Origin of the sequence: Streptomyces chengmaiensis (assembly GCF_029846775.1) — a bacterium.
Classification (GTDB): Bacteria; Actinomycetota; Actinomycetes; order Streptomycetales; family Streptomycetaceae; genus Streptomyces; species Streptomyces chengmaiensis.
On record NZ_JARWBG010000005.1, the window covers coordinates 1 to 230686 of the forward strand.

General features: G+C 70.2%; 210 protein-coding genes and 5 pseudogenes (1 of these 215 cut by a window edge). 121 read left to right on the forward strand and 94 right to left on the reverse strand.

What is annotated here, in order from left to right; all coding sequences use genetic code 11:
- From QCN29_RS06275 to QCN29_RS06290, 4 genes are all read left to right on the forward strand, one after another.
- The coding region (locus QCN29_RS06275; RefSeq protein WP_279926716.1) for an aldehyde dehydrogenase family protein at positions 1 to 1268 on the forward strand (1268 nt) is incomplete at its 5' end.
- Positions 1268 to 2299, forward strand: coding sequence for a proline racemase family protein (locus tag QCN29_RS06280; protein ID WP_279926717.1), 1032 nt, complete (start codon positions 1268 to 1270; stop codon positions 2297 to 2299). The genes QCN29_RS06275 and QCN29_RS06280, both read left to right, overlap by 1 nt.
- Positions 2296 to 3240 (forward strand): ornithine cyclodeaminase family protein, encoded by a 945-nt coding sequence (locus QCN29_RS06285; protein ID WP_279926719.1) that lies wholly within the window; start codon positions 2296 to 2298, stop codon positions 3238 to 3240. Before QCN29_RS06280 ends, QCN29_RS06285 begins: the two co-directional genes overlap by 4 nt.
- 41 nt (positions 3241 to 3281) lie before the next feature.
- Positions 3282 to 3995, forward strand: coding sequence for a GntR family transcriptional regulator (locus QCN29_RS06290; protein ID WP_279926721.1), 714 nt, complete (start codon positions 3282 to 3284; stop codon positions 3993 to 3995).
- A 26-nt stretch (positions 3996 to 4021) separates the two neighbouring features.
- Here QCN29_RS06290 and QCN29_RS06295 read toward each other — a convergent pair whose 3' ends face one another.
- From QCN29_RS06295 to QCN29_RS06345, 11 genes are all read right to left on the reverse strand, one after another.
- On the reverse strand, positions 4022 to 4855 hold the full coding sequence (locus QCN29_RS06295; protein WP_398859140.1) for a class I SAM-dependent methyltransferase: 834 nt from the start codon (positions 4853 to 4855) through the stop codon (positions 4022 to 4024).
- A gap of 64 nt (positions 4856 to 4919) precedes the next feature.
- Positions 4920 to 5936: a methyltransferase gene (locus tag QCN29_RS06300; protein WP_279926722.1), complete on the reverse strand. Its 1017-nt coding sequence runs from the start codon at positions 5934 to 5936 to the stop codon at positions 4920 to 4922.
- Positions 5933 to 6457, reverse strand: coding sequence for a PhzA/PhzB family protein (locus QCN29_RS06305; RefSeq protein WP_279926724.1), 525 nt, complete (start codon positions 6455 to 6457; stop codon positions 5933 to 5935). The genes QCN29_RS06300 and QCN29_RS06305 overlap by 4 nt, the downstream gene beginning before the upstream one ends.
- An 8-nt stretch (positions 6458 to 6465) precedes the next feature.
- Complete coding sequence (locus tag QCN29_RS06310) at positions 6466 to 8349, reverse strand: anthranilate synthase family protein (RefSeq protein WP_279926726.1); 1884 nt, start codon at positions 8347 to 8349, stop codon at positions 6466 to 6468.
- Complete coding sequence (locus QCN29_RS06315) at positions 8346 to 9020, reverse strand: isochorismatase family protein (RefSeq protein ID WP_279926727.1); 675 nt, start codon at positions 9018 to 9020, stop codon at positions 8346 to 8348. The genes QCN29_RS06310 and QCN29_RS06315 overlap by 4 nt, the downstream gene beginning before the upstream one ends.
- Before the next feature lie 553 nt (positions 9021 to 9573).
- Positions 9574 to 10419: a PhzF family phenazine biosynthesis protein gene (locus tag QCN29_RS06320; protein WP_279926728.1), complete on the reverse strand. Its 846-nt coding sequence runs from the start codon at positions 10417 to 10419 to the stop codon at positions 9574 to 9576.
- Positions 10420 to 10671: 252 nt separating this feature from the next.
- Entirely contained in the window at positions 10672 to 11535 is an 864-nt protein-coding gene (locus QCN29_RS06325; RefSeq protein ID WP_279926729.1) for an SCO6745 family protein, read from the reverse strand.
- Positions 11536 to 11853: 318 nt separating this feature from the next.
- Positions 11854 to 12849 carry a DUF5914 domain-containing protein gene (locus tag QCN29_RS06330; protein WP_279926943.1) on the reverse strand — a complete coding sequence of 332 codons (996 nt, stop codon included), beginning with the start codon at positions 12847 to 12849 and terminating at the stop codon, positions 11854 to 11856.
- Between the two features lie 29 nt (positions 12850 to 12878).
- Positions 12879 to 13919, reverse strand: coding sequence for a phytoene/squalene synthase family protein (locus tag QCN29_RS06335; RefSeq protein WP_279926730.1), 1041 nt, complete (start codon positions 13917 to 13919; stop codon positions 12879 to 12881).
- Positions 13916 to 15469: a phytoene desaturase family protein gene (gene crtI, locus QCN29_RS06340; RefSeq protein WP_279926731.1), complete on the reverse strand. Its 1554-nt coding sequence runs from the start codon at positions 15467 to 15469 to the stop codon at positions 13916 to 13918. Before crtI ends, QCN29_RS06335 begins: the two co-directional genes overlap by 4 nt.
- Positions 15466 to 17271, reverse strand: coding sequence for a polyprenyl synthetase family protein (locus QCN29_RS06345; protein WP_279926732.1), 1806 nt, complete (start codon positions 17269 to 17271; stop codon positions 15466 to 15468). Before QCN29_RS06345 ends, crtI begins: the two co-directional genes overlap by 4 nt.
- A gap of 338 nt (positions 17272 to 17609) precedes the next feature.
- Between QCN29_RS06345 and QCN29_RS06350 the strand changes: the two genes are divergently transcribed.
- Genes QCN29_RS06350 through QCN29_RS06360 form a run of 3 tightly spaced genes read left to right on the forward strand, consistent with a single transcriptional unit; the run spans position 17610 to position 21149 of the window.
- A complete protein-coding gene (locus QCN29_RS06350) occupies positions 17610 to 18854 on the forward strand; it encodes a lycopene cyclase family protein (RefSeq protein WP_279926733.1) in 1245 nt (414 codons plus the stop codon).
- Positions 18838 to 19578: a methyltransferase domain-containing protein gene (locus QCN29_RS06355; RefSeq protein ID WP_279926734.1), complete on the forward strand. Its 741-nt coding sequence runs from the start codon at positions 18838 to 18840 to the stop codon at positions 19576 to 19578. The genes QCN29_RS06350 and QCN29_RS06355 overlap by 17 nt, the downstream gene beginning before the upstream one ends.
- On the forward strand, positions 19575 to 21149 hold the full coding sequence (locus QCN29_RS06360; protein ID WP_279926735.1) for an NAD(P)/FAD-dependent oxidoreductase: 1575 nt from the start codon (positions 19575 to 19577) through the stop codon (positions 21147 to 21149). Before QCN29_RS06355 ends, QCN29_RS06360 begins: the two co-directional genes overlap by 4 nt.
- 225 nt (positions 21150 to 21374) lie before the next feature.
- On the opposite strand, the gene QCN29_RS06365 is transcribed toward QCN29_RS06360, so the two are convergent.
- The 4 genes from QCN29_RS06365 to QCN29_RS06380 form a co-directional block, all read right to left on the reverse strand.
- Positions 21375 to 22751 carry a cryptochrome/photolyase family protein gene (locus tag QCN29_RS06365; RefSeq protein ID WP_279926736.1) on the reverse strand — a complete coding sequence of 459 codons (1377 nt, stop codon included), beginning with the start codon at positions 22749 to 22751 and terminating at the stop codon, positions 21375 to 21377.
- A 625-nt stretch (positions 22752 to 23376) separates the two neighbouring features.
- A complete protein-coding gene (locus tag QCN29_RS06370) occupies positions 23377 to 24954 on the reverse strand; it encodes a hypothetical protein (RefSeq protein WP_279926737.1) in 1578 nt (525 codons plus the stop codon).
- Between the two features lie 549 nt (positions 24955 to 25503).
- On the reverse strand, positions 25504 to 25707 hold the full coding sequence (locus tag QCN29_RS06375) for a hypothetical protein (protein WP_279926738.1): 204 nt from the start codon (positions 25705 to 25707) through the stop codon (positions 25504 to 25506).
- A 543-nt stretch (positions 25708 to 26250) separates the two neighbouring features.
- Positions 26251 to 26688, reverse strand: a complete 438-nt coding sequence (locus tag QCN29_RS06380; protein ID WP_398859141.1) for a winged helix-turn-helix transcriptional regulator — start codon at positions 26686 to 26688, stop codon at positions 26251 to 26253.
- A 140-nt stretch (positions 26689 to 26828) separates the two neighbouring features.
- Between QCN29_RS06380 and QCN29_RS06385 the strand changes: the two genes are divergently transcribed.
- From QCN29_RS06385 to QCN29_RS06410, 5 genes and pseudogenes are all read left to right on the forward strand, one after another.
- Positions 26829 to 27701: an aldo/keto reductase family oxidoreductase gene (locus QCN29_RS06385; protein ID WP_279926740.1), complete on the forward strand. Its 873-nt coding sequence runs from the start codon at positions 26829 to 26831 to the stop codon at positions 27699 to 27701.
- A gap of 335 nt (positions 27702 to 28036) precedes the next feature.
- Positions 28037 to 28228 (forward strand): annotated as a pseudogene (locus tag QCN29_RS06390) (ISAs1 family transposase); the annotation flags it as partial.
- A 703-nt stretch (positions 28229 to 28931) separates the two neighbouring features.
- Positions 28932 to 29411, forward strand: coding sequence for a hypothetical protein (locus QCN29_RS06395; protein ID WP_279926741.1), 480 nt, complete (start codon positions 28932 to 28934; stop codon positions 29409 to 29411).
- Between the two features lie 192 nt (positions 29412 to 29603).
- On the forward strand, positions 29604 to 31535 hold the full coding sequence (locus tag QCN29_RS06400; protein WP_279926742.1) for an NHL repeat-containing protein: 1932 nt from the start codon (positions 29604 to 29606) through the stop codon (positions 31533 to 31535).
- A 762-nt stretch (positions 31536 to 32297) separates the two neighbouring features.
- The gene (locus tag QCN29_RS06410) at positions 32298 to 32681 is read left to right on the forward strand and encodes a hypothetical protein (RefSeq protein WP_240140063.1); all 384 of its coding nucleotides are present in this window, start codon (positions 32298 to 32300) and stop codon (positions 32679 to 32681) included.
- 564 nt (positions 32682 to 33245) lie between these two features.
- On the opposite strand, the gene QCN29_RS06415 is transcribed toward QCN29_RS06410, so the two are convergent.
- The gene (locus QCN29_RS06415) at positions 33246 to 33848 is read right to left on the reverse strand and encodes a hypothetical protein (RefSeq protein ID WP_279926743.1); all 603 of its coding nucleotides are present in this window, start codon (positions 33846 to 33848) and stop codon (positions 33246 to 33248) included.
- 220 nt (positions 33849 to 34068) lie between these two features.
- The gene (locus tag QCN29_RS06420) at positions 34069 to 34266 is read right to left on the reverse strand and encodes a hypothetical protein (RefSeq protein ID WP_279926744.1); all 198 of its coding nucleotides are present in this window, start codon (positions 34264 to 34266) and stop codon (positions 34069 to 34071) included.
- 122 nt (positions 34267 to 34388) lie between these two features.
- Between QCN29_RS06420 and QCN29_RS06425 the strand changes: the two genes are divergently transcribed.
- Positions 34389 to 36881: a helix-turn-helix domain-containing protein gene (locus QCN29_RS06425; protein WP_279926745.1), complete on the forward strand. Its 2493-nt coding sequence runs from the start codon at positions 34389 to 34391 to the stop codon at positions 36879 to 36881.
- Positions 36882 to 36932: 51 nt separating this feature from the next.
- On the opposite strand, the gene QCN29_RS06430 is transcribed toward QCN29_RS06425, so the two are convergent.
- Complete coding sequence (locus tag QCN29_RS06430; protein WP_279926746.1) at positions 36933 to 38090, reverse strand: transposase; 1158 nt, start codon at positions 38088 to 38090, stop codon at positions 36933 to 36935.
- 218 nt (positions 38091 to 38308) lie between these two features.
- Between QCN29_RS06430 and QCN29_RS06435 the strand changes: the two genes are divergently transcribed.
- Positions 38309 to 38617, forward strand: a complete 309-nt coding sequence (locus tag QCN29_RS06435; RefSeq protein ID WP_279926747.1) for a hypothetical protein — start codon at positions 38309 to 38311, stop codon at positions 38615 to 38617.
- A gap of 101 nt (positions 38618 to 38718) precedes the next feature.
- Here QCN29_RS06435 and QCN29_RS06440 read toward each other — a convergent pair whose 3' ends face one another.
- From QCN29_RS06440 to QCN29_RS06450, 3 genes are all read right to left on the reverse strand, one after another.
- Positions 38719 to 39825, reverse strand: coding sequence for a hypothetical protein (locus QCN29_RS06440; protein WP_279926748.1), 1107 nt, complete (start codon positions 39823 to 39825; stop codon positions 38719 to 38721).
- Positions 39826 to 40146: 321 nt separating this feature from the next.
- Positions 40147 to 40803 carry a class I SAM-dependent DNA methyltransferase gene (locus QCN29_RS06445; protein WP_279926749.1) on the reverse strand — a complete coding sequence of 219 codons (657 nt, stop codon included), beginning with the start codon at positions 40801 to 40803 and terminating at the stop codon, positions 40147 to 40149.
- 70 nt (positions 40804 to 40873) lie between these two features.
- On the reverse strand, positions 40874 to 41089 hold the full coding sequence (locus QCN29_RS06450; RefSeq protein ID WP_279926963.1) for a hypothetical protein: 216 nt from the start codon (positions 41087 to 41089) through the stop codon (positions 40874 to 40876).
- Here QCN29_RS06450 and QCN29_RS06455 point away from each other — a divergent pair.
- Positions 41033 to 41362: pseudogene (locus QCN29_RS06455) on the forward strand (DUF6879 family protein); the annotation flags it as partial. The gene QCN29_RS06450 and the pseudogene QCN29_RS06455 sit on opposite strands and share 57 nt — an antisense overlap.
- Before the next feature lie 779 nt (positions 41363 to 42141).
- On the forward strand, positions 42142 to 42327 hold the full coding sequence (locus QCN29_RS06460) for a hypothetical protein (RefSeq protein ID WP_279926750.1): 186 nt from the start codon (positions 42142 to 42144) through the stop codon (positions 42325 to 42327).
- 33 nt (positions 42328 to 42360) lie between these two features.
- Here the strand turns inward: QCN29_RS06460 and QCN29_RS06465 are convergent, their stop codons facing one another.
- Positions 42361 to 42762, reverse strand: a complete 402-nt coding sequence (locus QCN29_RS06465) for a hypothetical protein (RefSeq protein ID WP_279926751.1) — start codon at positions 42760 to 42762, stop codon at positions 42361 to 42363.
- 31 nt (positions 42763 to 42793) lie between these two features.
- Between QCN29_RS06465 and QCN29_RS06470 the strand changes: the two genes are divergently transcribed.
- The 4 genes and pseudogenes from QCN29_RS06470 to QCN29_RS06485 form a co-directional block, all read left to right on the forward strand.
- Positions 42794 to 43495, forward strand: a complete 702-nt coding sequence (locus QCN29_RS06470; RefSeq protein ID WP_279926752.1) for a Tn3 family transposase — start codon at positions 42794 to 42796, stop codon at positions 43493 to 43495.
- A 390-nt stretch (positions 43496 to 43885) separates the two neighbouring features.
- The gene (locus QCN29_RS06475) at positions 43886 to 45292 is read left to right on the forward strand and encodes a hypothetical protein (protein WP_279926753.1); all 1407 of its coding nucleotides are present in this window, start codon (positions 43886 to 43888) and stop codon (positions 45290 to 45292) included.
- Between the two features lie 154 nt (positions 45293 to 45446).
- On the forward strand, positions 45447 to 45779 hold the full coding sequence (locus QCN29_RS06480) for a recombinase family protein (RefSeq protein ID WP_279926754.1): 333 nt from the start codon (positions 45447 to 45449) through the stop codon (positions 45777 to 45779).
- Positions 45706 to 45858 (forward strand): annotated as a pseudogene (locus QCN29_RS06485) (transcriptional regulator); the annotation flags it as partial. The gene QCN29_RS06480 and the pseudogene QCN29_RS06485, both read left to right, overlap by 74 nt.
- On the opposite strand, the gene QCN29_RS06490 reads toward QCN29_RS06485, so the two are convergent.
- Together QCN29_RS06490 and QCN29_RS06495 are read right to left on the reverse strand one after the other, a co-directional pair.
- The gene (locus QCN29_RS06490) at positions 45858 to 46061 is read right to left on the reverse strand and encodes a DUF397 domain-containing protein (protein WP_279926755.1); all 204 of its coding nucleotides are present in this window, start codon (positions 46059 to 46061) and stop codon (positions 45858 to 45860) included. The pseudogene QCN29_RS06485 and the gene QCN29_RS06490 overlap by 1 nt on opposite strands.
- Entirely contained in the window at positions 46058 to 46888 is an 831-nt protein-coding gene (locus tag QCN29_RS06495; protein ID WP_279926756.1) for a helix-turn-helix domain-containing protein, read from the reverse strand. The genes QCN29_RS06490 and QCN29_RS06495 overlap by 4 nt, the downstream gene beginning before the upstream one ends.
- Before the next feature lie 173 nt (positions 46889 to 47061).
- Here QCN29_RS06495 and QCN29_RS06500 point away from each other — a divergent pair, with 173 nt between their 5' ends.
- Entirely contained in the window at positions 47062 to 47613 is a 552-nt protein-coding gene (locus QCN29_RS06500; protein ID WP_279926757.1) for an ATP-binding protein, read from the forward strand.
- Positions 47614 to 47821: 208 nt separating this feature from the next.
- Here QCN29_RS06500 and QCN29_RS06505 read toward each other — a convergent pair whose 3' ends face one another.
- The 14 genes from QCN29_RS06505 to rpmG all read right to left on the reverse strand — a co-directional run bounded on the left by QCN29_RS06505 (position 47822) and on the right by rpmG (position 61243).
- Complete coding sequence (locus QCN29_RS06505; protein WP_279926758.1) at positions 47822 to 49240, reverse strand: ABC transporter ATP-binding protein; 1419 nt, start codon at positions 49238 to 49240, stop codon at positions 47822 to 47824.
- A complete protein-coding gene (locus QCN29_RS06510; protein ID WP_279926759.1) occupies positions 49237 to 50055 on the reverse strand; it encodes an ABC transporter permease in 819 nt (272 codons plus the stop codon). The genes QCN29_RS06505 and QCN29_RS06510 overlap by 4 nt, the downstream gene beginning before the upstream one ends.
- A complete protein-coding gene (locus QCN29_RS06515; protein ID WP_279926944.1) occupies positions 50052 to 51008 on the reverse strand; it encodes an ABC transporter permease in 957 nt (318 codons plus the stop codon). Before QCN29_RS06515 ends, QCN29_RS06510 begins: the two co-directional genes overlap by 4 nt.
- Positions 50996 to 52576 (reverse strand): ABC transporter substrate-binding protein, encoded by a 1581-nt coding sequence (locus tag QCN29_RS06520; RefSeq protein WP_279926760.1) that lies wholly within the window; start codon positions 52574 to 52576, stop codon positions 50996 to 50998. The genes QCN29_RS06515 and QCN29_RS06520 overlap by 13 nt, the downstream gene beginning before the upstream one ends.
- Entirely contained in the window at positions 52573 to 53409 is an 837-nt protein-coding gene (locus QCN29_RS06525) for a class I SAM-dependent methyltransferase (protein WP_279926761.1), read from the reverse strand. The genes QCN29_RS06520 and QCN29_RS06525 overlap by 4 nt, the downstream gene beginning before the upstream one ends.
- Entirely contained in the window at positions 53406 to 54743 is a 1338-nt protein-coding gene (locus tag QCN29_RS06530) for an MFS transporter (protein ID WP_279926762.1), read from the reverse strand. Before QCN29_RS06530 ends, QCN29_RS06525 begins: the two co-directional genes overlap by 4 nt.
- A complete protein-coding gene (locus QCN29_RS06535) occupies positions 54740 to 55804 on the reverse strand; it encodes a dipeptide epimerase (RefSeq protein ID WP_279926763.1) in 1065 nt (354 codons plus the stop codon). The genes QCN29_RS06530 and QCN29_RS06535 overlap by 4 nt, the downstream gene beginning before the upstream one ends.
- A complete protein-coding gene (locus QCN29_RS06540; RefSeq protein ID WP_279926764.1) occupies positions 55801 to 56940 on the reverse strand; it encodes a PLP-dependent cysteine synthase family protein in 1140 nt (379 codons plus the stop codon). Before QCN29_RS06540 ends, QCN29_RS06535 begins: the two co-directional genes overlap by 4 nt.
- Positions 56937 to 57809, reverse strand: coding sequence for a Rossmann-like domain-containing protein (locus QCN29_RS06545; RefSeq protein WP_398859142.1), 873 nt, complete (start codon positions 57807 to 57809; stop codon positions 56937 to 56939). Before QCN29_RS06545 ends, QCN29_RS06540 begins: the two co-directional genes overlap by 4 nt.
- A gap of 5 nt (positions 57810 to 57814) precedes the next feature.
- Complete coding sequence (locus QCN29_RS06550) at positions 57815 to 59089, reverse strand: ATP-grasp domain-containing protein (protein ID WP_279926765.1); 1275 nt, start codon at positions 59087 to 59089, stop codon at positions 57815 to 57817.
- 245 nt (positions 59090 to 59334) lie between these two features.
- The gene (gene rpsR / locus QCN29_RS06555; protein ID WP_279926766.1) at positions 59335 to 59571 is read right to left on the reverse strand and encodes a 30S ribosomal protein S18; all 237 of its coding nucleotides are present in this window, start codon (positions 59569 to 59571) and stop codon (positions 59335 to 59337) included.
- Positions 59572 to 59619: 48 nt separating this feature from the next.
- Entirely contained in the window at positions 59620 to 60771 is a 1152-nt protein-coding gene (locus QCN29_RS06560) for a CobW family GTP-binding protein (protein ID WP_279926767.1), read from the reverse strand.
- Positions 60771 to 61016 carry a type B 50S ribosomal protein L31 gene (locus tag QCN29_RS06565; RefSeq protein WP_240137580.1) on the reverse strand — a complete coding sequence of 82 codons (246 nt, stop codon included), beginning with the start codon at positions 61014 to 61016 and terminating at the stop codon, positions 60771 to 60773. The genes QCN29_RS06560 and QCN29_RS06565 overlap by 1 nt, the downstream gene beginning before the upstream one ends.
- Before the next feature lie 62 nt (positions 61017 to 61078).
- Positions 61079 to 61243, reverse strand: a complete 165-nt coding sequence (rpmG, locus tag QCN29_RS06570; protein ID WP_055601144.1) for a 50S ribosomal protein L33 — start codon at positions 61241 to 61243, stop codon at positions 61079 to 61081.
- 71 nt (positions 61244 to 61314) lie between these two features.
- Here rpmG and rpmB point away from each other — a divergent pair, with 71 nt between their 5' ends.
- Both rpmB and rpsN read left to right on the forward strand, forming a co-directional pair.
- Positions 61315 to 61551: a 50S ribosomal protein L28 gene (gene rpmB / locus QCN29_RS06575; RefSeq protein WP_240137582.1), complete on the forward strand. Its 237-nt coding sequence runs from the start codon at positions 61315 to 61317 to the stop codon at positions 61549 to 61551.
- On the forward strand, positions 61551 to 61856 hold the full coding sequence (gene rpsN / locus QCN29_RS06580; protein WP_279926768.1) for a 30S ribosomal protein S14: 306 nt from the start codon (positions 61551 to 61553) through the stop codon (positions 61854 to 61856). The genes rpmB and rpsN overlap by 1 nt, the downstream gene beginning before the upstream one ends.
- 251 nt (positions 61857 to 62107) lie before the next feature.
- On the opposite strand, the gene QCN29_RS06585 is transcribed toward rpsN, so the two are convergent.
- A complete protein-coding gene (locus QCN29_RS06585) occupies positions 62108 to 63328 on the reverse strand; it encodes a GTP-binding protein (RefSeq protein ID WP_279926769.1) in 1221 nt (406 codons plus the stop codon).
- On the reverse strand, positions 63325 to 63495 hold the full coding sequence (gene rpmF / locus QCN29_RS06590) for a 50S ribosomal protein L32 (protein WP_279926770.1): 171 nt from the start codon (positions 63493 to 63495) through the stop codon (positions 63325 to 63327). The genes QCN29_RS06585 and rpmF overlap by 4 nt, the downstream gene beginning before the upstream one ends.
- 632 nt (positions 63496 to 64127) lie before the next feature.
- On the opposite strand from rpmF, the gene QCN29_RS06595 reads away from it, so the two are divergent.
- From QCN29_RS06595 to QCN29_RS06695, 21 genes are all read left to right on the forward strand, one after another.
- Entirely contained in the window at positions 64128 to 65606 is a 1479-nt protein-coding gene (locus QCN29_RS06595; RefSeq protein WP_279926771.1) for a sugar transferase, read from the forward strand.
- 82 nt (positions 65607 to 65688) lie between these two features.
- Entirely contained in the window at positions 65689 to 67014 is a 1326-nt protein-coding gene (locus tag QCN29_RS06600) for a nucleotide sugar dehydrogenase (RefSeq protein WP_240137588.1), read from the forward strand.
- A gap of 109 nt (positions 67015 to 67123) precedes the next feature.
- Positions 67124 to 68344 carry a glycosyltransferase family 4 protein gene (locus tag QCN29_RS06605; protein ID WP_279926946.1) on the forward strand — a complete coding sequence of 407 codons (1221 nt, stop codon included), beginning with the start codon at positions 67124 to 67126 and terminating at the stop codon, positions 68342 to 68344.
- Positions 68341 to 69738: a Wzz/FepE/Etk N-terminal domain-containing protein gene (locus QCN29_RS06610; RefSeq protein ID WP_279926772.1), complete on the forward strand. Its 1398-nt coding sequence runs from the start codon at positions 68341 to 68343 to the stop codon at positions 69736 to 69738. Before QCN29_RS06605 ends, QCN29_RS06610 begins: the two co-directional genes overlap by 4 nt.
- Entirely contained in the window at positions 69735 to 71288 is a 1554-nt protein-coding gene (locus QCN29_RS06615; RefSeq protein WP_279926773.1) for a Wzz/FepE/Etk N-terminal domain-containing protein, read from the forward strand. The genes QCN29_RS06610 and QCN29_RS06615 overlap by 4 nt, the downstream gene beginning before the upstream one ends.
- Positions 71289 to 71291: 3 nt before the next feature.
- Entirely contained in the window at positions 71292 to 73226 is a 1935-nt protein-coding gene (asnB, locus tag QCN29_RS06620) for an asparagine synthase (glutamine-hydrolyzing) (RefSeq protein ID WP_279926774.1), read from the forward strand.
- A gap of 17 nt (positions 73227 to 73243) precedes the next feature.
- Entirely contained in the window at positions 73244 to 75442 is a 2199-nt protein-coding gene (locus QCN29_RS06625) for a bi-domain-containing oxidoreductase (RefSeq protein WP_279926775.1), read from the forward strand.
- Complete coding sequence (locus QCN29_RS06630) at positions 75439 to 77418, forward strand: heparinase II/III family protein (RefSeq protein WP_279926776.1); 1980 nt, start codon at positions 75439 to 75441, stop codon at positions 77416 to 77418. Before QCN29_RS06625 ends, QCN29_RS06630 begins: the two co-directional genes overlap by 4 nt.
- A gap of 11 nt (positions 77419 to 77429) precedes the next feature.
- Positions 77430 to 78950 (forward strand): right-handed parallel beta-helix repeat-containing protein, encoded by a 1521-nt coding sequence (locus tag QCN29_RS06635; protein WP_279926777.1) that lies wholly within the window; start codon positions 77430 to 77432, stop codon positions 78948 to 78950.
- Between the two features lies 1 nt (position 78951).
- On the forward strand, positions 78952 to 80247 hold the full coding sequence (locus QCN29_RS06640; RefSeq protein ID WP_398859137.1) for an O-antigen ligase domain-containing protein: 1296 nt from the start codon (positions 78952 to 78954) through the stop codon (positions 80245 to 80247).
- An 11-nt stretch (positions 80248 to 80258) separates the two neighbouring features.
- Positions 80259 to 81533 carry a glycosyltransferase gene (locus QCN29_RS06645; RefSeq protein ID WP_279926947.1) on the forward strand — a complete coding sequence of 425 codons (1275 nt, stop codon included), beginning with the start codon at positions 80259 to 80261 and terminating at the stop codon, positions 81531 to 81533.
- Positions 81530 to 82831, forward strand: coding sequence for a class I SAM-dependent methyltransferase (locus QCN29_RS06650; RefSeq protein WP_279926779.1), 1302 nt, complete (start codon positions 81530 to 81532; stop codon positions 82829 to 82831). Before QCN29_RS06645 ends, QCN29_RS06650 begins: the two co-directional genes overlap by 4 nt.
- Complete coding sequence (locus QCN29_RS06655; RefSeq protein ID WP_279926780.1) at positions 82828 to 83667, forward strand: glycosyltransferase family protein; 840 nt, start codon at positions 82828 to 82830, stop codon at positions 83665 to 83667. Before QCN29_RS06650 ends, QCN29_RS06655 begins: the two co-directional genes overlap by 4 nt.
- Positions 83664 to 84311 carry a PIG-L deacetylase family protein gene (locus tag QCN29_RS06660; protein WP_279926948.1) on the forward strand — a complete coding sequence of 216 codons (648 nt, stop codon included), beginning with the start codon at positions 83664 to 83666 and terminating at the stop codon, positions 84309 to 84311. The genes QCN29_RS06655 and QCN29_RS06660 overlap by 4 nt, the downstream gene beginning before the upstream one ends.
- 3 nt (positions 84312 to 84314) lie before the next feature.
- On the forward strand, positions 84315 to 85340 hold the full coding sequence (locus QCN29_RS06665) for an NAD-dependent epimerase/dehydratase family protein (protein WP_279926781.1): 1026 nt from the start codon (positions 84315 to 84317) through the stop codon (positions 85338 to 85340).
- Positions 85337 to 86677: a DUF4910 domain-containing protein gene (locus QCN29_RS06670; protein ID WP_279926782.1), complete on the forward strand. Its 1341-nt coding sequence runs from the start codon at positions 85337 to 85339 to the stop codon at positions 86675 to 86677. The genes QCN29_RS06665 and QCN29_RS06670 overlap by 4 nt, the downstream gene beginning before the upstream one ends.
- A complete protein-coding gene (locus tag QCN29_RS06675; RefSeq protein WP_398859138.1) occupies positions 86674 to 87972 on the forward strand; it encodes a hypothetical protein in 1299 nt (432 codons plus the stop codon). Before QCN29_RS06670 ends, QCN29_RS06675 begins: the two co-directional genes overlap by 4 nt.
- Complete coding sequence (locus QCN29_RS06680; protein WP_279926783.1) at positions 87969 to 88916, forward strand: glycosyltransferase family 2 protein; 948 nt, start codon at positions 87969 to 87971, stop codon at positions 88914 to 88916. The genes QCN29_RS06675 and QCN29_RS06680 overlap by 4 nt, the downstream gene beginning before the upstream one ends.
- Positions 88913 to 90145, forward strand: coding sequence for a polysaccharide pyruvyl transferase family protein (locus QCN29_RS06685; RefSeq protein WP_279926784.1), 1233 nt, complete (start codon positions 88913 to 88915; stop codon positions 90143 to 90145). The genes QCN29_RS06680 and QCN29_RS06685 overlap by 4 nt, the downstream gene beginning before the upstream one ends.
- 11 nt (positions 90146 to 90156) lie before the next feature.
- On the forward strand, positions 90157 to 90708 hold the full coding sequence (rfbC, locus tag QCN29_RS06690) for a dTDP-4-dehydrorhamnose 3,5-epimerase (RefSeq protein ID WP_279926950.1): 552 nt from the start codon (positions 90157 to 90159) through the stop codon (positions 90706 to 90708).
- A 7-nt stretch (positions 90709 to 90715) separates the two neighbouring features.
- On the forward strand, positions 90716 to 92059 hold the full coding sequence (locus QCN29_RS06695; protein ID WP_279926785.1) for a glutamate-1-semialdehyde 2,1-aminomutase: 1344 nt from the start codon (positions 90716 to 90718) through the stop codon (positions 92057 to 92059).
- A gap of 99 nt (positions 92060 to 92158) precedes the next feature.
- On the opposite strand, the gene QCN29_RS06700 is transcribed toward QCN29_RS06695, so the two are convergent.
- From QCN29_RS06700 to QCN29_RS06725, 6 genes are all read right to left on the reverse strand, one after another.
- A complete protein-coding gene (locus QCN29_RS06700) occupies positions 92159 to 92830 on the reverse strand; it encodes a phosphatase PAP2 family protein (protein ID WP_279926951.1) in 672 nt (223 codons plus the stop codon).
- A 741-nt stretch (positions 92831 to 93571) separates the two neighbouring features.
- The gene (locus QCN29_RS06705) at positions 93572 to 94156 is read right to left on the reverse strand and encodes a hypothetical protein (RefSeq protein WP_279926786.1); all 585 of its coding nucleotides are present in this window, start codon (positions 94154 to 94156) and stop codon (positions 93572 to 93574) included.
- A gap of 3 nt (positions 94157 to 94159) precedes the next feature.
- Positions 94160 to 96406 carry a DUF6571 family protein gene (locus QCN29_RS06710; RefSeq protein ID WP_279926787.1) on the reverse strand — a complete coding sequence of 749 codons (2247 nt, stop codon included), beginning with the start codon at positions 96404 to 96406 and terminating at the stop codon, positions 94160 to 94162.
- A 15-nt stretch (positions 96407 to 96421) separates the two neighbouring features.
- The gene (locus tag QCN29_RS06715) at positions 96422 to 96883 is read right to left on the reverse strand and encodes a hypothetical protein (RefSeq protein ID WP_279926952.1); all 462 of its coding nucleotides are present in this window, start codon (positions 96881 to 96883) and stop codon (positions 96422 to 96424) included.
- A gap of 470 nt (positions 96884 to 97353) precedes the next feature.
- Positions 97354 to 97878, reverse strand: a complete 525-nt coding sequence (locus tag QCN29_RS06720; protein WP_240137633.1) for a hypothetical protein — start codon at positions 97876 to 97878, stop codon at positions 97354 to 97356.
- Positions 97875 to 98030: a hypothetical protein gene (locus QCN29_RS06725; protein ID WP_240137634.1), complete on the reverse strand. Its 156-nt coding sequence runs from the start codon at positions 98028 to 98030 to the stop codon at positions 97875 to 97877. Before QCN29_RS06725 ends, QCN29_RS06720 begins: the two co-directional genes overlap by 4 nt.
- A 92-nt stretch (positions 98031 to 98122) precedes the next feature.
- On the opposite strand from QCN29_RS06725, the gene QCN29_RS06730 reads away from it, so the two are divergent.
- Positions 98123 to 98692: a TetR/AcrR family transcriptional regulator gene (locus QCN29_RS06730; RefSeq protein WP_279926788.1), complete on the forward strand. Its 570-nt coding sequence runs from the start codon at positions 98123 to 98125 to the stop codon at positions 98690 to 98692.
- A 74-nt stretch (positions 98693 to 98766) separates the two neighbouring features.
- Here QCN29_RS06730 and QCN29_RS06735 read toward each other — a convergent pair whose 3' ends face one another.
- The 4 genes from QCN29_RS06735 to QCN29_RS06750 form a co-directional block, all read right to left on the reverse strand.
- Positions 98767 to 99132: a DsbA family protein gene (locus QCN29_RS06735; protein WP_279926789.1), complete on the reverse strand. Its 366-nt coding sequence runs from the start codon at positions 99130 to 99132 to the stop codon at positions 98767 to 98769.
- Positions 99132 to 99788, reverse strand: a complete 657-nt coding sequence (locus tag QCN29_RS06740) for a class I SAM-dependent methyltransferase (RefSeq protein WP_279926790.1) — start codon at positions 99786 to 99788, stop codon at positions 99132 to 99134. The genes QCN29_RS06735 and QCN29_RS06740 overlap by 1 nt, the downstream gene beginning before the upstream one ends.
- Before the next feature lie 133 nt (positions 99789 to 99921).
- Positions 99922 to 100719, reverse strand: a complete 798-nt coding sequence (locus QCN29_RS06745) for a CbtA family protein (protein ID WP_240137648.1) — start codon at positions 100717 to 100719, stop codon at positions 99922 to 99924.
- Positions 100720 to 100736: 17 nt separating this feature from the next.
- Positions 100737 to 100964, reverse strand: coding sequence for a CbtB domain-containing protein (locus tag QCN29_RS06750; RefSeq protein ID WP_240137650.1), 228 nt, complete (start codon positions 100962 to 100964; stop codon positions 100737 to 100739).
- Between the two features lie 295 nt (positions 100965 to 101259).
- Here QCN29_RS06750 and QCN29_RS06755 point away from each other — a divergent pair, with 295 nt between their 5' ends.
- Together QCN29_RS06755 and QCN29_RS06760 are read left to right on the forward strand one after the other, a co-directional pair.
- Complete coding sequence (locus QCN29_RS06755; RefSeq protein WP_279926791.1) at positions 101260 to 101847, forward strand: histidine phosphatase family protein; 588 nt, start codon at positions 101260 to 101262, stop codon at positions 101845 to 101847.
- 324 nt (positions 101848 to 102171) lie between these two features.
- A pseudogene (locus tag QCN29_RS06760) lies at positions 102172 to 102344 on the forward strand (DNA-binding protein); the annotation flags it as partial.
- Between the two features lie 142 nt (positions 102345 to 102486).
- Here QCN29_RS06760 and QCN29_RS06765 read toward each other — a convergent pair.
- Together QCN29_RS06765 and QCN29_RS06770 are read right to left on the reverse strand one after the other, a co-directional pair.
- On the reverse strand, positions 102487 to 103146 hold the full coding sequence (locus QCN29_RS06765) for a hypothetical protein (RefSeq protein ID WP_279926792.1): 660 nt from the start codon (positions 103144 to 103146) through the stop codon (positions 102487 to 102489).
- Positions 103143 to 103973 (reverse strand): ABC transporter ATP-binding protein, encoded by an 831-nt coding sequence (locus QCN29_RS06770; RefSeq protein WP_279926793.1) that lies wholly within the window; start codon positions 103971 to 103973, stop codon positions 103143 to 103145. Before QCN29_RS06770 ends, QCN29_RS06765 begins: the two co-directional genes overlap by 4 nt.
- A gap of 345 nt (positions 103974 to 104318) precedes the next feature.
- Between QCN29_RS06770 and QCN29_RS06780 the strand changes: the two genes are divergently transcribed.
- The 7 genes from QCN29_RS06780 to QCN29_RS06810 all read left to right on the forward strand — a co-directional run bounded on the left by QCN29_RS06780 (position 104319) and on the right by QCN29_RS06810 (position 111718).
- Entirely contained in the window at positions 104319 to 104846 is a 528-nt protein-coding gene (locus QCN29_RS06780; RefSeq protein WP_279926794.1) for a sensor histidine kinase, read from the forward strand.
- Entirely contained in the window at positions 104798 to 106306 is a 1509-nt protein-coding gene (locus QCN29_RS06785) for an aconitase family protein (protein WP_279926795.1), read from the forward strand. Before QCN29_RS06780 ends, QCN29_RS06785 begins: the two co-directional genes overlap by 49 nt.
- Position 106307: 1 nt before the next feature.
- Complete coding sequence (locus tag QCN29_RS06790) at positions 106308 to 107267, forward strand: D-2-hydroxyacid dehydrogenase family protein (protein WP_279926796.1); 960 nt, start codon at positions 106308 to 106310, stop codon at positions 107265 to 107267.
- A gap of 49 nt (positions 107268 to 107316) precedes the next feature.
- Positions 107317 to 108669 (forward strand): LLM class flavin-dependent oxidoreductase, encoded by a 1353-nt coding sequence (locus tag QCN29_RS06795; protein ID WP_318036697.1) that lies wholly within the window; start codon positions 107317 to 107319, stop codon positions 108667 to 108669.
- Positions 108666 to 109163, forward strand: a complete 498-nt coding sequence (locus QCN29_RS06800; RefSeq protein WP_279926797.1) for a flavin reductase family protein — start codon at positions 108666 to 108668, stop codon at positions 109161 to 109163. Before QCN29_RS06795 ends, QCN29_RS06800 begins: the two co-directional genes overlap by 4 nt.
- A 59-nt stretch (positions 109164 to 109222) precedes the next feature.
- Complete coding sequence (locus QCN29_RS06805; protein ID WP_279926798.1) at positions 109223 to 110395, forward strand: ATP-grasp domain-containing protein; 1173 nt, start codon at positions 109223 to 109225, stop codon at positions 110393 to 110395.
- 66 nt (positions 110396 to 110461) lie between these two features.
- Complete coding sequence (locus QCN29_RS06810) at positions 110462 to 111718, forward strand: ATP-grasp domain-containing protein (RefSeq protein ID WP_279926799.1); 1257 nt, start codon at positions 110462 to 110464, stop codon at positions 111716 to 111718.
- A 283-nt stretch (positions 111719 to 112001) separates the two neighbouring features.
- Here the strand turns inward: QCN29_RS06810 and QCN29_RS06815 are convergent, their stop codons facing one another.
- Entirely contained in the window at positions 112002 to 112877 is an 876-nt protein-coding gene (locus QCN29_RS06815; protein WP_279926800.1) for a LysR family transcriptional regulator, read from the reverse strand.
- A 263-nt stretch (positions 112878 to 113140) separates the two neighbouring features.
- Between QCN29_RS06815 and QCN29_RS06820 the strand changes: the two genes are divergently transcribed.
- The 6 genes and pseudogenes from QCN29_RS06820 to QCN29_RS06850 all read left to right on the forward strand — a co-directional run bounded on the left by QCN29_RS06820 (position 113141) and on the right by QCN29_RS06850 (position 118851).
- On the forward strand, positions 113141 to 113830 hold the full coding sequence (locus QCN29_RS06820; RefSeq protein WP_279926801.1) for a mycothiol-dependent nitroreductase Rv2466c family protein: 690 nt from the start codon (positions 113141 to 113143) through the stop codon (positions 113828 to 113830).
- 6 nt (positions 113831 to 113836) lie between these two features.
- The gene (locus QCN29_RS06825) at positions 113837 to 114793 is read left to right on the forward strand and encodes an EamA family transporter (protein WP_279926802.1); all 957 of its coding nucleotides are present in this window, start codon (positions 113837 to 113839) and stop codon (positions 114791 to 114793) included.
- A 45-nt stretch (positions 114794 to 114838) separates the two neighbouring features.
- A complete protein-coding gene (locus tag QCN29_RS06830) occupies positions 114839 to 116050 on the forward strand; it encodes an MFS transporter (RefSeq protein WP_279926803.1) in 1212 nt (403 codons plus the stop codon).
- A 1154-nt stretch (positions 116051 to 117204) separates the two neighbouring features.
- Entirely contained in the window at positions 117205 to 118251 is a 1047-nt protein-coding gene (locus QCN29_RS06840; RefSeq protein WP_279926804.1) for an NAD-dependent epimerase/dehydratase family protein, read from the forward strand.
- Positions 118248 to 118670, forward strand: a pseudogene (locus tag QCN29_RS06845) (AMP-binding protein); the annotation flags it as partial. The gene QCN29_RS06840 and the pseudogene QCN29_RS06845, both read left to right, overlap by 4 nt.
- On the forward strand, positions 118594 to 118851 hold the full coding sequence (locus tag QCN29_RS06850) for an AMP-binding protein (RefSeq protein WP_279926954.1): 258 nt from the start codon (positions 118594 to 118596) through the stop codon (positions 118849 to 118851). The pseudogene QCN29_RS06845 and the gene QCN29_RS06850, both read left to right, overlap by 77 nt.
- A 4-nt stretch (positions 118852 to 118855) precedes the next feature.
- On the opposite strand, the gene QCN29_RS06855 is transcribed toward QCN29_RS06850, so the two are convergent.
- Positions 118856 to 119707: an SDR family NAD(P)-dependent oxidoreductase gene (locus QCN29_RS06855; RefSeq protein WP_279926805.1), complete on the reverse strand. Its 852-nt coding sequence runs from the start codon at positions 119705 to 119707 to the stop codon at positions 118856 to 118858.
- A 404-nt stretch (positions 119708 to 120111) separates the two neighbouring features.
- On the opposite strand from QCN29_RS06855, the gene QCN29_RS06860 reads away from it, so the two are divergent.
- Positions 120112 to 121218, forward strand: a complete 1107-nt coding sequence (locus QCN29_RS06860) for an aldehyde dehydrogenase family protein (RefSeq protein WP_279926806.1) — start codon at positions 120112 to 120114, stop codon at positions 121216 to 121218.
- Here QCN29_RS06860 and QCN29_RS06865 read toward each other — a convergent pair.
- The 3 genes from QCN29_RS06865 to QCN29_RS06875 all read right to left on the reverse strand — a co-directional run bounded on the left by QCN29_RS06865 (position 121202) and on the right by QCN29_RS06875 (position 130827).
- A complete protein-coding gene (locus QCN29_RS06865; RefSeq protein WP_279926807.1) occupies positions 121202 to 122053 on the reverse strand; it encodes a hypothetical protein in 852 nt (283 codons plus the stop codon). The genes QCN29_RS06860 and QCN29_RS06865 overlap by 17 nt on opposite strands.
- Positions 122054 to 122201: 148 nt before the next feature.
- A complete protein-coding gene (locus QCN29_RS06870) occupies positions 122202 to 129629 on the reverse strand; it encodes a type I polyketide synthase (RefSeq protein ID WP_279926808.1) in 7428 nt (2475 codons plus the stop codon).
- A gap of 58 nt (positions 129630 to 129687) precedes the next feature.
- On the reverse strand, positions 129688 to 130827 hold the full coding sequence (locus QCN29_RS06875; protein ID WP_279926809.1) for an SDR family oxidoreductase: 1140 nt from the start codon (positions 130825 to 130827) through the stop codon (positions 129688 to 129690).
- 431 nt (positions 130828 to 131258) lie between these two features.
- Here QCN29_RS06875 and QCN29_RS06880 point away from each other — a divergent pair, with 431 nt between their 5' ends.
- From QCN29_RS06880 to QCN29_RS06890, 3 genes are all read left to right on the forward strand, one after another.
- Positions 131259 to 132203, forward strand: coding sequence for a flavin reductase family protein (locus QCN29_RS06880; protein ID WP_279926810.1), 945 nt, complete (start codon positions 131259 to 131261; stop codon positions 132201 to 132203).
- Positions 132204 to 132220: 17 nt separating this feature from the next.
- Positions 132221 to 133342: a fatty acid desaturase family protein gene (locus tag QCN29_RS06885; protein WP_279926811.1), complete on the forward strand. Its 1122-nt coding sequence runs from the start codon at positions 132221 to 132223 to the stop codon at positions 133340 to 133342.
- 212 nt (positions 133343 to 133554) lie between these two features.
- Entirely contained in the window at positions 133555 to 134604 is a 1050-nt protein-coding gene (locus QCN29_RS06890; protein ID WP_279926812.1) for a wax ester/triacylglycerol synthase domain-containing protein, read from the forward strand.
- Here QCN29_RS06890 and QCN29_RS06895 read toward each other — a convergent pair whose 3' ends face one another.
- The 3 genes from QCN29_RS06895 to QCN29_RS06905 form a co-directional block, all read right to left on the reverse strand.
- The gene (locus QCN29_RS06895) at positions 134605 to 136695 is read right to left on the reverse strand and encodes an MMPL family transporter (RefSeq protein ID WP_279926813.1); all 2091 of its coding nucleotides are present in this window, start codon (positions 136693 to 136695) and stop codon (positions 134605 to 134607) included.
- Between the two features lie 809 nt (positions 136696 to 137504).
- The gene (locus QCN29_RS06900; RefSeq protein ID WP_279926814.1) at positions 137505 to 137999 is read right to left on the reverse strand and encodes a hypothetical protein; all 495 of its coding nucleotides are present in this window, start codon (positions 137997 to 137999) and stop codon (positions 137505 to 137507) included.
- A gap of 156 nt (positions 138000 to 138155) precedes the next feature.
- Positions 138156 to 139523, reverse strand: a complete 1368-nt coding sequence (locus QCN29_RS06905; protein ID WP_279926815.1) for an AlbA family DNA-binding domain-containing protein — start codon at positions 139521 to 139523, stop codon at positions 138156 to 138158.
- A gap of 290 nt (positions 139524 to 139813) precedes the next feature.
- On the opposite strand from QCN29_RS06905, the gene QCN29_RS06910 reads away from it, so the two are divergent.
- Positions 139814 to 141142, forward strand: coding sequence for a hypothetical protein (locus tag QCN29_RS06910; protein ID WP_279926816.1), 1329 nt, complete (start codon positions 139814 to 139816; stop codon positions 141140 to 141142).
- A 185-nt stretch (positions 141143 to 141327) separates the two neighbouring features.
- Here the strand turns inward: QCN29_RS06910 and QCN29_RS06915 are convergent, their stop codons facing one another.
- The 5 genes from QCN29_RS06915 to QCN29_RS06935 all read right to left on the reverse strand — a co-directional run bounded on the left by QCN29_RS06915 (position 141328) and on the right by QCN29_RS06935 (position 146246).
- A complete protein-coding gene (locus QCN29_RS06915) occupies positions 141328 to 142287 on the reverse strand; it encodes a tyrosine-type recombinase/integrase (protein ID WP_318036698.1) in 960 nt (319 codons plus the stop codon).
- A gap of 195 nt (positions 142288 to 142482) precedes the next feature.
- Positions 142483 to 142689 (reverse strand): helix-turn-helix domain-containing protein, encoded by a 207-nt coding sequence (locus tag QCN29_RS06920; RefSeq protein WP_279926818.1) that lies wholly within the window; start codon positions 142687 to 142689, stop codon positions 142483 to 142485.
- Between the two features lie 1038 nt (positions 142690 to 143727).
- The gene (locus tag QCN29_RS06925) at positions 143728 to 144453 is read right to left on the reverse strand and encodes a WbqC family protein (protein WP_279926819.1); all 726 of its coding nucleotides are present in this window, start codon (positions 144451 to 144453) and stop codon (positions 143728 to 143730) included.
- Position 144454: 1 nt separating this feature from the next.
- Positions 144455 to 145123 (reverse strand): YdcF family protein, encoded by a 669-nt coding sequence (locus QCN29_RS06930; protein WP_279926820.1) that lies wholly within the window; start codon positions 145121 to 145123, stop codon positions 144455 to 144457.
- Between the two features lie 16 nt (positions 145124 to 145139).
- Positions 145140 to 146246, reverse strand: coding sequence for a helix-turn-helix domain-containing protein (locus tag QCN29_RS06935; protein ID WP_279926821.1), 1107 nt, complete (start codon positions 146244 to 146246; stop codon positions 145140 to 145142).
- 154 nt (positions 146247 to 146400) lie between these two features.
- Between QCN29_RS06935 and QCN29_RS06940 the strand changes: the two genes are divergently transcribed.
- Positions 146401 to 146790 carry a recombinase family protein gene (locus QCN29_RS06940; RefSeq protein ID WP_279926822.1) on the forward strand — a complete coding sequence of 130 codons (390 nt, stop codon included), beginning with the start codon at positions 146401 to 146403 and terminating at the stop codon, positions 146788 to 146790.
- Positions 146791 to 146894: 104 nt separating this feature from the next.
- Here QCN29_RS06940 and QCN29_RS06945 read toward each other — a convergent pair whose 3' ends face one another.
- Both QCN29_RS06945 and QCN29_RS06950 read right to left on the reverse strand, forming a co-directional pair.
- A complete protein-coding gene (locus tag QCN29_RS06945) occupies positions 146895 to 147380 on the reverse strand; it encodes a TrmO family methyltransferase domain-containing protein (RefSeq protein WP_279926823.1) in 486 nt (161 codons plus the stop codon).
- Positions 147381 to 147455: 75 nt separating this feature from the next.
- Positions 147456 to 148844 (reverse strand): Tat pathway signal protein, encoded by a 1389-nt coding sequence (locus QCN29_RS06950; RefSeq protein WP_279926824.1) that lies wholly within the window; start codon positions 148842 to 148844, stop codon positions 147456 to 147458.
- A 345-nt stretch (positions 148845 to 149189) separates the two neighbouring features.
- Here QCN29_RS06950 and QCN29_RS06955 point away from each other — a divergent pair, with 345 nt between their 5' ends.
- The 29 genes from QCN29_RS06955 (at position 149190) to QCN29_RS07095 (ending at position 180380) form a co-directional block, all read left to right on the forward strand.
- Positions 149190 to 149678 (forward strand): ATP-binding protein, encoded by a 489-nt coding sequence (locus QCN29_RS06955; protein WP_279926825.1) that lies wholly within the window; start codon positions 149190 to 149192, stop codon positions 149676 to 149678.
- A gap of 22 nt (positions 149679 to 149700) precedes the next feature.
- The gene (locus tag QCN29_RS06960; RefSeq protein WP_279926826.1) at positions 149701 to 150408 is read left to right on the forward strand and encodes an HAD family hydrolase; all 708 of its coding nucleotides are present in this window, start codon (positions 149701 to 149703) and stop codon (positions 150406 to 150408) included.
- Positions 150405 to 152258 (forward strand): hypothetical protein, encoded by a 1854-nt coding sequence (locus tag QCN29_RS06965; RefSeq protein WP_279926827.1) that lies wholly within the window; start codon positions 150405 to 150407, stop codon positions 152256 to 152258. Before QCN29_RS06960 ends, QCN29_RS06965 begins: the two co-directional genes overlap by 4 nt.
- The gene (locus QCN29_RS06970) at positions 152255 to 153211 is read left to right on the forward strand and encodes a thymidylate synthase (protein WP_279926828.1); all 957 of its coding nucleotides are present in this window, start codon (positions 152255 to 152257) and stop codon (positions 153209 to 153211) included. The genes QCN29_RS06965 and QCN29_RS06970 overlap by 4 nt, the downstream gene beginning before the upstream one ends.
- 8 nt (positions 153212 to 153219) lie before the next feature.
- Positions 153220 to 154938: a carbamoyltransferase family protein gene (locus tag QCN29_RS06975; protein WP_279926955.1), complete on the forward strand. Its 1719-nt coding sequence runs from the start codon at positions 153220 to 153222 to the stop codon at positions 154936 to 154938.
- Entirely contained in the window at positions 154935 to 155987 is a 1053-nt protein-coding gene (locus QCN29_RS06980) for a glycosyltransferase family protein (protein WP_279926829.1), read from the forward strand. The genes QCN29_RS06975 and QCN29_RS06980 overlap by 4 nt, the downstream gene beginning before the upstream one ends.
- A gap of 96 nt (positions 155988 to 156083) precedes the next feature.
- Positions 156084 to 156596 (forward strand): P-loop NTPase family protein, encoded by a 513-nt coding sequence (locus QCN29_RS06985; protein ID WP_279926830.1) that lies wholly within the window; start codon positions 156084 to 156086, stop codon positions 156594 to 156596.
- A 31-nt stretch (positions 156597 to 156627) separates the two neighbouring features.
- Complete coding sequence (locus QCN29_RS06990) at positions 156628 to 157473, forward strand: class I SAM-dependent methyltransferase (RefSeq protein WP_279926831.1); 846 nt, start codon at positions 156628 to 156630, stop codon at positions 157471 to 157473.
- On the forward strand, positions 157470 to 158231 hold the full coding sequence (locus QCN29_RS06995) for a phosphotransferase (protein WP_279926832.1): 762 nt from the start codon (positions 157470 to 157472) through the stop codon (positions 158229 to 158231). The genes QCN29_RS06990 and QCN29_RS06995 overlap by 4 nt, the downstream gene beginning before the upstream one ends.
- On the forward strand, positions 158228 to 158884 hold the full coding sequence (locus QCN29_RS07000; protein ID WP_279926833.1) for a histidine phosphatase family protein: 657 nt from the start codon (positions 158228 to 158230) through the stop codon (positions 158882 to 158884). Before QCN29_RS06995 ends, QCN29_RS07000 begins: the two co-directional genes overlap by 4 nt.
- On the forward strand, positions 158881 to 159717 hold the full coding sequence (locus QCN29_RS07005) for a phosphotransferase (RefSeq protein WP_279926834.1): 837 nt from the start codon (positions 158881 to 158883) through the stop codon (positions 159715 to 159717). Before QCN29_RS07000 ends, QCN29_RS07005 begins: the two co-directional genes overlap by 4 nt.
- Before the next feature lie 32 nt (positions 159718 to 159749).
- The gene (locus QCN29_RS07010; protein ID WP_279926835.1) at positions 159750 to 160751 is read left to right on the forward strand and encodes an NAD-dependent epimerase/dehydratase family protein; all 1002 of its coding nucleotides are present in this window, start codon (positions 159750 to 159752) and stop codon (positions 160749 to 160751) included.
- 24 nt (positions 160752 to 160775) lie between these two features.
- Positions 160776 to 161897 (forward strand): adenosylhomocysteinase, encoded by a 1122-nt coding sequence (locus QCN29_RS07015; protein ID WP_279926836.1) that lies wholly within the window; start codon positions 160776 to 160778, stop codon positions 161895 to 161897.
- Between the two features lie 4 nt (positions 161898 to 161901).
- On the forward strand, positions 161902 to 162468 hold the full coding sequence (locus tag QCN29_RS07020) for an NUDIX hydrolase (protein WP_279926837.1): 567 nt from the start codon (positions 161902 to 161904) through the stop codon (positions 162466 to 162468).
- Between the two features lie 22 nt (positions 162469 to 162490).
- A complete protein-coding gene (locus tag QCN29_RS07025) occupies positions 162491 to 163261 on the forward strand; it encodes a 3-deoxy-manno-octulosonate cytidylyltransferase (RefSeq protein ID WP_279926838.1) in 771 nt (256 codons plus the stop codon).
- Positions 163262 to 163826: 565 nt separating this feature from the next.
- Positions 163827 to 165833 carry an ABC transporter ATP-binding protein gene (locus QCN29_RS07030; RefSeq protein WP_279926839.1) on the forward strand — a complete coding sequence of 669 codons (2007 nt, stop codon included), beginning with the start codon at positions 163827 to 163829 and terminating at the stop codon, positions 165831 to 165833.
- A gap of 157 nt (positions 165834 to 165990) precedes the next feature.
- On the forward strand, positions 165991 to 166878 hold the full coding sequence (locus QCN29_RS07035) for an NUDIX hydrolase (protein ID WP_279926840.1): 888 nt from the start codon (positions 165991 to 165993) through the stop codon (positions 166876 to 166878).
- A gap of 148 nt (positions 166879 to 167026) precedes the next feature.
- Positions 167027 to 168403, forward strand: coding sequence for an MFS transporter (locus tag QCN29_RS07040; protein ID WP_279926841.1), 1377 nt, complete (start codon positions 167027 to 167029; stop codon positions 168401 to 168403).
- On the forward strand, positions 168400 to 169737 hold the full coding sequence (locus QCN29_RS07045; RefSeq protein ID WP_279926842.1) for a methyltransferase domain-containing protein: 1338 nt from the start codon (positions 168400 to 168402) through the stop codon (positions 169735 to 169737). The genes QCN29_RS07040 and QCN29_RS07045 overlap by 4 nt, the downstream gene beginning before the upstream one ends.
- Positions 169727 to 170641 carry an NUDIX hydrolase gene (locus tag QCN29_RS07050; RefSeq protein ID WP_279926843.1) on the forward strand — a complete coding sequence of 305 codons (915 nt, stop codon included), beginning with the start codon at positions 169727 to 169729 and terminating at the stop codon, positions 170639 to 170641. Before QCN29_RS07045 ends, QCN29_RS07050 begins: the two co-directional genes overlap by 11 nt.
- Positions 170638 to 171513, forward strand: coding sequence for a class I SAM-dependent methyltransferase (locus QCN29_RS07055; protein ID WP_279926844.1), 876 nt, complete (start codon positions 170638 to 170640; stop codon positions 171511 to 171513). The genes QCN29_RS07050 and QCN29_RS07055 overlap by 4 nt, the downstream gene beginning before the upstream one ends.
- The gene (locus QCN29_RS07060; RefSeq protein WP_279926845.1) at positions 171510 to 172889 is read left to right on the forward strand and encodes a phosphotransferase; all 1380 of its coding nucleotides are present in this window, start codon (positions 171510 to 171512) and stop codon (positions 172887 to 172889) included. Before QCN29_RS07055 ends, QCN29_RS07060 begins: the two co-directional genes overlap by 4 nt.
- 44 nt (positions 172890 to 172933) lie before the next feature.
- The gene (gene fxlM / locus QCN29_RS07065) at positions 172934 to 175306 is read left to right on the forward strand and encodes a methyltransferase, FxLD system (RefSeq protein ID WP_279926846.1); all 2373 of its coding nucleotides are present in this window, start codon (positions 172934 to 172936) and stop codon (positions 175304 to 175306) included.
- 135 nt (positions 175307 to 175441) lie between these two features.
- Entirely contained in the window at positions 175442 to 176260 is an 819-nt protein-coding gene (locus tag QCN29_RS07070) for a PIG-L deacetylase family protein (RefSeq protein ID WP_279926847.1), read from the forward strand.
- A 35-nt stretch (positions 176261 to 176295) separates the two neighbouring features.
- Positions 176296 to 176799, forward strand: coding sequence for a GFA family protein (locus tag QCN29_RS07075; RefSeq protein WP_279926848.1), 504 nt, complete (start codon positions 176296 to 176298; stop codon positions 176797 to 176799).
- 317 nt (positions 176800 to 177116) lie between these two features.
- The gene (locus QCN29_RS07080; protein ID WP_279926849.1) at positions 177117 to 177596 is read left to right on the forward strand and encodes a GNAT family N-acetyltransferase; all 480 of its coding nucleotides are present in this window, start codon (positions 177117 to 177119) and stop codon (positions 177594 to 177596) included.
- 77 nt (positions 177597 to 177673) lie between these two features.
- A complete protein-coding gene (locus tag QCN29_RS07085; protein WP_201827810.1) occupies positions 177674 to 178318 on the forward strand; it encodes a M15 family metallopeptidase in 645 nt (214 codons plus the stop codon).
- Between the two features lie 245 nt (positions 178319 to 178563).
- Positions 178564 to 179490 carry a hydroxymethylbilane synthase gene (gene hemC / locus QCN29_RS07090; RefSeq protein ID WP_279926850.1) on the forward strand — a complete coding sequence of 309 codons (927 nt, stop codon included), beginning with the start codon at positions 178564 to 178566 and terminating at the stop codon, positions 179488 to 179490.
- On the forward strand, positions 179487 to 180380 hold the full coding sequence (locus QCN29_RS07095) for a hypothetical protein (protein WP_279926851.1): 894 nt from the start codon (positions 179487 to 179489) through the stop codon (positions 180378 to 180380). The genes hemC and QCN29_RS07095 overlap by 4 nt, the downstream gene beginning before the upstream one ends.
- 219 nt (positions 180381 to 180599) lie before the next feature.
- Here QCN29_RS07095 and QCN29_RS07100 read toward each other — a convergent pair whose 3' ends face one another.
- Together QCN29_RS07100 and ku are read right to left on the reverse strand one after the other, a co-directional pair.
- Entirely contained in the window at positions 180600 to 181976 is a 1377-nt protein-coding gene (locus QCN29_RS07100) for an IS1380 family transposase (RefSeq protein ID WP_279926852.1), read from the reverse strand.
- A gap of 286 nt (positions 181977 to 182262) precedes the next feature.
- On the reverse strand, positions 182263 to 183030 hold the full coding sequence (ku, locus tag QCN29_RS07105) for a non-homologous end joining protein Ku (protein WP_279926853.1): 768 nt from the start codon (positions 183028 to 183030) through the stop codon (positions 182263 to 182265).
- Between the two features lie 479 nt (positions 183031 to 183509).
- On the opposite strand from ku, the gene QCN29_RS07110 reads away from it, so the two are divergent.
- The 3 genes from QCN29_RS07110 (at position 183510) to QCN29_RS07120 (ending at position 186309) form a co-directional block, all read left to right on the forward strand.
- Positions 183510 to 184031: a hypothetical protein gene (locus QCN29_RS07110; RefSeq protein ID WP_279926854.1), complete on the forward strand. Its 522-nt coding sequence runs from the start codon at positions 183510 to 183512 to the stop codon at positions 184029 to 184031.
- Positions 184032 to 184176: 145 nt separating this feature from the next.
- Positions 184177 to 185418 (forward strand): MAB_1171c family putative transporter, encoded by a 1242-nt coding sequence (locus QCN29_RS07115; RefSeq protein ID WP_279926855.1) that lies wholly within the window; start codon positions 184177 to 184179, stop codon positions 185416 to 185418.
- Between the two features lie 261 nt (positions 185419 to 185679).
- On the forward strand, positions 185680 to 186309 hold the full coding sequence (locus QCN29_RS07120; RefSeq protein ID WP_215186876.1) for an HAD-IA family hydrolase: 630 nt from the start codon (positions 185680 to 185682) through the stop codon (positions 186307 to 186309).
- A 179-nt stretch (positions 186310 to 186488) separates the two neighbouring features.
- Here QCN29_RS07120 and QCN29_RS07125 read toward each other — a convergent pair whose 3' ends face one another.
- Positions 186489 to 187361, reverse strand: coding sequence for a helix-turn-helix transcriptional regulator (locus QCN29_RS07125; RefSeq protein ID WP_279926856.1), 873 nt, complete (start codon positions 187359 to 187361; stop codon positions 186489 to 186491).
- Positions 187362 to 188344: 983 nt separating this feature from the next.
- Here QCN29_RS07125 and QCN29_RS07130 point away from each other — a divergent pair.
- From QCN29_RS07130 to QCN29_RS07175, 10 genes are all read left to right on the forward strand, one after another.
- Positions 188345 to 189235, forward strand: a complete 891-nt coding sequence (locus QCN29_RS07130) for a helix-turn-helix domain-containing protein (RefSeq protein ID WP_279926857.1) — start codon at positions 188345 to 188347, stop codon at positions 189233 to 189235.
- A 2-nt stretch (positions 189236 to 189237) separates the two neighbouring features.
- A complete protein-coding gene (locus QCN29_RS07135; RefSeq protein WP_279926858.1) occupies positions 189238 to 189954 on the forward strand; it encodes a zinc finger domain-containing protein in 717 nt (238 codons plus the stop codon).
- Positions 189955 to 190115: 161 nt separating this feature from the next.
- Positions 190116 to 190757 (forward strand): WhiB family transcriptional regulator, encoded by a 642-nt coding sequence (locus tag QCN29_RS07140; RefSeq protein ID WP_279926859.1) that lies wholly within the window; start codon positions 190116 to 190118, stop codon positions 190755 to 190757.
- A complete protein-coding gene (locus tag QCN29_RS07145; protein WP_279926860.1) occupies positions 190754 to 192343 on the forward strand; it encodes a collagen-like domain-containing protein in 1590 nt (529 codons plus the stop codon). Before QCN29_RS07140 ends, QCN29_RS07145 begins: the two co-directional genes overlap by 4 nt.
- Positions 192340 to 192531 (forward strand): hypothetical protein, encoded by a 192-nt coding sequence (locus QCN29_RS07150; RefSeq protein WP_279926861.1) that lies wholly within the window; start codon positions 192340 to 192342, stop codon positions 192529 to 192531. Before QCN29_RS07145 ends, QCN29_RS07150 begins: the two co-directional genes overlap by 4 nt.
- Before the next feature lie 316 nt (positions 192532 to 192847).
- Positions 192848 to 193474: a plasmid mobilization protein gene (locus tag QCN29_RS07155; protein WP_279926862.1), complete on the forward strand. Its 627-nt coding sequence runs from the start codon at positions 192848 to 192850 to the stop codon at positions 193472 to 193474.
- Entirely contained in the window at positions 193471 to 195195 is a 1725-nt protein-coding gene (locus tag QCN29_RS07160) for a relaxase/mobilization nuclease domain-containing protein (protein WP_279926863.1), read from the forward strand. Before QCN29_RS07155 ends, QCN29_RS07160 begins: the two co-directional genes overlap by 4 nt.
- Before the next feature lie 151 nt (positions 195196 to 195346).
- Entirely contained in the window at positions 195347 to 196219 is an 873-nt protein-coding gene (locus QCN29_RS07165; RefSeq protein ID WP_279926864.1) for a DUF3800 domain-containing protein, read from the forward strand.
- Positions 196220 to 196321: 102 nt separating this feature from the next.
- The gene (locus QCN29_RS07170; RefSeq protein WP_279926956.1) at positions 196322 to 196765 is read left to right on the forward strand and encodes a hypothetical protein; all 444 of its coding nucleotides are present in this window, start codon (positions 196322 to 196324) and stop codon (positions 196763 to 196765) included.
- 79 nt (positions 196766 to 196844) lie between these two features.
- Positions 196845 to 197543 (forward strand): hypothetical protein, encoded by a 699-nt coding sequence (locus QCN29_RS07175; RefSeq protein ID WP_279926865.1) that lies wholly within the window; start codon positions 196845 to 196847, stop codon positions 197541 to 197543.
- Positions 197544 to 197694: 151 nt separating this feature from the next.
- On the opposite strand, the gene QCN29_RS07180 is transcribed toward QCN29_RS07175, so the two are convergent.
- From QCN29_RS07180 to QCN29_RS07195, 4 genes are all read right to left on the reverse strand, one after another.
- A complete protein-coding gene (locus tag QCN29_RS07180) occupies positions 197695 to 198516 on the reverse strand; it encodes a DUF317 domain-containing protein (RefSeq protein ID WP_279926866.1) in 822 nt (273 codons plus the stop codon).
- Between the two features lie 15 nt (positions 198517 to 198531).
- Positions 198532 to 198822, reverse strand: coding sequence for a hypothetical protein (locus QCN29_RS07185; protein WP_279926867.1), 291 nt, complete (start codon positions 198820 to 198822; stop codon positions 198532 to 198534).
- Positions 198823 to 198927: 105 nt separating this feature from the next.
- Positions 198928 to 199281: a DUF317 domain-containing protein gene (locus QCN29_RS07190; RefSeq protein WP_279926868.1), complete on the reverse strand. Its 354-nt coding sequence runs from the start codon at positions 199279 to 199281 to the stop codon at positions 198928 to 198930.
- 248 nt (positions 199282 to 199529) lie between these two features.
- A complete protein-coding gene (locus tag QCN29_RS07195) occupies positions 199530 to 203156 on the reverse strand; it encodes a hypothetical protein (protein ID WP_279926869.1) in 3627 nt (1208 codons plus the stop codon).
- Positions 203157 to 203323: 167 nt separating this feature from the next.
- On the opposite strand from QCN29_RS07195, the gene QCN29_RS07200 reads away from it, so the two are divergent.
- From QCN29_RS07200 to QCN29_RS07220, 5 genes are all read left to right on the forward strand, one after another.
- Positions 203324 to 203446 carry a hypothetical protein gene (locus QCN29_RS07200; protein ID WP_279926870.1) on the forward strand — a complete coding sequence of 41 codons (123 nt, stop codon included), beginning with the start codon at positions 203324 to 203326 and terminating at the stop codon, positions 203444 to 203446.
- A 291-nt stretch (positions 203447 to 203737) separates the two neighbouring features.
- A complete protein-coding gene (locus QCN29_RS07205) occupies positions 203738 to 205051 on the forward strand; it encodes a hypothetical protein (protein WP_279926871.1) in 1314 nt (437 codons plus the stop codon).
- A gap of 151 nt (positions 205052 to 205202) precedes the next feature.
- Entirely contained in the window at positions 205203 to 206738 is a 1536-nt protein-coding gene (locus QCN29_RS07210) for a gamma-glutamyltransferase (RefSeq protein WP_279926872.1), read from the forward strand.
- A 300-nt stretch (positions 206739 to 207038) separates the two neighbouring features.
- Complete coding sequence (locus tag QCN29_RS07215) at positions 207039 to 208121, forward strand: hypothetical protein (RefSeq protein ID WP_279926873.1); 1083 nt, start codon at positions 207039 to 207041, stop codon at positions 208119 to 208121.
- Between the two features lie 338 nt (positions 208122 to 208459).
- On the forward strand, positions 208460 to 209953 hold the full coding sequence (locus tag QCN29_RS07220) for a hypothetical protein (protein ID WP_279926874.1): 1494 nt from the start codon (positions 208460 to 208462) through the stop codon (positions 209951 to 209953).
- 44 nt (positions 209954 to 209997) lie between these two features.
- Here QCN29_RS07220 and QCN29_RS07225 read toward each other — a convergent pair whose 3' ends face one another.
- Entirely contained in the window at positions 209998 to 210210 is a 213-nt protein-coding gene (locus tag QCN29_RS07225; protein ID WP_279926875.1) for a hypothetical protein, read from the reverse strand.
- 163 nt (positions 210211 to 210373) lie between these two features.
- Between QCN29_RS07225 and QCN29_RS07230 the strand changes: the two genes are divergently transcribed.
- Together QCN29_RS07230 and QCN29_RS07235 are read left to right on the forward strand one after the other, a co-directional pair.
- Positions 210374 to 210568, forward strand: coding sequence for a hypothetical protein (locus QCN29_RS07230; protein ID WP_279926876.1), 195 nt, complete (start codon positions 210374 to 210376; stop codon positions 210566 to 210568).
- Positions 210569 to 210582: 14 nt separating this feature from the next.
- Positions 210583 to 211788, forward strand: coding sequence for an ATP-dependent DNA ligase (locus tag QCN29_RS07235; protein ID WP_279926957.1), 1206 nt, complete (start codon positions 210583 to 210585; stop codon positions 211786 to 211788).
- 148 nt (positions 211789 to 211936) lie between these two features.
- On the opposite strand, the gene QCN29_RS07240 is transcribed toward QCN29_RS07235, so the two are convergent.
- Positions 211937 to 212770 carry a hypothetical protein gene (locus QCN29_RS07240; RefSeq protein ID WP_279926877.1) on the reverse strand — a complete coding sequence of 278 codons (834 nt, stop codon included), beginning with the start codon at positions 212768 to 212770 and terminating at the stop codon, positions 211937 to 211939.
- A 141-nt stretch (positions 212771 to 212911) separates the two neighbouring features.
- On the opposite strand from QCN29_RS07240, the gene QCN29_RS07245 reads away from it, so the two are divergent.
- Both QCN29_RS07245 and QCN29_RS07250 read left to right on the forward strand, forming a co-directional pair.
- The gene (locus QCN29_RS07245; RefSeq protein WP_279926878.1) at positions 212912 to 213301 is read left to right on the forward strand and encodes a type II toxin-antitoxin system Phd/YefM family antitoxin; all 390 of its coding nucleotides are present in this window, start codon (positions 212912 to 212914) and stop codon (positions 213299 to 213301) included.
- A gap of 56 nt (positions 213302 to 213357) precedes the next feature.
- Positions 213358 to 213738 (forward strand): hypothetical protein, encoded by a 381-nt coding sequence (locus QCN29_RS07250; RefSeq protein WP_279926879.1) that lies wholly within the window; start codon positions 213358 to 213360, stop codon positions 213736 to 213738.
- A 179-nt stretch (positions 213739 to 213917) separates the two neighbouring features.
- Here the strand turns inward: QCN29_RS07250 and QCN29_RS07255 are convergent, their stop codons facing one another.
- The gene (locus QCN29_RS07255; RefSeq protein WP_279926880.1) at positions 213918 to 214253 is read right to left on the reverse strand and encodes a serine integrase family protein; all 336 of its coding nucleotides are present in this window, start codon (positions 214251 to 214253) and stop codon (positions 213918 to 213920) included.
- Here QCN29_RS07255 and QCN29_RS07260 point away from each other — a divergent pair.
- Positions 214246 to 214593 (forward strand): hypothetical protein, encoded by a 348-nt coding sequence (locus QCN29_RS07260; protein ID WP_279926881.1) that lies wholly within the window; start codon positions 214246 to 214248, stop codon positions 214591 to 214593. The two genes, QCN29_RS07255 and QCN29_RS07260, sit on opposite strands and share 8 nt — an antisense overlap.
- A 321-nt stretch (positions 214594 to 214914) precedes the next feature.
- Here QCN29_RS07260 and QCN29_RS07265 read toward each other — a convergent pair whose 3' ends face one another.
- The 17 genes from QCN29_RS07265 to QCN29_RS07350 form a co-directional block, all read right to left on the reverse strand.
- Positions 214915 to 215961: a SpaA isopeptide-forming pilin-related protein gene (locus QCN29_RS07265; RefSeq protein ID WP_279926882.1), complete on the reverse strand. Its 1047-nt coding sequence runs from the start codon at positions 215959 to 215961 to the stop codon at positions 214915 to 214917.
- 20 nt (positions 215962 to 215981) lie between these two features.
- Positions 215982 to 216785, reverse strand: a complete 804-nt coding sequence (locus QCN29_RS07270) for a DUF317 domain-containing protein (RefSeq protein WP_279926883.1) — start codon at positions 216783 to 216785, stop codon at positions 215982 to 215984.
- Between the two features lie 63 nt (positions 216786 to 216848).
- Positions 216849 to 217337, reverse strand: a complete 489-nt coding sequence (locus QCN29_RS07275) for a hypothetical protein (RefSeq protein ID WP_279926884.1) — start codon at positions 217335 to 217337, stop codon at positions 216849 to 216851.
- 30 nt (positions 217338 to 217367) lie between these two features.
- Positions 217368 to 218240 carry a DUF317 domain-containing protein gene (locus QCN29_RS07280; RefSeq protein ID WP_279926885.1) on the reverse strand — a complete coding sequence of 291 codons (873 nt, stop codon included), beginning with the start codon at positions 218238 to 218240 and terminating at the stop codon, positions 217368 to 217370.
- Positions 218237 to 219466 (reverse strand): ATP-grasp domain-containing protein, encoded by a 1230-nt coding sequence (locus QCN29_RS07285; protein ID WP_279926886.1) that lies wholly within the window; start codon positions 219464 to 219466, stop codon positions 218237 to 218239. The genes QCN29_RS07280 and QCN29_RS07285 overlap by 4 nt, the downstream gene beginning before the upstream one ends.
- Before the next feature lie 49 nt (positions 219467 to 219515).
- The gene (locus tag QCN29_RS07290) at positions 219516 to 219818 is read right to left on the reverse strand and encodes a hypothetical protein (RefSeq protein WP_279926887.1); all 303 of its coding nucleotides are present in this window, start codon (positions 219816 to 219818) and stop codon (positions 219516 to 219518) included.
- A gap of 36 nt (positions 219819 to 219854) precedes the next feature.
- The gene (locus tag QCN29_RS07295; protein ID WP_279926888.1) at positions 219855 to 221090 is read right to left on the reverse strand and encodes an MFS transporter; all 1236 of its coding nucleotides are present in this window, start codon (positions 221088 to 221090) and stop codon (positions 219855 to 219857) included.
- Positions 221087 to 221605 (reverse strand): regulator, encoded by a 519-nt coding sequence (locus tag QCN29_RS07300; RefSeq protein WP_279926889.1) that lies wholly within the window; start codon positions 221603 to 221605, stop codon positions 221087 to 221089. The genes QCN29_RS07295 and QCN29_RS07300 overlap by 4 nt, the downstream gene beginning before the upstream one ends.
- A complete protein-coding gene (locus QCN29_RS07305; RefSeq protein WP_279926890.1) occupies positions 221602 to 222447 on the reverse strand; it encodes a winged helix-turn-helix transcriptional regulator in 846 nt (281 codons plus the stop codon). The genes QCN29_RS07300 and QCN29_RS07305 overlap by 4 nt, the downstream gene beginning before the upstream one ends.
- A 40-nt stretch (positions 222448 to 222487) precedes the next feature.
- Positions 222488 to 222898, reverse strand: coding sequence for a hypothetical protein (locus QCN29_RS07310; protein ID WP_279926891.1), 411 nt, complete (start codon positions 222896 to 222898; stop codon positions 222488 to 222490).
- Positions 222899 to 223389: 491 nt separating this feature from the next.
- Entirely contained in the window at positions 223390 to 223872 is a 483-nt protein-coding gene (locus QCN29_RS07320; protein WP_279926892.1) for a hypothetical protein, read from the reverse strand.
- 105 nt (positions 223873 to 223977) lie between these two features.
- A complete protein-coding gene (locus tag QCN29_RS07325; RefSeq protein ID WP_279926893.1) occupies positions 223978 to 224331 on the reverse strand; it encodes an SH3 domain-containing protein in 354 nt (117 codons plus the stop codon).
- 145 nt (positions 224332 to 224476) lie between these two features.
- Positions 224477 to 225220, reverse strand: coding sequence for a hypothetical protein (locus QCN29_RS07330; protein ID WP_279926894.1), 744 nt, complete (start codon positions 225218 to 225220; stop codon positions 224477 to 224479).
- Between the two features lie 16 nt (positions 225221 to 225236).
- Complete coding sequence (locus tag QCN29_RS07335) at positions 225237 to 225938, reverse strand: hypothetical protein (RefSeq protein WP_279926895.1); 702 nt, start codon at positions 225936 to 225938, stop codon at positions 225237 to 225239.
- An 18-nt stretch (positions 225939 to 225956) separates the two neighbouring features.
- Positions 225957 to 226439: a hypothetical protein gene (locus QCN29_RS07340; RefSeq protein ID WP_279926896.1), complete on the reverse strand. Its 483-nt coding sequence runs from the start codon at positions 226437 to 226439 to the stop codon at positions 225957 to 225959.
- Positions 226436 to 226993, reverse strand: coding sequence for a DUF4913 domain-containing protein (locus QCN29_RS07345; RefSeq protein WP_279926958.1), 558 nt, complete (start codon positions 226991 to 226993; stop codon positions 226436 to 226438). Before QCN29_RS07345 ends, QCN29_RS07340 begins: the two co-directional genes overlap by 4 nt.
- Positions 226994 to 227241: 248 nt before the next feature.
- Positions 227242 to 227997, reverse strand: coding sequence for a DNA-methyltransferase (locus QCN29_RS07350; protein ID WP_279926897.1), 756 nt, complete (start codon positions 227995 to 227997; stop codon positions 227242 to 227244).
- A 508-nt stretch (positions 227998 to 228505) separates the two neighbouring features.
- Between QCN29_RS07350 and QCN29_RS07355 the strand changes: the two genes are divergently transcribed.
- The 3 genes from QCN29_RS07355 to QCN29_RS07365 all read left to right on the forward strand — a co-directional run.
- Positions 228506 to 229630, forward strand: coding sequence for a C40 family peptidase (locus tag QCN29_RS07355; RefSeq protein ID WP_279926898.1), 1125 nt, complete (start codon positions 228506 to 228508; stop codon positions 229628 to 229630).
- A gap of 141 nt (positions 229631 to 229771) precedes the next feature.
- Positions 229772 to 230086: a DUF6112 family protein gene (locus QCN29_RS07360; protein WP_064068923.1), complete on the forward strand. Its 315-nt coding sequence runs from the start codon at positions 229772 to 229774 to the stop codon at positions 230084 to 230086.
- Positions 230083 to 230686 carry the 5' portion of a hypothetical protein gene (locus QCN29_RS07365; RefSeq protein ID WP_279926959.1) on the forward strand. It continues 92 nt past the right edge of the window, so the window shows 604 of its 696 coding nt (coding positions 1–604); it begins with the start codon at positions 230083 to 230085; its stop codon lies beyond the right edge, outside the window. The genes QCN29_RS07360 and QCN29_RS07365 overlap by 4 nt, the downstream gene beginning before the upstream one ends.

Sequence of the window (230686 nt, forward strand, 5' to 3'; positions counted from 1 at the left end):
GGGCGCGGGCGGCGGCGCCCGCGCTGGGCGGCGCGGCCGCCCGTGCCGCCGCCCTCACCCGGGTCGCCGAGGCCGTCGAGGCGGCGGCCGGCGAACTCGCCGCGCTGGCGGTGCGGGAGGTGGGCAAGCCGCTGACGGAGGCACGGGCGGAAGTGGCGCGTACGGCGGCGATCTGGCGGTACTACGGCCAGCTGGCGTACGACCCGACCGGAGCCGTGTACGAGCCGGCCGCCGGGGCCGGACTGCTGCTCACCCGACGCCGGCCGCACGGCGTCGCCGCGCTGATCACACCGTGGAACTTCCCCTTCGCGATCCCCAGCTGGAAGGCCGCCCCCGCGCTGGCGGCGGGCAACGCCGTCGTTCTCAAACCCGCCCCGGAGGCCGTCGCCTGCGCACTGAGGCTCGCCGGCATCGTCGAATCCGCGCTGCCCGAGGGGGTGTTCACCGTCGCGCCCGGTGGGGCCGCCGAGGGCGAGGCCGCGGTCGCGACGGCCGATGCGGTGTCGTTCACCGGCTCCACGGCGACCGGCGCCGCGGTGGTGCGGGCGGCCACGGCGCGCGGCGTGCCCGTCCAGGCCGAGATGGGCGGGCTGAACGCGGCGCTGGTGCTGCCGGACGCCGACGTCGAGCAGGCGGCCGGCCATATCGCGGCCGCGATCGCCGGATACGCGGGGCAGAAGTGCACGGCGACCAGCCGGGTGGTCGCGGTCGGGGGCGTCCTCGACCCGCTGCGCGAGGCGCTGGCCGAGGCGCTGCGCGCGGTGCCCTGCGGCGACCCGGGGGACGCCGCGACCGTGTGCGGCCCGGTGATCTCCGAGCAGGCGCGGGCGCGGGCAGCCGCGGCCTGCCGCTCGGGCACGGTGCTGGCCGGCGGGTCCGCGCCGGACGGGCCTGGCTGGTTCTCTGCGCCCACGCTGATCGAGGATCCCGACGAGGGTTCGGCGCTGCTCCGGGAGGAGGTCTTCGGGCCCGTGGCCGTACTGCTGGGCGCGGCGAGCCTTGGGGAGGCGGTCCGCATCAGCAACGGGGTGCCGCACGGACTCGTCACCTCCCTGCACACCGCCGATCTGGACACGGCGCTGCACGGGCTCGACCGTCTCGACACCGGCATGATCCGCGTCAACGCCCCCACGACCGGGGTCGACTTCCATCTGCCGTTCGGCGGGGCGAAGGCCTCCGGGCACGGTCCGCGCGAACAGGGCCGGGCCGCGCTGGACTTCTACACGGCGACGCGGACGTGCACGCTCGCCCCGGCGGGAGGGATGTGATGCGCCGACCGGCGGCGGAGTTCCGGACGACCGACTACCACACGGCGGGTGAGCCGTTCCGGATCGTCGCCGACACAGCGCCGCCGCTGCCCGGCTCCACTGTGGCGGCGCGGCGCGCGGCGCTGGTGCGCGCCGTGGCGGCCGGATCGTCCGAGCAGGACGCCGCCCGCCGGCTGCTGGTCCGCGAACCGCGCGGCCACGCGGGGATGTACGGAGGTTTCGTGGTGCCGCCCGACGACGCCGGGGCCGACTTCGGCGTCGTGTTCTGGCACAAGGACGGCTACTCGACCGCCTGCGGCCACGGCACGATGGCGCTGGGCGTGTGGGCGGTCGAGAGCGGAAGGGTGCGGGTCCCGCAGGACGGCGAAGCGCCCGTCGTCGTGCGGATCGATGTGCCCTCGGGGCGGGTGGCGGCGCTCGTGCGGCGGCGGGCCGGGCGGGTCGCGGAGGTGACGTTCCGCAATGTGCCCGCCGTGGTGAGCGCGGCCGCACTGCCGGTGGCCACCCGCTCCTTCGGCACGGTCGAGGCCGGCGTCGCCCATGCGGGCGCGTGCTATGTCTCCGTGGCGGCCGAGGCGCTGGGGCTGGACGTGAGCCGGCAGGCGCTGCCGCGGCTGACGGCCGCGGCTCGGGAGATCCGTACGGCGCTGGCCGGCCATGCGGCCGTCCGGCACCCCGGCGATCCGCTGCTGTCGGGCGTGTACGGGGTGATGTTCCACGAGGAGCTGCCCGACACTCCGGCCGGTCCGCGCCAGCGCAGCGCCACCGTCTTCGCGGACGGCCAGGTCGACCGCTCTCCGTGCGGTTCCGGCACCTCGGCGCGGCTCGCGCTGCTCGCCGAGTCGGGTCGGATGTGGGACGGCGATGTGCTGCGCCATGAGTCGGTCGTGGGCTCGGTGTTCACCGCGTCCCTGGCCGGGCGCGCCCCGGGCGGCGTGCTGACGGAGATCACCGGGACGTCCCACCGGACCGGCGAGCATCTGTTCACGCTGGAGGAGGACGACACGCTGGGGACGGGGTTTCTCCTGTGACGACGCTGCTCGGCGGCGACGCGATAGCCCGGCTGCTCTCCCCCTCCGCGGCCGCCGACGCCCTGGTGCGCGCCCTGGCCGACGGGCTCGACCCGGAAGCGGGCACGCCCAGGACGGCGACGCCCGTGCCGGCCGGGGAGCTGCTGGCCATGCCCGCGGCCTGGCGCGCCTGGGCCGGGGTGAAGATCGTCGGGGTGGCGCCGGGCAATCCGGCACGCGGGCTGGCCCGGATCACCGGCGGCTATCTGCTGTTCGACGGGCCGACCCTGCGGCCCCTCGCGCTGCTCGACGGCGCGGCGCTCACCGCTCTGCGCACCCCGGCGGTCACCGCCGTGGCGATCCGGGCGCTGGCCGTGCCGGACGCCGGGGTGGCGGTGGTCTTCGGGTCGGGGCCGCAGGCGTACGGGCATCTCGCTGCTGCGCTCGCGGAGCGGCCGGTCAAGCGGGTCCATGTCGTGGCGCGTGACCGTGCCCGCGCCGAGAGGCTGGCCCGGCACGCCGGCGGTCTCGGGGTGGAGGCGGAGGTCTCCGGTCCGGACGCGGTGGCCGGGGCGGATCTGGTGCTGTGCTGCACCTCGGCGCGTGAGCCGCTGTTCGACGGCCGGCTGGTGCCCGGGCGGGCGCTGGTGGCGGCGGTGGGCTCGCACACCCCGGACGCCCGCGAGGTCGACACGGCGCTGGTGCGGCGGTCGGAGGTGCATGTGGAGGCACGGTCCGCCGCGCTGCGGGAGGCCGGCGATCTGCTGATCCCGATAGGTGAGGGCGCGGTGGGCGAGGACTGCGTCGCGGGTACGATCGCCGGTCTCGCGGACCGGCCCCCGGCGTCCTCGTACGACCGTCCTCGGCTGTTCAAGAGCGTGGGCATGGCGTGGGAGGACCTGGTGCTGGCGGCCGCCGTCTACCGTGCGGCGACGGACGCCCGGGGCACCGGCGAAACGTGACATTGTACGCTGGTGCCTCTCACCTGCACGGAGGACTCGTCATGGGCGACCTGAAGCGACGCCATCTCATCACGGCCCAGGAGCGGCTGCGCGACCAGGTGGCCCACGCCCTGCGGGCCGCCCTGGTCGCGGGTGAACTGCGGCCCGGCCATGTCTACTCGGCCCCGGGGCTCGCCGCGGACTTCGGCGTCTCGGCCACGCCGGTGCGTGAGGCGATGCTCGATCTCGCCCGGGAAGGGCTGGTCGAGCCCGTACGGAACAAGGGCTTCCGGATCACCGAGGTGAGCGAGCGCGACCTTGACCAGTACACGGAGATCCGGCTGCTGATCGAGGTGCCCACGGTCGGCCGGATCACCCGCGAGGCGGCGCACGAGGATCTGGAGGCGCTGCGGCCCGTCGCCGTGGAGATCGTCGAGGCCGCTCGGGAACACGACCTGATCGGCTATCTGGAAGCCGACCGGCGTTTCCATCTCACCCTGCTGGGCCTCGCCGGCAATGAGCGGCTGGTCGAGACCGTCGGCGAGCTGCGCAAGCGCTCCCGGCTGTACGGGCTGACGCTGCTGGACGAGCAGAACGCGCTGCTGCCCTCGGCCGAAGAGCATCTGGAGCTGCTCGACCTGATGCTGGCCGGCGACGCCGCGGCCGCGGAGGCGTGTATGACCCGCCACCTCGGCCACGTACGCTCCCTGTGGGCGCGGCCCGAGGACGAGGCGCGGCCCGAGGCCCCCCGCCGCAGGCTGGGCGCGTCCTCGTAGTGCCCCCCGTCGAGCGCCGGGCGCGGTCAGCCGCGGCGGCCCTCGACCAGGAACACCCGCCGGACCTCCTGCTCGGCGGGCGGCGGCGACGGGGCGATCCAGCGGCCGTACGCGGCGGACAGCTCGTCCGGCTGGGTCGCGTGTGCGGTGAAACCGTGGGCGGCGAAGAGCGCCTCCGGGTCGTCGGCGCCGTACTGCCAGGGGCAGCCCCAGCGGGCGAAGACGTCGAGCTGGCCGCGCGCCTGGGGCAGTGTCAGACCGGCGGCGTTGACGAGGTCGGCCGCCAGCACACTGCCGGGCGCGGTGATCCGTCGGATGCGGTCAAGCAGCCGGCAGACGGCCTCTTCGGGCAGGTAGTACAGCATCCCCTCCAGCAGCCAGGCCGACGGCAGCGCGGGGTCGTACCCGGCGTCCACGAGACGGGCCTCCCAGTCCGGGGAGGTCAGATCCGCGGCGACCGCCCGGTGTTCGGCCCGCGGGACGGCATCGGCCAGCCGGTCCCGCTTGTAGGCGAGGACGGCCGCCCGGTCGATCTCGAAGTAGCGCAGGCCCGGCGGCCAGTGAAGACGGTAGGCACGCGCGTCCATGCCGGAGGCCGCCGACACGATCTGCGGCACGTCCCGGGCGGCGAGCAGCAGACGGTCGTCGAAGTACCGGGTGCGGATGGCGTTGACGTCCAGCGGTCTGGGCATCGGATGCCGCCCGTTCCGGTCCCCGCCGCCGGCGGCGGGGCCGGGTGCGGAGCCATGGGTGCCGTCCTGGAGTTCGGCGAGCAGCGCGGGGCCGAGGTCCCCGCAGAGCGTCTCGGCGTACGGGTCGGCGTAGAGCCGGTCGGGCCGGCGGGTCTCCTCGGCACGCATCGCCGCGGTCAGCAGCGAGGTGCGCCCCACCGCGTCCAGCACTCCGGCCACGGCGGCCGCCTCCTCAGTCACGGGGCGCCGCGATCAGCGCGGTCGTCTCCGCCGGCAGCTCGGCGATCCGCTCCACGTCCAGGCCCGCCCGGTCCAGCAGCCGGGTAAAGGTCTCGACGGTGCGGTGCCGGCCGCCGTTGGTCATCAGCAGATGCAGATCCCACAGCGCCGGCAGCATGGTGCACCCTTCGTCGGTCACCACCCGCTCGAAGATCAGCAGCCGGGATTCCGGACCGGCCATGGAGCGCCGGCAGTTCTCGAAGACGGTCACCAGCCGGTCGTCGTCCCAGCCTGCCAGCACCCGGCAGAGCAGGTAGACGTCGCCGCCCTCGGGAACCGCCTCGAACATGCTGCCCCCGACGAGCGTGACGCGGTCGCCGTCCTCGAGCGTCGCCGCCAGGTTGTCCCGGGCGGCGGGCATCACATGCTCGCGGTCCAGCAGCGTGCCGCGGGCGTCGGGGACGGCGCCCAGGACGGCGGCGAGGAGCTGGCCGTTGCCTCCGCCGACGTCCACGACGTGCTTGCCGGAGAAGTCGAAGACTTCCGGGACCCGGTCGAAGAAGAGATTGCCGGCCTTCATGGCCCGCTGGAAGCGGTCGGAGGCGTCCGGATGCTCGCCCAGGTAGGCGTAGAGCGGCTGTCCGTACGCGGCCTCGAATCCGGCGCTGACGGTGCTGATGGCCTGTGGCGCGTGCCCCCACGCGGTGTAGAACTCCTCCCCGTACAGCAGGCACATGTCGCGCAGCGAGCCGGGGCGGTCCAGCAGCGTCCTGCTGACCGGGGTGTTGCGGTGGCCGGTGCGCTCGCCGCCGTCGAAGACGCCCATGGCGGTCAGCAGCCGCATCAGCCGGCGGATGCCCTCCTCCTCGGCCCCGGTGGCGTCGGCCAGTTCGCCGCTGCGGACCCGCCCGGCCTCGATGTGGTCGGGGATGCGCAGCTTGACGGCCGTGTGGAGGGCCTGGGCCCGCCAGCCTCCGGTGATCAGCTCGACCGCCTGCTGGGCGGCGGCGGCCTGGACGTCGGCGGTCATGTCGGTATGCCCCTTCGCTTGATCACCGGAATGTCGATGCCGAGCGCTCGCATCTGCTGGTACGGGTTCATGAACTCCCGCTGGGTGACGATCTTTCCGTCGCGCAGCAGGAACGAGTGGAGGAAATGGTTGCGGTAGTGGCCCGGCGGATAGTCCGGGTAGCGGATACGGCCTTCGCCGTCGCATTCGACCCAGAACCGGTTGGGGTCCTGGGTCTCGAAGATCTCGATGTTGTACCAGACCCAGTCGGGGAAGACCTCCAGCGACCAGGCGCCGTGCGCCTTGAGCTTGTCCAGGCCGCGCGAGACGATCGGCTCCTCGGTGTCGCCGGTGTAGAGTCCGGCGCTGCCGTCCTCCGCGAACAGGAGATAGCGGGTCAGCCGGTTCTCGCCCTTTCTGCTCATGTAGTCCTCCACCACGGCCCGGTGGCGGCGGCGGAGCTCCGCGTCCTCGGCGAACGCGTCCCCGGCGAGCGCGTCGCCGCCGGAGGCAGCGCTGACGGCGGTGTCGTCAGAGGTCATATGTGGGGTCACCCTTCCAGCACTTCCTTGATCCTTGTGGCGAAGAGCCGCGGGCCGTGTTTGGTGAGCACCGACTCGGCGTGGAACTGCATCGAGGCGAAGTGCGGTCCGCGCAGGGCGTGGACCTCTCCCGTCTGCGTGTCGCGGCTGATCTCGACCGTGCCGACGCCCGCGCGCTCGATCTTCGCGTTGCCGCTGCGCGCGGCGAAACTGTTGTAGAAGCCGACCAGTTCGCGGTCGCCGAAGAGGTCGATCTCACGCTGTGTGCCCTGGTGCGGGACGTCGCAGCGGAACACGCCGAGTCCCAGGCGGAGGCTGAGCACCTGGTGGCTGAGGCATACGGCGAGGAACGGTCGGCGCGCGGCCAGCAGCCGGTCGACTGCGGTGTGCAGATGGGCGATCCTCGGATGGCCGGCCTCCCGCGGGTCGCCGGGTCCGGGGCCCATGACGACGAGGTCGTAGCGGTCGGCGTCGTACTCCTCGTCGAACCGCCGGACCGTGACGTCCAGCCCCAGGGAGCGCAGCTGGTGCGCCATCATCGCGGTGAAGCTGTCCTCGGCGTCCACGACCAGCGTGCGGCAGGGCGGCAGCGTGGGCACGGGGCCGGCGGACGCCGGACCGTCGGCGACCCAGTAGCGGGCGAGCGAGGCGCTGCGCTCGCCGAGCGTCGCCCTGACCTCCGGGTAGTCGCTGAAGGGGCGGGGCCGGCCGACCGCCAGGGCGGACAGCAGGCCGACGGCCTTGGCGCGGGTCTCGGCCACCTCGGACGAAGGATCGGAGTGGCGCACCAGAGTGGCCCCCACGGCGATGGACATCCGCCCGGCGTCGTCGATGTCCGCGGTGCGGATCATGATGGCGGAGTCCATGGCGGGGCCGCCGCGGTGATCCCTGCCGATGAGCGCCGCGACGCCGCTGTAGTACCCGCGGCCTTCGGGTTCATGACGGCTGATGACCCGGCAGGCGCTCTCCAGGGGGCTGCCGGTGACGGTCGGCGCGAACATCGTCTCCCGCAGGATGTCCCGCGGGTCGCGGGCCGTGCGGCCCTCGATGAGGTACTCGGTGTGCGCGAGGTGGGCCATCTCCTTGAGGTAGGGGCCGGTCAGCCGGCCGCCCTCGTCGCAGATGCGGGCCATCATCTTCAGCTCTTCGTCGACGACCATATTGAGCTCGTCGCTCTCCTTGCCGTCGTGCAGGAACTCCATCACGCCCGGCAGGGTGGGTCCGGTCGGCGGATAGCGGTAGGTGCCGCTGATCGGGTTCATCACGGCCGTGCCCTCCCGGAGGCTGACATGGCGTTCCGGAGTCGCACCGACGAACGTGCGGTCGCCGGTGTGCACGATGAAGGTCCAGTACGCGCCCGACTCGCCCTCGCACAGCCTGCGGAAGAAGGTCAGGGCCTTGCTCAGTCCGTACTTCTCGATCGTGGCGGCGTACGAGCGTTTGATGACGAAGTTGGCGCCGAGGCCCCGGCCGATCTCGTCGGCGGCGATCCGCCGCACCGTGTCGGCGTAGGCCTCGTCGTCCACGTCGAAGTGCTCGTCGACCAGCCGGATCGGGGCGACGGGGATGCGGGCCAGCACCTCGTGGACCGGCAGCACCTCCTGGTCCGTCACCCGCATCGCGATCAGCGGCGCGCCGTCGTCGACGCAGTCGAAGCCGCGCTCGGCGATCTGCCGGTACGGGACCATGACCAGGACGTCGTGCCGGGGCCCGGGGCCTTGCGCCCCCGGGTCGCCGCCCAGTGGGATGCGGGCCAGGGCGTCCGGCGTCGACACCTCGCCGACGAGCACGTCCAGGCTGCCGGGGCCGTTGGCATCCGGCCGGCAGAGCAGCGCGAAGGGCGGCGGCTCGGGCCCGAGCACCCGGTCCAGCACGTTCATCCGGTCGGTCATCGGAGCACCTCCTCGGTGGTGGTCACCACGGCGCAGCGGCGGGCGGCGTAGTCGAGGGCCAGCCGGTGCTGGCGCGCGGAGAAGTCCGCGGTCGCGTCGGCGACCAGAAAGGGCTGGATGTCATGGGTGAACGCGTCGACCGCGGTCGCCAGCACGCCCACGTGCGCGTACACACCGCACAGGATGAGCTGGTCCCGGCCGGCCTCGCGCATCCGGTCGAGCAGATCGGAGCGGAAGAAGGCGCTGTAGCGCCACTTGGTGAGCATCCAGTCGCCGTCGGCGGGGGCCAGCGGGGCCGCCACGGCCCGGTCCCGGGGGTCGGCCGCCATGCCGGGTCCCCAGAAGTCCCGGAGCAGACCGCGCTGTTCGGCGGTCATCCCGCCGGGCTGCGCCGTGTACGCCACGGGCACGCCGAGCGCCCGGCAGCGGTCGCGCAGCGCGGCCGCGTTGCCGATGAGCCGGGCCCGCAGGGCGTCCGGCAGGGGCCGCAGGAAGAACCCCTGCATATCGTGGACGAGAAGCGCCGCCCGTCCCGGCTCCGCCGTCCAACGGGCGGTGTTGGGCGGCAGTTCGGCGGCGGCAGGCAGCGCATAGGGCTCGATCGCGGGAATGCCCGGAGGGGCGGGGGCGGGCACGGCCTGCGGTTGCAAGCCGGCAGCGGAGTCGTTCACCTGGCGGGCCCCTTCGAGCGTTGTCGATCACGTCCAGAAGCCACGGTGACCACTGGTCGTCGCATCTCGCTTGAAAAGGGGTCGAATCAGCGTCATCACGGACGTGCCGGACGCGGCACATCGCGCACGCCGCCGCCCTGCGCTCCCCCGTTGAGAGCAGGGCGACGGGCGCCCCCGCGCCCGCCGGTGACGGTCATTCGACCCACAAGATGAAGAGAGGATGGGGTCGGCCAGACGAATGGGCTGCGGGCCGCGACCTCCACCTCAGTACGCACCCGGGCCTGCGGGTCCGCCGCCCGTGTCGCCCGCTCGCCTCGACCGGGTGCCCGGCAGGGGTACGGGCCTCACGCCAGGGGCCGTGACCACGGGGCTCAGACCCGGGCCGTGACCACGGGGCTCAGACCCGGGCCGTGACCATGGCGCTCGGACCCGGGCCGTGACCATGGCGCTCGGACCCGGGCCGTGACCACGGGGCTCAGACCCGGGCCGTGACCACGGGGCTCGGACCCGGGCCGTGCCCGCAGGGCTTGGAAACGGGCCGTGCCCGCAGGGCTCAGACGCGGGCCGTGCCGTGGGCGAAGACCGCGCCGCTGCCGCCGACTTCGACGGAGTCCACACGGTCTCCCTCGCCCTGGGTCCTGGCCAGCATCAGCGAGGGGCGGCCCATCTCCACGCCCTGCAGGACCTCGATCAGCTCGCCGTGCCGGGCCAGTCCGTGCCGGGCGAGATGGATGGCCAGCGGCCCGGCGGCCGAACCGGTCGCGGCGTCCTCGACGACGCCGTACGCCGGGGAGAACATCCGGCTGCGCCAGCGGGTTCCCGTGCCGACCGGCCCGGCGAAGCAGTTGACCGCCAGGTCGTCGAAGCGGGCCAGCGCGCGGTGGTCGGGGTGGAGCGCCGACAGGGCGGGCACGTCCTCCAGGCCCACGAAGACATGCCGCGGGCCGTTCCGGTAGATCTCCACCGGGAGGACGGACCGCTCGACGCCGAGTGCCCGCAGCAGCTCGCCGGCGCGGTCGAACGGCTCCCAGTCCGGCACCGGCTGGCGCATCCGCGCGGCGACCGCGGTCCCGTCCGTTCGGTGGAGTTCGAAGGGTATGACGCCCATGCGGGTCTCCAGCCGCAGCCGGTCCCCGCCGCGCTCCGCGCCGAGGGCGATCGCCGTGCCCAGCAAGGGGTGCCCGGCGAAGGGCAGTTCGTTCACGGGCGTGAAGATGCGGATGCGGGCGTCGCCGCCCTGCCGCGAGGCGAGGACGAAGGTCGTCTCGGACAGGTTCAGCTCCCGCGCGATGCGCTGCATCCGCTCGCCGGGGAGGTCGTCCGCCTCGAAGAAGACGGCCACGGGGTTTCCGGAGAGGGGTTCCTCGCTGAACGCGTCCACCACGACGTACCGGTGCATCAGCCCCTCCTCTTGCTCTTCTCTCTGTGTCCGGAGCGTGCCAGCAGCCGCTTTCGGCCGACTCGAGCCGCCCCCGCGAGGAGGTTCCCCGGGGCTGCGCGGGTGCACAGGCGTTCACCCGGACGCCGTGCGCGCCGCTGCCACACGAGTGCCACGTCAGCGCCGCGCCGCTCCCCGAAGCTGAAGTCATGGCCACCGAGGCGAACCCAGTCCACGGCCGTGCCGGACCGCCGGCCCGGCCCCGCCCGGCCCTCAGCCCTTGCCGAAGTACACCGCGGGGAAGGCGCCCTCCGCCCTGAGCACCCGGGTGAAGCCGCCGGCCAGTTCGGTGAGGCGCGCGGTGGCGGCCGGGCCGAGGTGGTCGTACGGGGCGGCGTCGAGGCGGTCGGTGAGCGCCTCGGCCTCACCGCGCAGGGCCGCGCCGGGCTCCGTGAGATCCCCCGCCTCGTCCAGCAGGCCGCGCTCGCGCAACCGGCCCCGGGCGGCGGCCCACTGCTCCGCGGACCATCCGCGGGTCCGCATGAACGTCGCCGACGTCGGCGCCGTGCCGGTGGCGTTGTGCAGGACCAGCGCCTCGATCCCGGTCAGGCCGGCGACCGCCAGGGCGGCGAGGTGACCGTCACCCCGGTGTTCGCGCAGCAGCGTCGCGGCGTGCCACAGGGTCAGGTGCGGCTCCTCGGGCACGGGGAGGCAGGCGTTCGCGGCGTACAGCGACCGCGCCTCTCGGCGGCACGCCTCGGTGGCGTACAGCGCCAGTTCGGCCGCCTCGGTCATCTCCTTCGAGGCGAGGGCCTCCTTTCCGAGCAGCCGCCGCAACGTTCGGTCCGCGCCGCGCAGCCGGGCCGCGAGCACCGCCTCCGGCGCGGCGACGGTCCACGCCGCGGGGATGTGCCGCTCGACGTGTTCGTGGTTGAAGTTGTGGAACGTCGCCGTGACGGCGCCCGCTCCGACCGGCCCGAGCGGGGCCGCACGGCCCGCGAAATAGGACATGGCCCCGCGCTCCAGCCCGAGCGCCGCGAATTCGTCCTCCAGCTCCGACGCGAAGTACACGCAGGAGTGGAGGGGGTTGACGACGTTGTGGCAGCGGCGGCCGGCGCTCGCCTCGAAGGAAGTCATGCGGTCAGATCACCGATCCAAGTCATGGGTTCACAATAGACGATCCAGAGAATAATCGATTATTTCTTAATCGGCTATGCCCACGGCGCAGGTGTGCCGTCATGGCCGCGCCGCTCCTTGTCCAGCGGGGTCGCCGCGCCGGGGCGACGTACGCGGGTGCGGGGCGGCCGGGCGTCGACCCGCGCGCCCTCGCCCTGTACGAGCGGAACGGGCTCATCGCCGTACGCACCGGCCGGGACCTGCGGGTGGGAGACGAGGACGAGCGGCCCGGCAGGCGCGCCGCCCGAGTCATGGGTCCCGGTGCGGCGCGCGTGTCGGTCAGCCGGGGAAGCGCCCCGAGGAACGCAACGCCCAGCGGCGCTCCGCGTAGGCCAGGTCGTCGCGCCACAGCCGGGCCGCGGCGGCCCGCATCAGAGGGCGCAGCAGCGGGGCGGCGCGGCGGGCCGCGGTGAAGCCCCGCCGTTCGGACACGGCGACGACGGCCTCCACGACGGCGGTCCGCGGCCGTCCCAGGGCGTCCGGCCCGAGCGGGGTGGCGTGCGTCTCCACCACGGAGCCCTCCCCCTCGCCCCCGGTGATCCGCATGACGACCGTGCGCGGACCGGGCGCGGTGAAGTCCGCGCGTACCGGCACGACCAGCCGCCCGGCGACCTTGAAGGACACGTCCACGGTGAAGGCGTCGTCCAGGGTGGGCGCTTGGTGCTCGTCCGCCGGGCCGGGGGTGCGGACCACGGTGAGGTCGACGAAGGAGTACGGGTGGAACCAGGCCCCGTGCCAGGGGTCGAGGCGGTTGGCGACGACGTCGTCCGGCTCGCAGACGCCCACCCCGGTGTAGACGGCGGTCAGCGCGCCTGCCGTCGCCGGGCGCTCCGGCACCGCGGGCCGGGCGGTGGGCTCCTCCGCTCCGGCCTCGTCCAGCCGCACCCAGACCAGCACCCCGTCGTCGTGCGCCGGCCACGGCTCCCAGCCGGCGAACGCCCCTCCGTCGAGGCGCAGTCCGTGCCAGCGGCACACCAGGGTGCCGCAGCGCAGCGGGCTGTCACGCAGCGGGGCGCCCAGGTGGGGGCAGTTGCCCGGCCCGGCGACGAGGCGCCCTCCGGCGTTCCGCCACAGCACCACCTCGCGCCCGGCGACGGCACGGGCCAGCGGCCGGTCGGGGCGCAGCTCACGCGAGGCTCCGACGACGAACCAGTTGCCGGTGGGGCGGGCCTGAGCCCGCTTGAGCGCGTCGGCGATCAGGGCGGGCCGGGCTTCGCGCCAGGTGGGGCGCTGGCGCTCCCAGGCGAAGGGGTCGCGGCGCAGGCTCAGCGGCATCCGGGGGCGGCGGGGCGGGCGGACGGACTTCACACGACCTCCTCGAGCGCGGCGAACGGGCGGGAACGCGTTTCCGGCGCGGTCGGTCCTGCGGGCACGGGCGGCACGGGCGGCACGGGCCGTCCGCCACGGGCGTGACGGGCGGCGACGCGGGCCGCGGCCAGCCGCAGCAGGCCGTCGGCGGCGACCAGGGCGCGGCGCCGCCGGGGCACCGCGGCTCGGCGGCGCAGCACGGCGTACCCGGTGGCGGCGACGGCGTCCAGGATGCCGCCGTACAGGACGAACGCGGTGCGGATGCAGGGCCGGGAGACCGGGTCGAGCATGGCGATGCCGGGTGCGGCCCGCCGATACGCGGCACGGGTGAGGTTCTCGAACTCCCGCAGCGCGGCGGTGACGCGGCGGTCGTCGCGGCCGGTGTCCCGGCAGTGGTGCAGCAGGTCGCGGTGGACGCCGTGGGCGTGCAGAAGGTCCTGCGGAAGGTAGACCCGGCCGAGGTCGAGGTCCTCCCCCACGTCCCGCAGGAAATTGGTGAGCTGGAAGGCGACGCCGAGCTCGGCGGCGTGGGGCGCGGCCTCCTGACGGGGTGTCACCGTGCCGAGGACGGGCAGCATCTGCAGGCCGATCACCGCCGCGGAGCCGTGCATATAGCGGCGCAGGTCGGCCTGGGTGGCGTACGAGGTGACCGTCAGGTCGCTGCGCATGGAGGCGAGGAAGTCGGCGAAGTGACGGTGGTCGACAGCATGGCGGCGCGCGGTGTCGGCGAGGGCCCGCACCACCGGCTCGGCCCCGTCGCCGCCGGCCAGACCGCGGGCGAGGTCGTCGTCCAGCCGGTCCAGGGCGCGTGCGCGTTCCTCCGGGCCCGCGTCGCTGTCGAGGGAGTCGACGATGTCGTCGGCCCAGCGGGCGAAGCCGTACAGCGCGTGGACGGCGGGGCGCCGGTCCGGTGTGAGCAGCCGGGTGGCGAGGAAGTAGGTGCGTCCGTGCCGGGCGTTGAGTTCCCGGCAGCGGGTGTAGGCGGCGCGCAGGTCCGGGTCGGTGATGCCGGCGGCGTCCAGCTCCCGAGCGGTCATGGACGGGCTCCTTCCGGACGGGGACGTGCCGATGCACGCCCCGAGGCGGTCGTACGGCGTACGCCGGTGATGCGGGCGGCGGCCAGCTTCCCCGACAGCAGCACGGGCGGCACTCCGACGCCGGGCGTGGTGCCGCAGCCGGCCAGAACGGCGTTGGCGGTGCCGCGCACCAGGTTGCGCGGGCGGAACGGGCCGGTCTGGGCGAAGGTGTGGGCGGCGGAGAACGGCGTGCCGGCGGCGTGCCCGCGCGCGGACCAGTAGGCCGGTGTCACCAGGCACTCCTCCTCGATGGCCGCGGCGATGCCGTCGAGTCCCCGGCGTTCCAGCTCGCGCAGCAGCGCGTCGCGGTAGCGGGGGCCGAGGTCGTGCCACTCGGCCGCGCCGGGGCCGATGCCGGTGTGGGGGCAGGGCGCCAGAACGTAGTGCAGATGGCGACCCGGCGGGGCCAGGCCCGGGTCGGTGGCGGTGGGACGGGTGATCAGCAGGGAGGGGTCGCGCATCAGCTCGCCGGTGCGGGTGAGTTCGTCGAAGGTGCGCCGCCAGGAGTGGCCGAAGGACAGGGTGTGGTGGGCCAGGCGCGGCCAGGTGCGGTCGCAGCCCGCGTGCAGGACGACCGCCGAAGGGGCGTGCCGCAGCCGCAGCGGACGGCGCGGGGTACGGCCCAACAGGCGGTAGGTCACCGGCAGGTCGGGGGTGAGGACGACGGCGTCGCAGGGGATGCGCTCCTGGTCGGTGATCACCGCCGTGATGCGTTCGCCGGACCGTTCCAGTCGGGTGACCGCCCGGCCGTAGCGGAGGGACGCGCCGGCCGCCTCGACCGCCTCGGCCATGGCTCGCGGCAGGGCGTGCATGCCGCCGCGCGGGAAGTACACGCCGGCGACGGTGTCCATGTACGCGATGACCGCGTAGGCGGCCAGAGCACGCGCCGGGGGCACACCCGCGTACAGGGCCTGGAAGGTGAAGACGCGGCGCAGCCGCTCGTCGCGCAGACGGCGCGCGACCCCTGCCTCCCAGCGGCCGAAGCCGCCGAGCGCGGCGAGCCGGACCAGGTCGGGGCCGAGCAGCTGCCAGGGCGAATCGAAGTCGGCGTCGAGGAACCGGTGCCGCTCGGCGCGGTACAGCGCGGTCAGCCAGCGGCGCAGCCGTCGGTAGCCGGCCGCCTCGGCGGGTCCGGCGAAGCGTGCCACCTCCGTCTCCATCGCGTCGGCGTCGGTGTGCACGTCGAGGGTGCTGCCGTCGGCGAAGGACGCCCGGTAGGCGGGGTGCAGCGGAATCAGCTCCACGCGGTCGCGCAGCGAGGCGCCGACCGCGGCGAACGCCTCGTCGGCGATCTCGGGCATGGTGAGCACGGTGGGGCCGGTGTCGATGTGGTAGCCGCCGCGGACCAGTCGGCCGGCGCGGCCGCCGGGTCCGGCGTCGCGTTCGACGACGATCACCCGGCGTCCCGCGCCGAGCAGATGGAGGGCGGCGGAGAGGCCGGCCAGGCCGGCGCCGACGACCACCACGTGATCGGTCGGTCCCTTGATCGTTCTCGTGGCCGCTGCCGTCACCGGCTTCCCTCCGGTCCCGTGGCGGCGAGCGCGGCGGCGCTCTGCGGATCGGCTGCCCGGTCCGCCGGTCCGATGGCCGGACCGGCCGAGTCTGCAGCCGGGCCCGCCGAGTCGGTGGCCGAGCGGGAGCTCGGACCCGCCAGATCGACCCCCGGGCCGATGACCGGACCAGCCACTGGGCCCGTGGCCGGACCGGCTCCAGGGCCGGTGGCCGAATCCGTGGCCGAATCAGCCACTGGGTCCGCCGGTCCGATGGCCGGACCGGCCGAGGCTGCATCCGGGCCCGCCGAGTCGGTGGCCGAGCAGGAGCTCGGACCCGCCAGATCGACCCCCGGGCCGATGACCGGAGCAGCCACTGGGCCCGTGGCCGGACCGGCTCCAGGGCCGGTGGCCGGGTCGGATGTCGAGGGCCCGTCGGCCGGTTCGGACACATGGCCGGGCGCGCCGGTGATCTCGGCGAGCAGCACACGCAGCACGGCCGCCGGCTCCGGCTCCAGTCCGGCCGCGGCGAGGTGACGCAGAGACAGGCGGGACAGCCGCTCGATCCTCTGCCGGACCAGGTCGCGGGCGCCCGTGGCGATCACGACGTCCCGCACCCGGTCCAGTGCGTCCTCGGTGAGGTCGGCCCTGCCGAGCGACGCGTCCAGGACGCCGAGCGCGGCCGAGTCGCCCTCGGCGGCGCGGGCGCGGGCCACGGCCATGACGTACGTGGGCCTGCCCGCGGACACGTCACCGCCGGACGGCTTGCCCGTGACGGCGGGGTCGGCGAAGAGGTCGTCGAGGTCGTCCCGGAGCTGGAAGGCGAGACCGGCGCAGCGTCCGGCCCGGCACAGCGCCCGCGTGGCGGCCGTTCCGGCGCCTGCCAGGGCGGCCCCGGCTTCCAGGGGGCGCTTGACGGTGTACAGGGCGCTCTTGAGGCTGGCGGCGCGCAAGGCGTGGCTGACCGTCAGCCGCGCGGTGGCATGGCCCCGTACGTCGAGGTACTGGCCGGCGACCATCTCCGTCCGCGTGGTGCGCCACATGGCGCGGAGCCGGTCCACGGCGCCCGGTGGCAGGGCGCCGCCGTCGAGCAGGAGGTCGGTCATCATGTCGTCCGCCCACGCCAGGGCCAGGTCTCCGGCGAGCACTGCGGCCGCCTCCCCCAGCCGCCGCGCCGTGCCGTGCGCACGGTCCGGCGCACCGTCTGGCGCTGAGTGGCCGTACTGGCGGGCGACGGCGGTGTGCAGCGCGGGGCGGCCCCGGCGCATGGGAGCGGCGTCCATCACGTCGTCGTGGACGAGCGCGCACGTCTGCAGCAGTTCCAGTGCCGCACCCGCCCGCAGCGCCGCGCGGACCTGCGCCGGATCGCCGCCGCCGCAGGCGCGCAGCGACCACCAGAGCAGTCGGGGACGGATACGCCGCCCGCCGCGCAGGGTGAAGTCCGCGACGCGTTCGGCGAGATCCCGGGTGAAGAGCCTGTCCAGCCCGCGGGCACGGTCCAGCCGGGCGGAGAGAACACGGGCCAGGACCGTCTGGATCGCCGCGGGGACGTCGTCGTCGACGGCGCGGAGGCCGCTGGCGCGGGGGTCGCCGGTGCCGGGCTCGACGGCGCGGAGGTCGCCGGCGCCGGGCTCGACGGCGCCGGCGTCGATGGCACGGGGGCCGCTGGCGCGGAGGTCGACGGCGTCGTCGTCGACAGCGCGGGGGTCGCCGGTGCCGGGGTCGCCGGGAAGGTCCCCGTCGCCCCGGCGCGCGGTCGGCGCACCGGAGGGTCCGCCCGCCGGGGCCGCCCTGTGCCGGAACGTCGCCTGGGTGAAGCGCATCGCGGTTGGTTCCTCTCACCCGTCGTCACATCGCTCACCTCGAGACACATTCCGCGTGCGGCGCCGCTCCGGATGCGCCGATCGGGCGACGCTCCCGTGGCGCGGGCGTGCGCCGGGACGACACGCCGCGCACCGCATCTGCTCACCCCGCACAACCGGAAAAGACTGGACGGCGCCGGGCGAACCCCGTCTCGCTCCGGTATGTGCGCAGGAGGCTCGGCGGAAGGCCGCAGGACCCGCGGACGCCGGCTGCACGGTGACGCACCGTGCAGCCGGCCAAGCTCCCGCGCCGTCGAGCGTGGCCGCCGTCAGAAGGCCCCGTGGAAGGAGCAGCGTTCGTGGAACTGAAGGCCGATGTCGCCGTGGTGGGAGCCGGAGCCGCGGGGCTGTCACTCGCGCTGCGGCTGGCCCGGCCGCCCTCGGGGGCGGCAGAGCTGGACACGGTGCTGTTGGCCGCGCCACCGGGCCCCGCCCGCGCCGCACCGCGCACCTGGTGCTTCTGGGAACCGGCCGGCGGCCCCTACGACGAGGCGCTGGCCGCATCCTGGCAACGTCTGCGCGTGCACGGCCGCGACGGCACGGCCGTGACATCGGCCATCGCGCCCCTGCGCTACAAGATGCTGCGTTCCGACGCCTTCGAGGAACTGGCCGGCCGCCGGATCGCCGCAAGCGGGCGGGTGTCCAGGGTCGAGGCGGCCGCCGAGCGGGTCACGCCGACGCCCGGCGGCTCCCTGGTGCACGCCCGCCGCGCGGACGGCGGCAGCGTTGCCGTCCGCGCCCGCTGGGTGTTCGACTCCCGTCCGCTCACCCGCCTCCCACCCGCGCGTACGACGCTGCTGCAGCACTTCCGCGGCTGGTTCGTCCGCACTCCGCGGCCGGTCTTCGACCCGTCCGCCGTGGAGCTGATGGACTTTCGCACGCCGCAGCCCGCCCGCGGGCTGTCCTTCGGCTATGTGCTGCCTGTCGGCCCGCGGGAAGCGCTCGTGGAGTACACGGAGTTCTCCCGCCGGGTCCTCGGCCCCGCCGCATACGACCGCGCGCTGCGGCACTACGCGCAACGCGTGCTCGGCCTGGCCGAATACGAGATCACCGCGTGCGAGCAGGGGGTGATCCCGATGACGGACGCCGGCTTCGTGCGGCGACCCGCGCCGGGCGTGTTCCGGATCGGGGCCTGCTCCGGCGCCACCCGCCCCTCGACCGGCTACACCTTCAGCGCCGTACAGCGGCAGGCGGGCGCCGTGGCCTCCGCCCTGCACGCCGGACGGCATCCGCTGCCGCCGCCGCCCCACTCCGCCCGCGCCCGCCTCATGGACGCGGTGCTGCTGCACGCCCTCGACAGCGGCCGGGTGGACGGCCCGGCCTTCTTCACACGCCTGTTCGGACGCGTGCCCGCACCGCGGCTGCTGCGGTTCCTGGACGGGCGCACCAGCCTGTCGGAAGACCTCTCCATCGGCGCTCATGCGCCCGTCGCCGCGATGCTCGCCTCCGCTCTCACTCTCCCCTTCGCCCCGCGCCGGAACCTTCCCGCCGGAGCCTTCCCGCCGCCTGACACCGGAGCCGTACACCATGCCGCTTCTGCGTGACGCCCAGCTGGCCTACGCCTTCGACCACGCCGCCCGCAGCTACGACACGCTGGTGGCCGCCAACCCCGGATACCACGCCCACCTGCGCCGCTCGGCCCGGCGGCTGGGCCTCCCACCGGAGGTCGCCGGGCTGCGGGTGCTGGACCTGGGCTGCGGCACCGGAGCGTCCACGGCCGCCCTGGCCGCCGTGCTGCCCGGCGCGGACATCACGGCGGTCGACGCCTCGGGGGGCATGCTCCGCCGGGCGGCCGCCCGGCCGTGGGCGCGTCCGGTGCGTTTCGTGCACGCGCCGGTGGAGCAGTTGCAGGAGGCCGGGGTGGACGGCCCGTTCGACGCGGTCTTCGCCGCGTATCTGCTGCGCAACGCCACCGACCCGGACGCCGTGCTCGCCGCGGCCCGCCGGCTGCTCGCCCCGCACGGCCGCCTGGCGGTGCACGAGTACGCGCTGAGCGGGCGGGCCGCGCACCGCGCGGTGTGGAACGCGGTGTGCGGCGGGCTCGTCCTGCCGGTCGCCGCACTGCTCGGGGACGGGCCGCTCTACCGGCATCTGCGGCGCAGCGTCCTCTGCTTTGACACGGCCGGCGCCCTCGGACGGCGGGTGGCGCGTGCCGGGTTCGAACGGGTGCGGGTGCTGCCGCTGCCCGGCTGGCAGACGGGCATCACACACACGGTGGCAGCCCGCCGGCCGATGGGTCCGGGGACGAGCGAGGAGGACCCGCGATGACCGCCGACAACCGACGCCGACGGCCCGCACACCGCCCGGGCCGGGACCGGCTGGCCCGGCCGCTGTCGGCCCCGCCCGGAGCAGGCCGCGCCGACGCCGCAACAGCGCCGCGCGCCGCGGTCGTCGGCGGCGGCGTCGCCGGGCTGACCGCCGCGACGGCGCTTGCCGAACGCGGGGTGCGGGTCACCCTGTACGAACGGGAGCGGGTGCTCGGCGGTCGGCTGGCCGGCTGGCGCACCCGGCTCGCCGACGGCAGCACGGTGACGATGAGCCGGGGATTCCACGCGTTCTTCCGCCAGTACTACAACCTGCGCGCCCTGCTGCGCCGCACCGACCCGTCCCTGTCCCGGCTCACCGGCCTGCCCGACTATCCCCTGCGCCACGCGGACGGCGGCCACGACAGCTTCCGCCGCGTCCCGCGCACCCCGCCGCTGAGCGCGCTGGGCTTCGTCGCGCTGAGCCGCTCCTTCCGGGTGCGCGACCTGGCCCGGATGGACGCCCGGGCCGCGCTGCCGCTGCTCGATGTGCGGGTGCCGGGCGTGTACGACCGGCTCGACCGCATCAGCGCCCATGACTTCCTGGAGGCGATCCGCTTTCCGGCGGCGGCGCGGCATCTGGCCTTCGAGGTCTTCTCGCGCAGTTTCTTCGCCGATCCACGCCGGCTGTCGGCGGCGGAGATGGCGCTGATGTTCCACATCTACTTCCTCGGCTCGGCCGAGGGCCTGCTGTTCGACGTGCCGGACGAACCGTTCCCGCAGGCGCTGTGGGACCCGCTCGCCGCGCATCTGACCCGTCTCGGGACCGAGCTGCGGACCTCGACCGCGGTCGAGGCGGTCAGGGTCCTGCCCGGCGGCGGCTTCGCCGTGGCCGCTTCCCGGGGCGCGGAGGAGCGCTGCGACGCCGTGGTGCTGGCCCTCGACCCGGGAGCGCTGCGTGCCGTCGTGGCCCGGTCCGAGGAGCTCGGCGACGCGGAGTGGCGCGAGCGGGTGGCGCGGCTGCGCACCGCGCCGCCGTTCCTGGTGTCACGTCTGTGGCTGGACCGGCCCGTCCGAGGCGACCGGCCCGGATTCCTGGGTACGGGCGGCTACGGCCCGCTGGACAACGTGAGCGTCCTGAACCGCTGGGAGGGCGAGGCCGCCCGCTGGGCCGCCCGCACGGGCGGATCGGTGGTGGAACTGCACGCCTACGCGCTGCCCGGTGACGCCGACCGGGAGGTCAGGCAGAAGGAACTGCTCGGGGAGCTGCACCGGATCTACCCGGAGACACGCGGCGCACGGGTGGTGGACGCCCGCCACGAGTGGCGCGCCGACTGTCCGTTGTTCCCGGTGGGCGGGTACGGCGACCGGCCGGCCGTGCGCACGCCCACGCCGGGCCTGGTCGTCGCGGGCGACACCGTGCGCACCGGTCTGCCCGTGGCGCTGATGGAGCGTGCGGCTGCCAGCGGCTTCCTCGCCGCCAACGCGCTGCTGAGCCGCTGGGGCCTGCGCGGCCATCCGCTGTGGACGGTGCCGGACCGGGGCCGCGGGGCGCTGCTGCGGTGGATGGCGTCGCGGTCGGCGCACCCGGGGTGAGGACGAAGGACACGGGCCGCCGCCGCAGGGCGCCGAACGGCCCGTCTTCCTTCCGCGTCCGGGACCGGCTGTCCGCGGGAGGTGTCCTGACCGGCCGTCGAAGGATCCTGACCGGCCGTCGAAGGATCCTGACCGGCCGTTGAAGGATCCTGACCGGGCCTTCAAAGGATGCTGACCGGCCTTCAGAGGATGAGGGTGCTGACCGGTCGGTCGTCGGGCGGCTCCTCAGTTCCGCAGGTCGCGGGCGCGCCGGAACCGGCAGAGCCCATCGGACAGCCCGATCACCGGATCGGGGTAGTCGAGGGCGGCGCGGTCGGCTCGGGGCAGCTTCCACGGCTCGTGCACCGCGGGGGCGTCGACGCGGTCGAGTTCGGGCACCCAGCGGCGAACGTAGGCGCCGTCGGGGTCGTATCGCTTGGACTGGGTGACGGGGTTGAGGACCCGGTTGGGCCGGGTGTCGGCGCCGGTGCCGGCCACCCACTGCCAGTTGAGCTGGTTGTTGGCCACGTCGCCGTCGACCAGCCAGTACAGGAAGTGGGCGGCTCCGATCCGCCAGTCGACGTAGAGCGTCTTGGTGAGGAAGCAGGCGGTCAGCAGCCGGGCGCGATTGTGCATCCAGCCCTCGTGACGCAGCTGCCGCATGGCCGCGTCGATCACCGGGTAGCCGGTGCGGCCCTCCCGCCATGCCTCGATGTCGGCCTTCGCGGCGCGCTCCGAACGCCAGCGGTCGTGCTTGGTGCGGTAGTCGGCGTGGGCGGCGTCGGGGCGGGCGGCGAGGACCTGCCGGTGGAAGTCCCGCCAGGCGAGCTGTCGTACGAACGCCTCTGCGCCCGGCCCGCCGTGACGGCGGGCCCGGTGAACGAGTTCCACCGGGGACAGAACGCCGAAGTGCAGGTGCGCCGAGAGTCTGGAGGTGGCGTCGGCGGCCAGGTCGTCGCGGGTGTCGTCATAGGCGTCCAGACCGCGCCGCCAGTAGGCGGTCACCCGCTTGCGGCCCTCGCTCTCGCCGCCCGCCGGCAAGGCGGGCGAGACCCCGGCGACCTCACCGCGTGCAGGCAGCGGCTCGCCCTTCACCCGGTCGGGGACGGGTACGCGGCGCGGGGCGGCGACGACGGCGCGCGGCCGGACCTGCGCCCACCGCCGGTAGTACGGCGTGAAGACGGCGAAGTGGTCCGACGCGGCAGGGGTGACCTCGCCGGGCGGGACGGCTGCGGTGACCGCGTCGTGCACGGACAGTCGGCGTCCGTCCGCCTCCAGGGCGGCACGCAGCCGCTCCTCGCGCAGGGCGGCGAACCGGCTCGGCTCGGCCGACATGTGCACCTCGTCCGCGTCCGCCTCGGTCACGGCCCGGCACACCTCCTCCACCAGGTCGCCGGAGCGCACCACGAGCCGCCCGCCGCGCTCGCGCAGCGAGGCGTCGAGGTCGGCCAGGCAGTCGGCGAGGAAGGCGCTGCGGTTGGGTGTGGCGAACCCGGCCTCCGCCACGGCGCGGTCGCGCACGAAGAGCGGGACGACGGCGTCGGCGGAGTCGAGCGCCGCGCGCAGGGGCGGGTGGTCGTGCAGACGCAGATCGGAGGTGAACAGGACGACCGAGACGTGCATGGGTTTCAGCTTCTCCCCGATGGATGGCGGCGACCGGTGCGGACGGCACTGCTTCGCGGCGTTCCGACGGCTCCGTACGCGTCACCGGGCCCCGCAACGCGGCGAATTCGAGGGGCCCCGCAACGCCGACGTACCCCGGAACACCGAAGGGCCCGTCGGCGGCCGTCGTCTCCGCAGTCGATTCGTCGCGCATGGTCCGCCCGAGCCGCCCCTTCGTCCTCCGGAGCCCATGGTGTGTGCCTCCGCACTTCTACCGTGCGGCGGCCCGTCCGGATGCGCCCGACGTGCGCCCGAAGTGCGCCGGTCGGGTGACGCCGGTGGCCGACCCGGGCCGCGAGGGCCGATTCAGCCCGGCGGGCCTGCGGGAGAGGTCGGCGACGGGGTGGTCGCCGTGTCCGGTCCCGCCCGTGGCCGGCAGGTGTACTCCCGGGGCGACGACCTGTCCCGTACGGCTCGCGTCGCCCGCTGCACGGCCGGCCGTCCGGTACTCGCGGACGCGGGCTGCGCCGGGGAACCGATGGCACAGCCCGCGTCGGCCGCAGGAGCCGCAGCACCGCCGTGAGGATCACGGCACAGCCGGAAGGATCAGGACACAACGGCAAGAGCTACGACGCGGCCATGACCGTTACGACGTGGCCGCCCCGCCCTTCGTCAGCAGCCACTCCTCGTGCAGTGCCCCCAGCGGAATCCTCTTCTGGAAGAGGGGCGTGCCGAAGATGGAGAGCTGGACGTTCAGGGTGCCGGTCAGGTCGACGCCGCCGTAGAGGGCCCACGAGCCCGACGCCGAGCCCGTGCCGTCCGCCGAGCCCTCGGCCGACGCCGCGGCCTCCGTCCGCAGATACGGGGCCAGGTCGGCGGTGACGCCCACCGTGCCGTAGAGACCGACGGTGGCCTCGGCGCCCATGGCCGCCTTGACCTCGCCGACCGCGGTGACGGCCGTCTTCAGGGGCTCGCCCGTCATGTCGGACTCACTCACGCCGGTCCAGCCCTTGGACCAGGTGAAGTTGCCGCCGACCTTGAAGTCGCCCTGGAGGTCCTGTTCGACGTCGACGGTCACCCGGCCGTCGGCGTCCACCTGGAAGTAGCAGACAAGGTCGAGGTTGACGACGATCGGGACCGGGCCGACCTGGATGACGGGGTCGGCGTGGAGCTCGGCAAAGGGGATTCGGATCGGCCGGCCGTCTGTCGAGCCTGCCGCGCGGCCCTTCAACGACCACTGGGACGCCCAGTCGCCGGACAGGCCCAGGAACGCGCCGCCGGGCGAGGAGCCGGTGCCCGAACCGGAGCCGCTGTACGAGAAGGAGACTTCCGGGGCGAGTTGTACGAAGCCCTCGACCGACGCGGCGGCCGATGCCGGGGCTCCCTCGGCGGTCTCCACGGCGGCGCCGACGTCGAGGCGCAGGCTGCCGAGCGGGAGCTTCGCGCCCTCGGGGCCGAAGGTGAGGTCGCCGGTCTTCGCCCAGGAGACCTTCACGCCCTCGACGAGAGGGTCGACCTCCATGGTGGACGGGTCGACGGGGACGGTGCCGTCGGCCGTGGACTCGCCCAGCACGGAGGTGAGTTCGGCGGGTTCCGTCTCGACCGTCATGCCGTCGCCGTCCGCCGCGGTACCGACGATCTTCGTGACCTCGGCGAGCAGACCGTCGGGGGCCCCGGGGGCGGGGGCACTGGCGATGACGTCGCCGACGGCCACGGCCGCCTCCGGCTCCGCCCCGCCCGGCTCCGGAGTCCGCTCCGGGTCCGACGTCGGGCCCGAGGCCGGGGTCTCGTCGGCGTCAGGGGTCTTGTCGGCGTCAGGGGTCTCGGCGTCCGGAGCCGCGGGCGTCGTCTCCGATGGGGCCGACGACGGGTCGGACCCGGACCCGGACGTGCCCGACGGGGCCGAAATCACCGCCCGGCCGCTCTCCTTGTCGTACGAGGCGACCTTGAGCGCGGACTTCCTGGCCTTGACCTGACCCGCGGTGTCCGCGTCCGCATCGGCCACGGCGGTGGGGGTCGGGCCGTCGGTCGCGGCCGACACGACGGCGAGTTGCTCCTCGGCCGCCCCGGCCTCGGCAGGCTCGGCGGGCTCGGCCGCCGCGGTGGGCGCCGCCTTGTCGGCGGCTGTGGACTGGGAACCGGCGGAACAGCCGGTCGTCAGCAGGGTGGCGGCGGTGACCGCCGACAGTGCCGAAATTAAGGCATGTCGTTTGAACTTGTGCACGCGTGATCCTCGGGAGCGATGATATGGGGGGTGCGCTTCAGGAGGTGGCGTGGAAGGGACGGCGCGCGCGAGACCGGGCGGGTCATGGCGACGCCGCATCGCGGGCGCATCGGCACCACGCGAACCGGACATCCACGACGCAGGAAGCGGGACGCAGACGGCGATTACCCCTCAGTAGCCACACATGAGCATGCCAGGCTTACAGAACCCGGCACGCCACTTCCCCCACCAAACGCCGGTGACCTGAATCACATCTACGATCAACACGTCCCCGGCGGCACGACTCGGCCCCCTGAGCGCACCTACGCCGAACAGGCCTGCCCGGTCGGAGCGTTGCGAACCAGACGAACAACTCACCGCCAGCGCCGTACACCGCGCCCCGGCATAACTCCGCCTCGATATTCTGCACGGCGTGATCAACCTGCTGGCCCACCCCGAGTTCGTCGAGCGGGGGCTAGCGACCGAAGTGCGGTCGCCCCGCTCCTCCGAGTCATCCCTCCTCCGCTGCGCTCGGGGCCCTCCACCTGGACCAGCGAGAGGCTCTGGAACCTAGGCGACGAGGTAATCGAACCTCGCCTTCCCGTTGACGGCGGAGGTGAGCTTGTCTCCCGGGACGTCGGGGCCAGATGCCGGCGCGACGACGGAGACAGCGGGTGTGGCGACCGCGGCTTCGGGTGCGGGCGCGACGACTGGGGCAGCGATTGCGGCGACGACGGCGAGGACGGCGGCAGCGCGCAGGGTCCACTTCAACAAGATGAGGCTCCGTTCTGGACGTGTGATGGCATACCGCCCCGCCGGTGCTTCCCCGTGGAGCGCCGGCGGGGCGGGCCGCTGCCTCTATCGTCGCCCCCACCCGGTGTCCGGAGATCGTCCGAAGGTCGCAACGGCGTCTCCCCCGCACAGGGGAGGTGGTCCTCGCCCGGCGGCCCCTCCGCTTTGCCCACCGATCGGCAGCCCCTGCATGTCACCACGAACTGGCATGTGCGCCTGACGAACTCAGACTGCGACGACCTGCTGGGCCAGCGGCAGCGCCAGCGGTCCCCCTTGGAGCAGGAACGGAGGCGTCGCGCATCGTCCCCTGTTGGGATGTATCGGTCATGGCCGGGGAACGTAGCCCTCTACTCTGACAGCCAGGCCGCGAACAGTCCGTTCAGCAGGCTTGAGCATTCGAACAAGGTTCCTGTTCGGGTGATCCTGCGGTGATCGGACGCCCGATCGGAGGGCTATTGCCGGCTCTTCGCAGTTGAGGGTGTAGCGCCGAGAATGCAGAGCTGTTGGATAGTTGGATGTGCGTCGTCAGGAGGTGCGAGCGTCGTAGTTCTCGCGGTTTGCGAGGACCTCGGCCATGTGCGTCTGCGCCCAGTTCCTGAGCCCGCGCGTCATGTGGTGGAGCGAGCGGCCGAGGTCGGTCAGCTCGTAGGAGACGGTGACGGGGACGGTTGGCGTCACCGTGCGGGTGAGCAGACCATCGTGCTCCAGCGACCGTAGCGTCTGGGTCAGCATCTTCTGGCTGACCCCGGCCAGAAGACGAGAGATCTCGGAGTAACGCATCGCCTTCGGAGCGTCTGCGTGTGCTGCACCGGGCTGGCCAGGGCTGTCGTCGCCGCCCAGCGCACACAGGATCAGGACGACCCACTTGTCCGAGATTCGGTCGAGCAGCTGCCGGCTGGGGCACCCTGCAAGGAACGCGTTGTACTCCACCTTGGCCTGAGCCCTCTTCTGGGCCGCCTTCATCGTCGTCACTGATCGCACCTCTCACCGATGGGTGGGTTACGCACTCCAAAGTGCCTACTTCCCGACAGGAAGTTTCTCTCCAATCCTGATGCAGGGAGGCAGCAGGCGCCACCCCCAAGTGCACGACGAAAGGCAACACGATGAGCACACCCTCCCTCTCCCTTCCCGGCGGCACCTGGACTCTGGGTGACCTCACCGTCACCCGGTTCGGCTACGGCGCCATGCAACTGGCCGGCCCGTGGGTGATGGGGCCGCCGGCCGATCGCGATGGTGCGCTGGCCGTTCTGCGTGAAGCGGTCGACTACGGCATCACCCACATCGACACCAGCGACGCCTACGGGCCGCGGGTCACCAACGAGTTGATCCGCGAGGCACTGCACCCCTATCCCGAGTCGCTGCACATCGTGACCAAGGTGGGCGCGACCCGCGACGCACAGGGCGGCTGGCCCACGGCCCGGCGACCCGAAGATCTGCGCCGCCAGGTCCACGACAACCTCACGTCTCTCCGGCTCGACGTACTCGACCTGGTCAACCTCCGGCTTGGCAACGCCGAGGGCCCCCAGCCCGGCTCGCTCGCCGAGGCGTTCGAGACGCTCGCGGAACTCCAGCAGCAGGGCCTGATCCGCCATCTCGGGGTCAGCAACGCCACCGAGGAGCAGGTCACCGAGGCACAGAGCATCGCGCCGATCGTGTGCGTGCAGAACATGTACAACCTCGCCCACCGCCACGACGACAAGCTCATCGACCGGCTCGCCACCGAAAGCGTCGCCTATGTGCCCTTCTTCCCCCTCGGGGGCTTTACCCCGCTTCAGTCCTCGGCGCTCTCGGCGGTCGCCGCACGACTGGAGGCGACACCGATGTCCGTCGCACTGGCCTGGCTGCTGCAGCGATCACCGAACATCCTGCTCATCCCCGGCACCTCATCGACCGCACACCTGCGCGAGAACATCGCCGGCGCAAAACTCTTCCTCTCTCATGAGGACTTGACCGAACTGGACGGCATCAGCCGCTGAATGCTGCCTATCTGAACGGCCCACAGGCCACGATCGAAGCCACCGTTCAAATTTCGGCCCCGGTCACCTTCCCGTGACCGGGGCCGAAGCAGGACGATTCGCCCTCGCCTGGTGGATCTCAGACCATCACCCGTCAGGATCTTGTATCCACCGGCGATGGCGGCTCACCGGCGGTGGCCGGGGTAGGCGTTGAGGTCTCCCGAGGACGGGGGTTCCTCCACCAAGCCCATCCGGAAGACCTCGACGTTGCACGACGCCCACCCCTGAGGCGGGCTTCGCCCGCGCTGACATAAATACCTTCTGCCGCCTTGACGAGCTCGGTGTCGACGGCCTGCTCTTGGTGCCGCGATGTCACCTTCAACGAGGACAGATCCCAGGTCAGGACCCACAACACGCCCGCCGTACTCGCTACCCTCCGCGACCTGATCCGCAGCACGCTCAAGCTCGCCGGCTACGTCAACACCGCCGCCGGACGCGGAGCCCACACCGAGCGCCCCCGCGTCCTCACCCTCTACGGCATCACATGATCAAACCCGACGATCCTGGAATTCGCCGGGTCCCTGACCTGACGGTCGCCGACGACTCGGACACACAGACGATGCCTGCCCCTGCTTTCGAGGCTCACCCCCGGTCAAAAGGCAGAAGACCGATCAGTTTCGGCCCTGTATCGGGGGACATTGGGGTGGCCAGGAATCAACGCAATCTGCAGTTCGATGACGTCGTGAAGCGGCCCCTCCGAGCTGGTCGTTGCAGGTCGCAGGCGGGGCATTTCAGAGTATCGTTCGATGGGAAAACAACTGCGGGGGGCAGTTCCAGCCGTGATGGGGGCCGGATAAGAACGTCGCAGTCGGCCTGGGGCCAGGTGATGGGCGAGAAGTCGCAGGGCCGCGCCGCATAGGTTGATCAACGAGGGGGTAGGCAGCAGCACGAAGCCCCTGGTGCACGCGGAGAATGACGCAAGGCGGCAGAAAGGTACGGACGGCAAGAGCGACGCGTGCACAGCCTGCGTCGGCGAAATGCGTCACTGTCTTTGTGGGCCCATTTGTCAGGTGCCCCCGTCGGGGTGCGCGAGGCCTTGACCCTTCAATACTAAGGTTTCGATGCCGGCATCCCCGCATCCCCGCATCCCTGCATCCCTGCATCCCTGCATCCCTGCATCCCGGCGAGGAGAAACGGCCTCTTTGCAAGGGCTGATTTCGTGTCCATCGAGAGAATCCGGAGGGAAGTCCCGTGACTTTTGAGAACATCTTCGACAGTGGCGGAAGTGAAGCCAAGTCCGCCGAAGAGTCCGCTCGGAAGGTCCATGAAAAGATTCCCGGGGCTCGGCCCGAAAGGGAAGGGGTCGATCCCGAGCTCTACGACGGCATTCCTGATGCTGTGCGCGACCCGAAGATTGTGCGCGACACGTCGCCTGAGGCGCTCAGCATCATGGAAAACTTCATCACCCCCCTGTTCAAGAACACCCAGACGGCAGCGGCGAGGCAGAAAGAAGCCAGTGAGAACCCCGAGTCCACATCCGGTATGGCGTCTTCGGCCAAGGATGAGGCGTTCAAGAAGGTGAAAGTGGAGATCAAGGAAGAAGACCAGCCGAAGATCAGGGAGGAAGACCGTCCAAAGATCAGCGCCGAGCAGCTGGAGGAATCGAGGAAGGACAACCGCCAATCAGCCAAAGACATTAAAAGGACCGACGACGGGTCAACCAAGGGGTGAGGTTGAGCTCGGAGCCGACTCGAGGGGCGCCAGGGCTGATCGAAGGCCTCAGCTTTATGAGTCCGCCGCCCTTGAGCAGCGGCAACGGCCCCGCTCGGAAGCCTGACGACTCCTCACTGGGGCGTGAGTCAGCAGCTCACAAGTAATCCCTGACAAATCGTTCAGTTCTGGTATGCAAGGAGGCTGAAGGCCATGGGCGGACCCACCAAGAACAATGTGAGTACGACTCATCTCGGCGAACGATTTGTGCGCCACCCACTGACAAAGCGAAACCTGGAGGAACTCGGCATCGCCGGAAAGGCCGCTGCCATCCTGGAGCGGGACAAGGAAAAGCTGAAGCGGAAGGCCGAGAAGAAGGCGAAGGATGGGAGCGACCGGTATGTCTCCCCTACCGGATTTTCTGTAAACAAGGGGCGATTCGACTTTCCCGAGGAGGACACTGCGCACGACCTCGGGTGGATCGCCTTCATGACGGTGGGTGTGCCGCTGGTCGAAGAGCGAGGCGACATTGCGCAGCCCCCTCCCGACGTGATTGCCAAGCAGACGTACGTCAATCGGACCGACCCCATCCCCACCGACTGGTCGCACACGGTCGAGTTCTCGATCTCGAACACGATCAGCTGGTCGCTCCAGGGACAGGTGCAGCTCACGTTCGGGGCAAAAGTCACTGCGTCACTGCAGCAGCAACTGCAGAAGAGCATGGCTTTGAATCAATCTCAGAAGACCACCCTGAAGAACAGCAAAGACAATCAAGGCGTTGACACGGAGTCTCAGTCGCAGACGACGAGCACGTCAACGGCCACGAGCACCGCCACGGGTACTGGCGAATTGTCGGCACAGCTGATGCTCGGGATCACGGGTTCTGTCAGTGGTTCGCTGACCACTTCGTTCAAGACTTCGTCCACGCTGAGCGGCAAAGTCGGCAGCCGCGTGGACGTCCTGGCCACGCAGCGACGTCAGGTGCGGAGGTTTGACTACGAATACCCCATCTCCTTCGGTGGGTGGGTCGCTCTGTATTACCCCGAGCCGGTGGAGGTCAAAGAGACCCGCCCGAGCGGCCCACAGGCCAAGGAGCCGAAGTATTCCAGGGTGCTTGCATGGAAACTCGGCGAGACCGGCACGGCCGCGGAGGCTTTCGACTTGACCGATGAAGGCAAGCCGTTCCTGCAAAAAGGGGAGGCTGAGGTCGTTTCCACCCTTGCCGGGGTGCACGAGATCTTCGAGCTTGAAAAACTCAATTTCGATGTGGAGAAGCACCCCCTTCACAAGGGCAAGGGCAAGGAGCAGGAGCGCCCGAAAAAGGCTCCCTCGGTGCGCGCCACCGGGCTGGGCAGGTCGTACGGCCTCGCGCTGGACGAGCCGAACAACAAGGCGTACGTCGCCGACCGGAACGGCAGGCTGTACGAGGTGGATCTCACCTCGGATCTCCGCTCCGGTGACTGGCGTGAGGTCGCGAGCGGCCTGGGCGACATCGTGGATGTGGCGCTGGACCTGTCGAAGAAGGTCGCGTACGTCACCGACTACTCAGGTGGCCGCCTGTGCAAGGTGAAGAACCTGTTCGATGACTCCAAGGCCGTCGAAGTCGTCGAGGTCGCCAAGGTCCCCTACGCATACGGCCTCGCGCTGGACGGGTCGGACAGGGCCTATGTCACCGACTACGGCAACGGGCAGTTGATCGCGGTCAATCTGAAGGACGAACTGGAGAGCGGAGAGGCGAGGACGAAGCCGGTCATCGGGGGCATGGCGTATGCCTCCGGAGTAGCGCTGGACAGGGACGGCAGGAGGGCGTACGTCGGCCGGTACGGCAGCGGCCCTCTGTACGAGGTCGACCTCAATCCCCCTTCCGGCGCCACCAAGAGCGAAGTCGCCACCTTCTCCGCAAGCACCCGCGTCGCGCTGGACGGCAAGGGCCGCGCATACGTCTCCGACCATTCGGGCGATTGCCTGCACGAGGTCGACCTGAATGAGAAGACCAAGGGCCTGCAGCGCGTGGTCGCCACCGGGCTTGGCGATGCTTGCGGCGTCGGGCTGCACAGCCGCACCGGCAAGATCTACGTCAGCAATATGTCCGGCCAGCTGTGGGAGACCCCCGACGTGCTGCCCGAGGCTCCGGAAACGTCGTAGCGTAGGTCGTCTTTCGCGGGTGGGCGGGCATGGCTTCCTTGTGGGCTCGGCGTGCGGCGGCGGTGTTGACGTAGCCGGCGAGGATCAGCGCGGGCGGCTGCCCGGTGGGTCGCGCTGTTCACGCTCGGTGCCACCGTCGGGCATGACCGGCTCCGGCCGGCGGGGCTGTGCGGACAGCAAGGGCCGAAGGCAGTCGTAGGCCGCCGCACAGATCTCACCGGGATCCAGGCGTCCCAGGACGCCGCGCAGAGTCTTCTCGCCGGACTTGATCCTCGGCGGCCCCCTCACCAAGGGCTTCCGGCCGGGGCACTGCGCAAGCGGGGGCAGCGACAGGGGATGATGGAGGAACAAACACGGCACCTTCGCGCATCTTGAAGCGTAGAGAACCCCATGAACCACAGGTGCCGTGTTCACCTGCTTCCCGGGCCCACCACCGAGGTCAACACCCCGGAACGGGACGATCCAGGCACTCGCCGGGGCCCTGGGTGAGCGGCTATAAGCGGCACCTGGCGGTCGACTGCCTCGGCCTGATCCTGGTGCTCCGGCTGATACTGGATCTGAACCGTTCGCTGTACTGGTGATGAAACACTCAGCACAGGGCGGATTGTTGTGCGGAGAGTCATTGGCCGGATGAGGAAGTTCGCCAGTGAGAGCCTCGCTCAGGAATGAGCTGGTCACGCCACAATGTCAGCTCCCCGCGTGGCCACACGGTTACTAACCTGAAATCAGATTCTCTCCGCCTCGCACAGGGAGGCCGTGCTGATGGCCAGCATACGCAATGCACGCCTTGAGCTGCTCGAACACAATCACAAGAATCGCACAGCCACCGTCCGCGTTTCCTACACGGCTCTCTTCAATGCGGTGGAGCGCAACATGAAAGGACTTCGCTATCGCGAGGTCATCGACCTGTGGGGCGCGGACGACCCTGATCCCGATGACCACCTCTACCGGTTCGCTGACGCGCTGTTCTCCGTGGAGACGGACGGGACAGTCGTCAGGAGCCGGACCGTCACCCTCGCCGACGACATCCTCGACGAGGACGGCTGGCTGCGGCCCACCGACGAGGTGTACGCCCGGATCTGCATCACACCGCTTCTCCCCACCGGGTCTTGCGCACGGACCAACGAGATCCACCACCGCTTCTGAGGAGGCCGCTTGCCGCTCGGCAGACTTGATCAGTCGAGCAAGGTTCCTGTTCGGGTGATCCCAACTGCCACTGGTCCGGGAACCTACGAACGTTCGTAGGGCCGAGCACCACCGCAGGCCGGCCCCGCATCGCGGGGTCGGCCTCTCCCGTATGGCTCAAACTCCGGTCGTCCGGCAGCGATCTGTCCACTGTGGCCACTACCGTCTCGCCTCATCCCCGACGGGACGTCGCGCCGCTGCCAGATGGGAACCACCGCGCCATGAGCCAGGACGTCGAGACCTACTGGAACCGGTACGGGGCGGGGGTGAGGGGGTGCCAGTAAGAACGCTGTCATCGATCCTGCTGGCTTATTCCGCGCGGGCGTTCATCGGTCAGGGCAGCGGCGGCCCTCCTGGCGTTCCCGGTCGACGGTCGGGCCGGTTGTCCGCGTTCGGCAGGCCGGCCCGACCAGACACGGAATAAGCCAGCAGGATCGTCACCAGCCGCAAACGAGGAGTTCCACGTCCAGCGGGGTCGCGTTCGGCGAAATGTCGGGCAACCGAGTCGACGCCGTAGCTGGCGTATCAGGGTGCGTGATCAGAAGCCGAACGGCCACCTCGCCTGCGAGGTTCCCTGAAGCCGGCGTACAGCTCACGCACGCGTTCGGAGATGGCTTCGTACGCGGCTTCCGCTGCCTCGCTCGTCTCTGTGAGCGCTGTATAGACACCGATGCCGAGTGTGCCCCTCTGCATGCCTTCCTCGAACGTCGCAGGCGCGTCCTGGCACACAGTCCAGGCCCGGTCGGTGATGCGTTCAGCAGCCACCTTGACCAGCTCCCGCACCTTGTCGTCGAGGATGAATCCGATCTGTGCATCAAGGGCGGCATCAGCCTCCCTGATGGCGGTCCGGCATCGCTCGGCGTGGTCATCGGGTGGTTTCGAATAGCGGGGATCGGGCTGCTTGGCGGAGATGAGTTGGTCTCCGTGATGGCGCAGGTCCCGCAGGAGCTGGTTGACCTCTACAAGATGCTCCAGCTCAAACGCTTCACGCCGTTCGAGCTTGGTTCGGAAAAGGTCTTCCCGCCGCTCTCCGCGCTGGCGCTGGTGGTCGACCCAGTTGGACACCTGGGTCAGCAGGCCTCCGAGGACGACGCCCGCGAGTCCCCACCAATACGTTGCCTGTTCCATGGTCGGAGTCTAGGCAGGGGGCCGAATCGGGACCGGCATGCCTGGGAGGAAGGCTGTCACCGAGTGCCACCCGCAAGGTCACCGCCATTTGCGGCTGGTGACGATCCTGCTGGCATATTCCGCATGGGAATTCGTTGGTCAGGGCAGTGGTGGCCCCTTTGGCGTTTCCGGTTGGTGGTTGGTCTGGTTGTCCGTGTTTGGTGGGGTACGTGGGGCTCGTTCAGGTGAAGAGGGTGGCGATGGCCGCAGTCACCGCGGCTGCGAGGGCGATGACGGCGGCGAACGTGGTGGCCGCGCGGGTGAGGGCGCTGGGGTAGGTGGCGCTGTCCATGCGGGCGAGCTTGCCCGCGGCAGCGCCGACCAGCAGCGCGACGACGAGGACGAGCGCGGTGGTGAGGAGGACGATGGCGACGGTCACGGCAAGCTCCCTGTACGAGGTGGGGTGTTGACGTGGTCGAAGGTCGCGGAATCGGTGCGCGCCATGGTTCGCGGGGACGAAGATGAACACCGGCGAACACACCACTGGCCTGGGGGAAGCACATGCCCGACGAGCAGAGCACCGATATTCCGCCCCTGAGCGACCTGCGTGCCAGGCTCAATAACGGGCTGGCCCGGGCCCGGCTGAACCAGACGCAGCTTGCTGGTCGGGCGGGGCTTGGGCGTACCACGGTGTCGCAGGCGCTCTCGTCCAAGGCGCCGGTGCCGTCAGCGGAGACGGTGGCAGCGCTGGCCGCTGTGTTGGAGCTGCCGGTGGACGAGCTTCTGGAGTTGCGGCGTGCCGCGGCCAAGGGGGCGGGTACGGCCACAGCTGATGGCGTGAGGCCGGGTAGGCCGATCGGTCGGTGGGAGGCGCACGAGTTGGAGGTCCACCCCGCCGGTCCTGGCAGGGCCGCCTTGGGCCCGGATGCACCCGCGGTGCGGGCGCTGCCCGGATATGTGCCCCGGGAGCATGACCGGGAGCTGGCCGCTGCGGTACGGGACGTGATGGCCGGGCGCAGCCGGATCGTGGTGCTGGTGGGCACCTCGTCGACGGGGAAGACCCGGGCATGCTGGGAGGCCGTTCAGCCGCTTGCGGAGATGGGGTGGTGGCTGTGGCATCCCTTCGACCCGACTCGCGTGGAGGCTGCGCTGGAGGAGCTATGCCGGGTCGGGCCGCGGACGGTGGTGTGGCTGAACGAGGCCCAGCACTACCTTGGCAATCCGGCATCCGGTGAGCGGATCGCGGCGGCCGTGCACCGTCTGTTGGTCGATGAAGAGCGCGGGCCAGTCCTAGTGCTGGGCACGCTGTGGCCTGAGTACGCCCGCCAGTACACCGCCCTGCCCACGCCGGGTGAGGGGGATCCGTACAGCCGGGTACGGGAACTGCTTTCCGGCCGCACCCAGGCCGTCCCAGACGCCTTCGACACCGCCGCCCTGGCCGCCGCGACGGCCCTTGCCGAGGGCGGTGACCGGCTACTGGCCGACGCCCTCACCCGCGCAGGCCCCGACGGGCGGGTCACTCAGGATCTGGCCGGAGCCCCCGAACTCCAACGTCGTTATGAACAGGCCACTCCGGCCGCCCGAGCACTGCTGGAAGCAGCCATGGACGCGCGCCGCCTGGGGGTCGGCCTCCACCTCCCACAGGAATTCCTGACCGACGCCGCCCCCGACTACCTCAGCCAGAGCGACTACGACCAGCTCAGCGACGACTGGGCCGAACGCGCCTACGCCGAACTTGCCCAACTCGTTCACGGCAAACAGGCCCCCCTGCACCGCACCACCCCACGACACCCGCCCACCTTCAGTGCCGACGCCACGGCCCCGCAGCCGGTGGGGCCGCTGTTCCAGCTCGCCGACTACCTCGAACAACACGGCCGCACCAGCCGCAGGCACCTGTGCCCGCCCGCCACTTTCTGGCACGCCGCGCACACCCACCTCACTTCCCCCGATGACCTCAACAACCTCGCCCAGGCCGCTAAAGACCGGTGCCGCCTGCGATGGGCCCACCACCTCCAGCACCGCGCCGCCGATCACGGCGACACCTACGCCCTGGTCGGCCTGGCCCAGATGCGGGAGAAGGCCGGAGACCGGAAAGGCGCCAAAGCCCTCTACCGGCAGGCCGCCGACCACGGCGACACCTACGCCCTACACCGCCTGGCCCAGATGCGGGAGGAAGTCGGAGACCGGAAAGGCGCCGAAGCCCTGGCCCGGCAGGCCGCCAACCACGGCAACCCCTTCCCCCTGCACCACCTGGCCCAGACGCGGATGGTGACCGGGGAGCGGGAGAGCGCTGAAGCCCTCTACCAGCAGGCCGCCGACCACGGCAGCCCGGCCGCCCTGGTCGGCCTGGCCCAGCTGAGAGAGTTGGCCGGGAAGCGGGAGAGCGCCGAAGCCCTGGCCCGGCAAGCGGCCAACCACGGCAATACTAAAGCCCTGGTCGTCCTGGCCAAGCTGAGAGAGTTGGCCGGGAAGCGGGAGAGCGCCGAAGCCCTGGCCCGGCAGGCCGTCGACCACGGCGACGCCGAAGCCCTGGTCGGCCTGGCCCTGATGCGGGAGATGGCCGGGGACCGGGAGGGCGCCGAAATTCTCTACCAGCAGGCCGTCGACCACGGCAACACCGAAGCCCTGGTCGTCCCGGCCGAGCTGCGGGTGGCGGGCGGCAAGCGGGAGAGCGCTGAAGCGCTCTACCGTCGGGCCGCTGACCACGGCAACCCCTACGCCCTGTACCGCCTGGCCGAGTGGCGGAAGGAAGCCGGGGAGCGGGAGAGCGCTGAAGCCCTCTACCAGCAGGCCGCCGACCACGGCAGCCCGGCCGCCCTGGTCGGCCTGGCCCAGATGCGGGAGGAAGCCGGGGAGCGGGAGAGCGCTGAAGCCCTCTACCGGCAGGCCGCCGACCACGGCGACACCGAAGCCCTGTACCGCTTGGACGGGATGCCGAAGGTGTTCAGCAGGCTGTGGCCGTACGGCCTGGAGCCGGGCGGTACGCCGACACCTCCATGGAAACCGTCGGTGTCCGCCCTGCTCAGCCGATGCGCGCCACCTGAAATGTCGTAGAGGGACTTCCCTCATGTGCGGCTGATGACGGTCACGCGGTGAGGGAGAGGTCTAGGCGGGCAAGGTGGCCGACGCGGGTGCGGTCGAGCGGGTGGCCGTTCCACCAGGCATCGAGGCGGATGAGGTTGAGCGCAGCGGCGGAGAAGACGTGCTCCAGATGGGTCTTCTGGAGACCGAGGTAGCGGCACGTCTCATCCCGGTGACCGCGACGGCCTGGTGGACGGTTCCCTCGACGCCCGCGCGGATTCCGTACTTGGCTCGCCACTGTTCGTCGGCCTGCTGGAGGCGGGCATGGTCGAGGACTTCTTGCAGCTCGCGGGGTTGCAGCGAGAGGGTCCGGCCGCCGGTTTTCGAGCGGGTGCACTGGTCGCGCACCGGGCAGGGGCGGCATGTCTCCTTGTCGAATTTGATGACGATGGCCTTGGTGCCGCGCTGGGTGGCGGGGCTCCACCAGGTGCTGGTGTTCCCGTGTGGGCAGGTGGCCTGCCGCTGGTCCCAGTCGATGGTGAACTCGGTGCGGTCGAAGCCGGCGCCGGCACGTGCCTGGGGTGAGCTGTTGATCAGGACCGGGGTGACCAGGGCGACCCCGAAGTTCTTCTTCACGCCCACGATCAACTCGGCTGAGGCGTAGCCGGAATCGAGGAAGTGCTCGGCGGGCAGGAGATCGCGGGCGGCGAGTATGTGATGGACCGGTTCGGTCATCTCCGCGTCCGTTACCGTGGCGTCGGTGGTCACGATGCTGGTGATCAAATGCGGCGGCGGCACTTCGGCTCCGAGGATCGTCGCCTTGCCGGTAGCCGGGTCCTGCTGGTCATCGGGTTCGCCGCAGGACTCACTGATGTGGATCTTGTAGCCGGTCCACCAGGGGCCCTTGCCGCCCGCCTTCACCAGGCCCCGGTCCTTGAGCGCGGTCAGCAGCAGGTCGAACGCTTTCTCTTCCATCCCGTGCTCGACCAGTCGCGTGCGGAACTCGGACAGCACCGAGGCGTCGAGCCCGGGATCGTCCAGCTCCAGACCGAGTGCGTATTTCAGGTCCATGCCGTACCGCACCCGATGCGCCGCCGCCCGGTCGGTGAGGTTCTCGGCGAACTGCAACACCGTCACCAGCGCCAGCTGGCCCGGCGACCAGCCCGGCCGCCCTCTCGTTCCGTACGCCTCGGCGAACTCGGCGTCCGCGAACAACTCGCCCAGCTCGTCACGGATCCGCATCGCCAGCGGGTACGGACCCCGTGCCGCTACCGACCGCGCCACCTGCGCGGTCAGCTCGGGCACTCTCGGCCACGGCCTCGGCTGCATCGACATTCCACACCCCACCCCGCGACCGGGAACGGCAAGACGGCCGCCACTGCCCTGGACAACGAGCCGTCAGCCCCGCCAGGCACGGAATAAGCCAGCAGGATCGGTGACAGCGTTCTTACCAGCACCCCGTGTGGGGCGCACTGTGGTTCACCAGCCCCGAGCGACTGCTTCCGCTGCTCCGCCAGAGCCTTGCCCCCCAAGGCGTGCCGGCCTTCTCCCACGCCCCCGCCGTGCCCGGCTCCTACGGCATCCAGGGCATGTACGGGGCTGGCTTCAGCGGCCGCCAACTGTGGATCCACCGCTGGGCCTGCACGCCGGAGGACTGGGCCGGGCTCCTTGAGCAGCACGGATTCATGAATATCGACGCCCGGGTGTTGGAGGCACCGGACCCCGAGAACGTCGGCACGCTCATCGTGCGGGCACGCGCCCCGCACTGATGGCACGCGGGGTGGACGGCTACCTGGCTAGTTCAAACGGGCAGCGGGTACTCGCCACTTCGGGAAGCGCGAGAGCCCCTCGCCGTTCGATTGCCGGACGACTAAAAGATGTCGGCCGATCTGTCCCGCGCGAGGTTCTCGAGGATCGTGCCCATCCACGGGCTGCGAACGGCCGGTAGCCGGACCAAGGTGTGCTGGAACGTTCCCCGATCGGCCCGGAACAGGTAGTTGGGGCGCGGTGGGAGCGGGTAGTCACGGAGGACGTCTTGGAGAATGCCGCCCGATGCGGGGACCGGCAAGTACGGCTGGGGAGAGACCAGCCACAGCCACACCCCGAGCGGCAGGGGCACCGGGTATGCCGATGCCGCCGGGCCGGCGGGGGCCCAGGTCTGACCCGTCTGGGGATGGACCGGTACGAGGAGGATGTCGACGTCCGCGTCGGGGGAAGGTTCTTCCGGTCCAGCCAGGACGGCGCGCCGCGTTGGCAGGCCTGCGGGCAGCAGGGCGTCTAGCGCGCGTTGGAACAGGTCTGCGGTCAGACCGTCGGGAACCTTTACCGGCTGTCCTTCGGAAGCCGCTAGCAGGTGGGCGAGCGCCTGGCCGGCTGCCGCCTCCCATTGCGGACTCCACGACCAATAGTGGCTCGACCCAAACCGTCCTCCCCATGTGGCAATCGGCTCGAGCGGGGGCGTTCTCTCCTCCCTCTCTGCCATTTCCGCCCAGGAGAACGACGCGGCGTGAACCCCGTTGACGAGGACGCGGCGTACGCCCTCTGAGCTGAGCCGCGCTGCCTGCCAGAGCGAGCAGTCGTCGACCCTGATCCCCACGGGCAGGTCGCACGCTTCGCAGGCCATGTTGGGCCCGTCGGCCCCGTCGAGACCACAGCAGGCGCCGCCGCTCTTCTCGGGGATCAGCCGGGTTCCGCGGACATCGCCGGGCGCGATGACAATCGCCCCGGGCGTACTGTCGGACAGGGCGTAGACCGGCGCGTAGATGCCGCGCGCCTCCGCCTCGCCCGGATCGATCTCGTCCCACATCCGCCACGGCCCTCCCCAGGGCTCCGGGTCCACGGCAAACGTCCCTGACTCCATGAGCACCGGAAGCTGGACCCCGTTCCCGTACTTTTGACGGGCGTGCGCCGGAAGGGAGACCTGGGACAAGGGGATGGTCAGCTCGGCATCGCACCCCGCACAAACGAAAACGAACAACAGCCCCCTCCGTATGGGAAACAGCTGCATCATCGCAGCTCGGCGGCAGCCCGCCAACGCGCCTTCTCATCCGTCGCGGAGCGTCAACGCAGCGTGGGTGAGTGCCAGCCGCCGTCTCTGACCGCGCCAAGCGGCTTACTCAGTGTTCGAAGTCCCTGTGGCTGTGACGCCTCCCGAAGTGGCGATTATCGGCTGTCCAACCTTGTGAACACAGCCACCGTCCAGCGGTGGCCCGAACGAGCCGCCCGCTTCCGCGCATGCGAACACACCGTCGCCACCAGCGACGACAAAGACGCCGCCTGCGCTCTCGGCAGGGGACGGTCACGGAGCGACCGCGCGGACGAGGAGCGTCCCGATGTGCCCGGGGTGAGGCGCGTCGAGGACCTGTGCGTCGGCCGTGGCGAACCCGGCCCGGGTGAGCAGGCGCTCCCAGACGGCCGGGCGGTAGCTGTAGCGGTAGGTGAACATGGCCTTTCCGGCGAAGCCTCCCTTGTACATGCCTTGCGGGCCGTATGCGCCGGGGATGGCCGGCGGCTGCGAGAACGCGAAGACGCCGCCGGGGCTGAGCCTCCGGCGGACCAGGGGGAAGAGACGGCCCGGGTCGGCGAACCAGGCGGCGCCGAAGATCGAGTAGACCGCGTCGTACACCTCCTCGCGCTCGCTCAGGTACTCCAGCACCTCGGAGCACACGAACTCCGCGCCGGTGTCGACCCACTTCTCGGTGGTCTTCTTGACCATGACGGGAGACAGGTCAACGCCACGAGCGGCGGTGCCACGCTGAGCGAGGTGGGCGAGTGCGCGGCCGGTGCCACAGCCGATCTCCAGGACGGAACGGGGGCTGCCGAGCAGTTCCGGACCGGGTCCGTGTCCGGCGTACTGGGTCCAGCAGAAGCTCGGCTCCGCGTCTTCTGTGAAGGCGGAAGCGGCGAAGGTGTCCCACAGTTCGGTCTCGGCGGCGATGTCGTGTTGTGCGGGCAAGACGATTCCTCTTCGCAAGGGCCGGCCCCTGTCCTCCGAGGACCGAGGACAGGGGCCAGGATAGGGCCGTTCAGTGGCTGTCGGGGACCTTGTTGTCGCACGGGGAGCAGTCCGTGCCGTCGATCGCCCACAGTTCCTCGTCGACGTCGAAGCCGATGGACTTCAGGAAGTCCGCCGTCCGCAGGCACAGTCCGTCGCGGCGGCGCTCGATGAACGGGGCGTGGTGCTTGTAGCGGCCCTCGTGGACCGGGCCACCTTCCGCCGCCTGTTCGAGACCTTCGAGCACACCGCCTGGCGGCTGGAGACGCGGCGCGGTTACGCGTCGGACCGGCAGGACCCCGACTTTCAGGCGTTCCTGGCCACCGGCTCGTCGCCCTGCGACCCCGACGAACCCTGGTTCGTCAACATCAAGGCCCAGACGGGCGCCGGTAAGACGGTCGGCCGTGTCCGCATCGCCGATAACCCGCGCACCACAGAACAGTTGTTGTTGCTCGACTACGCCCGGCACAACGCCACCTTCGGAGAGGACATTCGGTACCTGTGGCGTGAGGACGCCGCGCGGGCCGGCACCAGCGCACGCCGGATCCTGCAGTTCCTCAGCCGCCGCGGCCTGGTCATCCCCGACCCCGCCCGGCAGGTCGATATCCATCAGCGGGCCATCAACCAGCGCGTCCAGAGCCTCCCCGAGGCCCTCGCCGACGAACTCCACCGCTGGGTGCTGGTCCTGCGGGGCGAGGGCCGCCGGGAACACCCCGCGATGCCGTTCGAGACGATCCGCAAGTACCTCGGCTACCTCTACCCAGTCCTGACCGCCTGGACGGTCCGTGTCACCAGCCTGCACGAGATCACCAAGGACGACGTCCAAGACGCCCTCAAACAACGACCCGGCTCTACGGGGCGGGGCCTTCTCAGCGCTCTTCGCAGCCTCTTCCAGGCCCTCAAGCAGGAACGGGTGATCTTCCGCGACCCCACCCGCAGCATCTCACTGTCCACCTCCGAACGCCTGCCCGTGCCCATCCCCACCGACCGCCTCCGCGGCCTGATTGACCGGGCCGACACTCCGATGGCCAAGTTCGTCGTCGCACTCGTCGCCATCCACGCGCTCGGCCGGCGTGAGACCCGCTGCCTCCTTCTGACCGATCTCGACCTCGCTCGCGGGCGTCTGACGGTCCGGCGGGGCCTACGGCACACCGTCTACCTCGACGAAGTCACCCACATCCTCGCGAGTGACTGGCTACGCGACCGCCACCAGCGGTGGCCCCTGACGGCCAACCCCTACCTGCTGGTCAGCCAGCAGACCGTGGCGGACGACCGGCTGCCGCCGTCTCCACCATGGTCATGAACGACATCTTCCGGCCGCTCGGCCTCACTCTGTCCAAGCTCCGCCAGGACCGCATCCTCGACGAGGCCCGCCAGACCGCCGACCCCGTCCACCTCATGCGCGTCTTCGGTATCGCCGGCGAGACCGCGATGAAGTACATCGACACCGCCCATCCCGAGCGCCGGTCCACCCTCTGGCGATGACAAGCTGTGCCACAGCCCCAAGGGCGCAGCTTCTCAGCTCAGCCGTTGTATCTGCGCAAGCAGCCGGGCTTGTTCGAGCTTCAGCGCCTCGAAAGAGGTCCGGACGTATGCGTCCAATTCCGTACGTGGGAAATTGCCGGCGATCGACACGTGATCATCGAGCTGGACGGAGTCGAACCCGTCCTCCTGCCACCGGGCGACGATGGGCTCATAACAGGCCACGTGCGCACACAGCTCCTTAAGGGGCTCGGGGATGGTGTCCTCCCGCAGCAGGTCGGCATGGGAGACGACCATCTCGACCATGCGCCGGTTGAGCGGCATGAAGACCGCTGACATCCACAAGCGCCAAGTGGCGGCCTGCTCCGCGGTGACGGGAGCCGACGCCGCCCACACGTTCCCGCCCCTGGCGACAAACTTGCCCCAGGCCCGGTGCACGGCCTCCGCCTGCGCATAGAGAAACGGCGTAATGATCTACTGGCACGGGGAGCGCAAGAACGTCTGCATCTACTCCCAGCTCAAGAGCTGTTCGTCGTCCGAGGTCGCGGCGATGATCGAGGGATTGCTGCGGCACTGCACGGACGCCGAGATCGAGTCGAATTACGTGGACACGCACGGCGCCAGCGTGGTCGGTTTCGCCTTCACCGAGTTGCTCAACTTCCGACTGCTGCCCGGGTTGAAGAATATCGGCAGCATCCGCCTGTACCGGCCCGACGACGACCCGCCCGGCTGGCCAGCCCTCGGAGGATCGTTGACGCGGCCGATCCGCTGGGAGCTGATCGCCCAGCAGTACGACCAGATGGTCAAGTACGCCACCGCGCTCCGCCTGGGGACGACGGAGGCCGAGCAGGTGCTGCGGCGCTTCACCCGCGGCAGCCCCAAGCACCCCACCTACCAGGCACTCGAAGAGCTGGGGCGCGCGGTCCGCACGATGTTCGCGTGCGACTACCTGGCCAGCCCCGACCTGCGCCGGGAGATCCACGGCGGGCTCCAGGTCGTGGAGAACTGGAACTCGGCGAACACCGTGCTGCACTACGGCAAGGACGGCGCTCTGACCGGTCCGGACAAGGAACACGCCGAGACGTCGATGCTCGCACTGCATCTGCTCCAGTCCGCGCTCGTGCACGTCAACACGCTGCTGCTTCAGCAGGTCCTCGCCGAGCCGGTCTAGGCGAGGAAACTCACAGACGAGGACCGAGGCGGGCTGACCGCGCTGTTCTGGTCGAACATCAACCCGTACGGCACCTTCCGACTGGAGATGGACAAGCAGCTCGACCTGGGGCTGCCGACCGCCGTACCTCGCCCCAGGAGCACTGGAGCCCGGACAGTTGCTACGGCCTCCCTCGCGTGATCCTGCGGGAGGTAGAACCGTCCGGCTGCGGCTATGCAGCGGTCCGTGTCCAGGATTCGGAGTCGCCCCCCACCCGCCTCAACCGTTGGACCGGGTCGACGGTGCATTGCTGATAGCGTGCCGTCCTGATCACGATCACTTGAACACACCGTCCACCGGGGGGAGAGACGGCTGAGTTGCCTCATCGCCCCACGCATCGAGAGGGCTTGAATGAGGATCGGGAAGAACGTCACGGCCGCGCTGCTGGCGGGCGCGCTCATCGGCACCGTGTCGGGGTGCAGCTCCGGCGGCTCCAAGGACGGCGCGCCCGGGACGCCCACCGACGTCGCCTTGAAGAGCAAGATCACACCCCCCGCTGCCTTCGCGAGCGAGAAGGGGTGGGAGGTCAGGGCCGACTGGATGCCCGAAGGGCAGCCCTACCCCTACGCGCTCTCGGCGAAGGGCGACACCCTCGCGTACCTCGACAAGAGCGAGCAGGGCTACGTACTGAAGGTCCGCGAGGCGGTGTCCGGCCGCCTGCTGTCGACGAGCAAGCCCTGGAAGGCACCGGAGCCCACCGAGGAGCAGACCGAAGACCCGGACGGGCTGCTGACGGTCCCGCGCGTATCCCTGATCACGGGCGGCGAACGCGAGTACTTCGCCGTATGGGCATACGGCAAGAAGAGCAAGGACCAGCTCCACAGCGCCAAGGAGGTGATCTCCGCGGCCTTCTACCCGGCCGACGCCTCCGGGGACATCGCCCCATCCGGCACCGCGGATGTCGAGGCGTCGGCCGAGGACGGCGCCACCGACGTCAACGTGTTCCCGGGAGCGCGGGGTCTGCTGGTCATACCGAGGTCCGAAGACGCCGTACTGCTGTCCCCCGACGGCAAGGTCACCCCGGGCATCTCCAAGGTGAAACTCGGCGGGAAACCCTCTGACCTGAACATCAACATCGCCTTCCCGGGTCCGGACGGCCTCGTGACCAACGGCAGACTCGAGGGCGGCATCTACTCCGGCGGCTTCGGCGTCGACGGCGGCTGGCACAGCGCAACGGTGACTCCGCCCGGCGTCGACTCGGTGCTCAAGGGGGAATCTGCCAGTACAGGCCCCTGGGAGACGCCAAACGGCCGGATCAACAGCGCCACGGGCAACTACCTGATCGCCGGCTGGTACACCACCTCTGACAACCCCATCTCCGCCATACACGATCTGGCGACCGGCAAGCTCCGGGCAACTGCCCCGTGCGAGAACATCGGCACCCCCTACGACCTGCGCACACCCAAGCGGCCCGATCGCTACGAGACCCCTGCGGGCCTGTCCCCCAACGGCGACTACCTGGTCAAGGGCGGCAGTGTTTTCGACCTGAAGACGGGCAAGGGCCACTGCGTCGGCGAAGGGAAGGACGCCAAGGAGATCACTCTCGTCTCCGTCGGCGACGACGGCACCGCCTATGGTCTGACCGAGCGGGAGGGCACCGAAGGGAACATGCCCGTCTCCGTCTCGGCCAAGACGGGGGCCGCAAAGCCGCTGCCGGTGGCGACTACGACGCCGGACGCCGTTGCCAAGGGCGCGGGCGTGTTCATCACCTACGCCAGTCAGTACATACGCCTGATCGTTCTCAACGCTCGAAACTGAGTGCCGAATCAAGAGCCGTTCCGTGTGCCGAGTGTCGGCAAACGACCGTCTGCCGACACTCGTCACTGCGATCACGAACCCGCAGGTGGGCACTGTCGACAACTCGCGTCGGGAATCAACGTCGTTGAACGGTCCAGCCGATGGATTCCGACACATGCTCATCGGCTACGCGCGGGTCTCGACCGCCGACCAGAACCCGGATCACCAGATCGACGCACTGCTGCGGGCCGGCGTCACCCGTGACCACGTGCACGTCGACACCGCGAGCGGCGCGAAGGCGTCCCGCCCGAAGCTCGACCTCGTCATGCAGCTGCTGCGCGAGGGCGACACGTTGAAGGTCACCCGGCTCGACCGGCTCTCCCGCTCCGTCCTGCACCTGGTGACCCTCGGGCGCCGAACTGCGCGAGCGCGCGATCGAGCTGGGCGTCATCCCCTTCACGGCGTCCGTCAAGATCGTGCCTGCCAACGGCTTCTGGGTGCTCGATGACCGGCTGGTCGTCGCCGAGGACTGGCACGCCGAACTGTGGCTGGACGACGCTGACAACATCGCCTTGTACAAAAAGGTTCAGAGTGCTGCGAACTCTACGAACGCGGTCCAGGCCGTGGGGGCCACGGCGAGTGCGGCACGGGTGGTGTCCTTGGAGTCGCGGACGTGGACCCTGCCGGGGGTGGCGGCGACCTCGACGCATTCGCCGCCCGAGCCTGTGCTGTAACTGCTCTTGAACCAGGCCGACTCAGGTACGGGCCTTATGAGCTGTTGGGCGTTCATCTCTCTCCAAGCAACTTCTCGATGAGGGCCAGCGACTCGCGCGGAGTGAGCGCCTGGGCCCGAAGGATGCCGTACTGCTCCTCGATCTCCCGCACCTGCCTCCGCTCCGTGTGGAGACGGCTGTCCTTGTACGCCTCCACGTAGGCGATCCTCTGTCCATCGTGCGTCTCGATCAAGGTGAAGGGGCCTTCCAGCCCAGCGTGCTCCTCCCGCTCGATCGGCATCACCTGGATCTCCACGTTGCGCAGCTGCCCACACAGCAGAATCTGCTCCAACTGGCCCCGCATCACAACCCGTCCACCGAGTGGTCGGCGCAGAACGAACTCCTCGATGACAAAGCTGATGGTGGGCAGCGGAGTGCGGGAGAAGACCTCCTGACGTGCCAGACGAGCAGCGACCCGCTGGTTGATTGTCTCCTCGTCCAGCAGGGGTCGCCACATGGAGAACACCGCTCGCGCGTAATCCTCAGTCTGCAAGAGGCCCGGTACGGCCTTGGTCGCGTACACATGTAGGGCTGCCGCCTTGGCCTCCAACCGAGCCGCATCTCGAAAGAACGCCGGATACTGGGCCCGAGCCACCTCCTCCTTCCCCGTGCTCAACACCCCACCCGCCCCGAGCACTTCATCAGCGCGGTCGATGAACTTCCCGGGCGGAATACGTCTCGCCTGCTCGAACGACGCGATCGTCGAGGCCGAGTACCCGGTCAGCGACCCGAACTTCGCACGGTCCATCCCCGCCCGCTCCCGGAACCGCTTCAACTGCCGCCCGAACACGCACAGAATGCCCGCCCCGAACTCGTACTCCGGCTGCTGAACCTCATCGTCCACGCCGCAGCTCCTCCCATACGACCACCACAGCCACCGAACGTCACCCAACGCGCGGCCCACGTATCCGGTCACGCCCCGCGCCGCAGACAAGCTCACCGCGCAGGCGTACAGCCCACACCCGTCAGCGCATCGCTCCTGTTCAAGGCTACGCAGAGTCCGCAACCGTTGACCGCATGAAGTCGGCAACTCCCCCGAACGGGCATACGTCGCAGCACCCCACAACGGACCACGCGTTCACCATGTGCTTCACCTCGACGCCACGCGGCGCCCGCCTCGCCCGCAGACTGGTCTCACACCGCCTGAACGACTGGGGCCACCCCTACACAACCCCGGCCAACGAGACGCTCACCCTGATCACGGCCGAACTCACCGCCAACGCCGTACGCCACGGCCGCGTCCCCGGCCGGGACTTCCACCTCCGGCTCACCCTGGCCGAGGGCACCTTCCGCATCGAGGTAGCCGACACCCGCGCGGAAAGACAACCCCCGCTCACACTCCCGGCCCCCGACCCCGCGTCCGAGTCCGGCCGCGGCCTCCTCCTCGTCGCCGCCCTCGCGGACGACTGGGGCGTCACCCCTCGCCAGGCGGCACCGGGCAAGACCGTATGGGCGGAGCTGCGGGTACCGACCGGAGGCCACCCGCGCACGCAGCCGGGAGCCCCTCGTCCGTCAGGCTCGGCATCGACGTACAGGCCCAACGCCGAGCCGCTTCCGGCTACTTCTTGACGCTGGCGCGACCGCCTCGGGTGGCGGCTGGGGGACGCCAATTGCGGAGGTCGTCGTCGGTTAGCCCGTGCTCGCCCTGCTTCTGGCACAAAGCCGCAGGTCAAAACCACACCAGTGCCCCTCCGAGGGAGTCCGTGCGTCAAACGAGCGTCACGAAGTCGCGGCTGTCTCTGCCTATATGACCGGTCGCCGCGACGGCAGCAGACGGCTACCCGCATGCGACCAGACGGCCGGCGTCGAGCTCCGCCGTCCGGTCGGCCAGGGCGTCCGCGGCATTCCGGTCATGGGTGATGAACACCAGGCTGAGTGCCGTCCGGTCACGGAGTCTCGTCAGGACGGCGAGGATGGCGTCGCGCGTGGCGGGGTCGAGGCCGGAGGTGATCTCGTCGCAGATCAGGACCCTGGGCTCGGCCAGCAGTGCCCGGGCCAGGGCGGCCCGTTGGAGTTCGCCGCCGGACAGCGCGCCGGGGCGGCGCAGGGTCAGGTCCTCGGCCAGTCCCAGCTCGGCCAGGGTGCGCACGGCGGCCCTGCGTGCGGTATGCCGGTCGGCGCCGCGCAGCCGGACCGCCGTGCGGGCGACCTGGTCGAGGACCGGCCGGTGCTCGTCGAAGGCCGCCCCGGGGTCCTGGAACACGTACTGGACGGCGGCCAGTTCGGCGCGGGTTCGGGCGCGGAGGCTGCGCGGCAGCGGCGCCCCGCCGAGCAGGACCGCCCCGTCGTACGCGGAGTGCAGCCCGGCCAGGCAGCGGCCCAGGGTGGTCTTGCCGCTGCCTGAACGGCCGGCCACGGCCAGGCACTCTCCCGGCGCCACCGACACCGTGACGCCGTGCAGCACCGGAACGGCGCCGCGCGTGGTCCGGTGCCGGGCCGTCAGGTCCCGTGCCTCCACGCGCGTTCCGGCGGGTGGTACGGCGGGTGGTACGGCGGATCGTGACCGGTCAGCCACTGGCTTCACGGCAGCGGGCAGCACCGTGTCCGCCGGTCCGCGGTCCACGACCCGACCGGCCCGCAGCACGACCACATCGTCGGCCAGCTGCCGGACGACGTCCCGGTCGTGGCTCAGCAGGACCAGGGCGATGCCCTGTTCGGCGACATCGGCCAGCGCCTCGACGACGCCCCGTTTGGTGGCGGGGTCCTGGCCCGTGGTGGGTTCGTCGGCGACGATCACCCTGGCCCCCAGGAGCAGGGCCTGCGCGATGACGACCCGCTGCTGCTGGCCGCCGGAGAGCTGGTGGGGGTAGCGGCGAAGCACCGTCGCGGGGTCGGGCAGCTGGGCCCGTCGCAGGGCGTGCTCGACGCGGTCGCGGATCTCGCGGCGGGTGCCGCCCCGCAGGGCGGCGATGTCCCGCAGGAGCGCTCCGGCGCGGCGGGCGGGGTTGAGAACGGCGGCGGGGTGCTGGGGTACGTAGCCGACGGCTCCGGGGCCGGGGGTGCGGATCCGGCCGTCGACCCGGGCGCCGGGCGGGAACTCGCCGAGCAGAGCGCGTCCGGTGGTGGTCTTCCCGCTGCCCGAGGGCCCGACGAGAGCCGTGATCCGTCCGGCGCGGGCCGTCAGGCTCACCCCGTCGACGAGCGTGCCGCCGGCCACCTCCACGCGCAGTCCGTCCACTTCGGCGACCGGGTTCATCGCCGCCCTCCTTTCCTGGCGGCCTTGGCGGCCGGTGTGTGCAGGGCGGCGTCGAAGAGCAGGTTGGCGCCCATCGACAGGGCGGCGATGAGCAGGGCGGGCACCACAACGGCCCACGGCTGGAGGAACAGTCCCGTGCGGTTGCGGTCCACCATCACCGCCCAGTCGGCGGCGTCCGGCTCGACGCCGATCCCGAGGAACGCGGCCGTGGCCACCAGGTACAGGGCGCCGGTCAGCCGGATCCCCGCGTCGGCGGCGATGGTCCGGCGCATGGAGCGGGCCACATAGCCGAGTGCCGTACGCCACCAGGACTCGCCCTGCATCCGCAGCGCCTCGACGGCTGGCCGGGCGGAGATCTCGGCGGCCGCCGCATGCACGACACGCGCGACGTCGGGCACGGCGGCCATCCCGACCAGGACGGCCAGCCCGGCCGGCCCCGGGGTCAGGGTCGCCGCGACCAGCAGCACAAGCAGGAGCGACGGCACGGCGATCAGTACGTCGAGGGGCCGCATGAGGGCCTCCTCCAGCCAGGTGCGGCGGGTGAGCGCGGCGGTCAACCCGAGGGGGACGGCCACCAGATAGGCGAGGCCGGTGGCCGAGAGAGCCACGAGGACCACGGAACGGCCGCCGAGCAGGACCTGCCGCCAGACGTCCCGGCCACTGAAATCGACGCCCAGCCAGTGCCCGGCGCCCGAGCTGAACGAGACCGAACGCGGCCCGGCCGGCCCGGCGAGCAGGGGCCCGAGGGCGGCCAGCAGCAGGGGCACGGCGATGAGCCCCACGGCCAACGCGTATCTGGGAGCGTGACGCGTCATGCGACCACCTCCGCGCGGGGGGCGAACCGGCGGGCGACGAGGTCGGCCCCGAGGTTCGCGAGGACGGTGACCACGCCGAAGACGACGGCCATGCCCTGGACGACGGGCACGTCCCGGGCGGCGACGGCGTCGACGAGTACGGTTCCGAGGCCGGGGATGACGAAGAGGGCTTCGACGACGATCACCCCGCTCAACAGCCAGTCGCAGGTCCTGGCCACCTGCTGGGCGGCCGGGGCGAGCGCGTTGGGCAGGGCATGCGCCCAGCGGAGGCGTGCGCCGCCGACGCCGCAGCGCTGGGCCTGGGCCACGTACGGCGAGGCCATCGCGTCGATCATCCCGGCGCGCACCAGGCGGCTGAGGGTGCACACGGGCCGGGAGACCAGGACGAGGACGGGCAGGACCAGTACGGCCGGCTCGGTGAGCGGGTCCGCGCCGACGGCGGTGGGCGGCAGCCAGCCCAGCCAGAGCCCGAACACGGTGGCCAGCAGCACACCGAGGGCGAATTCGGGTACGGAGTGCACGGCCAGGGTCAGTGCGCTGAGGGAACGGTCCAGCGGGCCGCCCTCGCGGCGGGCGCAGAGCACGCCGAGCCCGGCCGACAGCGGCAGCAGCACGACGAGGGTGGCGCAGGCGAGCAGCACCGTGGGCCCAAGGCCGCCGGACAGGTAGGCGGCGACGGGTCGTCCGCTGACCAGGGACGTGCCGAGGTCGCCGTGGAGGAGTCCGGCGGCCCAGTCCAGGAAGCGTTCGGCGGCGGGTCGGTCCAGGTCCAGGGCCGCGCGGATGCGGGCGATGCGCTCGGGGTCGGGCTGGTCGCCGGCCAGGGCGACGGCCGCGTCCCCGGGCAGGGCTTCGGTGAGCGCGAAGACGAACAGGACGACGGCCGCCGTCTGTCCCAGTCCGAGGAGCAGACGGCGGCCGACCCAGTGGAGGTGGAGGGTCACGCGATCCAGATCTTGTCGAAGCGGGCCCAGTCGAGGGTGTTGGCGGGGGCCTTCGCGTCGACGCCGTGCACGGCAGGTGCGGTGGCGACGATCCAGTCGGCGAAGCCCCAGATCAGGAAGCCGCCTTCGTCGTACAGGCGTCGCTGCATGCGCTCGTAGAGGGCGGCTCGCTCCTTCTCGTCACGGGTGGACTGGGCCTGCTGGTACAGGTCGTCGAAGTCCTTCTGGCGCCACTTGGTGGCGTTGGTGGTGGATCCGGTGAGCAGGCGCTGCGAGATGTGGGACTCGATGGGCATGGATCCGGACCGGTAGGAGGCGAAGGTCCCGTTGTCGCGGATGTCCTTCCAGTACGTGTCCTTGTTGCCGACCTTGACCTCGACCGTGACCCCGGCCTTGGCGGCCTGCTCCTTGAAGATCCCGGCGGCCTCGACGAAGCCGGTGGCGGCGGGCGCGGTGTCCAGGGTGACCTTGAGGTTCTCCGCGCCGGCCTCCTTGAGGAGGGCGCGGGCCCGGTCGAGGTCCTGGGTGCGCTGGGGCAGGCCGGACGGGTAGTACTGGTAGCCCTTGCCGAAGAGGTCGTTGCCGATCTCGCCGGCGCCGGAGAGGGCGCCGTCGACGAGCTCCTTGCGGTCCGCGATGAGGAAGAACGCCTGGCGGACGCGCTTGTCGTCGAACGGCGGCCGGTCTGTCTTCATCACGAAGCCCTGCATGGAGCTGCCGGGCAGCCTGATGACCTCGATCTTCCCCTTGCCCTCGTGGGTGCGGGCGGTGGCGGGGCTCAGCTCGTGGGCGTACTGGACCTGGCCGCCGAGCAGCGCGCTGACCCGGGCCGACTCCTCGGAGGCGACGACGAACTCGACCTGGTCGAGGTGGGGTGCGCCCTCCCAGTAGGCGTCGTTGCGCTTGACGACGAGGGACTTGCCGGGGGTGAAGGAGCGATAAGTGAACGGTCCGGAGCCGATGGGCTTGTCGAAGGAGGTCGCGTCCTTGGGAACGATGTACGCGCCGAACGCCGCGAGGACGTTGGGGAATTCGGCGTACGGACGCTTCAGCTTGAACTCGACGGTGGACGCGTCGAGGGCGCGGCTGGCGGCGAGATCGATGGGCTCCAGGGATGCCTTGGCGCGGAAGGTGCCCTTGGGGTCGGCGATCCGGCGGTAGCTGTAGAGGACGTCCTCGGCGGTGACCGGGCGGCCGTCGTGGAAGGTGGCCTTGCGGAGTGTGATCTTCCAGGTATCGAGGGTGGTGTTGGGCTCCCAGCGCTCGGCGAGCCGCGGTACGGGCGCGAGGTCGGCGCCGAAGTCGGCGAGCTTGTCGTAGAGGGCCTTGGCGCGGGCGGCGTCCACGAACAGGCTGGCGGCGTGCGGATCGAGGGTCTCGCCCGCCCCGCCGCCCGGGAAGGCTGCCCGGAGCGTGCCGCCGCGCTTGGGGTTGCCTGTCTCGGCGGCGTTCGTGGGATCGGCGGTCTTTCCGGTGTCGCCGGCACAGCCGGCGGTGAAGGCGAGGGCGGCGGCGGCGGCCGTGGCGGTGGCGAGGAGGAAGCCTCTGCGGGCGAGGCCGGAGCAGGGTCGGTTCACGGTGTGGTGTCTCCATCGCTGTGCTGGGAGTTGAGCGGGGGGTGGTTCGGGTGAGGGAGCCGGGCGACGAGGTGCAGGCGGTCGGAACTCGTGGTCCCGTGCGGCGAGTCGCCTTCGCGCCACGGCGGTTCGGTGCGTGGGCCGGGGTGGTCGTACAGGTCGAGGACCTCGAAGCCCGCGGTGGTGAGGAAGTACCTCAGCTCCTGGGGGAACAGCAGCCGCCAGGCGGAGTGCTGCTCCTGTGGCGGTGTGCCGTCGTCGGCGCTCCAGGCGCGGCGGCGGCGCAGGAGTTGGGCGCCGTGGTCGATCCACAGGGTGGTGTGGGAGGTGTGGGTGGTGCCGCGCCAGCCGAAGGAGGCGGTGCGCGGTCCGCCGAGGAGTTCGGTGTTGCCGAGGAAGAAGGCGCCGTTGCGCATCTCCGCGATGAGCAGGCCGCCGGGGGTGAGGTGGGCGCGGCAGCGGTCGAGGAACGCCGTCAGGTCGTCGTTGGTGTGGCAGTACAGGAGGGCGCTGTCCAGGCAGACGACGGCGTCGAAGGCGGCTTTGAGGTCAAAGTCCCGCATGTCGGCGCGGTGGTAGTCGGGGCCCGGGTGGGCACAGCGGGCGTGGGCGAGCATGGCCTCGGCGGTGTCGATGCCGGTGACTCGGCGTCCGGCATGGTGGTGCAGCCAGGCCGCGTCACGGCCGGTGCCGCAGCCGATGTCCAGGACCCGAGGCCCCGCGCCGTGCCGGCGCAGGGTGTCCTCGGCCCAGCGCGCGGCAAGGCGGTCGGGGTCGGGGAAGCGCTCTTCGTAGAGCTCGGGGTGGTCGGTCAGGAGGTTGCCGGTGCTCATCTGGTCTCGCTCAGGGGGCGGTGGTCGCCGGGCGGGGCGGCGGGGGCCGCGCCCGGGTGCGGGTCCGGGTCCTGGTCCCGGGAGGCCGGGGCACTCGACGCCTTCCCGGTGGCGGGAGCGGCGGGCAGGGACCCTCGCCGGTGCAGCCGGGTGACGGCAGCCGCCGATGCAAGGCCGAGGGCCGTGCAGCAGGCGTACGGAAGCCACGCCGGCCCGGTGTGCGCGGCGGTGTCCATGGCCCACCCGATGCCCGCCCCGGCGCCCGCGGCGGCCACTCCGGACACGGCGTAGAAGAGGCCGTAGAAGGTGCCGGTGAGGTCCGTGCGGCCGAACGCGGGGATGAGCTCCATGACGAACGGCTGGGCGGTCATCAACCCGAGGTGCATCAGCAGCGTCCCGGCCAGGACCGGCAGCAGCCACACCGGATGCTCCCCCGTGGCACCCGCCACCATCATGGGCGGCACGAAACCGAGCGCGCTGACGCCCAGCCCGGCGGCGATCCAGCGGCCGCGGCCGCCGCCCCGTTCGGTCAGCCGGCGGGTGAGACGCAGCTGGAACAGGAGGTTGGCGAGGGTCCCGGCCATGAAGAGCAGCCCGACGGCGCCCGCCCACCCGGTGGCCTGCCGCGCGGCGTGCGGGAAGAGCAGGTAGAGCTGGCTCTCCATGCCGTACATGCCGACCATGGCCAGGGCGAAGGCCACGAAGCGGCGGTTGCCCGCCACCTCCCGCCAGTCGCCGAGGACGGAGCCGGCCGGAGGCGGTACCGCGCGGGCGGGCAGTACGGCGGCCTGTGCGACGGTGAGCAGCGCGAACAGGCCCGCGGCGGTGAGCGCCGCCGCCCTGAAGCCGCCGAACAGCAGCAGGCTCCCCAGGAGCGGCCCGAGCAGCGCCCCGGCCGTCGCGAACACGTTGAACAGCGCGAACGCCTCGGCCTTGCGGTCACCGGACTCCTGGGCGACGTAGGTCCGTACGGCCGGGTTGAACAGCGCGCCGGCCAGCCCGCTCAGCACCGACGCGGCGATGAGCACGGGCAGGGCGTCGCCGAAGGCGAACAGCGCGAAGCCGAGGGTGCGCAGCCCGCAGCCCGCGATGATCACGCCGCGGGCCCCGAGGCGGTCGGCTGCCGAGCCTCCGATCAGGAACATCCCCTGCTGGCTGAGGTTGCGCAGTCCCAGGACCAGTCCGACCACCGCCGCCGACATTCCGAGGTCGTCGGTGAGGTGGGTGGCGAGGTACGGGATGAGCAGGTAGAAGCCGGTGTTGACGCCGAGCTGGTTGACCAGCAGGAGTCGCACGGCCGGCGGGAATCCGCGCACGGCGGCGAGGGTCTTCACCGTGTGGCCCCGGCGGGTATCGCGGCACGGCGCAGCACTCCCAGGCCGTCGCGTGGGGCGGGCCGTACGGCGCCGTCGGCGCCGCCGATCCCGGTCCACGGGTCGTCGGCGAGCAGCAGATGGCCGTCGAGGTCTACCCAGCGGGCCCGGTCGACCAGATGGACGGCGGGCGCGATGCCGAGCGAACTGGACGTCAGGCAGCCGAGCATGAGGTCGGTTCCGCTGCCGCGCAGCGCGGCGTGGATGCGCAGCGCGGCCCGTACGCCGCCGCATTTGGCGAGTTTCACGTTGACGCCGTGGACCCGGCCGGCGAGGGCTGCGGCGTCCTGGTAGGAGACGGCGTCCTCGTCGGCGATCACCGGGACCGGGGAGAGGGCGGCGACCCGGGCCAGGGCCTCGGGTCGGCCGGCCGCGATGGGCTGTTCCACGGCGGTGACGCCGAGGGCGGCGAAGCGGGGCAGCAGTGTGTGGGCCTGGTCCTCGGTCCAGGCGCCGTTGGGGTCGAGCAGCAGGTCGGCGGCGGGTGCTCCTTCGCGGACGGCGTCGACCCGGGCGAGGTCCTCGGTCGGGTCGGGGGACCCTGCCTTGACCTTCAGGACGGTGAACCCGGCCGCGGCGAGCCGGCCGGCCTGGGCGGCCGCGGACACGGGCGGGACGATCCCGATGGTGCGGGCCGTGGCCGCCGACGGGCGCAGGGGGCTGCCCAGGAGCTGGTGCGCGGATTCGCCGGCCCGTTTGCCGGTGAGGTCCAGTACGGCGGCCTCGACCGCGGCGAGGACTCCGGCGGGCAGGTCGCCGCAGAGGGAGCTCTCGGGGGCGAGTTCGGCCCAGGCTGTCTCCGGGTCCGGCAGGCGCTCCACGGCCGGGCGCACGTCGCTCAGGCGGCGCAGGATGCGCTCGGTGGGCAGCCCGAGGAAATCGCTGCTGACGGCCTCCCCCCAACCGCTCAGCCCACCGTGTTCCAGGCGGACCCAGACGGCGTCGCGGCGGGCCATCACGGAGCGGGAGATGCGCAGCGGCTCCGCCAGTTCCAGTGAGGCGGTGTGCCAGGTGAGTCTCATACGGCGCCTCCGGGGGCCGGAACATGGGCAGCGAGGGGTGCGCCACCAGGTACGGGGACGGGGGCGACGGGATCCACGACGGTGCGGCAGCGCGTCCAGCCGACGGCCTCGGCCGCGCGCGGGTGCGGGATCTCCAGCGGGCGGGTGGCCGGGGCGGTGGCCTTGAGTCCGTGGGCGTGGCAGAAGTCGTCGTCATAGACGGTGCCGAGGTAGCGGTGGGGGCCGTCGGGGAAGACGGTGGCGACGACGGTTCCGGGCTCGGCCCGGGCGGCCCACGCGGAGACCAGCGCGACGGCGCCGGTGCTCCAGCCGCCGCTGACGAAGCTGCCGCGGGCGAGGCGGCGGCAGGCGTCGACGGCCTCCGCGGGACCCACCCAGTGCACCTCGTCGAAGACGCGGTGCCGGACGTTGCCGGGGTGGATGCTGCTGCCGAGTCCGCGCATCAGGCGCGGCCGGGCGGGCTGCCCGAAGATGGCGGAGCCGACGGAGTCGACACCGATGACCTTCAGCCGGGGCCAGCGCCGGCGCAGCGGTCCGACCAGTCCGGCACTGTGCCCGCCGGTGCCCACGCTGCACACCAGGACGTCCAGGTGGTCGAGCTGGCCGATCAGTTCCGCTGCCATCGAACGGTAACCGGCCGGGTTGTCGGGGTTGTTGTACTGGTCGGGCCAGTAGGCGTCCTCGGTACGGGCCAGGACCTCGCGCAGCCGGGCGATGCGGGCGGCCTGCCAGCCGCCCTGGGCGGCCGGGCGGTCGACGAGTTCCAGCCGGGCGCCGTAGGTGCGCAGCAGCTGCCGCATGGCCGGTTCGAGTTCGGTGTCGCCGACGAGGACGACGGGGTGGCCGAGGACCTGTCCGGCGAAGGCAAGACCGATGCCCATGGTGCCGGAGGTGGACTCCACGACCGGGGCGCCGGGGCGCAGCTCACCGCGTCTGCGGGCGGCAGTCAGCATGGACACCGCCGCACGGGCCTTCATGCCGCCGGCGCCGAGATACTCGAGCTTGGCCCAGAACCCGGGGTGGGCGTGGGGCAGGTCGGTGCGGATGCGGGCGACGGGGGTACGACCCAGCAGGGGCAGGAGATCGGGGTTGGCGACCGTGACGTCGGACCGGTGCAGGAGCGGAGCGAGGGTCACGAGCGGCCTCCGTAGCGGTGGATGATTCCCGGGCCGCCGTCGAGCCAGAAGAACGGGTACGGCTCGGCGGACACGGCGCTCACTCCCGCGCCGAGGAAGCGGGGCAGGACGGCGCTGCCGGTCTGGGCGAACATCACGAGGGGCTTGCCGGTCTCGGCGGCGTGGTCGAGCAGGCCCTGGAAGGTGCCGTTGCCGAGGGTCATGCCGGAGGCGAGGACGGCGCCGCAGCGTTCGAGTTGTGCTGCCGTGTCGGTGAGGACGGGCTCGCCCCACTCGGTGGCGCCGCCCTTGAGGTCGCACGGCAGGTAGGCACGGCCACGCGAACGTAGCTGCTCGAGCAGCGAGTTGACGACTCCGATCACCAGCACCGGTAGGTGCTCGCCGGGCGTTGCGGAGTCGGCGGGCAGGAGGTCGACGACGGCGCGGGCGCGGGCCCGGGAACGGCTCAGCGAACTTCCGGCCGCCAGAGGATACGGCCGGGCGCCGTTGCCCGGCGTGTGCGGGCGTACGTGGGCCAGGTAGGCGTCGAGGGCCGCGGTCCGCACCGGCAGGAGCGGATGGGACAGGAGGTCGGCGACGGTGGCGCCCACGCAGTCGTCGAGGGCGTCCGCGGGCAGCGCCCCGGGCTCCACGGCGCAGGATCCGAGGGCCGCGTCGAGCCGCAGGCTGAGCACCTCGTTGCGGTATCCGCGAGCACGGCCCTCGTGGCGGACGGCCTGGGTCGTGGTGAAGGCGAGGGATATCCGCTCGTGGGCCGGGTCGGGGCCGTACGCCCCGGCGCGGACGGCGTCGAAGAGCTCAGCCACGGTCCGGACCACGGGGTCGTCGTGCCCGAACCCGCGGGCGTCGCGCGTGTGCTGGACGGGCAGGGTCGTCACGCGTGCACCGCCGCGGAGGGCTCGTAACCGGGGTGCAGTTCGGCCAGCAGCCGCTCGGCGTACGCGCGGGCGCCGCCGCCCTCGGTGTCGGCCGTCATGACGTGCCCGAGGTACTCGTTGTTGCTGGTGGCGGCGCGCACGCTGCGGCCGGGTTCGGCGAGGGTGAGCTCCAGCACCTCGGGCCGGGCACGGACGGCCTCGGCCCCCTCGATGCCGGCGAGGACGCCGGCGGAGTCGGGCAGGAGGAAGGCGATGGCGGCGCTGCGCACGCCGGTCGCTCGCGGTGCGAGGTCGGGCACGCGGCCGAGGGCCACGTCCACGCAGGCGGTCGCGAGGTCGATGCCCGTGACATGGCGGACCAGTTCGGTGATGCGGTTGCCGGCCGGGCGGGGGTTGACCTCGACGACCCGGGGCCCGTCGGGCGTCAGTTTGATCTCGGTGTGGCAGACCGCCTGGTCCAGGCCCAGTGCCTTGACCGCCCGCAGCGCGGTCTCGGCCGTCTCCGAGGCCAGGGCCCCCTCGATGCCGGCCGGGAACATGTGGCCGGTCTCGATGAAGGCGGGCGCTCCGCCGATGCTCTTGTCGGTGACGCCCACGACGTGGGTGGCGCCGCCGAAGGAGACGGTCTCGACACTGACTTCGGGCCCCTCCAGCAGCTCTTCGAGCAGGATGACGGGGGTGCGGTCCTGGCCGCGGGCGTTGACCGGGAAGGCGGCGAGGGCCTGGCAGGCGAGCTCCAGTTCGCGTTCGTCGCGCACCGCGCGGACCAGCATGCCCGCACACAGGTCGACCGGCTTCACGACGAGCGGGTAGCCGATCTCGCCGGCGGCGACGGCCGCGTCCCCGGCTCCCTCGCAGATCGCGAACCGGGGTCCGGCCACGTCCGCTTCGGCGAGCACACGGCGCGTCAGGTCCTTGCGGCACGCCGCCTCGACGGCCTCCGGGGCAGGCCCGGGCAGGCCCAGCCGCCGGGCGGTGTGCGCGACGGCCGGAAGGTAGTAGTCGCAAGAGGAGACCACCCCGTCGAAGCCGAGAACGGCATGCAGGCCCTCGATCCGCGCGAGGAGGGCGCTCGTGTCGTTGGTGTCCGCCGTGATGATGTTGCGGGCCGTGAGCAGCGGGTGCGGCCCGTCGCCCGCCGAGGCCGGGCGCAGGTAGTGGTGCAGGTCGCGGGTGACGAAGGTGAACTCGTGCCCGTCTTCGCGGATCGCCCTGGGCAGCAGCCTGCTCATCGACCCCACCCAGCTTTCGATCACCAGCAGATGTCCCACCGGATCTTCCTCTCAGACTGCCGTCGGCGCTGTGCGACGCCGACCTTATCGGAAATCGTTTTCATTTCCAATAGGAGTTTTCTCGGGTAGCCTGCGGACCCCCGAAGCAGGAACCGGCGGCACGGGCCGGCCCGTGCGATGGTGCACACCGCCTGATGTCCGCGGCCCTCAGGGCCTGACGGCCCAAGGCCCCCCGACGGTGGTCACCACCGTCGAGGGACCTTCCGCTGACCCACGACCAGTCCCTACCGGCTGACGTACGGCAGCAGGGCCATCTCGCGGGCGTTCTTGATGGCTGCGGCGAGCTGTCGCTGCTGCTGGGCGGTGACCCGGGTGACACGGCGGCTGCGGATCTTGCCGCGGTCGGAGATGAACTTCCGCAGCAGCTCGGTGTCCTTGTAGTCGATGTACGCGATCCCGGCCGCGTCGAGCGGGTTGGGGCGGGACTTCGCGGGCTTGCGGACATCCTGGCGGCGTGCCATGGGTGCTCCTTCTGCGGTGGGTGGGGTGGGGTGGGGTGGGGTGGGCTGTCAGGCGGCGTCGAGGAGGGAGTCGAAGGCGGCGGGCAGGCGCCTCCAGCCGTCCGGCCCGGCCGCGTACTCCTCGTCCGTGAGGAGGCAGGATTCGAGGAGCTGTTCCAGGCCGTCGCGGTCGAGGCCGGGCGAGGTGAAGACGAGGTGCTGGCAGCAGTCGCCGTGCTCGGGATGCCAGTCCATGGCCGCGGCGGCCCGGCGCATCGGCGGGACCATCTCCCAGGCGGCGTCGGGCAGGGAGGCCAGCCACGGGCCGGCGCTCTCCACGCACAGCGCGCCGCCGGCCGCGTCCCAGGCGAGCAGCGTGTCGGGGCGGTCGGCGAGCCAGAACCGGCCGCGGCTGCGGGCGGCCGCGCAGCACAGGTCCTCAAGGGCCTGATACAGGCGCTCGGGATGGAACGGCCGTCGGCGATTCCAGACGAGCGTGGTGACGCCGGCCTCGTCCGCGTCCTGGGGCAGCAGCGCGCACGCGGGGTGCTGCGCTGCCGCGGCGGCCTCGACGTCGAAGCCCGCGAAGGCGGCGTCGACGAGGTCGCCCGAGTCGGCCGTCACCCGGCGGGCGGTGGGGTGCAGCTGGGCGAGCAGCGCGCGGTCCTCGTCGTCGGCCTCCTCGTTGTCGACCACAGCGAGAACGGGCGCGTACTCAAGCTGGCGGGCCCAGGTGTCCCCGACGGTGCGCTGGTCGGTGGGGGCGGCGGCCAGGCCTGCTTCGGCGAGGTCGTCGCCGTTGGCGAGGTACGGCAGCACGAGAGCCGGGTCCACCGCCGTGATCACGTTGGTGAGGACCAGGCCGCCTCCGCCGTGTGCGGCCACGACCTCGGCCATCGCCTTCGGCTCGACCGAGTCCCACAGTTCGACCACCGCGAGCCGGGTCAGGCCGGCGCCGGCCAGCCGCTCCAGCTCCGGCACGAGATCCTCGCGCAGCGCGCAGCATGCGCAGCCGTTGACAAGCGGCGTGTCGCCCTCGGACAGGAGCCCGTCGGCGTCGCGGATCAGGCGGCGCACCGCGCCGTCCGCCGCGCCCGTCAGGTCGTGGTGAAGAGCGACGCTGCCGGGGACGGCCCGCAGGAGGCGATCGACGGCCTCCTTGCGGGCGTCGGCGTGGAGCCCGGCGACGATCACGACGGGCAGCTGGGGGTCCTGCGCCATCAGCGGGCCCCGTAGCGGCGCTCGAAGCGTTCGACACGGCCGGCGGTGTCCATGACGCGGGCGGTGCCGGTGTAGAAGGGGTGGCTCACGGAGGAGATCTCCACGTCGACGACCGGGTAGGTCTGGCCGTCCTCCCACTCGATCGTCTTCTGGCTGGTCATGGTGGAACGGGTGAGGAAGGCGGCGCCGGAGGCGGAGTCGCGGAAGACGACAGGGCCGTAGGCGGGGTGGATGCCGGGCTTCATGGCAGGGACCTTTCTTCTTTGCTTCGGCGGGTGGGTGCTCATTTGCTTCGGCGGGCGGGCGCTCAGCGCTCTTCGCGGAAGTCGACGTGGCGGCGGGCCATCGGGTCGTACTTGCGCAGCACCAGTCGGTCGGGGTTGTTCCGCCGGTTCTTGCGGGTGACGTAGGTGAAGCCGGTGCCCGCGGTGGAGCGCAGCTTGATGACCGGGCGGAGTTCGTTGCGTGCCATGAGGCTAGTATATGGGAACGGTTTTCATTACCAACACGGCTGACAGCCACAGAGAGAGGCAGGAAACATCCATGTCCGCCCACTGCCAACTGACCGGCGCCAAGCCGGGCTTCGGCAACACCATCTCCCACTCCCACCGGCGCACCTCCCGCCGCTTTGACCCCAACATCCAGCGCAAGCGCTACTGGCTGCCCAGCGAGGGACGGCACATCCGCCTGACCCTGAGCACCAAGGCGATCAAGACGGTGGACGCGATCGGCATCGAGGCGGCCGTGGCCCGGATCCGGGCACGAGGGGTGAAGGTCTGATGGCGAAGAAGAGCAAGATCGCGCAGAACGAGAAGCGCAAGGAGACCGTCGAGCGCTACGCCGCCCGGCGGGCCGAACTGAAGGAGGTCATCCGCCGCCCCTCGTCGACCGCGGAGGAGCGCCGGGCCGCGCAGGCGGAACTGAGCCGGCAGCCGCGCAACGCCAGCGCCACCCGGGTCCGCAACCGCGACAGCGTCGACGGCCGCCCCCGCGGCTACCTGCGCAAGTTCGGACTCTCCCGGGTCCGCGCCCGGCAGCAGGCCCACGCCGGCTTTCTCCCCGGAGTGACGAAGTCCTCCTGGTGATCCCCACCGGATGACGTGCACACGCTGGCCGAGCTGCCCCACCGCGAAGATCCGGTGGGGTCCGCTCGGCCGGCGCCGCCGGACCCAGGACGCCTGCGGCGAGGGCGTCCCGTTCGCCTCCGAAGCGCTGAGCCGTGGGGTGCGTACACCCCGGCCAACGCCTGAAGGCACCTCGCAGTGGCGAGGTGCCTTCAGGCGTTGGCCGGGTCGGGCGGTGCCGTGGCTGCGACCACCGCCCGACCCGGAGTCTGTCAGGCGGACCGCACGAGCGCGGAGTGTTCGCGCTCGTGCTCCTGCTCGTGCGCGTGCTCCTGCTCGTGCTCGCAGGCGTCCTCGATGCCGTATGTGCCCCAGGAGGGGAAGGGGTCGGCGGCGGGCACGCTCTCGCCGTCGGCCACCAGGCAGGCCGTCAGCGCCGCCTGCAAAGCCTCGGCACGCAACCCGGTGCCGATGAACACCAGTTCCTGCCCCTGGCCGTCGCCGTCACGGACACCGGACGGTTCGAAGCGGGCGACGGAGCCCGCCTGCGACCAGAGCCCCGTGACATGCGGCCGACTGGCCAGCCAGAAGAAACCCTTCGAGCGCAGGATCGTCCCGTACGTGCCGCTGTCCAGCCCCTTCGTCACAAACGTGAACAGCCGGCCCGGATGAAACGGCGCCTCGGAGCGGAAGACGATGCTGGAGATCCCGTACTCCTCGGTCTCCGGCACATGGTCGCCGTTGAGTTCCATGACCCAGCCCGGCGCCTGCTGCGCCCGCTCCAGGTCGAACAGGCCGGTCCCCAGGATGTCACCGGGCGCCACCTGGCCCCGGACGGCGGTCACCAGGCGGGCCGCCGGGTTGAGTCGCGTCAGGGCGGCCCGCAGACGCGCGGCATCCTCGGGAGCCACCAGGTCGAGCTTGTTGAGGACGATGACGTCGGCGAATTCGATCTGGTCCATCAGCAGGTCGCTGACCGTCCGCTCGTCCTCCTCGTACTGGTCGAGGCCGCGCTCGGCCAGACCGTCGCCCCCTGCGAGCTCCGGCAGGAAGTTCGCGGCGTCCACGACGGTGACCATCGTGTCCAGGCGGGCCAGCTCGCCCAGGGTCGCGCCGTCGTCGCGCGGGAACGCGAAGGTGGCGGCGACCGGCATCGGCTCGGAGATCCCGCTGGACTCGATGAGCAGATAGTCGAAGCGGCCCTCGCGGGCGAGCCTTTCCACCTCTTCGAGCAGGTCGTCGCGCAGGGTGCAGCAGATGCACCCGTTGGTCATCTCGACCAGGCGCTCCTCCGTCCGCGACAGCGCCGCCTCTCCACCGCGCACCAGCGCCGCGTCGATGTTGATCTCGCTCATGTCGTTGACGATGACCGCGACCCGCAGGCCCTCACGGTTGCTCAGAACGTGGTTGAGCAGGGTGGTCTTGCCTGCCCCGAGGAACCCCGACAGCACGGTCACCGGCAGCCGCCGGTCGGCGGTGGCGCCCACGCTCATCCCTCGGGACGCAGCAGACCGCGCTCGTACGCCTTCAGCAGCCGCTGCGGCACGAGGTGCACGGAGCCGTCCACCGTCAGCGGCACGAGCTGAGGCGTCGTGGCCTTCCACTGGGCGCGGCGGTGACGTGTGTTACTGCGGGACATCTTCCGCTTGGGGACAGCCATGACCTACCTCCGGGGAGCAAGGGAACGGCCACCACCGTACATGAAAATGGATTCCATTACTAAAACTGCCGCCAGCGCACTCGGGGGCCGGGCGGGGCTGCAGGGGCGCGTGGTGGCGTCAAGGCACCCGTGGGCAGACACCGATCGACGGGTCAGCCTCAAAGCCGAAGCATGAAATATGCTCATCCTCTCTTCATACCGGCCCCTGATGGTCTAGATTGACCGTGCTTCAGCCGTTCGGGCAAGAAGCGACCATTGATGATCTATAGGTCCGGCGCTACGGAAATCCGACAGTCGCGTCCCCGACGCCATACGCGGGGATGATCAATTCTTGGAGCCCTGGAGGGGGCCTTGGGTGCGGGGAGCGCCCGAGGTTACGACGGGTTCCCGCGCACCTCGAGAGTCTGGCTGGCAGGACATGTGAGTCCGCTGCCGCCAGGGTGGGTTGTTCAAGTAGCTCTGCAATAGCCGGGATGTCACGCGCGGGAGCTTTCCGCGGGAAAGAACAGCGCGGCACGGGAGGCGGGGACCTCCCGCGGCGAGGAACAGCGCGGCACGGGAGGCGGGGGCCTCCCGGGGGGCGGAACAGTGATAGGCGAACACGTCGAACCACTGGGGACCTGGGGGGTTCTGTGCAGCAAGGGGGAATTGTCAGCCCGTTACCGTCGGCGCGCGGGCCGGTGGCGAACGGGGCAGTCAGCCGGCCCGCGATCGACTGGGAGCAGCGGTACCGCCGTACCGTGATCATCGCCGATACCGTGGCCACCGCCTTCGTGGTGGCGGCGATCGGCAACTTCTTCGGGGCCCGGGACGCGGCCAACTGGCACGAGAAGTGGGGAATTCTCGCATTCGGCACCGAACTGCTGGTGCTGGGGGCGCTTGCAGTGACCCGAGCATGGGCTCCGGCCGTGCTCGGCCAGGGCGCCGAGGAGTTCCGCCGGCTTGGACGCTCACTGCTGACGGCGACCGTCGTACTGGCGCTCGGCGGGATCGCCCTCACCTCGCGCAACATCAAGCTCTGGATCTTCGTCGCGATCCCCGCGATCGCCCTTATCACCATGACCGCGCGGTATCTGCTGCGCCTGTGGCTGCACAAGCAGCGGAAGGAGGGACGGTGCCTGCGACCGGTGCTCGCCTCCGGGAGCCCGGCCACCCTGCGCGACCTGATCAACCGGACCCGCAAGTTCCCGCACCTCGGCTGGCGGGTGGACGCGGTGTGCACGACGGACGGTCCCGGGCTCGACGGTGACCGACTGGACGGAGTGCCTGTCGTCGGCCGGCTGGCGGACGTCGCCGACCACGTCCGCCACGACGGCTACCGTGTCGTCGCGGTCACACCGGACCCGCACTGGTCACCGGACCGGCTGCAGCGGCTGGCCTGGAACCTCGAAGGCAGCGACACCGAGATGGTCGTCGCCCCTGTGCTGATGGAGGTGGCCGGCCCGCGGCTGCACATCGACCCGGTGCTCGGGATCCCGCTGCTGCGGGTCAGCATGCCGACCTTCACCGGGGGCCGCCGGGCGGTCAAAGAGGTCGTCGACCGGATGGGCGCAGCGATCCTGCTGATGCTGTTCGCGCCGCTGATGGTGTTCGTCGGGCTGCTGGTGCTGGCGGACAGTCGGGGCGGGGCGTTCTACCGCCAGCGCAGAGTCGGCAAGGACGGCCGCGAGTTCACCATTCTCAAGTTCCGCACCATGGTCGCCGGGGCCGACCGGGCACGTGCCGAACTGGCCGACCGCAACGAGGGCGCCGGCCTGCTGTTCAAGCTCCGCCGGGATCCGCGGGTGACCCGGGTGGGAGCAGTGCTGCGCCGGTACTCGATCGACGAGCTCCCGCAGCTCTTCAATGTGCTCGCCGGATCGATGTCGCTCGTCGGTCCGCGGCCTCCGCTGCCGGAGGAGTCCGCTGCGTACGGTCCGGACATCCGGCGGCGGCTGCTGGTCAAGCCCGGTCTCACCGGCCTGTGGCAGATCAGCGGACGCAGCGACCTGTCGTGGGAGGAGGCGGTCCGGCTGGACCTGCGGTACGTGGAGGACTGGTCGCTCGCCCTGGACACAGTGATCTTGTGGAAGACGCTGCGTGCGGTGCTCCACGGTCAGGGGGCCTACTGATGCGCGGGGGGCTGCGGCTCAATGGTCCCGCCGACGCGCGGACCGCAGGCCGGGAGGGCCTGCCTGGCGGGAGGAACGGGTCATGAGAGTCAGCGTTTTCGGGCTGGGCTACGTGGGCTGCGTGTCGGCCGCGTGCCTGGCCGGCATGGGCCACGAGGTCATCGGGGTGGACGTGAACCAGGTGAAGGTCGACCTGGTCAACGACGGCAAGGCCCCCGTGGTCGAGGAGCGTATCGGCGAGCTCATCGCCGAGGTCGTGCGGACCGGGGCGTTACGCGCCACCGGCGACGTCCGCGAGGCGATCACCGGCAGCGAGGTGTCGCTGGTCTGCGTGGGCACGCCGTCGGAGCCCAACGGCAGCCTGTGCACCGCGTACTTGGAGCGGGTCACCGAGCAGATCGGCGCCGCGCTGGCAGATCGCAGTGGGAGCAGCGGGCGGCACACCGTCGTGTTCCGCAGCACCATGCTCCCGGGCACCTGTCTGAACCTGCTGGTGCCGATCCTGGAGAAGTACGTCGGCGGAACGGCCGGCGTGGACGTCGGAGTCGCGGTCAACCCGGAGTTCCTGCGCGAGGGCACAAGCGTGCGGGACTTCTTCGACCCGCCCAAGACCGTCGTCGGCGAGCTCGACCCGGCAAGCGGCGATACGGTGGCGGCGCTGTACGACGGCTTGCCGGGCGAGGTGTTCCGGGTTCCGGTCCCGACCGCCGAGGCGATCAAATACGCGGACAACGCCTTCCACGGCCTCAAGATCGGCTTCGCGAACGAGCTGGGCGCGGTGTGCCAGGCGCTCGGGGTGGACTCGCACCAGGTGATGGACGTGTTCCTGGCCGACCGCAAGCTGAACATCAGCCCCGCCTACCTGCGGCCCGGCTTCGCCTTCGGCGGCTCCTGCCTGCCCAAGGACCTGCGCAGCCTGGTCCACGCGGCGCGGCGGGCCGACGTCTCGGTGCCCATCCTCGCCCATGTGCTGCCCTCCAACTCCGACCATCTGCAGCGCGCGGTGGAGCTGGTCGAGCGCACCGGCAAGCGCCGGGCGGGCCTGTTCGGGCTGTCCTTCAAACCAGGCACCGACGACCTCCGCGAGAGCCCGCTGGTCGAGCTGGCGGAGAGGCTCTTCGGCAAGGGGTACGACCTGCGGATCTACGACGCCAATGTGAGCCTCTCCCGGCTGCTCGGCGCGAACCGCGAGTACATCGAGACCCGGCTGCCCCACCTCGCGCAACTGCTCGCGGACTCCGTCGACGAGGTGCTCGAGCACGCCGAGGTGTGCCTGGTCGGGACCAGGGATCCGGCCGTGCTGTCGGCGCTGCCGCATGGCGACGGCCCGGTGATCGTCGACCTCATCCGCCTTCCCGACGCCGAGGCGCGCCGGGCCGAACCGGGATACGTGGGCCTTGCTTGGTGACGGATCGTTTGGTGACAGATCGTTCGGTGAGACGTCGTTTGGTGACAGGACGCTTGGTGACAGGTCGTTTGGTGAGACGGCCGGAGGCCACCGGCCGGACCGGCGCGCGCTGGTCCTGGTGGAGAACCTGTCGGTGCCGTTCGACAGGCGGGTGTGGCAGGAGTGCACGACGCTGCGCGACGAGGGCTGGGAGGTGCACGTCGTCTGTCCCCGGGGAAGCAAGCGGGACACGGAGCCGGAGGCGGAGATCGACGGGGTGCGGATCCACCGCTACCCGTTGCGCGCGGCCACCGGAGGGCCGGCCGGCTACCTGCGGGAGTACGGATCTGCGTTGTGGCATACGGTCCGGCTGGCCCGGAAGGTCGGCCCGGTCGACGTGGTCCACGCCTGCAACCCGCCCGACCTGCTGTTTCTGCCGGCACTGTGGCTGAAGCGGCGCGGCGCGCGGTTCGTGTTCGACCAGCACGACCTGGTGCCCGAGCTGTACCTCTCCCGGTTCGGCCGCGGCGAAGACCTGCTCTACCGCGCCGTGTGCGGGCTGGAACGGCTGACCTACCGGGCCGCGGACGTCGTGCTGGCCACGAACGAGAGCTACCGGGACGTCGCGGTGCGCCGCGGCGGCCGGCGGCCGGCGGACGTCTTCGTGGTGCGCAGCGCGCCCGACATCGACCGGTTCCACCCCGTGCCGCCCGAGCCGGAGCTGAAGCGCGGCAAGCCTCATCTGCTGTGCTACCTCGGCGTCATGGGCCCGCAGGACGGCGTCGACTACGCCTTGCGGGCCCTGAAGAAGCTGCGCGACGAGTTCGGGCGGACCGACTGGCATGCGGTGTTCGTCGGAGCCGGCGACACCTTCGACGCGATGGTGGAGCTGTCCCGGCGACTCGGGCTCTCGGAGCAGGTGCAGTTCACCGGGCGCATTCCGGACGCCGACCTGGTGCGCTGGCTGTCCACCGCGGACGTGTGCCTCTCCCCCGACCCGCGCAATCCGCTCAACGACGTGTCGACCATGAACAAGGTCCTGGAGTACATGGTGATGGGCCGGCCGATCGTCTCGTTCGACCTGAAGGAGGCGCGAGTCTCCGCCGGCGACGCCGCCGTCTACGCGCCCGCCAACGACGAGGCCGAGTTCGCCAAGCTCATCGCGCTGCTGCTGGACGATCCGGAGAAGCGGGCCCGGATGGGCAAGATCGGCCAGGAGCGGATCGGCGGGCCGCTCTCCTGGCGGAACTCCCAGCAATCGCTGCTCGCCGCCTACGCCGCTGCCTGCCGTGACCACGCTCCGGTGCCGCCGGGCGCCCCGTACCGGGCACGCAGGAGGCCGCACCATTGAGCGATGACACGATACGCCTGGTCACGATCGGGCGGATTATCCGTCGGCGGCGACGGCTTCTCACCCTCCTCGCTGTGGTGGGTGCGCTCGTCGGCTACGGCGTCTCCATGCTGTTTCCGCCGCGGTACACGACGTCGGCATCGGTACTGCTGCCGGGGGCTTGGGAAGAACGGGAGCTGCTGACTCAGGCGGAGATCGCGACCAGTTCGGCGGTGGTCGACCGCGCGGCCGCCACGCTCGGCTGGACCGGGGTCGGCGGCGGCGAGCTGCGGGACCGGGTGAGCGCCAAAGCCGCCGACGGGAACATCATCGAGATCTCGGGCACCGCCGACACCCCGCAGCGCGCACAGCAACTCTCCGACCAGGTGGCCCGGGAGCTCGTCGCATTCGCCGCGCGGATCGCAGGCGACAGCACCGACCCGGAAGCTGCGGCGCGGCCCGAGGCACTGCGGCAGCTGGTGGCGCAGACCAGCCGCCGCATCACCGAACTGGCCGATGCGGCCGGTCCGGGGCAGTCCGTGGAGAGCGTGCAGACCCGCGCCGAGCTCACCAAGCTGCGCACCGCGCTGCAGGAGGCCGTCAGCAAGCTGGACCAGGCCGACCCGGCGGCCAACAAGGCGAACATGGTCGTCATGGGGCCGGCGGCCCGTCCGGACGGCGAGGCGCCGCCCACGCGGATGCAGCTCATCGTCGCCGGGGCGCTGCTGTTCTTCCTGCTCGCGGTCATCGGCCATCTCACCGCCGCACGGATGAGTCGCCGGCTGCGCACCGAACCGGAGATCGCCGCGGCGCTGGGCTCGGCGCTGCTGGGCACCGTCGACGTACCCGGTGAACGTCGCGCGCACCGGACGGAAGGCGGTGGCCCGCGGGCCCGGATCCGCAGGCTGCTGGGCGTCGACGTCCGGTGGGACATACCCGCCCCGCAGACGTCCGGCGACGAGGCCAGCAGGCAGATCCGCTACCGGCGGGTGTGCGCCCGCCTCCGGGAGCGGCTGCCGGCCCCCCGGCGGCTGCTGGTTGTCGTCCCGGGCGGCGACGAGACCGCCCGCCGGGCCGCCGGGCAGCTCGTCGCCGAGGCCGGGAGCGATCCTTCCCCGAGCTCTTCGAGCGGGGGACGCCCCATGCTGCGGGTGGTGGGGGTTTCGGTTTCCCGGCCGATGGTGCCGGACCGCGACGATGAGTCCGGCGCCCTGGTCGTGCTCAGCGCGGGCAGCTGGACCGCAGGGGAGCTCGCCGGCATCGCCGAGGCGTGCGCGGACGCCAAGCACGAGATCGTCGGCATCGTCCTCGCCGGTGTGGTCCGCGCCCGTCCGGCGCGGTCTGCCGACCGGCCTCGGGATGCCGTCACAGCGGCGCTCGCGGTCGGCGACGACGCGGCGGGAGGTTCAGGGTGACGGCGCGTACGACGTCCCAGTCGCCGGCCGCCGCTCCGCTGCTGGACCTGCAGGCGCTGGTGGTGGCGGTGCGGAGGCGGCGCCGCCTCTGGTGCTCCATGGCGCTGCTGGGGCTGCTCGTCGGGGCTGCGGCAGCGGTCCTGCTGCCGCCGCCGCCGACAGCGGTGACCAAGGTGCTGGTCGCGCACCAGGAGGACCAGCCGAACGATCCCGGAACGCTGATCCGCACCGATGTCGCGCTGCTGCACACCACGCGGATCGCCGGTCGGGCCCTGCAGTCCCTCGAGTCCCGGGAGAAACCGGAGGACTTCATGCAGGACTACGAGGGCGTCGGCTTGACCAACAACCTGCTGCAGATCAATGCGACGGGTGACAGCGACGCGGAAGCGGTGGCCCGCGCCAAGGCGCTGGCCGACGCGTTCGTCGCGGACCATGTGAGACGGATACGGGAAGCCGCGAACGCCGAGGCCGAGAGCCTGCTCGACCAGCGTGACCGAATGCGGGACGAACTCGCCCAGGTCGACAAGGCGATCGGAGACGGATCGGCGGAGAGCGGGCCGAAGGCGTCGGCGAACATGGAGTCGCTCTTCGCCCGCCGGGCCGAACTCACCTCGCGGATCACCGATTTCGGCCAGCGCGCCGCGGAGGCGCGCGTCGGCACGCCCCAACTCATCGCCGGCACACAGATCGTGGACGCCCCGCACGCGGTGCGTCACTCCCTGCCAAGGGCCGCTGCCGCCAACGCCGCGATCGGGCTCGCCCTCGGGCTCGTCCTCGGGCTCGCGGTGGCCGCGGTCGGCACGGTGGTGGCGGACCGCCCCGTACTCCGCCGGGAGATCGCGGCAAACCTCGGCGCCTCGGTCATCGCCGAGCTGCCCCGCCGGTCGGCCGGACTCTGGCAGCGCCGACGGATCCGGGCGGCACGGACCAGGCTCACCGCCTCCCTGGCCCGCACCGTGCGCAGCTCCGCGGAACCGGTGTCGCTGCTGGAACTGGGCTGTGCGCGCAGCACGAGCATGATCGCCCTGGACCTCGGCAGGGCACTGGCGGCGGAGGAGCCGGCGGTCATCATCGACGGTCTGCCCGGCCTGCGGCTCGCAGGCCGCCGTCCCAGGCAAGGAGACCCGATCGTGGTCAGCGGCGAGCGTGCCGCGGCCGTGTCGCATCAGGAGCGCAGGCTCGGCGTCGGCTCGGTGGCCCCCGGCGCGGCGTGGACCGACCTGAGGTATCTCGGCACCCGGACCGTGCTCGTCGTGCGTGCCGGGCACGGCAGCGCCGCATGGCTGCACACCGTGGCGCGGCAGCTCGCGGACCAGCATATTCCGGTGATCGGCGTGGTGCTGATCGACCCCGATCCGCGTGACCGGACCGACGGCACGCTGTGGGACGGGCTGCACATCGCGCTGCGCGGCCGGAACGAGCAACTGGCCCGACAGAAGGGCGGGGGTACCTCCCACGCCGTTCAGGCAGTGGGGGAAGGCCGACGGCAGGCGGAGCGGCTGCCGATGTGGGCGGCACGGGTCCCGGACAGCGACCAGGAGGCACGGTAGGACATGTGTGGCATCGCAGGCACGTACCGATGGCCGGACGGGAAGGCCGTGACCGACCGGCTCACCGGCGCCCTCGCCCACCGCGGTCCGGACGGGGCGGGCCGATACGACCACCCCGCCGGTGACGGCGAAGTGCACCTCGGGCACCGCCGACTGGCCATCATCGACCTGTCCGAGACCGGCGCCCAGCCGATGGTCTCGGACGGCCTGGTCCTGACGTACAACGGCGAGCTGTACAACGCGCCCGAGCTGCGTGCCGAGCTGGCAGCCGCCGGGGTGCGCTTCCGCGGCGCCTCCGACACCGAGGTGCTGCTGGAGGCCTGGCGGCGCTGGGGCACCCACTGCCTGCCCCGGCTGCGCGGCATGTTCGCGTTCGGGATCTTCGACGAGCGGACCGGGGACCTGGTGCTCGCCCGCGACCAGCTCGGCATCAAACCGCTGTTCCTGCTCCGGCGCGGCGAGGGCCTGGTGTTCGCCTCCGAGCTCAAGGCGCTCGCCGCCGTGACCGGCGGGTCGCTGCAGGTGGACCATGCGGCGCTGGTGGCCTCGCTGCTGTACTACTGGGTGCCGGACTCACGGTGCGCGTTCCGCGAAGCGGAGAAGCTGCCGCCGGGGAGCTGGCTCAGGTGCCGGCCCGACGGCCGGGTGGAACGCGGCCGGTTCTGGCGTCTGAAGGACGTCGCCGCCGAGGCCCGGGAGCGGGCCCGGGGCGGCGAGCAGCCGGATGTCGCCGCCATCGTCGAGGAGTCGACCCGTCGCCACCTGCTCTCCGACGTACCCGTGGCGACCTTCCTCTCCGGCGGGCTGGACTCCAGCTATCTGACCGCGCTGGCGGCCCGCGACCGACCCGGGATCTCCGCTTACACGATCGGGTTCCGCGCCGAGGACGCCAGGTTTGAGGCGATGCCGGACGACCTGCGCTATGCCCGGCGGGTGGCCGAGCGGTTCGGCGTCGACCTGCATGAGATCGAGATCGCCCCGAACGTGCTCGACCTGCTGCCGCAGATGACGTACCACCTGGACGAGCCGATCGGCGACCCCGCCGCGATCAACACCTTTCTGATCTGCTCGGCCGCCCGGGAGGCCGGGGTCAAGGTGATGCTCTCGGGGATGGGCGCCGACGAGCTGTTCGCCGGTTACCGCAAGCACCTGGCCAACCTGATCGCGCTGCGCTACCAGCGCGTCCCGCGGCCTCTGCGGCGCGGCCTGTTCCGGGCCGTGGACCGGCTGCCGGTCGCCACGGCCCGCCGGGGGTACCGGTCGGTGCGCTTCGCGAAGCGGTTCCTCTCCTTCGCCGATCTGCCGGAGGAGACCGCGTTCCGGCGCAGCTACACCATGTACGACCAGGACGAGCTGCTCGCCCTGGTCGATCCGGACCTGGCCGGGACGGTCGAGGACGTGCTGACCGAGCACGCGGACGTCTACCAGGACAACGACCTCGACGACTTCGTCAACCGCATGTGCCTGGGCGACGCCCGGATGTTCCTGCCGGGTCTGAACCTCGCGTACACGGACCGGTCGAGCATGGCCGCGTCGACCGAGGTGCGGGTGCCGTATGTGGACGTCGAGGTGGTCAAGGCGGCGTTCGCCGTGCCCGGCGACCGCAAGATCGTGGGACGGCAGGGCAAGGCCGTCCTCAAGGAGGCGGCCTGCTCGATCCTGCCCCGGGAGATCGTGTACCGGCCCAAGGGCCTGTTCAGCGCCCCGCTGCGGGCCTGGATGAGCCGGGATCTGGCGCCGCTGGTGCGCGAGGTGGTGCATGACGGCGTGCTCGTGCGTTCCGGGTTCCTGCGCCGCGACGCGCTGCAGCGGCTGGTCGCCGAGGACGCCGCCGGACAGCGGGACTTCTCCAAGCATCTGTGGCATGTGCTGACCCTCGAGTACTGGTATCGCGACGCGACCTCCGGGGCCGGCCAGAGCACCCGGTCAACGGCTTAGGAATCAGAGGAGTTCGGGTGAAACAGGTTGTGCAGAACTACAAGAGCGGCGAGCTGGCGCTGCTCGACGTGCCGGCGCCGGGGTGCAAGCCGGGCGGTGTGCTGGTGCGCAGCGCCTACTCGCTGATCTCCACCGGGACCGAGCTCATGAAGGTGTCCGAGGCCGGCATGTCGATGGTGGGCAAGGCCCGTTCACGGCCGGATCAGGTGGCCAAGGTCGTGCAGAGCGTCGCTGCCAACGGGGTGCCTGCCACCTACCGCAAGGTGATGGGCAAGCTGGACTCCTACACGCCGCTGGGTTACTCGCTGTGCGGGGTGGTCGAGCAGGTCGGCGCCGGGATCGACGATGTGGCGGTCGGCGACCTCGTGGCGTGCGCCGGCAACGAGCACGCGCTGCACGCCGAGTTGAACTGGGTGCCGAAGAACCTCTACGCCCGGGTGCCGGACGGCCTCGCGCCGCGGCACGCCGCCTTCGGCACCGTCGGGTCCATCGCGCTGCAGGGCGTCCGCCAGGGCGAGTCACGGCTCGGCGATGCGGCGCTGGTCATCGGCCTCGGGCTGATCGGGCAGCTGGTGGTGCAGCTGCTGGCCGCCTCCGGGGTCCGCGTCGTCGGGGTCGACCCCGACCCGGTGCGCTGCGAGCTCGCCGAGCGCCTGGGTGCGGCGGCCTGCGGCGATCCCGCGTCCGCGGCCGTGGAAGCCGCCGTCGCCGAGCTCACCGGCGGTCATGGCGTGGACCAGGTGTACCTGGCCGCCGGCGGCGGCAGCAACCAGCCCGTAGAGCTGGCCGCCCGGCTCTGCCGGGACCGCGGCCGGGTCGTCGACATCGGCAAGTGCCGCCTGGACCTGCCGTGGAACGCGTACTACGAGAAGGAGCTCGACGTCCGGTTCTCCCGGTCGTACGGCCCCGGGCGCTACGACCCGGAGTACGAGCTGGAGGGTCGGGACTACCCGATCGGCTATGTGCGCTGGACCGAGCGCCGCAACCTGGCGTGCTTCCTCGATCTCCTCGCCCGCGGCAGCGTCGACGTGGAGCCGCTGGTCTCCCACGTCGCCGCCTTCGCTGACGCCGTCGAGACGTACCAGCGGCTGAAGGACGGCGATCTGAAGGCCGTGGCGGTGCTGTTCCGGTACCCCGAACACGAGTCGGAAGCCCAGGCTCCGGCGGTGGCCCTGCCCGAGGTGAAGGGACGCGGCGGCGGAGCGTCCGGCACGGCCAGAGCCGCCAAGTCGCCGGTGCGGCTGGCATTCGTCGGCGCGGGCAACTACGCGAGCTCGATGCTGCTGCCGCACCTGGCACAGCGCGACGGCGTCACGCTGTCGACCGTCGTCACCACGACCGCGCTGTCCGCGGCCAACGCGCAGCGGAAGTTCGGCTTCGCCGAGGCGACCACCGATCTCGACGCCGTGCTCGGCGACAAGTCCATCGACGCGGTGTTCGTGGTCACCCGGCACAGCTCGCACGCCGAACTGACCCGGAAGGCGCTGCTGGCCGGCAAGACCGTGTTCGTGGAGAAGCCCCTGGCCCTCACCGAGGACGAGCTGGCCGGCGTGCTCGCGGCGGTGGAGGAGTCCGGCAACGACCGGCTCCAGGTGGGCTTCAACCGCCGGTTCGCGCCGCTGCTGCTTGAGGCCAGGAAGCAGTTCGGCGCCCGGACCGGCCCGGCGAGCCTGCGCTACCTGGTCAACGCGGGCCGCCTGGAGCACGGCAGCTGGTACCTCCGGCAGGGCGCCGAGGGCTCCCGGTTCGCCGGCGAGGGCGGGCACTTCATCGACACGGCGAGCTGTCTGCTCGACGCCGACCCGGTCTCGGTGTACGCGGTCGGCACGTCCGGGAACGAGGGCAGCGGCGACATCCAGACGGTGCTGCGCTACCCGGACGGGTCCACCGCCGCCATCAGCTATGTCACCACCGGCCCGGCCGGCTTCCCCAAGGAGACACTGGACCTGGTCGCGGACGGCCACGCGCTGCGCCTCGACGACTTCGTCCGCGCCGCCGTCTACGACGGCCGCCGCAGGCGCTGGGTCGGTTCACGGCTGCCCAAGGCCCGGGACAAGGGCCAGAACGCCGAACTCGCCGCGTTCGTCAAGGCCGTGCGGACCGGCGGGCCGATGCCGGTGCCGCTGGAGTCGCTGGTCGCCACCACGGCGGCCACCCTCGCCGTGCAGACCGGCCTGGCCGGCGGCGCGCCGGTGACGTTGGCGAGGGCGCGATGACCGTGAGCGCGGGAAGTGCGGGCTGGTACCTGCGGCGGCTGTCCCGGATGGGGCCGCGGGAGGTCGGCGGCCGGGTGGGCGACGCGGTGCGCAGGCGGCGGTGGCGGTCGGGCCTGCCGGACTGCCCGAGCGTGACCGGCGCCCGGTTCACCGCGGCACTGCCCGCGGGGACGCTCGCCGCGGTGCCGCCGGACGCCGCGAAACGCCTCCTCGCCGAGGCGGACCGGCTGATGGCCGGGCACGCCGTGTACTTCGGGGTGGACCGCGACGACCTGGCGGACCCGGACTGGCAGTACGACCCCAAGACCGGGCGGCGGGCTCCGCGGGGCTACGCCTTCGACGTGCCGTACCGGGACGAGGACGCGGTCGGGGACGTCAAGCAGATCTGGGAGCCGTCCCGGCACCAGTACCTCACCGTGCTCGCCGCCGCCTACGCGACCACCGGGGACGAGCGGTATGCCGAGCGGGTGGCCGGGCATCTGCGGTCGTGGTGGGCGGCCAACCCACCGCTGCGCGGAGTGCACTGGACCAGCGGCATCGAGCTGGGTATCCGGCTGCTGTCCTGGGTGTGGATCCGCCGGCTGCTCGACGGCTGGCGCGGCGCGGCCGGGCTGTTCGAGGGCAACCCGGCGGCGCTGAACCAGATCTGGCACCACCAGCGCTGGCTGGCCGCCTTCCCCAGCCGCGGGTCTTCGGCGAACAACCATGTCATCGCAGAGGCCGCCGGGCAGTTCGCCGCAGCCTGCGCCTTCGGGTGGTTCCCCTCATCGGCGCGCTGGCGAGCCGATGCGCTGCGGTCGCTGGAGCGGCATCTGCGGAGCAACACCTTCGGCTCCGGCCTCAACCGCGAACTGGCCACCGAGTACCACGGCTTGGTGCTGGAACTCGGCCTGGCAGCGGTGGCCGAGGCGGATGCCGCCGGCGTGCCGGTCCCCGCATCGATCCGGCTGGTGCTGCTGCGGATGACCGACGCGCTGGCGGCCATCGTGGACAGCCGGCTGCGGCCGCCGCGCCAGGGGGACGCGGACGACGGGCACGGTCTGGTCGTGGACGGCGCGGGCGGCAACCGCTGGGCCTCGCTGCTGGCCACCGGGGACGCCGTGTTCGGCCGGCTCCCCTGGTGGCCGGCGGTGTCCGGGGCCGATGTGCGCACCCCGCTGCTGGCCGCGCTCATCCGGCCTGCCGCACCGGCCGCAGCCCGCCCGGCAAGCCGGCCGGGCCACTTCGCCGACGCGGGGCTCACCATCCTGCGCGGTCCGGAGGAGATCTGGTGCCGCTGCGACGGCGGTCCGCACGGCTTCCTGTCCATCGCCGCGCACGCCCACGCGGACGCGCTGTCCGTGGAGGTCCGGCACGACGGGGTCGACGTGCTCGCCGACCCCGGGACGTACTGCTACCACGGGCAGCCCGAGTGGCGGCAGTACTTCCGGTCGACCCTCGGCCACAACACCCTGCGATTGGACGGCGGTGACCAGTCCGTCTCCGGCGGCCCGTTCCTGTGGACCCGGCATGCCAGGAGCCGCGTCCTGGTCGCGGACACATCCGACGCCTCCGACGGGGGGACGGCCCGCTGGTGCGCCGAGCACCACGGCTACCAGGGCGTCGTGCACCACCGCCGGGTGGAGCTGACGGCCGCAGCCAAGGAGCTGAGGGTGGTCGACGAGGTCCGCGGCCGACACGGCCCGCGCCGGGCCGTGCACCTGGCGTTCCACCTCGGCCCGGCGATCGCCGCGGACCTGGTGGGGAACCGGGCCCTGCTCACCTGGACCCGGGACGGCGAGGACCGCTCCGCGGTGCTCGACCTGCCCGGGCAGCTGTGCTGGCGGGCGCATCGCGGCGAGAGCAACCCGCCGCTGGGCTGGTACTCCGCCGGCTTCGGGCGCAAAGAACCCACCACAACGCTGGTCGGCGCCGGCTTCGCCGACGCCGCCGCGCCGCCGGCGGAGTACACCACCGTACTCGGGTTCCGCGGCTAGGGAGGAGACGCGTGCGGATCAAGTGGCGGCGCCGGGCGCTGCCGACGGCGCCGCTGGCGCTGGCCCTGCTGGCGGCGACCGGCTGCGAGAGCACGCCGGACGCGCGGCCGGAGCCGACCGCCGCGCCGTCCACGTCCGCGGCCCGGGTGTGCGCCAAGCCCGCGGCCGGGCCGGCGAAGGCGCCGGCCGGCGCGGTGACGGTCGACCCCGCGGTGCCCGGTGACCTGGCTGCGAAGACCAAGAGCAGCCCGCCGAACACCACGTTCTGGCTTCGACCGGGCAAGCACCGGCTCCGGCCGGACCGCTACGCCCAGGTCATCCCCAAGGAGGGGAACAGCTACCTCGGCGCGCCGGGCGCGGTGCTCGACGGCCGGAAGACCAACCAGTACGCGTTCGGCGGCGCCGCCCGCGACGTCACCATCCGCCACCTGACCGTGCAGGGTTTCGTCGCGCCGCACGACGAAGGCGTGGTCAACCATGACTCGGCCGACGGGTGGGTGATCGAGCACGCGACGATCCAGAACAACTCCGGCGCCGGGCTGATGGCCGGCGCCCGCCAGCAGGTCCGCGCCAGCTGTCTGCGCGGCAACGGCCAGTACGGCATGAACGCGTACAAGGCCGCCGGCCGCATCAGCGACCTGGTGGTCGAGGGCAACGAGATCGCAGACAACAACAAGGACGACTGGGAGCGGCGGCGGCCGGGCTGCGGCTGCACCGGAGGCGTCAAGTTCTGGGCCGTCAACGGCGCCGACATACGCGGCAACTGGGTGCACGACAACCGCGGAGCCGGGTTATGGGCGGACACCAACAACAACGACTTCCGCATCGAGGACAACCTGCTCGAGGCCAACGACGGCGCCGCACTGATCTACGAGACCAGCTACAACGCGGTCATCCGGAAGAACACGATCAGGCGGAACAACTGGGTCGAGGGCCGTAGGCACGCCGACCGCGGCGACAACTTCCCCTTCGCGACCGTCTACCTGTCCGAGTCCGGCGGCGAACCACGGATCCGAGCCCGTACCGACAAGATCGAGATCTATCGGAACGTGCTGGAGAACAACTGGTCGGGGATCACCCTGTGGGAGAACGCCGACCGGTTCTGCAACAGCCCGGCCAACACCTCCTCCGGTGACTGCACATTGCTGGTGAAGAACACCGACCGCTGCGCGCAGCCGGCGATCGCCACCGCACCGCTCTACGCCGACTGCCGGTGGAAGACCCAGCGGGTGGACATCCACGGCAACCGCTTCGTGCTGGACAAGTCCGTCGTCGACTGCACGGTGAAGTGCGACCGCATGGCGGTGCTGGCCAACTACGGCACCTATCCGGACTGGTCGCCGTACCGGGGCGAGCGGGTGGCCGAGGCGATCACCCGCAAGCAGCACAACCGCTGGCACGACAACGTCTACCTCGGACCATGGAAATTCGTCGCCCACGACCCGGGCCGGGTACTCGACTTCCGGCAGTGGCAGGGCACGCCGTACCGGCAGGACGCGGGCAGCACCTTCCGGGCACGGGACGGTGGTTGAGATGAGCCCGAACCACACGGACCACACGGACCATACGGACCGCACGGATCATAGGGACCGCACAGGCCACACGGATCACACGGAGAAGATCGTCGGGGCGGTCTGGGGGCTGCTGATCCTCAACACGCTCGGCTCCACAGGGGCGAAGACCATCATCCCGCTGCCCCGCTCCCTCATCCAGATGGTCACCATGGGAGCGCTGGTCGCCGCGTTCGCGCTGGCGCTCGCGGTCAACCTCCGGCTGCGCATCCGGCCCAGCGCCTATGTGCTCCTGCTCACCCTGCTGCTGGCGCCGAGCGTGATCTCCAGCGCAAGCCTGGAGTCCGGGTTCGGCGCGCTGTTCCGCTGCGCCCGGCTGGCTCTCTTCGTCGGCACGCTGTGGCTGCTCAGCCGCTGGTGGGACGGCAGCCTGACATTCGTCCGGCACCACATCCGGATGTACGTCGCGGTCCTCGGGTCGGTGGCCGCCGGCGCGCTCATCTCACCGGGCGCCGCCATGCCCGAGCTCTACGGCGGGCGGCTGGTGGGCGCGTTGTGGCCGCTCACCCCGCCGCAGATCGGACAGTACGCCGCGGTGATCACCGGGCTTGCCGTGCTGCTCGTCCTGGGCCGCCGGACCGACCGGGGCAGCGCGGCGGCGGTCATCGTGCCTGCGGTCGTCCTGCTCGCGCTGACCCATACCCGCACGGCCACGCTCGGCCTGCTCATCGGGCTGGCGTTGGCGATCGGCTCGCTGATCCTGACCAGCGCCGCCGCCCGCCGGTTCTTCGCCTGGGCGGTGCTGTGCGCCGCCGTGGCCGCGGTGGGGTTCAACTCGGCGCTGCAGGCGTGGTTCCTGCGCGGACAGAGCCAGGAGAACTTCACCAACCTCACCGGTCGGGCCAAGGTCTGGGACGCCCTGCTGGCAGCACCCCGGACGGCCTCGGAGTACCTGTTCGGCACGGGCCTGGGCGACAAGTCGTTCGGCGGGCTGCCGATCGACAACAGCTGGCTGGCCGTCTACCACGAGCAGGGTCTGACCGGCGTCACCCTGGTGGCGGCGATCATCATCACACTGGGCGGCGTCGCACTGCTGCGGCCGCCGTCGCTTTCGAGGGCCTGCGCGATCTTCCTGATCAGCTACTGCGCGATCGCGTCGTACACCGAGGCCGGGCTGGGCGACGCCTCGCCGTATCTGCTGCATCTGGCCGTGGCCGCCTCGCTGCTGGCGGCGCCTGCCGCGGCCGCTCCCCTCTCAAGACCCGAAGACCCTCGACGACGCATCCCGCAATGGGCCCGGAGATCGGAGGTGACCTGAACATGCACGGCATTCACGTTCTAGCAGTGCACAACCGCTACGCCTCGGCGCAGCCGAGCGGGGAGAACAAGGTCGTCGACCAGGAGGCGGCGCTGCTGCGCGGAGCCGGCCACCGGGTCGACGTGTTCGAGCGGCGCAGCGACGACATCGCCGCCCGGTCCCTGCTGGGCAAGGCCGCGGTGCCGCTGCTGGTGCCGTGGAACCCGGTGGTCCGCGCGGAGCTCGCCGCCCGGCTCCGCACCGAGCGGCCGGACGTGGTGCACATCCACAACGTCTTCCCGCTCCTGTCGCCGGCGGTGCTGGCCGCCTGCGCCGACGCCGGCGTGCCCGCAGTCGCCACACTGCACAACTACACCCAGGTCTGCCCGCCCGGCACGCTGCAGCGGGACGGCCGGCCGTGCACCGAGTGCGTCGGGTCCGCGCCGCTGCCCGCCGTCCGGCACGGCTGCTACCGGGGCTCCCGGCTGGCGACGGCGCCGCTCGCGGTGAGCCTGTCGGTCAACCGGCGGCGGTGGTGGACCGGCGTGGAGCGGTTCTTCTGCATCTCCGCGGCGCAGCGCGACGTCCTGGTGCGGGCCGGCATGCCACCCGAACGGATGGCGGTGAAGCACAACTTCGTGCCAGAGCCGGACGCCCGCCGAGTGGGCGACGGCGAGCAGCTGCTCTATCTCGGCCGGCTCGCGGAGGCCAAGGGCGTGCGGCTGCTCATGGCCGCGTGGGACGAGATCGCCGCCGGCGGAGGTGTGGGCGTGCCGCTCGTGATCGCCGGCACGGGGCCGCTGGAGCGAGAGGTGACCGCCTGGGCGGCGGGCCGGCACGACGTCCGGTACGTCGGCCTGTACGACCCGGAGGAGTGCCGGCAGGCCGTCGCGCGGTCGGTCGCCGTGGTGGCTCCCTCCACCTGGCTGGAGGCGTTCGGCCTGGTGGTCGTGGAGGCGATGGCGGCCGGGGTCCCGGCCGTCGCCGCCGGTCACGGCGCCTTCGTCGAACTCGTCGAGGACGGGGTGACCGGGCTGCTGCACCGGCCGGGCGAGCCCGCCTCGCTCGCGTCCTGCCTGCGCCGGATCACGACCGATCCGGCAGGCAACCGGGAGATGGGCCAGGCGGCCCGGCGCCGTTACGAACAGGGCTTCAGCCCGGCCGTCGGGCTGGAGCGCCTGGTGGACGGGTACCGCACCGCGATCGCGGGTCGGTCCGGCGGCGGGGGCAGCCCGCCGCCGTCAGGGGACGAGAACACTGGCTCGCTGCGGGGGCGCCCGCGCGAGCGGGATGGGGGCAGTAGATGACACGATGCCGACTCTGCGGCTCGGCGGCGCCGGTGAGCGTCGTCGACCTCGGGGCGACCCCGCCGTGCGAGAGTTTCCTCGCCGCGGACCAACTGGACCAGCCGGAGCCGACGTACCCGCTGCACCTGCGGGTCTGCACCGAGTGCTGGCTCGCGCAGATCCCTCCGCTGATCACGCCGGAGGAGACGTTCACGCAGTACGCGTACTTCTCCTCCTACTCGACCTCCTGGGTGGAGCACGCCCGCGCCTTCGTCGCCGACGCCGTACAGCGGCTGGGGCTCGGCGCCGACGCCTTCGTGGTCGAGGTCGCGAGCAACGACGGGTACCTGCTGAGGCATGTGGTGGACCGCGGGATCCGCTGCCTCGGCATCGAGCCGTCGGTGAACGTCGGCGCCGCGGCGCGGGACGCGGGTGTGCCCACGCTCACGGCGTTCCTGGACCCGGCCACCGGCGCCGGCGTCCGCGCCGAGCACGGCCCGGCGGACCTGGTCGTGGCCAACAACGTGTACGCACACATCCCCGACGTGGTCGGGTTCACCCGGGGACTGCGCGCCCTGGTCGCCGACGACGGCTGGGTCTCCATCGAGGTGCAGCACCTGCTGACCCTGATCGAGGAGAACCAGTACGACACGATCTACCACGAGCACTTCCAGTACTACACGGTCGCTTCCGCGGCCCGGGCGCTGGCGAGCGGCGGACTCGCGCTCGTGGACGTCGAGCTGCTGCCCACGCACGGCGGCTCCATCCGGCTGTGGGCCCGGCCGGCCGAGGCGGCCGGCGAGCCGGCCCATGGGGTGTCCCCCGCTCCGGGGGCCTCTCCCGGCCGAAGGCTGAGGGAGGAGCCGAGAGCTCGGGGAAGGGTGGCCGACGTGCTGGACCGGGAGAAGGCCGCCGGGCTGCAGGAGCTGTCCGGGTACACCCAGTTCTCCGCCCGGGTGGCCAAGGTGCGCCGGGACCTGCTGCGGTTCCTCATCGAGGCGGCCGAGCGCGGCGAGACGGTCGTCGGCTACGGCGCCCCGGGCAAGGGCAACACCCTGCTCAACCACTGCGGCATCCGGCCCGACCTGCTCGCGTACACGGTCGACCGCAACCCCTACAAGCACGGCAGGTTCACCCCGGGCACCCGCATCCCGATCCTGCCGCCCGAGCGGATAGCCGCCGACAGACCGGACTACGTCCTCGTCCTGCCGTGGAACCTGCGGGCCGAACTGGTCGAGCAGCTGTCCTTTGTGCACTCCTGGGGCGGCCGACTGGTCTTCCCCATTCCGGAACTGAGCATTGTCGAGGTGAAGCCTTGAAGGTCGTACTGTTCTGCGGCGGCTACGGGCTGCGCATGCGCAACGGAACCTCCGACGACGTGCCCAAGCCGATGGCGATGGTCGGCCCGCGACCGCTGATCTGGCACGTCATGCGCTACTACGCGTACTACGGGCACACGGAGTTCATCCTGTGCCTCGGGTACGGGGCCCACCACATCAAGGACTTCTTCCTCAACTACGAGGAGACGACCTCCAACGACTTCGTGCTGCGCGGCGGGCGGACGGAGCTGCTGTCCACCGACATCGCCTCCTGGACGATCACGTTCGTGCAGACCGGCATCGAGTCACCGATCGGGGAGCGACTGCGCCGGGTCCGTCGCCACCTGGACGGCGACGAGATGTTCCTCGCCAACTACGCCGACGTGCTCACCGATGCCCCGCTGCCCCAGATGATCGACCGGTTCGCCCGGCGCGACGCCGGCGCGTCGATGATGGTGGTGCCGCCGCAGTCCTCGTTCCACTGCGTGGACCTGGGCGACGACGGCCTGGTGGGGGGCATCACCGCGGTGAGCGAACTGCCGCTGTGGGAGAACGGCGGCTACTTCGTGCTCCGCCAGGAGGTCTTCGACCACATCCCGGAGAACGGCGACCTGGTCGCCGACGGATGCACCCAACTGGCCAAGCGCGGACGGCTGGTGGCGCACCGGCACCGCGGCTTCTGGAAGCCGACCGACACCGTGAAGGAGCGGGCCGCGCTCGACGAGGCCTACGCCCGGGGCGACCGCCCGTGGGCCGTGTGGGAAAGGGACGGCGTGCGGGCGGGCGGGACCGGCGGCGGGATCGGCAGCGGAATCGGCTCCGGAGCGTGGGCGTGATCCGGCTCGGGGCAGAGCGCCTGGACCGAGTCGTCGCGGTGGGCGCGCACTGCGACGACATCGCCATCGGCGCCGGCGGAACACTGCTGACGCTGTGCCTGTCGCGGCCGGGCATCCGCGTCGACGCGCTGGTGCTCTCCGGCGGCGGCAGCGAGCGGGAGCAGGAGGAGCAGGCCGCGCTCACCGCCTTCTGCCCGGACGCCGACCTGCGGCTGACCGTGCTCAAGCTGCCGGACGGCCGGCTGCCGGCGCACTGGGAGGAGGCCAAGGCCGCGGTCGAGGAACTGCGCCTGCGCACCGAGCCGGATCTCGTGCTGGCCCCGCGCACCGATGACGCGCACCAGGACCACCGCGGCCTGGCGAAGCTCGTTCCCACCGCGTTCCGCGACCACCTGGTGCTCGGCTACGAGATCGTCAAGTGGGACGGCGATCTCGGCCGTCCGGCGGCGTACCAGCCGTTGTCGCCGGAGGTCGCCGAACGCAAGGTGCGGCTGCTGCAGGAGCACTACCCCTCGCAACGGCACCGGCCCTGGTACGACCGGGAAGCCTTCCTCGGTCTTGCCCGAATCCGCGGCATCGAAAGCCACGCGCGCTACGCCGAGGCGTTCGCCGCTGCCAAACTCACTCTGAACCTGGGGGAATGAACCTTGCGCGTACTGCTCACCGGACACCAGGGCTACCTGGGCACCGTGATGGCCCCCTTGCTCGCGGCCGCCGGGCACAAGGTCGTCGGGCTGGACTCCGGCCTGTTCGCCGACTGCGTGCTGGGCCCGCAGCCCGTGGACCCGCCGGGGCCGCAGGTGGACCTGCGCGACGTCACGGCCGAACACCTGGCCGGGGTCGACGCCGTGATCCATCTGGCCGCTCTGTCCAACGACCCGCTGGGAGCGCTGGCGCCGGAACTCACCTACGACATCAACCACCACGCGTCCGTACGCCTCGCCCGGCTGGCCCGCGACGCCGGAGTGCGGCGCTTCCTGTACGCGTCCACCTGCTCGGTCTACGGCGCCGCCGGCGGCGGCGAGCTGGTGGCCGAGGACGCCCCGCTGCGCCCGGTGACGCCGTACGCGGAGTCCAAGGTGCGGGTGGAGGACGACCTGCACGCGCTCTCCGACGGCGACTTCAGCCCGGTGTTCATGCGCAACGCCACCGCCTTCGGCTACTCACCCCGGCTGCGCGCCGACATCGTGCTGAACAACCTGGTGGGCCACGCGTTCCTGTCCGGCGAGGTGCTGGTGCTCTCCGACGGCACCCCCTGGCGTCCGCTGGTGCACGCCGCCGACATCGCACGAGCCTTCACGGCGGCGCTGACCGCGCCGCGCGAGGCGGTGCACGACCGGGCGTTCAACATCGGCAGCGAGATCAACAACGTCACGGTCGCCGAGATCGCCGAGCAGGTCGCCGAGGCCGTGTCCGGCTCGAAGGTGCGGATCACCGGGGAGACCGGCGCCGATCCCCGTTCGTACCGCGTGGACTTCAGCCGGTTCCGCAACGCCGTACCCGGCTTCGACTGCGAGTGGACGGTGAAGCAGGGCGCGCTCGAACTCGCCGACGCCTACCGGAAACACGGGCTGACCCGGGAGGACTTCGAGCGCCGCTTCACCCGGCTGGCCGTGCTGCGCGCGGCGTCCGACGCCGGCGCCGTCGACGACACCCTGCGGCGGCGCCGATGACCGCAGCAGGCGAAGAGATATACCAGCTGGTGGAGCGGCTGTACCCGCTGTGCCGGAGCATCACCGGCGACGGTGTGCGCGCCACTCTGAAGATCGTCGACGAGTACGTCCCGCTGCAGGTGCACGAGGTGCCGACCGGAACCCGGGTGCTGGACTGGACGGTGCCGCAGGAGTGGAACATCCGGGACGCGTACATCGCCGACGCCGCCGGCAACCGGGTCGTCGACTTCGCCGCGTCCAACCTGCACGTGCTCGGCTACAGCGTGCCGGTCGCGGCGACCATGCCGCTGGACGAACTGCGCGGACACCTGCACACCCTGCCGGAGCACCCGTCCTGGGTGCCCTACCGCACCAGTTACTACCAGCCGGAGTGGGGGTTCTGCCTGGCGCAGGAGACGCTGGACGCCATGCCGGACGGCGAGTACCAGGTGCGCATCGACTCCACGCTCGCCGACGGCCACCTCACCTACGCCGAGCACGTGGTCCCCGGACAGGTCGCCGACGAGGTGATCGTCTCCTGCCACGTCTGCCACCCGTCGCTGGCCAACGACAACGTGGCCGGCATCGCTGTGGCGACCTATCTGGCGCGGTCGCTGGCGGAGCGGACACCGTGGTACACCTACCGGTTCCTGTTCGCGCCCGGCACCATCGGGGCGATCACCTGGCTGGCCCGCAACGCGGACCGGGTGAACGGGGCATCCCCTGCCCCGGGGGCCCCTCCCGGCCGACGGCCGGGGGAGGAGCCGAGAGCCGGGGGAAGGGTCAGACACGGGCTGGTGCTGGCCTGCGCCGGCGACCCGGGACAGCTGACGTACAAGCAGAGCAGGCGCGGCGACGCGGAGATCGACCGGGTGATGCGGCATGTGCTGCTCGCCTCCGACCGCCCGCACCGCGTCGCCGAGTTCACTCCGTACGGCTACGACGAGCGGCAGTTCTGCTCGCCCGGGTTCGATCTGGGCGTGGGCTCACTGAGCCGGACCCCGTACGCCGGCTACCCCGAGTACCACACCTCGGCGGACGACCTGGCCTTTGTCTCCCCGGAGGCGCTGGCGGACACTCTCGCCGTCTGCCTCGAGGCGTTCTCCGTGCTGGACCGCAACCGACGGTACGTCAACCTCAGTCCCTACGGCGAGCCGCAGCTGGGCCGACGGGGATTGTACGAATCCCTCGGCGGCCGCAGCGACGCGAAGCAGGCCCAGATGGCCATGCTCTGGGTGCTCAGCCTCTCCGACGGCGAGCACTCTCTGCTGGACGTCGCCCAGCGGTCCGGGCTGCCGTTCGACACCGTCGCCGACGCGGCCGACGCCCTGCACGGCGCCGGTCTGATCAAGGCATGACGCCGATGACCACCGAGGAGGAGAAGGCGAAGGCACCGGCGGGATCCACCCGGCGGACCTTCGCCGGCCGGCTGTCCTGGGGGCTGGCCGACCAGGCGGCCTCCAGCATCAGCAACTTCGCGGTGGGGATCTACGTGGCCCGCTCGCTGGGGGTGACCGCGTTCGGCGTGTTCAGCCTCGCCTGGGTGACCTACGGCGTGGTGCTCAACGTCTCCCGGGGCCTTGCCACCGACCCGCTCGTGGTGCGCTTCAGCGGCGTGTCGGACACGGCCTGGCGCGGGGCGGTGGCCCGGTCGTCGGGCACCGCGGTCGGCGTCGGCGCCGTCATCGGCGCGGCGGGTGTGGTGGCCGGCCTCGCCCTCGGCGGCCAGGTGGGGCCCGCGTTCGCCTGTCTCGGCGTGGTGCTGCCCGGGCTGCTGCTCCAAGACGCCTGGCGGTACTCGTTCTTCGCCGCGGGCACCGGGAAGAAGGCGTTCGTCAACGACCTCGTGTGGGGCGTCGCACTCGTCCCGGCCATGGTGGTGGCGGCCCGCGTGGGCAGCGTGGCCGCCTTCGTGCTCGCCTGGGGCGCGTCCGCGACGGTCGCCGCGGGGTACGGCTACGTCCAGTCCGGCATCCTGCCGCGCACGGCCCAGGCGCGCGCGTGGCTGCGCGAGCAGCGCGACCTCGGCTACCGGTATCTCGTCGAGAACGTCAGCCTCAGCGGCGCGAGCCAGCTGCGTGCGTACGGGCTCGGCGCGATCGTCGGGGTCGGCGCGGTGGGCGCGGTCCGGGGCGCCGAGCTGCTGCTCGGCCCGTTCCTCGCGGTGCTGATGGGCCTCTCGCTGGTCACCGTCGCGGAGGCGGCACGGGTCCTGCGGCGGGCCCCGCACCGCCTCGGCACGTTCTGCCTGCTGCTGGGAGGCGGGCAGGCCGTCGCCGCCGTGTTCTGGGGCGGGGCGCTGCTGCTGATGCCGGACCGGCTCGGCGAGCTCGTGCTCGGCGACGTCTGGCACTCCGCCGCACAGCTCATCGTGCCGGTCACCCTCGGCGTCGCCGGCGCCGGCCTCGGCACCGGCGCGGCGGCCGGGTTGCGCGCCCTCGCCGCGGCCCGGCGCAGCCTGCGCTGCCAATTGTTCGCCTCCGGCTGCTATGTGGCTGGTGGACTCGGCGGCGCGGCCATGGCCGGCACGGTCGGCTCGGCCTGGGGCGTCGCCACCGCGACCCTCGCCGCCTCCGCCGTGTGGTGGCTCCAGCTGCGCTCCGCCCAGCGCGAGCACCACCAGGACTCCATTCCCGAAGTGAGGACGCCATGACCGCCCGACCCAGGCTGAGCATCGGCCTGCCCGTGTACAACGGCGAGGAGTACCTCGCCGAATCCCTCGACGCCCTCCTCGGCCAGACCTACGAAAACTTCGAGCTGGTCATCTCCGACAACGCCTCGACCGACGGGACCGAGGACATCTGCCGCAAGTACGCGGCGCGGGACTCGCGCATCCGGTACCTGCGGCTGCCCCGGAACATCGGCGCCGCGCCGAACCACAACCATGTGTTCACCCGGTGCCGCGGCGAGCTGTTCAAGTGGGCCTCGCACGACGACCTGTACGCCCGGGACCTGCTGCGGCGCTGCGTGTCGGCGCTGGACGAGCGGCCGGACATGATCCTCGCGCACAGCGGCCAGGCGGTCATAGACGGCGACGGCCAGGTGAAAGTCCCATACGCGTACGGGCTCGCCACCGACTCGCCGCACGCGCCGGAGCGCTTCCGCAGCCTGCTGTTCGAACCCGGTGGCGACGACTTCTACGGGGTGATGCGGGCCGACGTACTGCGCCGGGTGAAGCCGCACGACAGCTACCACCACGCGGACCGCACATTCGTCGCCGAGATCGCCCTGCACGGGCCCTTCCACCAGGTGCCGGAGCTGCTGTACTTCCGCCGCGACCACCCCACCCGCGCCGAGCGGGCGAACCCTTCCAAGCGCTCCCGGTGCGTCAACCTGGATCCGCGCCGGGCGGGCCCGCTGCACCCGACGCCCCGGCTGCTCGCCGAGTACGTCTGGGGCTTCGTCTCGGCGATCCGGCGGGCCCCGTTGTCCCCGGCCGACCGGCGCGCCTGCCACCGCCACCTGGTCGCGTGGGCGGCCAGCCGGGTCCGGCCGGGCGCCGGCGAGCGGGTCGAGGACCGCGCCCCGGTCGACCCGGGCCGGCTCACCGTCTCCGTCGACGCCCTGGTCGCCGGCCGCAGAGGGAGGCAGGCATGACGCCCGCGAACGAGACTCCGGTGCGCGTCGGCGTGTTCGGCCTGCTCGGCTCCGGCAACCTCGGCAACGACGGGTCGCTCGAGGCCGTGCTCGGATACCTCCGCGCCGAGCACCCGGAGGCGGTCGTGGACGCGCTGTGCGGCGGACCCGAGGTCGTCGCGGCCCGGTACCGGATCCCCGCCACGCGGCTGCACTGGTACCGCGGGGAGTACCGGACCGCGTCGCGTGCGGGCGCGATCGCGGGCAAGGGCCTGGGCAAACTCGTCGACGCCGTCCGCACCGCCGCCTGGGTGCGCCGGCACGATGTGGTGATCGTGCCGGGCATGGGCGTCCTGGAAGCCACGCTGCCGCTGCGGCCGTGGGGTTTCCCGTACTCGCTGTTCCTGCTCTGCGCGTCCGGCCGGCTGTTCGGCACCCGGGTCGCGCTGGTCAGCGTCGGCGCGGACGCGATCGGCAACCGGCCGACCCGAACCCTGGTGCGCTGGTCGGCGCGGCTGGCCGCCTACCGGTCGTACCGGGACGCCCTGTCCCGCGACGCGATGCGGGCGATGGGCGTGGACACCGCGCGCGACGAGGTCTACCCGGACCTCGCATTCGCCCTGCCGACGCCGCCGGCGAGCGCGTCCCCGGGCGCTCCGGGCCGAGTCTGTCTCGGCGTCATGGCCTTCCACGGCGGCGACGACGACCGCGCCCGGGCCGAGGAGATCCATCGCCGCTACCTCGACGGGACGATCCGCTTCGTCCGCGCACTGGTCGAGGAGGGCAGGCCGGTCCGGCTGCTCACCGGCGACGAGTGCGACGCGCCGGTGGTCGCCGCGATCCTCGAGGCGGTGGACTCGCCGCTGGTCACCGCGGCCGGGGCGGCCTCCCTTGCCGACCTGATGAAGGAGACGGCGGCCGCCGACACCGTGGTGGCGACCCGCTACCACAACCTGATCTGCGCGCTGAAGGCCGGCACGCCGACGCTCGCACTCAGCTATGCGGCGAAGAGCGACGCGCTCATGGCTCGGATGGGGCTGGACGCGTACTGCCACCCGGCTCGCGAGGTCGACGCCGACCGGCTGCTCGAGCAGTTCCGGGCGCTGGAGAAGCAGTCGGCCCAGCTGCGGCGGACCCTTGCCGAGCGGAACAAGGACATCACCCGACGCCTCGAGCACCAGTTCACCGCCTTGACCGCGGCCCTGTTCCCGGCCGCCGACCACGCCCACGCCTTGCGGGAGGCTCCATGAACACGCCCGGAGTGAAAGCGACCGAAGTCCCGGAGATCGCCGGCACGTACCTGTTCGAGCCGACGCCGCACGCCGACGAACGCGGCTTCTTCTGCCGCACCTTCGACGCCGACGTGGTCCGCTCGGTGGGCCTGGACCCGGACGCCTTCGTTCAGGACAGCCTGTCCCGCTCGGTCCGGGGCGTGCTGCGCGGCCTGCACCTGCGCTCCGGCGCCGGCGAGGCCAAGCTGGTGAGGTGCTCGTACGGGAGGATCTTCGACGTCGTCGTGGACCTTCGGCCGGGCTCGCCGACATACCTCAACCGGGCCTTCTTCACGCTGTCCGACGAGACGCAGACGACCCTGTACATCCCGGCGGGATGCGCGCACGGCTTCCAGGCTCTGACCGACACCGCCGACGTCTCGTACCGGATCGACCGCCCGCACGATCCGGCCGAGGACGTGACGATCGCCTTCGACGACCCGGAACTCGCCGTTCCCTGGCCGCTGCCGGCCACATCGATGTCCATGCGGGACCGGGAGGCGCCGAGCCTCGCCGAGGTCGTGAAGCACAGAGAGAGCTGAGGCAGGCATGGACACCGAAGACACCGCAGACACCGCAGAGCTCCTCCTGCCCCGGTCGCGGACGGCGAACGAGCGGCTGCACGCCATGGTCCCCGGGGGCGCGCACACCTACGCCAAGGGCGACGACCAGTACCCCGACAACCTGGCCCCGGTCATCAGCCACGGCCGGGGCGCCCACGTGTGGGACATCGACGGCAACCGCTATGTCGAGTACGGCTCCGGCCTGCGGTCGGTCAGCCTCGGCCACGCCCACCCACGGGTGATCGAGGCGGTGCGAAGGGAGCTCGACCGCGGCAGCAACTTCGTCCGGCCGTCCATCGTGGAGCTCGAAGCCGCGGAACTCTTCCTGGCCACGGTGCCGACCGCCGAGATGGTGAAGTTCGCGAAGAACGGCTCCGACGCCACCACCGCCGCGGTGCGTCTCGCCCGCGCCGCCACCGGGCGTCCGCGGGTGGCGATCTGCGCCGACCATCCGTTCTTCTCCGTCGACGACTGGTTCATCGGCACCACGCCGATGTCCGCCGGCATCCCGGCGGCGACCGACGAGCTCACCGTGGCGTTCCCCTACGGGGACCTGGCCGCCACGGAGGAACTGCTCACCCGGTGCCGGGACGAGGTCGCCTGTCTGATCCTCGAACCCGCCACCCACACCGAACCGCCGCCCGGGTACCTCGCCGGCCTGCGCGAACTGGCCGACCGGCACGGCTGCGTACTGGTCTTCGACGAGATGATCACCGGCTTCCGCTGGTCCGAGGCGGGCGCCCAGGGCCTGTACGGCGTCGTCCCCGACCTCTCCACGTTCGGCAAGGCGCTGGGCAATGGATTCGCCGTCTCCGCGCTGGCCGGGCGCCGCGACCTGATGGAGCGGGGCGGGCTGCGTCACTCCGGCGACCGGGTGTTCCTGCTGTCCACCACGCACGGTGCGGAGACACACTCCCTGGCAGCTGCGATGGCCGTGCTCACCACCTACGTCGAAGAAGGCGTCACCGCGCGCCTGCACACCCTCGGCGAGCGGTTGGCCGCCGGTGTCCGCGACGCCGCGGCCGCCATGGGCGTCGGCGACCACATCGTCGTCCGGGGCCGGGCCAGCAACCTGGTCTTCGCCACCCTCGACGAGAACCGGCAGCCGTCGCAGCGGTACCGCACCCTGTTCCTGCGCCGGCTTCTCATGGGCGGGGTGCTGGCCCCGTCGTTCGTGGTGAGCAACGCGCTCGACGACGCCGACATCGATCACACCGTCGACGTGGTGGCCCAGGCGTGTGCGGTGTACCGGAAGGCACTGGACGCCGCCGACCCCACCCCCTGGCTGGCCGGACGACCGGTGAAGCCCGTCTTCCGCCGCCTGTCATGACGTGATGTGAGGTGACGTGACGTGACGTGACGTGATGTGACGACAGTGCCGCTCCCGCCGAACGGCGTCGGCCGTCCGACCGGTCAGCCGGCCAGCCGATCAGCCGTCCAGCCGGTCAGCCGTCCAGCCGTCCAGCCGGTCAGCCGTGCGGTCGACCAGCCACGCGGTCGCCGGCATCACCGCCAGCGCGGTGCACCAGCCGCCGAGTACATCGGTCGGGTAGTGCGCTCCCAGCGCGAGCTGCGCCCAGCCCATGGCGGCGCCGGCGACCAGCGCCGCGGCGAGCACGAGCAGCGTGCCGGCCGACCTGCCGAGGCCGAACCGGCCGGTCGCCAGCAGCGCCGCCACAAGGGCGAGCGCGGTGGCGAAGGCGGTGTGCCCACTCGGGTAGGACAGGTGCCCGCCGTGGATGGTGCGTCCCACCAGGAACTTGAGCATCGTCGTCGTCCCCACGGTCATGCCGACGCCGACCACGACGAGCACCGCTGCGCGAGGACGCCGAAGCAGCAGGCAGCCCGTCACGGTGGCCACGACCAGCACCGCCGCTCCCACGGGCTCCCCCAAGAAGTCCGTGGCCAGAGCGGCGTTCCGCCACGGCGGCCCCACATCGCCCACCGCCGCCCAGACCCGCACGTCCACCCTGCCGGGCTTGCTGTCGCCGGCGTACAGCACCCCGAGCACGCCGACCGCCAACGCGGCGAAGGCCGCAATCAGCCCGAGCCACACGCGCAGCGACGGGGGCAGCACCGCGGGCGCCGACCGGCCGCCCATCTGATGACCGGGGCCCGCGGTGCTGCCACCCGGGCCGATGAGCACGCGCGCCACCCGCCGCACGCCGTCGCAGACCATCCACCAGATGCGATGCACCTCCCCCTCCCGTCGGGGCCGACGCCGTGCCGCCGACCGCCACCGCGATGCCGCGCCCCCGAGAACCGCCCGCTGCCGCCCGCCGAAATGACCAGGCTCGTCGGACGTATGGGCTGCGCACGGCTGGACCGAGCACGGCTGCACACACGTCAAGGCGAACTGGGCTGGAGCCGACTTCCAGGCCCGCTCCGGCCAAGCGTTCCAGCGCCGCTGACGCTGATCGACGGCCTTCGGGTACTGCCGACCGCCAACTCCCCGCCGACGAGGCCCCGTTGCGTCCGATCCTGGCCCGCACGGCAGCAATGAGCCTGCAGCCCCGGATGCGCCGGCCCGTCCGGCACCCTGGCCAAGGGCGCCGGAATCAGTCTCTGCTCGTCACCCTAACCAACAATGCGGTCGGGGCACACCGCCGTCGGAAAGGCAACGCGTCCACCTACGCGCGCACAGGGATTGCGACTCGGCCCGATGCCTCTGCCTGCGGCAAGCCCGGCTCCGGCTCCCCACCGATCATCGAACGCACGCTCATCGACGCAAGCAGTTCCCTCCTTGCCGCTACGCAGGCATGCAAGCAGTTGCCGGGCCTCCTTCCGGAAGGAGGCAGCCGGAAGGAGGCAGCCGGAAAGCGGGCGAGTCCGGGTACCGGTCCTACGCCCCACAGCCGTATTTCTTGGCGAGCTTGGTGGCGGCCTCCCGCACCACGGCCGCATTGTTGCGGATCGCGGTGTCCCGGTCGACGAGGTCCTTCTCTTCCTCTTCCCCCTTTTTCGAGGGCTTGAGGAGCGTCACCGTGATGTACGGGGCGGTCGAGCCCATGCGGGCGGCGCAGCCGGCGGGCAGGTTGGCCTCGGCCTTGTCAGGGAGCACCCAGCCGGTGAAGCCGGGGCCGAGGGGGACGGAGTCCTTGGGTTTGTAGCCGGGATCGTTCCGGTTGTCCTCTATGACCAGTTTGTAGATCCCGCGGGGATAGTCGTTGTCCGCGTTGGCGCGCAGGATGCTGCAGGCCTTGAACACCGCGTAATCGGCGCTCTGGCCCTTGCTCTCCCACTCCTCCGCGCTGACCTCGCCCCCCTTGCCGTCGTCGATCAGCTCCGCCGTCTGCCGGCTGAGCGCGCCATGACACAGCGTCTGCGCCAGCGGCGGCTTCTCCTCGTCAGGCCACAGGCTCGCCGTCACGGCGGCCACCCCGGCAACACCGAGTACGACGGTCAGCGGCAGCCACTTCTTGTCCATAGGTCACTGTCCCATCGACTTGTCGGCGTCGCCCATGCCGTTCTGGTACCACTGCTCGGTGATCGCCTGGAGGTGGTCCTCGTACTCGCCGGGGCTCGCGTCCAGCTCCTCTTCCGTGAGCCCGCGCTTCATCGCCATCCCGCGGAGCATGCCGTACATCTGCTTCTGGCCCTCGTCGTAGTGCTTGATCATGTTTTCGCGAGTCTCTGCGTCGACCTTGGCGTTATCGTCGTTCTGGGAATCGGTCAGACCCCAGTCCACCGAGCGCTGGACCCCGTCGCCGACGATCGGGATGGGGGTCAGCAGTCCGCCCACGACGTGGTAGTTGACCATCTTCTTCCAGTTGTTGGCGTCCTTCTCCGCCTGGCCCAGGTCGTAGATGACATCGCCGCGCACGCCGTCGAGGTGACCGAGCACCGACGCGGACTGCTTGACCCAGGCCCGCAACTCCGGGTCCTCCTTGCGGAAGGACTCCTCCGGGAAGCGTGCGAGCCCCTCACCGGTGACTACGCTCTGCGAGCCGTGGATGATCTTGTAGGCGTTGGGGTCCTCCGCTGTGCCGCGGATGATCCGGGTGAGGTCGCCCCGGTCGATCTCGAGCTGGTTGAAGTCGGTGGGACCGTCCATCTTCTTGCCGAGGATCTGGTGCACGTCCGAGCCGTAGTCGGCGATCATGTCGGCCATCGGCAGTCGCATGGAGACGGGAATGGCGCTCTGGTTCGTCCTGAGCTCCTTCGTGTACTCGCCCATCACCCGTTCGAAGATCGCGGTCTCGGCGCCGTCGTGGTGAGCGGGCACCGGGTGCATCGGTGAGCCGGGCACGCGGCCGGTGGCCGCAGCCTCCAGCGCGAGGCCGAGCTCGGCGCGGGCCGAGGTGTACTGGGTCTCCACCGGCATCTTGCTCTCGACGTCGCCGCCCGGCCAGTCCCGGTCGTCCAGGAAGTACTTGAGGTTGTCGGTGGTGTTCGGGTCGAAGTAGTGGGTGGCGGCGGAGGGGTTGCGGCTCATGGCGTTCAGCAGGCCCTTCATCGGGTCCGCCTGCGTGCCCTGCCAGTGCTTCATGTGGCCGTCGTAGGCGTCTTCGTTGTTCGTCTCCCACTCGCGGATGGTGTTGCCGACCTCGTGCAGGAACGCCTCGCTGTAGAGCGGGTCGCCCTCGTCCTTCTTCCAGGGCGAGGACTTCTCCTTGGGGTCCTTGTTCGGGTCGTACACCTCGTCGCTGTCGAAGTCCGCGGCCATGAGCTTCGTCAACGCGCTCAGGCCGGCCGCCCCGCCCTCGAGTTGCCCCGGGTGCTGGCGGGGCAGACCGTTGCCGTCGCGGGCCGTGGTGATGAGCTTGTCGGTCCAGGCCGAGGTGACGCCGCCGGGAGAGCCGATCGACGAGTCGGGTCCGGTGGCAGTGGCGAGGGAGCCGGACAAGGCCTTGTACAGGCGGGCGTCGGTGGCGGAGAGCTGGCCGTCGCGGCCGCCCGCCTCCAGGCTGCCGGCGAGCAGCAGCACGGCCTCCTGCTGGTCGCGACCCCGGTAACTGAGGTTCGTCATCAACTGCTCGGCGAAGGCAGGCGAGTCCTTGCCGCCCTCGGCGAGCTGCAGCAGCCGCTCGCGCTCCTTGCCATCGAGGTGTTCCCAGCGGGCGTACAGCTTGGCGGCCTCCCGGCCGTTCTCCGCCTGCTGCTTCTCCTCCTCGCGCAGCTTCTTCGCCTCGGCCACGCCGCCGATGTCGGTACTGCCGAAGTCGTTCGGGTGATTCTTGATCAGCGCGCGAAGGCCCCAGGCGCACAACTCGTCGGCCTCGGCCGCCCGCTTGAGGATGCCTTCGATCTTGCCTCGCAGCGCCTCGAACTGCGCTTCCGTGGCGATCGGTTCGGTGCTGTCCTTTGATCGGCGGTCCGGATGGACGCGGTGGCTGAGGACGCCGTTCGGGTAGATGGTGATGCCCGGTGGCGGGTTCTCGTACGTGGTCTTCAGGTCATCCTGCGCGGACTTCAGCAGGGTGCTCGCGTCTTGGATGAGATCGCGTACAGATTCAGCTTCGGTGACGGCGTCGCTGAACTCCTTGGCCGTCTTGGTGACGAACTCCTTCGTCACGGAGGCGTTCTCACCGCGCCAGGTGGACTTGCCGGCCTTGGACGTCATGGCCGACGCGTCCGTCTTGAGCTGCGTCAGCTTGGCGATCATCTCGGTCCACTGTGTTGCAGCGGTGTTCAGCGGGCCGAGCTTGGCGTTCAGAAGCTGCTCGAACGTGGGCATGTCTGGCTCGGCTCCTTATCGGAAGTACTTGTCGATCTGAGATGCGGACACTGCGCCGTCGACGCCCGGTGCGACTGGGCCGACGATGCGCAGCTGCGCCGCGATCCAGTCGTCTTCGGCCTTGTTGGACTTCTTCGTGTAGTTGAGGTGGTTGGAGATATGGGCACACGCCTGGAGGAGGGTCTTGACCTGTGTCTCCCAGGTCTTGTTCACCTCACTCAGGGCCGCACCTGAGTCGAAGCCGTCACCCTTCAGACTCGTGCCCGCGGTCTCGCTAACCGCGTTCGCGTGCTTGCCGGCCGATTCAAGGCCGATGAACAGCCCGTGTGCGGCATGGCCGATCTCTCCCAGATCGTCGTCCTCCACAACGTAATCCCCGGACCCCTTCACAGGGGTGGACCCTCCCGTGCTGTCCGCCTTGTTCAGCCGCATGGCGACAGCCGCCTTCTCCGCAGCCCACTCGTCCTCGAACGACATCGTCGACACCCCCGTATCCGATTCCACAGGCTTCCCTGCCGGCCGCGCTACCCGCGCGGTTCCCGGGCTCAACCCAGACAGTTGATCATAAGTGCGAGTTCTTCACGTGCGATCGATATCACGGAGCATCTCATCGCAAAGGGCCACGTCAGAGGTAGGCCTGATGTCGAAGGATGGGTGTCAGCAGGTATAGATTCGTCGACGAAGATCGACAAGAGTTCGGCCCGCGGCGACTCTCCGGCCAGGGAGAGACAGACGCCATGGCAAAGCCACCACAGACCAGAGGCAGGAGGGAGGCCGGATAAGTTGCTGTTCTGGCGGATGTTCCTGTCGAACGCCCTCATGCTCCTGGTCGCGACCGCGCTGCTCATAGGCCGCAAGCTCCGCAACAAGATCCCGACGGCGTGCAGCGAACTCCTCGCAGCCCTGGGCTGGCCCCGCGGAGGCAGGCCCCCGCACCGCAGCCATGGTCAGAGCGACGCACGCTCCATGCGGCGGCGCCGCAGGCCGTAGCGGGTGACCCCACGCGGCTTGAACACCGACAGGCCGGCCGCCGTCAGCAGGGCTGCGATCGCCGCCCCGGCGTCGGCCACCAGCTGTACCCGCAAGCCCTGAAGCTCCCCGCCCTCGAGCGCGGCCCGAGCGGCCGCGTCGGCCAGGTGACCGACCGGCTGCATGTGCACCAGCAGCAGCACCAAGGCGAGAGTGGTGATCAGCAGTTTCGCGATCACCCAGTAGTGGCGGAACAACCCCCACACCGTCCCGAAAGACTGCACCACCCCGCTGATCAGCGTCGCCGCGCCCAGCGGCACGATCACCGCCCAGCCCACGACGTCCATCGCCACGTAGGCAGCCCGCGCCGTCTCCGCATCGGCAGTGGACAGGCCGGTCACGGCCAGCGCCAGGAAGGCGCCGACCGCGCCGAGCCAGCCCAGCGAGAACGTCACATGCGCGGTGAGCAGCGACTTGCGTACGGCGGAGGGGAACGGCTTCACGAGCCGTGCCCCACCATGCCGCCACCGGCCAGGTGCACCGCCAGGAACGCCACCACCAGGACGACGGCTATCGCGGCGGACACCCTCACCCAGCGCGGCGTGTGATGCTCCTCCTCCGGCAGCCGGCCCGAAGACCTCGGCCAATCAGACACAGCGCCTCCCAGACCAATCCAAGATTTTTCAAGACAACCCGTCTCGCTCTCAGGCAAAGTGTATCGGCCGTGAGCATCCGTATCCTGGATGGGTGCCGAAGCTGTGGAACCAGACCATCGACGCGCACCGCCACGCCGTACGCGACGCCGTCCTGGACGCGGCCGCCGAGCTCGTCGAAGGCGGCGGGCTGCGGGCGGTCACCATGTCCCAGCTCGCCGAACGCGCCGGAATCGGCCGCGCCACCCTCTACAAGTACTTTCCCGATGCCGAGGCCGTCCTCGCCGCCTGGCACGAGCGGCAGATCACCGCCCACCTCGCGCAGCTCCGTGAAGCGGCGAACCGACCCGGCCCCGCCGTCCAGCGGCTCACCGGCGTCTTGACCGCATACGCCGACCTTGCCGGGCAGCGCCACGGCGGGGAACTGGCCGCCCACCTCCACCAGAGCGCGCACGTCGGCCACGCCGAGCAGCACCTCACCCACCTGATCGCGACCCTGATCACCGAAGGCGCAGACGCCGGCAACTTCCGCCGGGACGTGCCGCCCGCCGAACTCGCCGCCTACTGCCTGCACGCCCTGACCGCGGCCACCGCCCTCACCATGCCCGACGCACGCGACCGGCTTGTAAACGTCACCCTCCACGGCCTGCGCCCCGTGCCCTGAACCAGCCAGCACCCTCGTTCCGGACGCCATGAGCCCGCCCCGGTCAGGCCCTCAAGGCCCGCGCTTCGCCATGGTCACGGCCCGCCGCGCATCAGGCACACCGCGAACCCGGTCAGCGCGGGTCGGCTGCGCCTGCTGTGGGCGACCGTGAAGAATGTCGGGGCGCCCTGGACGCCGAGGCCCATGCCGTCGCGCTGGTCGAGCGCGACGCGTTCGGCGGTGCGGTCGGTTGCCACGTCGGCGTCGTAGCGGGCCATGTCGAGGCCGAGTTCGCCGGCATAGCCGCGGAAGTCCGCGCCCTTCGGCTCCTGGGCCCCGAAGCCCGCGGGCAGCTGCTGCGACGGGTGCGGCGCCGATTGACCGACGCGCGCCGCCTGCTGAAGCGCCGCCGAGACTCCGCGGCCCCGGCTCCCCGCATGGAGGCGCGGGGCCGCGGCCATTAGGTGCAGGCGATCAGTGCGTACCGCTCGTCGGTGACGGCTCCTCCCCACAGGTCGGTGTCGCCGCTGAGTGACTCGATGTGCAGATCGGTGACGAGAGGACGCACGACGGCGGCCAGGTCCGTGGCGGTGATGCCGTTGTGCCAGGGCAGCGATTCGGCTCCGGCGACGTAGGGCACTCCGCTCCGTCCGGCTTCCCGCCACCGTCCTTCCACCAGGATCAGCCGGCCGCCGGGGCGCAGCCGGGCGATCCATTGGCGCAGCGCGGCTCCGGGGTCGGGGAGGGTCCAGAGCAGGTGCCTGGACAGTACGACGTCGTACTTCTCGGCTTCGGTCGGCGGTGCCGCAGCGTCGCCGACCAGGAATCGGCCGGTGAGTTCGGCGGTCGTGAATTTGGCTTCGGCCTGTTCGACCATCTGCGGTGCGAGGTCGACGCCGGTAACGCGGTGCCCGGCTTCGGCCAGCAGCAGGGACAGGGATCCAGTGCCGCAGCCGGCGTCCAGGACGTCGGCGGGCGCGATGGGCAGCCAGGTTCGCAGATGCCGGGCCCAGGCGGCGCGGGTCTGTTCGTGGCGCAGGCCGTGGTCCGGTTCGTTGTCGAACGAAGCTGCGGCGGTGTCCCAGTACTCGGTGATGGCGGCGGTGACATCTGACATGGCGGCTATGGTGTCAGCGACCGCTGACAGCGCACCGCGCTCTGGACGGCGGGCGGTTGGGCGCTGTGGCGGAGCGAGAACGCGAGGGTCCCGGCCCCGCGTGCTTGCGGGGCCGGGACCGTGGCTTGGCCGGTCAGCCGACCGCTGGAACCGCCTGCTCGGCCGATGTGCCGGCGGTGGCCGGACGCGGCGCCACCAGGCGCTGGGCGAGGACTCCGAAGACGATGCCGAAGACCGCCCACAGAACTGCCTGGATCGCCACGGAGGCGAGCCTGAACTCCCACAGCAGTGCGGCGGGGAAGCCGGCCTTGACCGCGTCGTCGTTCGCCGGCAGGAACACGAACGCCACAGCCGTCACCGCGATGAATCCCGCGGAGGCGGCGAGCGTCGCGTTCCAGTTGCCCAGGCGCGGTGCCAGGCGCCGCCCGATGATGACCGCGGCGATGCCCAGCAGCACGCTGAGCAGGATCATCAGGAAGAACAGCGTGGTGCGCCTGCCGATGGTGTCGGGGTTCCCGACCGCCGGCGGCGTGGCCGGGTACTTGAGGAACGGGACCAGGTAGACGAGGGTGAAGGCGGCGCCCGCGGTGAGCGCCGCGGTCGCCCGCGGGCTGAACCGGCCGACCCGTCCCAGGGCGAAGGAGAACGCCAGGGCGGCGATGCCGCCCAGCGCGACCCCGTACACCAGCACGCCGGTGGCCAGACCGACGGTCGACTGGACCGGCCGGCTGACCGCTTCCTCCTCCTCTTCGGCGGCGGCCGCGCCATGACCGGCGTGGGCCTCCGGGGCAGCCTGGGCTTCCTCCACCGCGATCGAGCCGTCCACGGGCGGCTCCCCGACCACGTAGGCCACGGCGAAGGCGAACAGTCCTGCGATCAGGCCCGCGAGCATCCCACGGACCAGCAGACCTCTGACAGTTGAGCCGTGCATGTGCTGTTCCGGCCCCTTCAGTGGCAGGGGAAGCCGAGCAGGTGGCGTCCGTCGTGCACCCACTCGTGCACGGTCGCGCCCGCGAACACTGACGTGGCGCCCTGCTCGGCACCGACGAAGTACAGCGCGATCAGCGCCAGGAGGCCGACGAACAGCGCCCAGGGCAGAACCGCGCGTACCGGCAGGGGAGCCGGAGCGGAAAGGGAAGGGGTGGATGCGGCAGCGGAGACGACAGCCTCGGCCATGATGGAACCTCCTCGGGAACACGCGCCCATACGGTGGTGCAGGACGACGGCCCACGGGTCTGACTCGCCCCCGCCTCATCCCTTGCGGAATGCCGCGGCAGCTCACAGTGGCGCGACCGTGCCGGTTTCCCACCGGACTTCCGTCTCGCCGTCGTCACGTTGTTCAGATGTCGGCCGAGAACGTACCGCGTACGTGCCATTCAGCCAAGGGCGTGAGTCCTGAATCACTCCCGTGCGCCCCCTGTGGGTAGGGTGCGCCGGACGACTGCCGCACGCTGGCGCACCGGGAGGGCTGATGACGACACGGCTGACGCTGATCTCCCCGGCGACAAGCAGGGCACTGCGCAGTGTCCGGTTCGACGACGACAGTCCGCTTGATCCGGCGGGGATCGCGCGTGCCGAAGCCGCTGCGGGTTCGCCGCCCCCGGCCTCCCTCGCCTTCACTTCGCCGTCCCGCCGCTGCCGCGACACCGCGCGCGCCCTCGGGATGGCGGAAGCCGAACCGCAACGAGCCCTGGCGCCCTGCGACATGGGCCGCTGGCGAGGACGGTCACTGGATGAGGTCGCGGCCACCGAAGCGGAGGCCGTGGCCCTCTGGCTGAACGATCCCACCGCCGCGCCGCACGGCGGCGAAGCCCTGCGGGCGGTACGCCTCCGGGTCGGCAGCTGGCTCGACGACCTGCGCGCCGGCCCGTCGGCGCGTGTCGTCGCCGTCGTCGAACCCGACGTGGTCCGCGCCGCCGTCGTCCACGCCCTCGACGCACCCGACCACGCCCTCTGGCGCGTCGACGTCCGCCCTCTCACCGCCACCGAGCTCAGCGGCCGGGCCGAGCGCTGGAATGTCCTGGCCGGCCGCTCCCTGGAGCCGCACTCCCGTTCGTGAACATCTCGCTGCCGGGCTGCCCCATCGCCCGCTTGTCCCGCTGATACTGACCGGACGCTACTGACGGGCGGGGGGTTCGGTGAACTGGACGTGGGGGCGGGTCTGGCGGCCGGCCTGCTGATCGCGGCAGTGGCCGCGCCGGTCGGTGTGTCCGGGGCGGCGTTCCTGCTTTATGACATTCGAAATGCCATACGCGTGCCATGGCTGACGACAACACCGACTTCCCGCCCGGCGACGGCCCAAGCAATGGCAGCTCCGTCTCCCTGACCGCCGGCACCCTGCAAGCGATCCGTGAGCGGGTCGGCAAACGAGGCGTTTCGGCCCGCCGCCGATCTGCTGCGCGCGGCCGGGCTGCACGGGCACAAGTGCGCCTTCGACGCCATGCTCTGCACCACCGCCCTTGCTCGGCATGGCCGCGTTACGATCCTGACGTCCGACGTCGAGGACATCGCCATGCTGACCCCGGCCACTCACTCGTCGCCGTGGGGAAGGTCTGACGGGAACTGGCTGAGACACGCCGTCGCACGTCGTTCCGTTCCAGCATGGAACCGGCGTGACGATCCGCCTTCCCGGCTCCTCCACCGTTCGGCTCGCGCTGGCTGATCGACGAGCTGACGGCACGGCCGCGGACCCGACGATCTACTCCCTGCGCCCGGCGACGAACTGCGTGGCAGCGGTGAACACGGCAAGGATCACAGCGGAGATCGCGAGCATGGCGCCCGCGGGGGCGAGCAGTTTCGCCGCGTCGGGGGTCGTGGCCATCAGGGTGAACAGACGGTTGACCGGAGGCATGCCCTTGGCGAAGAGGGCTCCCATCACCAACGCGAGGGCGGCGACCAGCGCATATCCCTGTCGTTTGAAGACCAGCTTCGAGCACAGTACGCCGATGGCGATGCCGACGAGGGCACAGGTGAGCTGTGCCTCGAGGCCCAGCAGGAGGTCGGTCGTGCTGACCACGTAGTCGCCCGTCCACAGCGGGAAGAACAGTCCGAAGACCATCAGGACGAAACAGCTCAGCAGGGCCGTGCCGATCGCCGCGAGCAGGACCGTGAGCGACCGGCCGCCCGCGGTGATGACGACGATCGCCCGCTGCGGCGGGTCGTCCAGGCTCATCAGAGCGATGGTCAGCCAAGTCGAGCAAACGAACAGCGCGCCGGCGGAAGAGGCGTAGGCGGGAGCCAGCGGCCCGCTGCCGTTGACGGTCAGCACGCCCATGAGACCTATGAACAGGAGCAGCGGGGCGAGGTAGCGCTGCGTGTGCAGCACGGTGGCGAAGGTGTAGCGGATGAGCGCGATCACCGCATGGCTTCGTTCGTCGCGGCGTTAGGCGCCCGGTGGTGGTTCGTGGTCCTCCCGTTGACGCGCTCGACGGACCAGCCGTGCTGGAGCGCAGTGAGCAGCAGAGCGTCGACGGACTCGCGTCCCACACGCATCCTGACGCCCGTGACGTCCTGGCTCACCGTCAGTATGCCCTCCAGTTGTTCCCAGGCAAGGTCCAGCGGTACGCGGCCGTCCCGGCCCGCGGTCAGGACGACATCGGACACGGGCCGCCGCTCGGTGACGCACGGCTCCGGTCCACGCAACGAAACGCGGCCCTTGGCGACCGTGTAGGTCCGGGTGGCGCGGGCCCGGGTCACCGACTCGCGGTGGTCGGTGAACACCACCGTGCCGCCGGAGGCCGCGACCTCGGTCATGATCTCGGCGAGCACGCCGTGGGCATCGGCATCCAGCCCGGACCACGGCTCGTCCAGGACAAGCAGCCCGGGTTCCACCAGGAGCGCCTGGGCCAGCGCGACCTTCTGCGCATTGCCCTTCGACAGGCTCCGCAGGGGGGCGTGCTTGCCGCCCACCAGCGCGAGTCGGTCCAGTAGCCGGCCGGCCCGAGCCGAGGCGACCGAGGTGGTCAGCCCGCGGACTCGGCCCATGTGCGTGAGGTACCCAGCGGCCGACATGCGTTCGTTGGGGGAGAACCGGTCCGGGACGTATCCGACAACGGGCGGCCGGGCGGCCACCGTTCCGCGGGTTGGCCGGGACAGCCCCACCGCGATCCGCAGCAGGGTCGACTTCCCAGATCCGTTCCCGCCCGCGAAGGCCACGACCTCGCCGGCGGGGGCCTCCACGTCCACGTCTCTCAGGATCCAATCGCCACGGCCGTAGCGCTTGCTCACTGATTCAAGACGTAACAACTGATCTCCTCCATCCGGTGCAGAATCCCCACGTGCTCGCAGATTACGGGGCTCGGCCTCCGCTTTGCATAAGCCGCTTATTCGTGGCGAGGGCGCAGCCCCGTTCAGCGAATCGGGCTGCGAGCCGGTCGAGCCCCTCCTCGATGTTGGCGCCGGTGAGGGAACTCACGGAGAGACGGAGCTCGTTGGAACCGCCCCGTCCACTGTAGAAGTGGCCCATCGGTGTCCAGAGCACGCCGAAGCGCTGCGCCAACAGCTCGGCAGGCAGTACCCCCGCCCTTCAAGGTGCCCACCGCCACACAGTCGAGGGCTCCGCCCGGCCGTCGCCAGTCACGTAGGCCAGCGCAGCTCGTCGCGCTCGGACTCGCCTCCTGGGTGCCCGACGGCCTGGAGGGGGCGGGGGAGATCGGCGCCGTCTTCGGCAACCTCGTCGACAACGCCTTGGACGCCGTCGCCGGCACCGGACGGCCGGAGCCCCGCGTGGAAGCCGTGCTCCGGTACGACCGGGGCGCCGTCGACCTCTCCGTGTACGACAACGGGCCCGGTGTGGCACCCCACTTACGCGGCTGGGTCTTCGAGCGGGGCTCCTCTACGAAACCGGCCTCGCCCGCACGCCCCCGGGGCATCGGCCTCGCGCTGGTACGCGCCGTCGCCGAGGCGCGGAACGGATCGGTCGAGGTGAGGGGCCGGAAGGGCGGCGGCGCCGTCTTCACCGTCCGGATGTGCGCCGCCGAGCAGCACCAGGGAGCCCGCCGACACGTGACGTGCCAGGCGGACGCGGACACGTCGAGACGGCTGCGGGAGGACCTATAATCAGCGTCCTCGTCGTCGACGACGACTTCTACGTGGCGAGGATCAACGCCCACTACGTGTCCGAGATACCCGGTTTCCGGGTGGCGGGAATCGCCCACAGCGCGGCCACGGCCCTGGAGGCCGTCGAGCGCGGTGGCATCGACCTCATCCTGCTCGACCAGCACCTCCCCAACGAGAGCGGACTATCCGTCACCCGCCGCCTTCGCGGCCTGGACCTGGACGTCGACATCGTCATGGTCACCGCCGACCGCAGACCCGCATCGATCCGCGCGGCCGCCGCGCGGGTGTCCTCCACTACCTCGTCAAGCCCTTCACCTGCGAGAGCCTCCGCGAGAGGCTGGAGTCGTACGCCCGGATGCGCTCCGCGTTCGACGACACCGCGGAGATGGACCAGCACGCCGTCGACAGGTCCCTGGGCGGCCTGTCCGCTCCGGACGCGGGGCGGGACCTGCCCGCCGGGACGCGGCATCGTCCACCAGGTCAACCTGGAGCAGCTGGCTGCCGTCGTCACCGAGGGCCCCGACGGCTCCCTCGTGCCGGACACCGTCCTGGGCGCCGACAGCCACACCACCATGGTCAACGGCCTGGGCGTACTCGGCTGGGGCGTCGGTGGCCTGGAGGCCGAGGCGCAGATGCTGGGCCGGGCGCAGGCGATCCGCATCCCCCCGATCGTGGGGGTGCGGCTCAGCGGCACCGTCAGCCCCGGGACCTCGCCCACCGACGTGGTCCTGGCCCTGACCCGCCGCCTCCGCGAGGAGAACGTCCAGGGCCTGATGGTGGAGTTCACCGGCCCCGGCGTCGACGAACTCTCCGCGCCCGACCGCTGCACCGTGGCCAACATGGCCCCCGAGTACGGCGCCATGTCGGCGTTCTTCCCGGTGGACGAGGAGACCCTCGACTACCTGGGGCGCACCGGGCGCGACCAGCCGACGGTGTCCCGCGTGCGGGAGTACTGCCGGGAGCAGCGCCTGCTCCGGGAGTTCGACGTCGTGGCGGTGCAGCTCCTCCGCCACGACGTCGAACTCCTGGAGCAGCCCGTCGCCCCCGGCCACCTCGACGACCTGCGCCACGTCCACGAGCACTCGCCCGTCCCCGTCTTCGCCGACGAGGACTGCGCCACGCCCGAGGACGTCCTGCGCCTGCGCGGCCACGTCAGCGGCGTCAACATCAAACTCGTCACCTGCGGCGGCCTGGCCGAGGCCCACCGCATGATCCTGCTGGCCCGGGCCTGCGACCTGCGGACCATGCTCGGCTGCAAGGTGGAGAGCGCGCTGGGCGTCTCCGCCATGGCACAGCTCGCCCCGCTCGCGGACCACCTCGACCTGGACGGCCCCGTCGGCCTGCGCGACGACCCGTTCACCGGGGTACGGATCGACGACGGCGCCCTCGCCCTGCCCACCGGCCCCGGCATCGGCGCCACTAACCTCCAGCAGACCCCGATCACCTGGGACAAGGACTGACATGAGCCTTCGCTGCGCCGTAGTCGACGACTTCCAGCAGGTGGCCACCACCGCCGCCGACTGGAGCCCCCTCAAGGACCAGGTGGAGGTCGTCAGCTTCCCCGAACACTTCGCCACCGAGGACGAACTCGCCGCTTTCCTGGCCGACTTCGACATCGTCGTGACGCTGCGCGAACGCGTCGTCTTCCCCGCCTCCCTACTCGACCGACTGCCCCGCCTGCGCCTGCTCATCGCCTCCGGCATGCGCAACAGCGTCATCGACTACGCGGCGGCCGAGCGCAACGGCGTCACCGTCTGCGGCACCGCCAGCACCTCCACCCCGCCCGTCGAGCTGACCTGGGCCCTGCTGCTGGGCCTGGCCCGGGGAATCGTCACCGAGAACGCGGCGCTGCGCACCGGCGGCCCGTGGCAGTCCACCGTCGGCGCCGATCTCCACGGCCGGACCCTGGGCCTCCTCGGCCTGGGCAAGATCGGCAGCCGGGTCGCCCAGGTCGGGCTCGCCTTCGGCATGGACGTCCAGGCATGGAGCCAGAACCTCACCGACGAGCGCGCCGCCGAGGTCGGCGTCCGGCGGGCCTCCAGCAAGGAGGAACTCCTCGCCACCAGCGACTTCGTCTCCCTGCACCTCGTCCTCGGCGACCGCACCCGCGGCCTCCTCGGCCCCGCCGAACTAGCGCTCCTGAAGCCGACCGCCTACCTGGTCAACACCTCCCGGGCCGGCCTGATCGACCAGGACGCCCTCCTGGACGCCCTGCGGGAGGGGCGCATCGCCGGCGCCGGCCTGGACGTGTACGACGTCGAGCCGCTGCCCGCCGACCACCCGGTGCGCACCGCGCCCCGCCTCCTGGCCACCCCCCACCTGGGCTACGTCTCCCAGAACAACTACAGCACCTACTACACCCACGCCGTCGAGGACATCCAGGCGTACCTCGCCGGCACGCCCGTCCGCCTCCTCGGCTGACCCCACCACCGCCTTCCGCGCCACCCTCTCTCGACCTTGGAGACTCCCGGTGAGCCCGCACCGCCGCATGATGAAGCTCGGCGCCTTCCTTCCCGCGCCCGGGCACCACATAGCCGCCTGGCGGCACCCCGAAGCCCGCCCCGACGGCGGCCTGAACTTCGACTACTACCGCTCCCTGGTGCAGACCGCCGAGCGCGGCATGTTCGACATGGTCTTCCTCTCCGACGGAGCCGGAGTGCGGACCAGGTACAAGGACGCCGACGAGCTGAGCCGCCAGGGCCGCATGGTCCACTTCGAGCCGCTGACCCTGCTGTCCGCGCTCGCCGTGCACACCCGGCACATCGGCCTCACCGCGACCGCGTCCACCACCTACAACGAACCCTTCACCCTGGCGCGGCAGTTCGCCTCCCTCGACCACCTCAGCGCCGGCCGCTCTGGCTGGAACGTCGTGACCTCCGCGACGGACGCCGAGGCGCGCAACTACAACCTGGACAAGCAGCCCGAGCACACGGCCCGCTACCACCGCGCCCGGGAGTTCATGCAGGTCGTCACCGGGCTGTGGGACAGCTGGGAGGACGACGCCTTCCTCTACGACAAGGAGTCCGGCCGCTTCTTCGACCCGGAGAAGCTGCACATCCTCGGGCACAGGGGCGAGCACTTCTCCGTACAGGGCCCGCTGAACGTCGCCCGCCCGCCGCAGGGCCACCCCGTCATCGTCCAGGCGGGCTCCTCCCCGGACGGACAGGACTTCGCCGCCCGCTGGGCGGAGGTCGTCTTCACCGTCCAGCAGACCCTGGACCAGGCGCAGGTCTACTACCGCGGCCTGAAGAAGCAGGTCGCCGACCACGGCCGCGACCCTGACCACGTCAAGATCCTGCCCGGCGCCTTCATCGTGGTGGGCCGCACCCTGGCGGAGGCCGAGGACAAGTACGCGACCCTCCAGTCCCTCGTCGACCCAGTGGTCGGCCTCGGGATGCTCTCGTACCAGCTCGGCAACGTCGACCTCACCGGACACCCGCTGGACGGCCCCCTGCCGGAGCTGCCCGCCATCGAGGGCAGCACCAGCAAGCAGCAGGTCATCTACGAGCAGGCCCGCAGGCAGGGCCTGACCATCCGTGAGCTCTACCTGGCCGTCGCCGCCGGACGCGGGCACCGCTTCCTGCTCGGCACCCCAGAGGCCATCGCGGACGAGTTGGAGGACTGGTTCGTCAGCGACGCCGCCGACGGCTTCAACATCATGCCCGACTACCACCCGGGCGGCCTGGACGCCATCGTCGACCTCCTCGTCCCGGAGCTGCAGCGCCGCGGCCTGGTGCGCACCTCCTACGAGGGCACCACGCTGCGGGGGAATCTCGGACTGCCCCGGCCCGCCTTCCCCCCGGCCCCGGCGAGCGGAGCATGACCGTCGACGCGGCGGCCCTGCGCTCCGTCCTGCGCGCCCACCCCTCTGGGGTCACGGTCCTGACCGCCGCCGGGCCGGGCCGCCCGGTGGGAGTGACCGTCACCTCCTTCACCTCGATCAGCGCCGAACCCGCTCTGGTCGCCGTCGCCCTCGCGGACACCTCCACCACGTGGGCGAAGATGGCGCACAGCAAGCACTTCGCGTTCCACCTGCTCGGCGCGGACCAGGCGGCCACGGCCATGCGCTTCGCCACCCCGGGCGTCGACCGCTTCGCCCCGCCGACCGCCTGGCACCTCGGCCCGTACGGCGTGCCGTACCTGGCGGGCTGCCTGGGCCGGCTGCTGTGCTCGCGCCACAGCACCGTGCGCCTGGGCGACCACCACCTGCTGGTGGGCGCCGTCGAGCAGGTCGAGCAGGGAGAGCGGGGGGACGGCCTCGTCCACCGCCACGGGGGCCTGCAGCCGGTCACGACTCCTCTTCCAGCAAGGACCTGACACATGCCCACCGTTCTGTTGTTCTCGCGCCAGCCGCTCACCGGCCGCCCGCTCCAGCAGTGGCTCGACCGCCCCCAGAACGTCGTCCTGATCACCACGCCAAGGCGGTCGACGGCGCCGAGGACATCCTGGCCGCCTCCTTCCCCCGCCACCGGCTGGTCGACGACTACCACGGCTGGGCGACCGAGGAGGTCGCGGAGGCGGCCGCCCGCGAGTACGGGGTGGACCTGGTGGCCAGCACCAGCGAGAGCGACGTGCTGCGGGCCGCCCGGCTGCGGGCCCGGCTCGGCCTGCCCGGACAGGACGTCGCCTCGGCCACCGCCTACCGCGACAAGGTGCTCATGAAGGAGCTCGCGCGGGCCGCGGGCGTACGGGTTCCGGCGTTCGCCGCCGTGGACAGCCCGCGGGACCTGCTCGACTTCGTCGACGCCCACGGCCTGCCCGTCGTCGTCAAGCCGCGCGCCGGCGCGGGCGCCGAGGGAGTGGCGTTCCTGCGCGAGCCCGCCGACATCACGGCCTTCTTCGCGCGGGAACGCGGCTCCGAGGTGCCGTACCTGCCCGGCCAGTGGATGGTGGAGAGCCTCGCACACGGCGACTTCCACCACGTGGACGGCATCATGCGGGACGGCCGGATCGTCCACTCCTGGCCCGCCCGCTACACCGGCGGCCTCGCCGAACGCGTCCGTGAGAACCTCCACACCGGCAGCATCCTGCTCGCCCCGGACGACCCCGCCACGCACGCCCTCCAGCGCATGGCCGCCGACGTCGTCGCCGCCCTGCCCCCGGCGCCGCACCCCCTCGCCTTCCACCTGGAGGCGTGGATCGGCCCGGACGGTGTCCCCGTGCTGTGCGAGATCGCCAGCCGCGCCGGCGGCTCCCTCATCGGAGACCAGTACGTACGGGCCTTCGGCGTCCACCTGGCGCGCGAAGGGCTCCGGGCGCAGTGCGGGCTCCCCCTCACCCTCACCACGCAGCCGGCCGCCCCGTCCCGGGCCATCGGCCACGTCCTGCTGCCCCCCGGCCACGGCGTCTTCGTCCCCCCAGCCGACCCGTGCCCGGTCCCCGATGTGGAGCTGACCCTGATGCGCGAGGCCGGGGCGCACTGCCAGGGCGTGGAGTACGCCGCCGACGCGGCGGCCAGTGTCTTCGCCGAAGCCGACACCACCGACGCCGTAGAGTCCCGGCTCGCCGACACCATGGAGTGGTGGAACCGGCACACCCGCTGGGAATGAGGCGCCTCGAGCCCGTCACCGTCCTCTGTCCTTCGTCCTCCTCCCACCCGGAAGGGACAAGCCGTCTTGTCCGAGCACGTCCTGATCGTCGGCACCGGCCGCGATTTCCCCGCCCGCATCCGCGCCGCCCACCCGGGTGCCCGCACCACGGTGTTCTGCCGTCTCGACTCCGTCGGCCGGGTCCGCGCCCCCGGCGAGAACGCGCGCGTCCTGGGGCTCCGCGACGACGCCCCTGAGCAGGAGTGGGTCGATCTGGCGGCGGCCGTCCACGCCCGGGACCCCTTCACCCGGATCGGCACCTTCGGCGAGCGCAACCAGAACCACTACGCCCGCATCGCCGAGGCACTGGAGCTCACCGCGCACAGCCCGGACACCGTCCACCTGGTGCACGACAAGCAGGCCATGCGAGCCCGGCTAAGCGAGGCGGGCGTGGACTCCACCGCCGGCGTCCGCGCCGCGGACCTCGACGAACTGCGTGCCTTCGTCCGCCGGTACGGCCTGCCCTGCGTGGTGAAGCCCGTCTCCAACTCCGGCAGCGCCGGCATCACGAAGGTGACCAGCGAGAGCGAACTGGCCGGGGCCTTCGCCCGGGCCGACGACAGCTACCAGGGCCTGGCCCACACGGGCGTCCTCGTCGAGGAGTTCCTCGACGGGCCGAAGTTCAGCATCGAGGCCGTCTCGGAGGCGGGCGAGCACCAGGTCGTCGCGATCACCGCGAAGTTCTCAGACCCGGCCTCCTTCGTCGAACTCGGGCACGTCACGCCCGCACGGCTCACCGACGAGGTCCGCGACGAGGTCCACGCCTACGTCGGCGCCGTACTCGACGCCCTCGGCGTGGAATTCGGCCCGACCCACTCTGAGATCTGCCTCACTGAGAAGGGCCCGCGACTGATCGAGACGCACGTCCGCATGGGCGGCGACGAGATCCCAGCGCTCGTCCAGGATGCGACCGGCGTCGACGTGGACGACTGCGCGGCCCGCCAGACCCTGGGCGAGAGCGTCCTGCCGGGCATCCTCGCCATGCTGGCCGAGGATCGTCCGGCGCGCTGCTCGGCCATCTGGTTCGCGGCCTTGGAGGTCACCGGCGTCCTCGACCACGTCGGCCGCCTCGACGAGGCCCGGTCGCTGCCCGGCGTGACGGAGGTGCGCCTCCTCGCCAAGCCGGGAGCGGAGGTGGGCGGCCTGACTTCCTCCGACTCAAGGGTGGCCTTCGCCCGCGCCCTGGCGGACACCCCCGAAGAGGCCGCACGCGCGGCGCGGGCGGCGGTGGAGCACCTGGAGTTCACCCTGAAGGTCTCCGCCCACCACGACCAGGCCATCTGACCAACAGCCCCCCGACCAGCACAAGGCCCCCTCCCGAAGGAGGGGTCTCATGCTGTGCGCCCCGGCAGGACTCGAACCTGCGGCCAACTGCAACACCGAGACCAGCGCCAGCCGGCCGCGCGACCAGGCCGGCTTCCCCGTACCGGTAACAGATCCGCGAACAACGACAACGTCGGTCTCCAAGACCACAACCAGGTCTTGGAGACCGACGTCACGCCAGCCCCCGAATTCACCGGCAGCATCCGATGCGGGTTGGGGGCCGCCCCGGCTCGTTCGCGTGCGTTCACTCCTCCTCGATGCCCAACAGCTCCAGGAAGGCGGCGGCCGCCGGGGTACGGCTGTCCCGGCCCCAGACCACGTACTCGGCGCGGGCCGGTGCGTCCGTGACCTCGATCGCAGCCATCCCGGACAGGCCCGCGACGTAAGCGGGCGGGAGCAGGGCCACGCCGAGGCCCGCGCCGACCAGACGGGCCAGGTAGTCCGCGTTGGTCACCTCGAAGGCGACCTCGCGGGTGAGGCCGGCCGCGGTGAAGGCCAGATCGGACTGGGCCCGGCCGGCGGTCTTCGCCGGAAGGTCCACGAACACCTCCGAGGACAGCCGACGGAGGTCGACCGAGGTCTCGTCGGCGAGCGGGTGGTCCGGGGAGACCACGGCGACCAGCCGCTCGCGGGCCATCTCCCGGGCCATGACGCCCCGGGGGCGGGCCGTGACCGGGATGCCGAGGAAGGCCACCTCGAGCTCGCCCTGCCTGACCCGCTCGACGAGTTCGTCGCTCGCTCCCACGCTGAGGCTGATCCGCGCCTTGGGATGGCGTTGGTGGAAATTCCTCAGGACGCTCGGAACGTCGACGGCGGCGACGGTGGGGATCAGCCCCACCGCGAGGCGTCCGCGCACCTCCCCGACGGCCGCCGCGACTTCGGCCGCGGCCCGTTCCGCCGCGTCCAGGCACTGGCGGGCGGCGGGCAGGAAGGCCGCGCCAGCCGGGGTCAACCGCACCCGGCGGCTGGTTCGTTCGAAGAGCCTCGCACCCAGTTCCTTCTCCAGGCGCGCGATTTGGTGGCTCAACGCGGACTGCACCACCAGGCAGCGTTGGGCAGCCCTTGTGAAGCTGTTGGTCTCGGCCACGGCGATCACGTACCGCATCTGCTGAAGCTCCATGGATCCATCGTGATACGAGATCTATCACGTGACAAACATGTATTGGACTCATCAATACCCCGGCCCGACACTGGTGAAGACCGCACGCGGGAGGAACGTCCTCGGGCCGACTCCGCCGGGCGGGCCCTCGAACGGGCCCCTCGGCATGCCCGAAGGCCGCGCCTCCGCTGCCCCCTCCCCTAGCCCCCGTACCTGGCGCACACCGCCGAGGCATGCCTTCGTGCGCCCTCACGCCCGTGACACCGAAAGGCCGAGCGACCGTCATGAGCACCACACCACCGCGTTCCGAGACGACCACCGCCGACATCTGGGTGGACCCCCGCTGCCCCTGGGCATGGATCACCTCACGCTGGATGCTGGAGGTGGAGCAAGTCCGGCCGCTCGAAACCCGCTTCCACATCATGAGCCTGTCGGTCCTCAACGAGGGCCGCGAGGTCCCGGAGAAGTACCGCCAGGGCATGATCGACGGCTGGGCCTGCGTGCGCGTGTGCATCGCGGCGCAGCAGCGGTACGGCAACGAGGTGCTGCGCCCCCTCTACAACGCCATGGGCCGTCTGATCCACCATGAGAAGGCCGGTCTCGGCCACGACATGATCAGCGCCGCCCTGGCGGAGGCGGGTCTGCCCGCCGACCTGATCGAGGCGGCGGAAGACACCTCCTGGGACGGGCCGTTGCGGGCCGAGCACCACGACGGGATGGAGCCGGTCGGTTCCGCGGTCGGCACCCCCGTGATCCACGTGCCCGGCCCCGACGGGAAGCCGATGGCGTTCTTCGGCCCCGTGCTCACCCCCGCCCCCCGTGGCGAGGCCGCCGGAACGCTCTGGGACGGCGTGCTCGCCCTAGCGAGTACCGACGGCTTCTTCGAGCTGAAGCGCGGCCGCGACCGCGACCCGATCTTCAACTGCGCTGACCGGACGGACGTCGGGAACCACGCTGATTCCCGCGGGATTTGACGCAAGATGAAGAGCGGAAACAGTGGACTCACGGCGGCCCTGACCGGCCTGGCTCCAGCGGTCTGGGGCAGCACCTACCTGATCACCACCGAGTTGCTGCCACCGGACCGGCCGCTCCTGGCAACCACCGTGCGGGCCCTGCCCGGCGGCCTGTTCCTGCTGGCTCTCGGCCGGAAGCTTCCTGTCGGCGTCTGGTGGTGGCGCGCTCTGGTGCTGGGCGTGCTGAACATCGGCGCCTTCAACTTCCTGCTCTTCGTCGCGGCCTACCGGCTTCCGGGCGGCATCGCCGCCGTGATCATGTCGGCACAGCCCGTGTTCGTCGTGATCCTCGCCGCCCTCTTCCTCGGTGACAGGATCAGAGCCGTCCACGCCCTGGCCTGCGTGATGGGCACCGGGGGCGTGGTGCTGCTCGTCTTCAAGAGCGCGGCGCCGCTCGACACCATCGGAGTGTTCACCGCAGTCGGCGGAGCCCTGTGCATGGCCTCGGGCATCACCCTGACCAAACGGTGGGGCCGGCCGGAGGGCGTCAGCCTGCTCACGTTCACCGGGTGGCAACTCACGGCGGGCGGTCTGGTCCTGCTGCCGTTCTGGCTGTCGTCGGAAGACCTGCCCGACGACGGTCTCACCGGCTCCAATGTCATCGGGTTCGCCTACCTCATCGCCTTCGGCGCGGTCCTGAGCTACATCGTCTGGTTCCGCGGCATCGAACGCCTGCCGGCCGTGGCGGTCTCCTTCCTCGCGCTGGGCAGCCCGGTCGTCGCGACCCTGCTGGGTTACCTCGTCAAGGACCAGACGCTGTCCGCCCTCCAGATCGTCGGCATGGCCGTCATCTCCCTGGCGGTCGTGCTCGGCCAGCCGCGCCCGCCCAAACCGGGGTCCGAGGAGACCCTCTCGGCTCCACCCCGCACCACCACCTCGCACCTCCCCGACCAACCCGCTCTGGAACAGGAACGCAGCCCATAACGGCGGGCGCACCTCCCCACGCCTGACCACATCCGGAGAAATGACATGATCATTCAAGAAGAGACGAGTGCCCCCGTCGCGGCACAGAACCAGGTGTCCCCGACCCGGGGATGGCTGGGTGTGGCTGCCATCACCGCCAGTCTGTTCGTCTTCCTCACCACCGAACTGCTGCCGATCGGCCTGCTCACGCCGCTCAGCGAGAGCCTCGACGTCACCGTGGGCGCGGCCGGCCTCATGGTCACGGCGCAGGGTGTCGCGGCCGGTCTCGGCGTGCCGTTCATCGTGGCGTGGACCCGGCGCGTCAACCGGCGCCGGCTGCTGACCGCGCTGCTGGCCGTCCTGGCCGTCGGCAATCTGATCACCTCGATCGCCCCGAACTACCCGCTGATCCTGGGCACCCGCCTGATCATGGGCTTCGCCAGCGGCGTCTTCTGGGCCATCGGCGTCAGCATGGCCATGCGCATCGTCCCCGAGAAGCACGCCAACCGGGCCGCCGCCGTCGTGGTGTCCGGCATCTCGATCGCCACCGTCGTCGGCATCCCGCTCGGCACTCTGCTGGAGAGCGCCAGCGACTGGCGCGCCACTTTCCTGATCTGGGCCGGCCTCAGCGCCCTGGTGTTCCTCGCGGTCACCTTCACGATCCCGTCGCTGCCGTCAGCCAACGCGGTCTCGGTCCGTGAGGTCTTCGGACTGCCCATCAAGAACGTTCCGCTACGCGTGGTCCTGGTCATGGTCGTGCTCTTCGTCCTCGGCCACTTCGGCGCCTACACGTTCGTCCGTCCCTACCTGGAGGAAAGCACCTCCGCCACCGTCGGCTTCATCACCGTCGTCCTCATCGTCTTCGGTGTCGGCGGTGCGATCGGCAACTTCATCGGCGGCCAGACCGTCAACAAGAGCCTGCGGGGCAGCTTCGTCGTGGGCGGCCTGATCCTGATCGCCGCACTCGTCATGCTGCTGACCATCGGCACCAGCGACATCGGCGTGATCGCCGCCATGACCCTGTGGGGCCTCGCCTTCGGTGTCGTCCAGCTCAGCCAGATCAACATGACGCTCGCGGCGGCCCCGGACACATTCGAGTCCGCGATGTCGCTCAACACGATGGCCTACAACACCTGCATCGCCCTGGGCGCCCTCATCGGCGGCCTGCTCGCCGACCACGTGGGCGTCACGAGCGTCGTCTGGTTCGGCATCGCCCTGGTCGCTCTCGCCGTGTTCCTCCGCGCCGCCACCGGCCGCCGGACCACCCCGGCGAGCTGACCCCTGCTGACCACCGCAGCGTGGCCCGGGTCCTGCCCCCGCGCTGAGCGCGGGACCCGGGAGCGGACGTCGCGCGCACCCCCGCCGCGACGATCCGCACCGGCGGACAAAAACAGGTGAAGCGGATGACTACCGCCGAAAAACCGCAGGTCAGGCGTCCTCGCGGATCGGCTCCAGGATCGCCACGCACTCCACATGGTGCGTCATCGGAAACTTGTCACGGCGCACGGAGCTGGAGAAAGTGCAGGTCAGGCAGGTTCTTCCGTCCCTCCAGCGGGCTGCCGGGTGACCAGAGCGTCAAATGAGCGTCACGGAGGATTAGCGGTATCGCCGCACGGCGGGCGGCTACGGAGCAATGCACCACCTGCCGCGCTCGCGGGTCCAGGGGCAGTCTGAGGCACCCATAAGGGGGACGAGCACGCGTCGTACGCAGTATGCCCGATCTTGGCCGGCCGATCCCGTCGGGTAGGGCCCGGAGTCGTGAGATGCGTTGACGGAGCCGCAGGTCGTCTTGCTCCGAGAGATCGCGGCCGCCTCCAGTGCCGCGCCTGCCCCATCCGCCGGTTAGCAGACGGCCTGGGCGCTGGAGAACCGCGGACTGATCACGAGCACCTGATGTGGCAGTGAGCACGTCCGCAGTGGTCGCTGCGGACGGCCGCTACTACCTCAAGCGCGGCAAGCACCCTCGGGAGGTGGAGGCCGAGGGCGAGCGGCTGGCAGGCGATGCCGGGCGTGCCCCTGCCGATCGAGCCGCGTCGTGTTCCCGGCTGCGATCGGCCTCGGGGGAGATCACTGCCACTGATTCCGCGCCAAGACCTGGAGACGGTGAGGGGCGGCCTACTGCGACGCGCTCCACCACGGGCACGTGCCGGGGGACAAGCTGCGCTGGAACGGACGGCAGTGCGGCGGTGCGTCTCCAACACGCTGCTCGGCAGCTACGCGGGTGCCATCGGCGTCAAGACCGGTTCGGCCCGGAGGTGGAGTACTGCCTGGTCTTCGCCTCCGCCCGCAACGGCCAGACGCCCATCGGGACGGCTCTGGTCTCCTCGTCCGTGGCCGACTGTACGGCAGACGCAAAGAACGTGATGGATCGCGCACTTGAGAAGTGGGCGTACGGTAGCGCGAAATGCGCTGGTTGAAACCATGATCAGACCATGCGAATTCTGATAGTGGGCGGCTCTGTGTTTCTCGGCCGTGCCTTTGTGGCCGAGGCGCTGCGGCGGGGCCATGAGGTCACGGTCTTCAACCGGGGGAAGTCGGGAGCGGACTCGGCCGGTGTCGAGGTCGTGCGCGGGAACCGCCAGAGCGCCGAAGACCTGGATCGGCTGGCCGAGAACCGTACTTGGGACGTGGTCGTCGACACCTGCGGCTTCGAGCCGCAGGTGGTCGCACAGTCGGCCAAGGCCCTGTCCGGCCACGCTGGCACGTATCTGTTCGTGTCGTCCTTCCATGCCTATGCGGGATGGCCGGGCGAGCCGGTGGACGAGAAGTCACCCCGGCACCCGTGCGCGCCCGACGCCGCGTCCGACGACGTCGTGTACAACGCCCTCAAAGCGGGCTGCGAGCGTGCCGTCGAGCAGTCATTCGAGGGGCGGACGCTGACCCTCGGCCCCGGCCTGATCGTGGGTCCCCACGAGAACACCGGGCGTCTGCTGTGGTGGTTGGAGCGCTTCGCCCGGGGCGGGCGGGTGTTGGTGCCGGGCTCGCCGGACCGGCCCGTACGGCTGGTGGACGCGCGGGACATCGCCGTGTTCGGGCTCGACCGGGCCGAGGCGGGCGACAGCAACCGCTACCTGGTGACCGGCCGCGGCGGTGAAGGCCGTGACGGCGACGTCGACACCCTTGGCGACCTGTTCGCGCACTGCGCGGAGGTGACCGGATCTGATGCCGAACCGGTGTGGGTGGACGACGACTTCCTGCTGGAGCACGAGGTCGCGGTGTGGACCGGGCTGCCCTTCTGGGCCGCCGACGTCCCTGCCCTCGCGGGCACGTGGCGAGCCTCCTCCGCGAAGGCCGAAGCGGCCGGTCTGCGCCTGCGCCCCCTCCCCGACACGGTGCGGGACACATGGGAGTGGCTGCGGGAACGGGGGCCGTCGGACGGCCCCTACCGGCAGGGCGACACGCTCCTGGGCATCGCCCCGGACCGCGAACGTGAGCTCCTCGCCGCGTGGGACGCACGTCAGCAGGGTGGTGCGGCGTGAGGACGGGAACGGCGTACGAGCAGCGGACCCTCTACGACTGGTTCGCCGCGTCCGTCGCGGAGTACGGCGAGCTGACCGCTCTCGAAGTGGCCGGGGAGCGGCTCTCGTACACCGAACTCCACGACCTCGTGGAGCGCGTGGCCGGCGAGATCCTCGTCGCCTCGGGCGGGGAGGCTCCCGAGCGCATCGGCCTCCTCGCCTCCCGCAGTCTCGCCGCGTATGCCGGCTATCTGGCGATCCAGCGGCTCGGCTCCACGGCGGTCCCGCTCAACCCGGCCTGGCCCGCGGCGCGCACGGCGAGGGTCGTCTCCGCGGGTGAGGCCGGCCTCGTGTTGGCCGACGGTGATCTGGCGCCGACGCGCGGCGGAGCGGCCCTGGACGAGCTCGAGGGCCCCATCCTGCGCCTGGACGCGGCGGGGTTGCGGGAACTGCGCGAGCGGCGGACGCCCGGGAACGCGGCAGCGACGGACCCCATGCCGACCGCCCTCCCGGGGGCGCGCAAGGCGGGGCCCGGACGATCTCGCCTACATCCTCTTCACCCCGGGCTCGACGGGTGCGCCCAAGGGAGTGCCGACCCGGCACCGCAACATCTCTCCCTAACCGATCAGCCCGCCGTCGCTGCCGCGACCGTCTCTTCGCGAGGCACGCTGCGGTCGAGGCTGAAGCGTGTGGTTACTCCGCGGGGCAGATGACGCAGCACCTGGGACAAGATGCGGTAACGCAGACTCGGGATACTGATCGTCCGACCGCGCTCCAAATCCCGCAGAGCTGAGGAGACCACCTGCTCGCTGGTGAGCCACATCCACTGCGGCATATGAGGGCCGGTCATACCGGCCCGCTGCGGAAATGCTGTTCTCGTGTAGCCGGGGAGCAGAGCCATCATGCGCACACCGCTGCCTTTGAGCTGGGCGGAACGAGCGGTGGACTCGGTGAAGGCAAGCACCCAGGACTTACTCGCGGGGTAGGTGCTGGCGAGCCAAACAGGTCCGTAGGCCGCGACGGACGCGACATTGACGATGGCGCCCGCGCCGCGGCTGATCATCATCGGTAGTACGGCATGCGTGGTGCGCAGGACGCATCCGACGTTCACTCTGAGGAGCGTCTGCTCGTCGGCGGGTGTGCTGTAAGGGAAGGCTTCGGCCAGCCCGTAACCAGCGTTGTTGATCAACAGGTCGGGGACTGCGGTGGTCAAGGCTTCGAGGAGGCGGCTGACGCCGTCTTCAGTGCCCAGGTCTGCCGTGATGATGTGGGGACGACGATCGCCGTGGCCGAGCCGGGCGGCGATCGCATTCAGAGCATCGGTGCCGCGGGCGACCAGAGTGAGGTGGTATCCGGCTGCGGCGAGCCGTTCAGCGAAGACAAGGCCAAGCCCAGATGTGGCGCCGGTGATCACGGCTGTGCGGCCGACAGACGTTGCCTCCGGATGCGGAGACGAAAGAGCGGATGAATGGAACATGCACGCCTTCGAGGAGAGGGAAAAGAGAGGTCTGCCAGGAAGTTGCTTGCCCAAGAAGGCCGCCTACAGAGCAGCGACACCGAGCGACACCGGAGACTACCGCCCAACCAAGGTCACCGATGTCGTACGTCACCCGAACGGTCGACTCCGTCTCATCGTCTGCTGCCGCTCAACTCATAGCCGCTGCCGTGCGGTGGCGTGGTACGTGACCACCTTGTGGAAGTACTCGTTTCAAGGTCGTGATCGTGGGTCGGAACCCAAGGCACGTTGAGCGCTCGTTTTATGCCGTTCCTGGCAGCACATGGAGAGGTTCTGTGGTGACGGGAGAACACGAGCCCCCAGGGGCTCACCCCGATGGTCCTGTTGCTCTGCCGGCTGGGGAACTGACCACTCCCGACGAGGCCGTGGCCGCCGCCTCCCGGGCGCGCCTCGTCGGCCCGGCGTGGAGCAACTGGCCTTGTGTACAACGAACACAGTGGGCCCTGCGCTTCACCCAACTGGTGCGTAGGGACGCCCCTTTGCTGGCCCGCATGGCGGTGCCGACGAGCGGTCTGTGCAGTCGCGACGTCATGGCCGACCAGCGCAACGCCTTTTCGACGCGCCATAAGGGATGGAAGCGAACGCCGCAGGCCCAAACCGGCAAGGCGTCCCCCGCACACGTCCTGCTGTCATTGAGCGACGATGCCGCGCCATTGACGCATGTATTTCACGGCGTGCTGCCAGCGCTGCTCCATGGGGACTGTGTCATCTCCGCCGTCGCGCCCCATGCAGTGCGGATGTCCGCCCACGTACGTGCACTTGCATTGGAGACCGGGCTTCCAGGTGACGTCTGGCAACAGCTGGCAGGCCATGACCGTAGGTTGCTGTGGGCAGTGGCCGAGCACACTGATGGGTCGGTCACCGCGTGTTGCACGCCTCGGTCCGCGCCGGGGAGCACGACGCTGCCTGGCCTGTTCGTCGTGCGCAAGGACGCCCGACTTCGCCCGGCCGTGCAGGATGCGGTACGAAGCGCCTTTCGCTCGGCCGGCAGGCACTGCAGGGCCACCCCCGTCATGGCGGTTCATGCGCACCATTACGACCGATTCATCGAGCTGTTCGCTGCAGAGGCCCGCGCACTTGGTGAACGGGCAGCCAGGTCACCCGAGGCGGTTCTCAGCCGGCTGGCCACCGCCGATGAGCTCGGCGCAGTGCGGTCGTACCTGACTCGGGCGTGGGGGGAGGATACCCAAGTGGTGGCCAAGGGGGAGAGTCTCGGCCACAAGTTGCACGGCCCGACGGTGTTTAGTCAGCGACACCTTGATCGTATCGACACGACCCTCATTCCACCTGGGCCCGTCGCGGTTGTCGCGCCGTTCACCGCCTGGTCGGAGGTGCTGTGGGCGGCACGAGGAACAGGCCGGCATGCCACTGTCCACACCGGAGCCCCGCTGAGTCAGCTCGCACCGCAGTTCGCCACCCTCCGGGTCGACGACGTGCGACTGGTGCGGCCTCTGTTCAGCCTGCGTCGGTGACCCCGGCCGAGCGAGACGGCGACGCACGACCTGGCGTCAGCACATCACCGAAGGGCATGCTCCCGCGAGCGCGGTAGGTTCCGCCGCACAGGAGAAAGAGCAGGGAGAGCGTTGCTGCCCCCGCCACCGGCCCGGCCACCCAAGCCGTCGCTGCCACGAGCCCGGCGGCACCCAGGCTGGGTAGGAGCACACCTCCGACGAGGAAGCTCAGGAAGGTCGGGACGCTCCGGGACGCGGGGCGTCCTTCCGACCGCGCGCCTGCCGCATACAGACACGTCATGACTGTCGCCCCCATCCCCACCGCGGCAACGACAACCCCGGCCAAGGCGGTCGCGACATCAGAACGCGCCCAGAGTGCCGCCACCTCAAGAAGAGGCCGCTTCGAGCAGGAGGAGAGGCGAAAGACCGTGGGCGACAGGAAACGGCAGTAGCCCCAGCCGTCCCATCCGTACGTCAGGACGACGAACACCAAGGTCCAGGGCACGATCGTGTTCAGGTAGGTCCCGGACGGATTGCCTTTCGCCAGCAGGCGAAGACCGGTAACACAGCCCGTGACACCGAAGGCAACCGTGCCCACACCGAACAGCGCCATTCCCCAAACCGGCGCCTGCTGAAGCATGTGCATGCTCTCCCACGCGGGGTACCGCGCGAGCAACCACACGCACGCCGGCGCCAGCAGCAGCGAAAGGTAGAGCGCACACGTCACGACAGGGGCGCTGATCAGCCGTGAGCCGCTACCCGCCGGATCACGTCGGTCGGCTTGTGTCTGGCTGGTGGCGGAAACCGCGAACATGGCGCCGGTTCCGTAGGCGAGGAAAAAGTCGACTTGCATCATGATGCTGGCCCTTCAGTTGCACGCCGGTGACGTGCCCGGTTCCAGGTGGAGAGGTGACAGCCGTCGCGGTCGCCCGCGCGTTGCCTCCGGTGGCGGCCACTCGTCCTGCCCGCCACCGGAGACCTCGGAGCCTTGCGGTACCGCTGTGTCAGCCGGTTGTCTCCTGCTGATGCCGTTGGACCAGAACGTCAAGGCGTTGGGCGACGCCGACCAAGGTCGCCGCACCCATGAGCTCCATCAGGGGGAGTTCACAGCCGAACGCCCGGTGCAGCTGCACTTTGAGTTCGGCTCCCATCAAGGAGTCCAGCCCGAGGTCCGCGAGGTTGGCGGTGGGGTTGACGCGGTCCGGGCTGGTCTGCAAGATGCTCGCTGCGAGTGCCGTCAACGCGTCGGTGATGAGAGTGATGCGTTGGGCCGCGCTGGTGGCCTCTTTGAGACGCTGCCCCAGTCCGTCGGCAGCTTGCGGAGTGGATGCGCCCGCCGCATTTCGCAGTTGCGCGCTGAATCGCGGCCCGGTGAGAGCAGGCAGGATCTGCGAGAGGCGCTCCCAGTCCATGGCGCCCACGGCGACGGTCGGCTCGTTGGCCAGGGCGCGATGCCGGTCAAGGGCATCCAGGGCGGTCCGCGGACTGATCAAACCGATACCGGAGCGGGCGATGGTGTCGGCCATCAGCGTGCGGGCGACGTACCCGGTGTCGCTGATGCCGCCCCAGGCCAGCGCGAGACCGGGACGTCCTTCTGTTCGCCGCCTGCGCATCAGGCTTTCCAGGTAGAGGTTGGCGGCCGCGTACGGGGCCTGATGCAGGTTGCCTACGAGCGCGGCGACGGATGAGTAGGTGACGAAGAAGTCGAGTTCGCAGTTCCTGCTGGTCTCGTCGAGGACCTGAGCGCCGAGGACCTTGGCTGCGAGGACGCGGCGGATGCGATCGGGTGTCAGCTCGTCCAGCGGCGCGTCATCCAGCTGCATCGCGGCGTGGACGATCCCCCGCACGGGCCGCCCTTGCTCGGCTGTCTCGCGGACGATTCGGGTGATGGCCTGGCGATCGGTGATATCGGCCGCGCTGGCCGTCGCCTGGGCACCCTTCCTGTGGAGGTCTTCGAGGAGGGCAGACGCTTCGGGAGACCGGGCTCCCCGACGGCCGATCAGCGCAAGGTGACGTGCGCCTCGGTCGACGAGGTGACGGGCGGTGGCAGCCCCCAGACCGCTCAGCCCACCGCTGATCAGGTAGGTCGCCGAGGGATCCAACGGCGCAGACGTGACGGGCTCGTGCACGTCGACCGGCTCAGTCCCGGAGAAGGTGATCACGACCTTGCCCAGATGCCGTGAGTGACGGAGGCTGCCCAGGGCCTCGGCCACGCGGTCGGCGGAATAGGCCCGGTGCGGCAGCGGGCGGTAGGTGCCGTCGGTGATCCGGTCGGTGACTGTCCTGAAGGCCGCCGCGGCCTCGGCGGGTGTGTCGGCGATCAGCCGGGTGATGTCCACGGCGTGATAGGACAGGTTGTTACGGAACGGTCCGAGCAGCACAGGGCTGTTGGCGTAGATGTCCCGTTTGCCGAGTTCCACGAACCGGCCTCCCGGGCGCAGGCATTCCAGGCCACGCCCGATCGCCTCGCCTGCCAGCGAGTTGAGGACGACGTCGACACCACCTCCTGTCAGCTCTTGCACGTCTTGAGCGAAGCGCAGGTCGCGCGAGTTCAGCACGTGCTCGACGCCGAGGGCGTGCAGCAGGTCGCGCTTGGCCGGACTGCCGGCGGTGGCGATGGCGCGGGCCCCGATGTTCCTGGCGTGCCGCAGTGCGGCCAGGCCGATGCCGCCAGCACCGCCATGTACGAGCACGGTCTCCCCCGCTCGCAACCGGGCGCAGCGTTCGAGGCTGTGCTGGACGGTGAGGTAGACGGCGGGCAGGGTGGCGGCTTCGGCGTAGGTGGTGTTGTCCGGGATGCGGCCGGTCTGTTCGGCACGCACGCTCGCGTGGGAGGCCAGGGCGCCGTGCGCGAAGGCATAGACACGGTCGCCAATGTCCAGGGAAGTCACTTCGGGCCCGACGGCGACCACGTCTCCGGCGCATTCGATGCCGAGCTGGGGAGCGGTGCCGGTGGATGGTTCGGCTCCGGGCGGCAGCAGTCCCTGGGCGAGCATGACATCGCGGTAGTTCAGGGCGGCGGCGCGGACCTGTACGACCACCTCCCCAGGAGCCGGGGCGGGCGGGTCAACGGCCGTCCAGGCCACCACGGGATCACGACCGGGCCGTTCGAGGCGCAGGGCATAGTGGTCATGGGCGGCCGCGGGGCGCGTAGCGGACGGCAGGGTTGTGACCCGGGGTGTGAACCGCCCACTACCCACGAGAACGACTTCGTCCTCGTCATCGGCATGCAGGAGCTCGTGGGTGACCCGCTCCGCGTCCTCGACGACGTCGCCGCACGAGTGCAGGCTGATGCGGCGGACCTTCAGCAGCGGGCGTTCGTTGCCCAGCACTCGACCGACGCCCCAAGCCGCCGCGTGCACCGGGGACGCCTCGTCGTTGCGTTCTGGAGCGGGGAACAGTCCGGTGGGGCCGGTGACCACCCACAGGGACGAGGTGCCCTCTTCAGCCGCCGCGCACAGCCCGGCGGCCGTCCGGATCAGCTCAGTGGTTTCGGTGACCGCCTCGGCGGCGTCGGGGCCGGCGCTGCCGTGATCCAGTAGCGCCACCACTTTGACCGGGTGTGTCATCGGCGCCGGGGGCTGGTATGTGCCGCTGTCGGTGATGCCCACACTTGTGGCACCGGCTGCGGTGAGGGCATGAGCGAGGTGCTGGGCGACCGGGCCGGCGGGATGCGGGGTGACGACGAGCCAACTGCCCGTCGCCCGTGCGGGAACCGGTGGCTGGGCAACCGTGCTCGACTCGGTACGTCGGGCGAGCAGAACGGAGTAGTCCTCGTCGGCCTCGCGTTGGACGCTGCTGGTCTGTGCGGCCGTGTCGAAGCCGGCGGCACGCAGAATGGTGGGCCACGAGTCCCGGTTCAGCAGCGGACTGCTGCGCACCTCCGTGTCGGTGAAAGCCCAGAACTCTTCGAGCAGACCGAAGCAGGGGCCCACGATCTCGGTGTCGTGACTCTCGATGGCCAGCAGCTGACCGCCCGGGGCGAGAAGCCCGGCGATTCGCTCGCAGGTGGCCTTCAGGTCGCGGGTGGCATGCAGCACGTTCGAGGCGATCACCAGATCGAAGCTCTCGGGCGTGAAGTCCTGTTCCGCGGGATCGGTGTTGAGGTCGAGGGTGCGGTAGGTGAGGAAGTCGAACTTGGTGAAGCGGGTTTGAGCGCGCGGGAAGAAGGCGGCGGAGACGTCACTGTAGACGTAGGTGGTCAAGGGCGCGGGCAGAAGTGGCAGCAGGTACGCGCTAAGCGCTCCGGTGCCGGCCCCCACCTCCAGGACGCGCAGTGGCCGGTCCTCGGGCCAGTCCCGCAGCATGCGGGCCAGCAGGATGCTCGCGGTGCGGGCATGCAGCCGCGTCTGCGGTGTGTCGGAGTAGAACCCTTCGACCAGATGCCGGTCCGCCTCGGTGAACAGCAGCTCACGTGGGTCGACGCGGCCGGTGAGGATGTCGGTCAGCCGGCTGCCGCAGCGGACGTAGACGGCGATGGCGGTGATCCACTCGGGGAAGCGGTCGACGAGCTGCTGCGTGTGCTCGTGCGGCTGCGCCACGCCGGTCATACGCCAGCGGGCCTCACCTTCAGATGCCACCGTGCGGATCAGACCGGCCTGCTCGGCCAGGTGGATCAGCAGACGCAGATAGGGGAGGTGGTGGGGCCGTACGCGAGCTGCCAGGAGATCGTCTGTACCGAATGCCGTCGCTTGTGGCAGCAGTTCGGCCATGGCTGCGGCCGCCCAGTGCCCGACCGCCGTCTTGACCTGGGGAGCGAACTCCGCATAGCCGTCTCGGTGCTCGGTGTCCACTTGCAAGCGCTGTCGCGCGGTGGTAGCCACGGTCGCCTCCGGGTTCGGCCACGGGCACGCGGCGCCGCCCCGGCCGGTGGCGCGGCCGGAGGCCCGCAACGTGTGGGTCAGCTCCTGGAGGTGTACTGCCTTGGCCTTGGCGGCCTGCACGCCCCTCAGTCGGCAGCCGGTCAGTTCGGCGCAGACGGTGCCGTCCTCCGCCCCAACCGTGATGTCGACGAGGGCATCCGATCCGGCCCGGTCCCGCAGCCGCGCGTGGACCAGTCCTTGGGCAGGCAGGTGGTGCCACACGCGGATGGCCTCGACAGCGGTCGGAAGGAACATCCTTCCGTCGCCTGACGAGACCAGGAGCGGGCCGGCCGCCTGCAACGCTCCGTCCAGGATGACCGGGTGGGCTTCGAGGACGTGCTGATCATCCGTGGGCAGCCGGTAGGTGGCCACCACGTCGCCGGCGCCTGCCTGCAGGCCGGTCAGCACTTGGAAGGCGGCACCGTACGCCAGCCCGGCCCGTCCGGCACGCTCGTAGTGCGTGGTGGCTTCGATCAGCGGACCGGACAGGCGGGATCGCAGCGTGGCGGGGTCGATCGCCGGGGGGACGGGACCGAGGAGACGGCGCACGCGTCCGCGGGCGTGCAGCGTCCAGTCGCTCGTGAGCGTGGTCCGGGAGGCGAAACAGACCAACCCGGTCTCCACCGAGAGGGACGTCTGCACCGTGACGCTCGTCGGGTCGTCGCCGCCCGGAAGGGTGAGGGGGCGGACGATGTCCAGACCGGTCACTTCGCAGGCAGCGTTCAGCGCGGCCCGGCCCGCGGCGAGAAACGCCTCGACGTAGCAGGTGCCGGGCATGACGACGCTGCCGTCCACCCGGTGGTCGGTCAGCCAGCCGAGGCGGCTGGTGCTCAGCAGTTGGTGCCAGGTCGGTTCGGCGACCGCGGCACGTCGGCCGAGGACCGGATGTGTCAGGGTCTTGTCCTGCGGCACAGTGACCCACCACTCGGGCTGTCCGTTGCGGCACTCCTCGCGCTGGAAGGGGTATGACGGCAGCGTCACCACCGCACCCGGACGGGAGAAGCAGTGTCGGACGCGAGCGCCGGCGGCGATCACGTGAGCAGCGCCGCGGCGGACGGAGGCAGGGGCCTCCTGGTCACGTCGGCACAGTGCCACGGTTGCTTCCGCCCCGACCAGGCGACGTAGATAGCCGGCCAGTACGGCGTGGGGTCCGATCTCCACGAACTGCGTGCATCCGCTGTCGGCCAGCGCCCGCACAGCCTCGGCGAACCGCACGGGTTCCCGTACGTTGCGCCACCAGTAGTCGGCGTCGAGACGGCTGCCGTCGAGCCTGTCTCCCGTCACGGTGGAGATGAACGTCCGCTGGTGCCGGCCGGGACGCAGCAGCAGCAGGCTGTCGGTCACGTCGTGTCGGATGGGGTCCATGGCCCTGCTGTGGAAGGCGTAGTCGAGGTCGAGCTGCCGGAAGAACACCTCGCGTGTGCTCAGTTGCCGGCCCAGTTCGGCCAGTGCTTCGGCAGGGCCTGCCAGGGTGACGTCCTGGTCGGTGTTGATCCCGGCCAGCTCGATTCGGCCGTCGTAGGCGGCCAGTTCCTTCTCCGCCTCCTTGGGCCCGAGGCCGCAGGCGGCCATGCGTCCGGTCCCGGCGGTGGCCGCTTGGGCGGTGCTGCGGGCGACGACCACCTGGCAGGCTTGCCGCAGGTCGAGGCAGCCGCTCGCGTACGCGGCAGCGATCTCGCCGACGCTGTGGCCGGCCACGGCGTCAGGCTCAATGCCGTAGGAGGCGAGCAGTCGCAGGAGACCGACCTGCAGGGCGAAGAGCAGTGGCTGGGCCACGTCCGTCCGGTCAAGACGCGGAGACTCGGCGGTGAGTTCGCTGAGCACCGACCAGCCCAGGCGCGGTTGGAGTTCGGCGTCGACGGTCTCGACCGCGGCCAGGAAAGCGGGTTCCGTGCGCAGAAGATCGGTGCCCATGCCCGGCCACTGCGAACCGTTGCCGCTGAAGACGAAAGCCACCTTGCCCGGTCGGCCGGTCACCCAGGAGGGCTCGCCGTCACCGGCCACGGCCATGGACAGCAAGGCGTCGGCTGCCTCGGCGGCCGACGTCGCCAGCACGGCGGCACGACGCTCGTAATGGTGCCGCCGCACGGTGGCCGTGTATGCCACGTCGTAGAACGGGTCAGTGGTGAATTGCAGGTGCTGGGCCATCTCCTGGCAGGCCACCCGCAGGGCCTCATCGGTGCGTGCCGAGACCACGACCGGCAGGGTGCGGTGCGAGGCCGAGTCCTGCCAGGCCCTCTTGTCGGTGTCAGGCGTGTTCGGCGCGGGGGCTGCCAGGATCACATGAGCGTTGGCGCCGCCGAATCCGAATGAGTTCACTCCGGCCAAGGGCAGACCGTCGTGGGTGAGGGGCTGCGGCCGGGTCACCGGCCGCACGTTCAGCCCGGTGAAGTCGATGGACGGGTTCGGCTCTTCGCAGTGCAGGGAAGCCGGGATCTGCCGGTGCTTCAGGACGAGAAGGGCCTTGAGCAGACCGGCGATGCCCGAGGCGGCCTCCAGGTGCCCGATGTTCGCCTTGACCGAGCCGATCGGCAGAACACCGGTGCTGCGGCCCTGGCCCAGCACTCGGCCGACGGCCTCGCACTCCAACGGGTCCCCCACCGGGGTGCCCGTGCCGTGTGCCTCCAGATAGGCGAGGTCGTCGGGGAGCACTCTCGCCCGGTCGTACACCTCGCGGAGCAGAGCCTGCTGGGCGGAGGCGCTGGGCAACGCCAGCCCGGGGGTCCGGCCGTCGTTGTTGGTCCCGCTGCCGAGGATCACCCCGTGGATGCGGTCACCGTCGGCGCGTGCATCGCAGAGTCGCTTCAGTAGGACTAGGCCGCCGCCTTCGGCGCGCACGAATCCGTCCGCCTGGGCGGAGAAGGCGCGGCAGCGCCCGGTCGGGGAGAGCATCGAGGCGGCCGAGAACCCGCCGAAACCCTGGGGGTTGATCAGTACGTTGACACCGCCCGCGACAGCGACGCGGGAGTGTCCGGACTTGAGGTGTTCACACGCCTGGTGCACCGCCGTCAGCGCCGACGAGCAAGCCGTGTCGACCATGACCGACTGGCCGCGCCAGTCGAAGAAGTGCGACAGCCGGTTGGCGACGATGGCACCTGCCATACCGGTGACGGTGTACGCGTTGCCCGACTCCGGGGAGTATGCCTGTAGCTCACCGTAGTCCCGGCTGGAGCAGCCGATGAACACCGATGTGTCTGTCCCCTCAAGGGCCGTAGAGTCGATGCCCGCGTCGTCCAGCGCCTCGACCGCCATCTCCAGCAGCAGACGCTGCTGCGGATCCATGCGGGACGCCTCGCGGGGGGAGATCCCGATGAAGTAGGAGGCGTCGAAGCCGTAGATGTCCTGAAGGAAGCCGCCGGCGGCGGTGTAGGACTGGCCCGGGCGCCGTCGGATCCTGTCGACGAAGTCACCGGCCGGGAAACGGTCCGCGGGAACCTCACCGACCATGTCTCGCTCGGTGACCAGCACGGCCCAGAGATCGTCGAGCGAGTGAATGCCGCCGGGAAGCCGGCAAGCGGCTCCGACGACGGCGATGGAATCATCGGACGGGAACGGCACATGTGCTGACAAGATTGATCTCCGGGGAGGAAACGGCACCTACGGGTGAACGCGAGCCGGCAGCTCGGCTTCAGCGCGTGCTACCTGAATGGTCAGCGCCACGGCGTGTGACGCCGAGGGCGCCTCGGAGGAACGCGGCGTCGATCGGGGCGGGATCGGCCAGGCCAGGGCTCGCCGCCGTGGCGTTCGAGCGGTCGTAGACCCGTTGGTGTCGGCAGTAACGGAGGAAGCCAGTGAGGCTTGCGGCCACGAACTGTTCAGCGTCTGACGGGTCCGGCACGTCATCGTCCGCACACTCGATGCGCAAGCCCGGATACTGCTCCTCGATGACGGCGAGCAGGTCACGGAGCGGCGTGGGCTGGGGATGCACCACGTGGAAGGTGTGGGCAGCCGCGCCCTGATACCGGCGGTCGTGACCGATACGGATCATCATCTCGGTGGCATATCGATCGCCGACGATGTTGAAATTGGCATCGGAGGGAACCCGAAGCCGCAGAGTGAGCCGTCGCGCGCCCGGGCGTTGCGCCGGGATACCCGGCGCGCCTCCCTGGGACACCGCCTCCAGCATGTCCCCCAGGACGGACAGCGAGTGACCAGCTGCGCCCTCCGGCAGCTTTCGGTCGGCGGCGACGATGCTGGGTCGGAAGACCACCACCGGTCGGCTGTGCCGCTCCGCCCACTGCCGCACCAGACACTCGACCGTGAACTTCGAGGCGTCGTAGTGAGTCTCGAAACCGTGCAGGTCACTCAGGTCGCTTTCCATGACACGGCCGTTCGGACGGGCGCCGGCCACCGCCACGGAGCTGATGTGCACCAGCTGACAACGCTGCGGGGTCGCCCGCGCGAAGGCGAGCACCTCGGTCGTGCCATGAACGTTGACTCGGTACAACCGCTCACGTTCCCCGGTCAGTGCGATGTCACTGGCGCAGTGCCAGACGGCATCCACCTCGCCTGCCAGGCGCGCATAGAGCGCGGGAGACAGGCCCAGCCACGGCTTCGTGACATCCCCGCTCACGCAGCGCAGTTGGCCGACGTGACGTCCATCGAAGGGCCCCTCACCCGCCACCCGGAGTGCCTCGACCATCCGGGCCCTCAAATGGGACGGATCTCCACGCCCCAGGACGACGACGGGCTCGGAATGGGTGGCGATCAGGGCGTGCGCGATGCGGGAGCCGAGGAAACCGGTGGCTCCGGTGAGCAGAACTGTCACTCATGCACAAGATCACAGTCCCACCGATATTGGCAAAGCAGTGCGTCACCCTTCGGACACAATCAGTAATAATCGAATCGCAGCGGATTGGCGGCTGAGGCGTCCTGAATGACGCACACTGATCTCCCGGCACCGCCGCTGCCCACTGCTGGCCGGCGCCAGGGGAAGGTCGGTGAAGCGACGCGGCACTCGACCCGATCCCCCGTCTCCGAGTGCCGTGAAATGGCATCATGACCGAAGAGGCCACCATGCGTTCTGCCCTCCGCGGCCGTGCGGGACGTGTAGTCCGTCGGGGTCTGCGATCACGAGTCGTCGCAGCCCTGACCGCTCCCCACGGAGTCGACCGGTATCTGGAGCACCTGAATCCCACGTGGACCGTGCACGAGGTGAGGGGGCGCGTCGTGGACGTTCAACGCCGTACAGCGGACAGCGTGACCATCCGGCTGCGGCCGAACGGCAGTTGGAACGGTTTCGAAGCCGGCCAGTACGTCCACTTCGGAGTCGACGTCAACGGAGTGCTCATGCAGCGCTTGTTCTCTCTGGCCTCATCGGCGCACGACACCGCGCAGGTGGAGATCACCGTGGCGTCGCACCCGGCAGGCATCGTCTCCTCCTACCTCCGAGAGCATGCCCGGCCGGGAATGGTCATGACGATGTCACAAGCCGGAGGCGTCTTCACGCTGCCCCACAGCCGGCCGCAACGCTTGCTGCTGATCAGCGGGGGCAGCGGCATTACCCCCGTGATGTCGATGCTCCGTACGCTGTGCCACGAGAACCATGCCGGACGCATCACCTTCCTGCACTACGCGAAGTCCGCTCAGCGGATCGTCTACGGAGACGAACTCGCCGATCTCTCCAGGCGGTACCCGAACATCGAGGTCTTCACAGTCCTCCCGACCCGGGAACAGGGTGGTGATCTGCACGGCTCCTTCGGCATCGGTCACCTGCTCGAAGTGGCTTCCGACTTCTGCACCTCTCCCACCTACCTCTGCTCGGGACCACGTCTGCGACAGGCGGTCAGCGACCTCTGGGCGCAGCGGGGTATTGGGCATCTGCTGCACACGGAATTGTTCGTCTCCGGGACCACCGGTCCCGTAAGTCGCGGCGGCGACGTTGCGGCCGGTCCGGGGGTACTGCGGTTCAGCCGTAGTGCAGTGGCAGTACCGGCCCGGGAAGGCACTCTCCTTGAGCAAGCCGAGGCTGCCGGCGCCGACCCCCGGTCCGGGTGCCGGATGGGCATCTGCCACACCTGCACCACCAGGAAGATCTCGGGCTCGGTGCGCAACCTGCTGACCGACGCCGTGTCCGACGGCAGAGACGAAAGCATCCAGCTCTGCGTCTCCGTGCCTCACGGAGACGTGCTGCTGGACTTGTGAGGGATGAAAGGCAGTGCATGCGACGAGACCACGATGAGCTGCTCCTGTCACCGGAGCAGCTCGAAGAACTCGGGCGGGAGCTGGACGCGATCCGCAGCCAGGTGCTCGCGGATCTGCAAGAACGCGACGCTATGTACATCCGCTCGGTAGTACGTGCCCAACGCCGCATGGAACTCGCAGGACGCGGCCTCTTCTTCCTCGGTTTCTTCCCGCCTGCCTGGATCGCAGGAGTCGCATGCCTGGCAGTCGCCAAGATCCTGGACAACATGGAGATCGGACACAACGTCCTGCACGGCCAGTATGACTGGATCGGCGATCCAGACATCCAGTCGAAAACCTTCGAGTGGGAATGGATGTACCCCGCCGAGGAATGGCGCCGGTCCCACAACTACGAGCACCACACATACACCAATGTCCTGGGCAAGGACAGGGACATCGGCTACAGCGTGCTACGCATGAGCGACGGCCAGCCGTGGCACCCGTACTACCTGGGAAACCCGCTGTACACGCTCATCCTGATGCTCTTCTTCGAGCAGGCAGCCGCTCTGCATGACGTACGGGTTGATCAACTCGTCACCAGGAAAAGAAAGTGGTCGGAGAGTCATGCCACTCTTCTGCGCCTGCGCCGCAAGGCCGGTTCCTGTGCACTCAAAGAATACGTCCTTTTCCCAGCCCTCACGGGCCCCCTATTCCTCAGTACTCTGCTCGGCAACCTTGCGGCCGGTCTCATCCGTAACATCTGGGCATTTTCCGCTGCCTTCACCGGCCACACCCCGCAAGATGCACAGACTTTCACTGAGCAGCAGATCGAAGGCGAAACCCGCGAACACTGGTACTACCGGCAGCTGATGTGCAGTGCCAACTTCAACGGCGGCAAACTCTTTCACATCCTCACCGGACACTTCGGGCACCAGATCGAGCATCACCTGTTCCCGGACCTGCCCTCCAGTCGCCTGAGGGAAATCGCACCTCAGGTAAGGAGCCTCTGCATCAAGTACGACCTCCCCTACAACACCGGCCCTTTCCTCAGGCAGTTGGGCAGTGCTTGGCTCAAGGTGTTCACGCTCGCCCTGCCGAGCAAGGAGCACGTCGTTGGGCGCTTTCAGGGAGCCCGCCGCCGACGCGAAATCACCCGTTGATTAGGACAACGAAGTGAGTGTTCGACTTGGTCCAGTGGACCGAAGCTTCACCTACAGCGGCACTGAGCCACAACCCGTCACGGGCTTCTTTCTGGATCTCGAAGGGGACCCTCTCTTCCAGAGAGGATCTGCTGAAACGGGTCTCACAACGCGTGGGTTCACTCCCGGCGCTGTGGCAGTCACAGCCTCAGCGAGGACAGGTGCAATGGCCTGTGGCGCCGGTACGCATCGGCCTGGAACATGTGCGGTGGGCTTCCGGCCACGAACTCCCCAATTTTCCCGAGGCGTTGTTGGCCATACCGCTCCCAGCAGGCGGACCGGCGTGGGATCTGTGGTGCGCACCGGGAAGAGACGAGGGTCGCTTTCAGGTTGCCTTCCGCATCCACCACGCGGTCCATGACGGGATGGGCGCGGCCCACGATCTTCTGACACTGCTTTGTCATGACGTCCCGCCGCTAATGCGTCCAGTGGAACGGATGCGGCCCACAATCACTGGCTGTGTCGCCGTCGTGAAGGATCTGACACGCGCACTAGGCGGCAGGTTGAAGGGCCGTTCCGACTACCTGCCGGAACTGCGCGATCCCGTGCGGTGGGCGTGGGAGGAAGCGCCAGAGCGCATCGTGCAGGAAGCTGCTCGATCAGCTCGGTGCACGGTGAACGACATCTGCCTGGCAGCTTTCGCCTGGGCGCTGCGGCTGGACGCCTCGCGGACAGCGGCCGGCGACGGTGCCCGTCGTCGCGACTTCGACGCCGTCATTCCCATGTCCATTCGTGATCACCGGAGCAGAACGGTACTCGGCAACCAGCTGGTGGCTTACCGACTTGGTCTGCCCGTTTCGGCCGAAAGCCTCGAGGAAGCGGTGGATCGGGTGGTCGCCCAGAGTCAAGCGGCGCGCCTCCACCGGCGACGTGACGCGACACGCTGGTTGCTGGAGCTGTCCCCGACGCCGGTTGGGGCCTGGGCAAGCCGAGTGATGATGGGCCCCTGTACTGCACCGATGATCGCCAGCAGTCTGACGTTCCCCGCCGTTGGCTCCTGTCTTGGGGCGCGCCTGCTGGGAGCGTCGATGATGTACAACCTCACGGGTGGCATGAGGTCCTATCTGTCCTTCACACGAGCACAGGGAGTGGTGCGGTGTGGCCTGGCATACCGAGCCTCCTGGCGGGCGAATACCATTCCGGCGCCATGGCGGCAGACCCTGGTCCAGTTTGCGCCGCAAGAGGTGTCCTCCGGCACGGGCACCATCCCCCCAAAGCGCTGATCAGGCGGCTTCCGGCGGGGCAGACAAGCCTGGGCGGCGGCGTGCGGATGGAAGCCACCAGTTGGCCGGACCGAGTGCCGCCATCACGGCGGGCACCAGCACACCGCGCACCAGCACCGCGTCCACGAGCGCGGCCAGTGCCACCCCTGCCCCGATCATCTTGATCACGGATACGGAGGAGGTAACCATGGCCGAAGTGGAGAAGGCCACGGCCAGTGCGGCGGACGTCATCAGTCGCCCGGTACGGGCGATGCCCTCCACCACGGCGGCCGGGTTGTCCGCGCTGCGCTGGTACTCCTCGCGGATCCGCCCCAGCAGGAACACCTCGTAGTCCACCGACAGGGCCAGGGCGATGGCCAGTGTGAACAGCAGCAGTGAGATGTCGAGCGTCCCCGTGACTGTGAACCCTCCCAGCACGCTGCGAGCCGTACCGTCCTGGAAGACAGCGACCAACGCTCCCAGACTTGCGCCGAGACTGACAACGGCCACGACCAGTGCCTTGAGAGGAGCCACGACGCTGCGGGTGAACAGTGCCAGGAGGAGTGCCAGCCCGACGCTCAGCAACGCCACCGCCCAGGGCAGCGCCCGCCTGGCGGCAGCGAGCGTGTCCTCGACCTCGGCGGCTCGCCCGCCTACCATGACCGGTCCCGGCGCGGGGACCGCCCGGATTCCCTCGACCAGAGCTGCGGCGCTGCTGCTTCCCACTCGCACCGTGGTCGTGGCGGCGAGAACGGTTCCTGCCCCCGGTGAACCGGCCGCCACCCGCACACCGTTCACACCTTGAACGGCGGCCAGCGCATGCTCGTACCCGGCCAGCCGTGCCGCTGACGTCGGCTGGGACAGCACCACGGTGACCACCTGCTCCGGCGCGCCGACGAACTCCGCCCGGACTCGTTCGCCGACGGATGCCACAGGCGAGGAAGCAGGCATGACGCGATGATCCATGATGCCCAGCCGAGCGTGTGCGAAGGGCCACGCCATCATCCCCAGCAGGACCACGACAACACCGCCAGCCACAGCCCACCGCCGGGTCACCACCTGCGCGGCCCTGCGCCAGAAAGGGCTGCCCTGGCCGAGCTTGGTGGACCGCCAGCGGTGGAAGGGGTCACCTCGTTCGCACAGTGGTCCGAGGAGCACCACGCAGGCGGGCGTCAGCAGCAGCGCCACGGTGGCTGACAGGAGCGTGACGGTCACTCCCGCCAAGGCGAGCGCCCGGACCAAAGGCACCGGGATGACCGTCACCGCGGCCAGGCACACCATGACCGCGGCGGCGGAAAAGAGCACCGAGCGACCACTCGTCCGCACGGCCACGGCCAACGCCTCGACGCGTGTCAGGCCGTCGGCGAGTTCCTCCCGGTACCGGGCGAGGAGAAACAGCGTGTAGTCGACAGCAAGGCCGAACCCGATGGCCAGAGCGGCATTCACTGCGAACGCCGAGATGTCGACCAGCCGCGCCATCCCACCCAGCAAAGGAATGGTGCACAGCACGGCGACCCCGGCGACAAGCACCGGCATCAGAGCACTCACGAACGAGCCATAAGTGATCAACAGCAGGACGAACACAACCGGTGCCGCCAGAAGTTCGGCCCGTAGCAGGTCGTGCTCGATGCGGCTGTCTACGCGCTCCAGCGTCCACGACGGCCCGCCGGCCTCGACCGTGGCAGCGGGCACCACGTCCCGCGCCCGCTCCACCAAGCGGTCGGCGGTCGCCTCCCGTTCGTGTACGGATCCACTCAACCTGACAAGGACCAACACGGCAGCGCCGTCGCGGGACCGCAACGCCGACTGGTCCCGGGTGGCCCCGGACCATACGGCGCGCACCCCGGACTCGCGGGACAAGGCAGCCGAGACGATCTGAGCAGCCCGCACCGCCGTACGCCCGATTCGCTCGTCACCAGTGACCGTCAAGACCAGATCAACGGGCGGAGCTCCCAGACGCTCCGCTGCGTGCCGCGCTCTGACCGCCTCCGAGCTCTCGATCACTCTGCCGTCCCTACCGAATGTGGCGACCGACACCGGAATCAACCAGGCCGCGCAGGCCACCACGAGCACGGCCCCAAGTGCTACCAGCCGCGCCCGTGCCAAAGTCATCCGGGCCACCACCGCACCACTCCTTCACGGATCTGTTCTTCACGTCCGTCAAGAAGAACGGCTCTGTCCGCCCGAAGTAGCTCTCGGACAGACGGAAGCGCACGGTCGGCCCCATCGGCAGACGGGCTTGATGCCACATCCCACTGAGAACGAGGCGGGCGGCGACCTTGGAAGTGATTGACACACCATCAGATACATCGTCAGTCGAGCGTCAAGACAATGCGTCGGGCGTTCTCCACTGCCGCCCCGACCCATGCGAGCCAACCACTTCACTTACGAAAGGCGCAGGTCACCAGAGTCATGAACCGGAGGTGCCAGCTCCACGTGATGGACGGGGGGAAACAGGTCGAGCACACCAGTTCACTCCGGAGGAACCCAGGAAAAACCGCAGGTCAGTGCACCTTTGTGGCGGGCTCCAGAACAGCCACGCACTCCACGTGGTGCGTCATCGAAAACATGTCACGTTGCGCCAACGTGGGAGAACATGCAGGTCAGACCGGGCTTTGCGGTCCCGCCAGGGGGCTGTTGGACGCCCAGAGCGTCAAATGAGCGTCACAGCCGCGGAGCGCTGAGGCCGTACTCCGAGCTGCTGGGAGGCTGTGCACCAGCTGCCATGCTCGGCGGGACACAAAGCCAGACTACGGCTCCCAAGCCTGGGCCTTTGTCTTGGCCATCCGCTCATCCCGTCTAGCCTCTCCACAAGCCCGGCAGGGCTCTAGGGGAGCCGGGGATTCGGGGCCCCGTAGGGACCAACGGACTGAGCTGGGCGAAGGTACGCCGGACGGTTCGACGCGTCCGAAGCGTCCGATCTACGAGCCGGTCTCCCCCTCCTCGCCGAGCACCCGCACAGTCCAGTCGAAGATGTCGTTGGACAGGGCGAGCAAGGCGTCGGAGAGCTTGCCGATCTCCTCCGGCGCCAGGGGCCGGGTCTTCACCTGCCAATCCTTCTGGCTGAGCATGACGAAGGGCTCGCCGTTCGCCTTGGTCAGCCACACGCCGTGAATGTAGGTGTTGCGGCCCTCCAGGTGGCCGCCGACGTCGTCCAGGAGCTTCACGAGCTCGTCGCGCTCGGCCTCGGAGATACGCTCGTCGACCGCGGCCTTCTCCACGAGCCCCTTGGCCTCGTTCACCAGCCTGCCCGCCGGTACTCCGTCGAGCTTCTGGAGCTCCTTGGGCGTAATGGCGAGCCTGCCGCCGACATATCGCACCGCGGCCTCCAGGTTTCCGGCGCGGTACACCATGCGGCCGAGGGCGGCCTCGATCGCGGTGAGGTCGAGGGGGATGTCGCTCTGTTCCGTCGTCATGTGCGCCAGGCTCGCACGGGGCCTTCGCCGACCGCCTGGGTTTTCGGCACCTGGTGGCGGAACCGGCGCTGGGCGGACTCGTTGTCCTCGCGGCACCGGGCCACACTGGAGCAAGACCCCCGGATAAGCCTTGCCGCTCGAACAGCGGGACAGCCCTTAGTCGCCCCCGCCCTCTTCTTGCTCTGCGTCGTCGCTGATTCCGAACATGGGACGAAGCACGCCCCGCAGGTCGAGTTCCAGGCGCTGAGCGGGAATCGACAGAGACCGCTGCACGTTGCTGCTGACGTTGGTCGCAGTCGCTCGCCACTCCGCAGGGAAAGAGTCGGCTTCCTGACTGCTGTAAACCGTGATCGCGTCGAGGGTCACGGTCTCGTGGGGGCGTAGGTCTACCGGGGCAAAGCGGATGAGGGTGCGGCCGTCCTGCTGCTCGATGTCCGGGGAATGCAGGGACGGCAGATGGTAGGCCGGGGGCTGCACCCCGAGCACCCCTTGGTGGATGCCGAGTCCGGGTATGGTGCCCTCTCCGTACTTGGCCGGCTGGTGAGGCCAGTCGATCTCTTCCTCGGCGTCGGCCGTGACGTGGGCCGTGACGGTGTCGGGGAGGCTCAGCACCACCTGGACCTTGGTGAGGTTGTCTTCGCCGGGGTTGGTCAACGTGAGGGTCACAGGCGTGCCTGTGGCGCTCACCCTCTGTGCCAGAGCATGCTGCATCGCGAGATCGAAGTCGCTCAGGTACTCGTCCACCTCCTGTCGGAATTCTTCCGGGGAGCGGGAGTCAGGCCACAGGACTTGGAGTGACCGGAAGGTCCTGAACGGGTCCGAAGCTGGAGCCTTCTTCTTCTCCTCTGCGGCGTCCACCTGTCGCATCATCACCTCGCGGAGGGAGTCGGTGATCGTTCGGCGGACGTCCTCGGTCGGGGCCAGCAGGGCGACGGTGCCGTCGGTCATGGTGACGTCGACGTTCACGCGCTTCGTTGCTCGGCGGGCGCGCTCTGTGAGGGCGTAGATCTCCGCTGGGCGAGCAGGTTCGGTCTTGCCGGCGTACCGGTGGAAGACGGTGCCCGGGCGGTAGCTCTCATATTCCTTGTGCAGGGGGTGAATAAGGTCGCCCCACCGGGGAGGAGCGACGTCGACGAGCATGACGTGGCGCTTGCCCTCGTCGGTGTCCATGGGGACGTACGTGAACTGGTAGCGGCTGAACTCGCCCAGGTAGCGCCTCAGCCAGCCGTCGACCTTCTCAACATCATGCGTCGGAACCCCATGGATCGCGTCTTCATCAACCCCTACCAAGAGGTAGGCGTGGCCTCCAACCCACTGCTCCGCCACATCAGGCATCCGGTTGGCGAAACCGAGGATCGCCTTCGACACAGCGAAGGATCCCGCCGCCCTCGACACGTCGTGCTGGGACTTCCACTCCAGCCAACGCGTCTCGTCCGCGCTGCTGGCGTTCAGGACAGCGCGGATCAGCTCTCGCTGCCGCGCCAGCCCGACTACCGGTTCGTCCGCGTTGAAGTCCAGAGTCATGGTTGTCCTTCGTGCCAGGTGAACTCCAAGCATGCGGGACCACACCGACAAGCCAGCTCGCCAGCCGGGTAGACCAGTCGCATGGATCGTTCGAAGATCGTAGAGGTCCGCTCACCCGGCGGTCTCGGGGTTTCGCCGTCCACGACCTGTCCGCTCGCACGCTGGCCGCCGCCGTCAGCTTCGGCGTGGTGACTGCACCGGGGCTAGCGCAGTGATAGGCAGCGTTCCGGAAACGCGTAGCCGCCCTGTTGTCGCGCCGGTATATTCGCGCGGCACAGAGAGGGTGGTTGATGAGCAAGAGGGTCGTGGAGCTGCCGGACATCCCCGGGGCCGGCGAGGAGCTTGAGGACTACATCGCCGCGTTGTTTCAAGCATCGGGCCACTTCGTGGAGAAGCAGATCGTGGAGTCCGACCCTGCGGACCTCCTCGAGCTCGACATCGTCACCACTGACTACGCAGGCGAGCAAGCCTCACGGCGGCTCATCGAGGTCAAAGGTGGCAAGTGGGGGTACACCGATCTCTTCAAAGTCATCGGCTGGATGCAGTACCTGAAGATCCAGCACGGTGCTTTCTTCCACACCCGTTGGGACGACCGTACGACTGCTCCCACCCGGATGAGCCCGCTGGGCCTGGAGGTCGTCTGCATCGACGACTTCCAAGCCGTTCCAGAGCACTTCTCCGAAAAGGGCTTCGGCGCCTTCGTAGAGCCGCAACTCATCGGCCTCTGGCGGTTCTCGTACGGTGTCGAGCGTAGGTTCGTCAATCTCATCCATGGGCGGGCGAAGAAGGGCGAGGAGGGCGCCAAGGCGGCGAAGACCTACCATCGCCAGATCAACAACGGCACCTTCCTCTCGCGGGCTCCCGAAGAGTCTGTGGCGATGCTGTACGAGGCGTACCAGGAGCATCCTCAGCTGACTCGCGGCTACGCGCACGAACTCGATGGGGGCACGTTCGACCCCCAGTCGGCGCCCGCTGACAGCCCGAGCTACAAGGCAATGCTCAAGGGGAAGTATCCGGAACTCCAGTCATGCACCTACCTCGAGCATCGCGCCCGCCTGGCCATCCTGAAGGCCGCCGTCGACTACGCGCTCGCACACCCTGACGGCGCGCCGGAGTTCAGCATGTCGGAGGACCGAAAGGTCTTCATCTTCCAAGGGCTGACGTACCACGCCCTCCCTTCGAGCTTCCACTCGGGCATGGAGTGGCTGCGGAGGCAACCCAACTTCCGGCGCTACGCGACCTTCTGGCAGCAGTTTCTGTGGGGATGGGGAGGGTTCTACCTCGAAGACCGAAAGGAGCAGGAGTTCGAGTGGATGTCGAAGTACTCCGGTATCCCGGTCGACGAGATCCCAACGGCGCTCGAAGCCTTCGACCGCTTCTTCCCCATTCAGGATGGGTGGTTCATCACCGCAGGGGCGACGGACGTCCGCATGGTCAAGCTGGTGCCGTTGATCTTCCAGGGACTCGGCGCCCATCACCGCCGCGTCCAGTACGGCTTGATGGACCAGCCTGACCTCTCGTCGCTGAGCCCGAGTTCCTGGTACACCCTCAACGACCTCCACAGCCGCATCAGCTGCGCTGTCGACTTCCTGCTTCTGCCTGGCAAGGAGCTCAAGTAGTCGACGAGCCGAACTTGCCCCTCAGGACCTCGGATGGGGGCGGCCCCGGACGTACTGCGTCCCCCTCACGGTGACCGGGCCTGTACCACGCGCTCCATTCCGGCGCGGGCCGGGGAAGACCATAAGGGGACTGCACCGCACAAAACGACTTCGCCCTGTCCGTAACGGACAGGGCGAAGGAACGTTTATGCGGCGACGGTCAACGGAGTGTCCAGACGCTCCCAAGCTCCGAGGACGGCCTTGTGTGCGTCCGGTTGCAGGTGGGCGTAGCGCTGGGTGGTCTGGAAGCTCTCGTGGCCGAGCAGGTGCTGGACCTCATAGAGCGAGACGCCCTTCTGGACCAGCCACGAGGCACAGGTGTGGCGCATAGAGTGCGGCGGATAGTGCGGGACGAGCTGCTGCTCGCCGTCGCCGTCGAAGTAGTAGGCACCTTCGACAGCTGGCCACCAGATTTGCCGACGCCAATTACCGTCGTCGAGGAGCCGTCCAGCCCGGCCCTTGGTGATGGTGGTGAACACCACGGCGTCGCGGTCGAGCCCATGGATGTGGCGTTCAAGCGCCTCCAGGACGTGAGGCGGCAGCGGAACCTCCCGGCGGCTCTTGGAGCTTTTCGGGTACTCCTTGATACCGCTCTTGGTGTTGACCTCCACCACGAACAGTCGCGAGCGACGCTGGTCGATGCGGTGCCGGTGAAGGCCGGACAGCTCGCCCCAGCGCAATCCGGTGTAGAAGCCGAGCAGGCACATCGTCCGCCACGCGGTGGGCAGTTCGTCCAGGATGCTCTGCGCCTGATCGAGCGTGAACCACTGCGGCGGCTTTACAGCGACCTGAGGCAAGTCGATGCTGCGGCACGGGGTCACCGCAATCACGTCGTCGTCGACGGCCGCACGCATGATGGAGGACGTCAGGTTGTAGGCCCGCTTGATCGCTGCCGCGCCGGCGCCCTTCTCGATCAGGGCGCGGATCCAGCTCTGGACGTCCATGCGGGTGATGGCCCGCATCTCCCAGTCCGCCCAATAGGGCATGACGTGGTTGTTGATGCTGGATGCGTCGCCCCGCAGGGTGTGGGGCTCGACCACACGGGCGCCCCACCATCGGTCGTGCCACTCGCGGAATGCTATTTCGCCGGCCCGCGGGTCACGCATGCTTCCGCGAGCGAACTGGGTCTCCAGCTCGACGGCCCAGGCCCGCGCCTGGGCCTTGAGGGGGAATGACTCGCTGAACCGGTCTCCTGCCCGGTTACGTACGGTGGCCTGCCACTTACCGGACTTCAGCTTGCGCAGGTACGAGGTACTACTCCTTTATCGGTGACGGTGAGGGGCCGGGCTGCCAGTGAGAGATCAGCGGCGGGTGCGTGGGGAAGCGACCGACCTGCTCGTAATGAACTCCTCCAGCCCATCAGCGGGGACACGGACGCGAGAGCGGCCCGTTCCGGTGCGTAGGTCGACGATCGGCAGTTCGCCGGCGGCGATGAAGCGGTAGACGGTGCGCCGGTCGACGTCCAATGCGGCGGCGACAGCGGGTACGGACAGCAAACGGGCAGGCATGGGTGTTCCTTGAAAACGAGGCGGGAAGGGCAACCAGCGACGGTTCAGTCGACTTGTCGGGCGGGCAAAGAATTGCCGCCTCGCGACGGAGTAGCGCTGTTCATTGCACAAGGCCGCAGACGAGTGCCGCTTCTGTTCTCCTCTCAGGATCGCGGCGCGGTCTTGTGTCCGCGACGGCTCCACCGCCAAGCACAGCCGGATGCGAACACCTCAATGGTCACGAGGATCGCCGGTTTGGCTAACCGGCGATCCTGGTCTATGTTGCGCTCGCAGCAGCCAAGGAGCTGACTAGTGCCTGCCCCTCACGACACCAACCGGTACGCCCTCAGGTGGCCCGTGGTCTCGGAGTTCTCGACCAATTGCAGCGCGTGGTAGAGGCGCTGGTACTCGCCGCAACAGCACGATCCACGCCTCCGACGTGAGCTGCAATGACTCGGTTTACCGATCCGGGATTCTTGCCGACATAGGCGAGAATCAGAAAATCAAGGCGCTAAACGAAAAGAGAACCGAGAAGAGAACCGGGGTGGTCAGCCGCACAGACCTGAGTGGGCATGTCAACAGGAAAGACTTCCGATCATTTCAACCGGTGGGCCACTCGCCAGCCGCGTGCTTCCGGGGTGTTGTACGTTGACATAGCTTCGGAGATGGATCCAGTCTTTCGAGGTGTTCTCTCGTCTGCCGTGGGCGAATGCCGAATACCGCTGTCCCGTAATAGCCCGGACACGCTCAGCAAGGCGGCAGTGTCGGAACCTCCGCTGATCACTCACGCCATGGTTGCCCGTGTTCCCGCGCAACGTGCAGAGCGCAGTCGAGACCCTGCTCGAGCAGAGAGAAACGGCCATAGCGGACGAAGGCCATTACGCGCTGCAAGCTCGGATTCGGACGCCTCCTCCAGCATTCCGTCCATGGCGAGGCAGGGTCCGCGGCGACCGGCGTAGGGAGTCGACACTCGTGAGTTCGACACGGCCTTGGAGTAGGGCGTCGTCACATTCGCGGACCAGGGCCCCGACCGCTGACCTAATCCACTGGGCCAGCAAGCTAATCGTGAACGTGGTATCGGGAGGCGACGGCACGGAGCTCTTCGGCTACGGACCGGATTCCGTAGTTCATGAGAGGGTGCACGGCGCTTACCTCACGCCCGCCGTCCCATATGCCGAGCGTCGGGGTACGAAAGGGAACCACGGATATCCCTCGGGCTGCGAACGGGGCTACCTGAAGGTAGCGCGAGCCGCCGGTGCCGCAGAGGTAGCCCCGCGCCCCGGTGACCGCCGCGAGGTCGGCGAGTCGCTGTGACGGATCGGAGCGGGCCGACATCTGGCTGCTGTACAGGATCCGGCCTTTCCACCCCACCAGGTTGAGGAGCATCCGCGTGGATGCCTCGGCCACATCGGCGGTCTTGTTCGATCGCCGGAACTGGACCAACGCGGAGTCCAGCTCATGCCTGAGAACCGGCCAGTCAGAGCAGCTGCTGTAGTGCTGTGCAAGCATGTGCATCACTCGTCGACGTGACCGTTCTGGGTCGACCAGCACGGCGTCCCGAATGAGGGTCGCCCGACCGTGAGGAAGGTGAGTGGGGATCGAGAGCCATTGGCGTCCTGGTTGCGACATGCTGGCCAGCCGCGCCCGGTGCTGGTAGTCGCGGCGGGCAAACTGAACGTCGTCGAGCACAATCCAGTAGTCCGCCGCGAACAGCTTGGCAAGTGTGGTCAGCCGAGGCAGGACGTTGGGCTGGTGGATCGCACACAGCCCTCCCGGCAGGGGCACGTCATCGGGCGATGAGTCTGCTGGTGAACCCGGCTTGGATGAGGGACTCGTACGCGGCATGTACGTCCTCCGGGACATGCTGCTCGATGGCGAACCCGAGCTTCGGATATTCGATGACGCGTTGGAGGTCGCCGACGAGCATGTCGATGACGAGCTTTTCGTCGCCGATGCTCTTGAGATAGTCGTCGAACTCCATGGGCTCCGAGGCGCAGGTCACCTCGACCTCGGGCCAGAGTTTGCGGGCGGTGGCGAAGGAGCGGCGCTCCATGTAGGGCTTGGAGACGAGGAGCACGGACGTCGGCGTGATGCCGGCACATGCGAGAACCTCGCGGGACAGGGTGATGTTCTGCCCCGTGTTACCGGCGTTTGGCTCCACGAGGATCGCGCTGTCCGGGACGCCGAGGACGAGGGCATGCTCGCGGAAGTGCACGGCTTCCCCACGCGGGAACACCTTGGCGGTGGTCGGGCTGTTGCCGCCGGTGAACACGAGAGTGGGGAACAGGCCGGCGCGGTACAACTCGGCGCTGAAGGCCGCCACGCCGAGGTCGTGACTGCCGAGCCCGATCGCAACGTCGACGGGGTGCACGTCGTGATGCATCCGGTGGAAGTCCCAGACCAGCTTGGCGCTGCTGATCTGTTCCTCGGTGATGGCCGGCTGGTTGTCGGTCACTCGCTTGTCTCCCTGGTCACCGTCGTGTGGGGCGGGCTGCCCCTTCGGCCGTCCTCCGGATGTCCGTGATGCTGCGGAGCTGGTGGCTCAACCCGTACTGGGCCGCCTCTCTGGCAGCGTCGTCGAGGACGTGTAGCCCATCATCCAGGGTGGCGGGATCCGAGAGCAGGATGTGGCCATAAGCGGTGTCCAGGCGCACCCGCTGCATGGGCGATTCCGTAACGCCCGTACTGCGGGCAAGGTCGATGAGGCGAAGGGCGGCATCGAGGTTCCCCGAACCGCGGTGAGCGAGGGCCAGCTTCTGTTGCGCGACAGACCAGTCCTCCTGTTCGGAGAGCTCCTCGAAGGCATGGACCGCTGTTTCCATCACGTTGACCGCATAGTCGTGGTTGCCGTCCTTGCTCAGGGCCGTGCCCACCCACAGACGGGCGCGGGCACGGTCACGAGGGGACAGTCGATCGTCGGCTGCGAGGTCCTCGTACTGGCGCGCCGCTGTCTCAAGCTCGCCGACCATCTCCGTGACGACTGCGAGGGAGAGATCGAGCTGGGCTACGCGCCGCGGGATTTCCAACTGCGTATAGAGCGATCGAGCGTTGGCGTACGAACGCTGGGCCGACAGAGGGCCGACGACGGCCCCTTGGTCTCGCCGCAGGTCTCCCTGCATCGCGGTGGACCGGGCCAGCAGGGACAAGCCCCGTTCATCAAGTTCCGAGGCTTTGTAGCGAGAGGTCCAGCGGTGCAGCAGTGATTCTGCGAAGGGGAAGTTTTGGCGGGACAGGGCCACGACTGCGCGTTCCAGGTCGTCTGCCCAGGTCTCGTAGTCCCAGGCTCGCGGGCGGGGAATGGTGACGCGCCCGGCCACTTCCGAGGAGGTGTCCCCCTCGGCGAGTTTGGCGAGCTCTGTTTCGAAACGCACGTGGGTCGCCGCATTCGCCTGGGTGAGCGCTGTATCCAAGATGGCCTGGCTCTCCGTATTGGGTCGCCTCTTAGCCAGAAACCTCTCCCAGTTGCTGACGGTATTGACCGAGACGCCCAGTTTTTCGGCGAAGGCGCGCACGCTCAAGCGGAGAGCCTTCCGGAGGGCAAGCGCCTCCAGGCCGGTCCATTCATGAACGGTCGCCACGTGCGACTCCTTTCCGTCGCCATCGAAGCACGCTGTGTCGCGCCAGGTGGACGGAAGTGGGACAGAAGTGGGACGGCCGTGGATTCCCCGACCACCCGGCCGGCATCAGGCTCGGAGTGTCCCTCCGACGACGGCTCGATGGACGGTCATGATCATGGAACCCCTCACGGAACAGCGGCACGTCCCCGGTCCGCTCGTGTTCGGCTTCCTGCACCTGGTGCGTGTGTCGCGCTCTCGTCAGCTGGCCCTGACGAGAGCGATCACCGAATACTGCCGTCGTCACGAGCTGACGCTGGCCGGCGTCTACATGGAGCGTGGCTCCTCCACGCCGTCCGCGTTTGTGGGCATGCTCGATGCCCTCACGGCCACTCAGTCCTATGGGGTCGTACTTCCCACCCCGTCGCACCTAGGACCCAAGGTCATAGCGGCTGAACGGCGCAGTCAGCTGACCGAAGCCGGCGCCCGTCTCTTACTGATCCGCGGTGAGCAGACGGCTCCACCAGGTGCAGCCGCGCCGCCCCTCACCGCCGGAGGCACCGAGTGATGAGTGCCTCCCGGGACGTCCCTGCGCGACAGCACCCCTTGGCGCCCGCTCACGTGGCCACGTCCCGCCGGGCCGCCAGTCTCGGTTCCGGAGGATGCCCCGAGTCAGCGTTCGGCGGCGTCCCTCCAGTAGTCCTTCAGCATCTCGCTGGGCCACGCGGGCTGGGTGACGGTGCCGCGCGGCAGGAACTCTTCGAAGACCGCTACCAGGTCCACCACCAGGGTGCCGTCGTCGGCGTCGAGGTCGGTGACGTGCAGGTCCCGTCCCTCGACGCGGACCAGCCTGGGGAACGAGGTCGCCAGGCGGGCCGGGCGCCGGTGATTGTGGTGCACAAAGGTGCCCGTCGCCGGCCAGTCCGGGTTGTCCCGCGGGCTGCGCGCGTGGAGGGCAACGTCATCGGGGGAACCGAAGTTGAAGAACCAGGTGACCTGGAGATGGGAGAACTCCTCGATCCCCTGCAGCGTCTCCTCCGGGTACTCCGGGCGCAGCCGAATGATCGACTCCACACCGCCCTTGAAGTCGTCGAGCCGCCCCTTGTGGCCTCCGACCACCTCGGCGATCACCGGCACCTCGATGGACTTTGTGGACACGGGTTCCCCCTTCTCCGCTCGCGGCACGGCAAGGCGGTCAACCACAGCATGCCCGCCTTCACCACCATGGCGCCGTCAGGCTACTCGTTCGAGTACGGCCTTGGCGCGCTCGTCGATCTCCGCCGCCACGCTGATTCCCCGATTGCGGAAGGGGGACAGCACTCGGCGCATGTTCACGGCTGCCTCGCGAGCTCTGCCCGACTGCACGCCTTCCATCGCGTCCAGGGCCTGTGCCCACGTGCGGCACGCGGCCTCCACGTTCCCCTTGCGGGCCTGCACAGTGCCCATGTAGCCCAAAGTCACCGCGTGGGTCCGGCTGAAGGTATCGGCCTTCCTGGTCAGCACGCTGTTGTTGAATTCTCGGAGCGCTCCGTCGAGATCGCCGAGCGTCCACAGGGTGCGGGCGGTCTCATGGGCCAGGGAAGCCCGCTGGAAGAACCACACCCGACTCGGATCCTCGTCGCCAACGTCCGCCGCAGCGAGGTCGTCCTCGGCCCGGAGAAGCGCTGCGATCGCGGCACGCTTTTGCCCGTCGGCGGCCAGGCTGCGTGCCTGCACCACTCCGAGCAGTGCCCGCTCGCGGGGGGTCGCCAGGGTGTACCGCTTGCGCTCGACGGAGGCCGTGGCGAGGTCGACGGCGGATCCTGGGTGGCCAAGGTCCGTTGCCTGGTGCGCCATCGCTCGCAGGATGTGGCCTGCGAGCGGAGCGTCGTCCGCTTCGGCCGCGAGCTTCAGGGCCAGAGTGAAGTAGCGCCGGGCGGGCTCGTGGTGGGAGGCGTCGAAGCTCATCCAGCCGGCGACGTAGACCGCCTCGGAGGCAGCGGCGAGAAGGGCGCGACGAGTGTCGTCGCTGGTGAACACGCCGCCGATGTACCTGGCTACGTCGTCGACAAGGTACTGGTAGAGAGCCGTACGGCCGTCCATGCCGCCGTGTCGCTGGTCTCTCCGGGAGAAGAATTCCGTCATCTCACGGACGGCGGTGACTTCTGCGGCCCCGACCCTGCGGCTCGTCGCGGCTTGGCGGGACTTCGCACGCTGAGGAGCCTCGTCCCACCACTGCTGTCCTGGCAGGACCAGGCCGCCGACCGAGTAGGCAGCGCCCGCCAGCAATCGGCGGCGTTCGAGGTCCACGTCGCTTCTCCCAAGGTCTACCAGCGCCGTCAGCGTATCGACGTTCCACTCCGATGCCGCGACCGCACCCATGTCCGGTGCCGAGAGCCCGATCTCGGCTGGCGTGATGGGGCGTTGAAGTCGACGCGACAACGTCTCGCACAAGATAGAGGGCGCTCTGCCCGAGGGCTGGGTTCCCGCAACCCACATGGCGATGTGCGAGCGGCTCGTGCCCAGCAGTTCTTGCGCTCCGACCTCTGCCGCAACCCTCACGAAAGCAGCCGCCACCTTCGGTTGCGACCAGCCTGTTTCCGCGATCGCGTCGGCCAGCTTCACGTTCCGCTCGCGCGCCATCGTCTACCTCGGTTCACCAAAACGATCTTTGACGGGTTTGACGGCCCCGGCAGCCGCCCGGAGATACCGCCGCGATGTGATCCACGGTTCGCTCGTGGTCAACGAAACCATCAACTGCCTTTGTCCGGGAGGGAACCGGTGAAGACCAGCCACACACGACTGGCGCCGATTCCCGGAGTGTTTCGGGCAACCCCCGCGCTCCAGCCCCGACATCCGACGGGCGGCACCTCGACCACCCCCCGCCGGTGGCCGTGCTCGTGCAGAACCTCCGCCGCTTCGACCGCTCCGACAAGACCGCCGATCGAGTCCTCCGCGGGCTCAAGCACCAGTTGTGAGAAGGCGAGCATGGACCGAATCGAAAGCCTGGGCAGCGTAATCAGCGCCCCTGAACACCAGAAGAGCCTGACGCTCGCCGCCAACGACATGGCTCCGGGTAGGGCACGGTCCTTCACCCGCGAGGCGCTGACGGCGTGGGGGGTGGAAGACCTCCTGGACCAAGCCGTGCTGATCGTCAGCGAGCTCACCACCAACGCCGAACGGCACGGCCGAACTCCGGACACCAGCCCGGGCCTTCCGTCCAGAACCGGCGGTGAGCCCGTCGATGAGATCACGCTGACGCTCGCCCTCCAGGCCGGCGTCGTGGGGATCGAGGTCGAAGACAGCTCCCCTGAGCCCCCGGTGCCTCAGATTGCCTCGCTCTACGCCACCAGCGGACGGGGCCTGCACCTCGTGTCGGCAGCGGCCGACGCCTGGGCTACCTGCCCCAAGGAGGACGGACGCGGCAAGCGGGTGATCGCCCTCGTGAGGCGCCCCGAGTCGCCCATCACCTCCTGACCACCTCCCTTGGAGACCCCTGATGCCATCCCGGCTTACGCGCTCGTCCACGCCGACCTCCGGCGGGACGAGGCTGCACCACGACACCGAACCCCTGCGCGTGCTGCTGCTCGACCTGGACGGCGTGCTCGTCGACACCCGCCCGGTCATGGAGAGCGCGTGGCGCCAAGTCCGCGAAGACCACAGCCTCGACGTGCCGTTCGAGGAGTACGAGCGCCACCTGGGCCGGCCCTTCGCCGACATCATGGAGCAGCTCGGGCTCGCTGACGTCGAGCCGATCCACCAGACCTACTCGAAGGCGTCGACGGCCGCCTCTCATCTCGCCCGACAGTTCGATGGCGTCGCTGAGGTCCTGCATGCTTTCGCCATTGCCGACTGGCGGCTGGGGATCGTCACGTCCAAGCCGCTGGACCGAGCTACTCCTCTCCTGGCCCAGCTCGGCGTCCCGTTCGCCACGGTGCGCACCCCAAGCGGGGTGGGGCGGGGCAAACCCGCACCGGACCCGATCCTGCTCGCCCTGATCGATCTCGGCGCCGACCCGGCCGATGCGCTGTACGTCGGGGACATGGCGGTCGATCAGGAGGCGGCCCGACGTGCCGGCGTCTCGTACGTGCACGCGGGCTGGGGCTATGGAACCCCGAGCTCCCCGGCCCCCGTCGTCGCCGAATCGCCCAAGGACCTGCTGCGGCTCGTGGACACCGGCCCCTTCCTCGAAGGGAGCCTGCTGTGACGCCGCCCAAGGGCAACGCCCTCGCCATCACCCGGACCGAGTGCGATGGCAAGCCCCTGTGGGCCCTGGTCGGCGAGGGCGCACTCACGACCATGAAATCCGACCGGATCACCACGTCTGAACTGGAGTCCCTGCCGTTCGACCCGGGCGAAGCGGAAGCACTGGTCGACCAGGTGATGGAGGCCCTCGAAGCGTACGGCGCTGACCTCGCGAGGACGCCGGGTGGCGCCGGGTGGTTGTACGTCCAGCACGTGCCGGCGCGGCGCCTGGTGGCGCAGGTTGTACGCAAGCTTGCGGCGCTCAGCGCCTGGGAGCCGTTCGCGAAGGCCCCAGGTCCGCTGAAGCACGCGCCGTGCGAAGGACTCGTCGGGCTGCGGTCGAGCAGCTCCCGCGAGTACCGGGCGTACACCGTCACGTGGTCGGGCATCGCCTACCTGCTCAGTGCCGCGGCCCCTCACAACCCCCTCCACTCCGCGCAGTTACGTAACCTCCCTCCTCTCCCGGTGGCCGTAGCGGTGCCGAGCCCGGCTTCCTCGGAGCTTCCAGTGAGCGATGTGGTGGCGCTGTCGTGGTCCTCCCGTCACGCGGCCACTCTGCTGCCAGTACTGGAGGAGCTGGCCCGGAACGGACGCCCGAGCCTCGTGGTCGACCTGGCGACCGACCCAGCGGAGCGGTGCCCGGCTTCGAGGGTCGCGGAGGTGAAGCTGTGCTCGCCGCCATCCGGTCTCTTCAGCCTCTGCGGCGCCGTGGACAGTCTGCGGCTGCCGGACGACGGCCGCGTCGTTCGGGTCGACGGGCACGAGATTCAACTGGCCCGGCTGATCCGCCTCGTGGCCGTACTGCTGGAGACGAGCGGCGGGTGCACTCAGCCCTCGTGGCGCTCCGTGGTTCGGGCGGAGACGTGGCTGGACGGCGTCCTCGCCGCAGCTCGACCGCACACCGTTCTGGTCAGCAACGACACCAGCCCTCTGGGTGCGCTTGCCGTCCATGTGGCAGAGCGCCACGGCGCGAACACGGTACACGTCCAGCACGGGGCCTGGACGGCGGAGTCAGTCGCGTGGCCCGCGCTGCACAGCCGCGACATCGTCGTCATGGGTGAACGGGATCGCCCCCTCGCGAAGGCGTGGGTGCGCCACCCTGACGCCGAGGTCCACGTCCTGGGCCAGCCCCGCTTCGACGCGCTCGCCGGCCTCCGCCGGGAAGCCCAGCGGGGCTATCTGGAGAATCTGCTGGCGCCCGGCCCACGGCAAGGCCCTGCCCGTATCGCGGTGTGGGCCTGCCAGCCCTTCGGACCTGAACGGCTCAAGGCCCAGGCCGACCTCCTCCTGGACGGTCTCTGGAAGGCCGGCGGCGACTGGGGCCTCGTCATCGCGCCGCATCCGGCACAGAGCGTCCACGTCTTCGCCCCCCTGCTCGAACGGGACGGCCGGCCGCTCGTGGCCGTGGCCGATCCTCGGGTCGGCGCTCGCGGCTGCCTCGTCGGTGCCGACGCCCTGGCGAGCGCCTATTCGACGTGTGGCATCGAAGCCGCGCTGGTGGGCGTTCCGGTGCTCGAACTCGGTTCGCCTGGCGAGCGCACGCTCGGACTGTCCGACCAGGGCCTCGCACAGCGGTGCAGCACCGCCGACGACGTCGCCGATGCCCTCGCCGCACTGCACGGTCTGCGCCCGCCTGCCGACCGGGCGGCGCCGGATGTGGTGTGCCGGTGGCGCGGCGACAGCGCGGCCCAGGTCGCACGCCTCATCACCCGCCGGGCCGACGGCCACGACCTGCACTCCCGCCACGTCCACCACGATGCCCGCGGCACCGACTCCGGACTGCCGCAGGGCGAAGGAGTACCTGCCGAATGACACACCTGACCGCCGACAGCGTCGCCGAACTCTTCGTCGGCGCTGTCGCCCTGACCAAGAGCGGCGAGAGCGTCAGCCCTCGTGGCATGGCGACCCGTGAGGTCCTCGACGTCCACATGCGGCTGACCCAGCCACGGGCCCGCCTGCTGTACGCGCCGCCGGCGCGCGTCATCAACCCCGCGTTCGCCGTGGCGGAGACTGTGTGGCACCTCTCCGGCTCGGACGCCCCGTGGATTTTCGACTACAACGCGCGCCTGCGACAGTACGCCGACGACGGTGTCCTGCGGGGCGCGTACGGGCCGCGGATGCGGAAGTGGGCTGGGAAGGTGGATCAGCTGCGCCGCGTCGTCGAGATCCTCAAGGAGGACCCCGACTCTCGCCGGGCTCTGATCCAGCTCTACGATCCGGCCCAGGACGCCGCCGGGCACAAGGACGTGCCCTGCACGCTGGGCTTCCGCTTCTACCTGCGCGCCGGCCACCTGCACATGTCGACCACGATGCGTGGTCAGGACGTGTGGATCGGTATGCCGTACGACCTGTTCTTCTACACCGTGCTGCACGAGCTGGTCGCGGGATGGCTCGGCGCCGAGCTGGGCGAGTTCCACCACCACGTGGGATCGCTGCACATCTACGAGAACCACCTCGACCAGGCCGAAGAGCTCAGCTCGGTCACCGCGAGCGCGGTCATGCCGGACCTCACCACACCGTGGCGAGGCTTCGATGGCCTCCTCGACCAGGTCGAGGCCCGGGACGTCACCGGCCACCCGGGCTGGGACACGATGGCCGAGACACTGCGCAGCTACCGCCTGTGGAAGGACGGCTCGCGTGAGCAGGCGTGGCGGGTCGCCGACAAGATCGACGGACCACTGGGCGAGGCGCTGATCGCCTGGTACGGCGAGCTGAACCACCGTGCCCGCACCTCCACCGCGCGCGAGACGGCAGGGACGCGGTGATGGCCCCCATGGACCGCGCACCCTCGGTCATCCTCGGTCTGTGCTCCTACACGCACGACTCCTCCGCCGCTCTGCTTGTGGACGGAGAGCTGATCGGCTTCGTCGAGGAGGAGCGGCTCTCCCAGCAGAAGCACACCAAGGACTACCCCCACCACGCCGTTGAGTGGCTGCTGGACGAGGCCGGGCTCACCGCGGCCGGCGTCGACGCCATCGCCTACAACTTCCAGCCCGCCCACTACCTTGCCGAGTCGCCGGCGGCCCTGCGCTTGGCGCTGTCGCCGACGACGCGTAACCGGGCGCTGCCGAGGGCTCGCGGCTTCGCCAAGGTGGCGCTGCGAACCCAACTGCGCATCCGATCCCTGGGCCGGCGGTTCCCCTCCGCCCGCGTCTCCCCCGTCATGCACCACCGCGCCCACCAGCTGACTGCCTTCGCCGCCTCTGGGTGGCACGAGTCCGCCGTGCTCGTCGTCGACAGCCTCGGCGAGCGGCAGACCACGACCATCGCTCGCGGGCACGACGCGCTCCACCCCTCCACCCACACCCTCGAGGCGATCAACGACCCCGCCTCCCTGGGCTACGTGTACGGCGCGGTCACCGAGCACCTCGGGTGGCGCCGCGGTGATGAGGAGGGCACCGTGATGGCGCTCGCCGCCCTCGGCGACCCGCGGCGGTTCCGGCACCTCTTCACCCAGGCTGTGCGCACCACGCCCACGGGGTTCGTGGTCGACCCCGCGTACTTCCCGCCACGCGTGCTGACCTCGGGCTACCGGCGGACCGCCCGTCGTTTCATCGCCGAGACGTGCCCCGAGCGTCACCCGAGCGAGCCGCTCCAGGACGTCCACCGAGATCTGGCCGCGGCGCTCCAGGAGCGCACCGAGCAGGTGATGCTGCATCTGGCCCACCGGGCGCGGATGATCACCGGTTCGCGCCGTCTGTGTGTCGGCGGTGGAGTGGCCACGAACTGCGTGAGCGTCGGTCGGATCATCGGGGACGGCATCTTCGACGAGGTCTTCGTACCGCCCGCCCCTGGCGACGCCGGCACCGCGATCGGGGCGGCCATCGCCGTGCACACCGGCAGCCGCAGCCAGCGGCCTGTGTCCGGCGTCGCCCGGGCCTGCTACCTCGGCCCGTCATACCCGGGCCAGGCCCTGGACCTCACGCCCTGGCCCGGGCTCCAGCAGAAGAAGCTGGGCGTCGAGACCGCCGAGTTCCTCGCCGACCAGCTCGCCCACGGCATGATCGTGGGGCTTTTCCAGGGCCGGGTCGAGGCTGGCCCCCGCGCCCTGGGTAACCGCTCGATCCTCGCCTCCCCGCTGGAGCCCGGGGTCGTCGAGCGTCTGAACGCCACCGTGAAGTTCCGGGAGCCGTTCCGCCCCTTCGCCCCCATGGTCCTGGCCGAACGCGCCGCGGAGTTCTTCACCCTCGGCCAAGAGGCGCCGTACATGTCGATGGCGTCCGGCGTAACCGACAAGGCAAGCGAACGCGTGCCGGCCATCGTTCACGCCAACGGCACCTCCCGCCTCCAGACCGTCACCCGGTCGCAGAACCCGTTCATGCACGAGGTGCTCAGCGCCTTCGCCCGCCGCACCGGGGTGCCGGTCCTGATCAACACCTCGCTCAACGTCAAGGGCAAGCCGATCTGCGGGACACCGGAGATGGCTCTGGACTGCCTGGCCAACTCCGGGCTGGACGCCCTGCTGCTGGAAGGCCGGTGGATCACCAAGTGAAGATTGGATACAGCTTCTGGGGCTTCCTCGGCAACGGAATCACCGACACCCCGGACGGGGGCCGCAGCCACCGCCGACCCCTGATCGACGCCATACTCGGCCGCGGGCACGAGATCGTCTTCCTGCAGGCCAACCGGGACCTGATCGAGGCCGGCGACGACCTGGGCAACGCCTACACCTTCCACAGCGGCAGTCCGGACATCGACGTCCTGTTCCTGGAGTGGCGCTGGGCGATCGAAGGGCGCAACACCACCCCGTGCGGCACCGAGGGGCACACCTGCGACCTGCACCGCCAGGCCGAACTGGTCACCCGGTACACCGTGCGGAGGAAGACGCCGACCGTGATCTGGGACAAGGACCGCCAGCTCCGGCCTGACAGCATGTGGCGGCGCGTCCCCCAGACCGCCATCTGCGAAGCCGCTCTCCAGCCGAATCCGGGCGCCCACCGCCTGCTCTTCCCGGTCGACGACCGTCTGCTCGCCGAGGCCGACCCGATCGCTCTCGCCAAGAGGCCCCGGGACCTCGTCCTCGGATACGTCGGCAACCAGTACGACCGCGACGAGCACTTCGACCACTTCTTCGCGCCAGCCGCATCCCACTTCGATCACCTGGTCGGGGGAAAGTGGACGAAGACCAGCCGCTGGCCGCATGTCCGGTTCCTCGGCAGGCTCCCCTTCGAGGCGGTCCACGCCGTGTACGACAGGTCCCTGGCGACCGTGCTGATGTTGCCGGAGCGGTACGCCGCCGTCGGACAGATGACGCAGCGGATCTTCGAGGCCGTGCTCGCCGGCTGCCTCCCACTCGCCCCTGCCGACATCCTGCACGCCGACCGCTTCGTGCCCAAAGAGCTGATCGTCAGCTCCAGCAGCGAGGTGATCGAGCGCCTGACGCACCTCCAGGGGATCGCCGGCACCCAGCAGCACGCGGACCTGATCGCGGCCTGCCTGGACCGCCTGGACCTGTTCCGCCTGAGCCGGCAGATCGACGTACTGGAAGCCGTCCTGGACACGGCCGCCAGCCCCGTAGCTGTGGAGCGGGGAGCGGCGTGATGGAGCTGACCACCCAGGCCATGGCGTCTGGATCATCCGAACGTGTCCGACCGGACGGTCCGACCGGGCACCCGAACGCCTCTACGCTGGAGCACCATGAAGAAGGTCGCCATCGTCGGCTGCGGAGGAAGCGGCAAATCGTACCTGGCCCGCGAGCTGGGCAGGATTCTCGACGCCCCGGTCACGCACCTGGACGCCGCGTTCTACGACGACGAGTGGAACGCGCTGCCCATGGAGAAGTTCGCCGCCCTGCAGCAGGACCTCGTCGCGCAGCCGAAGTGGGTGATCGACGGGAACTACAACTCAACACTGCAGATCCGGCTCGAAGCCTGCGACACGGTGGTCCTGATGGACGTCTCGACCGTGACCGCACTGTACGGGATCTTCTCCCGGCAGATCCGGCACGGGGCCGGGCACAAGGGCAACGGGGTGCACAACCGCATCCACTGGGGCGTGATCAAGTACGTGGCGACGTACCGCCGCAAGATGCGCCCGCGGGTCATGGCGAAGATCGAGGAATTCGCCTCGGGCCGTGCCGACGTAGTGCTGCTGTCCAACCGGAGGCAGACGCGCCGCTGGCTGCGGAAGGTCGCCGCCGAGCACATCTGAGCACTCCGCGCCCCCGAGGGGAGGGTGCGGCATGAGCGGCACCAACCCCTTCCTGGACCCCGCGCGGCAGGCTGAGCTGTACGGGCACGCCTCTCGGCTGGCCGGCCGGTCCAACGCCCTGATGCGTGCGAAGATCTCCGGGCGCCCGGTACCGGACACGATCGTCGGGCTGGTGCGCAACCACCACGAGCGACCGGACCGTCTCGGCCTGGCCCTGGACCTCGGCTGCGGTCGCGGCACGAGCAGCCTGACCGTCGCCCAGGAACTCCGTCCCCGGCGCGTCGTCGGCCTCGACGCCGCGCCAGCTCTGATCGAACAGGCCCGCAAGCGTGCCCAGCGGTTGCCCGGCCTCCCCGTGAGCTTCCTCCAGGGCGACTTCCACCATCTCCCGGTGCCCGCCGGGGCATGCGACGTCGTCGTCGCCGCGTTCTGCCTCTACCACTCAACGCGCCCGCAGGCGGTCGTCGCAGAGATCGACCGGGCGCTCGCTCCCGGCGGCTTGGCCGTGCTTGTCACGAAGGGGCTCGACAGCTACCGCGAGATGGACCAGCTGGTCGCTGCCGCCGGCCTCGACCCGCGAGCCGAGCAGCACGAGAGCCTGTACATCTCGGCGCACAGCGGCAACCTCGCCGACCTGGCCGCCGTGTCACTAGAGGTACTCGCCGTGGAGCACGAGGAGCACAGTTTCGCCTTCGACGGCCACGAACACGTCGCCGAGTACCTGGCCACCAACCCGAAGTACGACCTCGCCCCCGGCCTGTACGGCAATGCGGGCGCGCTCGCGGCGACCCTGCACGAGTTCCTGCCGGACCGGCCCCTCACCACCAAGTCGCTCGTCACCTTCGTCGTGGCCCAATCCGGGGGAGGACGGTCGTGAGCGTTCGCCAGTTCACCAAGCACTACGAGACCCCCCGCCAGGTGGCCTCGGCCGCCCGCCATCACGCGTGGCTCGCCGAGCACGCACGGGCGCTGCGGCTGCCGGCGCTGACCGTGGTAGGGCCGACGAGCCTGACGTACGAGTGGATCGACGGCCGCCCAGCCCGGACCGAGGACCTGCTGGCCCTGGCAGGGCTTCTGGGCGACGCCCACGGAACCGCCTGGACCACCGATCTCCGGCCGGCCTCTCTGAACACGCCGCATCATTTCCGGGATGGCGTCGCGTTCGGCGACTACATCGGTCCCCGGCAAACCGCCCTCCGAAGAAGGCTGGAGCAGGGGTACCTGCCGGACCGGGTCGCCCTCCACGCGATGCTGAGGCTGCTGGAGAAGACCGCAGAGGGGCCTACGGCCTTCTACAAGGACAGCAACCCCCGGAACTTCATCATCACCGAGGCCGGCGACATCTACACGGTCGACACCGACGACCTCACGCTGGCCCCGATGGGGTACGACCTGGCGAAGCTGATCGCGACGCTGGTCCTAACGTACGGGCCTCTGCCGGCCTCAGTCGTCGACTCCGCCCTGCGCGCCTACAACGAAGCCGTCGAACGCCACGACTCCCGGCTCGGCACCACAGATCGCGAGCGACTCGACGACTTCCTCGCCCTGCACGCCGTCCTGACCGCCCCGTACGCCGGGCGCAATGGCTACCGCCACAGCTGGGCGCCCCAACCATGCCCGCGAGGTTCCGCATGATCACCACAGAACTCGTCTTCGTCCGCCACGGCGAGGCCCAGTGCAACGTCGACGGCCTGGTTGGCGGCCCGCGCACCTGCACTGGGCTGACCAACCACGGGTACGCGCAAGTCGAGCGGGCCGCGCTGCGCCTCGCCGCCGAGCACCGCGACAAGCCGTTCGACGCCCTGTACACCGGCCCCCGCATCCGCCTGCGCCAGACCGCCGAGATCATCAGCCAGGCCCTTCGGCTCCCCATATCCACGGACGACCGTCTCGATGGTCCCGTCCATGGTGTCGCCGACGGCCAGCCCTGGACCGAGGTGAAGACGACCGCCGATGGCGGGCCGCACGCCCACCCCGACAAGCCCTGGGCTGCTGGATCCGACACCTGGAACGGCTACTTGGAGCGAGCCAGTCGCTTCTTGCGGGAACTCATCGACCAGCACGAAGGCGAACGCGTCCTGTTCGCCGCCCACGGTGAGACCGTGATCGTCGCGCACACTCTGCTCCTGGGCATCCCGCTCGGTTCCCCTTCCGGATTCACGGTCTCCCACGGGTCCATCACCCGTTGGCAGCACCACCTCAACCGGCTCGGACAGAGACGGTGGATGCTCGACCACCACAACGACACCGAGCACCTGGCCGCCTTAGGTCAGGAGGCTGCGTCGTGATCACGCTGTCCGACGACCCGCGCCTGAACCTGGCTCGCGGCGCGCTCGGAGCGGTCCGGATCGTGCACGATCCGATGCTCCCGCCCCGCGTCCTGCGCCTGGTCAATGCCGACGGCAACGAGTTCTTCGCCAAGCAGCACAGCGAACGCGACCGGTACACCCGCGAGCTGCACGCCTATCTCGCCTGGGGATCTCACCTGATCGGCCACGTCCCCCGCGTGGTGGGCAGGCAGGACAGGACGTGCACCCTGCTGCTCACCGCGGTTCCCGGCGTACGGGTGGATACGGTCGCGCCGGGGTCGCCCGAGGAGGAGCAGGCGCACTACGAGGCCGGGCGCGTGCTGGGCAACCTGCACCATGCCACCTCGGTATCGCGTACCGGCGCCGTCGGCACGGAACTCGCCCAGCGGCTGCGCGACTGGATCGCCCGCGCAGACCGGGCCGGCCTCATGTCCACGATCGAACGCGAGCGCCTGAGCCACCACGCGGACGTCCTGGCGAACACGCTCATGGACAGCGCTGTATGCCACCTCGACTACCAGCCGAGGAACTGGCTTCTCGGGGACGACTTCGGGCTGTGCGACTTCGAGCACATGCGCCGCGACGCCCGCATCCGTGACTTCGCCCGGCTCGAGTTCCGCCGCTGGCAGGCCGCCCCGAACCTCCGGACGGCGTTCTTCGCCGGGTATGGGGAGCCCCTGAACGACACCGAGCAGCGGCTGCTGGAGTCCTTCGGCGCGATCGAGGCCGTCACCGCGCTGGTCCGCGGGCACGAGCAGGAGGACCTCGCCCTCAGCACCCACGGCCGGACGGTTCTGGCCCGCCTCGCCTAAGCAACCCCTCCCCTGGATTCCTGGAGATCTCCGTGTCACAGCACCCATCCCACCTGACCACCGCCGTCCCCCGGCGGGCTGTGGTGACCGGCGCCGCCGGCTTCATCGGCTCCCATCTCGCACACGCCCTCGTCCAGGCCGGCACCGTCGTCGTCGGCGTCGACCGGCGCGACCCGACCACCGACCCCACGGCCGCGGCGAACCTCGCCGTCGTGCGGGGGCTCCCGGGGTACATGCACGTCACCGCCGACCTCCTCAGCTGCGCGATCGAGCCGCTTCTCATCGATGCGAACGCCGTCTTCCACCTGGCGGGCATCCCTGGGGTGCGCCCCTCCTGGGGACCGAAGTTCAGCGAGTACGTCGCCTCCAACGTCCTCGCGACCCACCGCATCATGGACGCCGTCGCCCGTATGGGCACTCCCAGGCTCGTGGTGGCCTCGTCCTCCAGCGTCTACGGCTCCACCGACGGCGGTGCGAGCGTGGAGACCGACAGGCCCCAGCCGGCATCTCCGTACGCGGTAACGAAACTCGCCGAGGAGCAGCTCTGCCTCGCACACTCCGCCCAGGCCCACTGCCCCACCAGCGTCGTCGCCCTGCGGTACTTCACCGTCTACGGCCCCCGGCAGCGCCCCGACATGTTCACGCACCGCGCCCTCACGGCCGCCCTGACCGGCCAGCCGCTGCGCTTGTACGGGGACGGCCACCAGCGCCGGGACTTCACGTACATCGACGACGCGGTGGCCGCCACCATCGCCGCGGCCACCATTCCGACGGCCAGCGGGGTGATCAACGTAGGGGGTGGTTCGAGCGCCTCCCTGCTCGAAGTGATCAACATCGCGAACAGCCTCGCCGGGCGCGAGATCCAGGTTCACCAGGAGCGCCCGCGCAGCGGAGACGTCCTCACCACCCGAGCTAACCCCGGCCGCGCCTACGAGGTCCTGGGCTGGCAACCCCAGGTCGACCTCCACAACGGCATGCGGGCCCAGATGCAGGCGCTGACCGCCGAGTCCGCCGCGTTCGGCCGCGCGGCATGAGCTGCAGGACCAGTAGGAGTTGCAGTGGAGAGTCCTGAGAAAGCGCGGCTGGACGCCTTCTTCCGGCAGATCACTACACGCTTCCCCGCCGGGGACTGCGTCACCACCCTGATCATCACGCACCTGCTTTCCGAGCGGCCGGCGTTCCTCCGCGCGATGGCCGCCACGTCCACGGTCGGTGCTGTCCTGCCCAAGCCCAAGTCCGTGGACCAGCCGACGCTGGAGGCCGTCCGTCGTGCCTTCACCGTCCATGACCTCAGCCGAGAGCTGTTCGCGGACTCAACCAGGGCATTGGACTATCTGGAGGACACGGCCGGCGGCCGGAACGTCATCCTGGTGGACATCGGCGGCTACTTCGCGCCGTGCCTCGACACCCTGGTGGAGAAGTTCTCCGGCCGCATCCTCGGCATCGCCGAGGACACCGAGAACGGACACCAGAGGTACGCGGCACTCGACCACCTGCCCTGTCCCGTCGTCTCGGTGGCCCGCTCCCCGCTGAAGGACTGCGAGGATCACCTCGTGGGCCGGTCCATCGTCTTCTCGACCGACGCGCTGGTGCGTGCCCGCGGCGACATCCTGACCAGCCGAAACGCCTGCGTCATCGGGTTCGGCAAGGTCGGCCGAGCCATCGCTCAGACGCTACGTGCCCAGGACCTGCGCGTCACCGTGCACGACACCGACCCGGTCAAGAGGGTGCAGGCGCACTCCCAGGGCTTCCGTACGAGCGCATCGACGGCGGACGCGCTCGGAGACGCGGAACTCGTCCTGTGCGCCACCGGCAACCTCGCCCTGCGGCAAGGCGACTTCGCCGCCCTGCGCAACGGGGCGTACGTCGCCTCGGTGACGTCCTCGGAGGACGAACTCGAACTCGGCAGCCTCGACGGGCTGTACCAGCGCACCCCGGTCGGCGAACACCTGACGCGTTACGAGATCACCGGTCACTACTTCTACGTCCTCGCCGACGGCGGCGCCGTCAACTTCGTGCACGGCGCCGCCGTCGGCACCTACATCCATCTCGTCCAGGCCGAGATACTCGCCGCCACCGCAGCCCTCAGTCAGGGCCGCTTCCAGCCCGGCCTCCACGAGATGCCCGCACCCGACCGCCAGGCCATCGCCAGGATCTGGTTCGACTACTTCAACAGGTGATCCCATGCCACCGTCCACCCACCACATCCGCGCCACCGTTGAGGCGTACCTCACCCGCTACCCGTCTGAGCGCGATGCCCTGGCTCCGCTCTTCGACGTTCTCGCCGGCGAGGAGGACCCGACCAGCCGGAAGACGTTTCCCACGCACGTGACCTGCAGCGCCATCGTTATCGACGGCAGCAGCCGGGTGTTGCACATCCAGCACAACGCGACGGGCAAGGCCCTCGCGCCGGGCGGCCACAACGAGCCGGGCGACCAGAATCTACCCGGTGCCGCCCTGCGCGAGCTGTTCGAGGAGACCGGCATCCCTCACAACGCCGTCGTCCCCCTCCCGGGATTCGAGACCGTGCCCCTGGACATCGACGTACACGGCATCGCCGCCAACGCTGCGAAGGGCGAGCCGGCGCACCAGCACGTGGACTTCCGCTGGGTCTTCCTTCTGCGGTCCCAACACGCGGTGACGCTCCAGGCCGAAGAGGTCAGCGGCTACGAGTGGCGGTCGTTCGAGGACTCCGCCTCGCCCACCGTCCGCGCCAAGCTGGCCCTCCTCCCCCGCCTCACTCATTCCTGACCCTCACCGACGGGAGTCCGCCGTGGCCGCCACCACAGCCGCACCACCGAACACCACGCACCGCCACCACATCGCCGTCATCCCCTGCCGCTGGGGAGCGTCCCGGTTTCCGGGGAAGCCCTTGGCACAGCTCGGGGGCAAGCCGCTGCTGTGGCACGTCCATCAGCGCTGCCTGGAGGCGAAGCGCCTCGACAGCGTGGTCGTCGCCACTGATGACGAGCGCATCGAGGAGGCGTGCCACGAGCTGGGCATCGAGTGCGTGCGCACCGGAAGACACCTCACCGGCACCGACCGGGTCGCGGAGTGCGCGGAGCGTCTGCCGGCCGACGCGTACATCAACGTCCAGGGCGACGAGCCGTTCATCTCACCCGCCGCGATCGACGCCGTCTCCGAAGCCCTAGAGCAGCTGGCGCCCGGAACGCTCGCAGTGAACGCGTACACGGAGCTTCAGGACGTCGGTGCCGTCCTGGACCACAACGTCGTCAAGGTCGTCGTCGATACACAGCGCAACGCCCTGATGTTCTCCCGGCAGCCGATCCCCTACCCGCGCGGGGACCGGCCAAGCTACCTGCGTCAGCTCGGTCTCTACGGCTTCACCGGAACAGCCCTCAGCTTGTTCCGGCACCTCCCGCAGGGGCCGTTGGAGCGTACCGAGGGCGTGGAGATGCTGCGCTTCGTCGAACACGGCCACGGCGTACGGATGCTCCCTGTCATAGACGACGGTCTCGCGGTCGACACACCGGAGGACCTCGCGAGGGCCAACATGCTCCTTCACTCCCAGCCGGTCCCATGACTGGCCGGTCTCCGCTGCTCCCTGAGCCCGTAGGAAAGGCGCTGCCCGCCCGTCACGGCAGCCCTGGGCGCGGAGCCCGAAAACCCAAGCGCCACACGCGTACCCAACATCGGCGTGTCGGCCACCGGTCGATCGGTGGGCGTCCGGGCCGAACAAGGATCCGTGGACTCTACATGCGACGTCGAGCGCTCCATCTCGGGGTTTCGGCAACGTCTGAAACACGCGTGTTCGATATCGGGGTCCACCTCGTTGACCTCGGTGTCGTCGTACACGGCACACAGATCAGGGATGGAGGACCCCAGTTGCGCGCAGCCGACACACGCGAGTTCAACCAGGACGGCGCAGTTTCTCCTCCGCTGCCAGCAAGGATCCAGTACGCAGGGCAGCACTCCGCTAACTCCCTCGCTCAAGCCTCCTTCCGCAAGCACTGCACCAAGGCCCCGAAGGTGCCGCACCGCATCATCGGCATGTCCAGGCGTATCGACAGCCAGGCGGTGTTACTCCAACTGCGGAGGCTTGACGTTCGCACGCCCCGATCGGCACGACCGGATACGAGGTGGGCGGCATGAGCGAGTCCACCGATGCCGCCGCTGACACCATTCCGGCACCGCGGTCCGCCCCCCTGCCCCTGCCGCCGACGACCGTGCCCGCCGGGCCGGAGGACGGCGACGTGACCGATGCGATGGAGGAGGCGTACTGGTCCGTCCACGACGGCGCCGCCGCCAGCGCCACGGTGCGCCAGGTTCTGGCCCGTCTGCCCAGGATCACCGCCCTGATCGGGCGGCTCGCCTGGCAGGCGGACCGCGCGTCCACCCTCACGGCCGTCGTCTGCCAGCTGGCCTCGGCCGCCATGGCGGCCTTCGGGCTGATCGCCTCGGTCGGAGTGCTCCAGCACCTGTTCGCCCAGGGGCCCACGCCCGATCGCGTACGCGCCGCCATTCCACAGATCCTCCTCGTGGCAGGTTTCCTCGCTGCCCGGGCCCTGCTGGAAGCCGCCGTCTCCGTGGCCCAGGCGCGCGTCACGCCCAAGATCCGCACCGCGCTCGAATGCGAGTTCCTGAGCCTCACCGCGCACGTACGGCTGGAGGCCGTGGAGGATGCCGACTGGCACGACGAGGTGCACCGTGCCAACGACCGCGGGCTCTTCTACGCCCGGATGATCGTCGGGCAGGTGGTCTCTCTGGCGTCCGCGGCCCTCGGCCTCGTCGGCACCGCCGGCGTCCTGAGCGTCCTCCACCCCGCCCTGCTCCCGCTGTTGTTGCTGTCCGTCCTGCCGGTGGGGGCCGCCGCCGTGCACAGCGCGCGGGCCCGCTTCCACTCCTTCAAGCGCTGGAACGCGCTGCAACGCCGCGTTCGCGTGTTCTCCTGGCTGCTGCTCGACGTGGACGCGGCCGCGGAGCTGCGCTCCGACACCGCCCAAGGCGCCCTGCTGGACGAGCACCGCCGCCTGACCGTCAGGATCGCCGATGAGGACACCCGCCTGGGTGTGAACTCGGCCCTGATCAACCTGGCCGGCCGGGCGGTGGGCGGAGTCGGCACCGGCATCACGTACACCGCGCTGGCCGCCATGCTGATCGCAGGGTGGCTTCCCCTGGCCGCAGGGGCCGGCGCCGTCCTGGCCATCCAGTCCGGACGGTCCTCCCTGACCCAGCTCATCGAGTTTGCCCACCTCGTCTACGAGCACGCCCTGTGGGTCGACGACCTCCTCGCCGTCCAGGAGCGCAGTCGCCGTCTCCTGCCCCGTACGGCCAATGTGCGGGCGCCGGAGAAGGTGAAGGAGATCGCCGTCAAGGACGTCTACTTCACCTACCCCGGCAAGGACACGCCGGCGCTCGACGGGGTCTCCTTCACGCTCCGCGCCGGGGAGACGGTGGCGTTCGTCGGCCTCAACGGATCGGGGAAGTCGACCTGCGCCAAGGTGCTGGCCGGCCTGTACGAACCGCAGCAGGGCAGCGTGAGTTGGGACGGCATCGACGTCCGCGAGATGGACGCGAAGTCGGTGCATCAGCAGGTCGCCTGTGTGCTGCAGGACCCGGTGCGGTTCCCCTTCAGCGCCCTGTCGAACATCACCGCGGGCACCGGCACGCTCACCGAGGCCGAACCCCAGCGCGTCATGACCGCCGCACGGGCCGCAGGAGCCGACGGGGTCATCGCCGCACTTCCCGCTCAGTGGAAGACGCTGCTGTCGAAGCGGTTCAAGGGCGGGCAGCAGCTCTCCGGCGGACAGTGGGCGAAGATCGCCGTCGCCCGGGGCCTGTACAAGGCGGCGCCGCTGCTGCTCCTGGACGAGCCGACGGCGAGCATGGACCCGCCGTCCGAGCACGCCGTGTACGAGGCGGTTCTGCGCGGCCGACTGCGCACCGACCAGATCACGGTGCTGATCTCCCACCGGCTCGCCAGCGTCGTCGACTGCGACCGCATCCTCGTCTTCGACAGCGGCCGCATCGTCGAATCCGGGTCCCACGACGAGCTCATGGCCACGGGCGGCGACTACGCCGCCATGTTCACCCTGCAGGCCAGCGGCTACCAGCCCGGCGCAGCCTCAGCCGCAGCCGAGGAGGCGGGCCGGTGAACCGCTCACCGGCCGAGGAACGCCGGAGCTCGCCCCGGCCGAGGTGCTGCTCGAAGGAATCGGACTGTGGTGAGCCTGCCTCCGCGCCGGCCAGCGAACCGCCACCGGCCCCAGTCGGCCGCCCCCGCCTTTGCATCCCGACCTCAAGGAGCCTGTGATGACCGTGTCCGACGACCCGCGCGGGACTGCTGCCCTGCTCGTTGACTCGCGTGGCCGTTACCTGCTGCACCTGCGCGACGCCAACAAGAAGATCTGCGACCCGGGAACGTGGAGCATCCCAGGCGGCGACCGCGAAGGAACGGAGACCTCACGTGAGGCGGTGGAGCGGGAACTGCTGGAGGAGACCGGCCTGGTGGTTCCGCTGGAGGAGTTCACGGTGGTCGACTCCCTGGGCCCCGACGGGACCAAAGGCCGCATTCGCGTCTACCTCGGAACCTGGGACGGCAACGCCGATGAACTGCCCTGTCCCGAGGGCATCATGTTCCGCCATTTCGACGCCGCCACCATCCCGTACCTGACGATGTGCCCGTGGACGAAGGAGGTCATCGACCTCCACCAGGCCCAGGCCCCCACCCGGCTCCCCGTACCGTCGCAGGATCGACCCGGAAGTCAGGCACGCCTCAACGTCGTCGGCGTGCACCTCTACCTCGAGCAGGACGGCAAGGTACTGCTGGGCCTCCGGCACCCCGACGCCGCCTTCGCGGCCTCCACCCACCACTTCCTGGCCGGCCACTGCGAACAGGAATCCGCCATCGCCTGCCTGATCCGCGAGGCACAGGAAGAAGCCGGGGTCGCAATCGCCCCCGCAGACCTGGAGCTGGTCCACGTCGTCCACCTCGTGGACCACCCCGGCGGGCAGCCCCGCATGGGGCTCGTGTTCCGCGCCCAGAAGTGGACGGGAACGCCGGAGGTACGCGAGCCCGACCGCTGCGTCTCCTGGGGCTGGTGGCCCTCCGACGCCCTCCCCGACAAGATCGTCCCGTACACCCGCGCCGCGATCGAGGGCATCCGGGCCGGCCGCCTCTACACCGAATTGGGGTGGTGACCGTGGCCTCCGCCCGAAGCACCTCAGTGGATGCGGGCCCGCAGCGGCTCGGCAGCAGCCCGGTGCTGCCACGGGCGTCCTACCGGATTGCCCCTACCTCGGGCGTTGCTGTTCACCGAGCGCCCGGGAGAAGCCGAGGAGGGACGCCGTGACTGCCTGTCCTGACTCTTCCACCGCGTCCAAGTCGTTGTGGCGGCACCGCGACTTCCGTCGCTACTTGACCGGCCAGGCCGCCAGCGTGGCGGGAAGCTCGATCAGCTCGATGGCGCTCCCGGTGCTCGCCGTTCTCCACCTGGACGCCACCCCCGGCCAAGTGGCATGGCTGGCGTTCTGGGGGCAGCTGCCGCCGGCACTGCTCGCTCTGCACGCCGGTGCGCTCGCCGACCGGCACTCCAAGCGACGACAGATGATTACCGGTGACCTGGTCAGCGCCACGGCGCTGGTAACGGTGCCGGTGGCCGCGGCTCTGGAGGAGCTGACCCTGGCGCAGCTCATGGTTGTCGCCGTGGTTCACGGGGCCGCGTGCGTGTTGCACGATGCGGCGGCGATCAGCCTGCTGCCGACGCTGGTCGATCGGTCCTTGATCCAGCGGGGCAACAGCCGCATCGGGGGTCTGTTCGCGATCGCGGCGACCGGGGGCAGCAGCCTCGGCGCCGCGCTCACCGCGCTGCTCGGCCCGGCCCGCGCCTTGCTCGGGGACGTCGGCTCTTACCTCCTCAGTGCCTGGTGCACGGCCCGCATCCAGGCCCGCGAGACCACCCCGGCGCGGACCTCGCAGCGCCGGCTGCGGGCGGAGATCGCCGAGGGCCTGCGATACGTGCGCGACGACCACCGGCTGAGCGTGCTCACCTGGGTCAACGCCACCACGTCGCTGGCCCTGGCCGTGCTCAACACCCTGTGGGCGCTGTACCTGCTGCGGGTCCTGGAGATGAGCGCGACCGCCTTCGGCGTGGTGCTGGGGATCGGTGCACTGGGCGCGGCTGCCGGGGCTCTGTCCGCCCCTGCCGTCGCGCGGCGGTTCGGCCCCGGTCCGATGATGCTCGGCGCGCTCGCGCTCACGCCGCTCACCCAGGTCCCGCTGTTGCTGGCCTCCCCGGCGCTGGGCTGGGAGATCGTGATCGGCGGCGCGTTGTTCCTGCAGCTTGCCTGCGCGGGGGCGGCGGGTACCACCCAGCGGTCGATTCGGCAGATCATCACCGAGGACTGCATGCAGGCGCGGATGCAGGCCGTGAGCACGTGGCTGACCTCCGGTGCCCGGCCGTTGGGCGCGCTGCTCGCTGGCGGGCTCGGCACATGGGCCGGAGTACGCCCCGCGCTGATCGTGGGTGCCTGCCTGCTCGTCGTACCGCTGGTGGTCCTGGCCCGCTCGCCGCTGCGTGCCCTGCGACAGATGCCCGCCCCTCCGCCCACACCGGAGGGCACGGGCTACACCACGGGGCAGCCGCCTGCCGCTGCCGGGCCGGCCGTGCCCGCGCCGGGGCCTGCACCCGCCGCGGAGGGCGCGATGGACGGAGGCATGCCGTGACGCACCTGAACCCCGGCGGTACGGAGGCCGGGCCGACCGCCCCCGCGCTCCCGGAACCTCGCACCGCCGCGCCGGCCCCCGACGCCTCGGATCTACAGGTCGCCGCCGCACGGACGGAAATGGTCGCCCGCTCGGAGGAGGCCGGTGACCTTCACCCTGGTCCCGTGCGCGATGCGCTGCTCGCCCTGCCGCGCGAGACGTTGATGCCGCAGGCGTACGTGCGGCGCAGCGCCCCCGACGAACCGCCGCGCTGGGAGCTGCTGGACTGGTCCCGGCCCGACGACCGGGAGGAGCTGCTGGTTCTTCTCCACAGCGGGGACAGCGTGTCCATCCAGCACGAGGGCGAGCCCATTCTCGGCCGGGTCCCCGGCGTCCGGTCCGGGGGCTCCATGACGGCGATGTCGAGCACGATGGGCATGACCGCCGACCTGTTGCAGCGTCTGGACCTGCGCCGCGGGCAGCGGGTGCTGGACGTCGGCACTGGTGCCGGCGTGACCGCCGCCGTGGCCAGTTTCATCTGCGGCCACGACGGCGTCGTCACCCTCGACATCGACCGGCACGTCAGCGAGGCCGCCCGCTCGCGTCTGATGGCCTTGGGATGCCGGCCTGCCGTGGTGACCGGGGACGGCCTGGGCGGCTGGCCCGAGTTGGGCCCGTACGACCGGATCTTCGTGTCCTTCGCCGTACCCTGGATTCCGCCGGCCCTGGTTGCCCAACTCGCGCCAGGCGGACGCGCGCTGATGACCCTGGGCACCTCCTCGCCGTCCTGGCCGGGCCTGGCAGTGATCTCCAGAGCCCCGACCGGCGTTGCAGAGGCGGAACTGGTCGCGGTGGAGTTCGGGCACCGCGGGGGCGCCGGATTCGACCGGCTGTTCCTGTCCGCCGCCTTCCGCAATCGGATCACCGCATTCGAGGGCGGCCGGACCCGGCGCAGCCGGCTGGAGCCGCCGGCGGATGCCGACCGGGGTATGTGGCTGGCCCTGGACCACCTCCACCCCGGGCTCGTCCGCGACTTCAGCGCGGAAGACCTGACGATCGGCGCACCGCGGTGCGGTTCCTGGGTGCGGGCGCTCCGCGTCGGCCATCGCCGCTGGGAGGTCACCTCTTTCGGGCCGCGTGATATCTGGGCGGAGATCCATGACGTCGCTGGCCGCTGGCGCGCGGCCGGCTCACCGCACACCTACCGGCTGGAGATCGACGCCGACGGCGTCCAGCGGGTGACCAGCCGCTGCGGCGCCCTGTCCTGGACGCTGACCGACGCCTCGCACACCGGTACGGGGGTGACGGGCGAACTCGACCCGCTCCTGGAGAAAGGCGACAGCCATGCATGCTGATCCCGCCACGGCCACCAGCACAGCCGTGATCCTCACCAACAGCCGCGGGCAGTACCTGCTGCACCTGCGGGATGCCAACAAGCCGATCTGCGATCCGGGCACGTGGTCGCTGATCGGAGGAGGCCCCGAAGGACAGGAGACGCCGGACGAGGCGATCGTCCGCGAGCTCCGCGAGGAGGCCGACCTCGTCATCCCCGACCTGACGCTCTTCACCACGGTGGGTGCCTCGGGCCCCCACGTCACCGAGGGCCGGATCCAGGTCTACGAGGGCCGGTGGGACGGCGACGCCGACCGGCTGCCGGTCACCGAAGGCATCATGTTCCGCTGGTTCGACGTGGAGACCATGGTCCACCTCTCCATGTGTCCCTGGGCGTACGAGGCGATCCTCGCCCACCATGCGAAGAACCTCCTCAGCGGGATCGCGCCGGTACCCGAGCAGCGGCCCGGGGCATCACAGGGCGGTGCGGGGGCCGTGAAGAACGTGATCGGTGCCCACCTCTACCTGGAGCGCGACGGACGCACCCTGCTTGGACTACGCCATCCCGACGTCGCGTTCGCCGCCGAACAGTGGCACGCGCTCGCCGGACACGTCGAGCGGGAATCGGTGCGGTCCTGCCTGGTCAGGGAGGCGGCCGAGGAGGCCGGTCTCATCATCAGGCCGGAAGACTTGGACCTGGTGCACACCGTCCACCTTCTCGACTACGCCGATGCCCAGCCCCGCATCCAGCTCTTCTTCCGAGCAACGGCGTGGTGCGGAGAGCCGGAGGTACGCGAACCGGACCGGTGCGTCCGCTGGGAATGGTGGCCACTCGACGACCTGCCAGAGCCGATGGTGCCCTACACCCGTATGGCCGTCCACGGCATCCGCTCCGGCCAGTCCTACTCCGAGATGGGATGGGCGTGAACGTCGACCCACCAGTGCCCAACCGCACCGACGAACCGTTCGCCGGCCCAGCCCCCTTGGGCGAGGCGCTGTTCGGTACGGTGGCCGACGCGTATGCCCGCTACCGGCCGGGCGTGCCGGACGCAGCCGTACGCCTCCTCGCCGCGACCTTGCACGGGGTGCCCGCACCGGTCCTGCTGGACCTGGGAACCGGGACCGCACAGGTACCCCGCGCGCTGCTGCCTGTCGTCCCGCGGCTGGCTCACGTCGACTTGGTCGACATCAACCAGCAGATGCTCGCGCAGGCGATGACCGCGATCGAACCGCTCATCGGAACGTGCACGGTCTCCCCGTACGCCGGCGAGGCCCACACCTTTGTCCCCGAAGGGCCCGGGCGGCGCCCTGATCTCGTCACCTGCTGCCGGGCGTTCCACTGGATGGACCGCCCGGCCGTCCTGGAGATGGTGGACCGGGTGGCCGCGCCGCACGCCACCGTGGCGGTCATGGGGGACGGCAGCCTGTGGACCTACGACGCCGACTGGACGGTCGCGCTGCGCGAGTTGATCCAGACCTACCTCGGCCCTGGCCGCCCCGCGGGCGCCCGCGGCACCTATACCGAGCCCGGCCGCTCCTATGAGGACGACCTCGCCGACTCCGTGTTCAGCGACGTGCGCGAGTACCGCTTCCCCATGACCCGCGCCTGGACGCCGGAGTCGGTCGTCGGTTACCTCCGCAGCACCAGCTTTGCCCGGCCCGATCTCTTCGGCGACCGGCATCAGGCATTCGAGACCGAGGTCCGCCAGTTGCTCGGCGCGTACGCCCGCGGCGGGACCCTGCGTGAAGACGCCGTGTTCACCATCCTGCTGGCCCGTCGGCCAGGAGCGGCGTCGTGAGCGGCGAGCTGCGGCACCGTGAGCCGGTCGACGTCCACCTGATCCTGCGCCGTGACGGCGCAGCCGGCCCCGAGGTCCTGCTGTCCCGCCGGGCTGGGAACGTCTACGCCTCGGGCCTGTGGCATCTGCCCTCTGGACACCTCGATGGCCCGCACGAGGACGTCGTCGGCGCACTGATCCGCGAGGCGCACGAAGAGACCGGCGTCGTCATCGACCCGGCGGAGGTCCGCTTCGCGGTCACCGTGCACCACCGCAGTCCTGGTGGCATGTCCAGGACCGGGGTTTTCTTTGAGGTCCGCGCCTGGCAGGGCACTCCCGCTGTCCGGGAGGCGGCCGTCTGCGACGCAATGGACTGGTTCGGTCTCGAAGCTCTGCCGGAGCCGATGGTCGCGTACTGCCGTGCCGGGCTGGACACCTACCGGTCTGGCCAGGCGATGGCCGTGCATTTCCAGCAGCCCAATGACCCGATCGCCTACGACCCGGACCGCGACCGGCGCCGGCCCGTCGCCGCGGCCGGGCCGGCCGGGCCGGGTGCCCGGCTACGGGAGTTCACCGAGCGGGCCGTCGGGCGCGTCACCGGCTGGACGGACGTGTCCTGGGCGCGGGAGGGCAGCCAGGTGTGGCGGGCTGTCGGTGTCGAGGGCGGGCTGTGGTTCGTCAAGGTCCACCAGAACGATCGCTTCCACCAGCGGGAGGTGTCCGCGTACCGCACCTGGGTCCCCGGCCTGGGCGTGGCCGCACCCCGCCTGGTGGCCGCCGACGAGGCGCTGAGGGCCGTCGTCATCACCGCGGTACCGGGCCGCTCCCTGCACGGCGCCGTCCACCCACCGGCAGAACAGCGGCGGATCTTCCACCGCATCGGCAGGCTCGCGGCAGCCATCCACCACAGCGCACCTGCCCGGCCGGCAACCGGCGACACCTTGCCCCTGGGGAAGTGGGAGCGTCACCTCGACGCCGCTCGCCCGCACCTCGCCCCCGGAGACGAGGAGTTCATCCGGGCGATGGTGGTGAAAGCCGCGGGGCTGCCTCCCCTGGAGGCGGGGCCCACGCATGGCGACTTCCAACTGCGCAATCTGCGCTGGGACGAGGCCAGCGGAAGCCTTTACGTCATCGACTTCGAGCGCAGCGAAGACGGCCCGGCCGTACGGGACTTCGTCCGCCTGTCCGACGCCTGGGCGGGCCGACCGGACCTGTACGAGGCCGTGATGGACGGCTACGACCGCCCGTTCACGCCGGCCGAGGAGGAGCACCTGGCCGTCCTGGCCGTCCTGGACGCCCTCTCCGGCATCCAGTACGGCGCCGCCCACGGCGATCCGGAGCTCGTCGAACGCGGCCACCGCACCCTGGCGCGCCTCCGCGCCACAAGCCACCCGTGAACACCGCCTTATCCACCGCACCCGACCAGTTGAGGAGCAGCACCGTGGGGTACACCGCTCGCGAGGAGTGGCAGCAGCACTACGCCGACGGGAAGAACTTCCGGCAGCTCGGTGACGCCGAGCGGGCTGTGTTCGCCGAGCACACGCCCGTCCCCGAAGGCGGCGGGCGGGCGCTCGACGTGGGATGCGGCACCGGCGAACTGGCCGCCTACCTCGCGTCTCTCGGCTACGCGGTGGACGCCGTCGACTTCGCCGGCAGCGCGATCGCCCGGGCCCGCGAGGAACACCCGGAAGTGGAGGGAGTGCGCTGGCTACAGCTGGACATCGAAAACGACGACCCGGCAGAGCTGCACCAGGAGGGATATGACCTGATCAGCCTGCGCCTGATGTATCCCTTCCTGCGCGACCGCAGCCGCGTCCTGCACGCCCTCGGCGAGCGGCTGCGGCCCGGCGGCACGCTCGTGGTCATCACTCCGGTGGCCGAGCACACCCCCGAGGAGCGGCGTGACATCGCCCTCGACGAGGACGAGATCGGCCTGCTCACCGCTGGATGGAAGCAGGTCGTACGGCTGGAAGCGGACGAGCTCGCCGTCCTCGTTCTCCGCGGCTCCTGCCACAGGGACACCGCCGCGGTCGAGAGGCGGCAACCACCCACTGGTCACGCCGTGACCGGAGCCCTCGCGGTCGTCACCGACGAGGCTGGGCGGGTCCTACTCGGCCGCTCGCGTCGGGGCATGTGGGAGCTGCCCGGCGGCAAGACTTCCGGACCGGAGGACTTCGCGGCGGCGGCGGTCCGCGAACTTGGTGAGGAGACCGGCCTGACGGCTTTGGCCTCGGACGCGTATGTGGTGACGATGCTCGTCGACGATAGCCACGGCGTGCCCCGGCTCACGGCCGTTGTCCGGATCACCGCCTGGTCGGGGACCCTCACCAACCAAGAGCCGAAGTTGTTCGACCGGTGGGAGTGGCATGACCTGCACGCCCTGTCTTGCGTCGGCGATGTCTTCACCCCTGCCGCGCAGGCATTGGCCGCCATCTGGCCCGGGGTCATCCTCGACCTGCCGCCCGTCCACGCTTACCCCCTCGCCGTCGACCAGCCGCCCGTGCCCGGCGAGCCGGCCGAAGCCGCCCGGCTCCGCCACGAGATGGCCGAGACGGTCATCGACGGCGGCTGGGCCCCCTCCGAACAGGTCCAAGAGGCGCTGCGGACCGTGCCCCGCCACCGCTTCGCCCCGGAAGTGAACCTCGCGACCGCGTACGACGGCGGCGACCGGGCCGTGATCACCCGGCGGGACGAGACCGGAGCGGCGATCAGCTCGGTGTCCGCGGCGTGGCTCCAGGCCGACATGATCGAAAGCCTGCATCTTCAGCCGGGCGCGATCGTGTTCGAGGCCGGGTCCGGCGGTTACAACGCCGAACTGATCGCCCATGTCGCCGGATCCGAGGGGCGCGTGGTCACCGTCGACATCGACCCGTGGGTCGTGCGCCGCGCCCGCCGGTCCCTCACGGAGGCCGGCAGCGGACGTGTCACCGTCGTCGAGGCCGACGCGGCCCTGGGAGCACCCGCACAACTCGTGCCGCGCGGCGGCTTCGACGGCAGCGTGATCACATACAACTGCTGGGACATCGCCCTGGCCTGGCGGGAGCAGCTGGCTGAGGGCGGGCGCCTGGTCCTGCCGCTGGAGATCGGCGGCTATACCCGGGCGATCACGCTCGAGCGGCGTGGCCAGGTGCTGCACGCCCGCCACTTCACGTACTGCGGCTTCGTGCGTGACCAAGGGCAGCAGGCCCGCACCGTCCCGGTCGCCGGTCTCCTCGACGGTGAGCTGACGCTCCGCTTCGAGAACGGCATCGCCGCCCCGACGGCGGGCTTGGAGGAGGCGTTGCGTGGGCCTCGGCACGAGCTCGCCACCGGCGTGACCATGGGGGCGGGGGCCTATTTCGGCTCCCTGCAGCTGTATGCGGCCACCACCCTGCCCACCTTCTGCCGGCTGGCCGCGCACCAGGACGAGGGCGTCACCGGGGTCGTGAAGGACCGTGACACGCCGGCGATCCTCGGCGGCGGCTCGCTTGCCTACTTGATGCAGGTCCAGACCCGGTACGGCGAGCGCCCCGAGGACAAGGAGTGGGAGTGGTTCGTCCATGCCTTCGGTGAGCAGGGCCCTCTGCTCGCGGAGCAGTTGGCGGCCACAGTGCGGGCCTGGGACCGCCACGTGCGCGCCGACGACAACGGCAAGCACGCTGATCCGATCCTGACCGCCCACCCGGCCGGCACGCCCGACGATCTGCTGCCCGCCGGGGACGTCCTGGACAAGAAACACTGCCGCCTGGTGTTCCGGTGGCCGGGCCGCAACGGGCACCTTCCGGGCCCCGCTCGGCACAACCACGCCATCGCCGCGGCCACGGGAGAAGCGTGATCATCCGCCTGAACAGCGCGCCGGCGGCGGTAGGCACGCGGGCGAGGGCGGCCTGACCGGCGCCTATGACCGAACAGCAGGACGCCCGTCCCTCCTCCGCCCCTGTCCGGCCGAACAGGACCACCGTTCCGGGAGATGCCCGTGTTGCCCAGTCTGCTCGCCGTCTTCGCTCACCCGGATGACGAGTCCCTCCTCGCCGGCGGGGTGCTCGCCCAGCACGCCGCCGCCGGGGCCCGAACGGCGGTGGTCACCGCCACCTGGGCCCCGGACAGCCAGCGGGCCGCCGAACTCGCAGCGGCACTGAATGTCCTCGGCGCGGGTGCGCCACGGATGCTCGGATACGGCGACGCCCGCAACGGATCGTCGGCGCCCGGCCGACCCCGCTGGTGCGACGTGCCCCTGGACGACGCCGTCGCCCAGGTGGTCGCACACATCCGGCAGGTCCGCCCCGCCATCGTCGTCACTCATGACGCGCTCGGCCAGCTGACCGGACACCCGGACCACCGGCGCACCCACCAGGTGACGCTGCTCGCCGTGGAAGCAGCCGGAATCACTCACCTTCACCCGGAGGCCGGCGAGCCGTGGCAGCCCCGCGCGCTCTACGCGGCCACCCACCCTCAGTCCGGGATCGGGGACCTCGGGCCGCTGCTGCACGGGGTCGGCAAGACCCTGCTGGCCGTACCGGACGAGTACGTGACCGCTGCCGTGAACGTGACGGAATGGATCGACCGCAAATGGCGCGCGATCTGCTCCCACAGCAGCCAGCTCGAAGGCGAGCGACCGCTGCCCGCGCTGCTGTCCCGCGTCGATAAGGAGAGGCGGGACCGCATTCTGGCCACCGAGTACTTCACCCGCCTCAGCCTCCCGACCGGCGGCCCCGTCGCTTCCGCTCTCACCAGCGGTCCGGCCGTCCACGGTGAAGTCCCGTCGCGTCCGACCAGTCTCAACCAGTGACCTCGGCCCACCGGATGACACGGATAAGGAGATCCATGCCCAGTTCATCCCACCGCTCCGGCCAGACGACCGATCCCACCTCGACCAGCGCCTCAGCCCCGGACGCGTACCGGGCCGCCGACGGTCCAGCCGTCGCGCTGAGGACCGGGCGCTGCCAGTGCGGGCACATCGTGTACCAGGTGGAAGGCATGCCGGACGATCCGCATCTGTGCTCATGCCGACACGAGACACGCATCTCCGGCGGTCCCGCTGTCCTGTGGGTCGGCTTCCGTAAGGACGGGCTGACGTGGACGGGTCCCGGTGGCGAGCCGATGTGGTACGCGACCTGGCCGACTCTGCGCCGCGGCTTCTGCCCGCGCTGCGGAACGCACCTCGTCTCCCTCGCCGATGACTCGGACATGATCATGGTCACCGGTTTCAGCCTCGACGACCGCAGCGGCACCGATCCCGTCGGACATTCCTATCGCGACGAGGCTGTCCCGTGGATCACCATCACCCTCGCTCCCGATCCGCAACTCTCCGCGGCCCCCTCGCAGTGACGCATGGGTGCCGCCCTGACGAGCATCGGCCCCGCCCGGCCCGACCCTGCCACCGGCCAGACCTACGTCCGGGCCCTGGCCACGCCCGAGCAGGTCGTCGAGCTGTTCGACTGGGGCGCAGCGCCGCCGACCAGCGCACCGCGGTCCACCGGGAACGGGCTCGGCTCGGCCTGCCTCGCGCCCCTCGCCAGCCCCTCACCCTCATCACCGGCAACGAGTACCTCACCTGAGTTCCGGTCGGGCTACCGGACTCGGCCGACCGCCCGACGTCGCCACTCCCACCACCACCTGCTTCGTAGACGAGAAAGGCTTCCGCTGTGACCACTCCACGGCTGGCACGTCCTGGTGACGCCGGCGAGATCATCCGCCTCAGATCCGAGCTGATCTTGTCCGAACCCCTGGACGAGACCTGGCTCGCCCTCTGCGGGGACCAGCTCGCTGCCCGGCTCCAGCCCGGCGGCGACGCCCGGGCCTACGTCATCGACGCCACCGGCGGAAGGCTCGCCACCTGCACCCTTGCCTTCCTCCAGCCGCTTCTCCCCGCACCGAAGTACCCCAAGGGGCTGGCCGCACGTATCCACGCCGTCGCCACTGAACCCGCCTGCCGACGCCGGGGTTACGCTCGGGCCGCCCTCACCGCGCTCATGGACCACCTTGAGCAGGACGGCGTCACTCTCTACGAACTGCACGCCAGCGAAGGCTCGGCCCCGCTGTACGAGGCGCTCGGCTTCACACACGATCCGGCACTCATGCGAATGACCCGGTTTCCCAACTCCGCCGGCGGGAGTACGACATGACTCGGCCGGCGGCAGTGATGCAGGCCCGCCACCCCGGCACGGTCGCGTACGTCAGTGCATGGGCCCTGGAGGCATAGATGAACATCGTCCTGATGTCCGACCGCCGCGTCGCCGCCATCCCCGTCGCGGACTGCGGCGAGCCGCTCGTCGACGTCCGCGGAACCTTGTTGGTCGACGACCGCAGGGCCGACCCGGCGGGCGCCTTCGCCCATCTCCGGCAGGGAGTCCTCGACCGGCTCCTGTACGCCCAGTCGCTTCTGCCCGAGGGCCTTCGCCTTCTGTTCATCGAGGGGTACCGCCCGCCCGACCTGCAACAGCAGTACTTCCAGCAGTACGCGGACGAGCTGCATACGGCCAACCCCACCTGGCCCCAAGACCAAGTGCACGAGGCCGCCAGCCGGTACGTGTCTCCTCCGGAGATCGCGCCGCACAGCGCCGGCGCCGCCGTTGACCTCACCCTCGTGGACGCCGATGGCCACGAGCTGGACATGGGCACGCGCGTGAACGCGAGCCCCGAGGAAAGCGACGGTGCCTGCTACACGAGCGCGAACTCAATCAGCACCCAGGCCCGTACGAACCGAACCACGCTAGCCAACGCCCTCTCCACCGCCGGACTCGTTAACTACGCGACCGAGTGGTGGCACTGGAGCCATGGCGACCGGTACTGGGCGCTGATGACGAAGCAACCGGCCGCCCTGTACGGACCACGCGACCTTCCTTGATCAAGCCGAGCCGGGTCGGCCGGCCACACCCCACCGCTATCGCAGAAGGAGCCGGAAATGCCACGCACCATACGGTTCGCCCATCCCGACCCAGATCAGTTGCGGCACAGCCTCACAACTACGGCTCGGGAAGCGGGAGTCGCCTCGCACCGCCAGGGTCCGTGCCACCACGCCGACTCCCCCTCAGCCCTTCCGCCTGAAAGCGATCCGCGATGACACCCAGCACGACCACCATCCAGTTTCGGATGGGTACCCGGCCCAGCCCCATGGCCATGGAGCAGACCAGCCGGGTCGAGACGGCCTTCCGGTCCCTGCACCCGCACATCGACCTCAAGATCTTCAGGATCACTTCCCAAGGTGACCAGCACCGAGGCCCGCTGGCCGAGATCGGCGGAAAGGGCGCGTTCACCCGCCGGGCCGACGAGCACCTTCTCGACGGCCGGGTCGAGGCCACCATCGCCTGCGCGAAGGACATCCCCGGCCCTCACGACCGGGCCCCCGGGATCACGGTTGGAGCGGTCCTGCCCCGCGAGGACGTCCGCGACGTTCTCGTCCTGCCCGTCGGGCGCCCACCCGCCACTCTGGACACCCTGCCACCCGGCACCCGCATCGGCACGAGCGCACCCCGCCGGGCTGCCCTACTCAAGGCCCTGCACCCGCAGTTGATCCCCGTACCGATCCGTGGGAACGCCGACACCAGGATGAACGCACTCGACACCGGGACCTTGGGCGCGGACGCGATGATCGCCGCCCTTGCCGGACTCCGGCGCCTCGGCCTCGCGGACCGCGCCTCACAGATCCTGGACCCCACGGTGTGGCTGCCCGCTGCAGGCGCCGGGATCGTCGTCATCGAGCACCGCGCCGACGACCCCACCACCAGCCGGCTCCTCGCCCCGCTCACCCACTCCCAGACGCGGGTCCTCCTGGACGCCGAACGCGCCGCCCTCGCCGCCCTGCGGGGCGGCTGCCTGACCGCCGCTTCCGTCCACGCCACTCTCGACGAGGAACACGAGTGCGTCACCGTGTACGCGGTCGTCCTCAACCCAGACGGCGGTGCACCCCTTCGCACCGTCACGAGCGGCCCCGCAGCCGACCCCAGGGGTGTCGGACGCCGGGCGGGAGAGCAGCTGCTGGACGCCGGCGCCGCCCGACTCCTGGGAGTGCGGCCATGAGCGGCGCGACGGCGTCGGGGAGCGGCAAGGCCGCGGAGCGCACGGCGGTGTTCGTTCCGCCGAGCCAACACAACGACCAGGTGCGGATGCGGAGGGCGCACGCGGCTGCGGCCCGGAAGTTCGGCGTGGAGGCCACCGGGCCGGAAGTCTGGGGGTGGCAGGGTCGCACCATCGGCCGCCGAGCCGGCCGCTGGTGGCTCCGTCTTCTCTCCGTACCGGAGGACAAGCGCGGTGGTCGCCTGTGGGAGGGAACGGCCGCCGCCGACGCTGCGCTTCCGCGCTCGGTACCCCGCCCGCGGCTGCACGACCTGCTGGACTGGTCCGCAGGCGGCCAGGCGTACCGCGCGGAGTTGACCGAGTACGTGTCCCTGCCGGCTCTCCAGACGGGCGGGCCCGTCCTCCATTCGGAGCTGGAGCTGCCCGACGCTTGGTGGGCCGACCTGCGGGCCGCCCTCGCCGCCATCGCGACCGTCGCCACCGAGCGACAGGCTGTGCGCCAGCAGTGGGTTGACCGGAACTTCGCCCGCTTCCTGGGCATCCCGGCGATCCGGATCACGGACTGGACGACGGGGCACGGCGACCTGCACTGGGCCAACCTCACAAGCGCGCCGCTGGTCATCCTCGACTGGGAGGGCTGGGGGAGACTGCCCGTCGGCTACGACATCGGCCTCCTGCATGCGTACAGCCTGACCACCCCGGCGACCGCCGAGCGCATCCGGGCTCGGTTCGTCCACGTCCTCTCCACACCGGCGGGCAAAACCGGTGAACTCGTGGCGCTCGCCCAACTCCTCCAGGTCGTCGGACGCGGCGGCCACCCAGAACTCGCCCCGCATTTAGCGCGGCACGCCCAACAACTGACCGGCATGCCCGTGCCAGATACGACCTCATGAACACCTGGTACGGGCCGATAAGGCCGCGACCGCAGGCTCCGATCCGGAGACGCATTAGCCTCGATCTTTCGTGACGGTCCGTCGGTTTCTTCGGCGGGCCGTTTCGGTTGTTCGGGTCGGTGGTGGGCACGCTGATGGCCCGGCTGTCGCGTCGGGTGGGCGCCGGGTTCCACGGCTCCGGTCGGGGTGATGCTGCTCGCAGGGACGGGAACGTACTGGTCAGCCAGGGTTCGGGAGAGCTTCGAGCCGTGCCAGGGCGTCGGTGATCACGTCGGTCCAGGGCCAGTGGCGTGCGAACCTCAGGTGCCGGCGGCGGGCGGTCGTGACGATCTGGGCGGCGGCGGAGAGAAGGCGGAACCGGAGACGGCGGGGCTCCCACCTGCGGATTTCGCCGGTCAGAGCGAGCATCGGCATCCAGGCCAGCAGGTCCAGGGCGAGCTGGACGATCTCCAGCCAGATCTGGTTCTGCGCAGTGTCGTGCAGGGGCAGGTTGCGCAGGCCGGTGGCCCGCGCGGCCCGGATGCGGTCCTCGGCTCGGGCTCGCTGGCGGTGTCGCAGCTCCAGTGCCGCGATCGGAACGTCCGCCGTGTTGGTGGCGAAGCAGGTCAGCCGCAGTCCGTCAGCGTCGGTGATCCGCAACTGGGCGCCGGGGTGTGGCCGTTCCTTCCGCACGATCAGCCGCATTCCCTTCGGCCAGCCCTTGAGGCAGTCGCCGTTGATCTCGGCGACCCAGGCCCCGTCCCGGATGTCGCCGCCGGGCTCGATCGCTGCCGTCCAGGCCGGGGCGGGAACCTTGAGTACGGCCTGGTGGATGGCGTCGGTGACGGTCATGCCGACCGAGTACGACAGCCACCTGCCCCGCTGGGCGAGCCAGGCGACGAACTCGTGGGTGCCGCCTGCGGAGTCGGTGCGGATCAGTGTCTGGCGTCCACGCCGGTACTTCTTCGGTAGCTGGGCCAGGGCGAGTTGGGCCGTGGTGACGTGGTCGGCGGCGGTGTTGCTGCCTGCGTTGCCCGGTCTGAGCAGGCCGGCCACCGGCTCACCGCTCCCGCCGCTTCCGTGATCGACGAACCCCATCAGGGGGTGGTGTCCGAAGGTCTTCTTCCAGGTCGCGGTGGCGTCCTGCTTCTCGGAGTGGGCCAGCACGAGTACCCCGTCCAGGTCCACGATCACCTGCCCCGCGGCATCCGGCGCCGCAGTACCGGCCAGTTTCCAGACGCGCTCACGCGCTTCGGCCCGAGCGGCCCGTATCGCGGACAGGGCCTTCGGCCCAGCTGCGGCGAGAGCGTCGACGAGCCGGGAGACCGTCGGGTCGGAGGCCACCGGCCCGAACACGCCGGGCTCGGCCCGCAGCGTCCCGACATCCGCGAGGCAGTCCCCGCCCAGCGCGACCGCGAGGGCCACGTCCAGCAGGATCTTCCCCGGATCGTGCACCGCCCGCGGCCGCCGCCACGGCGCAAGCGCCGTCGATATCGCCTGATCCAGCTCGGCCTTGCGGACGGTCTCGACCAGCAGCACGGCCCCGGCCTGGGACACCACCCCACGGCCACCGCCCTCGATGCGGACCCGTGGATAGGACCCGATACGCTTCTTCACCTGGGAAGTGCCTCCGACGGTGGCAGGAACAAGGACCTCGACAATCCTCATTCTTGCTGGTCAGAGGCACTTTTCGCATACCTGACCACCCGTCGGACAGCCCGCTTCATGAAAGCGCGAGGTTAGAAGACGGGAGCGCAGCGACCACCTAGCCGCTCGAGCCGTACGGCGCGCGCCCCAGGGCGCGGACCACTGTTCTCGGTCGGCCAGCGAGTACCCGTACCCGAGGTCGCCGGCTTCGACGGGCGATCAGACGGCGTCCTGCTTACGGTGATGCGCTCGGCCATCAGTCCCGCTGCGCGGCCCGCGCCGTCCGTACGCTCGCCTCCAGCGCGGCCATCAGGTCCACCGCCGGCTCAGGCTCAGGCGGGGCGGCGATCTCTCCCCCCGACACCTTGGCGCTGACCAGTTCTTCCAGCGCGTGCCGGTACTCGTCATGCAGCTCGCCGACTTCGATGCCCGTGAGCTCCCGCACCAACACCTCGGCGAGCTGCAGCTCCCGGTCCGTGACAGGCGCGGATGAGGTGAGGTCTCCAGGGTCGCGCACCTCCTCAGGCCACAGCAGGCTCTGGCAGATCAGCAGCCCGTGGCGCGGTCGGAGCACGGCGAGCCGCTCCCTAGAGCGGACAGCAATCTTGCACACGCCCACGTACCCGGTGCGGGCGAGCGCCTCCACCAGCAGCGCGTACGGACGGTCGGCTGCCGGGGCACCGGAGCCGACGTAGTACGGCTTGCTGTAGAGGATCGGGTCGACGTCCTGGCTGGGCACGAAGCCCATCATGTCGACCACGTGCCTGGTCGCCAGTGGGAGGCGTTCCAGGTCGTCATCGGTCAGCGGCACCAGGCGGCCGTCGGGCATCTCCCAACCGCGGCCGACCTCCTCGTATGGGATCTCACGATCTTCAACCTCGCACACCCGCCGGTGGCGCACCCGGCTGGCGTCTGCGGTGTGGATTTCCCGCAGGCGCACGTGGTGCTCCTCCGTGGCGGTGTACAGCCGTACGGGCAGCGCCACGAGCCCGAAGGTGATCGTGCCTGACCAGATGGCCTTCATGCCTCCAGCGTCCATCGCCGCTGGTTGCGGTGCATCTCACCCACGCCGCCGGGCGGAGCGGGCCGCAGGGCCGCTTTGGGACGGGCTCGTACGGGGGGCGTCGTGCCAGCGCACCGGGTAGCGCGCGGACACCAGCGCCTTGCATTCGGTCGGCCGCCGCAGGCGGTAAAGGCCGGCGATTGCATTCAAAGATCCATTAAGACGCCGTCACCTAATTTCGATCTTGGAATCCAGAATGTGAGACTTCTGGCGCCCGGGTGACCTTCACAACACGCCCGTCCGCATGGATCATGCTTCCCGCCTTGTACGATCTGTTGCCAGGGCGTGTCGGCCGAATCACCGCATGCCTCAAGCACAAGCTCCTGGCTACTAGCGCCCCCGCGTATGAGTATCGGGATGGGGGCTGACAGCGAACACCTCAGTAGCATTTCAATGGAGCGACCATGCGATGGCGTAGAGACCCTTCACGGCGCGCACTCGTGAAGGAATGCGAGAGACTGCTCGCCGATCTCCCTATACCCGCTCCCTTCAGCGTCGAGGCGCTGGTACGGAACATGGAGGGCGCGTTGGGCCGCCAGATTCGGCTAGTGCCACTGGATGATCCCGACGGCGGCCTGGGCACAGCATGCGGCCTTCGGGTCAAAGCGCCGGAGGTCACAATTATCCTCTATCGCCGCCGTTCAACTCGCAATCAAACCGAACACATAATTCTCCATGAGCTCGCGCACGAATGGCTCAACCACGGGACCTCCCTGACAGAGGCCGAGATCGAGCGATACGTGCCTGACCGCATTCGCCAGGAAGTCCTTCGACGTTTCCCGTCTACGCTGATCCAAGGGCGCGTAAATTTCGGCAGTCCCGAGGAAAAGCAGGCCGAACTTTCGGCCTCGTTGATAAAGCGGCTGGCACGCCGCCATTCGTTCACGGGAGATGACATGGTCAGCCTCCTGGAGCATTCACTTTCTCACCCAGTCGCCGCCCCACCGCGGCGCCGAATCTAATCGCGATCCGACTGGCGACCGCCGAGGTACGTTGCCCGGCCCTACGACTTCCGCCACATAGCGCAGCCCACCTGGCAATCAATGCTGCGGTCAGCCGAATTTTCGGCTCGGCAAACGCGCAGCCGGCGTAGATACCCACTGGATCGTGTTCGACTACATCAAATACCTTACTGCGGCCGTGATGACCGTCATCGCCGTATGGCGATTCCCTGCAGTTCGGTACGGTGACGCTCACCGCCGGGCGCTCTGGGGCGGCTATGCGGGATTCGCCGTAGCTCTGTGGCTCTACACGCCAGCAGCAATGGATGCGGTGGATCGCATTCCCATCGTGGACCTGAGCGCCCTACTCAGGCACTTCGCCAGTACTGCAGCGATCATCGCGTCCCTGACCTACGTCGCCACCAGCTACGGGAAGAGCTCGGAGACAGTCGTCCCCCGGCACGTGGCGGTCTCCCGCTGGATCGCCCGCGCGTCATATAAAACGGGGGCAATAGGCGTCATTCTGCTCACGGTCCTGTTTTTCACCGTGGTGGACCGGGACACGCCGAGCCAAAACTTCCTCATCGACCACGCTGGGCAATGGGGGGTCGCGGTCTACATGACCGTGTTCTACTTCTTCCCGCTCATCACGACTGCGGTTTGCGGCTACCAGTGGACGAGGGCGGCGCGACAGGCCGAGTGTAGAAGCATGCGTGTCGGGCTGGGCTTGATGGGGCTTTCGATGTGGATGGGACTTACCCACACGGTGGCCCGTATCACCATCGTTTGGGCTGCCGTCGCGTTCCCCCTCAGCGCTTCCACGGTGCAGCTCCTTGTAGACGCCACATCGATATGGATGAACGTGCTCTTCCTGATCGTTGCCGTAGGAGCGAGCATCCCCACCACCCGCACGGTGGTGGCCCGATGGAAGACTTTGCGCACACTTTACAGGACTTACCCTCTCTGGTTTGACCTGGTGGAGGCTTTCCCCGGGACGAGCCTGTATCCACCAGGACGGCGCCTCGCTGAATTCATGCATATACGCGTTCCGATCGATGTTCGCCTGGACCGATGGACTCAGGACATTGCTGACGCTTGCGAAAAGCTCCGCTATTACGCTCCGCGGGACTTGATGTTCGCCGCCGAGGACATCACTGCCTCACTCCCCGACCCTGAGCCGGCTGCGGAAGCGTACTGGATTAAGGCCGCGCTCCAGGCCGCTGACACCGTGCCAGCCAATCCGCACGCCGCTGCCAGCTTGAGGGCCAAACCGTTCGTTGACACCGATAGTGAAGCGGCGTGGCTAGCACGAGTCAGCACGGCTTACTCGCACATCACCACGGATCAAGCTCGGGAGCTACTTGTGTACTCCACAGAGGCGGAATCCGAACCAGGTAGAAATACTTAATTTCTCGGTTCGGACTCATTGCCCGACGTCTGCAACCAGGCAACATGGCGATCTTGAATGCGTGCTGCCAAGTGAGATTTGGCACCATCTGCTGCATGAAGTGGGCTGGTATCGTGGGCATGCGGACTGATAGGTCTTGCTCCGCCCCGTAAGTGACCCTGGCCTGCGACGCACAGCCACTCCCGTCGCCACACATAGCCGGGCCGTGACGCTATCCGGTCTGGATGGGCGTCCGAAATCTCAGCAATCTGGAGTTCTCGCATGTCCAACCGCCGCACCGGCCTCATCCTCGATTTCGGAGGCGTTCTCACGACTCCGCTGCTGCCCGCAGTGCTCGCCTTCGAGCAGCGCGAGGGTCTTCCGCAGGGCGCCTGCCTCACGGCCCTGTACAAGAACGAGGAGGGCGTCCGGATCACCAGTGACCTTGAGCGCGGAGCGGTCTCCCAGACCGAGTGGAACGAGTTCGCCGGCAAGATGCTGGGCGTGCCGGCTGACAACCTGATGGGCCGCATCTTCGGCGACCTCCGCCCCGAGCCGCTGATGATCAATGCCGCTGCCGCAGCGAGGCGAGCCGGGATCAAGGTGGGCATCCTGTCCAACTCCGTGGGCTTGACGCCTTGGGACCTGTACGACGGCTTCGAGCTTGAGCGGCTGTACGACGTCGTGGTGATCTCCGAGCAGCACCTGCTGCGCAAGCCTGACCCCGAGCTCTTCGAGATCACGCTCAAGCTCATGGATCTGCCGGCCGAGGAGTGCGTCTTCGTCGACGACACCGAGGGATATGTCCGGGCAGCGGAGCAGCTCGGCCTCGCCGGGGTTCACAACCAGGACCCCCGGAAGACGGTCGCCACTCTTTCCGAGCTGCTCGGCGTGGACCTCACTGCCTCTTAGCCGGCGCCGGCCGCTCGGCGGTCCGATCGGTCTCGATGTCGGAGCTGAGCATTTGGAGTGCCGGGTCGGGAACAGCGAAGGGACTACGGCGATTGCCCCCAGTAAGGGGGCATCGCCGTAGTCCCTTCGCTGTTGTCGCCTGAGACACCAAGCCCCGCGAGGAGTTCTCGCCGGGGGCGTCACTCCCCGTCCTGCACCCCTGGCAGCTTGTGCTTCAACTCTCCGACGAGCTCGTTGATGTGGGCCATCATTTCGGCAGACAGGCCCGCGCTGTTGCCGCGGGCAGCCAGGCCGAGGATCTGCCCTCGGTGAATCGAGCCGAGGAAGCGGAGTGCCTCCAGGAATTCGCGGGCCGCAGGGTTGACCTCGGCATCGTCCTGGAAGAGGGCCGCGTCGACCTGGAGGGCCTGGGCTAGGCCGGCACGCAGCACATCGGAAGCCTCCGTTGTGGCACCCGTGCGAAGGGCTGCGATGTCGTCGGCCGTGACGGCCGCCACGCCCGCATGCTCATTTACGAGCCGCGCGATTTCCTCATCAGAGGGCGCTTCCTGACCAACGTACCCGTGTTGCAGGAGATAGTTGATCTTCTCCCCGACCGTGCGAGGTGCTGACGCCTGCTTGTCACGCGAGCCTTCGGGGCGAAGCCCGAACGAGCAGTCCTGAGCGGCCAGCAATTCCTCTTTGGACACCTTGTACGCCTGTGCGAGCGGCAGCACGTAAGCATCACTGAGCCGGCGTCGGCCGGATTCGGCGTTGTTCACCGGCACGCGGCTCGCGCCGATGATCGCAGCGGCCTGCGCGACGCTGAGGCCAGCGTCGCAGCGCAGGAGCTGCAGGTCCGGCGGACCGTCGTGGGGGAAAAGGACATCAAGCGACTCACCGAGCGCCGCTGCAATTAGGGGAAGCTTCTCGCCCTTGGGGAAGTCTTGGCCGCTCTCCCATCGCGCGACCGTGGGAGCGCTGACGCCCACCATCTCTGCCAATTCCTGCTGAAGGAGGTCCTTGCCCCGCCTGACAGCACGTACGCGGCTGCCGTCGAACTGACGTGGCACATGAACTCCTGCAGGGTGGCGATCGGGCCGGTGGGGGCGTCCTCTGGAGCAACTGTACCCCAGGCTTGATACATTTCCGCAAGTGGCGTACGTTTCCGTATCGCACCTGCTGGCCGGCTCCAGCTCCCTATGGTGCCAGCCACAGGAAGGACCCTCCATGCATGCTGCGTCGCCGTCGCCGCCTGCGCACGCGCCGCAGAATTCGGTACCCAGCCGTTGCCGGCGACTGCACCGAGGATTCGGGCCTGCCCTACCCCAACCGCGCGGGTGCTGCCTGATTGCTCGCAGCCGTCCAGTCCAGTGCCGAATCACCTGGCAGAGTGGACGAAAGCAGCCAGTCTTATAGAGGTCCCACATGGCCTAAATAGGGGCGTGGGGCGATTCACGTACGCGAGCTGTAGGCGTACAACACGCAAGCGCACCCGCGATCACCCGGCGGACGGCGTTTCCGGGAGAACAAGAAGATGCCACCCCGCCGAAAGCGGCAACTCTCAGGCGGACACGGCACGAGTCGGCACTCCCTGGCAAGCGCAGAAGCGGGCCTCCCCGTCACCCTCTGCAACCAGTACAGAGTTTAAGAACCAACTCTGGATCTTGACACGGGTCCGTGCGTATGTTCGTCGTCCCCCGGGCGCACTGCCCGGCACAACGGACGTAAGGAGAGCAGCAGCATCGGCCTGTAAGTCCGCATACAGCGACGGCGTCCGAGAGCGGAACTCCCGGACGCCGAACGCTAAATGGCATGTCCGCCCCGGCAAGGGCGGAGGTTGCCCACCATCACCACGCTGAGTCCTTCCGAGGGGCGCATCAGCGTGGCAACACTGCAACGAGGAGTATCGCATGCCTCCTGCCCTGCGCAAAAGGCCCTTCCGCCTGGCCTGCGCGGCAGCCACCTCCGCCTCGGCGCCTCGGTGCCCCGAGCCGGAGCCCACCATCCCGGCCCCGGCGAACCGCCGGCCCCGCCCCGCCACCGGGAGCGGCCGATGAGCAGCGACGCCCGCGAGTGGGTGTGGGAGCACAGCGCCAGTCGCGGAACGGCGCGCCTGGTCCTGCTGTCGATCGCCGATCGGGTGGCCGACGAGCAGTGCGTCTCCTGGGCCTCGCTGTCCAGCCTGGCCAAGCGCACGCGCGCCTCCGTCTCCACGGTGCGCGAAGCCATCGACCGGCTGGTCGACGCCGACGAGCTGGAGCAGCTCGACGACCTCACAGGCCCGCAGCGCAGCACGGTCTACCGTCTGCCCCTCGCCGCGAAGGCCGTGGCCCGAGCCAAGAGGGAGCTGGAGGAGGACGGCGACCAGGCGCCGACGGACGATCCGGAGGAGGGCCTGACCCTGCGGCTCTCGGTCCTGCGGCAGTACGGCATCCGCCCGCGTGAGGTGCCGGAATCCCCCGCCAGGGTCCGGAAACCGGCAGTAGCGGAACCCGGCAGGTCCCGACGGAAACCGGCACCTCGGCGTACCGGAAACCGGCACAGCGATGTACCGGAAACCGGCATACAGAACCGTAGTGAACCGGATTTGAACCGGAGGTACAGCAGTGGTGCTGCCGTCCTCTCCGCTGCCGAGTGGCAGGTCGACCCAGCCACCCACACCTGGGCCCGACAGCAGGGACACCTCGACCGCCTCGGCGAACAGGGCGTGCAAGCGGCCGACGCGAAGTGGCGGGCCCACCGGGCCGACTTCAAGCCGCGGCCAGCTGCTGCCTGGGCTGCCGACTGGCGCTCCTGGATCGCCCGAGAGCACGCCCCCAGCCGCCCGAAGCTCTACGCCGTGCCCGGCGGAGCTTCCGCAGCGCCGGGCGGCATGACGCGGGCCGAGGCCCACACGGCCGCCCTTCTCGCCGCCCTCGACGAGCCGACCGGAACGGAGGGCTGACCGTGGACCGTCGCGAAATCGCAGCTCTGCTGGCCTACATCGGCCGACTCGACCCCCGCACCATCCGCACCGACCAGGGCGAGGCCCGCGACCAGCTCGCCCAGTGGCACGAGCTGCTCGGCGACGTACCGATGGCTACCCCGCACGGCTGGGACGCCCGCGTCGCCGCCCGCCAGCACATCCGCACCTCGCCGTACCAGATCCTGCCCGCGGACGTGGCCCGTCCCTGGGAGAGCTACCGGCGCGACCGCCTGGCCCGGCACTCCGACCCCACGCCGTCCGTCGACCCGGACGACCAGGCCGCCTGGACCGCCGAGCTGGTCGGAGCCCGCCGCGCCGTCGCCGCCGGCATCGCGCAGCCCGCGCAGGCCAGGGCGATCACCAGCGGTCGCGACGGCATCGATCCGAGGCTGAAGGCGCGGCTGCGGGAGATCGGCTCCTGCATACCGCCCGCCGCTCGAGCCGCCCTCGCGCCCTACCGGCCCGCCCGAGCCGCGCGCGAGGCCGCCGTCGCCCAGGGGCAGCCGGACGCCCTGAGCGTTCGCTGCGAGTGGTGCCTGGCCCAGCCCGGTGAGCCGTGCCGCCGCCGAAGGGTCGGCCCCGACGGCGGAGCACGCGGAACTGCCCCGCGCGCCACCCCGCACCCCGGCCGCCTCGACCTCGCCGCCGCACAGCAGCCCCAGCAGACCGAACAGGTCCGCCAGCCCGCGATGGCCTGACCGGCGCGCAAGGCCGGTGCATCCCATCCGGTGCACCGCCACCACACCACCGTCCCGCCTCGGCTGCGGCGCACCTCCCTGCGCCGCAGCCGGCACCCGACGCCGCGTCCGCCCCAGCACCGGCCCCGCCCGGCCAACGCGGCAGCACATCGGAGACCCCCTTGCGCCACATCACCACCCACGACGCGCCACCCACCGGCCTGCGCGGCATCGGCGACACCAGCTGGCAAAGCCGCGGTGTGTGCCACGGGATGGACCCCGAGGACGCCGACGCCGTGTTCTTCCCCCTCCCCCGGGACCACGAGGCCATCGCCGAGGCGAAGGAGCTGTGCGGCTGGTGCCCGGTACGTCGCGACTGCCTGAACTACGCCCTGGAGAACGTCCTCAAGGAGGGCGTCTGGGGCGGGCTCACCGAGGCGGAGCGGCGCCCCTGGCACGACGGGCTGCCCCAGCGCCTCGACTACAGCCGCGTCATCGCCTTCTTCAACGGCCGCGACGTGCACCTGACCGAGGCCGAGCGTCAGGTCGTGATCGATCACGCCTACGTCCGCGGCTGGCGACCGGCCCGGCTCGCCGCCGCGCTGCAGATCAGTCACAAGCACGCCCGGGACCTGCTCCGGCAGGCCGCCAACAAGATCCTCGACCGCGACCGCACCTGCGGCGTGCCCCGGCAAAGGAAGAAGCGGAAGAAGGCCGCCCCGACCGCAGGCGGCCCTGCGCCCGCCCAGCCCGGCACACGGCAGCCGGTGAGCCGTCCGGTGGCCTCGACCTCTGTGCACGCCCCTCTCGGAAAGGCAGCATGACCCACCCCGTCCTGTCCCTCGGTGCCGCTACGGACCTGCCTCTCCTCCTCGCGATCGGCGTGCCCGCCGCCCTCGTCCTGATGCTGACCGCTTGGGCGATCCGGCGCCGGGACACCCGCCCGCAGAAACGTCTCGGCAGCCCGGCGGTCAAGGTCGCCGCGCTCGCCGCGCTCGGCTGCACCGCCTACAGCGCGGACACGAGCTGGCGCTTCGCCGCCGACTACCTCGACATGGCCGGCACCGCCGAACGCGTCGCCATGTTCGCCGCAGCCGAACTCGCTCTCTTCGCGACCGCGCTGATGGCCCGGCAGAACCTGGCCACCCAGGGCGCGCCCGGCCTGCCCGGCACGCTGGTCTGGGTGATCACCGGGGTACAGGTGATCCCCGCCTTCGCCGAGAGCGGCCCGGTCGGCGGCACCGTCCGCGCCTTCGTCGGCCCGATCATGGCGGCGATGCTGTGGCACCTCGCCATGGGCATCGAACTGCGCCTGCGCACGCCGGGCGCCGCGTCCCGCGGGTTGATTGCCACATTGGGTCGGGAGGCACGCGAACGCCTGCTGTCCCGCCTCGGCATCGCCGCCCGGGACCGCGACGCCGCGCAGATCACCCGTGACCGGGCCACCACCCGTGCGGTCGCCCTCGCCGCCCGGCTCGCGGAGCGCACGCCCGAGCAGCAGCAGAGCTGGCGCGGCCGACGCCTCACCCGGCGGCTGTCGAAGGCCCTCGGCAGGGCATCGGTCGGCACCGATCCCCTCCAGCGCGCGCAGCTCCTCGACCAGCTCGCCGCCCGCCGGCACGCCCTCGCGCTGGCCACGGTCCCGCTCCCCTCCCCCTGGTCCCCGCCACACGGGAGTGCCACGGCGGCCACGGTCCCCTCGCCGCAGGCGCCGAACGCGGCGGTCCCCTCAACCGGTCCCTGCCGTCCCGCCGCACTGATCGGGGACCGGGGACCGCGCGAGGAAGGGGGACCGGTCCCCGGGACCAAGGAACATGACGCGGGGACCGAGAGCGGGGACGCAGGGACCGAGCCCGCTGGGGACCGGGGACCGGGGACCGAGCCCGCTGAGGACCGGGGACCGGGGCCCGGCTACTCGGCGGTCGAAGTGCCTGGTCAGGCCCAGGTTTGCCATCGGGGACCGGAGGGCGCCGAGTCGGGGACCGATCCCACCGGGGACCGGGGACCGACCGACACCGACACGGGGACCAACCCCACCGGGGACCGGGGACCGACCGACACCGACACGGGGACCAACCCCACCGGGGACCGGGGACACAGGGTTCCCCTCCGCCGGAAGCCGACTACGAGGGCAAAGGGCAAGGGGAAGCGAAGTGGCCTGTCTGGCGGCCCACAAACGCAGCGTCCGCCGCGCGAGCCGGAGCAGTCGGTGGACCAGCTCGTCCAGCAGGTCCGCCCGCACGTCCCCGCGCTGCTCGCCCGGGACGGCAACGAGTCCGTCACCCGGGTTCAGCTGCGGGAGATCCTCCGACGCGAGGGCCTCCGGGGCGGCCGGAACGACCGGCTGAGCCTCGTCCTCCAGCAACTGCGGAGCGACGACATCACGAAGACAAGGAGCACCGCCCGATGAAGACCTGCCACCAGTTCGACACCGTCCGTGCGGAGTACCAGCGGGAGATCGGCTACATGATCGCCCACTCCGAACGGCACGTGGGCAGGCCGGCCGCGAAGTCCAGCGCGAAGCAAGCCACGTCGACGAAGGCCCGGATGGCCCGGGCGCTCAGCAGTCACGTCGCGCGCTGCCCCGAGTGCGGCTGAACCGGCAAAACCCCAGCTCAAGGCCCTACCCGCAAACAGGTGGTCCGGCTCCTCGCCGGGCCACCGCCCCGCTCCAGGAGACAGGCCGTGATACCGCGTCCCCCACGCTCATCCGAGCCAACGACCGTCGAGGCCGGCGCCTGGGCGGACCCTGGTCCGCCGACGCCTCCTGTACACCGCAGTCCTCCCCGACCGGCCAGTGGCTCGTCCAGTTCCAGCCCGACGAACCCGTCCGCGTCCTCAACGGGCTGGCCGACGTCGTCTAGCTGGCCGCCACTATCCAGCACCGCATCCGCTCAACGAGGCCCGAAACCCGATGACGAACCCGATCCAGAACGGCAACACCCCGGAACCTGCTCATGACCTCAACTCGGTCTCAGGGCGAGCAAGTTGGGGCGGAAGCGTAGCTTCCGCCAAACCCGCCCCCGAGGGGGCGGGAGAGGACCTGCACCGGGGGGCGCAGGTCCTTCCGTCTTCGACCGAGGGCGGATCGAAGCCGGGGCAGGAGGAGAAGCAGACCGATCGCCGCGTCCACCGAGAGAGCGCCGCTCGCGCCCGCCAGCGTCCGCGCCAGCCGCCCGAGAAGAAGCGTCTGCACCAGCCCAACACACGTTTCAACGAAGAAGAGTTCGCCCTGATCAAAACCGCCGCCGCCCGGTGCAGCCTGTCCGTCGCCGGGTTCCTCGCCCGTTCCGCGCTCGCCGCCGCCCGCGACCTCGACCGCACCAGCGCCGAAATCGCCGACGAGCGCGAAGTGATCACAGCCCTGTTCGAGAGTCGGCGGCGGCTCGGCTGGGCCGGCAGCAACCTCAACCAGGCAGTCAAGGCGCTCAACTCCGGTGCGGACGCTCCCCAGCTCGAGGCGGCCGTCGCCGCCGTACGGCGTGCCGCCGACACCGCGCACGAAGCCGCCGCACGGCTGATCGAGCGCCGCGGCTCATGATCCCTAGCGTCAACTCCTCGGGCTCTCGGACCATCGGGCTCCTGGCCTATCTCTACGGCCCGGGAAAGCACGAGGAACACACCGACCCCCATCTCGTGGCCTCCTTCGACGGCATGTCGCCCGACCCCGGCCGCGACCCGAACGCCACCCTCAAGGACCTCCAGCAGCTCCTCGACCAGCCCGTGATGGCCCTCGCCGAGCACGCCCGTCCAGCCAAGCACGTGTGGCACACCTCCGTCCGCGCCGATCCGCGCGACCGGATCCTGTCCGACGAGGAGTGGGCCGACATCGCCCGCCGCATCGTCGCCGCCACCGGCATCGATCCCGGCGACGGACAGCCCGGTTGCCGCTGGGCCGCCGTACGGCACGCGGACGACCACATCCACATCGTCGCCACCCTCGTACGAGAGGACGGCCGTCGCCCCGACGACTACCGCTCCGGCGCGCGTGCCCAGGCCGAAGCCCGGCTCATCGAGCGGGAACTCGGACTCCACGCGGTCGCCCCCGGCGACGGCACAGCTGCTCAACGGCCCACCAGCGCCGAGCGCCACAAAGCCGAACGCCAGGGTCGCGAGCGCACTGCCCGCGAAGAACTGCGCGAGACGGTACGCCGGGCGGTGGCCGGCGCGACGAGCGAGGAGGAGTTCTTCGACCGGCTCGCCGTTGCTGGCCTCCTGATCCGCAAGCGCGTCGCGCCCTCCGGGGACCTCCTCGGGTACAAGGTCGCCCTTCCCGACGACCGGAACAAGGACGGCGAGCCGGTGTTCTACCCCGGCGCGCGCCTCGCCCCCGACCTCTCACTGCCTCGCATCCGGGAGCGCTGGTCCGGCGGCGCCCAGAAGGACCCCGCTCGCCGGCAGGAGGATGCAGTCCGTACGTGGCGGGGCAGTCCGGCCGCTGCCCGCCGCAGGACGGCGTCGGCCGCGTGGCAGGCCGTGCTCGTCGTCGAACACGGCGAGGACGCGGTCGCCGCCGCCCACATCGCCGCGGCCGGCGAAGTCCTGGACGCCCTAGCGAAGACGTCCGCCGCCCACACCCGCCGCGAACTGCGAGACGCCGCAACGGCCTTCGAACGGGCCTCGCGCTCCCACGTCCGCGCCGTACGCGGACACGACCGGGCACTGCGGCAGGCGGCCCGCGACCTCGTCCACGGCGGCCCCGCCCTTGGGCGCGGCGAGGACGGTGCGAGCACCGCGATGGCGATCGACATGCTGTTCTTCCTGATCACCGCCGCCGTGCACTGGCACGCGAGGAAGGGCCACGCGCAGCAGGCCGCCGCCGCCCGTCAGGCCGCCGAGCACCTGCGCTCCGCTTACCAGGAGGCTGCCGCCCAGCCTCTCGGCGTGCTCTACCAGCGAGGGCGGCGCCTGAACCGGGCGCTGCTCCAGCGGCAGACGGTGCTGCTGCGCGAGGCGCTGCCCGGGCTGGCCGAGCAGATCCTCGCCGAGCCCGGCTGGTACGCACTGGCCGCGACCATCACGGACGCCGAAGCCGCTGGCAATGACCCAGTCGCTCTTCTGTCCGAGGCCGTAGGACGCCGGGAACTCGACACCGCGGACTCGGTAAGTGACGTGTTGGTCTGGCGGCTGCGGCGGCTGGCCGATCTGCCTGCCGATGCCTCCCGAGTCCCCAATCAGGGCAAGGCGAAGCGCCGAGCCGCATCCCGCCCCGTCTCACCTGGCCGTCATCGCGGCCAAGAGGCAGTGAGCAACATACGCTAAACCCTCCGGAGAACGGAGCAGCTGGCGGTCGAGATCGGCGAGGGCCCGCGGCTCCCTTCCGCCAGGGCCCGTCGTACGCTCCTGAGCCGAATGCGCGCGCCAAGAGGGCGACGCAGGCCGATGCGGCTCGGCCAGGGACGGGAGAGAACGAGTGCAACTGATCTTCATCGACGACAGCGGGCAGGAGCGCCCTCGTCGGGACCACCTCGGCGAGCTCGTGTCGGTGGGCGCCGTCATGTTCCCGGAGGATCAGATGGTGGTGTACAGCCGCGCGATCGACGAGCTCCGGTCCGAGATCGGCATGCCGGACGGCGAGGAGTTCAAGTGGAAGCCGTCCAAAGGTAGCTGGCTGGCGAACGCCGGCGGTGAAGTAGTCAAGGGCGCGCGCCGCCGAATGCTGGAGATTGCGGGGCAGTGCGGCGTCCGTACGGCCGTGGTGATCTGGGACCGGGGCCGAGCAGATTGGGATAAGAAGGAGGTGGCCACGACGATCCTGGGCTACCTATACGAGCGAATCGAAAGGGAGCTGCAGACCACTGACGAGCGTGGCGTCGTAATCGCCGACGTACCTGGCGGCGGCAGCAAGGACCACGCGAAGTGGCTGTCGGAGGCGCTGGACCTCACCACGGTCGGCACCGCCTACGTGAAGCCGGACCGCGTGGTGATGCCCATCGTGACCGCCCCATCCGATCACGTCCCGCACCTGCAGCTCGCCGACCTCGTGACTGCCGCGACCACCGCCGCCATCGCCGGTCTACCCAACGGCTTGGAGCTCGTTGAGCTGCTCAAGCCGCTCGCCCGCCGCAACGCCTACGGACGCATTGGCGGTTCCGGCCTCGCACTCGTCCCGCGAGACCCCCTCATCGACCTGTACTTCTGGGTGCTTGGCGAGACCGACTACTACAAGAACGGCATCGCTTACGCCATCGGGCCGACTGACTCGCCCTTCTCCCAGCCAGGGCGTCTCTTCCAGAACCACGACGGCCTGCCGACCCCCGAGTCCAAGGGGCCAGGGAGCGTGTAATAACCCCCTCGTGCGTGGCTGTTGACTTTGTGAATTGAAGCCGCCCCTCGCTTGGGGGCACGATCATGACGCGTGCAGGGAGAGGCAAGGGAGGACGTCAGGGTGTTTCACCGGATACGCCGTCGGGTTAACGAGCCCAGCGAGGCGCAGCGCCGATTCTTCGAGCTGTCGGCGCGGCTGCAGGACCAGGTCCCACTAGGGGTCGGGGGGCCGCCGGCCGAGCCGCATCACAGCGAGCCGGCCGCCGTGGTGGACGACTTCCTTCCGCCGGAACTACGGGTTCCCAGCCACGACCAGCTCGACGGCCGCATGATGCCCTGGGCGCAGCCCCTCGTCCTCGACGGTGAGATGGTTGCCTGCGCCGCGTGCGGCGCGTACCGGGAATGGCTCATCCTCTCCACCCGCGACCAGATCTGGCTGCGCTGCCGGGCCGGCCACCAGCAGCAGGAGATGCGCCTCGACACGGCCTGGTACAACCGGAGCGCAGGGCCGGCGGACGCGACGCACGCCACGTTCGAGGACTGCCTGCGCCACCTCGGCCACTGACCCCCACCCCTACAACCCCACCAGGCCCGCGGGCCCGCACTGACCACCCGTCGCCTAGCACCAAGGGGTCAGTTCCGTCATGCGCGTTCCCGTCGCCACCGCCGCCGTCGGCCTCACCGCCGTCACCCTGCTCGCCCTACCGGCCTGCTCCACCGGCACCGCCGGGGCCAAGCCCGACGCCGCTTCCTCCGCCCAGGTAAAGTCAGCCGGCGCCGACCAGGACGCCGCCCCGCTCTCCTCGGCCGCGCTGAAGACGCGCCTGCTCGACGAGAGCGACCTCGGCAGCGGCTACCTGCGCCAGCCAGAGCGTCCGTCACGGCACGACGACGTAACCGTTGTTGGCTGTACGGCCCTGAGCGAGCTGGGCGGCGATGCGGCAACCGGCGGCTCGCTCACCTTCCCGCACAAGGCGAAGGCCACCTTCACCTACACCGGAGGCAGCAACTCGCAGGTCACCGAGGAGCTGTACAGCGACAGCGCGAACAAGCTGTCCTACGGCATCGGCCGGATCTTCGACGCCATGACCGGCTGCCCCACCTATCAGGTCGTCGCAGGCGGCACTGCGATCGACATGGCCTCGCAGAAGCTGCCCGCCCCCCACCAGCTCGGGGACGAGCAGTGGAGTCAACTCCTGACGTTCTCCGCTGGAGGGCGAAGCACCGTGGTGAAGCAGACCGCGATCCGCGACGGCAGTCTGCTGCTGATCGTCTCGGGCTCCCCGGCCCTCGTCGACCGTCACCTTGAGAAGGCTCTCGCCAAGGCGGAAAGAGTCGGCTGACCGGCCTGGACATGCTGCTGCCCCCGACCGCCGCGGTCGGGGGCAGCAGCGCGTTGCGCGTACAAGCGTTCCCTACCCGAGAAGCAAGAAGCCCGGCCTCCATTCGGGAGACCGGGCTGGTGTACGTCGGGGGGAAGGGGGCCGCAGAGCGCTAGATGGCCGGCGCGCGCAGGAGCCGCTCTTGGGTGGCCTCGGGCAGCACCCGACGCAGGACCGGCGCGGTCGAGCTGAGGGAGGCGGCAAAGGCCGCGACGAGATCGTGCGGGACGCTGGCGCCGAAGGACACCGCCCACAGGCATGACGCGCCGAGCGTGGGCTCGGCCCACGCCTGCCACCCAGCCGATCCCACTTCGTCGACCTCGATGGTCAGGGCGCGCGGATCGGCGTCCTGGATGAGGGGCGGCACCTCGCCGAGGCTGATGTGCGAGGTGAACGTCGGGTCCGTCGCCGCCGCCTGGGGCTGGTCGATGTCGCGCAGCCAGCCGTGTGCGGCGACAGCGTCGAGGACCAGCTCGGGGCCGGCGATCGGCACGGCGGGCTGGTCGCGGGCATCGAGCGCGACGAGGAAGTCGGCCACGGACTCGCCGGGGACGTCGGGGGTGAAGTACGCCGACCACTGAGCGAGCGGGCGGCTTGTGTCCGCGCGGGCGGAGATCTGCCAGGCGATCGGCAGATCCCCCAGGTGGAACGGCTCGTCCGCCAGGCTCCACTGGGCCCACCGGAGGGTGTCGGGGCTGATGTGCAGGACGGTGCTGCGCAGGACCTGGCGGTCCTCATCCGCTTCGTCTGGCTCGTGGCGACCGCGGACGATCGTCAGGCTCGTCCAGCCGAGGCCGGCGAGCGTGTCGGCGACGGTGTCGTAGAGGCGCTTGTCGTCACCGGCCAGGTGCCGGGGACCGACCCAGAACGCGGGCAGGCCGCCGGGCGGGGTGGACGGGTCGAGCGGAAAGTCGGGGTACAGGGGCGCCTCCAAAGGCTCGGTGCGGTTCTACTTGCCGCCGGCAGTTCGGCGGGGGCGGCGCGGTGGTGCCTGGACGGGGCCCTGCCAGGAAAGGGCGACAGCGACCTCGGGCGGCAGATGGCCGAGCTGGGCGTCCTCGTCCCGCCCCTCTGTGAGGTAGACAACGGTCCGGCCGGTTTCGTCCACGGACTGCACCACCTGCGCGAGGCGATGCGCCATGGGGAAGAACGGGTTCATAGCCTGGCGAACCGGAGCGCTCCGGTCACAGGCGGACAGCAGGTCGATGAGCTCGTCAACGGTCATCTCCGGATGCGTCACGAACAGCCTCCTTGTGTGGGGGAAACGGTGAGCGGTGGTACGGGCCTTCCATCGGGAGTCGGCCAGCCGCCCTCGGGTGAGGTACTCGGCCGCCCCCCTGCGGTGTCACACCCGCCGTGAGGTCTCCAGCACGCGTGCCACTGCAGCGGCGACGATGTCGGCCGGCGTCTCGGTGTCGAAGGACAGGTGGTAGCCGCGCACCTTGGCTGTGCCGGTGACGGCGATCTTCCATCCTTCGCCGTCGGTGCCGGGGCGACCGAGCGGGAACCAGCCCAGGTAGAACCGGCCGTCCTTACTGCTGACGTGCACGTCCGCACGGTCGTCCACGATGAGGTTGAAGTCCTCTGCGGAGAACTGGTCCATAACGAGCATGGGCTGGCCAGGACCGAGCTGCCACTCGCGTAGCCGCAGGGCTTCGATGGTGGTGGAGAAACCGGGTCCAACGGGAGCCATGGTCACGGGCAATCACCTCTTTGACCTGGGGTTTCTTACAAGGTCGTCTACGTTGACATGGTCTCGCCCGCGTTGGCCAGTCTTTCCGCGCTCTTTCCTGTCTGCCCCCGGCGAACTGTTGCCTTCCGCTCCCTTGTGGGGCTTCACCTTCCGCTTCACAGTCCAGCGCCATCTGCATATGGGCTGCACTTATGCAGCCTTCGTATGCCCCACAGCTGAGTGCGCTCACCCGATCTGTTGGCTCAAGGCGGGTGTCAGCCCGCGTACCAGGGGGCTGCGATCAGCTGGTTCGGCTCCCGTCCGTATCGCTGGAGGTTCTTCGCCGAGGCGGACTTTCCACTCTCCGCCAACTGGTCGGCAGCTGCTCGCAGGGCAGTGTCGCAGCTGGCCTCGGCGGCACGGTCATACCAGGCGAGTGCTTCGTCCACCCGTCCAACGGCTGCCAGCCATTCCGCCGCCCGCTGCAGGGCATTGACGTGGCCGGCGTCGACGGCACGGTCGTACCAGGCGAGTGCTTCATCCACCCGTCCAACAGCTGCCAGCCGGTCTGCCGCCTGCTGAAGGGCTTCGATCTCGCCGGCGTCGACGGCACGGTCGTACCAGGCGAGTGCTTCATCCACCCGTCCAACAGCTGCCAGCCGGTCTGCCGCCTGCTGAAGGGCTTCGATCTCGCCGGCGTCGACGGCACGGTCGTACCAGGCGAGTGCTTCATCCACCCGTCCAACAGCTGCCAGCCGGTCTGCCGCCTGCTGAAGGGCTTCGATCTCGCCGGCGTCGACGGCACGGTCGTACCAGGCGAGTGCTTCATCCACCCGTCCAACAGCCACCAGCCATTCCGCCGCTCGCTGCAGGGCACCCCAGTGGCCAGCGTCGGCTGCACGCTGCCACCAGAGCAGCGCCTCGTCCAGTCGCTCTGCATCCGCCAGCCAATGCGCCGCCGACTGTAGGGCGATGGAGTTTCCGGCACGCTCGAACCAGGACAGGGCCTCGTCCAACCGGTGGGCGCACGCAAGCCGCTCGGCGGCTCGCCGCAGGCACGCGCTGTTGCCAGCGTCTCCGGCACGCTCGTACCAGGCCAGCGCTTCGTCCAACCGGCCCGCCTCTGCCAGCCGCTCAGCGGCCCACTCCGCGGCTTCGGGGCTGCCCGCCTCGGCCGCACGCTGCCACCAGGGCTGTGCCTCGTCCAGCCGCCCGGCCTCCGCCAGTCGGACTGCGGCCCACCCCGGGGCGTCTGTATGGCCTGCGTCGGCTGCACGTTGGTACCAGGTCAGTGCCTCGTCCAGCCGGTCGCCGTTTGCCAGCCGCTCGGCGGCTCGCCGCAGGCAGGTGGTGTGGCCCGCCTCGACCGCACGCTCGTACCAAGCCAGCGCCTCGTCCAGCCGGTCGCCGTCTGCCAACCGCTCGGCAGCCCGCCGCAGGCAGGTACTGTGGCCCGCCTCAAACGCACGCTCGTACCAAGCCAGCGCCTCGTCCAACCGGTCCGCCTCCCCCAGCCGCTCAGCGGCTTGCCGCAGGCAGGTGGTGTGGCCGGCGCTGGCCGCACGCTCGTACCAGGTCAGTGCCTCGTCCAGCCGGTCGCCGTCTGCCAACCGCTCGGCAGCCCGCCGCAGGCAGGTACTGTGGCCCGCCTCGACCGCACGCTCGTACCAAGCCAGTGCCTCGTCCAGCCGGTCGCCGTCTGCCAACCGCTCGGCAGCCCGCCGCAGGCAGGTACTGTGGCCCGCCTCAAACGCACGCTCGTACCAAGCCAGCGCCTCGTCCAACCGATCCGCCTCCCCCAGCCGCTCAGCGGCCCACCCCGGGGCTTCGGTGAGGCCCGCCTCGGCTGCGCGCTGGTACCAGGTCAGCGCCTCGTCCAACCGACCAGCGGCCGCCAACCGATCCGCAGCCCACACCGCGGCTTCGGTGAGGCCCGCCTCGGCTGCGCGCTGGTACCAGGTCAGCGCCTCGTCCAACCGACCAGCGGCCGCCAACCGATCCGCAGCCCACACCGCGGCTTCGGTGTAGCCTGCCTCGGCTGCACGCTCGTACCAGGACAGGGCCTCGTCCAACCGACCAGCGGCCGCCAACCGAGCGGCCGCTAGCTGCAGGGCTTCGGAGTCTCCAGCGTCGGCGGCACGCTGCCACCAGCCCAGCGCCTCCTCCCACCGGCCAGCATCCGCCAACTGATGCGCCGCCGACAGTAGGGCGGGCCCGCCTCCGGCGCGCTCGTACCAAGGCAGTGCTTCGTCCAACCGGTCGGCGGCAGCCAACCGCTTGGCGGCCAGCCACAAGCAGGTGGTGTCGCCGGCGTCCGCCGCACGCTCGTACCAGGACAGCGCCTCGTCCAACCGATCCGCGGCCGCCAGCTGGTCTGCAGCCCACATCAAGAGAGCGGCATCGCTGGCATCGGCGGCGACGGCACATAAATCAATGGCAATGCGGTAAAGGCCGCGGCTTTGCGCGGCTTGGGCGAGGGTCAGACGGTCGGTGGCGGGAGCGTGTTCGACCAAGGCGTCCCACAGGGCTTTGGTCGTGGGGGTGGCACGACTCCTTCCGTGTTGTTCAAGATAGTCGGCGAGACGGTATTGGGGTTGGGCGGGAGCCGGTTGCCCGGGGCGGGGGCGGATTCGGGTGAGGGGTCCGCGGGCACCGCGTATGGGCTTCGCCGTATAGGCCAGGGCTTGTTCGAGCCAGTCCTCGCCCAGCAGATCCCACTCGTCGTCGCTGAGGTAGCCCGACGCAGCAACTTCAAGCAGAGGCAGGGACAGGGAGGGGCCGTGTCCTAGGCGACGGACATCCATGGCGGCCTCGATGAGGGCACGCGCACCGGGGCTTGCGGAGTGGTAGCGCTGCAGAAGGGCGGGGGCGCCGGCAAGGTACTGGGTGATAGCGCCGGCGTCGGCGTGGTCCGCGGCGTACGCCAGCCGCGGATCGCCTTTTGCATGCTCGGCCAGGGAGCGCAGGTCAGTGTCAGAGAAGACTGGTGGGACGGGCAGATCGTGGTCGGCCAGCAGGGCGCGGGCCTGGGCGTGCGGATCCGGGTAGCCGGGTTCCGGCGCGGTGGTGAGGGTGTTCCAGTATTCGGGCCACATGGTGGCCAGCACCAGAACTGGGGCCCGGCTCGTGTCGGTCAGCAGGCTGCGGAGCTTGGCCGCAAGGCGCTCCCCCAGGTCAGAGGCGGTGAGCAGATAGTGCTGAGCTTCGTTGAGCCAGACCACGGTGCGCGGCGCGAGTCGTTCGATGACCGCGAGGGCGGCTTCGGGGCGGGTGGGGTCGTACGGGTGCCACAGCCGCCACCCGTCGGGCAGGTGGTGCAGAACCTCCCAGCAGGCGCGGGTCTTGCCTGTGGACGACCCTCCGGTCAGCACGACCAGCCGACTCGCCCCAGCGGCGGCCTCCTCGGCCAGGGCGCGCAGCCGTGCGTCGTGGCCTCGCTTCACGTACACCGGCAGAACCGGCAGGTCCCGGGTACCGCCGGGTAGGTCGAGGGTGATCGCCTGATGCACTTCGAGAGCGAAGGCGTCGGTCACCTCCGCCAGCGGCTTTCCCGGCGGAGCCGTGAGGCGTGCCTTGACCCACAGGTCGGTCACCCGGGAGGCCAGGTCGTCGGCGTTCCACTGTGCCCGGCGGGCCAGCACCACCGCGACCGCGACGGCGTCGGCCTGCTGCGCGGGCACGCCTGAGTCGCTGATGCAGCGTCGGATTGAGTCCCGCTCCGGTGCCCCCGCCAGGGTGTCGTCCTCGCCGATGTCCGCGGCGATCTGGTTCAGACTCGGCGCACCGGCCGCGGTGTAGACCTCGTAGAGCAGGTCCTTCAATTCACGCAGCGGGCCAGGCCCTGCCACGGCCCGCGCCAGCGGTCGCGGCCGCCGGACACCGCCCCCCTTGTCGCCACTCATCGCACCATCATCACCTCAGCTGCGTCAGGAAGGAATCCGAACAGGGCAAACCGTGAGCACGTTGAGGGCCTGTCGCAACTCAGCTTGATCTTCGTCGTGGCCGTGAGAGTGGAAGCCAAGCCGGCCGGCTGTCCACTACCCACCGCACGCATCCGTGGAGGCTCCTCATGCCTACTCGCAACCTCACCCGCCGGGAACGACTGGCCATCTCCTGCGCTGTCCTCGGTGGCATCCTGTCCGGGACAGCCCGCGCCCTCACCGCCTGGCTCTTGGAGCAACTGTCCTCGTAACCCGGAGGCCCGAACTGCATTCTCAAGCGCCACGGAAATCCCCTCCCCCGAGGCGTTCGGGCGCCGAGAGGATTGAGCGATGCGGACATGCAGCCCGTCTGAGACTCACCCCGGCCGACATAAACGTGTCGCCGTGAGACTCCCCAGCTCAGATCAGCGCCATGTGCAGCAGCCGCCGAGACCCTACATCCCTTTTCGCGTCGATCTCACGAAGTCACTTGAAGGAAAGGGGTGGCCAACCAGGGGCCCAGAGGTGCATGCTGGCCCGTTTCCCACCATGAGGAGGAGTACATGGAGATCCGGCCGCTTGAGGAGTTGCGTGCCGCGGACGATCTGTCGCTGGCGTTCAACCCCTGGGGGCTCGGCGGCCGTATGAGGCCCGAAAGCGCTGCGGAGTTCCAGCAGCGGCAGATCGCCGACTGCGACCTGGCGGCGGGTGTCGCGGCAGGAACACGCGATTCCTTCGAGCGGCTGCGCACCGTCTTCGCCTACGGCGTGCTGTGCTACGACGTGTACACCATGGTCGGCGACCAGGCGCTCCTCATCTATGAACAGGCGTTGCGCGACCGCTTCATGGAGTGGTGCGCCGGCACCATCACCTTCCGTCTCCCCCAATCCCCGGACGTCTCCTACACCGTCACGTCGTACGACGACGTCAAGAAGCGCGCGGATAGGATGACGCGGCAACGCGCGAAGCTCGTCGTCGCCACCCACGCCATCGAGTTCAACGGGATGCTGCACGGGCTCCGCCTGTGGGCGCGCACGGCGGGTCTGCTCCGCGGGCGGCGCAGCCGCGCGGTCGAAGACGCGCTCGCCAAGCTTCGTAACTACGTTGCCCATCCCTCCGGCCACCATGTCGATACCCCCGTCGGTGCGGCCCGGACGGTGCGGGATCTGGCGGAACTGATCAACCAGTTGTGGGGGCAGGCCACTCCCGACGGGCGCCTGTACCCGGCACCTCTGCACCGGGAGATCGCCGTACTGAGCTGGAACGGTTCCGGGCGGGCACGGATGGAACCCGCCGACGCGCTCACCGCCCCCGACCCCACGGAAGATCAGGAGAGCGACGCGTACCAGCACGTCGTGGTACGGGCCATCCCCTTCATCCCGGGCAGTCGCTGGAATGACGCTCACTGGGCGGAGTTCGACACCCGCTACGAGACCACACGGTTCCCCACGGAATACCTGTGGGGACCGGGCACCCGAGAGGAGGCCCGGGCGTGGCTGGAGCAGGAGCGCCCCGACGGGGACAGCGTCGACTTCACTGACCGAGTGTTCCTCGTCCAGGACCACGAACGCCTGCTGCCGCCGATACGGCCGGCGGTAGCGGCCGGGCTACCCGACGACGAACGCGTCGGGGTCTGGCATGCCGTGCGGGCCGACTTCCCCGACGACGCCTTCGCGCACGTCCGAGGCTCCAGAGATAGCGGCGCTGGTCACGCCCGACGCCCCGGAGACTGTCCTGCCTGTTCCGCCGAAGTCCTTGGCTCCGGCTCCTACACCGAAGCCCTTCGCGCCGCGGCGGCCGTTCTCGGACCGATCGAGGCGGTACAGCTGCCCTCCATCCGACTCCCCTTGTCGATCTTCTGGCCCGACCGGCCGTGAGCGGCACAACACCAGGAGACGGGTGGCAGGCCAACAACCTCAGTCACCATCGGACATGGCCGCGACTGCGCCATCACGACAGGAGCCATGCAGATCAGCAGCCCGCCGCCCAGCCCCCGGCAGGGCCCAGGCCCGTGCCAGGGTAATCCCCATGAACCCCATGATCCCCGCACACGTCCCCGACGAGCCACCGCTCACCTACGCCGACAGCTTCGACATACCGGTCCTGTTCCGCAACGGACCCGCGGACAAGCCCAAGAGGCAGTGGCGGACCAATAAGCACAAGCCGTGGACCGGGTCGGACGGCTTCCCGGCAGAGGACGGCTGGTACGCCCCGACCACCACGTGGCGCGAAATCATCAAGGCCGCCACCGAGGTCGGCCGCGACATCACCCCGCATCTGCAGAACCAGCCGCAGTACGCGCACGGGGAACTCGTCGCCCGGGTTTCCCCGCTGTACGCCTACCTCGGCGCCCACCCCGTTAAGCCGCGGCACCCCGTACCGGGCGCCAAGGGCCGGCGCCTGACCCTGAACCCGGTCTACGCGCACGGGACAGAGCGCACGGCGAAGAACGCCGCCGCCTACCGGCTGGGCATGACGATGACCGAGTGGGCCTGCCGTTCGCTGCTGGGCCTCGGGCAGACCGAACATCTCGAACTCGGCGGCCCCATCCCCGCCCTGAGCGAAACCTTCAAGGACCCGAAGAAGAAGCTGCCCGACCTGTGGGGACAGCACGAGGCGGAGGAGATGTACTGGCTGATCGAGGCCAAGGGCGGCAACGTCGGCGTCGGCACGCTCCGCAAGGGGTGGGCACAACTAGAGGCCGGCAGCAAGATACTCGGCCCGTACGCGCACCGCACCGTCCTGGTCGGAGCGTCCGTGCGGCCCGGAGACGACCTCTTCCTCACCATCGACCACGACCTGCACCCCGGCCAGCCGCCACTCCACCCGGACGGATCCGGAACCGACGACGAGGCAGCGGCGAGCCCGGGCAACCTCGAAGACCACCTCGGCGACAACGACGACGCGCTCATCGGCGCGGCCCGAGCCCAGATGCTCGCCTACCTGGCGCTGCGCTCGGCTCCCGCCTCTCATCTGCGCACGGTGCCGGTGCCGGCCGACCGCGCTTCCCGACACCGGCGCTCCGGGCTGACCACCCCCCTGGAGGACGACGGCCTTACCCTCGCCTTGCGGGCCGACGCCCGCGGAACAGCGCCCCACGTCGAACAGCACACCCTGCGCGCGGGCATCCGCACCATGGGGCTCGACGACTTCCTCACCTGTCGAATCCCCGGAACCGAGGTCCACCTCGGCATGTCCCGGAAGCTGTTCGCCGCCTGCGAGCGCCTCCACGAGGAAGATCTCGCCATCGCCCGGCGCACCCCGGGGCTGCGCGCCGAGGACCAGCTGGCCGTCGACCAGGGGCTCAGCGAGGATGCTCAGGAAGAACAGCGACTCACCCAGCGGCGGATCTTCCGCGAGCAGCAGGAGGAAGCCCGTCCCCGGCTGCGCCCCCTTCTCCGTGACGCCTACGAGCGGGGTGCGACGAGCGACTGGAGCGACCTGCTGCGCCGTCCCCAGGAGCCGGAGCTCGACCTGGAGGGCAACGAGGGTCTTCTCGAAGCGGCTACCCCGGAGACGTACCTGGCCGTCAGCCGCTACGACCTTCCCCCGATCCACGCCTAGCCCGTGGCGATGTGACTGAGCCGCGCCGCAGGATCCCCTCGATGTTTCGATCAACCCGCCTGCGAACGTTCGGGTGACGCGGCGGCGCGTCACCCCGGCGACCGGGGGGCCTGCCCCGTCGCTGTGGTCAAATCCAGAACGGTGGGCCCGGCGGGGTCCCTGCCCTGTGCTCGACCCGACATCGAGCATGCCGTGGAGAAGCCAACTCGGCCGGCACCGCTGCACGGTCCGCATGTTCCTCGTGGCTCTCCGCCGCGCGCTGTGTCGGGACGGCTCCGCGGTGTTGAGGGACTCCGAGTCATGAAGACAACCGCCGTCGAACGTCGCGCCGAACTGCTGCGTCTGTACACCGGGTTGCCCTGGCAGTCCGCCCTGCGCCGGGTCGAGGCCGCCGCGCCTGAATCCTTGCTGATCCCGCAGCCTGACGTCGACCAACTGCTGCTGGAGGCTCGCGTGATGGCCGCACTGGCCTGGCGTCGGATCACCACGCTGCACCCCTGGGGTATCGAATACGTCGACCCGCGCTCCGACCGCCTCCTGATCCGATTCGAGGCCGACCCGGTCGACGGGCGCGACCCGGACGAGACCCAGGCCCTGGACCTGGCCGAGACGCTGCTGCCGCGCGCCGACGAGTACGGCGACATCAAGGGGGTGCCAGGGGCCCGTACCCACGTCGAGCGCGGGCAGGTGATGCTCCGCGTGCTGGACACGTCCGCCTCCGTCACCCTGCTGGGTCTGGACCCCGACGAGTGGCTGCGCGCGGTCGACGTCCAGGACCAGCAGATGGGCGCCTACGGCATGACGCCGTGCCACCGCGACCTGCCGGCCCGGTGGCACCCGGCCGAGCGTCCCTACCGGCGGCCGAGCCGCCGCGGCACCGCGGCATCGGCCTGGCTGACCAGCGGGCTGCTGCGCCGGGTCGGCCTGATCCGCACCCTAGGGGCACCGCTGGCCGTGACCGGCTGGCTCGGCCACCACGAACGCGGCGGTGGTGAACGCTGGATCATCGACCCCACGTTCGCGGAAGGCTCCGGCGCCACCGGCCACCGGCGGCTGATGGCGCTGCTCGCGGCACCCGGCTGGGGCCTGCCCCTCGCCTCCGTGGACGAACACTGCGCCTGTCATCTGCCGCCTGGCTACAGCGACCAGTGCACTGTCGTCGCCGCCGGCCTGGCCGAGCGGCCCGGAGCGCTGGAGGTTCGCGCCATCCAGCGCCGCGGCGACCGCTTGAAGTGGATCCAGGAGCACCGCCCTGCGACCTACGCTGTCCAGCAGCAGCTTGCCTACTCCGTGCCCGCTTGGGTCGACCGCTGGCTCGAGCGTGGTGGATCTCCTACTTCGCGGGTACCGGTCCGCGCCGACACCATGAGTCACAGCCACTGAGGGCCCCAGTTGGCCAATCGAGCGTCTCGATTGGCCGTCCCAGAAGTGCCTGGGAGGCGTCCGTACGCTTTGCTCAGCCGTGCTATCGAGTGGCTGGATGCGTGGCCAATTACCTGCCAACTCACGGAAGTTCGACGCCATAGTCGAGCCGAGCGAGGATGCTCTTCGGTGCGAGAGGGTGACTGGTGTCGACACCCAAGATCCAGATGCGAGTGCCGTCTCGTCGTGCTGTTCTTAGACTGGGTCATTTTTATTCTGATGACTGCAAATAGCAACCTATCGTTCGCTCGTCGGGTGGCGGTCGCTGACTACTTCCCAGCTAACCGCAGGAGCAAGCAGTGGTCCGCAGATTGATCAAGCGGCGCAAGGCTCGAGAACTCAACTCTCTCGCGGATGTGGCCTACCGTCGGGGCCTGGCCAGCAACGGGCTGGCAGCAGGTCGCGCACGCGATGTTCTTTCCGGCGAGGTCACTTCCACTGAACAGAATCTGGCTCATCCCTACTTTAGAGACCGTGTGCCGAGCAAACTGAGGCCGCATCTCTTGCGTTTCGCGCGTCAGGTTGCCGTCTCTGAAACCCGGAGCTGGCAGCTTAACCTCATGCTCCAGAGCCACCACATCGCTGCCCGCCAGAAATTCGGAGTGGCCATAGATAGGCCGGCACACCTGGTCTACTCACTCAATGACATACCAGACGCCGGAGTTACTTGTGAAGTCGATCAGAGTTTCCTTGTACGCTACCCGGACCGTCTCTATCAATTCGTCGAATTTTTCGCGTTGCTCACGTTTCACGACTTTTTCCGTTTTGGTGATCTCGCTGCTCTAGAAAATCAGGGGATACGCGTAACGCCAGACATCATAAGAGCCGCCCTGGTTCGCTATGCACTCATGCAGGAGAACCTCACGGACGGCGGTGCCTGCCTAGTTCCCAAGGAGGCGACGAAGCTGCGGTACCTCTATACCCCTGGCGCGATGGCAGGATATACCGCTCACAGCTTTATTCTTGCGCACGAGCTTGCACATCGCCTAGTTGACGAAGCCGATACCGCGCCACAGCTCAGTAATTGGCTCGAAGGCAACTCCCTGAGCCACCCCCGCTCAGAAACCACCGCTGATGCCATCGCGGTCATGCTGATGGCGTCCAAGTATGCCGACCAGACGGTCGAAACTGAGGGTTCCCGCTTGGCACTCAGCGCACTTAGCGCCCTCGATGTCGGATCACATGCAAGGTTGCCAACACTCGGAGTGGAGATCACGGATCGACTCAAACTGGTCAGACCATTTTGCCGAGTTTCGAATAGCCCCCGGATCAATCCTGCACGCACTGAGTTTCTTCGGAGGGTTGCCTATTACGAAGGCGCTGTCCCCTCTCAAGGCTGGGACGCACTCCATTACCTGGTCAAACGCGGACGCATCGCAGCGATCGGCCACGTGCATGAAGCCATCGAGCTGACTCGCTTCGGCGATCTTCCGCTCGCTATCGGCAAAAGGGACATAGATCTGCGCCTGCTACGGAAACAGGTCAACGCCGCACCAGCTATCTTCCACTCACTAGTTGGTTCCATTGATTCCCTGACGCTCCACGCCTCCGATGGAATCGGATCATACACGTTGCGCTTCTGCGACCTTCTAGGGATCAAAGGGGCCGGAAGGGAGGTCATGGAAGATCTAGCCTCACCGGTCCGGATGTACGACCTTATTGCGTGGCTATTTGACAGTCCGGCGCTTGCGCCTCTCATCGAAATAAACCGAGAAGAGGGATATGCGACCGCGATCTATCTCGCTGGCGTTTACGCAGGCAGCTGTGCTCGGGCTATGGAAAGGCAATTATGATATCCGATTGGGAGAACGCCACAGAGGAAGAATTGCTGGTAGAGCTAGACTCCCTGTTGTACGGCTCTAAAGAACACCTTTCTGGTAGAGAGTTGCGTGCCGCGCTTGAACGGAGTCGTCGTTGGGTACAGCAGTGGACAGAGCGTCATCGTGACGACGTGTGCGCGGAAATTCGGCGCCAGCACCTGGAGGTCAATGACGGTCTCGTGGAACTCGCGACCATCATCGACATCATCGTGCAGCTCGGTCTCGGGCACGCTAGCGCCACGGTACTTGCAGCGATCCTGATGAAGCGAGGGCTCGGTACCCTTTGCCGAGAATAGCGGCATGGGTCCGCGAGCACTACGAGTGTGCGGACTCCGGCGCCCCCGGGAGAGCGCCTGGGTCGCGCCGTGCGCAGCGTCGTCGTAGACAGAACCCATGAACCAGGAGAAGACGTCGCGGCATCCCGGTGAGATCATGCCCGCCAGCGGAATCTACGAATGCGACTGTGGCGGCGGACACCACTGGAGCACCGACGTGAAGGGCCACCGCTTCCCGCCCCTGTCGGCGGGGTGCTCGGGCGAGTCCTGGGCGCTGCAGAAGTCGGCGCATCCCGAGAATTACCTCGGCTGAACGACGTGCCCGTGATGGTTCTGAAGCCTCCCGTGGAGCCGATGCTCGCCCAAGCCCGCGAGACGGTGCCCGCACCCGGCGTCCTGCCGGGCAACCTGGCGTTCGAGGCCAAGTTCGACGGCTACCGAGCCTTGCTGTTCACCCCGGCACGGCCGGGTGGCCCGACGCTCCTGCAGTCGCGGCGAGGATCGCTGATCCAGCGCCACTTCCCCGACCTCGTCACCGCCGCGCACCAACTCCCGCACGGCCTGGTCCTCGACGGCGAAGTGGTCGTGTGGTCGCAAGGCCGGCTCTCCTTCGAGGCGCTCCAGCGCCGCGCCTCCTCCGGCGGCCGGACGGTGGCGCAGTTGGCCGACGCGATGCCCGCGCGCTTCATCACCTTCGACGTCCTTCAGATCGACGGCCAGGAGCTGCTCGCCCAACCGTACGAGCGCCGCCGCGCCGTGCTGGAGGGTCTGTTCCGCGAGCGCGGGCTGTCGCCGCCGTGGACGCTGTGCCCGATGACGACCGACCCGGCCGTCGCCCAGGAGTGGCTGACCTCCTGGACGAAAGTACAGGGTGTTGAGGGTCTGGTCATCAAGGGGCTCGGTCAGCGCTACCTGCCGGGTGCTCGTGGCTGGTTCAAGGTCCGCCGCCGCGACACCACCGAAGCGATCGTCGGAGGCGTCACCGGCACCTTGCGGCGCCCTCAGATTCTCGTCCTCGGCCGCTACGACGAAGACGGCCGGCTGCGCGCGGTCGGCCGCACCACGCCGCTGAAGCCGGACACCGCGGCCGGGGCAGCCGCGAACCCCTCGACCCGATCCTCCTCGTCCCCGACCTGGTCGCGGAAGTCAGCGCGGATACCGCCATCGATCGAGGCGCGTGGCGACACCCACTGCGCTTCGTCCGGCCGCGCCTGGACGTCACCGTGGCCGACGTGCCGATGTTCGGGGAAGGCATACGGCCGTCCAGCGGCTGACCCTGCCGCCGTCCGCGATGGCTGCGCAAAGGGGTGCAGCGGACCGTTGACTGGGCACTTCCGGGGGCCAGTACCAGCACCGGAGGTACTGCCCCCAATCCGACTTTTGCTCGTTTCCCCAGGTCAACCGCAGTGGACAGCTTCGGCGGACCTTAGGAGCTCCGCTGGGCGGTGTGGCGGTCTTAGCGAAGGTGGACCCGGTGGGCCGGCGTTGGTAGACGTGTTATGGGGGTCCTTCATCCTGTCCGTTTGTCCATAGCGAAGATCTCTCATCGAGCAGCCGCCCACCGCCGAAAGTCCGTACAGACACACGGCGTGCGCTCTGAGCCCCTCCTTATCCGTCTCCCAACGTGACCTCTGTGGGCGAGCAAGAGGCTAGGACGGCCCAGAGTCAGGAGACAAGCGATTCACTTGGGGTAGAGGACCAGCCCGACCTTTCCTCGAACGGTTCCCCGATGCGGAGGACAACCGTTAGTGCCGATGGTGGCAACCTCCGGTTCCTTGAGAGTGCCGCCTACGGCTGAGCCACTTGTCGTCGCCCCTGCGCATCCTGCCGGCCACTGCTCCGAGCGCAGGGCGCTCTTGTCACCCGTGAAGATCACTTGCACAGGCAGGGGCCGAGTGACCCTTGGGGTCCGGTCCGGGGCATCGCGTCGCGCCACAAGGACGAACATCGAGACCGCCACGAGGGCGATTAATCCGATCTTGGGTAGCGACTGCAACAATCCTTCGTAGCGCCTGCGAATCTCGTGCAGCTCTACGAAGTGAACCAAGCGCTGTACATAGACGTGCGCCGCCTCCTGGTCAGGCAGCTGCTCACGCCGACCACGTAGGGTGCGACCGCAGGCGAGGTCATAGAGATCAGTAACGGTCTTGACTCCCGGCGGAAACAGCCACCCCTTATTACGGTTGATCACGTCTTCAATGAGGCGCCTGACCTCGGGATTCACGTCGGCGGGCGACGCTTTACCTTGCGCGATCTTCATGTCGGAGTCCGCAAGCTCTGCCATAGTCACTCGGTAGGGTGCCAGCACCCGAGCAGCACGCTGGATTACCCAGCCCGCGCACCCAACAACGGCTGCTGCGGCAAGCACCCCGAGCAACGTCCTCCACCAGGCCAGATCCCTCAGAGCAGTCAGCTGCAGGCCAGCCACGAAGGCAGCAGCCACGGCGGCCGCTGCGGCGGTAATCCATTGGGTGCAGTGTCGGTAGCTCTCCACAGCAGCAAGGGAGTCGTCCACGTTCGCCTCAGGTTTTGCGGCGGCAGCCGATGGTTCCACTGGCGGGTCTACCGGCAAGGGTGGGTCGGTGGGCTGCGCTGGGGGGCACAGCAACTGACCAAGTCGCGCTCTCAAGCCCATACGCACTCCCACTGCCTACAAATGAACATCAACTTGTACTACAAGTATCTGCTACCGTGGACCTCTGGGCCACTGCGGCACGACGTAGAGGAGCGACGCATGACGGCTTCAACACCACCATTCGCCTTCGAAGAGGGCGACGTCGTCACCATGCGCGAGCTAGGTCAGAACGCCGCGAAGACGATCGACCGGATCAATGAGAGCGGTCGTCCAGCTCTAGTGACACGGCACGGGCGCCCGCAGGCTGCCATCATCCCCCTCGCGAACGCTCACATCGCAACCACCGTTCTCGCCCACCCTGACAGCGCTCTGCGCAAGTCAGTGGTTGCCGCCGAGGAGGAGATGGCCTCAGAGGGCGCAGTCAGCTCTGCCGACGTCGCCAAGTCCCTAGGACTGGAGCCCCAGGAGTAACTCAATTGACGTATCTCTAGATGCCCGCCTCAAAGCGGACACCTAGCGTCACATTTATGTGCTATTCCCCACAAGCCCACCGCGATCTTGAGGCGATCGGTAAGCGCGATCAGAAGACAGCCTCAGCGATCTACGCCATCGCCGAGGGCGGCCTCCCACCCGAAGTCGACAAGGACGACCCGGACGACGGATTGGCTAACGGCTTCCGGGTTCGCTGTGCAATCACTCGGGAGCAGCGCAGGAAGTTGCCGCTTGCATCTTCGGACGAGACAAGCGGCCCGCACAACTACGTCATTGTCTACCGTCCGTGTCGGGACGGCGACAAGGATGGGGCCACGGGAAAGCCCTGCACCGCAACATTCACGAAGCTTCGCATTCTTCATGTGGCCGAGCTCTTCGAAGAGTACGAGCTGATCCGTGGGCTATACGGCTACTGACACGGCGATCACATACGCCGCTGGTGGCGGCGACGGTGCGGCGCGCCCAACGTCGACGCCCGGATCGATCACAGGATCGGCGTGGTCACCGCGTCGGCACAGAGGAACACGTGATCCGACGGGCGGTGGACGCGGCGGCTGGTTTTCGTGCGCAGCGGGAAGCCCCGCCCTGAGTTCCGTCAGCTGGCGGCCTCGACCTCCGCGAGCGCGCGGTACAGCGAGGCCACGGAGGGGTTCTTGTCGGCGTTCTTGCCGGCCCAGATGGTGAGTTTCTTGGCGATCTCTGGAACGGGCGTGCCCTTGTCGCGCAGGACACGGGCGAAGGTGAGCATGTCGTCGTCGATAAGCCTGGGCCGACCGCCGTGGTTGCCCTTGGCTGCGGCTGCGACCTGGCCTTCGAGGGTCTTCTCCCGGATGTAGTTTCGGTCGAGCTGGACGGCGACCGCGCAGACGGCGAAGAGCAGAGCGCCGAGGCCGCTGGGGTCATAGATGCCGCTGAGCAGGCCGGTGCGCATCCTCCTGCACGCCTACTGGCTGGTCTCCGGCTACGGCCTGCGCGCCTCCCGCGCCCTGGCCGTCGCGATGGGCCTGCCCGTGGTGCTGATGATGCTGTGGGGCCTACCCAACCCGACGCCAAAGCAGACGGCGACGGGCACCATGGCCGCTCCCGGCAGCCGTATCCACCTGGTGATCGACAAGAGCGACCCTGTCCTGACAGGGCCCCTTGGGACGCCGCTGGACCCTCAAACGAGCCGAGAAGGCCGGGCACGTCGTGCCGAACTCCGTCGTCTTCCGAAGCAGCGGCCAGGACCTCACCACCGCCGGAACGTGGATCGAGATGTTCAGCCGATTTAGTGAACCCGATCCCCCTCGGGCTTGCCGCGTTGGCGGCACGTGGCCGCATTAAACGCTGACGAGACCGTTCCGGGCGGAGATCCTCCCACGACGGCTGCCAAGATCACTTACTGCTGAACCCTCACGACGTGTGCCCCTCCACGAGGCACGCCCGTCACACAACGTCACCGTGGGCTAAGCCGCATTCCCTCGCGCACCGTCATGTGCTCCGCCCGACGCAGCGGACACCTCCTTTCCCCGCGTTGGACATGTCCGCACCCGCATAAGCCATCAGCAGGCCCCCGGGATGTCCCGGGGGCCTGCTGGCGGGGTGATCTTCGGTTAGTTGGTCTCGCTGTTGTCGTCCGGCTCGGGCTCGGCCGGCGTACGACGGCGGGTGACGACCAGGGCGACAGCGCCCGCGGCGACGAGGAGACCCGCGCCGCCAGCAATCCACGGGGTGGCGTCGGCGCCGGTGTGGGCGAGGGAGCCGGCCGGAGGCTTCGGCGTCGTGTCGTCGTTCGGCTCGGCCGCTGCGGTGGGCGAGGAGACGGCGTCCGGCGTGCTGGTGCCTGTCGGGGAGGGCTTCGTCCCGCCGGCTCCGCTGCCGCTCGGCTTGTCCGCAGGTGTGGACGGGGTGCCGGTGGGCTCGTGCGTCGGCTTATCCGACGGGCCAGGCTCCGGAATGGTGACGGTCTTGGCGTTGGTGACGGTTACGGTGACCGGCACGCCGGGGCCTGCGGTGAACGTCTTCGACGGCTTGTAGAGGTCGTAGCCGGCGGGGGCCTTGACCTGCCTGACCCAGAATTCGTTCTTCCGGCTGGTCACGGGCAGCTCTCCGGTGGCTGTGCCCTGTGACCCGGTGGTGAGGGTGAGCAGGGTCTCGCTGCCCGCTCCGATGTTCACGGTGGAGCCGGGCAGCAGCTTTCCGGTCTTGTCGTCCTTGGCCTGGAGGAGGACCTTGGCGGCCTTGAACGGGTCGGTGATCGTCAGCGGTGTGCTCGCGCCTGGGGTGACGATGACGTCCTGGTCGGCGACGACCTCGTGGAGCGGACTGCCGGAGGACGTTTCCTTCAGCCGGTACACGCCGGGGGCAAGGTCGGGGAAGGTCAGCTTGCCCTGCGCGTCGGTCTTCCCACGTCCGGCCTCCTTGCCAGTGGAGTCGAGCAGGAGGAACTCGGCGCCGGGGAGGACGTCCCCGGCCGCGTCCTTCTTGGTGATCGCGATGCTGCCCGCCTCCGGGGCCGGTGTCTCGGTGGAGGCAGCGGAGGTCGAGGGCGTCGACTCAGACGACTGGGCGGTCGCGGCCGGCGCCCAGGTGAGGGTGCCGGTCACCGCGGCGGCGACGGCAGCGGATCGGACGGCGCCACGGACGAAACGAGCATGCACGGGAAGAGGGCTCCTTGAGATCAGGTGGTGGGGAGGTCATCGTGTCCGGCCAGCGACCGGAGCCGCAGGCGGCAGGGCGGGTGGTAGCTGGGCGGCTGTTTCGCTGCCGCCGTGGTGGCGACGTAGAGGTGGCTGCGGGTGTGGAAGGGGAGGTTCTGGACGGTGCGGTGCAGCGGCTCGGTGGAGATCAGCGACGCGGTGAAGGCCGCGACGAGCGTGGTGGGCGTGCCGAACGAGAAGGTCGCCTTCCAGTGCGGTTCGCTCGGGTATCCGCCCCAGGATCGCCAGGCCGGTCCGCCGGAGCCGCCGATGGTGTACCGGTGCCGCACGCCGCCGAGCCCTTCGCGTGCGAGGAAGGTCTGCGTGCCATCGGTTTTGACGTCGTGGCTCCAGCCGCGGGCGAACAGCGGCGCGTACGCCTCGTGCGGCGCCGTTGCGTCCTCGAACAGCCACTCCTGGTCGCTGTACCGGTCTTCCAGGTAGAGATCGAGCAGTTCGACATGGACGTCGTGCAGCAGCTCGATGGGGGTGGTGGCGTCGAACGTGATCTGCCAATAAATCGGCCCGAGCGGGACACGGTTCGCGCCGATGGTCCACGTCCCCTTGCCCCACTTTTCAGGTTCGGGGACGAAGCGGGTCCACAGCCGCAGGCAAGGGCTGGTGGCGTAGGCCGTCCCTTCGTCGGGCTGGTGCAGTGCCCAGTCCTCGTCGAAGGGAAAAGGCCAGGCCACACGAAGGTCCACCGGACCGGGGCCGGCGAGATGGCGCGGGAGGACCTTCACGGTCTGGGTGGGGTCGAGTTCGTTGAAGGGGTCGGGGGACACGAGGGGGGCTCCTGCCGGGAGGCCCGCGCGGAGCGCCGGGCAGAAAGGGTTCGGACTTAAGGTTCAGCGGGCGCGGCCACCACTGCGGGTGACTGGCGGGGCGGGAGCCTTGTGGGCGGTCCTGCCCGCAGCGCGGCTCGGCGCGGACGCGGTCCACGCGCCGGGGAACCAGACGGCGCTGTACTGCTCGATGGCATCGCGCAGCCCGGTGGTGACGGCGCCCTCCCACGGTGGCCGGCCGGGGCGGTGGTACTTGTCGAACGTGGCGTACTGCTTGGTGCCACTTCGGGTGTTGTGCGCTTCGTCCCGGCGGTGGAAGGTGCCGTGGTCCTCGAAGCTGAGTGCCACCGCATCGATCTCGCCCCGGTCCGCGTGGAGGACCGCAAGGCGCAGGCCGCCGTAGGTGTCCGCGTGGATGGTTCCGGTGAAAGTGATCCGCAGCCGCAGTGGTGCGCCGGGGACGGGGGTTGCGTAGTAGGTGTTGCCCACGACGGTGCTCTCGTGGAACGGGAGGCACAGTTCGGCGAAGAACTCGGGGGCCTGCAGGGCCAAGAAGGGGCTCCGGTCGAGGTCGAGCGGTTGTTATCGGCGTGGGCCGCGCAGGGCCGGGCGGCTGGTGGTGCTCCAGCGCGGGACGCTGGGAGCGGGGAACGCGGCCGGGCGGCGTGTTGCGGCAGCCCGTTGGACGTCGAGTGGGGTGGGGGCCGACGGCTCGGGCGGAAGGATGGGGGTGAGCTGGGCCATGCCCTTGATATAGCTGAGCGTGTCCTGACGCCAACGGGGCAGCGGGGCCGGGTCGGAGACGCACTGCGTCACGGCGGTGAGCAGGGCGACGGGGGTGTCTGTGCTGGCCGTCGCGTACCAGACGGGCCTGTCGGCGGACTTTCCCGCCCACAACTGCCAGCGGGCGTCGCGGGTGGTCAGTTCGGCTTCCGGGTCGAGGTCACCCGTGGTGAACTCCATACCGGCGAGCCCGTCCGGGGAGTGGACCGCGAAGACGCCCCAGCGGGGCCGGTCGATCTCCCAGCGCTGCTTGAGGAGGGGCACGACGGCGAGGAAGGGATCGTGCTCGTCCGTCCCGGCGGCCGGCCTGGCGAGGTAGGCATCCGGCCCCTGTTCGTACGCCGTGGCGAGAGCGGTGGTGAAGGCGGACACGAACTCGGTGGGGGTGCGGTCGTTGAAGCAGACGCCCCACGTCGGCGGGCCGAACGGATCGCGGTAGGCGTTGATGCGCCAGAGCCCGTCGTCCTCGCCTTCGGGCAGGTAGCCCAGGCGTACGCGCCGGTCGGGGGCGCTGACATAGACGTTGCCGTCCTCGTCGTGCTGGAGGTCCCAGCCGAGGTCGAGGAGCGGGGCGAGGGCGGGGTCGCCGATCCCGGTGGTGGAGGCGAGGTAGCGCGGCGAGACATAGACGTCTCCGTCGATGTCGTGGCGCGGGTCGGGCTGGTGGCTCATCGGTCCGCCCGCGTGGTTACGGTGATCTCTTCGGCGGCCGTGTCGAGGCGTTCGTTGACCTCGGCGGTGTCGCGGCCGGTGACGATGTAGAACCCGGCGCGGGCGGTGAGCAGGTCGCCCTCGGGTGGAAGGAGGAGCGGGTCGCCGACCTGTCGCATCCATTGCACCTGCCGCAGCCAAGGGGTGTGGGCGGCGTACGGCTGGTTGAGCTGCCGATCCGTGAGCGTGCCGGAGGTGGCGGGGTAGAGCATGCGGATGCCTGCGGCCTGGCGGCGGATCGGGGTGAGGTCCGGGGTTCGGCCGCAGGCGAGGTCGGCGGCGGCCTTCGGCAGGTCGATGCCGGTGGCGAGGCGGACGAGGTGGCCGATCATGTCGCCGCCGATGCGTGCGTTGACCTCGATCAGCCGCGGCTGGCCATCCACGAGGCGCATCTCGACGTGCTGCACGCCGTCGGTGATCCCCACGGCCTTGACGGCTGCCGCCGCGACGGGGGCGACCTGTGCGAGGAGCGGGTCGGTGGCATCGACGGTGTGTCCGGTCTCGTAGAAGTACGGGGCGGGCCCGAGGCTCTTGCGGGTCACGGCGACGGCGGTCGTCTCACCGCGGTGGGTGACGCACTCGACGGAGACCTCGGGGCCGTCGAGGTACTCCTCGACCAGGACACCGGTGTCCTCGCGGCTCTGGCTTGCTTCGGCGGAGGCGAACTCGAAGGCGGCGGGCAGTTCCTCGGGGCGGTCGATGCGGATCACGCCGATGCTGCCGGCGAACGCGGCGGGCTTGATGACGGCGGGGAAGCCGATGACGGCCGTCGCCCGTCGTGCCTCCAACAGGGTGCGGGCCTTCAGCGAGGCGGCCGACGGCACGCCGTGGCGGGCGAACAGCGTACGGGCGGTGGCCTTGTTGCGGCAGGCCCGCATCACCTCAAGGGAGTTCGCGGGCAGACCGAGCACGCGGCCAAGGCGGGCGGTGGAGACGAGGTGCCACTCCTGCCAGGTGACAACGCCGGCGAGTTCGTGGCGTGCCGCCAGAGCCCGGCCCGCGGCGAGCAGCGCGGCGTCGCCGTGGAGGTCGACGACGGCGTGGTCGACGATGTACGGCTTCTCCCATGACGGCTCGGCGCCGGTCAGCAGGACGACGTCGTACGCGGCGGCCACCTGCTCAAGGCAGTAGCCGCGATAGGTCTCATCGCCGGAAGCGACGACGAGCACGAGGGGGCGAGCGGACAAAGAAGGAGTTCTCCGGATCGTTGGATGGCAGGACGGGAAAAGAGGGCTGTCAGCCGGCACGGCGGCGGCGTAGCTCGAACGCGCTGGCCCAGTGGGGATGCGCGGCGATCAGCTTCCTGGCGTAGAGGGCGGTGAAGTTGTTGTTCAGCCCGGGCACGCCGTACGGGAGTTGTCGACGCAAGTCCTCGAAGAGATCCTTGAGGCTGACGCGCGTGGCGCCGGCGGCAAGGCGACGGGCGGCCATGCGCTCCAGCGCGCGGTAGACGTGCGGGTGCCGCGCGTCGAAGGCGTGGAACTTCTCGGTGATGGTGCGACCGCTCGTACGGTTCACCCTGGAGCAGGCAACGGGCATGGGGAAGTTCTCCACAAGCTGGGGAAGCGCGGGGGGTCAGGTGCGCAGGGCGGGATCGGTGCGCAGGCGGGTGAAGGCCGGGATCAGTCCGAGGGCCTGCAGGACGGCGCACGCGGTGATGACGTGGCCCAGCGCGTAGGGCGGGGTGATCGCGGTGAGCACGCCGGCGACGGGGAAGGGCAGCAGGAGGATGAGGATGGTGGCGGACAAGGTGCTGCCGAACTTCTCCGGCGGGATCAGGCGGGAGCGCAGCGTGCGCAGGACGACCGTCATGCCGCCCTCTGCGGCCATCAGGACCGCGACCAGGACCAGGTAGGACAGGTAGTCGGGGGCCTGTGCGGCGGCGAGGGTGGCGAGGGAAGCGAAGGCGGCGCAGGCGGCGCCGACCGGCCACAGTCCCAGGCGGTCGATCGCGAACCGGCACAGCGTGACGCTGAGGAGCGTCGCTCCGGCAGCGGCAGACCAGACCAGGCCGACAGCCGTGGCCGACTGCCCGTAGTGGTGGACGACGATCACCGGACCGGCCGCCTGGAGGAAGCCGATGGCGAGGTTGGACAGGGTCAGGCCGGTCACGAGCCAGCCGAGCGCGGGCAGAGACCGAATGGTCCGCCACCCGGTGAGCAGCCCCGCACTCGTTTGGCCCTTCGCTGCGCGGGCCGGGGTGACCGGCGACGGCGGTGTGCGCAGCGCGAGCAGCGCGGCGAGAAGCGAGAACACCGTGATCACCGCGAGCATCTGCCAAGGTCCGGCGAGCAGCAGCAGACCTGCCAGTGCCGGGCCGGCCAGTGTGGCGGTCTGGTCGATCCCGAGCAGCACGGCCTGAACACGGTGGGCCCGCCCACCCGCTCGGCGGCCGGCGGCTGCGCCCGCGGTCTCGGCCGCGATGTAACTGAACTCGGTAAGCACGCCCGTGGTGGCCGCGAGCGCCATCACCGTCACGCTCGCCACGGCGCCGGACGGGTGGAGGTACAGAAGGATCACGCCGACGGCTACGACCAGCGCGCGGCCGAGGGAGGCGAGGAAGAAGACAACCGATGCCCCGCGCCGGTCAACAATTCCGCCGGCCCACCCGAACGCTGCCAACCTGGGCACCCACTCCAGGGCGAACGCCAGGCCCGTCAACGCCGCGGAGCGCGTGGTGACCAGCACCAGGAGCGGGATGCCGTAGGTGGACATGGCGAACGCAAGGGCGTCCACCGTGCGCGGCAGGTAGATGCTGCGCAGCAGTCCCCCGGTGTGGTGGGCGTGCCGGGGGGTGACACCTCCGCTCACGCGACCAGCTCTGCTTCAAGGAGCACGGTGACCTGCCGGTTGGCGTTCAGCCACTGGACCAGCAGAGCGCGCGGGTGGGCCAGATCCATTGCGGCCTCGGCACTGGGCAGGTCCACGCCCGCTCGACGTCGGGAGCCATCGGTACGGTCGGCGAGGAGCGCGGGGGCCAGGAGGCTGAGGGAGTGCTGGAGGCGGCTGGTGAAGTCGCAGACGCGGGTGGGGTAGGCGTGGCGCCGGGCCCAGCGGGCGGTGGCGTCGTAGAAGTCGGCCAGCTCCGAGCCGGCCTCGGTGAGGGCAAGGCCGACGCCGGGTGCGACCCGGACGAGACCGTGCACGCGGGCAACGTGGCTGGTCCGGCGAAGGTGGTGCGCCGAAAGGTCGGCGAGGGTGCTGGCGAGCCTTCTCGGCGGGATCGGCCCGTTGTCGTCGATCTCGGTGATCAGCCGGATCAGGCCCGGCGAGGACAGCAGAGCGAGGGCGTTGCGCAGTTCGGCCGGAGTGAAGGAGGCGATCATCGGCGCGGACCTCCCGCCGTCAGCGCCGCCTTCGGGCGGGCGGTCGTGGTGTGCGAGAACAGGTCGCGGGTCTGCCACGTCGGGCGAGAGGCACCTGCAGCCCGGGCGGCCGACGAGGCTGTGGGAGCCGGCAGGGACACGTTGCTGACCCATGGCTTCGGCGCGGGCGCGGTCCCCGGGCGCCCCCAGACCGGGTGCTGGGCAGCATGGGTGAGGGGGTGCCCGGCGGACCACGCGGACAGGGCGCCGAAGACGGGCCCCAGGCCGTCGCCCGCCACGGACAGGCGGTAGGGCTGGCCTATGCCCTCGGTGTCGACCAGGCCGTCGGCCACGAGCTGCCGCAGCGGCGGGTAGATGTTGGTCCAGTCGCTGCTGGGCATGATGATCCTGGCCAGCGCCCGGCCGCTGACCTCCCCGCGCTGCTTGAGCACCCAGAGGATGGCGGCGGCGTGCCGCCGGGTGAGCAGGGTGAGGCTGTCCTCGATCTGCTCGATCGCGGGCAGCGGGCGGTCCGCCTTCTCCAGGTGCCCATCGGCCCAGGTGACGATCGTCGGCAGCACTGGCAGAAAGGCTGTGCCGCGGTCGGTGTGTCCGTAGGTGACGTGTCGCGAGGTGTGTTCGGTGCGCTGGACGAGGCCGGCGTCGCACAGTGACTTGAGCTTGGGGTGGAGCTGGCCGTTCTGCAGCCAGGACACCTTGGCCGCCAGGTCGCTGTACCGGAGCGGCGGCCCGGACAGGGCCAGCAGGATCCGCACGTTCCATCGCGGAGTGATCATGGCGAGCGCCTCGGTGACCCGCGCGATGTCAGCGTCGGTGTCAGGGGGCAGACCGGTGATGGCCAAGGGAGGAACTCCTGGGTGAGTGAAGGGGGATGCCCGCGGGTCAGCGGCCTCGGGCAGGGCGCGTGGCCGGGACGGGCGGGGCGGGTACAGCTGGCGTGGTGGCCGGGGGCGGTGCAGGCGCGGGGACGCGGGCAAGGCTCTGGAGAACGGCGAAGACCGACTTGGCCTGGACGTCGCGGACTGCGACCGCTTCGGCGAGCCTGCGGGCGCCGTCGAGAAGGTGGGAGACCTCGTGTCCGCCGATCTGCCGCTCGGGATGGATGAGCTGGGCGAGGCGGTCGCGGTGGAGGTCGATGCTGCGCTCGGCGAGGGTGAGGTCGTCGTGCATGCCGAGCAGGGCGGAGAGCATGCCGGGCGGATGGTCCTGGGCGTGGGCTTCGAGCTCGGCGAGCGGTGCGCCGTACAGGTCCTCGATCCGTCCGGCTATCTCGGTGGACGTCGAGTGGTGCACGCGGGGACTTTCACGGTCGGCGGGCCCTCGCCGCCCCGGCACGCGCGGGTGCCGGGGCGGCGGGCGACGGGGGCAGGACGGCGGCGACCATCGGCTGCGCCGTACGGACGGGGCGGGGCTGCCGGTCGGGCGGAGGCATGGTGCGCAGCAGCTCGCCGAGCGNGGCGGAGGCATGGTGCGCAGCAGCTCGCCGAGCGCGGCGCGGTAGCCGTCGCGGGCATCGAGCGCCGCCTCCAGCCACTGCGCATCGAAGCGGAGGTCAGCGGCCGACAGCTCGCCCATGTCCCGGTCGGGGGCCATCGCCTCGTGCACGCGGTCGCGGACCCGGGCGACCCGCTCCTCGGCCAGGGCGAGGAAGGAGCGCAGCTCCAGGGCGCGGGTCAGCGCGGGAGGGACGTCAAGCCCGGTAGCCGTCGTGTACAGCTCGGCGACCGGGGCGCCGAAGATTTCCTGCAGCCTGCCGTCCACGGTGCTGGACTTGAGCCGGACGCTCACAGCACGCCCCTTCCCGCTCGCGGCACCGACGCCGGCGCGACCGCGGGGCGGTGCGGAGCGCTGGTCTGCACCGCCGGGCCCTTGCGCACTGCGCGATGGAGACGGGCCAGGCGTTCGGCAGCGAGGTCCTTCTTCCCCGGAGCGTGCGGATCGAGAAGCCACCGCACGACCAGGGCCCGGCCGTCGCGTGCGGTGACGGCCGCGTTGACGCGCTGGGCGAGGTCCATCGTCGGGTCGTCGACCTCACTGGGCTGCGTTTCCAGCGCGGCGAGGAGGTCGTCCTCCGCTCGGTCGAGCACAGCCTGGGAGTCGACGAGAAGGCCATGCCACCTAACGATCTCGGTGGCGTCAGGGTTCGCGGTCGGCTTGAGGGTGACTGCGGCCCTCAACTGCTCGATGCCCATTCCGAAGTGGGCTTCGATCCGTTCGGTGAGCACACCCACGACATCCTCAGTGCCATCGGGTATGTCGTCGGACAAGGGGAACTCCTTCCGGAAGGCGACACCTGGAACTTCAGGGGCAGGGAATCGACAGGAGGTCGGGCAACTCGGATATCGAGTAGCCCGGTTATCGCTGTGGGGCTGTCAGCTGAGGCACATTCGGACGTCGCGGTAGACGTAGGTGCCGGAGACCCAGCCCTTTACGCCGGTGGTCTTGTCCGTGATGTAGAGCCAGTTCCCGCTCTTCTTGTGCACGGTGAACTTGTGGCTGCGGTAGAGCACCCCGAGGGCGGTGGACTTCGTGGTGGCCTTGGACCGGATGGTCACGGCCTTCGTGTGCACCTCGTACGGGAGCGGCGGGAGGGACGAGCAGCTGCTCGTCGGCACGGCAGTTGCCACGGTGGCGACGGGGGCCGCACTCGCGGCGGTGGCGGACAGCACCGGCAGAGCGAGTGCGCCGACCATCGCAGCGGATATGGCAATTCGGGTGGAGCGCATGCGGAAGAAACCTCCATGAGCCATAGGCATTGCGGGGAAAGGTGCCGCGGGGTTGTCCCGGCGGCTGTATAAGAGTCCGGAGAATCGCCGGTTTGGCTAACCGGCGATCGTCGGCTATGTTTCGCCGCGCCGGTCGCCCCGGTATTCAGCGCGAGCGGCCGGGCGGGCGTGGAGCGGGGGCCTTCGGCAGGGCAGCCGGGCGGGTGAATGACGCGGCCGGGCGGACCGGCGGGAGAGGGCCGGCCTCGCCGGTGAGCCGGTCGTTGCACCACTGAAGGGCCTCTTCGACCGTGGCGAAACCACCCTCGCGCAGGGTGTGGGTCCACGCGTCGGTGTCGACTTCCTCGACCACGACGCGGAACGGGGAGGCGGCTCGCTCGTCGAGCGCGCGCAGTGCCACGACGGTGACCATGTCGTCCGGGTCGTCGCGGCTGTAGGAGTAGCCCATCGCGTAGTGGTCGCCGTCGCCTGCGAGGCGTTGCTCCAGCGCCCGCGTCGCCTCGTCCGCCGGCGGCGGGCCCAGTTCGGGGTTGAGGGTGATGGCGCCAGCCGGGCAGCCGCGGTGGATCAGCCAGGACTGCGCCATCACTGACAGCGGCAGCAGCTCCTTCTCGAAGGTGAACGTCTCCTTTTCCTGGTCACGTAGCAGGTGCACGGCGACGTACTGCGGCATGCCGGGGTGGCCCCAGGTGGCGGTGCGGTCGAACAGCACGTAGTAGCTGTGCACGCCGGTGTGGTGTTCCGCGAGGGGGACCAGCATGTCGGACCGCACTTCGACCTGACGGTAGAACTCGAGTGAGACTTCTTCGTCGGCGTCGAGGTCGTCCACGTCGAATTCGACTGCGGGCAGGGGCTTTCGGGCGGGTGCCGGTTCGCTGGGGGACAACAAGGGCCTTTCGGGGAGTTCAGAGCCGCCGTGCTGGGGTGGACGGCCAGGCGCCAGGGCGGGCCAGGGGCTTCGGCACTTGGGTCGTGGGCGGCCGGCGCGCGGCGAACAAGGCGGCGCGGCCGGCATCGGTCAGTGCGACGGGTTGGCCAGCGTGCACGGGGTGGCGGGTATCCCGGGAGACCAGGCCGGCGCTCTCCAGCAGCTGTAGCTCGGCGTAGGGGATGCGGGTGCCGGAGGCAGTGGTCACGGACATCCGGCCGGTCAGGAGGTGCTCGTGGAGCTTGGCGCCGCCGGCGATGGCAAGCAGCGCTGCCTGATCGGCGGTCGACAGCGACTTTTCACCGGGTGCCGGGGTCGTTGCGGCGGCAGTCTCGATGGGCTCCAGGGCGGCGATCACCTTCGGGACAGCGGCGTCGCGGGCGGTGGCGGCTTCCTCCATCTGGTCCACGGTTCGGTCGATGCGCGCGAGCAGAGCGCTATCGACGGGAAACTCACCGCTGGACAGACGGTGGAGGAGGACGCGGTAGAAGGTCACGCCGGTCTCGGCGCGGGCCAGCTCGCGGTGCCGGTCGACCAGGTGGGCATGGGGCTCGTCGAGGACGCCGCGGTCGCGGAACGCCCCCAGGGTGTCGACATCATGGCCGGTGACGGCTTCGATGCGATGGTCGAGTGGGGACACCACACGCCGGACTGCTGCCGGCGCGGGGTCAGGGGGCATAGGCAGGGGCTCCGTCGTTCAGCGGGCGTGGTGGTGCGAAGGGATCTGTGCGGGACGAGGCAGGCCCGGCAGCGCGGAGGGAAGCGGAGCGGAGCGCGGTGCGGGGCCGCGGGTCGTGAGCTGCGGGGAGCGGGAGCGTGCCGCGTGGGTGCGGGCGCTCAGCGGCCGGCGGGTCATCCCCAGGCGGCGGCCGACCTCGTCGTAGACGTCGTTGCCCGCACGTGGCCGGACCGCGACGACGTGGATCTCCCGCTGGTGCATGGACTCGGCGGGCGCCGGGCGGACGCCGTAGACGACGCGCCAGTCCTTGCGGGAGTCCACGAACAGCTTGCGGTAGCCCTCCAGGTCGCCGGTGAGCCGGAGCCCGAAGCGCTGCGCGTTCACGACTTCCTGCAGGTAGGCGAGGGTGAGATCGCGGATGTCGCTGGGCGCCTGGAGGAGATCGGTCAGGGCTCGGGGGTCGAAGCTCAGGCCGAAAGCCGGTTGCTGCCCGCCGTTCACGACGTCGGCTCGTCCGGCTCAGGGGGCCCGGCCGCCTCCGCCGCACTCGCCGTCGCCTTCTCCGTACGCGCTGAGGGAGGCGGGCCCGGGAGGATCCGGTGGGCGGGACGCTCGGGTGACGTCATGCAGGCCGACAGCGGACCACCCGGCGCGCGGATCGCCGCGATGGCGTGGGTGAGGAAGTCCCGGTGCCACACGAACAGGCCGGAGAGCCCGGCTTCGGGGTCCTTGTGCTGCTGATATGCGAGCCACAGGGCGTGAAGCCATGCAACGACGTCGTCGTGCTCCTGCCACTGCAGGCACCAAGGTGCCGCGGTGGTGACCTCCGAGCCGTATACCGGGAGGAAGAAGTCGTCGACCCAGTCGGACAAGGCGTCGAGCTCGTCCTCGCGCTCCTCGCCGTCGAGTTCCAGAATCGGGCGTGGTTCCGGCGGAGCTGTCGGGGGCGGTCCGCCGAGCCCCGGCATGCCGAACGCCGCGAACGGTGACCCGCCCGGGGGCGGAGCGGAGGCGAGATGGTCGAGCTGCTGGGTGTGCTGAGCAGACTGCTCCATCAGCCTGCGGACGCTCGCCTCGATTCCCTCCAGATGGGGGTCCGGAATACGCACCGGCTCCAACTCCCCACGGTCCGAGGGTTCTACGGATTCAGACATGGAACGCGTGGCCTCCTACGAGGGGCGGGAACAGGGAAAGCGAAAAGTAGCGATGAGCGGACCGGCAGACGGACTGCTCGCGCCACGGCGAAATGCCGCCCAGGGCTGGAAAAGGCGTCGGAATGCGCTTGGGAAGCGCGGTTGCGGCCTCAGGCGGAAAGGACCACGTCGTCCTGGGTGAGGGTTTCGCGGACCGTCTCGGTGAGCCGGTCGGCTGCGATGGACGCGTAGTGCTCGGTCTTCTCCACGCCGATGAAGTCGCGGCCCTCCAGCAGGGCGGCGACGCCCGTCGAGCCGGAGCCGGCGCAGAAGTCGAGCACCGTGCCGCCTTCGGGGCTGATCTTGACCAGCTCGCGCATGACCGAGACCGGCTTCTGCGTGATGTGCTGGCGCTTCGCCCCCGACGGCTGTGAGGCGCTGTAGAGGCCGGGCAGGTAGACGGGGTTGCGGGAGCCGTCGATCGCACCCTTGGAGGCCCACACGATGAACTCGCAGTTCTGTGTGAACCGGCCCTTCTGGGGCCTGGCCTGCGGCTTGTGCCAGGCCAGCACGCCGCGCCAGAGCCAGCCGGCCGCCTGGATCGCGTCCGTCGTGACAGGGAGCTGTCGCCAGTCGGTGAACAGCAGCGCGGTGCCACCGGTCTTCGTGAGGCGGTGGGCTTCGGTCATGATCTGCGTCAGCCAGAACCCGTAGCTGCGCTGATCCATGTTCTCGCCGGTGAAGTCCGGCAGGGCGTGCTGGGCGTCGGCGGAGGTGTACTTCTGCTTCGCCGAGCGGGTGGTGCGCTCCTTCGCGGTCCGGCCACCGCTGTTGTACGGCGGGTCGGTGATGACGGAGTCGACGTAGTCGTCCGGCAGGCCGGCGAGGACGCTGAGAGCGTCGCCCTGGTGCAGGGAAAAAGGCAAAGAGGGGCCCCAATTCGGGTGTGAAGGCGTGGAGGGACACTCCCGTCTCGCATACGAGTCCTCGCAGGCCGGAATTGGGCACGAAGAAGCCCGGGCCGCAGACCGAGGAGGGCGAGGGGAGTTCAAAAACTGTAGGGGTGAATGCGCCGACGACCAAGAAGTCCGGTGCTGAGGTGCCGGATTTCGGCACCTCGTGCCGACTTTTTGGTCAGCCGCCGATCGGGGCCTACTGTTTTTGAACCGCCCGGCGCACACCGCCGCTGGTTACTCCCCCACCACGCCTCACGGAGGTACCCCCTGCCCCGGCACACCTAGCTCACGACCCGGCCACGCGGAGCGAGCGGCAACTCGCCCGCACCGGCCTCCCGATCGCCCACCCCGGCTGCCGCGCCTTCCGATACGCCACGCGCACGCGGCACGCCGGACACCGCACCCCGAAGGACACGTTCATGACGCCCTGCTCCCCACCCATGCCCGAAACCGCTGACGTACGAGCGGTCCGCGCCGGTTGAAGGCGGTCGCCGCCGGCATCGGCGTCGTCTTCCTCTCCCCACTCCTGCTCGCCGGAACGGCCATGATCACGGCCTCCTCCGCCGAAGCCGTGCAGACCTCCGGCTCTTTCAGCGGGTGCCTGACCGATATCGACTCCGACGAGGTCGCCAAGCACGTCACCGACATCCTCGACGGCGCGTCCGGCAAGGACGTTCACATCGAGGGCCTGGATCTGCCCGCCGAGCAAGTTCCCAACGCGCGGACCATCGTTGCTACCGGCTTCAGCCTCGACGTGCCCAAGAAGGGCCAGATCATCGCGCTCGCCACGGCGATGCAGGAGTCGCGGCTGCGCAACCTGAACTACGGAGACCGGGACTCGCTCGGCTTGTTCCAGCAACGCCCCTCGCAGGGCTGGGGCACCGCCCAGCAGATCCGTGATCCCGTCTACGCGAGCGAGCGCTTCTACAAGGCTCTGCTCGAGGTGGACGGCTGGCAGCAGATGACCGTCACCCAGGCCGCCCAAGCCGTGCAGGCGTCCGGCTACCCGGACGCGTACGCGCAATGGGAGAACCTCGCTACCGCGCTCCAGTCGGCCATCGCCAAAACCTTCCCGAGCACCGGCAAGAACGACCAGAAACCGGACGAGGGCAAGGAGACCGAGACCAACCCCGGCTGCACTCCGGCCAAGGACGGATCCGGCTTCGGCCGCATCCCCGAGGGCAGCGTCCCGAAGGGATACAAGATCCCCAAGGATGCCGACCCCAAGGCCCGTAAGGCCCTCGACTGGGCGATGCACCAGCTCGGTACGCAGTACCAGTGGGGCGGCAGCTGCACCGACGCGCATGGCCCCGACCCGATGGGCCGCTGCGACTGCAGCTCGCTGATGCAGCAGGCGTACGCCCACGCCGGCATCACCCTCACCCGCACCACGTACACGCAGGTCAACGAGGGCAAGGCTGTCTCCCCCAGCCACCTCCAGCCCGGTGACCTGATCTTCAGCCGCGGCACCGCGAGCCGCCCCGAGCATGTCGGCATGTACATGGGCGAGGGCCTCGTGATCGAGGCCCCGCGCACCGGAAAGCCCGTCCGGATCACTCCGATCAAGGACTGGGACATCCTCGCCGCCCGCCGCGTCCTCTGACGCCGCTCCCGCCCGGACACCGCTCCGGGCGGGCCGCCGACGCGGCCACTTCCCGCGCTCCGAGCGCGCCTCCCCCTCCGCTTCCCCCTTTCCCGCCGGCCCCTCGCCTGGCCTGCGTTCGCAAGGAGCCTCGCCACACCTATGCCCCTCCCTCTCGCAGACCGCGTCATCCAGCTCGCCTTCGATCCCGGCATCACCCCCGCGGGCGGCGGCCTGCCCGGCCTCGCCGTGCTGAAGAACGTCGTCAACTCGATCAACATGTTCGGGATCATCGCCGTCGTCGGTGCTCTCGCCGTCTCCCTCGGCGTGTGGGCCTGGGGCCACCACACCGGTGGCCACCAGGCCGAGGCCAACGGCAAGAAGGGCGCCGTCGTCGCCGCGGGCGCCGCTCTCGGCCTGGGCGCCGCGAACGGAATCGTCGCGTTCTTCTCGGCCCTCGGCTCGCAGGTCCACTGATGAAACGATTCCCCTCACTCTCCCTGTCCTCGTACGGCATCGGCTGGTCGGCCAGCAAGCGGATCGCGATCGTCGCTCTGGTCGTCACCGTCCTGCTCGCCGCAGCCGCCACCGTCGCGTGGCTCAGCGGGAACGGCAACGGCCACGAGGGTCCGGACCACGCCGCCCCCGCGCCGACGGCGAGCAGCCCGTCCTCCTCCGAAGCCGCCCCGAAGCCGACTGCCGGATCGGGATCGGTGCCCAAGCCCCCGCAGATCGCCGAACCGGTCGCCTACGCCAAGGCCGTGGCTCAGATGCTGTGGTCCTACGACACCCGCAACACCAGCCGCGACCAGCAGCTCGCCGGCATGCACACCTGGATGACCAAGGAGATCAAGTACGCCGACTGGGCGTCCGTCTCCGGCCAAGTCCCGGATCCGGTCCTCTGGTCGCGGATGGCCGACCAGGACCAGCACGCCACCGCCAGCGTCACCGAAGGCCACTACCCCGGCGCGTTCAAGCAGGCCCTCGCCGAGGATCCCTCCGCGATCACCAAGGCGTACATCTACGTCGTCACCGTCAACGGCAAGCAGCAGATCGCCTGGAAGAAGGGCGGCGGCG

What these genes read in the sequence shown, in the direction of transcription:
- QCN29_RS06525 (WP_279926761.1), bottom strand. Translation starts at nt 53,409, where the DNA reads ATGAGCACCGGCAACCTCCTGACCGACCACCCCGAGCTCTACGAAGAG.
- QCN29_RS06855 (WP_279926805.1), bottom strand. Translation starts at nt 119,707, where the DNA reads ATGTTCCATTCATCCGCTCTTTCGTCTCCGCATCCGGAGGCAACGTCT.
- QCN29_RS06685 (WP_279926784.1), top strand. Translation starts at nt 88,913, where the DNA reads ATGACGCCCGCGAACGAGACTCCGGTGCGCGTCGGCGTGTTCGGCCTG.
- QCN29_RS06955 (WP_279926825.1), top strand. Translation starts at nt 149,190, where the DNA reads ATGGACCGAATCGAAAGCCTGGGCAGCGTAATCAGCGCCCCTGAACAC.
- ku (WP_279926853.1), bottom strand. Translation starts at nt 183,030, where the DNA reads ATGAAGGCCATCTGGTCAGGCACGATCACCTTCGGGCTCGTGGCGCTG.
- QCN29_RS06295 (WP_398859140.1), bottom strand. Translation starts at nt 4,855, where the DNA reads ATGCGTGCCGAGGAGACCCGCCGGCCCGACCGGCTCTACGCCGACCCG.
- QCN29_RS07250 (WP_279926879.1), top strand. Translation starts at nt 213,358, where the DNA reads ATGTGCTATTCCCCACAAGCCCACCGCGATCTTGAGGCGATCGGTAAG.
- QCN29_RS06840 (WP_279926804.1), top strand. Translation starts at nt 117,205, where the DNA reads ATGCGAATTCTGATAGTGGGCGGCTCTGTGTTTCTCGGCCGTGCCTTT.
- QCN29_RS06430 (WP_279926746.1), bottom strand. Translation starts at nt 38,090, where the DNA reads ATGCGGATCCGTGACGAGCTGGGCGAGTTGTTCGCGGACGCCGAGTTC.
- rpsR (WP_279926766.1), bottom strand. Translation starts at nt 59,571, where the DNA reads ATGGCACGCCGCCAGGATGTCCGCAAGCCCGCGAAGTCCCGCCCCAAC.
- QCN29_RS07120 (WP_215186876.1), top strand. Translation starts at nt 185,680, where the DNA reads ATGTCCAACCGCCGCACCGGCCTCATCCTCGATTTCGGAGGCGTTCTC.
- QCN29_RS07200 (WP_279926870.1), top strand. Translation starts at nt 203,324, where the DNA reads ATGCCTACTCGCAACCTCACCCGCCGGGAACGACTGGCCATCTCCTGC.
- QCN29_RS06290 (WP_279926721.1), top strand. Translation starts at nt 3,282, where the DNA reads ATGGGCGACCTGAAGCGACGCCATCTCATCACGGCCCAGGAGCGGCTG.
- QCN29_RS06650 (WP_279926779.1), top strand. Translation starts at nt 81,530, where the DNA reads ATGACACGATGCCGACTCTGCGGCTCGGCGGCGCCGGTGAGCGTCGTC.
- QCN29_RS07360 (WP_064068923.1), top strand. Translation starts at nt 229,772, where the DNA reads ATGCCCCTCCCTCTCGCAGACCGCGTCATCCAGCTCGCCTTCGATCCC.
- QCN29_RS07205 (WP_279926871.1), top strand. Translation starts at nt 203,738, where the DNA reads ATGGAGATCCGGCCGCTTGAGGAGTTGCGTGCCGCGGACGATCTGTCG.
- QCN29_RS07245 (WP_279926878.1), top strand. Translation starts at nt 212,912, where the DNA reads ATGAACATCAACTTGTACTACAAGTATCTGCTACCGTGGACCTCTGGG.
- QCN29_RS06300 (WP_279926722.1), bottom strand. Translation starts at nt 5,936, where the DNA reads ATGACCGCCGACGTCCAGGCCGCCGCCGCCCAGCAGGCGGTCGAGCTG.
- QCN29_RS06320 (WP_279926728.1), bottom strand. Translation starts at nt 10,419, where the DNA reads ATGCACCGGTACGTCGTGGTGGACGCGTTCAGCGAGGAACCCCTCTCC.
- QCN29_RS07300 (WP_279926889.1), bottom strand. Translation starts at nt 221,605, where the DNA reads ATGATCGCCTCCTTCACTCCGGCCGAACTGCGCAACGCCCTCGCTCTG.
- QCN29_RS06535 (WP_279926763.1), bottom strand. Translation starts at nt 55,804, where the DNA reads ATGAGACTCACCTGGCACACCGCCTCACTGGAACTGGCGGAGCCGCTG.
- rpmF (WP_279926770.1), bottom strand. Translation starts at nt 63,495, where the DNA reads ATGGCTGTCCCCAAGCGGAAGATGTCCCGCAGTAACACACGTCACCGC.
- QCN29_RS07290 (WP_279926887.1), bottom strand. Translation starts at nt 219,818, where the DNA reads ATGCCCGTTGCCTGCTCCAGGGTGAACCGTACGAGCGGTCGCACCATC.
- QCN29_RS07030 (WP_279926839.1), top strand. Translation starts at nt 163,827, where the DNA reads ATGAGCGAGTCCACCGATGCCGCCGCTGACACCATTCCGGCACCGCGG.
- QCN29_RS06680 (WP_279926783.1), top strand. Translation starts at nt 87,969, where the DNA reads ATGACCGCCCGACCCAGGCTGAGCATCGGCCTGCCCGTGTACAACGGC.
- QCN29_RS06415 (WP_279926743.1), bottom strand. Translation starts at nt 33,848, where the DNA reads ATGGAACAGGCAACGTATTGGTGGGGACTCGCGGGCGTCGTCCTCGGA.
- rpmG (WP_055601144.1), bottom strand. Translation starts at nt 61,243, where the DNA reads ATGGCACGCAACGAACTCCGCCCGGTCATCAAGCTGCGCTCCACCGCG.
- QCN29_RS06745 (WP_240137648.1), bottom strand. Translation starts at nt 100,719, where the DNA reads ATGCACGGCTCAACTGTCAGAGGTCTGCTGGTCCGTGGGATGCTCGCG.
- QCN29_RS06400 (WP_279926742.1), top strand. Translation starts at nt 29,604, where the DNA reads ATGGGCGGACCCACCAAGAACAATGTGAGTACGACTCATCTCGGCGAA.
- QCN29_RS06510 (WP_279926759.1), bottom strand. Translation starts at nt 50,055, where the DNA reads ATGACGCGTCACGCTCCCAGATACGCGTTGGCCGTGGGGCTCATCGCC.
- QCN29_RS06705 (WP_279926786.1), bottom strand. Translation starts at nt 94,156, where the DNA reads ATGGACAAGAAGTGGCTGCCGCTGACCGTCGTACTCGGTGTTGCCGGG.
- QCN29_RS06950 (WP_279926824.1), bottom strand. Translation starts at nt 148,844, where the DNA reads ATGGCGCGCGAGCGGAACGTGAAGCTGGCCGACGCGATCGCGGAAACA.
- QCN29_RS06885 (WP_279926811.1), top strand. Translation starts at nt 132,221, where the DNA reads ATGCGACGAGACCACGATGAGCTGCTCCTGTCACCGGAGCAGCTCGAA.
- QCN29_RS06330 (WP_279926943.1), bottom strand. Translation starts at nt 12,849, where the DNA reads ATGCCGCTGAGCCTGCGCCGCGACCCCTTCGCCTGGGAGCGCCAGCGC.
- QCN29_RS07175 (WP_279926865.1), top strand. Translation starts at nt 196,845, where the DNA reads ATGCGCGTTCCCGTCGCCACCGCCGCCGTCGGCCTCACCGCCGTCACC.
- QCN29_RS07085 (WP_201827810.1), top strand. Translation starts at nt 177,674, where the DNA reads ATGAACATCGTCCTGATGTCCGACCGCCGCGTCGCCGCCATCCCCGTC.
- QCN29_RS06600 (WP_240137588.1), top strand. Translation starts at nt 65,689, where the DNA reads ATGAGAGTCAGCGTTTTCGGGCTGGGCTACGTGGGCTGCGTGTCGGCC.
- QCN29_RS06735 (WP_279926789.1), bottom strand. Translation starts at nt 99,132, where the DNA reads ATGGCCGCGGCCCCGCGCCTCCATGCGGGGAGCCGGGGCCGCGGAGTC.
- QCN29_RS06380 (WP_398859141.1), bottom strand. Translation starts at nt 26,688, where the DNA reads ATGAAGGCGGCCCAGAAGAGGGCTCAGGCCAAGGTGGAGTACAACGCG.
- QCN29_RS06500 (WP_279926757.1), top strand. Translation starts at nt 47,062, where the DNA reads ATGAAGTCGGCAACTCCCCCGAACGGGCATACGTCGCAGCACCCCACA.
- QCN29_RS07335 (WP_279926895.1), bottom strand. Translation starts at nt 225,938, where the DNA reads ATGCCCCCTGACCCCGCGCCGGCAGCAGTCCGGCGTGTGGTGTCCCCA.
- QCN29_RS07255 (WP_279926880.1), bottom strand. Translation starts at nt 214,253, where the DNA reads ATGCGCACCGGCCTGCTCAGCGGCATCTATGACCCCAGCGGCCTCGGC.
- QCN29_RS07230 (WP_279926876.1), top strand. Translation starts at nt 210,374, where the DNA reads ATGAACCAGGAGAAGACGTCGCGGCATCCCGGTGAGATCATGCCCGCC.
- QCN29_RS06715 (WP_279926952.1), bottom strand. Translation starts at nt 96,883, where the DNA reads ATGTCGTTCGAGGACGAGTGGGCTGCGGAGAAGGCGGCTGTCGCCATG.
- QCN29_RS06505 (WP_279926758.1), bottom strand. Translation starts at nt 49,240, where the DNA reads ATGAACCCGGTCGCCGAAGTGGACGGACTGCGCGTGGAGGTGGCCGGC.
- QCN29_RS07160 (WP_279926863.1), top strand. Translation starts at nt 193,471, where the DNA reads ATGATCCCTAGCGTCAACTCCTCGGGCTCTCGGACCATCGGGCTCCTG.
- QCN29_RS06905 (WP_279926815.1), bottom strand. Translation starts at nt 139,523, where the DNA reads ATGACTCTGGACTTCAACGCGGACGAACCGGTAGTCGGGCTGGCGCGG.
- QCN29_RS06700 (WP_279926951.1), bottom strand. Translation starts at nt 92,830, where the DNA reads ATGGGCGGCCGGTCGGCGCCCGCGGTGCTGCCCCCGTCGCTGCGCGTG.
- QCN29_RS06475 (WP_279926753.1), top strand. Translation starts at nt 43,886, where the DNA reads ATGAGGATCGGGAAGAACGTCACGGCCGCGCTGCTGGCGGGCGCGCTC.
- QCN29_RS06985 (WP_279926830.1), top strand. Translation starts at nt 156,084, where the DNA reads ATGAAGAAGGTCGCCATCGTCGGCTGCGGAGGAAGCGGCAAATCGTAC.
- QCN29_RS07210 (WP_279926872.1), top strand. Translation starts at nt 205,203, where the DNA reads ATGAACCCCATGATCCCCGCACACGTCCCCGACGAGCCACCGCTCACC.
- QCN29_RS06895 (WP_279926813.1), bottom strand. Translation starts at nt 136,695, where the DNA reads ATGACTTTGGCACGGGCGCGGCTGGTAGCACTTGGGGCCGTGCTCGTG.
- QCN29_RS06640 (WP_398859137.1), top strand. Translation starts at nt 78,952, where the DNA reads ATGAGCCCGAACCACACGGACCACACGGACCATACGGACCGCACGGAT.
- QCN29_RS07150 (WP_279926861.1), top strand. Translation starts at nt 192,340, where the DNA reads ATGAAGACCTGCCACCAGTTCGACACCGTCCGTGCGGAGTACCAGCGG.
- QCN29_RS06360 (WP_279926735.1), top strand. Translation starts at nt 19,575, where the DNA reads ATGACCGCCGACAACCGACGCCGACGGCCCGCACACCGCCCGGGCCGG.
- QCN29_RS07280 (WP_279926885.1), bottom strand. Translation starts at nt 218,240, where the DNA reads ATGAGCCACCAGCCCGACCCGCGCCACGACATCGACGGAGACGTCTAT.
- QCN29_RS06790 (WP_279926796.1), top strand. Translation starts at nt 106,308, where the DNA reads ATGAGCCTTCGCTGCGCCGTAGTCGACGACTTCCAGCAGGTGGCCACC.
- QCN29_RS06280 (WP_279926717.1), top strand. Translation starts at nt 1,268, where the DNA reads ATGCGCCGACCGGCGGCGGAGTTCCGGACGACCGACTACCACACGGCG.
- QCN29_RS06490 (WP_279926755.1), bottom strand. Translation starts at nt 46,061, where the DNA reads ATGAACGCCCAACAGCTCATAAGGCCCGTACCTGAGTCGGCCTGGTTC.
- QCN29_RS06670 (WP_279926782.1), top strand. Translation starts at nt 85,337, where the DNA reads ATGACCGCAGCAGGCGAAGAGATATACCAGCTGGTGGAGCGGCTGTAC.
- QCN29_RS06695 (WP_279926785.1), top strand. Translation starts at nt 90,716, where the DNA reads ATGGACACCGAAGACACCGCAGACACCGCAGAGCTCCTCCTGCCCCGG.
- QCN29_RS07195 (WP_279926869.1), bottom strand. Translation starts at nt 203,156, where the DNA reads ATGAGTGGCGACAAGGGGGGCGGTGTCCGGCGGCCGCGACCGCTGGCG.
- QCN29_RS06305 (WP_279926724.1), bottom strand. Translation starts at nt 6,457, where the DNA reads ATGACCTCTGACGACACCGCCGTCAGCGCTGCCTCCGGCGGCGACGCG.
- rpsN (WP_279926768.1), top strand. Translation starts at nt 61,551, where the DNA reads ATGGCGAAGAAGAGCAAGATCGCGCAGAACGAGAAGCGCAAGGAGACC.
- QCN29_RS06990 (WP_279926831.1), top strand. Translation starts at nt 156,628, where the DNA reads ATGAGCGGCACCAACCCCTTCCTGGACCCCGCGCGGCAGGCTGAGCTG.
- QCN29_RS06325 (WP_279926729.1), bottom strand. Translation starts at nt 11,535, where the DNA reads ATGACTTCCTTCGAGGCGAGCGCCGGCCGCCGCTGCCACAACGTCGTC.
- QCN29_RS06355 (WP_279926734.1), top strand. Translation starts at nt 18,838, where the DNA reads ATGCCGCTTCTGCGTGACGCCCAGCTGGCCTACGCCTTCGACCACGCC.
- rpmB (WP_240137582.1), top strand. Translation starts at nt 61,315, where the DNA reads ATGTCCGCCCACTGCCAACTGACCGGCGCCAAGCCGGGCTTCGGCAAC.
- QCN29_RS06900 (WP_279926814.1), bottom strand. Translation starts at nt 137,999, where the DNA reads ATGACGACGGAACAGAGCGACATCCCCCTCGACCTCACCGCGATCGAG.
- asnB (WP_279926774.1), top strand. Translation starts at nt 71,292, where the DNA reads ATGTGTGGCATCGCAGGCACGTACCGATGGCCGGACGGGAAGGCCGTG.
- QCN29_RS06915 (WP_318036698.1), bottom strand. Translation starts at nt 142,287, where the DNA reads ATGCGTGACCCGCGGGCCGGCGAAATAGCATTCCGCGAGTGGCACGAC.
- QCN29_RS07155 (WP_279926862.1), top strand. Translation starts at nt 192,848, where the DNA reads ATGACGAACCCGATCCAGAACGGCAACACCCCGGAACCTGCTCATGAC.
- QCN29_RS06800 (WP_279926797.1), top strand. Translation starts at nt 108,666, where the DNA reads ATGACCGTCGACGCGGCGGCCCTGCGCTCCGTCCTGCGCGCCCACCCC.
- QCN29_RS06310 (WP_279926726.1), bottom strand. Translation starts at nt 8,349, where the DNA reads ATGACCGACCGGATGAACGTGCTGGACCGGGTGCTCGGGCCCGAGCCG.
- QCN29_RS06425 (WP_279926745.1), top strand. Translation starts at nt 34,389, where the DNA reads ATGCCCGACGAGCAGAGCACCGATATTCCGCCCCTGAGCGACCTGCGT.
- QCN29_RS06740 (WP_279926790.1), bottom strand. Translation starts at nt 99,788, where the DNA reads ATGTCAGATGTCACCGCCGCCATCACCGAGTACTGGGACACCGCCGCA.
- QCN29_RS06710 (WP_279926787.1), bottom strand. Translation starts at nt 96,406, where the DNA reads ATGCCCACGTTCGAGCAGCTTCTGAACGCCAAGCTCGGCCCGCTGAAC.
- QCN29_RS06410 (WP_240140063.1), top strand. Translation starts at nt 32,298, where the DNA reads ATGGCCAGCATACGCAATGCACGCCTTGAGCTGCTCGAACACAATCAC.
- QCN29_RS07050 (WP_279926843.1), top strand. Translation starts at nt 169,727, where the DNA reads ATGCATGCTGATCCCGCCACGGCCACCAGCACAGCCGTGATCCTCACC.
- QCN29_RS06335 (WP_279926730.1), bottom strand. Translation starts at nt 13,919, where the DNA reads ATGACCGCTCGGGAGCTGGACGCCGCCGGCATCACCGACCCGGACCTG.
- QCN29_RS06470 (WP_279926752.1), top strand. Translation starts at nt 42,794, where the DNA reads ATGATCTACTGGCACGGGGAGCGCAAGAACGTCTGCATCTACTCCCAG.
- QCN29_RS07235 (WP_279926957.1), top strand. Translation starts at nt 210,583, where the DNA reads ATGGTTCTGAAGCCTCCCGTGGAGCCGATGCTCGCCCAAGCCCGCGAG.
- QCN29_RS07345 (WP_279926958.1), bottom strand. Translation starts at nt 226,993, where the DNA reads ATGGAGCAGTCTGCTCAGCACACCCAGCAGCTCGACCATCTCGCCTCC.
- QCN29_RS06345 (WP_279926732.1), bottom strand. Translation starts at nt 17,271, where the DNA reads ATGCGCTTCACCCAGGCGACGTTCCGGCACAGGGCGGCCCCGGCGGGC.
- QCN29_RS06630 (WP_279926776.1), top strand. Translation starts at nt 75,439, where the DNA reads ATGACCGTGAGCGCGGGAAGTGCGGGCTGGTACCTGCGGCGGCTGTCC.
- QCN29_RS06910 (WP_279926816.1), top strand. Translation starts at nt 139,814, where the DNA reads ATGAGCAAGAGGGTCGTGGAGCTGCCGGACATCCCCGGGGCCGGCGAG.
- QCN29_RS06960 (WP_279926826.1), top strand. Translation starts at nt 149,701, where the DNA reads ATGCCATCCCGGCTTACGCGCTCGTCCACGCCGACCTCCGGCGGGACG.
- QCN29_RS06825 (WP_279926802.1), top strand. Translation starts at nt 113,837, where the DNA reads ATGAAGAGCGGAAACAGTGGACTCACGGCGGCCCTGACCGGCCTGGCT.
- QCN29_RS07075 (WP_279926848.1), top strand. Translation starts at nt 176,296, where the DNA reads ATGCCCAGTTCATCCCACCGCTCCGGCCAGACGACCGATCCCACCTCG.
- QCN29_RS06365 (WP_279926736.1), bottom strand. Translation starts at nt 22,751, where the DNA reads ATGCACGTCTCGGTCGTCCTGTTCACCTCCGATCTGCGTCTGCACGAC.
- QCN29_RS07000 (WP_279926833.1), top strand. Translation starts at nt 158,228, where the DNA reads ATGATCACCACAGAACTCGTCTTCGTCCGCCACGGCGAGGCCCAGTGC.
- QCN29_RS06970 (WP_279926828.1), top strand. Translation starts at nt 152,255, where the DNA reads ATGACACACCTGACCGCCGACAGCGTCGCCGAACTCTTCGTCGGCGCT.
- QCN29_RS06565 (WP_240137580.1), bottom strand. Translation starts at nt 61,016, where the DNA reads ATGAAGCCCGGCATCCACCCCGCCTACGGCCCTGTCGTCTTCCGCGAC.
- QCN29_RS07145 (WP_279926860.1), top strand. Translation starts at nt 190,754, where the DNA reads ATGACCCACCCCGTCCTGTCCCTCGGTGCCGCTACGGACCTGCCTCTC.
- QCN29_RS06755 (WP_279926791.1), top strand. Translation starts at nt 101,260, where the DNA reads ATGACGACACGGCTGACGCTGATCTCCCCGGCGACAAGCAGGGCACTG.
- QCN29_RS06460 (WP_279926750.1), top strand. Translation starts at nt 42,142, where the DNA reads ATGAACGACATCTTCCGGCCGCTCGGCCTCACTCTGTCCAAGCTCCGC.
- hemC (WP_279926850.1), top strand. Translation starts at nt 178,564, where the DNA reads ATGGGTACCCGGCCCAGCCCCATGGCCATGGAGCAGACCAGCCGGGTC.
- QCN29_RS06585 (WP_279926769.1), bottom strand. Translation starts at nt 63,328, where the DNA reads ATGAGCGTGGGCGCCACCGCCGACCGGCGGCTGCCGGTGACCGTGCTG.
- QCN29_RS06830 (WP_279926803.1), top strand. Translation starts at nt 114,839, where the DNA reads ATGATCATTCAAGAAGAGACGAGTGCCCCCGTCGCGGCACAGAACCAG.
- QCN29_RS06940 (WP_279926822.1), top strand. Translation starts at nt 146,401, where the DNA reads ATGGAACCCCTCACGGAACAGCGGCACGTCCCCGGTCCGCTCGTGTTC.
- QCN29_RS06975 (WP_279926955.1), top strand. Translation starts at nt 153,220, where the DNA reads ATGGACCGCGCACCCTCGGTCATCCTCGGTCTGTGCTCCTACACGCAC.
- QCN29_RS07035 (WP_279926840.1), top strand. Translation starts at nt 165,991, where the DNA reads ATGACCGTGTCCGACGACCCGCGCGGGACTGCTGCCCTGCTCGTTGAC.
- QCN29_RS06675 (WP_398859138.1), top strand. Translation starts at nt 86,674, where the DNA reads ATGACGCCGATGACCACCGAGGAGGAGAAGGCGAAGGCACCGGCGGGA.
- QCN29_RS06820 (WP_279926801.1), top strand. Translation starts at nt 113,141, where the DNA reads ATGAGCACCACACCACCGCGTTCCGAGACGACCACCGCCGACATCTGG.
- QCN29_RS06920 (WP_279926818.1), bottom strand. Translation starts at nt 142,689, where the DNA reads ATGCCTGCCCGTTTGCTGTCCGTACCCGCTGTCGCCGCCGCATTGGAC.
- QCN29_RS06750 (WP_240137650.1), bottom strand. Translation starts at nt 100,964, where the DNA reads ATGGCCGAGGCTGTCGTCTCCGCTGCCGCATCCACCCCTTCCCTTTCC.
- QCN29_RS06560 (WP_279926767.1), bottom strand. Translation starts at nt 60,771, where the DNA reads ATGGCGCAGGACCCCCAGCTGCCCGTCGTGATCGTCGCCGGGCTCCAC.
- QCN29_RS07215 (WP_279926873.1), top strand. Translation starts at nt 207,039, where the DNA reads ATGAAGACAACCGCCGTCGAACGTCGCGCCGAACTGCTGCGTCTGTAC.
- QCN29_RS07070 (WP_279926847.1), top strand. Translation starts at nt 175,442, where the DNA reads ATGCCCGTGTTGCCCAGTCTGCTCGCCGTCTTCGCTCACCCGGATGAC.
- QCN29_RS06480 (WP_279926754.1), top strand. Translation starts at nt 45,447, where the DNA reads ATGCTCATCGGCTACGCGCGGGTCTCGACCGCCGACCAGAACCCGGAT.
- QCN29_RS06385 (WP_279926740.1), top strand. Translation starts at nt 26,829, where the DNA reads ATGAGCACACCCTCCCTCTCCCTTCCCGGCGGCACCTGGACTCTGGGT.
- QCN29_RS07325 (WP_279926893.1), bottom strand. Translation starts at nt 224,331, where the DNA reads ATGCGCTCCACCCGAATTGCCATATCCGCTGCGATGGTCGGCGCACTC.
- QCN29_RS07020 (WP_279926837.1), top strand. Translation starts at nt 161,902, where the DNA reads ATGCCACCGTCCACCCACCACATCCGCGCCACCGTTGAGGCGTACCTC.
- QCN29_RS06815 (WP_279926800.1), bottom strand. Translation starts at nt 112,877, where the DNA reads ATGGAGCTTCAGCAGATGCGGTACGTGATCGCCGTGGCCGAGACCAAC.
- QCN29_RS07095 (WP_279926851.1), top strand. Translation starts at nt 179,487, where the DNA reads ATGAGCGGCGCGACGGCGTCGGGGAGCGGCAAGGCCGCGGAGCGCACG.
- QCN29_RS06865 (WP_279926807.1), bottom strand. Translation starts at nt 122,053, where the DNA reads ATGATGCAAGTCGACTTTTTCCTCGCCTACGGAACCGGCGCCATGTTC.
- QCN29_RS07130 (WP_279926857.1), top strand. Translation starts at nt 188,345, where the DNA reads ATGAGCAGCGACGCCCGCGAGTGGGTGTGGGAGCACAGCGCCAGTCGC.